149 protein-coding genes, 3 tRNA genes and 1 riboswitch are annotated in these 166,471 nt (G+C 71.1%); of the genes, 86 read left to right on the forward strand and 66 right to left on the reverse strand.

Annotation, left to right across the window (positions count from 1 at the left end; all coding sequences use genetic code 11):
• Positions 1 to 491 (forward strand): RNA-guided endonuclease InsQ/TnpB family protein (locus ACFV5H_RS17295; protein ID WP_385195570.1); only part of this gene is annotated, 491 nt, incomplete at its 5' end.
• 34 nt (positions 492 to 525) lie between these two features.
• On the opposite strand, the gene ACFV5H_RS17300 is transcribed toward ACFV5H_RS17295, so the two are convergent.
• Positions 526 to 1,044 carry a GNAT family N-acetyltransferase gene (locus ACFV5H_RS17300; RefSeq protein WP_385046781.1) on the reverse strand — a complete coding sequence of 173 codons (519 nt, stop codon included), beginning with the start codon at positions 1,042 to 1,044 and terminating at the stop codon, positions 526 to 528.
• Positions 1,045 to 1,237: 193 nt separating this feature from the next.
• On the opposite strand from ACFV5H_RS17300, the gene ACFV5H_RS17305 reads away from it, so the two are divergent.
• Positions 1,238 to 2,236, forward strand: coding sequence for an RNA polymerase sigma factor RpoD/SigA (locus ACFV5H_RS17305; protein WP_383356085.1), 999 nt, complete (start codon positions 1,238 to 1,240; stop codon positions 2,234 to 2,236).
• Positions 2,237 to 2,770: 534 nt separating this feature from the next.
• Positions 2,771 to 3,484 carry a TetR/AcrR family transcriptional regulator gene (locus ACFV5H_RS17310; protein ID WP_385046778.1) on the forward strand — a complete coding sequence of 238 codons (714 nt, stop codon included), beginning with the start codon at positions 2,771 to 2,773 and terminating at the stop codon, positions 3,482 to 3,484.
• Between the two features lie 236 nt (positions 3,485 to 3,720).
• Here the strand turns inward: ACFV5H_RS17310 and ACFV5H_RS17315 are convergent, their stop codons facing one another.
• A complete protein-coding gene (locus ACFV5H_RS17315; RefSeq protein ID WP_385195572.1) occupies positions 3,721 to 4,692 on the reverse strand; it encodes a helix-turn-helix transcriptional regulator in 972 nt (323 codons plus the stop codon).
• 63 nt (positions 4,693 to 4,755) lie between these two features.
• Between ACFV5H_RS17315 and ACFV5H_RS17320 the strand changes: the two genes are divergently transcribed.
• The 5 genes from ACFV5H_RS17320 (at position 4,756) to ACFV5H_RS17340 (ending at position 10,717) form a co-directional block, all read left to right on the forward strand.
• A complete protein-coding gene (locus ACFV5H_RS17320; protein WP_385046772.1) occupies positions 4,756 to 6,270 on the forward strand; it encodes an MFS transporter in 1,515 nt (504 codons plus the stop codon).
• A 194-nt stretch (positions 6,271 to 6,464) separates the two neighbouring features.
• On the forward strand, positions 6,465 to 7,226 hold the full coding sequence (locus tag ACFV5H_RS17325; protein WP_385046769.1) for a DeoR/GlpR family DNA-binding transcription regulator: 762 nt from the start codon (positions 6,465 to 6,467) through the stop codon (positions 7,224 to 7,226).
• On the forward strand, positions 7,223 to 8,170 hold the full coding sequence (gene pfkB, locus ACFV5H_RS17330) for a 1-phosphofructokinase (protein ID WP_385195575.1): 948 nt from the start codon (positions 7,223 to 7,225) through the stop codon (positions 8,168 to 8,170). The genes ACFV5H_RS17325 and pfkB overlap by 4 nt, the downstream gene beginning before the upstream one ends.
• 76 nt (positions 8,171 to 8,246) lie before the next feature.
• The gene (locus ACFV5H_RS17335; RefSeq protein WP_385195578.1) at positions 8,247 to 10,307 is read left to right on the forward strand and encodes a fructose-specific PTS transporter subunit EIIC; all 2,061 of its coding nucleotides are present in this window, start codon (positions 8,247 to 8,249) and stop codon (positions 10,305 to 10,307) included.
• A gap of 116 nt (positions 10,308 to 10,423) precedes the next feature.
• On the forward strand, positions 10,424 to 10,717 hold the full coding sequence (locus tag ACFV5H_RS17340; RefSeq protein ID WP_385046760.1) for a hypothetical protein: 294 nt from the start codon (positions 10,424 to 10,426) through the stop codon (positions 10,715 to 10,717).
• 31 nt (positions 10,718 to 10,748) lie between these two features.
• On the opposite strand, the gene ACFV5H_RS17345 is transcribed toward ACFV5H_RS17340, so the two are convergent.
• Positions 10,749 to 11,495, reverse strand: coding sequence for a DUF6227 family protein (locus ACFV5H_RS17345; RefSeq protein ID WP_385046757.1), 747 nt, complete (start codon positions 11,493 to 11,495; stop codon positions 10,749 to 10,751).
• Between the two features lie 218 nt (positions 11,496 to 11,713).
• Complete coding sequence (locus ACFV5H_RS17350) at positions 11,714 to 12,742, reverse strand: P1 family peptidase (RefSeq protein WP_385195580.1); 1,029 nt, start codon at positions 12,740 to 12,742, stop codon at positions 11,714 to 11,716.
• A gap of 43 nt (positions 12,743 to 12,785) precedes the next feature.
• Here ACFV5H_RS17350 and ACFV5H_RS17355 point away from each other — a divergent pair, with 43 nt between their 5' ends.
• Positions 12,786 to 12,962, forward strand: coding sequence for a hypothetical protein (locus ACFV5H_RS17355; protein ID WP_107425243.1), 177 nt, complete (start codon positions 12,786 to 12,788; stop codon positions 12,960 to 12,962).
• Positions 12,963 to 12,984: 22 nt separating this feature from the next.
• Here the strand turns inward: ACFV5H_RS17355 and mscL are convergent, their stop codons facing one another.
• The 6 genes from mscL to ACFV5H_RS17385 form a co-directional block, all read right to left on the reverse strand.
• The gene (gene mscL / locus ACFV5H_RS17360) at positions 12,985 to 13,455 is read right to left on the reverse strand and encodes a large conductance mechanosensitive channel protein MscL (protein ID WP_385046751.1); all 471 of its coding nucleotides are present in this window, start codon (positions 13,453 to 13,455) and stop codon (positions 12,985 to 12,987) included.
• 135 nt (positions 13,456 to 13,590) lie between these two features.
• The gene (locus ACFV5H_RS17365; protein ID WP_385195582.1) at positions 13,591 to 14,103 is read right to left on the reverse strand and encodes a hypothetical protein; all 513 of its coding nucleotides are present in this window, start codon (positions 14,101 to 14,103) and stop codon (positions 13,591 to 13,593) included.
• Between the two features lie 219 nt (positions 14,104 to 14,322).
• A complete protein-coding gene (locus ACFV5H_RS17370; RefSeq protein WP_385046745.1) occupies positions 14,323 to 15,165 on the reverse strand; it encodes an S-methyl-5'-thioadenosine phosphorylase in 843 nt (280 codons plus the stop codon).
• Between the two features lie 78 nt (positions 15,166 to 15,243).
• Positions 15,244 to 15,570 carry an FmdB family zinc ribbon protein gene (locus tag ACFV5H_RS17375; RefSeq protein WP_385046742.1) on the reverse strand — a complete coding sequence of 109 codons (327 nt, stop codon included), beginning with the start codon at positions 15,568 to 15,570 and terminating at the stop codon, positions 15,244 to 15,246.
• Positions 15,571 to 15,637: 67 nt separating this feature from the next.
• Entirely contained in the window at positions 15,638 to 16,924 is a 1,287-nt protein-coding gene (locus tag ACFV5H_RS17380; RefSeq protein ID WP_385046740.1) for an MFS transporter, read from the reverse strand.
• A 268-nt stretch (positions 16,925 to 17,192) separates the two neighbouring features.
• Positions 17,193 to 18,725 carry a potassium/proton antiporter gene (locus ACFV5H_RS17385; RefSeq protein WP_385046737.1) on the reverse strand — a complete coding sequence of 511 codons (1,533 nt, stop codon included), beginning with the start codon at positions 18,723 to 18,725 and terminating at the stop codon, positions 17,193 to 17,195.
• 237 nt (positions 18,726 to 18,962) lie between these two features.
• Here ACFV5H_RS17385 and ACFV5H_RS17390 point away from each other — a divergent pair, with 237 nt between their 5' ends.
• Positions 18,963 to 21,791, forward strand: a complete 2,829-nt coding sequence (locus ACFV5H_RS17390) for a penicillin acylase family protein (protein WP_385195585.1) — start codon at positions 18,963 to 18,965, stop codon at positions 21,789 to 21,791.
• Positions 21,792 to 21,875: 84 nt separating this feature from the next.
• Here ACFV5H_RS17390 and ACFV5H_RS17395 read toward each other — a convergent pair whose 3' ends face one another.
• Positions 21,876 to 22,415, reverse strand: coding sequence for a 5-formyltetrahydrofolate cyclo-ligase (locus tag ACFV5H_RS17395; protein WP_385046731.1), 540 nt, complete (start codon positions 22,413 to 22,415; stop codon positions 21,876 to 21,878).
• 167 nt (positions 22,416 to 22,582) lie between these two features.
• Between ACFV5H_RS17395 and galU the strand changes: the two genes are divergently transcribed.
• From galU to ACFV5H_RS17430, 7 genes are all read left to right on the forward strand, one after another.
• Positions 22,583 to 23,494 carry a UTP--glucose-1-phosphate uridylyltransferase GalU gene (gene galU, locus ACFV5H_RS17400; RefSeq protein ID WP_385046728.1) on the forward strand — a complete coding sequence of 304 codons (912 nt, stop codon included), beginning with the start codon at positions 22,583 to 22,585 and terminating at the stop codon, positions 23,492 to 23,494.
• Positions 23,491 to 24,813 (forward strand): gephyrin-like molybdotransferase Glp, encoded by a 1,323-nt coding sequence (gene glp, locus ACFV5H_RS17405; RefSeq protein ID WP_385046725.1) that lies wholly within the window; start codon positions 23,491 to 23,493, stop codon positions 24,811 to 24,813. The genes galU and glp overlap by 4 nt, the downstream gene beginning before the upstream one ends.
• 86 nt (positions 24,814 to 24,899) lie before the next feature.
• On the forward strand, positions 24,900 to 25,412 hold the full coding sequence (moaC, locus tag ACFV5H_RS17410) for a cyclic pyranopterin monophosphate synthase MoaC (RefSeq protein WP_385046722.1): 513 nt from the start codon (positions 24,900 to 24,902) through the stop codon (positions 25,410 to 25,412).
• A complete protein-coding gene (locus ACFV5H_RS17415; protein ID WP_385195588.1) occupies positions 25,409 to 25,951 on the forward strand; it encodes a molybdenum cofactor biosynthesis protein B in 543 nt (180 codons plus the stop codon). Before moaC ends, ACFV5H_RS17415 begins: the two co-directional genes overlap by 4 nt.
• Positions 25,952 to 25,977: 26 nt before the next feature.
• A complete protein-coding gene (locus ACFV5H_RS17420) occupies positions 25,978 to 26,616 on the forward strand; it encodes a GNAT family N-acetyltransferase (protein WP_235618237.1) in 639 nt (212 codons plus the stop codon).
• A gap of 172 nt (positions 26,617 to 26,788) precedes the next feature.
• Positions 26,789 to 27,991 carry a gephyrin-like molybdotransferase receptor GlpR gene (glpR, locus tag ACFV5H_RS17425; protein ID WP_385195591.1) on the forward strand — a complete coding sequence of 401 codons (1,203 nt, stop codon included), beginning with the start codon at positions 26,789 to 26,791 and terminating at the stop codon, positions 27,989 to 27,991.
• Positions 27,992 to 28,051: 60 nt separating this feature from the next.
• Positions 28,052 to 28,125 (forward strand) — tRNA-Ala (locus ACFV5H_RS17430).
• Between the two features lie 97 nt (positions 28,126 to 28,222).
• Here ACFV5H_RS17430 and ACFV5H_RS17435 read toward each other — a convergent pair.
• From ACFV5H_RS17435 to ACFV5H_RS17450, 4 genes are all read right to left on the reverse strand, one after another.
• Positions 28,223 to 28,582, reverse strand: coding sequence for a hypothetical protein (locus tag ACFV5H_RS17435; RefSeq protein WP_385195594.1), 360 nt, complete (start codon positions 28,580 to 28,582; stop codon positions 28,223 to 28,225).
• Positions 28,579 to 29,058, reverse strand: coding sequence for a hypothetical protein (locus ACFV5H_RS17440; protein WP_385195597.1), 480 nt, complete (start codon positions 29,056 to 29,058; stop codon positions 28,579 to 28,581). Before ACFV5H_RS17440 ends, ACFV5H_RS17435 begins: the two co-directional genes overlap by 4 nt.
• Before the next feature lie 130 nt (positions 29,059 to 29,188).
• On the reverse strand, positions 29,189 to 30,469 hold the full coding sequence (locus ACFV5H_RS17445) for a ricin-type beta-trefoil lectin domain protein (RefSeq protein WP_385195600.1): 1,281 nt from the start codon (positions 30,467 to 30,469) through the stop codon (positions 29,189 to 29,191).
• A 353-nt stretch (positions 30,470 to 30,822) separates the two neighbouring features.
• Positions 30,823 to 31,116 carry a GntR family transcriptional regulator gene (locus ACFV5H_RS17450; protein ID WP_385195602.1) on the reverse strand — a complete coding sequence of 98 codons (294 nt, stop codon included), beginning with the start codon at positions 31,114 to 31,116 and terminating at the stop codon, positions 30,823 to 30,825.
• A 232-nt stretch (positions 31,117 to 31,348) separates the two neighbouring features.
• Here ACFV5H_RS17450 and ACFV5H_RS17455 point away from each other — a divergent pair, with 232 nt between their 5' ends.
• From ACFV5H_RS17455 to ACFV5H_RS17470, 4 genes are all read left to right on the forward strand, one after another.
• Positions 31,349 to 31,516: a hypothetical protein gene (locus tag ACFV5H_RS17455; protein ID WP_385195604.1), complete on the forward strand. Its 168-nt coding sequence runs from the start codon at positions 31,349 to 31,351 to the stop codon at positions 31,514 to 31,516.
• The gene (locus ACFV5H_RS17460; protein WP_385195726.1) at positions 31,516 to 31,869 is read left to right on the forward strand and encodes a hypothetical protein; all 354 of its coding nucleotides are present in this window, start codon (positions 31,516 to 31,518) and stop codon (positions 31,867 to 31,869) included. Before ACFV5H_RS17455 ends, ACFV5H_RS17460 begins: the two co-directional genes overlap by 1 nt.
• Positions 31,870 to 31,979: 110 nt before the next feature.
• On the forward strand, positions 31,980 to 32,327 hold the full coding sequence (locus tag ACFV5H_RS17465) for a hypothetical protein (protein WP_030870237.1): 348 nt from the start codon (positions 31,980 to 31,982) through the stop codon (positions 32,325 to 32,327).
• The gene (locus ACFV5H_RS17470; protein ID WP_385046690.1) at positions 32,324 to 32,668 is read left to right on the forward strand and encodes a hypothetical protein; all 345 of its coding nucleotides are present in this window, start codon (positions 32,324 to 32,326) and stop codon (positions 32,666 to 32,668) included. Before ACFV5H_RS17465 ends, ACFV5H_RS17470 begins: the two co-directional genes overlap by 4 nt.
• On the opposite strand, the gene ACFV5H_RS17475 is transcribed toward ACFV5H_RS17470, so the two are convergent.
• Positions 32,665 to 33,141: a GNAT family N-acetyltransferase gene (locus tag ACFV5H_RS17475; RefSeq protein WP_385195606.1), complete on the reverse strand. Its 477-nt coding sequence runs from the start codon at positions 33,139 to 33,141 to the stop codon at positions 32,665 to 32,667. The two genes, ACFV5H_RS17470 and ACFV5H_RS17475, sit on opposite strands and share 4 nt — an antisense overlap.
• Positions 33,142 to 33,191: 50 nt before the next feature.
• Here ACFV5H_RS17475 and ACFV5H_RS17480 point away from each other — a divergent pair, with 50 nt between their 5' ends.
• Positions 33,192 to 34,004, forward strand: coding sequence for an exodeoxyribonuclease III (locus ACFV5H_RS17480; protein WP_385046684.1), 813 nt, complete (start codon positions 33,192 to 33,194; stop codon positions 34,002 to 34,004).
• Entirely contained in the window at positions 34,004 to 34,489 is a 486-nt protein-coding gene (locus tag ACFV5H_RS17485) for an NUDIX hydrolase (RefSeq protein ID WP_385195608.1), read from the forward strand. Before ACFV5H_RS17480 ends, ACFV5H_RS17485 begins: the two co-directional genes overlap by 1 nt.
• Here the strand turns inward: ACFV5H_RS17485 and ACFV5H_RS17490 are convergent.
• Entirely contained in the window at positions 34,486 to 35,106 is a 621-nt protein-coding gene (locus ACFV5H_RS17490; protein WP_385195728.1) for a MerR family transcriptional regulator, read from the reverse strand. The two genes, ACFV5H_RS17485 and ACFV5H_RS17490, sit on opposite strands and share 4 nt — an antisense overlap.
• Before the next feature lie 177 nt (positions 35,107 to 35,283).
• On the opposite strand from ACFV5H_RS17490, the gene ACFV5H_RS17495 reads away from it, so the two are divergent.
• The 4 genes from ACFV5H_RS17495 (at position 35,284) to ACFV5H_RS17510 (ending at position 38,889) form a co-directional block, all read left to right on the forward strand.
• A complete protein-coding gene (locus tag ACFV5H_RS17495; RefSeq protein WP_385195611.1) occupies positions 35,284 to 36,816 on the forward strand; it encodes a flavin-containing monooxygenase in 1,533 nt (510 codons plus the stop codon).
• Positions 36,813 to 37,742, forward strand: coding sequence for an alpha/beta fold hydrolase (locus ACFV5H_RS17500; RefSeq protein ID WP_385195614.1), 930 nt, complete (start codon positions 36,813 to 36,815; stop codon positions 37,740 to 37,742). Before ACFV5H_RS17495 ends, ACFV5H_RS17500 begins: the two co-directional genes overlap by 4 nt.
• Entirely contained in the window at positions 37,739 to 38,623 is an 885-nt protein-coding gene (locus ACFV5H_RS17505) for an SDR family oxidoreductase (protein WP_385046672.1), read from the forward strand. Before ACFV5H_RS17500 ends, ACFV5H_RS17505 begins: the two co-directional genes overlap by 4 nt.
• A gap of 77 nt (positions 38,624 to 38,700) precedes the next feature.
• A complete protein-coding gene (locus ACFV5H_RS17510; RefSeq protein WP_385046669.1) occupies positions 38,701 to 38,889 on the forward strand; it encodes a hypothetical protein in 189 nt (62 codons plus the stop codon).
• A gap of 115 nt (positions 38,890 to 39,004) precedes the next feature.
• Here ACFV5H_RS17510 and ACFV5H_RS17515 read toward each other — a convergent pair whose 3' ends face one another.
• Positions 39,005 to 42,259: a S41 family peptidase gene (locus ACFV5H_RS17515; RefSeq protein ID WP_385195617.1), complete on the reverse strand. Its 3,255-nt coding sequence runs from the start codon at positions 42,257 to 42,259 to the stop codon at positions 39,005 to 39,007.
• 174 nt (positions 42,260 to 42,433) lie between these two features.
• Here ACFV5H_RS17515 and ACFV5H_RS17520 point away from each other — a divergent pair, with 174 nt between their 5' ends.
• The gene (locus tag ACFV5H_RS17520; RefSeq protein WP_385046663.1) at positions 42,434 to 43,033 is read left to right on the forward strand and encodes a TetR/AcrR family transcriptional regulator; all 600 of its coding nucleotides are present in this window, start codon (positions 42,434 to 42,436) and stop codon (positions 43,031 to 43,033) included.
• Positions 43,034 to 43,136: 103 nt separating this feature from the next.
• On the forward strand, positions 43,137 to 45,344 hold the full coding sequence (locus tag ACFV5H_RS17525) for an MMPL family transporter (RefSeq protein WP_385195619.1): 2,208 nt from the start codon (positions 43,137 to 43,139) through the stop codon (positions 45,342 to 45,344).
• A 93-nt stretch (positions 45,345 to 45,437) separates the two neighbouring features.
• On the opposite strand, the gene ACFV5H_RS17530 is transcribed toward ACFV5H_RS17525, so the two are convergent.
• Together ACFV5H_RS17530 and ACFV5H_RS17535 are read right to left on the reverse strand one after the other, a co-directional pair.
• The gene (locus ACFV5H_RS17530) at positions 45,438 to 45,704 is read right to left on the reverse strand and encodes a type II toxin-antitoxin system RelE/ParE family toxin (protein ID WP_385046657.1); all 267 of its coding nucleotides are present in this window, start codon (positions 45,702 to 45,704) and stop codon (positions 45,438 to 45,440) included.
• Positions 45,697 to 45,963, reverse strand: a complete 267-nt coding sequence (locus ACFV5H_RS17535) for a type II toxin-antitoxin system Phd/YefM family antitoxin (RefSeq protein ID WP_385046654.1) — start codon at positions 45,961 to 45,963, stop codon at positions 45,697 to 45,699. Before ACFV5H_RS17535 ends, ACFV5H_RS17530 begins: the two co-directional genes overlap by 8 nt.
• A 158-nt stretch (positions 45,964 to 46,121) precedes the next feature.
• On the opposite strand from ACFV5H_RS17535, the gene ACFV5H_RS17540 reads away from it, so the two are divergent.
• The 3 genes from ACFV5H_RS17540 to ACFV5H_RS17550 all read left to right on the forward strand — a co-directional run bounded on the left by ACFV5H_RS17540 (position 46,122) and on the right by ACFV5H_RS17550 (position 47,209).
• Complete coding sequence (locus tag ACFV5H_RS17540; RefSeq protein WP_385046865.1) at positions 46,122 to 46,508, forward strand: type II toxin-antitoxin system RelE/ParE family toxin; 387 nt, start codon at positions 46,122 to 46,124, stop codon at positions 46,506 to 46,508.
• Complete coding sequence (locus tag ACFV5H_RS17545) at positions 46,505 to 46,843, forward strand: XRE family transcriptional regulator (protein ID WP_385046651.1); 339 nt, start codon at positions 46,505 to 46,507, stop codon at positions 46,841 to 46,843. Before ACFV5H_RS17540 ends, ACFV5H_RS17545 begins: the two co-directional genes overlap by 4 nt.
• Before the next feature lie 90 nt (positions 46,844 to 46,933).
• Complete coding sequence (locus ACFV5H_RS17550; RefSeq protein ID WP_385046648.1) at positions 46,934 to 47,209, forward strand: DUF1876 domain-containing protein; 276 nt, start codon at positions 46,934 to 46,936, stop codon at positions 47,207 to 47,209.
• On the opposite strand, the gene ACFV5H_RS17555 is transcribed toward ACFV5H_RS17550, so the two are convergent.
• From ACFV5H_RS17555 to ACFV5H_RS17570, 4 genes are all read right to left on the reverse strand, one after another.
• On the reverse strand, positions 47,206 to 48,366 hold the full coding sequence (locus tag ACFV5H_RS17555; RefSeq protein ID WP_385195621.1) for a serine hydrolase domain-containing protein: 1,161 nt from the start codon (positions 48,364 to 48,366) through the stop codon (positions 47,206 to 47,208). The genes ACFV5H_RS17550 and ACFV5H_RS17555 overlap by 4 nt on opposite strands.
• A 90-nt stretch (positions 48,367 to 48,456) precedes the next feature.
• A complete protein-coding gene (locus ACFV5H_RS17560; RefSeq protein ID WP_385195624.1) occupies positions 48,457 to 49,227 on the reverse strand; it encodes an energy-coupling factor ABC transporter ATP-binding protein in 771 nt (256 codons plus the stop codon).
• Complete coding sequence (gene cbiQ, locus ACFV5H_RS17565; protein ID WP_385046639.1) at positions 49,215 to 49,976, reverse strand: cobalt ECF transporter T component CbiQ; 762 nt, start codon at positions 49,974 to 49,976, stop codon at positions 49,215 to 49,217. The genes ACFV5H_RS17560 and cbiQ overlap by 13 nt, the downstream gene beginning before the upstream one ends.
• Position 49,977: 1 nt before the next feature.
• Positions 49,978 to 51,036, reverse strand: a complete 1,059-nt coding sequence (locus tag ACFV5H_RS17570) for an energy-coupling factor ABC transporter permease (RefSeq protein WP_385195626.1) — start codon at positions 51,034 to 51,036, stop codon at positions 49,978 to 49,980.
• A gap of 191 nt (positions 51,037 to 51,227) precedes the next feature.
• On the opposite strand from ACFV5H_RS17570, the gene ACFV5H_RS17575 reads away from it, so the two are divergent.
• The gene (locus ACFV5H_RS17575) at positions 51,228 to 51,587 is read left to right on the forward strand and encodes an SsgA family sporulation/cell division regulator (RefSeq protein ID WP_385195629.1); all 360 of its coding nucleotides are present in this window, start codon (positions 51,228 to 51,230) and stop codon (positions 51,585 to 51,587) included.
• 24 nt (positions 51,588 to 51,611) lie between these two features.
• Here the strand turns inward: ACFV5H_RS17575 and ACFV5H_RS17580 are convergent, their stop codons facing one another.
• From ACFV5H_RS17580 to ACFV5H_RS17635, 12 genes are all read right to left on the reverse strand, one after another.
• Positions 51,612 to 53,282: a penicillin-binding transpeptidase domain-containing protein gene (locus tag ACFV5H_RS17580; RefSeq protein ID WP_385046631.1), complete on the reverse strand. Its 1,671-nt coding sequence runs from the start codon at positions 53,280 to 53,282 to the stop codon at positions 51,612 to 51,614.
• A 106-nt stretch (positions 53,283 to 53,388) separates the two neighbouring features.
• Positions 53,389 to 55,035 carry a penicillin-binding transpeptidase domain-containing protein gene (locus ACFV5H_RS17585; protein ID WP_385046628.1) on the reverse strand — a complete coding sequence of 549 codons (1,647 nt, stop codon included), beginning with the start codon at positions 55,033 to 55,035 and terminating at the stop codon, positions 53,389 to 53,391.
• Between the two features lie 297 nt (positions 55,036 to 55,332).
• A complete protein-coding gene (locus ACFV5H_RS17590) occupies positions 55,333 to 56,598 on the reverse strand; it encodes a tyrosine-type recombinase/integrase (protein WP_385195631.1) in 1,266 nt (421 codons plus the stop codon).
• 77 nt (positions 56,599 to 56,675) lie between these two features.
• Positions 56,676 to 56,912: a helix-turn-helix domain-containing protein gene (locus tag ACFV5H_RS17595; RefSeq protein ID WP_385195634.1), complete on the reverse strand. Its 237-nt coding sequence runs from the start codon at positions 56,910 to 56,912 to the stop codon at positions 56,676 to 56,678.
• 437 nt (positions 56,913 to 57,349) lie between these two features.
• On the reverse strand, positions 57,350 to 58,828 hold the full coding sequence (locus tag ACFV5H_RS17600; RefSeq protein WP_385195731.1) for an ATP-binding protein: 1,479 nt from the start codon (positions 58,826 to 58,828) through the stop codon (positions 57,350 to 57,352).
• Positions 58,829 to 58,830: 2 nt separating this feature from the next.
• Complete coding sequence (locus ACFV5H_RS17605) at positions 58,831 to 59,718, reverse strand: bifunctional DNA primase/polymerase (protein WP_385195637.1); 888 nt, start codon at positions 59,716 to 59,718, stop codon at positions 58,831 to 58,833.
• Positions 59,719 to 59,808: 90 nt separating this feature from the next.
• Positions 59,809 to 60,273, reverse strand: coding sequence for a hypothetical protein (locus ACFV5H_RS17610; RefSeq protein WP_385195639.1), 465 nt, complete (start codon positions 60,271 to 60,273; stop codon positions 59,809 to 59,811).
• A gap of 207 nt (positions 60,274 to 60,480) precedes the next feature.
• A complete protein-coding gene (locus ACFV5H_RS17615; protein ID WP_385195641.1) occupies positions 60,481 to 62,598 on the reverse strand; it encodes an FtsK/SpoIIIE domain-containing protein in 2,118 nt (705 codons plus the stop codon).
• Between the two features lie 106 nt (positions 62,599 to 62,704).
• The gene (locus ACFV5H_RS17620) at positions 62,705 to 63,022 is read right to left on the reverse strand and encodes a hypothetical protein (RefSeq protein ID WP_385195644.1); all 318 of its coding nucleotides are present in this window, start codon (positions 63,020 to 63,022) and stop codon (positions 62,705 to 62,707) included.
• Positions 63,023 to 63,240: 218 nt separating this feature from the next.
• Complete coding sequence (locus ACFV5H_RS17625) at positions 63,241 to 64,101, reverse strand: protein spdB (RefSeq protein ID WP_385195646.1); 861 nt, start codon at positions 64,099 to 64,101, stop codon at positions 63,241 to 63,243.
• On the reverse strand, positions 64,098 to 64,379 hold the full coding sequence (locus tag ACFV5H_RS17630) for a DUF6303 family protein (RefSeq protein ID WP_385195648.1): 282 nt from the start codon (positions 64,377 to 64,379) through the stop codon (positions 64,098 to 64,100). The genes ACFV5H_RS17625 and ACFV5H_RS17630 overlap by 4 nt, the downstream gene beginning before the upstream one ends.
• Positions 64,376 to 64,645 (reverse strand): DUF6284 family protein, encoded by a 270-nt coding sequence (locus ACFV5H_RS17635; RefSeq protein ID WP_385195650.1) that lies wholly within the window; start codon positions 64,643 to 64,645, stop codon positions 64,376 to 64,378. Before ACFV5H_RS17635 ends, ACFV5H_RS17630 begins: the two co-directional genes overlap by 4 nt.
• Positions 64,646 to 65,089: 444 nt before the next feature.
• Between ACFV5H_RS17635 and ACFV5H_RS17640 the strand changes: the two genes are divergently transcribed.
• From ACFV5H_RS17640 to ACFV5H_RS17650, 3 genes are all read left to right on the forward strand, one after another.
• Positions 65,090 to 65,884: a GntR family transcriptional regulator gene (locus ACFV5H_RS17640; protein ID WP_385195653.1), complete on the forward strand. Its 795-nt coding sequence runs from the start codon at positions 65,090 to 65,092 to the stop codon at positions 65,882 to 65,884.
• The gene (locus tag ACFV5H_RS17645; RefSeq protein ID WP_385195656.1) at positions 65,881 to 66,546 is read left to right on the forward strand and encodes a YdcF family protein; all 666 of its coding nucleotides are present in this window, start codon (positions 65,881 to 65,883) and stop codon (positions 66,544 to 66,546) included. The genes ACFV5H_RS17640 and ACFV5H_RS17645 overlap by 4 nt, the downstream gene beginning before the upstream one ends.
• A 1,200-nt stretch (positions 66,547 to 67,746) precedes the next feature.
• The gene (locus tag ACFV5H_RS17650; RefSeq protein WP_385195658.1) at positions 67,747 to 70,416 is read left to right on the forward strand and encodes an NACHT domain-containing protein; all 2,670 of its coding nucleotides are present in this window, start codon (positions 67,747 to 67,749) and stop codon (positions 70,414 to 70,416) included.
• Positions 70,417 to 70,680: 264 nt separating this feature from the next.
• Here ACFV5H_RS17650 and ACFV5H_RS17655 read toward each other — a convergent pair whose 3' ends face one another.
• The gene (locus tag ACFV5H_RS17655; protein ID WP_385046625.1) at positions 70,681 to 72,441 is read right to left on the reverse strand and encodes a dolichyl-phosphate-mannose--protein mannosyltransferase; all 1,761 of its coding nucleotides are present in this window, start codon (positions 72,439 to 72,441) and stop codon (positions 70,681 to 70,683) included.
• An 85-nt stretch (positions 72,442 to 72,526) separates the two neighbouring features.
• Here ACFV5H_RS17655 and rsmI point away from each other — a divergent pair, with 85 nt between their 5' ends.
• The 9 genes from rsmI to ACFV5H_RS17700 all read left to right on the forward strand — a co-directional run bounded on the left by rsmI (position 72,527) and on the right by ACFV5H_RS17700 (position 83,496).
• Positions 72,527 to 73,375, forward strand: coding sequence for a 16S rRNA (cytidine(1402)-2'-O)-methyltransferase (rsmI, locus tag ACFV5H_RS17660; RefSeq protein WP_385195661.1), 849 nt, complete (start codon positions 72,527 to 72,529; stop codon positions 73,373 to 73,375).
• A gap of 241 nt (positions 73,376 to 73,616) precedes the next feature.
• A complete protein-coding gene (locus ACFV5H_RS17665) occupies positions 73,617 to 74,027 on the forward strand; it encodes a hypothetical protein (protein WP_385046619.1) in 411 nt (136 codons plus the stop codon).
• A 30-nt stretch (positions 74,028 to 74,057) separates the two neighbouring features.
• The gene (locus ACFV5H_RS17670; protein WP_385195664.1) at positions 74,058 to 74,948 is read left to right on the forward strand and encodes a TatD family hydrolase; all 891 of its coding nucleotides are present in this window, start codon (positions 74,058 to 74,060) and stop codon (positions 74,946 to 74,948) included.
• Between the two features lie 34 nt (positions 74,949 to 74,982).
• Positions 74,983 to 75,864 carry a 16S rRNA (adenine(1518)-N(6)/adenine(1519)-N(6))-dimethyltransferase RsmA gene (gene rsmA, locus ACFV5H_RS17675; RefSeq protein ID WP_385046613.1) on the forward strand — a complete coding sequence of 294 codons (882 nt, stop codon included), beginning with the start codon at positions 74,983 to 74,985 and terminating at the stop codon, positions 75,862 to 75,864.
• Entirely contained in the window at positions 75,861 to 76,760 is a 900-nt protein-coding gene (locus ACFV5H_RS17680) for a 4-(cytidine 5'-diphospho)-2-C-methyl-D-erythritol kinase (RefSeq protein WP_385195667.1), read from the forward strand. The genes rsmA and ACFV5H_RS17680 overlap by 4 nt, the downstream gene beginning before the upstream one ends.
• 130 nt (positions 76,761 to 76,890) lie before the next feature.
• A complete protein-coding gene (locus ACFV5H_RS17685; RefSeq protein WP_385046608.1) occupies positions 76,891 to 78,705 on the forward strand; it encodes an ABC-F family ATP-binding cassette domain-containing protein in 1,815 nt (604 codons plus the stop codon).
• A gap of 236 nt (positions 78,706 to 78,941) precedes the next feature.
• Positions 78,942 to 80,690 carry a PQQ-binding-like beta-propeller repeat protein gene (locus tag ACFV5H_RS17690; protein ID WP_385046605.1) on the forward strand — a complete coding sequence of 583 codons (1,749 nt, stop codon included), beginning with the start codon at positions 78,942 to 78,944 and terminating at the stop codon, positions 80,688 to 80,690.
• A gap of 68 nt (positions 80,691 to 80,758) precedes the next feature.
• On the forward strand, positions 80,759 to 82,609 hold the full coding sequence (locus ACFV5H_RS17695; RefSeq protein ID WP_385195669.1) for a PQQ-binding-like beta-propeller repeat protein: 1,851 nt from the start codon (positions 80,759 to 80,761) through the stop codon (positions 82,607 to 82,609).
• Between the two features lie 206 nt (positions 82,610 to 82,815).
• On the forward strand, positions 82,816 to 83,496 hold the full coding sequence (locus ACFV5H_RS17700) for a LuxR C-terminal-related transcriptional regulator (protein ID WP_385046599.1): 681 nt from the start codon (positions 82,816 to 82,818) through the stop codon (positions 83,494 to 83,496).
• A 400-nt stretch (positions 83,497 to 83,896) separates the two neighbouring features.
• Here ACFV5H_RS17700 and ACFV5H_RS17705 read toward each other — a convergent pair whose 3' ends face one another.
• Both ACFV5H_RS17705 and ACFV5H_RS17710 read right to left on the reverse strand, forming a co-directional pair.
• A complete protein-coding gene (locus ACFV5H_RS17705; protein ID WP_385195672.1) occupies positions 83,897 to 84,208 on the reverse strand; it encodes a hypothetical protein in 312 nt (103 codons plus the stop codon).
• 21 nt (positions 84,209 to 84,229) lie between these two features.
• A complete protein-coding gene (locus tag ACFV5H_RS17710; protein ID WP_385046595.1) occupies positions 84,230 to 85,909 on the reverse strand; it encodes a sodium:solute symporter family protein in 1,680 nt (559 codons plus the stop codon).
• Between the two features lie 176 nt (positions 85,910 to 86,085).
• Here ACFV5H_RS17710 and galT point away from each other — a divergent pair, with 176 nt between their 5' ends.
• Genes galT through galK form a run of 3 tightly spaced genes read left to right on the forward strand, consistent with a single transcriptional unit; the run spans position 86,086 to position 89,325 of the window.
• On the forward strand, positions 86,086 to 87,147 hold the full coding sequence (galT, locus tag ACFV5H_RS17715) for a galactose-1-phosphate uridylyltransferase (protein WP_385046592.1): 1,062 nt from the start codon (positions 86,086 to 86,088) through the stop codon (positions 87,145 to 87,147).
• Complete coding sequence (gene galE / locus ACFV5H_RS17720) at positions 87,144 to 88,124, forward strand: UDP-glucose 4-epimerase GalE (protein WP_385046589.1); 981 nt, start codon at positions 87,144 to 87,146, stop codon at positions 88,122 to 88,124. Before galT ends, galE begins: the two co-directional genes overlap by 4 nt.
• A 28-nt stretch (positions 88,125 to 88,152) precedes the next feature.
• Entirely contained in the window at positions 88,153 to 89,325 is a 1,173-nt protein-coding gene (gene galK, locus ACFV5H_RS17725) for a galactokinase (RefSeq protein WP_385195674.1), read from the forward strand.
• A 3-nt stretch (positions 89,326 to 89,328) separates the two neighbouring features.
• Here galK and ACFV5H_RS17730 read toward each other — a convergent pair whose 3' ends face one another.
• Positions 89,329 to 89,769 (reverse strand): GNAT family N-acetyltransferase, encoded by a 441-nt coding sequence (locus tag ACFV5H_RS17730; RefSeq protein WP_385195676.1) that lies wholly within the window; start codon positions 89,767 to 89,769, stop codon positions 89,329 to 89,331.
• Between the two features lie 301 nt (positions 89,770 to 90,070).
• Here ACFV5H_RS17730 and ACFV5H_RS17735 point away from each other — a divergent pair, with 301 nt between their 5' ends.
• Entirely contained in the window at positions 90,071 to 90,838 is a 768-nt protein-coding gene (locus ACFV5H_RS17735) for a LuxR C-terminal-related transcriptional regulator (RefSeq protein WP_385046581.1), read from the forward strand.
• Here ACFV5H_RS17735 and tamR read toward each other — a convergent pair.
• Complete coding sequence (gene tamR / locus ACFV5H_RS17740) at positions 90,797 to 91,294, reverse strand: MarR family transcriptional regulator TamR (RefSeq protein WP_385046578.1); 498 nt, start codon at positions 91,292 to 91,294, stop codon at positions 90,797 to 90,799. The two genes, ACFV5H_RS17735 and tamR, sit on opposite strands and share 42 nt — an antisense overlap.
• Positions 91,295 to 91,408: 114 nt before the next feature.
• Between tamR and ACFV5H_RS17745 the strand changes: the two genes are divergently transcribed.
• Together ACFV5H_RS17745 and ACFV5H_RS17750 are read left to right on the forward strand one after the other, a co-directional pair.
• The gene (locus ACFV5H_RS17745) at positions 91,409 to 92,212 is read left to right on the forward strand and encodes a trans-aconitate 2-methyltransferase (protein ID WP_385195679.1); all 804 of its coding nucleotides are present in this window, start codon (positions 91,409 to 91,411) and stop codon (positions 92,210 to 92,212) included.
• A complete protein-coding gene (locus ACFV5H_RS17750) occupies positions 92,212 to 92,571 on the forward strand; it encodes a VOC family protein (protein ID WP_385195681.1) in 360 nt (119 codons plus the stop codon). The genes ACFV5H_RS17745 and ACFV5H_RS17750 overlap by 1 nt, the downstream gene beginning before the upstream one ends.
• Here the strand turns inward: ACFV5H_RS17750 and ACFV5H_RS17755 are convergent.
• Positions 92,568 to 93,245 carry a TetR family transcriptional regulator gene (locus ACFV5H_RS17755; protein ID WP_385046569.1) on the reverse strand — a complete coding sequence of 226 codons (678 nt, stop codon included), beginning with the start codon at positions 93,243 to 93,245 and terminating at the stop codon, positions 92,568 to 92,570. The two genes, ACFV5H_RS17750 and ACFV5H_RS17755, sit on opposite strands and share 4 nt — an antisense overlap.
• Positions 93,242 to 94,255 (reverse strand): acyl-CoA desaturase, encoded by a 1,014-nt coding sequence (locus ACFV5H_RS17760; RefSeq protein WP_385046566.1) that lies wholly within the window; start codon positions 94,253 to 94,255, stop codon positions 93,242 to 93,244. The genes ACFV5H_RS17755 and ACFV5H_RS17760 overlap by 4 nt, the downstream gene beginning before the upstream one ends.
• A gap of 291 nt (positions 94,256 to 94,546) precedes the next feature.
• Between ACFV5H_RS17760 and ppc the strand changes: the two genes are divergently transcribed.
• On the forward strand, positions 94,547 to 97,279 hold the full coding sequence (gene ppc, locus ACFV5H_RS17765) for a phosphoenolpyruvate carboxylase (protein WP_385046563.1): 2,733 nt from the start codon (positions 94,547 to 94,549) through the stop codon (positions 97,277 to 97,279).
• Between the two features lie 61 nt (positions 97,280 to 97,340).
• Here the strand turns inward: ppc and ACFV5H_RS17770 are convergent, their stop codons facing one another.
• The 7 genes from ACFV5H_RS17770 to ACFV5H_RS17800 form a co-directional block, all read right to left on the reverse strand.
• The gene (locus ACFV5H_RS17770) at positions 97,341 to 97,826 is read right to left on the reverse strand and encodes a hypothetical protein (RefSeq protein WP_385195683.1); all 486 of its coding nucleotides are present in this window, start codon (positions 97,824 to 97,826) and stop codon (positions 97,341 to 97,343) included.
• Between the two features lie 110 nt (positions 97,827 to 97,936).
• Entirely contained in the window at positions 97,937 to 98,548 is a 612-nt protein-coding gene (gene pth / locus ACFV5H_RS17775) for an aminoacyl-tRNA hydrolase (protein ID WP_385046557.1), read from the reverse strand.
• Positions 98,549 to 98,618: 70 nt separating this feature from the next.
• A complete protein-coding gene (locus ACFV5H_RS17780; protein WP_385050224.1) occupies positions 98,619 to 99,218 on the reverse strand; it encodes a 50S ribosomal protein L25/general stress protein Ctc in 600 nt (199 codons plus the stop codon).
• A gap of 228 nt (positions 99,219 to 99,446) precedes the next feature.
• The gene (locus ACFV5H_RS17785; protein ID WP_385050226.1) at positions 99,447 to 100,427 is read right to left on the reverse strand and encodes a ribose-phosphate diphosphokinase; all 981 of its coding nucleotides are present in this window, start codon (positions 100,425 to 100,427) and stop codon (positions 99,447 to 99,449) included.
• Between the two features lie 88 nt (positions 100,428 to 100,515).
• The gene (gene glmU, locus ACFV5H_RS17790; RefSeq protein ID WP_385195685.1) at positions 100,516 to 101,961 is read right to left on the reverse strand and encodes a bifunctional UDP-N-acetylglucosamine diphosphorylase/glucosamine-1-phosphate N-acetyltransferase GlmU; all 1,446 of its coding nucleotides are present in this window, start codon (positions 101,959 to 101,961) and stop codon (positions 100,516 to 100,518) included.
• A 122-nt stretch (positions 101,962 to 102,083) separates the two neighbouring features.
• Positions 102,084 to 102,154, reverse strand: a tRNA-Gln gene (locus ACFV5H_RS17795).
• Positions 102,155 to 102,160: 6 nt separating this feature from the next.
• Positions 102,161 to 103,033 carry a hypothetical protein gene (locus ACFV5H_RS17800; protein WP_385195688.1) on the reverse strand — a complete coding sequence of 291 codons (873 nt, stop codon included), beginning with the start codon at positions 103,031 to 103,033 and terminating at the stop codon, positions 102,161 to 102,163.
• Between the two features lie 167 nt (positions 103,034 to 103,200).
• Between ACFV5H_RS17800 and ACFV5H_RS17805 the strand changes: the two genes are divergently transcribed.
• Positions 103,201 to 104,511, forward strand: coding sequence for a sensor histidine kinase (locus ACFV5H_RS17805; protein WP_385050232.1), 1,311 nt, complete (start codon positions 103,201 to 103,203; stop codon positions 104,509 to 104,511).
• 40 nt (positions 104,512 to 104,551) lie between these two features.
• On the opposite strand, the gene ACFV5H_RS17810 is transcribed toward ACFV5H_RS17805, so the two are convergent.
• Together ACFV5H_RS17810 and ACFV5H_RS17815 are read right to left on the reverse strand one after the other, a co-directional pair.
• Positions 104,552 to 105,046 carry an SUKH-3 domain-containing protein gene (locus ACFV5H_RS17810; protein ID WP_385050234.1) on the reverse strand — a complete coding sequence of 165 codons (495 nt, stop codon included), beginning with the start codon at positions 105,044 to 105,046 and terminating at the stop codon, positions 104,552 to 104,554.
• 41 nt (positions 105,047 to 105,087) lie between these two features.
• Positions 105,088 to 105,615 carry a YwqJ-related putative deaminase gene (locus tag ACFV5H_RS17815; protein ID WP_385195690.1) on the reverse strand — a complete coding sequence of 176 codons (528 nt, stop codon included), beginning with the start codon at positions 105,613 to 105,615 and terminating at the stop codon, positions 105,088 to 105,090.
• Positions 105,616 to 105,967: 352 nt separating this feature from the next.
• Here ACFV5H_RS17815 and ACFV5H_RS17820 point away from each other — a divergent pair, with 352 nt between their 5' ends.
• The 3 genes from ACFV5H_RS17820 (at position 105,968) to ACFV5H_RS17830 (ending at position 110,835) form a co-directional block, all read left to right on the forward strand.
• Positions 105,968 to 106,987 carry an SMI1/KNR4 family protein gene (locus ACFV5H_RS17820; protein ID WP_385050237.1) on the forward strand — a complete coding sequence of 340 codons (1,020 nt, stop codon included), beginning with the start codon at positions 105,968 to 105,970 and terminating at the stop codon, positions 106,985 to 106,987.
• A gap of 9 nt (positions 106,988 to 106,996) precedes the next feature.
• Positions 106,997 to 109,747 (forward strand): SUKH-4 family immunity protein, encoded by a 2,751-nt coding sequence (locus ACFV5H_RS17825; RefSeq protein WP_385195693.1) that lies wholly within the window; start codon positions 106,997 to 106,999, stop codon positions 109,745 to 109,747.
• 203 nt (positions 109,748 to 109,950) lie between these two features.
• Positions 109,951 to 110,835, forward strand: coding sequence for a cellulose-binding protein (locus tag ACFV5H_RS17830; protein ID WP_385195695.1), 885 nt, complete (start codon positions 109,951 to 109,953; stop codon positions 110,833 to 110,835).
• Between the two features lie 45 nt (positions 110,836 to 110,880).
• Here the strand turns inward: ACFV5H_RS17830 and ACFV5H_RS17835 are convergent, their stop codons facing one another.
• On the reverse strand, positions 110,881 to 112,374 hold the full coding sequence (locus ACFV5H_RS17835) for an MFS transporter (RefSeq protein WP_385050243.1): 1,494 nt from the start codon (positions 112,372 to 112,374) through the stop codon (positions 110,881 to 110,883).
• Positions 112,375 to 112,813: 439 nt separating this feature from the next.
• Between ACFV5H_RS17835 and ACFV5H_RS17840 the strand changes: the two genes are divergently transcribed.
• The 3 genes from ACFV5H_RS17840 (at position 112,814) to mfd (ending at position 120,070) form a co-directional block, all read left to right on the forward strand.
• Entirely contained in the window at positions 112,814 to 113,653 is an 840-nt protein-coding gene (locus tag ACFV5H_RS17840) for an ABC transporter ATP-binding protein (protein ID WP_385050245.1), read from the forward strand.
• Positions 113,650 to 116,229, forward strand: a complete 2,580-nt coding sequence (locus ACFV5H_RS17845; RefSeq protein WP_385050247.1) for an ABC transporter permease — start codon at positions 113,650 to 113,652, stop codon at positions 116,227 to 116,229. The genes ACFV5H_RS17840 and ACFV5H_RS17845 overlap by 4 nt, the downstream gene beginning before the upstream one ends.
• A 307-nt stretch (positions 116,230 to 116,536) precedes the next feature.
• Positions 116,537 to 120,070, forward strand: a complete 3,534-nt coding sequence (gene mfd, locus ACFV5H_RS17850) for a transcription-repair coupling factor (RefSeq protein WP_385050249.1) — start codon at positions 116,537 to 116,539, stop codon at positions 120,068 to 120,070.
• Between the two features lie 66 nt (positions 120,071 to 120,136).
• On the opposite strand, the gene ACFV5H_RS17855 is transcribed toward mfd, so the two are convergent.
• Complete coding sequence (locus tag ACFV5H_RS17855) at positions 120,137 to 120,322, reverse strand: antitoxin (protein ID WP_385050251.1); 186 nt, start codon at positions 120,320 to 120,322, stop codon at positions 120,137 to 120,139.
• Positions 120,323 to 120,485: 163 nt separating this feature from the next.
• Here ACFV5H_RS17855 and ACFV5H_RS17860 point away from each other — a divergent pair, with 163 nt between their 5' ends.
• Complete coding sequence (locus ACFV5H_RS17860) at positions 120,486 to 121,265, forward strand: HNH endonuclease family protein (protein WP_385195697.1); 780 nt, start codon at positions 120,486 to 120,488, stop codon at positions 121,263 to 121,265.
• A 13-nt stretch (positions 121,266 to 121,278) separates the two neighbouring features.
• Here ACFV5H_RS17860 and ACFV5H_RS17865 read toward each other — a convergent pair whose 3' ends face one another.
• Positions 121,279 to 122,079, reverse strand: a complete 801-nt coding sequence (locus tag ACFV5H_RS17865; protein ID WP_385195699.1) for a hypothetical protein — start codon at positions 122,077 to 122,079, stop codon at positions 121,279 to 121,281.
• 21 nt (positions 122,080 to 122,100) lie between these two features.
• Entirely contained in the window at positions 122,101 to 122,580 is a 480-nt protein-coding gene (locus ACFV5H_RS17870) for a hypothetical protein (protein ID WP_385050256.1), read from the reverse strand.
• 200 nt (positions 122,581 to 122,780) lie between these two features.
• On the opposite strand from ACFV5H_RS17870, the gene ACFV5H_RS17875 reads away from it, so the two are divergent.
• The 14 genes from ACFV5H_RS17875 (at position 122,781) to ACFV5H_RS17940 (ending at position 140,025) form a co-directional block, all read left to right on the forward strand.
• A complete protein-coding gene (locus tag ACFV5H_RS17875) occupies positions 122,781 to 124,880 on the forward strand; it encodes an N-6 DNA methylase (RefSeq protein ID WP_385195702.1) in 2,100 nt (699 codons plus the stop codon).
• A gap of 150 nt (positions 124,881 to 125,030) precedes the next feature.
• A complete protein-coding gene (locus ACFV5H_RS17880) occupies positions 125,031 to 125,681 on the forward strand; it encodes a hypothetical protein (RefSeq protein WP_385050260.1) in 651 nt (216 codons plus the stop codon).
• A gap of 38 nt (positions 125,682 to 125,719) precedes the next feature.
• Positions 125,720 to 127,216 (forward strand): protein kinase, encoded by a 1,497-nt coding sequence (locus ACFV5H_RS17885; RefSeq protein ID WP_385195734.1) that lies wholly within the window; start codon positions 125,720 to 125,722, stop codon positions 127,214 to 127,216.
• A 158-nt stretch (positions 127,217 to 127,374) separates the two neighbouring features.
• Positions 127,375 to 128,022: a SurA N-terminal domain-containing protein gene (locus ACFV5H_RS17890; RefSeq protein ID WP_385050262.1), complete on the forward strand. Its 648-nt coding sequence runs from the start codon at positions 127,375 to 127,377 to the stop codon at positions 128,020 to 128,022.
• 70 nt (positions 128,023 to 128,092) lie between these two features.
• Positions 128,093 to 129,088, forward strand: a complete 996-nt coding sequence (locus tag ACFV5H_RS17895; protein WP_385050264.1) for a nucleoside triphosphate pyrophosphohydrolase — start codon at positions 128,093 to 128,095, stop codon at positions 129,086 to 129,088.
• Between the two features lie 279 nt (positions 129,089 to 129,367).
• Positions 129,368 to 130,630 (forward strand): cytochrome P450, encoded by a 1,263-nt coding sequence (locus tag ACFV5H_RS17900; RefSeq protein WP_385050266.1) that lies wholly within the window; start codon positions 129,368 to 129,370, stop codon positions 130,628 to 130,630.
• A 203-nt stretch (positions 130,631 to 130,833) separates the two neighbouring features.
• The gene (locus ACFV5H_RS17905) at positions 130,834 to 131,865 is read left to right on the forward strand and encodes a transglycosylase family protein (protein WP_385050267.1); all 1,032 of its coding nucleotides are present in this window, start codon (positions 130,834 to 130,836) and stop codon (positions 131,863 to 131,865) included.
• Between the two features lie 205 nt (positions 131,866 to 132,070).
• Positions 132,071 to 132,239, forward strand: a riboswitch (cyclic di-AMP (ydaO/yuaA leader).
• A gap of 3 nt (positions 132,240 to 132,242) precedes the next feature.
• Positions 132,243 to 132,965: a transglycosylase family protein gene (locus tag ACFV5H_RS17910; RefSeq protein ID WP_385195705.1), complete on the forward strand. Its 723-nt coding sequence runs from the start codon at positions 132,243 to 132,245 to the stop codon at positions 132,963 to 132,965.
• Between the two features lie 233 nt (positions 132,966 to 133,198).
• Positions 133,199 to 134,488, forward strand: a complete 1,290-nt coding sequence (gene eno, locus ACFV5H_RS17915) for a phosphopyruvate hydratase (RefSeq protein ID WP_385050271.1) — start codon at positions 133,199 to 133,201, stop codon at positions 134,486 to 134,488.
• A 135-nt stretch (positions 134,489 to 134,623) separates the two neighbouring features.
• Positions 134,624 to 135,100: a septum formation initiator family protein gene (locus ACFV5H_RS17920; RefSeq protein WP_385050273.1), complete on the forward strand. Its 477-nt coding sequence runs from the start codon at positions 134,624 to 134,626 to the stop codon at positions 135,098 to 135,100.
• Between the two features lie 32 nt (positions 135,101 to 135,132).
• Entirely contained in the window at positions 135,133 to 135,666 is a 534-nt protein-coding gene (locus tag ACFV5H_RS17925; protein ID WP_385050275.1) for a DUF501 domain-containing protein, read from the forward strand.
• Entirely contained in the window at positions 135,663 to 136,628 is a 966-nt protein-coding gene (locus ACFV5H_RS17930) for an exopolyphosphatase (protein ID WP_385195707.1), read from the forward strand. The genes ACFV5H_RS17925 and ACFV5H_RS17930 overlap by 4 nt, the downstream gene beginning before the upstream one ends.
• 418 nt (positions 136,629 to 137,046) lie before the next feature.
• Entirely contained in the window at positions 137,047 to 138,438 is a 1,392-nt protein-coding gene (locus ACFV5H_RS17935; protein WP_383454461.1) for an NAD(P)/FAD-dependent oxidoreductase, read from the forward strand.
• Between the two features lie 288 nt (positions 138,439 to 138,726).
• Positions 138,727 to 140,025 carry a class I SAM-dependent methyltransferase gene (locus ACFV5H_RS17940; RefSeq protein ID WP_385195709.1) on the forward strand — a complete coding sequence of 433 codons (1,299 nt, stop codon included), beginning with the start codon at positions 138,727 to 138,729 and terminating at the stop codon, positions 140,023 to 140,025.
• A 324-nt stretch (positions 140,026 to 140,349) separates the two neighbouring features.
• Here ACFV5H_RS17940 and ACFV5H_RS17945 read toward each other — a convergent pair whose 3' ends face one another.
• Positions 140,350 to 142,878: an ABC transporter permease gene (locus ACFV5H_RS17945; RefSeq protein WP_385050280.1), complete on the reverse strand. Its 2,529-nt coding sequence runs from the start codon at positions 142,876 to 142,878 to the stop codon at positions 140,350 to 140,352.
• Positions 142,879 to 142,937: 59 nt separating this feature from the next.
• Entirely contained in the window at positions 142,938 to 143,708 is a 771-nt protein-coding gene (locus ACFV5H_RS17950; RefSeq protein WP_385050282.1) for an ABC transporter ATP-binding protein, read from the reverse strand.
• A 390-nt stretch (positions 143,709 to 144,098) separates the two neighbouring features.
• On the opposite strand from ACFV5H_RS17950, the gene ACFV5H_RS17955 reads away from it, so the two are divergent.
• Positions 144,099 to 144,185, forward strand: a tRNA-Leu gene (locus tag ACFV5H_RS17955).
• A gap of 504 nt (positions 144,186 to 144,689) precedes the next feature.
• On the forward strand, positions 144,690 to 145,583 hold the full coding sequence (locus tag ACFV5H_RS17960) for a Bax inhibitor-1/YccA family protein (protein ID WP_385050284.1): 894 nt from the start codon (positions 144,690 to 144,692) through the stop codon (positions 145,581 to 145,583).
• A gap of 262 nt (positions 145,584 to 145,845) precedes the next feature.
• On the opposite strand, the gene ACFV5H_RS17965 is transcribed toward ACFV5H_RS17960, so the two are convergent.
• Entirely contained in the window at positions 145,846 to 146,076 is a 231-nt protein-coding gene (locus ACFV5H_RS17965) for a DUF4287 domain-containing protein (RefSeq protein ID WP_030870003.1), read from the reverse strand.
• 102 nt (positions 146,077 to 146,178) lie between these two features.
• Between ACFV5H_RS17965 and ACFV5H_RS17970 the strand changes: the two genes are divergently transcribed.
• A complete protein-coding gene (locus ACFV5H_RS17970) occupies positions 146,179 to 146,490 on the forward strand; it encodes a hypothetical protein (RefSeq protein WP_107425250.1) in 312 nt (103 codons plus the stop codon).
• Positions 146,491 to 146,501: 11 nt separating this feature from the next.
• Here ACFV5H_RS17970 and ACFV5H_RS17975 read toward each other — a convergent pair whose 3' ends face one another.
• The 3 genes from ACFV5H_RS17975 to ACFV5H_RS17985 all read right to left on the reverse strand — a co-directional run bounded on the left by ACFV5H_RS17975 (position 146,502) and on the right by ACFV5H_RS17985 (position 150,469).
• Positions 146,502 to 147,281 (reverse strand): hypothetical protein, encoded by a 780-nt coding sequence (locus ACFV5H_RS17975; RefSeq protein WP_385050286.1) that lies wholly within the window; start codon positions 147,279 to 147,281, stop codon positions 146,502 to 146,504.
• A gap of 298 nt (positions 147,282 to 147,579) precedes the next feature.
• Entirely contained in the window at positions 147,580 to 148,800 is a 1,221-nt protein-coding gene (locus ACFV5H_RS17980; RefSeq protein ID WP_385195711.1) for an acetyl-CoA C-acetyltransferase, read from the reverse strand.
• A gap of 643 nt (positions 148,801 to 149,443) precedes the next feature.
• Positions 149,444 to 150,469 carry an SGNH/GDSL hydrolase family protein gene (locus ACFV5H_RS17985; protein ID WP_385050290.1) on the reverse strand — a complete coding sequence of 342 codons (1,026 nt, stop codon included), beginning with the start codon at positions 150,467 to 150,469 and terminating at the stop codon, positions 149,444 to 149,446.
• A gap of 163 nt (positions 150,470 to 150,632) precedes the next feature.
• On the opposite strand from ACFV5H_RS17985, the gene ACFV5H_RS17990 reads away from it, so the two are divergent.
• Positions 150,633 to 152,021, forward strand: coding sequence for a cystathionine beta-synthase (locus ACFV5H_RS17990; protein WP_385050291.1), 1,389 nt, complete (start codon positions 150,633 to 150,635; stop codon positions 152,019 to 152,021).
• 445 nt (positions 152,022 to 152,466) lie between these two features.
• Here ACFV5H_RS17990 and ACFV5H_RS17995 read toward each other — a convergent pair whose 3' ends face one another.
• Together ACFV5H_RS17995 and ACFV5H_RS18000 are read right to left on the reverse strand one after the other, a co-directional pair.
• Entirely contained in the window at positions 152,467 to 152,892 is a 426-nt protein-coding gene (locus ACFV5H_RS17995) for a hypothetical protein (protein WP_385050313.1), read from the reverse strand.
• A gap of 85 nt (positions 152,893 to 152,977) precedes the next feature.
• Positions 152,978 to 154,699 (reverse strand): LCP family protein, encoded by a 1,722-nt coding sequence (locus ACFV5H_RS18000; RefSeq protein WP_385195714.1) that lies wholly within the window; start codon positions 154,697 to 154,699, stop codon positions 152,978 to 152,980.
• A 276-nt stretch (positions 154,700 to 154,975) separates the two neighbouring features.
• Here ACFV5H_RS18000 and ACFV5H_RS18005 point away from each other — a divergent pair, with 276 nt between their 5' ends.
• Together ACFV5H_RS18005 and ACFV5H_RS18010 are read left to right on the forward strand one after the other, a co-directional pair.
• A complete protein-coding gene (locus ACFV5H_RS18005) occupies positions 154,976 to 155,821 on the forward strand; it encodes a MurR/RpiR family transcriptional regulator (RefSeq protein WP_385050295.1) in 846 nt (281 codons plus the stop codon).
• Positions 155,822 to 155,941: 120 nt separating this feature from the next.
• Positions 155,942 to 156,526 (forward strand): hypothetical protein, encoded by a 585-nt coding sequence (locus tag ACFV5H_RS18010; RefSeq protein ID WP_385195717.1) that lies wholly within the window; start codon positions 155,942 to 155,944, stop codon positions 156,524 to 156,526.
• Positions 156,527 to 156,605: 79 nt separating this feature from the next.
• On the opposite strand, the gene ACFV5H_RS18015 is transcribed toward ACFV5H_RS18010, so the two are convergent.
• Positions 156,606 to 158,018, reverse strand: coding sequence for a diaminopimelate decarboxylase (locus ACFV5H_RS18015; RefSeq protein WP_385195720.1), 1,413 nt, complete (start codon positions 158,016 to 158,018; stop codon positions 156,606 to 156,608).
• Between the two features lie 119 nt (positions 158,019 to 158,137).
• Between ACFV5H_RS18015 and hutU the strand changes: the two genes are divergently transcribed.
• The 4 genes from hutU (at position 158,138) to hutI (ending at position 163,876) form a co-directional block, all read left to right on the forward strand.
• Complete coding sequence (gene hutU / locus ACFV5H_RS18020) at positions 158,138 to 159,802, forward strand: urocanate hydratase (protein ID WP_385050300.1); 1,665 nt, start codon at positions 158,138 to 158,140, stop codon at positions 159,800 to 159,802.
• Between the two features lie 338 nt (positions 159,803 to 160,140).
• Positions 160,141 to 161,343, forward strand: a complete 1,203-nt coding sequence (locus tag ACFV5H_RS18025) for an allantoate amidohydrolase (protein ID WP_385195736.1) — start codon at positions 160,141 to 160,143, stop codon at positions 161,341 to 161,343.
• On the forward strand, positions 161,340 to 162,683 hold the full coding sequence (locus ACFV5H_RS18030) for a formimidoylglutamate deiminase (RefSeq protein WP_385050302.1): 1,344 nt from the start codon (positions 161,340 to 161,342) through the stop codon (positions 162,681 to 162,683). Before ACFV5H_RS18025 ends, ACFV5H_RS18030 begins: the two co-directional genes overlap by 4 nt.
• Positions 162,684 to 162,703: 20 nt before the next feature.
• A complete protein-coding gene (gene hutI, locus ACFV5H_RS18035; RefSeq protein ID WP_385050304.1) occupies positions 162,704 to 163,876 on the forward strand; it encodes an imidazolonepropionase in 1,173 nt (390 codons plus the stop codon).
• Between the two features lie 83 nt (positions 163,877 to 163,959).
• Here hutI and ACFV5H_RS18040 read toward each other — a convergent pair whose 3' ends face one another.
• A complete protein-coding gene (locus ACFV5H_RS18040) occupies positions 163,960 to 164,886 on the reverse strand; it encodes an RNA polymerase sigma factor SigF (RefSeq protein WP_385050305.1) in 927 nt (308 codons plus the stop codon).
• Between the two features lie 256 nt (positions 164,887 to 165,142).
• On the opposite strand from ACFV5H_RS18040, the gene ACFV5H_RS18045 reads away from it, so the two are divergent.
• On the forward strand, positions 165,143 to 165,520 hold the full coding sequence (locus tag ACFV5H_RS18045) for an STAS domain-containing protein (protein ID WP_385050307.1): 378 nt from the start codon (positions 165,143 to 165,145) through the stop codon (positions 165,518 to 165,520).
• A gap of 233 nt (positions 165,521 to 165,753) precedes the next feature.
• Positions 165,754 to 166,320, forward strand: a complete 567-nt coding sequence (locus ACFV5H_RS18050) for an ATP-binding protein (protein WP_385195723.1) — start codon at positions 165,754 to 165,756, stop codon at positions 166,318 to 166,320.
• Positions 166,321 to 166,471: the final 151 nt, after the last annotated feature.

Raw genomic sequence — 166,471 nt, forward strand, 5'->3', positions numbered from 1 at the left:
GGCTGAAGGTCGCTCGCGCGCACGCGCGGGTGGCCGACGCGCGCCGCGAGTTCCACCACAAGCTCTCCACCCGGCTGATCCGCGAGAACCAAGCGATCGCCGTGGAAGACCTGGCGGTGAAGGGACTCGCGCGGACGCGCCTGGCCAAGTCCGTCCACGACGCCGGATGGTCGGCGTTCGTGACCATGCTGGAGTACAAGGCCGCCCGGTACGGGTGCACCTTCCTCCGGATCGGCCGCTTCGAGCCCACGTCTCAGGTGTGCTCGCAGTGCGGCGTGAAGGACGGCCCCAAGCCCCTGCACGTCCGTGTGTGGACCTGCGGGGCATGCGGGGCCGTCCTGGACCGGGACATCAACGCGGCGGTCAACGTCGCCAAGGCGGCCGGACTGGCCGTGACAGCCTGTGGAGCGCAGGTAAGACCAGGACTCGTCCCGGCACCGCGCAGCGAAGCAGGAACCCACCCGACACCGCAGCCTTCAACAGCGCGGTAGGCGGGAATCGCCGTCCTTCAGGACGGCGAGGATGTCAAAGGGGCTTCTCGTACCAGGCCACGTCCCACCAGCGGCCGAACTTGCGGCCCACCTCCCGGTACGTGCCGACGTGCCGGAAGCCGAAACGCTCGTGCAGCCGCGTCGAGGCGTCGTTCGGCTGGGCGACGCCGGCGTAGGCGCGGTGCAGGTCCTCGTCCGCCAGGGCCTCGAAGAGGGCCTTGTAGAGGAGGGTGCCGATGCCGCGCCGGCCGGAGTCCGGGGCGACGTAGACCGTCGTCTCCACCGAGGTCGCGTAGGCGGGCTTGGGGCGGAAGGGGCTGGAGGTGGCGTACCCCAGGATCCGCCGCGAACCGGCGGCCGTGGCAACCATCAGGCGGTACGGGCCGTCTACAGGGTGGGAGAGCAGCCAGGGGCGGCGCTCCTCCGGAGTGAAAGGCGCCGTGTCGAATGTGATCGCCGTCTCACGTACGTAGTGGTTGTACAGGTCGGTGAGGGCCGTCAGATCACCCTCCGTGCCCGGCCTGACCTGGACCTCTTCGTGCTCCGACGGCATCGCGCCTCCTCGCGTGGCCCGACAGGGTACTGCATGATCAGAAAAATCGGGGGGCGGGTTGGGAATTCTGTCCGGATTCCAGTCGTTGTTTCCATCGGATGCAGGGCACTCGACCAGAGTCCGGAGGGACCCGAGAGACGTGTCAGGCGTCCGCAGGACCACCCGCTGACCTCATCATCGCAAGGGAGCACGCATGGCAACCCGCGCCGTCGCCCGTCGTCAGTCCGCCACCGGCGAGACGGCCGACTCGGCACGCAGTGTCCGCGCCCATGGCGGCGAGATCGCCGACCGCGACCTGGTCGGTATGTACCTGGACGAGATCGCGCGCACGCCGCTGCTCGACGCCGCCAAGGAGGTCGAGCTGTCCCAGATCATCGAAGCGGGTGTGTTCGCGCGACAGATCCTCGACGGCCTCGAGGAGAACAAGGCCGGGGCCACCACCGAGGAGCTCCACGCCCTGTACGACGCCAGTGAGCGGGCCAAGGACGTCTTTATCCGTTCCAACCTGCGCCTGGTCGTCGCCGTGGCCCGCCGCTACCCCCGCAGCGGTCTGCCGCTGCTCGACCTGATCCAGGAGGGCAACGCCGGTCTGGTCCGCGCGGTCGAGAAGTTCGACTACCGCAAGGGCTTCAAGTTCTCGACGTACGCGACCTGGTGGATCCGTCAGGCCATCACCCGGTCGATAGCCGACCAGTCGCGCACCATCCGTCTGCCCGTCCACCTGGTGGAGGAGCTGGGCCGGATACGGCGCGTCCAGCGCGAGTTCAACCGTGAGCACGGCCGGGAGCCGGAGCCCGCGGAGGTCGCCGCCGAGCTCGGCTCCACGCCGGAGCGCGTCGTCGACGTACTCGACTGGGCCCGTGACCCGGTCTCGCTGAACATGTCGGTGGACGACGAGGGCGAGACCCAGTTCGGTGACCTGCTGGAGGACACCTCGGCGGTGTCGCCGGAGCAGTCGGTGCTGACGCTGCTGCGCAGCGAGGAGCTGGACGACCTGATCGGCCGCCTCGACCAGCGCACGGCCTCCATCATCAAGATGCGGTACGGCATCGAGGACGGCCGCGAGCGCACGCTGACCGAGGTAGGCAAGGAGCACGGCCTGACCCGCGAGCGCATCCGCCAGATCGAGAAGCACGCGCTGCTGGAGCTGAAGAAGCTGGCCCGCGACACCGGCTTCGACGCGGCGGCGTGAGAACGAACCGGGTCCGGCGCGGTGGAGTGACCGCCGGGCCGGACGCGGGGGCGTGACGGCCGGATGCGGTGGCGTGAGGATTCGGGTGGCGCGGTAGCGTGAGGGGTGGGCTGTCGGAAGGTGAACGTGGCGGTGCTGTCGCCGGGTCCGGTGCGGGGGTTTTGATGCCGCCGTGCGGACTCCGGGGGAGCGGCGGGGTCCGTGCAGGGCCCCGGCCGCGTACGCCGGGTGGCGAAAGACCGCGCAAAACATGGCCGTTCCCCGCCGCTTCAACCCGCTGGACCCCGGGAACAAGAATGCAAGGACCAGGAGTTCGTACTTCGGGCCCCTGAGATCCTGGACCCACCGAGCCACGTCCCGACGCACAACCCCCCCCGGCGCCGGGACTTCCCAAAGCCGGGTTCGGCGCCCTCCCCCCGGGCGCCGGGCCCGGCTTCCTCGTGCGCGTTGCCGGCCGGCGGGTCACCCCGGACCTGAACCCCGGGGTGGCCCGCCAGATGGCAGATTGTGCCACATGGGCATAGCCTGCCGGGCGTGAGCAGCACCACCCCGACGCCGCCCCCACCTCCGCCTCCCGCGGTCTCGCTGACCGAACGGCGCAAGGCCGAGACCCGTATGGAGATCGCCCGCGCGGCGGCCGGTCTCTTCGTCCGGCAGGGCCTGCGGGCCACCCGTGCCGAGGACATCGCCCAGGCGGCCGGTATCGCCCCGCGCACCTTCTACCGGTACTTCGCCAGCAAGGAAGAGGCCATCGGCCCGCTCTACGCCACCGGCGCCCAGCGCTGGGTGGCGGCGGTGCGCGCCGCGCCCGCCGGGGTGCCCCTGCCGCAGGTCCTGGAGGACGCCGTGCGCCACACGCTGACCCCCGGCCTCGGGGTGTCGGCGGCCTCCTGGGACTGGGTGCGCACCCTGATCCGGCTGGCCGAGGCGAACCCCGCCCTGCGCCGGGTGTGGGCCGAGGTGTGCCGGGCGTCGGAGCGGAGCCTGGCGGAGGCGCTGGCGGAGCGGCTGACGGCCGCTCAGGCCCCGTACGACGCCGACAACGTTGCCGCCCGCACCCGGCTGTGCTTCACCGCCGCCGTCGCGAGCGCGGCCGTCCGCACGGCCATGGAGAGCTGGGCGGCCGGCGACGGCCCCGCCGAGGGCCCCCGGGGCCCGGCCGAACTGGCGGTCGCCAACCTCGCGGCGCTACGGGGTTTCGCGTGGGAGGACTCGACGCCGGCTCGCGACCGTTCCCGAGAAGCCTGACGCCGGTTCACGGCCGTTTTCGTGAGGCCTGGCGCAGGGCCACGGGTTTTTCCGTCAGGCCCGGCGTCGGGTCGTGGGTTTTTTCCGTGCGGCCCGGCGTCGGGTCGTGGGTCCTTTCCGTCAGGCCTGACGCGGGGCCGGCGGGCCTTTTCCGTCAGGCCTGACGCCAAGGCGTGGGCTCTTTCCGTAAGGCCCGCCGCCAGGTCACGGTTCCTCCTGAAGGGCCCGGCGCCACGTCACCCCGCCCCGCCCGCCGCCCGGCTCATCCGCGCGCCCAGCTCCCGTACCGCCTCCACCAGCTCCGCGGGCTCCTGCACCGTGAACTCGTGTCCCAGCATCGCCAGTCGTACCGCCATCCAGTCCTTGGCGTCGCTCACCGTCGCGCGCAGCCGGCAGCTGCCCTCGTCCAGCGGCTCGGGCGGGCCCAGCCAGCCCGGCAGACGGGCCGCGACCGCCCCGGCCGGTGCGGCGAAGGTGACGACCATCTCGTACGACTCCCGCGCGCGGTGCATGGACCGGCGCAGGAACTCCGCCGCGCTCCCCGTCGGCAGCTCCCTCGGCGTGAACCGCGCCCCGGTCGCGAAGGGGTCGCTCACCCGGTCGACGCGGAACGTCCGCCAGTCCGCGCGGTCGAGGTCGTACGCCACGAGGTACCAGCGCCGCCCGGTCGACACCAGCCGGTACGGCTCGGCCACCCGCCGGGATTCCGTGCCGTCGGCGGCCCGGTAGGCGAACCGCAGCCGCTCGTGCCCGGCCACCGTGGAGGCCATGACGATGAGCGTCTCCGGCGCGATCGTCGCACCGTCGCCGCTGGTCAGCGGGGTGGTCGCGGCCTGGAGCGTGCTGACGCGGTGACGCAGCCTGCCGGGCAGCACCTGCTCCAGTTTCGCCAGCGCCCGCACCGACGCCTCGTCCACGCCCTCCAGCGCGTGCCCGGCGCCGGCCCGCAGCCCGACCGCGATGGCCACTGCCTCCTCGTCGTCGAGCACCAGCGGCGGCATCGCCTTGCCGGCGACGAGCCGGTAGCCGCCGTCCGCGCCCATCGTCGCCTGTACGGGATAGCCGAGCTCGCGCAGCCGGTCGATGTCCCGCCGGACCGTGCGCCGGGAGACCCCGAGCCGGTCGGCCAGCTCGCCGCCGGGCCATTCGCGGGGCGTCTGGAGGAGGGAGAGGAGCTGAAGGAGCCGGGCCGGAGTGTCCGTCGTCATGAGAACGAGGATCCCGTAGAAGTAGGACCTGATCCGACCTACTGGGGAAATAGCTTCTGGGACATGAACTCCACCGACACCCCGCAGGCACCACAGCCCGTCGTGGGCGACCGTCGCCGCTGGTTCGCGCTGGCGATCGTGATGACCGCGGCCTTCATGGACCTCGTCGACGTCACGATCGTCAACATCGCGATCCCGTCGATCCAGCGCGACGAGGGCGCGACCTTCAGCCAGATCCAGTGGATCACCGCCGGTTACGCGCTGGCCTTCGCCGCCGGGCTCGTCACCGGCGGCCGGCTCGGCGACATCCACGGCCGCAAGCGGATCTTCCTCATCGGCATAGGAGGCTTCACCCTCGCCTCCGCGCTGTGCGGGCTCGCCGTGAACCCCGAGATGCTGGTCGCCTCCCGCATCCTGCAGGGCGCCATGGCGGCGCTGATGGTGCCGCAGGTCCTGTCGATCGTGCACGCGACCTTCCCGCCGCACGAGCGCGGCAAGGTGTTCGGGCTGTTCGGCGCGATCGTCGGCCTGGGCGCGGTGTCCGGGCCGCTGCTCGGCGCGCTGCTGACCGAGTGGAACCTGTTCGGCCTGGAATGGCGGCCGATCTTCCTGATCAACCTGCCGGTCGGCATCGCGGGCCTGGTCCTCGGCAGCCGCTTCATCACCGAGTCGAAGGCGCCGCGCGCCCTGAAGCTGGACCTGGTGGGCGTCGCGCTGGTCACGCTGGGGCTGCTGATGCTGCTCTACCCGCTGACCCGCGGACGCGAGCTGGGCTGGCCGCTGTGGGGGTACGTGTCGATGGCCGGCGCGCTGGTGGTCTTCGGGGCGCTGGTGGCGTACGAGCGGGTCAAGGGCGCGCGGGACGGCTCCCCGCTGATCGAGCTGTCGCTGTTCAGGGTGAAGAGCTTCGCGGCGGGCATCGCGGTGCAGACGGTGTTCGGGGTCGGCCTCGGCGTCTTCTTCCTGGTCTGGACGCTGTACATGCAGATGGGCCTGGGCTGGAGCGCGCTGCGGGCCGGGCTGACCGGGGTGCCGTTCTCCGTCGCGGTCTCCGCGGCGGCGGGGATGTCGGTGCAGCTGCTGGTCCCGCGGTTCGGACGCAAGGTGCTCCAGGCGGGGGCGCTGGTGATGGCGGCGGGCGTCCTGCTCTACATCTGGGAGTCCGAGCGCTACGGCATGGACATCACCTCCTGGCAGATGGCGCTCCCGCTGGTGGTCATGGGCGTCGGCATGGGCCTGATCGTGGCCCCGCTGACCGACGCGGTGCTGTCCGAGGTGCCGCGTGAGCACGCCGGGTCGGCGTCGGGGCTGATCAACACCGTGCAGCAGATGGGGAACGCGCTGGGCCTCGGCCTGGTGTCGGTGGTGTTCTTCGGGGTGATCGACGAGCGGCTCGCCCCGGCCGAGGTGGGCCCGGCCTTCGCGGACGGCTTCCAGCACGCGCTGGGCTATGTGGCCGCGGTGATGGGCGTGATCTTCCTGCTGATGTTCGCCCTGCCCAAGCGACCCGCCCAGCACGTGGAGGGAGCGGGGGAGGCTCCGGTGGCGGTGGAGAAGGAGCGGGAGCTCGTGGCCTGAGCGGGACGACGGGAAGGGCCCGGTACCTCATGGGACTCATGGGGTGCCGGGCCCTTGGCGTGTGGGTGTGCGGGCGCGGACGGAAGCCCGTTCATGCCCGAACATGCCCATGTGTGTTTACTTCCCGGACATCCGGACGTACTCTGCGAGCGAAACCACACGTTCGGGCATGAACGGACTCGGAGGCACACCCCATGTACGCACCGGAACGCCAGCAGGAGATCCTGCGGCTCGCCCGCGACGGCGGCCGGGTGGACGTGGTCTCGCTGGCCGAGGAGTTCCAGGTGACCGCCGAGACCATCCGCCGGGACCTCAAGGCCCTCGACCGCGCCGGCCTGGTCCGCAGGGTGCACGGCGGGGCCATCCCCGCCGGACGCCTCGACTTCGAGCCGGACCTCGCCGAGCGGGAGACGACCGCGGCCGACGAGAAGGACCGCATCGCCAGGGCCGCCCTCGCCGAACTCCCGGCCGACGGCACGCTGATCGTGGACGCCGGTTCGACGGCCGCGCGGCTCGCCGGGATCCTGCCGGCGGAGGCATCCCTCACCGTCGTCACCCACAGCCTGCCCATCGCGGCCCGCCTCGCCGACCACCCCGGCATCCAGCTCCATCTCGTCGGGGGGCGCGTACGGCACCGTACGCGCGCCGCCGTGGACGCCTGGGCGCTGCGCGCGTACTCCGAGATCCGCGCGGACGTGCTCTTCGTGGCCGCCAACGGTTTCTCCGCCGAGCACGGGCTGACCACGCCCGACCTCGCCGAGGCCGCCGTGAAGCGCGCGGCCATGGCCGCCGCCCGCCGGGTGGTGCTGCTCGCCGACTCCTCCAAGCACGGCCAGGAGCACTTCGCCCGCTTCGGCGACCTGAGCGACGTGGACCTGCTGATCACCGACAGCGGGCTCGGCCCGGACGACGCCGCCGCGATCGAGCTCGGCGGCACGGAAGTGGTACGCGCATGATCCTCACCGTCACCCCCAACCCGTCCCTGGACCGCACCTACGAGGTCCCCTCGCTGGACCGCGGCGAGGTCGTCCGGGCCACCGGCGAACGCGTCGACCCCGGCGGCAAGGGCGTCAACGTCTCCCGCGCCGTCACCGCGGCCGGCCGGCGCACGGTCGCCGTACTGCCCCTGGGCGGAGCACCGGGCGCCCTGGTCGCCGACCTGCTCGACGCGCAGGGCATCGAGGTCGCTCCGGTCCCGGTCACCGGCGCCACCCGCTCCAACATCGCGCTCGCCGAGGCCGACGGCGTACTGACGAAGATCAACGCACCGGGGCCGGAACTGACGGCGGCCGAACAGGAACTGCTCCTGGACACCGTCCGCCGGCAGTCCCCGGGCGCCGACTGGATCGCCTGCTGCGGCAGCCTGCCGCGCGGACTCGCCCCCTCCTGGTACGCCGAACTGGTCGCCCGGGTGCACGCCGCCGGCGTACGTGTCGCGCTGGACACCTCCGGACCGGCGCTGCTCGCGGCCCTGCGCGAGCGGCCCGACGTGGTGAAGCCGAACGCGGGGGAGCTGGCCGAGGCCGCGGGACGGCCCCTGGTCACCGTGGGCGACGCGCTGAAGGCGGCGGAGGAGCTGCGGGGGATGGGCGCCCGGGCCGTCCTGGCGAGCCTCGGCGCCGACGGGCAGCTGCTCGTGGACGACGACGGCGCCTGGTTCGGCACCGCCGCGGTGGACGCCGTCCGCAGCAACGTGGGCGCGGGCGACTCCTCGCTGGCCGGGTTCCTCGTCGCCGGCGGGCGCGGCCCCGAGGCGCTCGCCTCCGCCGTCGCCCACGGCGCGGCGGCCGTCCGGCTCCCCGGCAGCGTGATGCCGACCCCGGCCGACCTGGACCCGGCCGCGGTGACCGTCACGGCCGACGTACCCGCCGACCGCGTACTGCGGGAGCCGGTGTCATGAACCACCCCCTCCTCACCCCCGTCCCCCCTTCCGCCCACCCCGCTGCACGGGCGATACGCGTGCGAAGGAGCCCGCGATGAGTGACATGATCACCGCGGAACTGGTCGATCTCGACCTGTCCGCCGACACCAAGGAGGCGGCGGCGCGCGCCCTCGCCGAGCGCATGGTGGCCCTGGGCCGGGTGACCGACCTGGACGGCTTCCTCGCCGACGTCGCCGCCCGCGAGGCACAGATGCCGACCGGCCTCGACGGCGGCATCGGTATCCCGCACTGCCGCAGTGAGCACGTCACCGAGCCCACGCTCGCCTTCGGACGCAGCGCCGCCGGGATCGACTTCGGCGCGGCGGACGGGCCCGCCGACCTCATCTTTCTGATCGCCGCCCCGGCCGGCGCCGACGAAGCCCATCTGACGATCCTGTCGTCGCTGGCCCGGCAGCTGATGAACGCCGAGTTCACCGACGCCCTGCGGTCGGTGGGCGACGCGGGGGCGGCTGCGGCGCTCATCCGGGGCGAAGAGGCCGGCTCCTCGGACTCCTCGGGTTCCTCGAGCTCCGAGGACTCCGTGGCGGCACCGGGGGCGGCCTCCGCCGGTGCCGCCACGGGCACCACCACCGCTGCTGCCGCCGCCGAGGAGGCGGAGCGCCCGTTCCGGGTCGTCGCCGTCACCTCCTGCCCCACCGGCATCGCCCACACCTACATGGCCGCCGAGTCGCTGGAGAACGCCGGCCGGGAAGCCGGGATCGAGATCGTCGTCGAGACCCAGGGCTCCGCCGGCTTCACCCGGCTCGACCCGGCCGTGATCGCGGCGGCGGACGGTGTGATCTTCGCCCACGACGTCCCCGTACGGGAGAAGGACCGCTTCGCGGGCAAGCCGACCGTCGACACCGGCGTCAAGGCGGCCATCAACCGCCCCGCCGACCTGATCACCGAGGTGAGAGGCAAGGCGGAACGCGGGGAGGTCACCGCTGCCGTGTCCGGTGACACGCCCGTCGAGCGAGGCGGCGAATCCGGCGAGGGCTACGGCACCAAGCTGCGCACATGGCTGATGTCCGGCGTCAGCTACATGGTGCCGTTCGTCGCGGCGGGCGGTCTGCTCATCGCCCTCGGCTTCGCGATCGGCGGCTACGAGATCAACGAGGCGCCCTCGGTGATGGACCACTTCGTGTGGACCCAGGCCGACAGCTGGGGCGCCCTGCTCTTCCAGATCGGCGGCGTCGCCTTCGGCTTCCTCGTCCCCGTCCTGGCCGGCTACATCGCCTACGGCATGGCCGACCGGCCCGGTCTCGTGCCCGGCTTCGTCGGCGGCGCGATCTCGCTCACCATCAACGCCGGATTCCTCGGCGGTCTCGCGGCCGGTCTGATCGCCGGTGGCGTGGTGATCGCGATCCAGAAGGTGCGCATCCCGGCGGCGCTGCGCGGCATCATGCCGGTGGTGGTGATCCCGCTGATCTCCGCGGCGGTCGTCGGCTTCCTGATGTTCGTCGTCATCGGCAAGCCCATCGCCGAGGCCCAGAAGGGCATGACGGACTGGCTGAACGGCCTCACCGGCACCAACGCCGTCCTGCTCGGCGCCCTCCTCGGCCTGATGATGTGCTTCGACCTCGGCGGGCCCGTCAACAAGGTCGCCTACACCTTCGCCACCGCCGGGATCGCCGTCGCGAGCCCCAGCGACTCCGCGATGAAGATCATGGCCGCGGTGATGGCCGCCGGCATGGTGCCGCCGCTGGCGATGGCCCTGGCCACCACGGTCCGCGGCAAGCTCTTCAACCGCACCGAACGCGAGAACGGCAAGGCCGCCTGGGTCCTGGGCGCCTCCTTCATCTCCGAGGGCACGATCCCGTTCGCCGCCGCCGACCCGCTGCGGGTGATCCCCGCCTCCATGGTGGGCGGCGCGGTCACCGGCGCCCTGTCGATGACCTTCGGCGCCACCCTGCGCGCCCCGCACGGCGGCATCTTCGTCGTCCCGCTGATCGGCAACCCGTTCCTCTACCTGGTCGCCATCGCCGCGGGCGTGTGCGTCACGGCGGCCCTGGTGATCGTCCTCAAGGGCCTGCGCAAGCCGGCCCCGGTCGCCACGGGCGCGGACGAGGGCACCCCGGTGCCGCCGGCGGAGAGCAAGCAGCCGGTGGCCGCGTAGAGTTACGGCGGTGCGTCCGTTTGGGTAGGTGTGGGCGGTTCATGCCTACTGCGATATAGATCACGATCATCACGATCCGGGGTCAAAGCCCCGGATCTTGGTGTGTACTGGGCCGCATGCCTGAGTACACGACACTCTCGCGGACGACGGGCGCCACCGTCCTCACCCTGGTGGCCGTGGCCTGTGCGGCGGGCCTGGCCGACGTCCTGCGGCGCCGGCGCGGACGGACGCGCGCACACGAACCCCTCGACGAGGCGGCCCGCCGGCAGCACACCCCCCACGCCCCTCACGGCGTCCCGGTGATCCCACGCCAGCGGCGGACCGGCCCCCACGTGGAAGCCGTACGGCTCACCCCGGCGGAGCGCGACGCGTTCGCCGGGCTGGTACGGCGCTTCGGCGAAGGGGACTGAGCGGGACCGGGCCGAGGCCCCGCCCGCCGCGTCAGGAGACCTGCGCCGCCCGGCGCTCCATCGCGTCCCGCGCCGCGTCCTCGCTGGCGTACACCTCGCACATGTGCCGCCCGTCCGGTGTGACCGTGTGCTCGACCTCCCACACGGACAACTCCGCACCGTCACCCAGCAGGAACGCGTGCTCGTAGAGCGAGAAGGACAGCCCCGGACGCCCCGTGCGGGACGGGCGGCCGAAGGCCTGCGTGATCCGGTGCGCGCACGCCGTGGCCAGCAGCGCGGCCGTCTCCGCGCCCGGCCGGTCCGTGTTCTCCGCCCGGCGCAGTAAACGCCGCGCGTGATCCGCCGAACCGTCCGGAACGTACACCTGCCGCAGCGCGGGAGGCGGCAGCAGCTGCACCGTCACCGGCAGCTCGAAGTCCGGCGTGTCCGGCGGCAACGGCAGCCGGGCCGTGGCCGTCCGCAACTCCTCCTCGTCCACATACACCTCGTGCTGCGGCTCGTCCCCCGGCGCCGTGTTGTGCACGAGCTCCCAGAGCGTCAGCGCCGAACCGTCGGCGAGCAGCCAGGTGTGCCGGTACGTCTCCCGGTGCAGACCGGCGCTGTGGTGCGCGGAGTGCAGCGAACCGTCGTGCGCCAGCGCGCAGTCCAGCCGCCGGATCGTCTCGTCCGGCAGCTCGAAGGAGTTCAGGGCACGGCCGAGGAGGCGCGCGAGGTGCTCCTCCGGAGACTCGGGCGAGTCGGGTGGTTCGTACGCTGCCGTCTCGTACGGAACGCTCAAGGTTTCTCCCGGCGTTGCTGCATGTCACCTTGTGGGTGCATACCGTAGCCCCTCGGTCGGACATCGTGTCCGGGAACTGAGAAAACGTATGGCCGAAAAACGGGCGGAGCGCAAGAGAAGTTCCCGACGGGTCCGGTACGGACATCAATCGCTCCTGGTCGGACGGTACTTCCGCAGCCGATCGCCGACGCCTCCCTCAACGCTCACCGGCGCCTCCCTCAACGCCCGCCGTACAACTCCCCGTACGACGGCCACGAACCGCCCGGACCGTCCACCGGACCGGCGGCCCGGACCGCTCGTACGATCGCGCGGGTCACCAGGTCCGCGCCCGCCGCGAGAACCTCGTTCAGGGCCAGTGGGTCCGCCGCGTCCAGCGGGCGGGCGCCCGTGGCCAGGGTGAAGACGGTGTCGCCGTCGCTGAGCAGATGCACCGGCCGCACGGCCCGCGCGATGCCGTCGTGCGCGGTGCCGGCCAGCTTCTGCGCCTGCGCCTTGGACAGGCCGGCGTCGGTGGCGACCACCGCGAGCGTGGTGTTCAGCGGCGGAGCCGCGTTCCGCCCGGCCACCTCCGCGAGCCGCCGCAGCGCGGCCCCGTGCACCTCCGGCTCCGGATACCGCACCCGGCCCTGGAACAACTCCCCGTACAGCACCCCCGTCCCCGGATCGACCGCCGACCCCGCCGCGTTGGCCACCACCAGCGCGGCCACCGTGATGCCCGACCCCAGCACCGCGCTCGCGGTGCCGATCCCGCCCTTCAGCTGCCCGACCACCGCGCCCGTACCGGCGCCCACACACCCCTGCGGCACCGGCGCCCCCGGAGCGGTCGCCGCCGCGGCCTCGACCGCGGCCCGGCCGGTGGCCGCGTCCGGCCGGGCCCGGAAGTCGCCGCCCCGGCCCAGGTCGAAGACACAGGCGGCCGGCACCACCGGCACCACCTGCGCGGGATACGGCCCGACGCGCACCCCGCGCCCCCGCTCCTCCAGCCAGGCCATCACCCCGGACGCCGAGTCCAGCCCGTACGCGCTGCCCCCGGTCAGCACCACCGCCTCGACCGTCCGCACCAGGTTGCGCGGATCGAGCGCGTCGGTCTCCTTCGTGCCGGGCCCGCCGCCGCGCACGTCCACCGCGGCCACGGCCCCGCCCTCGGGCGCGAGCACGACCGTGGTGCCCGTGAGCCACCCGTCGCCGGTACGCGTCGCGTGCCCCACGCGCACGCCGGCCACATCCGTCAGAGCGTCAGCTGTCATGGGGCCAGTACTGCCCGGTCAGGGGCGGCCGTACCCTGGACGTATGAGCACCGCCCCCGATCCCCGCCCGAGTGGGCCCAAGCCGGCACTGGTCTTCGACGACCCGCTGGACCAGCAGTCCTCGGACGACACGGACCGCGGCTGGGGCGAGCGCCCGTCCGGCGACAGCGCGGCCGATCTGAAGCGCTTCCTCGACGAGAAGCCGCCCCACCACATCTGACCCGCCCGCCGGCGGGCCGCCCCTACCGCTCGCCGTGCCCCGTGCCGCGCTGCGCGACGAGGGTGTCGCGGATCTCCTTGAGCACCTCCAGCTCGGTGATCTCGACGACCTCGTGCGCGCCCTCCTTCGCCTTCCGGCGGGCCTCCACCCGGGCCAGGTACTTCGCCATGGGCAGCACCATCAGGAAGTAGACGACCGCCGCGGTGATCAGGAACTGCAGCGTCGCCCCGAGGACCGAGCCCCACAGGATCCTGACACCGGTCGCGGCGTCCCCGGCGCCCTCGCAGGGGCCCTTCAGGCACGAGCTGTAGCTGTCCAGGTTCTTCGTGCCGAACGCACCCACCAGCGGATTGATGACGCCCTTCACGACCGAGTTGACGATGTTCGTGAAGGCGGCACCGATGACCACCGCCACGGCCAGATCGACGACGTTGCCCCGCATCAGGAAGGCCTTGAAGCCCTGCAGAATGCCCGTCTTCTCCTGGTCGCTCACTTCGAGGCCTCATTTCTCGTGCGTAGGGTGCGGAAGAAAGCGCTCCGCAACCTACGTCACGCCGGTGCCGGCCTGTCCAGTCGGGCCGCCCGGCGCAAGGGCCCGACGCGCGGACGAGGACCGGAGAGGCGCCGGTCAGCACACCGTCACCGCCAGCCGTGCCGTGGCGCTCGCGCCGGCCAGTTCGGCCGCCGTGGCACGCGGCACCGACAGGACGACCAGCGCCCCGCCGTCGCCCGTTCCGCCCGCTCCGTCCGCCGGCTCCGGCACCTCGGTCACCCGTGCCCCGCGCGCGACCACGCGGGCCTCGCCTCCGGACACCGCCTCCTCGGCGGCGATCACGTCCACCCGGTCGCCCGGCCGCAGCAGCCGTACCGTGGCCGCGTCGGCGATCCGCACCGCCGCCGTGACCGCCACTCCCGCGCCCCGCGCCCGTACGGCACGGTCCCCGGGGGACACCGAGGCGGCACGGGCCGCCGGGGATCCGTCGGGACGGCCACGGGACCGGTCCGCGTCCCGCGGCCCCGCCGCCACCAGTGCCGCCGCCGTGACCGCGAGACCGAGTGCCATGGCCCGCCTCCGGTGCCGTACGAGCCCGTCCGGGAGCGGCAGGCCGCCGCGCACCCGCACCGGGGCGAAGTGCGGCACCTCGCAGGGGGGAGGGACCTCAGGGCCGGGCGGACGGGGGAAAGAGGGGGAGCGGAGCGAGGAGGGAAGACGGGACACGGGTACCACCACCTGCGACGAGGGACCGGTTTGCGACTCCCACGATGAGGCCTCGCGCCGCGTCCCGCCGAGCCCTGTGGACCTACCACGAACCTGTGGAGAACTCCCCCACCCGAACGGGACGTTCCGCCCCGTCACCGGCTACGGCAGCGCGAACCCCGGGTCCATCCCACCCAGCGCCGACGTGCACGGACAGTCCCGCTCCTCCGCCTCCGGCAGCCCGGCCACCGCGTCGAAGAGCACGCCCCGCAGCCGGTGCACGTTGGCGGCGAACACCCGCAGCACCTCGTCGTGGGAGACACCCTCACCGGTCTCGGCGCCGGCGTCCAGGTCGGTGACCAGGGTCAGGGAGGTGTAGCAGAGCTCCATCTCACGGGCGAGCGCCGCCTCGGGGTGGCCGGTCATGCCCACCACCGACCAGCCCTGCGCCTGGTGCCACAGCGACTCGGCGCGGGTGGAGAAGCGCGGCCCCTCGACCACGACCAGCGTGCCGCCGTCCACCGGTTCCCAGTCCCGGTCCCGCGCCGCCTTCAGCGCGGCGGCCCGCCCGGTGGGGCAGTAGGGGTCGGCCAGCGACACATGGACCACGTTCGGCACCGTGCCGTCGGGCAGCGGCAGCCCGTCGAAGTAGGTGCCCGCCCGGGACTTCGTACGGTCCACGAGCTGGTCCGGCACCAGCAGCGTGCCCGGACCGTGCTCGGGCCGCAGACCGCCGACCGCGCACGGCCCGAGGACCTGGCGCACGCCGACCGACCGCAGCGCCCACAGGTTGGCCCGGTAGTTGATGCGGTGCGGCGGCAGATGGTGGCCGCGTCCGTGCCGGGGCAGGAAGGCGACCCGCCGGCCGGCCACCTCGCCGAGGAAGAGGGAGTCGCTGGGCGCCCCGTACGGGGTGTCCACCTGGATCTCGGTCACGTCGTCGAGGAAGGAGTAGAAACCGGAGCCGCCGATCACGCCGATCCCGGCCTTCGCCATGTTCGCCATGCCCCGCACCCTAACCGCACCCGGAAACGCCGAAGACCCCGTCGTCGGATGACGACAGGGTCCCGTAAGGAAGCGGCCCTACGCGGCGGTGGTGCTGGTGGAACTGCCCGAACCGGAGGAGCCGGACGAACCGGACGACGAGCTCGAACCCGAGTCCGAGGAGGAGGAAGACGTCGACGACGAGGTGCTCGACGACTTCGACGACGCCGGCGAGCTGCTCGACGAGGAGCCGCGGCTGTCGTTGCGGTAGAAGCCGGAGCCCTTGAAGACGATGCCCACCGCCGAGAACACCTTCTTCAGGCGGCCCTGGCAGTTGGGGCACTCGGTCAGCGCGTCATCGGTGAACTTCTGCACCGCCTCGAGGCCCTCGCCGCACTCGGTGCACTGGTACTGGTAGGTCGGCACTGTCTTCCTCCTGGCACTCTCACTCGATGAGTGCTAACGACGGTCCATCTTGACGTATTCCGCGGGTTCAGTCCACTGCGACGGACTCGCGGTGACCGACGCCACGTGCGACGGTGCGCCCGCGCGGGGGCGCGGCCAGCCGTGACCGCAGCGCCAGCAGCGTCACGAGGGCCAGCACCGTACCGGCCATCGGGACCAGGAAGCCGGCGCCGCCCCACAGGCGGTCCTCCAGCTGTCCCGCGACCGTGACGGCCGCCGCCTGGCCGAGCGCGACAGCGCCGGTCAGCCAGGTGAAGGCCTCGGTGCGGGCGCCCGCCGGGACCAGGTTCTCCACCAGTGTGTAGCCGGTGATCAGGGCCGGTGCGATGCACATGCCGACCAGCAGGCCGAGCCCGGCCAGCAGCAGGGCCGAGTGGGCGGTCCACAGGGCGGACGCGGTCAGCGCGAGCGCCGTGTAGCCGATCACCAGGCGACGCTGCGGGGCGGTCCTCCAGGCGATCGCGCCGCAGACGATGCCGGAGAGCATGTTGCCCGCGGCGAAGACGCCGTAGAGGACGCCGTTCAGTCCGGGCTCGCCGATCGACTCGGTGAACGCGGCCAGTGAGACCTGCATGCCGCCGAAGACGGAACCGATGCCCAGGAACGTCACGATCAGCACGCGCACACCGGGGACGCGCAGCGCGGAAACGTGCTCCACGCGCGCGTGCCCGTCGCGGCCCGTCCCGGGCTGCGTGCCCTTCTGCGCGGCGAACAGCAGGCCGCCGACCAGCGTCAGCGCGGCCTCGGTGAGCAGGCCCGCGGCCGGGTCGACGGCCGTGCACAGGGCCGTGGCCAGCAGTGGTCCGACGACGAAGGTGAACTCGTCGGTGACGGACTCGAAGGCCGCCGCGGTGGTCAGCAGCGGGGAGCCCTTGAGCCGCACGCCCCAGCGGGCCCGCACCATGGGCCCGATCTGCGGCACCGAGGCACCCGTGGGCACGGCGGCGGCGAACAGCGCCCACAGGGGCGCGTCGGTCAGCGCCAGCGCGGTGAGGGCCAGTCCGGCCGCCGTGTGGACGAGGACGCCGGGCACGAGGACGGCGCGCTGGCCGTGGCGGTCGGCGAGACGGCCGCTGTAGGGGGCGAACAGCGCCATGGAGACGCCGGTGACGGCCGCGACGGCGCCGGCCGCTCCGTACGAGCCGGTGGTGTGCTGCACCAGCAGCACGATGGAGAGGGTGAGCATCGCGAACGGCTGGCGGGCCGCGAAGCCGGGGAGCAGGAACGTCCACGCGCCGCGCGTGCGCAGCAGCCGGCCGTATCCCGGTCGGGAGGTGGCCGCCGAGTCCTTCGACGTGGTGACCGTGGATGCCACGGCCCGTGCCTTTCTGCCACCTGGTAGCGGCCCGCGCGGGTCGTGCGGGGGCGCCGAGAGCTGTCCTCTTGCGCTGACTGCGGTAGATACCGGCGCCACAGCTCAGGGCGTTCCGGCCGCCATACGGTCGCGCCAGCTCTGCGTCAGGCAGAGTTGGTTCGATCTGGGGGTCGCATGCATCGTACAGGGATCACCTGCCGCCCGCTGTGAAGCCGGGCACGCCGTCAGCGTCCCGCCCGCGGTCCGTCAGCGTCCCGCCTGCGGTCCGTCAGCGTCCCGCCCGCGGTCCGTCGGTGCCCAGCCAGCCGGCCAGCTTGCCGCCCCGGCCGACCGCGCGCAGGCGCCGTTCGGCGGCGTCCCGTACCGGGTCCGTGGCGACGACGAGCAGCTCGTCCCCGCGGCGCAGCACCGTCGACGGCAGCGGCACGAACGACGTCCCCCCGCGCACGACGAGGGTGACGGCGGACCCGTTCGGCAGCCGCAGCTCGGCGACCTCCACGCCGTGCATCCTCGACCCGGCCGGGATGGCGACCGACAGCAGGTGTCCGCGCAGCCGCTCCAGGGGCGCCGACTCGATGCCGAGGTCGGCGGCGGAGTCCGCGCCCAGGCGCAGTTTGCGGGCCAGCCAGGGCAGGGTCGGCCCCTGGACGAGGGTGTAGACGACGACCAGGACGAAGACGATGTTGAAGATCCGCTCGCTCCCGGCGACGCCCTGCACCATCGGGATCGTCGCCAGGATGATGGGCACGGCGCCGCGCAGTCCCGCCCAGGACATCAGTGTCTGTTCCTGCCAGGGCACCCGGAACGGCAGCAGGCAGACGACGACGCTCAGTGGGCGGGCCACCATGGTGAGCGCCAGCCCGATGACCAGCGCGGGCACGATGTCGTCGCCCAGTTCGTGCGGGGTGACGAGCAGGCCGAGCAGGACGAACATGCCGATCTGGGCGATCCAGCCGAGCCCCTCGGCGAAGCCGCGGGTGGCGGGCCAGTGCGGCAGTTTGGCGTTGCCCAGCAGCATCGAGGCGAGGTAGACGGCGAGGAAGCCGCTGCCGTGGGCGATGGCGCCGGCCGCGTAGGCGGCGACCGCGATGGCCATGACGGCGATCGGGTAGAGGCCGGAGGCGGGCAGCGCCACGTGCCGCAGTCCCCAGGCGCCCAGCCAGCCCACCGCGAGTCCGATGGCGGCGCCGATGGCCAGCTCCAGCACTATCTCGCCGACCAGGACGTACCAGTGCTCGACCGGTCCGGCCGAGGAGAAGGCGACGACCAGGATGACGACGGGAGCGTCGTTGAAGCCGGACTCCGCCTCCAGTGCGCCGGTCACCCGCGAGGGAAGCGGTATTTTCCGCAGCACCGAGAAGACGGCCGCCGCGTCGGTCGACGACACCACCGCGCCGATGATCAGCGCCTGCCGCCACTCCAGCCCGACCAGGAAGTGCGCGGCCGACGCCGTGACGCCGACGCTCACCGCGACGCCGGTCAGGGCGAGCGCGGCGGCGGCGGGCAGGATCGGTCTCACCTCCGTCCACTTCGTGCCCAGGCCGCCCTCGGCCAGGATCACGACCAGGGCCGCGTATCCGATGACCTGGGTCAGCTCGGCGTTGTCGAAGTGGATGTCGCCGAAGCCGTCCTGGCCCAGGGCGATGCCGATGCCCAGGTAGACGAGCAGGCTGGGGAGCCCGCTGCGCGAGGAGATCCGGACCGCTGCGACGGCGACGAGCAGGACGAGCGAGCAGACGAGCAGGAGCTGGTTGAGGTGGTGGACAGTCAGCGGCCGTTCCCTTCCCTGACTCAGGCGCATCCGCGCGTGAGCTCACGTACATCGCATACGAGCCACCGCTTCCGCGGCAAACTACTTCGTTACCTTACCTAACTCTTGACGCTTTCTTGACGCTCGGGACGGCATGATCGAACGTCCGTCCGGGCTGGTTCGCCACTCCGCGTCAAGTGCCGCGGGGCCCTGCGCCTATCGTTGCTCCAGCGCTCAGTTAAAAGCACAGCCCGACCTGCCGCTCGCGTTAGGACAGCAAGGACAGCGATGCCCACCGACACCACCGCCTCCACGGGTCAGCAGGCCGGCGCCTCCGCGGGGCAGCAGCCCGGCAAGTCCGGCAGGAAGAAGGGACGCAGAGGCCGACTGATCGTGCTCGTCCTGGTGCTGGCCCTGATCGGCGCTGTCGCCTACGGCGGCTACTGGTCGGTCAGCACCGTGCGTGCCTCCTTCCCGCAGACCAAGGGCTCGATCACGCTCAAGGGCCTGACGGGGACCGTCGACGTCAAGCGGGACGGCTACGGCATCCCGCAGATCTACGCCTCCTCCGACGAGGACCTGTTCATGGCGCAGGGCTACGTCCAGGCGCAGGACCGGTTCTACGAGATGGACGTGCGCCGGCACATGACCGCCGGGCGCCTGTCGGAGATGTTCGGCGAGAGCCAGATCGACAACGACGAGTTCCTGCGCACCCTGGGCTGGGACCGGATCGCCGAGGAGGAGTACGAGAAGAAGCTCTCCCCCGCCACCAAGAAGTACCTCCAGGCGTACGCCAAGGGCGTCAACGCCTATCTGGAGGGCAAGGACGGCAAGGAGATCTCGCTGGAGTACGCGGCGCTGGGCTTCGAGAACGACTACAAGCCCGGCGAGTGGACCCCGGTCGACTCCGTGGCCTGGCTGAAGGCGATGGCCTGGGACCTGCGCGGCAACATGCAGGACGAGATCGACCGCGCGCTGATGACCAGCCGCCTCGGCCCGAAGCAGATCGCCGACCTGTACCCGGCGTACCCGTACAGCCGGAACAAGCCGGTGGTCCAGGAGGGCCAGTACAACCAGCTCACCGGGGCGTACGAGCAGGGCGAGAGCACGGGGACCGGCACCGGGACGGGTGCGGAGACCGGCACAGGTACGGGCACGGGCACCGGGACGGGTACGGGTACGGGCACCGGAACCGGCACGGGTACCGGCACCAGCGGTTCCTCCCTGGAGAGCCAGCTCACCGGCCTCCAGCAGGTCCTGGAGGACCTCCCCACCGCCGTCGGCGTCAACGGCGACGGCATCGGCTCCAACTCCTGGGTGGTCTCCGGCGATCACACCATCACCGGCAAGCCGCTGCTCGCCAACGACCCGCACCTGTCGGCCTCGCTGCCGTCCGTCTGGTACCAGATGGGCCTGCACTGCCGCGAGGTGTCCGCCAAGTGCCAGTACGACGTCACCGGCTACACCTTCGCGGGCATGCCCGGCGTGATAATCGGCCACAACCAGGACATCGCCTGGGGCCTGACCAACTCCGGCGTCGACGTCACCGACCTCTACCTGGAGAAGATCACCGGCGACGGCTACCAGTACGACGGCAAGGTGGTGCCGTTCGAGACGCGCGAGGAGACCATCAAGGTCGCCGGCGGCAAGGCGCAGAAGATCGTCGTCCGTGAGACCAACAACGGCCCCCTGCTCTCCGACCGTTCCGACGACCTGGTGAAGACCGGCAAGAAGGCCACCGTCGACAGCGCCGCCCCCGACCGGGGCGACGGCTACGGCGTCGCGCTGCGCTGGACCGCCCTGGACGCCGGCCGCACCATGGACTCGATCTTCGCGATGAACCGCGCGAAGGACTGGGACGACTTCCGCGAGGCCGCCACCCTGTTCGAGGTGCCCTCGCAGAACCTGATCTACGCGGACACCGAGGGCCACATCGGCTACACGCTCCCCGGGAAGATCCCCACCCGCGCGGAGAAGCACGACGGTTCCATCCCGGCCCCCGGGTGGGACGCCGACTACGAGTGGACCGGCTGGATCGAGCAGGACGCGCTGCCCTACGAGTACGACCCGGACCGCGGCTACATCGTCACCGCCAACCAGGCCGTCGTCGACGAGGACTACCCGTACACGCTGACCACCGACTGGGGTTACGGCGCCCGCAGCCAGCGGATCACCGAACTGATCAAGTCGAAGATCAAGGACGGCGGCAAGATCTCCACCGACGACATGCGGCAGATGCAGCTCGACAACTCCAGCACCATCGCCAAACTGCTGGTGCCGCACCTGCTCAAGATCGACACCGAGGACGCGGACGTCCGCGAGGCGCAGAAGCTGCTGGAGGGCTGGGACTACACCCAGGACGCCGACTCGGCCGCCGCCGCCTACTTCAACTCCGTGTGGCGCAACATCCTCAAGCTCGCCTTCGGTCACAAGCTGCCCAAGGAGCTGCGGGTCAAGGGCCAGTGCGTGTGGGTCGACCCGGTCAACAACACCGGGCCCGCCGACGAGGCGGACAAGGTCCGCGAGTGCGGTCGGCGCGACGCCGACCAGGCGCAGCCCGACGGCGGCGACCGCTGGTTCGAGGTGGTCCGCAAGCTGATGGACAAGGAGGACAGCTCCTGGTGGAAGACCCCCAAGTCGGGCACCCGCCCCGCCGCGGACAACCGTGACGAGCTGTTCAAGCGCGCCATGATCGACGCCCGCTGGGAGCTGACCGCCAAGCTCGGCAAGGACATCGACAGCTGGAGCTGGGGCCGGCTGCACCGCCTGTTCCTGAACAACCAGACCCTCGGCACCGAGGGCCCGGACTTCCTGCAGTACATGCTCAACCGCGGCCCGTGGAAGCTCGGCGGCGGCGAGGCCACCGTCAACGCGACCGGCTGGAACGCCGCCGGGGGCTACGGCGTCGTCTGGGTGCCGTCCATGCGGATGGTGGTCAACCTCGGCGACCTCGACAAGTCCCGGTGGATCAACCTCACCGGCGCCTCCGGGCACGCCTACAGCGCCCACTACGTCGACCAGACGGACAAGTGGGCCGAGGGCGAGCTGCTGGAGTGGTCGTACTCGCAGAAGGCGGTCGCGGACAGCACCAGCGACACCCTGCTGCTGAAGCCCTGACCCCGGTCCCCGCCGTCGGAAGCGGCCTCACGCGCACGCGTGAGGCCGCTTCCGCGTGTACGGGGGCCCGGCGGAACCGGTGGCTCAGCCGAACCGGCGTACCCCCGACGGTGTCACCACCGCGTGCACCGGCCGGTCGTGCGGCTCGGCGGGGACGCGCGCGACGACCTCCGTGTCGTACAGCAGCACCACCAGCGCCGGACGCGCGCCCGCGCGGTCCAGCCGGGCGAGGACACGGTCGTAGGAGCCGCCGCCGCGTCCCAGGCGCGTCCCGCGCGTGTCGACGGCGAGGCCCGGCAGCAGCACGACGTCCGCCCCCGTGACGGCGTCCGGCCCCAGGTGCGGACCCGAGGGCTCGAAAAGCGCCATCTTCGCGCCGTGTCGCACCCGCCTGAGTGACTCCTCGCCCTCGTACGTTCCCCAGTCCAGGTCGTTGTCGGGCAGCAGCGCGGGCAGCAGCACGCGTGCGCCCCGCGCGCGCAGCGCGTCGAGCAGCGCGAGCGTGCCGGGCTCGCTCCCCACGGAGACGTACGCCGCCACCGTGCGCGCGTGCGCCAGTTCGGGCAGTCCGAGCGCCTGCCGGGCCAGCGCGGCCGCGGATTCCCGCACGTCATCCGCCGTCAACCCGTTCCTCACCGTGAGGAGTTCTCGACGCCATGCCCGCTTGTCAAGATCGCTCGGGCCTTCTGCGTGTCTCAAATCCGTACCCGTACCGTTCCAATACGCTCATATGAGCAGTAATTAACCGGAGCCCCAGATTCGCTGCAAAGGGGCCCGATATGGTGGCGGACATGTCTCAGTCACACCCTCGGATCAGCAAGGCTGTCATCCCCGCAGCCGGTCTCGGCACCCGGTTCCTGCCGGCCACCAAGGCCACTCCCAAGGAGATGCTGCCGGTCGTCGACAAGCCGGCGATCCAGTACGTGGTCGAAGAGGCCGTCTCCGCCGGCCTCGACGACGTCCTCATGGTGACGGGCCGCAACAAGCGCCCCCTGGAGGACCACTTCGACCGCAACTACGAGCTGGAGTCCGCCCTCCAGAAGAAGGGCGACGCCGACCGCCTCGCCAAGGTCCAGGAGTCCAGCGACCTGGCCACCATGCACTACGTCCGCCAGGGCGACCCCAAGGGCCTCGGCCACGCCGTGCTGTGCGCCGCCCCGCACGTCGGCGACGAGCCCTTCGCCGTCCTCCTCGGCGACGACCTGATCGACCCGCGCGACCCCCTGCTCCAGCGCATGATCGAGGTCCAGCAGCAGCACGGCGGCAGCGTCGTCGCGCTCATGGAGGTGGCCCCCGAGCAGATCCACCTCTACGGCTCCGCCGCGGTCGAGACCACCGCGGACTCCGACGTCGTCAAGGTCACCGGCCTGGTCGAGAAGCCCGCCCCCGAGGACGCGCCCTCGAACTACGCCGTCATCGGCCGCTACGTCCTCGACCCCGCCGTCTTCGGCATACTGCGCAAGACCGAGCCCGGCCGCGGCGGCGAGATCCAGCTCACCGACGCCCTCCAGCAGCTCGCCACGGACGAGAAGGCCGGCGGCCCGGTGCACGGCGTCGTCTTCGAGGGCCGCCGCTATGACACCGGCGACCGCGGCGACTACCTGCGTGCCATTGTCCGACTCGCGTGCGAACGTGAGGACCTGGGACCGGACTTCCGGACCTGGCTCCAGCGATACGTCACCGAGGAGATGCAGCAACGTTGAGCACCGCCGCGCCCCGCACCGCAGGCCCGGACCACCTCTGGTCGGTGGACGAGCACCTGGACGACATCCTCGCGACCGTCCGGCCCCTCGAACCCATCGAGCTGAACCTCCTCGACGCCCAGGGCTGCGTCCTGGTCGAGGACGTCACGGTGCCGGTCTCCCTGCCCCCGTTCGACAACAGTTCCATGGACGGATACGCGGTGCGGGTCGCGGACGTCGCGGGCGCGAGCGAGCAGTACCCGGCGGCCCTCGAGGTCGTCGGGGACGTCGCCGCCGGCGCGGCCGGCCTCCTCCACGTCGGCCCCGGCCAGGCCGCCCGCATCATGACCGGCGCCCCGCTCCCGCCCGGCGCCGAGACCGTCGTCCCCGTCGAGTGGACCGACGGCGGGCTCGGCGAGGGCCCGGCCACCGGGATGCGCGCCCGCAGCCTCGCCCCCGAGGGCGCCACCGGGCAGGTGAACGTGTACCGCCCGGCCGAGGCACGCGCGCACGTGCGCGCCCAGGGCAGCGACGTCAAGGCAGGTGACCGCGCCCTGGCGGCCGGCACCGTCCTCGGCCCGCCGCAGATCTCCCTGCTGGCCGCGATCGGCCGCGGCACGGTACGCGTGCGCCCGCGCCCGCGCGTGGTGGTGCTCTCCACCGGCAGCGAACTCGTCCAGCCCGACGAGGAACTGCGCCCCGGTCAGATCTACGACTCCAACAGCTTCGCCCTCACCGCCGCCGCGCGGGACGCCGGCGCGATCGCCTACCGCGTGGGCGCCGTCGCCGACGACGCCACGACCCTGCGGGACACCATCGAGGACCAGCTGGTGCGCGCCGACCTGATGGTCACCACCGGCGGCGTGAGCGTCGGGGCGTACGACGTCGTCAAGGAGGCGCTGTCGTACGCCGGGGACGAGGACGAGCCCGGCAGCGGCGTCGACTTCCGCAAGCTCGCCATGCAGCCGGGCAAGCCCCAGGGCTTCGGCTCCATCGGCCCCGACCACACCCCGCTCCTTGCCCTGCCCGGCAACCCGGTCTCCAGTTACGTCTCCTTCGAGCTGTTCGTCCGTCCCGCCATCCGCACCCTGATGGGCCTGACGGACGTCCACCGGCCGAGGGTCCGCGCGAAGCTCACCGCGGACCGGGCGCTGACCTCTCCCAAGGGCCGCCGTCAGTTCCTGCGCGGCCGGTACGCCGACGGCACGGTGACCCCGGTCGGCGGCGCCGGCTCCCACCTCGTGGCGGCCCTCGCGCAGGCGGACGCGCTGATCGTCGTCCCCGAGGACGCCGAGTCCGTCGCGCCCGGTACCGAGGTCGAGGTGGTCCTGCTCGGCTGAGCGCGACCGGTTGGCGGTACCGTGTCGCGCACAGCAGGCCCGTGCGCCGCACCGCGACGGGCCAGGACCGGGAGCACCACACGATCATGACCGTGCCTTCCCGGGGGGAGACCCCCGGACCCTCCGAGCAGTCCCGTCTGACCCACATCGACGAGGCGGGCGCCGCCCGCATGGTCGACGTGTCCGGCAAGGACGTCACCGCGCGCACCGCGCGGGCCACCGGCCGCGTCCTCGTCTCACCGCGTGTGATCGAGCTGCTGCGCGGCGAGGGCGTCCCCAAGGGCGACGCGCTGGCCACCGCGCGCATCGCGGGCATCATGGGTGCCAAACGCACCCCCGATCTGATCCCGCTGTGCCACCCGTTGTCGGTGTCCGGTGTGAAACTGGACCTGTCGGTCGCGGACGACGCCGTGGAGATCGCGGCGACCGTGAAGACGACGGACCGTACGGGCGTCGAGATGGAGGCGCTCACCGCGGTCTCCGTCGCCGCGCTCACCGTGATCGACATGGTCAAGGCGGTCGACAAGGAGGCGGTCATCACGGACGTACGGGTCGAGGAGAAGACGGGCGGCAAGTCGGGCGACTGGAGCCGGGCATGACTCCCGACGCTCCGATCGGCGGCGCGCTGCTCGCTCCGTACAGCGCGCTCGTGGTCACCGCCTCCAACCGGGCCGCCGCCGGCGTCTACGAGGACAAGGGCGGTCCGCTGATCGCGGAAGGGCTGCGGCGCTTCGGCTTCACGGTCGACGGCCCGCAGGTCGTCCCCGACGGCGACCCCGTGGAGGCGGCTCTCCGCGCGGGCGCCGACGCCGGGTACGACGTGATCGTGACCACCGGAGGCACCGGCATCTCACCCACCGACCGCACTCCCGAGGCGACCCGCCGGGTCATCGACCGCGAGGTTCCCGGCATCGCGGAGGCCGTCCGGGCGTACGGCCGTGACAAGGTGCCCACGGCCGCCCTCTCCCGGGGCCTCGCGGGAGTCGCGGGCTCCACGCTGATCGTCAACCTGCCGGGGTCCGGCGGCGGGGTGAAGGACGGTCTCGCCGTCCTGGAGCCGCTGCTGAGGCACGCCGTCGACCAGTTGCGCGGCGGGGACCACCCGAGACCGGACGCCACGGGCGGGGGTGCGCGCTGAACAGCCCACACTGGCCGGTCGAGCTGGTGGACGGCGACATCGTCCTCCGGCCGATAAGGCTGCGCGACCAGAAGGCCTGGCGCGAGGTCAACCGCCGCAACCGCGACTGGCTGCGGCCCTGGGAGGCGACGATCCCGCCGCCCACGCCCAGCGGCCCGGTCACCCACCGGCCGACCTACCGTCAGATGGTCCGCCATCTGCGCTCCGAGGCCAACGCGGGCCGGATGCTGCCGTTCGTCATCGAGTACCAGGGCCGTCTCGTCGGCCAGTTGACGGTCGCCGGGATCACCTGGGGCTCGATGTGCTCGGGCCACGTCGGTTACTGGGTGGACGAGTCGGTGGCCGGCCGCGGAGTGATGCCGACGGCCGTGGCGATGGTCGTGGACCACTGTTTCCGCGCCGTCGGACTGCACCGCGTCGAGGTCTGCATTCGCCCCGAGAACGGGCCGAGCCGCAGGGTCGTGGAGAAACTCGGATTCCGCGAGGAGGGTCTGCGCCCGCGATATCTGCACATCGACGGCGCCTGGCGCGACCACCTCGTCTTCGCGCTCACGGCGGAGGAGGTCCCCGACGGTTTGCTCGCCCGGTGGCGCCGGGCACGCTCCGAGGGGCGGTCCGGCCACGAGCGGCGTAATCCGGGAATCCCGCACGGCCCCGGAAATTGAATAAACGTTCGAATTTAAGCGGAAGGTGACCGCCTTCAGGCGTGGAATTCCCGCTTTGAGGGGGTCCCTGATCGCGCCGGTCACAAGAAAAGTTCGAAATATCAGCCAGATCGTGCGACACACCGGCCCAATTGGCGGATGGCCCCGTGCAAACCCCTCTACCGTGTGAGATGTGAGCAGCAGCGGCCTCATCTACGCAGTCATCGTCGGGGCCTGGGCCGCCTACTTGGTGCCGATGTGGCTCCGTAGGCAGGACGAGCTGAACGAGGCCCGTCCGACGGAACGCTTCAGCACCGCCATCCGATTGCTGTCCGGACGGGCGGGCATGGAGCGCCGGTACGCCAAGGACCTGCAGGCGCGCTCCGCCGACGAGGGGGAGCACGACGTCCACGACCCGGACGCGGTCACCGACACGGTGGACGTCCGGGCCTTCGCCGTGTCCCAGACCCGTCCGCAGGCCCAGGCGCCCGTACCGTCGCCCCCCGAGGAGCGGCCGGAACCGGCACCTGCCCGGCCGCCGCGCGAGCGCGCGGACGGGCGGACGCCCGGACCGGCCGCCGCGCGGGGACACGTCCCGGCCGCCCGCCGCGGACCGGACGTCCAGCGGGCACGGGCGGCGCAGGCCGCCGCCGCGCGCGCCCAGCGCTCCAAGGCGCTCGCCCGCCGCCGGCGCACCACCACGATGCTCTTCGCCGCCTTCACGCTCGGCGCGATCGTCGCGGCGGTCGGCGGACTGGCCTTCCTCTGGGCGCCCGGCGTGCCGGCCGTACTGCTGAGCGCGTACATCGCCTACCTCCGCTCCCAGGAGCGCCGCCGCTTCGCCTACCAGATGGACCGCCGCCAGGCCGAGGTCGCCGCGCAGCGGCTGCGCGAGCGGGAGCGCCAGCCGCGCCGCCGCCCGTCCGTCGAGGACGTCGACCCCGACGAACCGGAGGGACCGGAAGCGGGAGTCGACGTCGACCCGGGCATGACCGCGCTCGCCGCGGACCGGCGCGCGCTCGTCGAGCAGACCGACCACGCCGAGTGGGTCGACCAGCAGCGCGAGCGGCAGCGGCGGCCCGGCCAGGGCGGCGACAGCTGGGACCCGGTCCCGGTACCGCTCCCGACGTACGTGACCGCCCCGGTCGCCCCCCGTGCCACGGGCGACGTGGACCTGGGCGCCCCGGACACCTGGAGCTCGGCCCGCTCCAGCGCCGTACCGGCGGACGAGGCGCAGGAGCCGGCCGAGGAAGCGGACCCGGACCCGGAGGCCCCCGCCGACGACCGCAGCGACGCCCGCCGGGCCGCCTCGGCCCGCCGCTCCCGCGAACGCGGCCGCACCCCCCTCTTCGACCAGTACGAGGACGGCGACCGCCCGAAGGCCGCCAACGAGTAGTGCCAGGACAACGGATTTCCGAGCACCCCGATCGGGATGCTAAAGTTTCACTCGTTGCAAGGGCCTGTGGCGCAGTCCGGTAGCGCACCTCGTTCGCATCGAGGGGGCCAGGGGTTCAAATCCCCTCAGGTCCACTGCACAGTTGGAAGCCCCCGCCGAGAAATCGGCGGGGGCTTCTTCGTGTTGCCTGAGGGCCGCCCTCAAGGCTCCGTGGCAGTCGTCACATGAACGTCAACGGTGGTCCGTGGCCCGAGGGTGACCGGTACTGGCGAAGGTGATCCAGCATGTTGCCCGAGTGATGTCCAGGAGATACCAGACACGACCGCCGCCGGTGACCTCGATCTGCCATTGCTCGCAGATCTGCCCGCGATGAGTACCGTGTGCCAGGCTGCCCTTGAGCCGATGGTGCCGGGGTGACTCCACGGCCGGCCTGGGCGTGGTCCGCATGGCGAGCCAGGCGCGGTAGGTGTTCTCCCGGGCCTGCTGGGCCAGGCTCTCCCAGCCCTTGGCCGAGGCGGCGTCCGCGAAGCGGACCTCCCAGTGCCCCTCCGGTGCCGGAGGCGCGGCTCGGTCGCCGCGGCCCGCCGTCATGCGGCGTCCCGCGGGTCGGGCACCGGCCCGTAATCCTCGCCGTGATCCCTGGTCAACGCGGCCAGAAGATCGGGATCCGAGTGGATCTCCGCCGTGTGCTGCCAGGCGATGAGCAATTGGGCGACGGAGGCGCTGTTGCCGAGCGAGTCGGCGGCCCGCATGGTGTCGACCAGTTCGACGGCGAAGGCGTGGAGATCGGACTCCGGCAGGAACCGGACCCAGGGAAAGGCGTCCGGCAGTATGCCGAGGAGTAGTTCCGTACTCCCCGGCTCCCGGCGTGCCATCGCGGCGAGTATCCGAGTGGCTGCGGACACGACAGTCTGATCCTGCTCGGCCCGTGCCGCGGTGGTGAGGACCAGGTCCTCGCCGTCCCTGCGGTGCAGCAGCAGACGCGGCGACTCCTTCAGCCGGGCCAGCGTCTGTTTGTTCTTGTTCACCAACTCGGAGAAGTTCACGGCGGCGTTGTCAGCGCTCATGACTTCGAAAGTACTTTGAAAGTGAGGCCTGCGCTATCGGCCAAAAGAGGGGTGGAGCGCCGGCCGACCGGATGCCGAAAGCCCCCGGCTCGGGGTCGAGCCGGGGGCGTGGTGCCGGTGGACCGTGAGGTCAGGCGACCGTCCACTTCTGGTTGGCGGCGCCGGTGCACGTCCAGATCTGCAGGGGGGTGCCGTCGGCGGAGGAGCCGCCCTCGGCGTCCAGGCACTTGTCCGCACCGATGTTGGTCAGGTCGCGGGCGGAGGTGTAGGCCCACTGCTGGGCCTTGGTGCCGTTGCAGGTGTAGAGCTGCACGGGCGTCCCGTCCGCGGTGGAGGCGTCCCGGACGTCGAGGCACTTGCCGAGGGCGCGTACGGTGCCGTCGCCGCCCAGGGTCCACTGCTGCGCGTCGACGCCGGTGCAGTCGTGCAGCTGGATCGGGGTCCGGTCCGCGGTCGAGGCGCCGGCGACGTCGACGCACATGCCGCCGATGCCCTTGACGGCGCCGGTCCGGGTGGTGCCCCCGTTCCCGGAGGAGCCGCCGGAGGCGGAGACGCGTACGTAGTCGATGGTCATCGTCTGCGGGAACGCGGTGCCGGCGTTCGGGCTGCCGGGCCAGTCGCCGCCGACGGCGAGGTTGAGGATGAGGAAGAACGGGTGGTCGTAGACCCACTTCCTGCCGCCGAGATCGGCAGGGGTGCGGGTCTGGTAGGTGGTGCCGTCGACGGACCAGGTGATCTTCTCGGGGCTCCAGTCGACCGCGAAGACGTGGAAGCCGTCGGCGAAGGCCGCGCCGCCCGGGAGCGTGTACGCGGCGCCGATGCCACCGCCACCGGAGTAGCCGGGGCCGTGGACGGTGCCGTGGACGATCCCGGGTTCGTAACCGACGTTCTCCATGATGTCGATCTCGCCGCTGTTGGGCCATCCAGCCGTGCCCAGGTCGTCGCCGAGCATCCAGAACGCGGGCCACATGCCCTGACCGCGGGGCACCTTGATACGTGCCTCGAAGCGACCGTAGGCCTGGGTGAAGGTCTTGGCGGTGTTGAGGCGGGCGGAGGTGTACTGGCAGGCCCCGTACCAGCACTGGAGCCCGGTGTCGGTGTTCTTGCGGGCGGTGATGACGAGGTTGCCGTCGCCGTCGAGGGCGGCGTTGTCCCTGCTGTCGCGGTAGTACTGCAGCTCGTGGTTTCCGTTGCCGCTGCCGCCGGTCTCCAGCGTCCACTTGCCGGGGTCCGGGGCGCTGCCGGCCGGGCCGTCGAACTCGTCGGACCAGGTCGGCGCGGTGGGGGTGGCGGCGTCGGCCCGGTGGGCGGACGGCCCTGTGGTGAGGAAGGCGAAAGCGGCGACGACCGCGGTGGAGACCAGCAGGACGAGCCCGCCGAGCGACCACCGGCGTGCGCGGTGAGCGGCCATGACTGAACACACCTTGTCTGTGGGGAAGTTGCGTGTGGGGGGAGTGGGGGTGGGTCGTTGGGAGCCCCGATGCTACGGACGGTTGACGGTGCAACCAACTGTCCGGTTTGTGTTCCAACTGGCTCTGACCTGCGGTTATTTGACGCTCTAAACTCTGTGGCTGATCGCTTAATGAGCGTTTAAGGGCGACTTAAGCAGGCGGGGGCGGAACGGACCGACGCGGCCAGTGGCTCAGGATCACCGTGGGCCTCCGCGATGTGCCGCCGGGTGCAGGGGGGTTGGGTGAGACGGAGATGTGAAGGTCGAGCCTCGGCGGGAGACGGGCCTGGGGGCGTCCGGCGGCGCGTCGGCTCTCAGTTGACGGTCCCGTCCTCGCTTCCGGGTGCCTCGGAGGACGCTTCGGGACGTACGAACGTGCCCTTGATGGGGACGGTGATGACCAACCCTCGGTCGCGCAGGTCACGGACGGCTCGGCGGACGGTGTTGACGGCCACGCCGTACTGCTCCGCAAGGTCGCGCTCGGCGGGAAGACGCGCACCCGCTCGTAGCCGCCCCGCCCGGATCTGTTCCGCGATGTGGTGTACGACCTGCAGATACACGTAGACGTGACTCGTCGGGTCGGGTCTCCACTCACGCTCATCGGCCATGCCTGCACGCTAAAGCGAGGAAAAGCACCCCACCACATATGGGTGCAACCGTATGCTTCCTATTGCTACCTAACGCAACCTGATGCAGGGGTACTGAAGTGAAACCCCGGCGGCCTGGCAGGGCCCCGGGGTGTGGTCAACGCTGAATCGGAGCGTCAACATGCATGACCTTATCCGCCGTATCGTCCGGTGGCTGGGCTTTCTCCTCGGGCCCGGTACCGGAACTCGCCGCGTGGGACACCGGAGTCCCGCTCCCGATGCCGGCGACTCCGCCCGCCTCCCGCTCCACCGCTCCCCGTACTGCCTGCACCCCCCGCTCGACGGAGCGGAGTCCCGGCTCGTTCGCCCGTACCTGGACCCCGACCAGTACGTCGTCGGGGCGGGGAAGGCGGCCGCGTGATGGAGCCGACCCCCTCACTGCGACTGCTGCCCTGGTCCTCGCCGGAAGGCAAACCCTGCTTCCTCCTCAACGGCGGCGAGGGCGGGTATGTCTCGCGACTGGCGGACGAGACGGAGGCTCGGCAACTGGCCGACGGCCTGGAAACGCTTGGCCGCGCCCGAAGGGTGCTGGACGATCCCCTGTCCCCGAACGTCGAGGTGCGCTACACCGCCGTCCGGCTCACCGAGCGCCTGGCCGACGCACTGCGCGTCGCGGAGTCCCGGGGTCGACGCCTGTCCTCGCCGGACGCGCACGACACCGAAGACGCCGTCGGCAGCGGGACCGGTGACTGCGCCCCGGGGTCGTACTCATGAGTCCCCGGGCCGTGCAAGGAGCCAAAATCGAACGGCTCACCCAAGGCGTCGAGGCGGGCTATCGTCGTAGGCACGGTGCGCCGAAGGAGCACGAAGGGGTACACCCGGTCATGACCGCACACGCAGCAGAATCCACGCCGGCCGTTCCGCCCATGCCCGAGCGGAACCCCAAGGCGCTGCGTGCTGCCATCGCTCAGCACGCTCCCCAGCTTCTTCCGGACTTCGACGAGCACTGGAAGTGGGCCGTCGCGGACGCGTATGACATCAGCACGGTGCCTGCGTTCATGGCCCGCTGGTGGGGTGAGTACGCGGTCGCACGAGATCGGGAGCTCGATGCCCATATGGCTGATCTCCACCACCGTGCGGCAGAGTCCACCGACATCGCCGAGGCCAAGGCGCTCCTGGAAGAAGCCTCCCACATCCGACACGAGGTACAGCGGCTGGAGCCTGGTCAGTGACCGACGACGGGTTCATGGGACCGCCGTGGCAGATGGACTGGACGCTCAAGGCTCAGGCCGTTCGCGACACCCTGCCTGAGCATGTGCGGAAGACGGTCGACGCCGTGCGCGCTGAACTCGTCACGGCGAAGGACCCGTACTTCCGGGGCATCGACACGGATGCGGACCTTCCCGACGGCATGAGGGTCAGGCCGATCCAGTCCAGCGTTCCGAAGGGCCCTCGCATCTTCTTCTTCGGTCATGGGCACGGCTGGCTGCGCTACACCTTCATTCGGCGTGTGGAGGACCCCCCAGATCATCGTGGAAGAGGTCTTCTGGCAATGACCCGGCGCCGGTCTTAGAGCGCCTTCGCGTAGCAGCGGCTGTCCTCGTGGAAGCGGTAGTAGCCGAACTTCTCGCAGGGTTCGTAGCCGCTGGAGGTGTACAGGGCTATGGCCTCCGGCTGCTTGGTGCCGGTCTCCAGGACCATGCGGGTGCGGCCGGCCGCGCGGGCGCTCTCCTCCAGGGCGGCCAGGATGCGGCGGGCCAGGCCCCGGCCGCGCATCTGCTCGGTCACGTACATGCGCTTGAGCTCGGCGTCGCCGTCACGGTTGCCCTCGCCGTTGGCGTCCTGGGTGCGCCAGCCGCCGGAGGCCACGGGGACGTCGGACTCGTCGTAGGCGATCAGGTAGGTGCCGTTCGGGGGCCTGAAGTCCGCCGGGTCCATGTGGGTGGCGTCGCCGCCGTCGCCGTAGCGGACGTGGTACTCGGCCTGGACTTCGGCGTCCAGCTTGACGGCGTCGGGGTGGTCGTAGGGGACCGGGCGGATTTCCATGCCGAATACCGTAAAACATGCCCGGACCTGGAGTGTCGTATCGTGCCCTGATGCTCACTGTGACCTCCGTCAACGTCAATGGACTGCGGGCCGCCGCCAAGAAGGGCTTCGTGGAGTGGCTGGCCGGGACCTCCGCCGATGTGCTGTGTCTGCAGGAGGTGCGGGCGGAGGCGAAGCAGTTGCCGGAGCAGGTGCGGGAGCCCGAGGGGTGGTACGTGACGCACGCGCCCGCCGCCGCCAAGGGGCGTGCGGGGGTGTCCCTGTACTCCCGGCGTGAGCCCGAGCGCGTGCGGATCGGGTTCGGGTCGGACGAGTTCGACGGCAGTGGGCGGTATGTGGAGGCCGATCTGCCCGGTGTGACCGTCGCCTCGCTCTATCTGCCGTCCGGGGATGTCGGGACCGAGCGGCAGGAGGAGAAGGTCCGGTTCATGGACCAGTTCCTGGTCCACCTCAAGGGGCTGCGGGTGCGGGCCGCCGCCGAGGGGCGGGAGGTCGTCGTCTGCGGGGACTGGAACATCGCCCATGAGAAGACCGACCTGAAGAACTGGCGCGGGAACACCAAGAGTTCCGGGTTCCTGCCGGAGGAGCGGGAGTGGCTGTCCCGGGTGCTCGATCCGGCGGACGGCGGGTACGTCGACGTCGTGCGGGCGCTGCATCCGGACGTGGACGGGCCGTACTCCTGGTGGTCCTACCGGGGGCGGGCCTTCGACAATGACACCGGATGGAGGATCGACTACCAGATGGCGACCCCGGGGCTCGCGGGACGGGCGGTCGACGCCCGCGTCGAGCGCGCCGCCACGCACGCCGAGCGGTGGTCGGACCACGCGCCCGTGACGGTGGCCTACGAGCAGGGTGTGAGCTGATGCGGGTGCCCAGGCAGGCCGCTCGGGTCGCCGTGCTGGATCCGGACGGGGCCGTCTTCATGTTCCGGTACGACAACGACGAGGTCGGCGTCCACTGGGCGATGCCCGGCGGCGGCATGGAGCCGGGGGAGACGCCCGAGCAGGCCGCGCGGCGGGAGCTGCGCGAGGAGACCGGGTGGGACGACATCGCGCTCGACGGCACCGTGCTGTGTCTGTGGGAGCACGACTTCACCCGGGCCGGTGTTCCGGTGCGGCAGAGCGAGCACATCTTCCTCGCCCGCGGTCCCCGGCGTGACCTCACGGGAGACCTCGCCGCCGCGCACGCCGCCGACCGGATCCTGCGGTGGCGCTGGTGGTCGCCGGAGGAGCTGGCGGGGGACACGGAGCCGTTGTGGCCGCCGCAGTTGCCGGAGCTGCTGGCGGGCGTGCGGCGGGACGGGCCGCCGGTGACGCCCGTCGACCTCGGGTATGTGAGGAACCGCTAGTCCCGCTTGCGCAGGCGTCGGTCCAGGGCCAGGGACAGTTCCGCGTCGACCACGCTGCGGGCCAGCGGGCGCAGGCGGTGGAGGGACTCCTCCGGGGCGTGGCGGAGGATCAGGCCGGCGAAGAGGTCGGCCAGGGTGTCGGCGTGGGTGCGGACCTCCGCGCCGGTGCGGAGCACCTCCGCGAGCGGGATGCCCTCGCGGACCAGGGCCGACGACACGTCCAGCAGACGCCGGCTGATGTGGACGATCTCCTCGCCGTCGACGCCGAGGTAGCCGAGGTCCAGCGCGGCGGCCAGGTTCTCCGGGGTGACCTCGCCGGCGAAGTGGTCGGCGAGTTCCTCGGGGGTGAGGCGGACGGGGACCTCGTCGGTGGGGGTGTCCATGCCGAGGAGGTCGCCGACGTCGCGGCCGTGGTCGAAGGCCTCGGCGAGTTCCGCTATGCCGTTCAGGGTGTGGCCGCGTTCCAGCAGCGCCGTGATCGTGCGCAGGCGGGCCAGGTGATGGTCGTCGTACCAGGCGATACGGCCCTCGCGGCGCGGTGGCGGGATCAGCTTGCGCTCGCGGTAGAAGCGCAGCGTGCGCACCGTGATGCCGGCCAGCCGGGCCAGCTCGTCCATGCGGTACTCGCGCCGCTCACCGGGTCCTTCGCTCTCTTCTGCCACGCCTGAAGCCTAGGGCGTACCGGCGGTAACTTTCCTCGTGCGCCCCCTACCCATCAGTACGGAGCTGCTCTACGCTCCCCATTGCGCCAGTGTTCACTGGCGGAGTTCTGAGCGATGCGTGGAGGCTTCGGGATGGCCGAGCACGAGCACGAACAAGGGCACGAGCATGTACGAGTGGCGGTGGTCGGATCCGGGTTCGGCGGGCTCGGGGCCGCCGTGCGGCTGCGGCGCGAGGGGATGACCGACTTCGTCGTCCTGGAGCGGGCGGGCAGTGTCGGCGGTACCTGGCGCGACAACAGCTACCCCGGCTGCGCCTGCGACGTGCCGTCGCACCTGTACTCGTTCTCCTTCGCGCCCAATCCCGACTGGCCCCGCTCCTTCTCCGGGCAGCGGCACATCCGCGCCTACCTGGAGCACGTCACCGACGTCTTCGGGCTGCGGCCCCACATCCGCCTCGACTCGGAGGTGAAGCGGATGGTGTGGGACGGCGAGCGGATGCGGTGGGAGATCGAGACCAGTAGCGGGAACCTCAGCGCGGACGTGGTGGTGTCCGCCACCGGGCCGCTGTCCGAGCCCAGGCTGCCGGACATCCCCGGCCTCGACACCTTCCCCGGCAAGGTGTTCCACTCCGCCCAGTGGGACCACGAATACGATCTGCGCGGCAAACGGGTCGCCATGGTCGGCACCGGGGCGTCCGCGATCCAGATCGTGCCGTCGATCCAGCCCCTGGTGTCGCGGCTGACCCTCTTCCAGCGCACCCCCGCCTGGGTCCTGCCCCGAGTCGACCGGCCCATCAGCGGTGCCGAGCGCGCCCTGCACCGGGCGCTGCCCGTCACCACCAAGCTGCGCCGCGGACTGCTCTGGGGCATCAGGGAGTTGCAGGTCCAGGCGTTCACCAAGCACCCCGGCGAGCTCGGCTTCGTCGAGCAGCTGGCCAAGCGGAACATGGGCCGCGCCGTCAAGGACCCGGCCCTGCGCGCCAAGCTCACCCCCGACTACCGCATCGGCTGCAAGCGGATCCTGCTGTCGAGCACGTACTATCCGGCGCTCGCGCAGCCCAATGTCGATGTCGTCGCGAGCGGTCTGAGCGAGATCCGCGGGTCCACCGTCGTCGGTGCCGACGGGAGCGAGGCCGAGGTCGACGCGATCGTCTTCGGGACCGGGTTCCACGTCACCGACATGCCCATCGCGGAGCGGGTCGTCGGCGCCGAGGGGAAGACCCTCGCCGAGAGCTGGGCGGGCGGGATGCAGTCCCTGCGCGGTGCGGCCGCCGCCGGGTTCCCCAACTGGATGACGATCATCGGGCCCAACACCGGTCTCGGGAACTCCTCCATGATCCTGATGATCGAGTCCCAGCTGAGCTATCTCGCCGACTACATACGGCAGTTGGACGTCCTCGGGGGCCGGGTCGCCCTCGACGCCCGCCCCAGTGCCGTACGCGCCTGGAACCACCGGGTGCAGGAGCGGATGAAGCGCACGGTGTGGAACACCGGCGGCTGCACCAGCTGGTACCTCGACGAGAGCGGGCGCAACACCACCATCTGGCCCGGCACGACGAGCGAGTTCCGGCGCGAGACCCGGCGCGTCGACCTCGCCGAGTACGCCGTGCTGCGGGCGCACCCCAACACCACGGTCACCCAGGAGAGCGCCGAGGTGACCGCGTGAGCCGCCTCACCCACGTCACCTCCGGGCCGTACGCCCCGCCCGCCGCCGCCCGTGAACTGACTGCCCTCTCCGCCGACGGCGCCCGGCTGCACGTCGAGGTGCACGGCCCCGAGGAGGCGCCGGCGGTCGTCCTCGCCCACGGCTGGACCTGCTCGACCGCGTTCTGGGCGGCGCAGATCCGCGAACTGGCCGCCGACCACCGGGTCATCGCCTACGACCAGCGCGGCCACGGACGCACCCCCGCGAGCCCGGCGTGCAGCACCGACGCGCTCGCCGACGACCTCGAAGCCGTCCTCACCGCCACCCTCGCGCCCGGCGAACAGGCCGTGGTCGCCGGGCACTCCATGGGCGGGATGACGGTGATGGCCGCCGCCACGAGACCCGCGTTCCGCGCGCACGTGGCCGCCGTCCTGCTGTGCAGCACCGGCAGTTCGCGGCTGGTCGCCGAGTCGACGGTGCTGCCGATCCGGGCGGGCAGGACGCGGACCCGGCTGACCGGGCACATCCTCGGCTCCCGGGCCCCGCTCGGGCCGGTCACCCCGCTCGCCCGCCGGATCCTCAAGTACGCGACGATGGGCCCCGCCTCCGCCCCGGACATGGTCGAGGCGTGCGCCCGTATCGTGCACGCCTGCCCGCGCGCGGTGCGCCACGCCTGGTCGCACGTGCTCGACGGGCTCGATCTCGACCACGGACTCGCCGAGTTGCGGGTACCGGTCGAGATCGTCGCCGGCGGCGCGGACCGGCTCACCCCGCCGGTGCACGCCCGGTCGCTCGCCGCCGCGCTGCCGGACTGCCTCGGCGTCACCGAGCTGCCCGGTATCGGCCACATGACACCCGTCGAGGCGCCCGACCTGGTCACCGGGAAGATCCGCGCCCTGGCCGCCGCCCACGTCAACGCCGTACCCGCCGTCGAGGAGAGCGCATGAGCAGGGTCAGTCTCGAAGGAAGGGTCGCCGTCGTCACCGGAGCGGCGCGCGGGGTCGGGGAGTTGCTGGCCCGCAAGCTCTCCGCGCGCGGGGTGAAGGTGGCGCTCGTCGGGCTGGAGCCGGACGCGCTCAAGGACGTCTCCGCGCGGCTGCACAGCGACAGCGACCACTGGTACGCGGACGTCACCGACCACGAGGCGATGGCCGAGGTCGCCGAGGAGGTCCGGGAGCGGTTCGGCCGGGTCGACATCGTGGTCGCCAACGCCGGTGTGGCGACGGGCGGTCCGTTCACCGAATCCGATCCGGAGTCCTGGCGGCGGGTGATCGAGGTGAACCTGATCGGATCGGCGGTCACCGCGCGGGCGTTCCTGCCGCTGCTCGCCGAGAGCCGCGGCTATCTGCTCCAGATCGCCTCCCTCGCCGCGATCACCCCGGCGCCGATGATGACGGCGTACTGCGCGTCCAAGTCCGGTGTGGAGGCGTACGCGCACGCGCTGCGCGCCGAAGTCGGGTACCGGGGCGTGAAGGTGGGCGTCGGGTATCTGTCGTGGACCGACACCGACATGGTGCGCGGGGCCGATCAGGACGACGTGATGCGGGAGTTGCGGCAGCGGCTGCCGTGGCCGTCGAACAAGACCTATCCGCTGGGGCCCGCGGTGGACCGGCTGGTGGACGGCATCGAGCGGCGGGCGAGCCATGTGTACGGGCAGTGGTGGCTGCGCGGGATGCAGGGCGTGCGCGGCTACCTGCCCGCGGTCATCGGGACGGTGGGGCAGCGGGAGATGCGGCGCTTCGGGGACCGGCTCGCGGGCGTCCGCACGGGGTTGGTCGGGGCGGGCGGCAACGCCGATGAGCAGCACCGGAACACGGTCCGTGACTGATCGACATGCGTGGGGTGACGGGGCGTGTGAATCTGATCGGGCAAGTTCCCCCCACCCCACAACGGGAGTGAACCCACATGGGTATGAAGGATCAGTTCCAGGAGAAGTCCGAGCAGTTCCAGCAGCAGGCCAAGCAGCGTGCCCAGCAGGGCAAGGAGCAGCTGCAGGGCCGTGGCCGCCGGCGGGACGAGGGCATGGACGAGCAGCAGCGTCAGCGGGAGTCCCGGGAGTCCGAGGAGCGCTTCGACCAGGACTACGACGTCTGACGTCGAGCTGCGAAGACGTCCGAAGACGTCCGAGGACGATCGAAGACGCTTGAAGACGTCTGAACGCGTCGTGCGCTGAAGCGGAAGGGGTGCCCCGGGCGAAGGGCACCCCTTCTCACGTCCGGGGCGGCAGCTTCGGCCGGGAACGGTCGGGCAGGTCGCGGTAGGCCGGGGGCGTCGCCGGGGGTTTGGCCTCCAGCAGCTCCAGGGCGAGCCGTACCGCGTCGTCGAGCACCGCGTACCGGCCCTCGGCCCAGTCCAGCGGGGTGCGCAGCGCCTCCAGGTCGGGGGTGACGCCCTTGTTCTCCACGGACCAGCCGTACGCGTCGAACCAGGCCGCGTTCATCGGCACCGTGATCACCGTGCCGTCGCCGAGCCGGTGCCGGCCGGTCATGCCGACCACCCCGCCCCAGGTGCGCTGGCCCACCACCGGGCCCAGCTCCAGCAGCTTGAACGCGGCGGTGATCATGTCGCCGTCGGAGCTGGTCGCCTCGTCCGCGAGCGCCACGAGCGGTCCGCGCGGGGCGTTGGAGGCGTACGACACGGGCTGGGCGTCGCGGGTGAGGTCCCAGCCGATGATGGTGCGGGTCAGCTTCTCCACGACGAGTTCGCTGATGTGGCCGCCGGCGTTGCCGCGCACGTCCACGATCAGCGCGGGGCGGGACATCTCCATGCGCACGTCGCGGTTGAACTGGGCCCAGCCGGAGCCACCCATGTCGGGGATGTGGAGGTAGCCGCAGCGGCCTCCGCTCAACTCCCGCACCACCGCGCGGCGTTTGGCGACCCAGTCCTGGTAGCGCAGCGGCGTCTCGTCGACGAGCGGGACGACGGCGACCCGGCGGGGCGGGCCCGTTCCCTCAGCGGGGAGGAAGGTGAGCTCCACGGTCGTACCGCCCGCGCCCGCGAGCAGCGGGTAGGGGCCCGCGACCGGGTCCACCGGGCGGCCGTCGACATGGGTGAGGACCGCGCCCTCGCGGATGCCGGTGCCGGCCAGCGGGGAGCGGGCGCGGGAGTCGGAGGAGTCGCCGGGCAGGATCCGCTTGACGGTCCACCCCTCTTCGCGGGGGACGAGGTTGGCGCCGAGCAGGCCCTGGCGGCGCTGGTAGTGCGGGGGTCCCTCGTTGCGGCGGGCGGCGGTGACGTAGGCGTGGGAGGTGCCGAGTTCGCCGAGGACCTCGCGCAGCAGGTCCGCGAAGTCGTCGGGGGAGGCGACCCGTTCGACCAGTGGGCGGTACTGCTCCAGGATCGCGTCCCAGTCGATGCCGCCCATGCCGGGTTCCCAGAAGTAGGCGCGGATCAGCCGTCCGGCCTCCGCGTAGGCCTGGCGCCACTCGGCGGCCGGGTCGGCCTCGTGCAGGATGCGGCGGGCGTCGATCCACACCGTGGAGTCGCTGTCGCCGGGCTCGGTGGCGGGCACCGCGCGCAGCTCGCCCTCGTCGACCACGACCAGCCGGGTGCCGTCGCCGCTGACCGCGAAGAAGTCGAGGTTGCCGACGAGTTCGGACCTCTTCGCCTTGCCGATGTTGAAGTGTTCCAGCGTGGGCCGGCCGCTGGTGTCGCTGGGGTTGGCGAAGGTCTCGCCGAGCGCGCCGGAGATCGGCCAGCGCAGCCAGACGAGACCGCAGCCCGCGACCGGGTACAGCCCCGAGTACTTGGAGGCGGAGACCGGGAAGGGGGTGACCCTGCTCTCCAGGCCCTCCGCCTCGACGGTCACCGTGCCGGCCTCGCCGCCCTCCTCGGCGTCCTCGCGCTCGACCGGGTCCAGCCCGCCGGCGGCCGGACGGCCCTCGGGGTTCAGGGCGAACGGGGAGGGGGTCGCCGACGACAGCGGCACCAGATACGGGCGGCAGCCCAGCGGGAACGACAGGTCGCCGGTGTGCACGTCGTACACCGGGTCGAAGCCGCGCCAGGACAGGAAGGCGAGATAGCGGCCGTCGAGGGTGAAGACCGGGTTCTCGTCCTCGAAACGGCCGTTGGTGACGTCGAGCACCAGCCGGTCCTTGATCCGGGCGAGTTTGATCTGCCGCAGCGACCGCCCGATCACCGGGTGGGACCAGGCCAGCCAGGCCCCGTCGGGGGAGAAGGCGAGGTCGCGCACCGGCCCGTTGCCGGAGTGGATCAGCTCGGTGACCTCCCCTTGGCTCTCCTCGTCGGTGTCGACCAGCAGCAGCCGTCCGTCGTGCGCGGCGACGGCCAGCCGCTGCCCGTCGGGGTCGGCCACCATCTCCAGCACCCGGCCCAGCTTCCCGGCGGCCAGCCGCCGGGGGGCGCGCTGGCCGGTGGCCCGGGGCAGGGAGGCGATCTCGACGGCGTCCTCGCCCTCGGCGTCCGTCACGTACGCCACCTGGTCGCCCGCGCCGAGCGTCTCCGGGAGCCGGACCCGTACGCCCGGGGTGTCGGTGAGGGTGCGCGCGGGACCGTCGCGGTGAGTGAGCCAGTACAGGCTGCCGCGTACGACGACGGCGCTCGCGCGGCCGGTCTCGTCGACCGAGATGCCGTCGAGGTGGCGGGAGGCGGGCACCTGGTAGGGGCGCCGCCCGGAGCGCGGCCCGCTCAGCGTCACGTCGAGCCGGCGCGGGGCGGCGCCGGGGGACAGGTCGTCCACGAGCCACAGGTCGCCGGCGCACTGGTAGACGACCCGGGTGCCGTCGCCGGCGGCGTGCCGGGCGTAGAAGGCGTCGTGATCGGTGTGGCGGCGCAGGTCGGAGCCGTCGTACGCGCACGAGTAGAGGTTGCCGACGCCCTCGTGGTCGGAGAGGAAGGCGATCCGGCCGGCGACGAACATGGGGGAGTGCAGATGGCCGTCGAGGCCGTCGAGGAGCCGGTGCCCGTGCAGCCAGAGCCTGCCCGTGGCGCCGCCCCGGTAGCGCTTCCAGGAGGCGGGTTCGTGCGGCGGGGTGCCGGTGAGCAGCAGCGACTTCCGCTCGCCCTCGATGTCGGCGACCTGGATGTCGGAGACCGGGCCCCAGGGCAGTTTGCGGCCGGGGCTGCCGTCACAGGCGAGTTTGTAGGCCCAGGTGAAGTACGAGAAGGGCTCGCCGTGCGAGGCGACGGCGAGGATCTCGGCGTGGCCGTCCTCGTCGGGGGGTGCCCAGCCGCAGACCCGGGTGTCGGAGCTGCCCCAGTAGGTGAGGCGCCGGCCCGGTCCGCCGTCCACCGGGACCAGGTGCACCTCGGGGTCGAGGCTGCGCCAGCTCGTGTACGCGATGTGGCGGCCGTCGGGGGAGAAGCGGGGGTGGCCGAGCTTGGTGCGGTCGACGGTGAGCCGCCAGGCGCGGCCCGGTCCGTCGAGCGGGGCGAGCCAGAGGTCGTCCTCGGCCACGAAGCACAGCAGGTCGTCCTTGAGGTGGGGCAGACGCAGATAGCTCACCTTTCCCATGCTTTGCCGGGGTCCCGGGCCCGGCAACTTATAAGTAACCGACAACCGTGACGCAGACCACGAACGAAACCGTTTCGTTTCGCTAGGGGGTGGAGTACCTTCGTCTTGTACGAAACCGTGTCGTTTCTTTGACGCGGTGGGCACCGGAGCGGAAAGGTGAGCGGTATGAGTGAAGTAGCGACGACGCGTCGCAGCCGGATCACCCCCGAGCGCGAGGCCGAGCTGTACGGCGCCGTGCTCGCCCTGCTCCGCGAGGTCGGCTACGACGCCGTCACCATGGACGCCGTGGCCGCCCGCACCCGGTCCAGCAAGGCCACCCTCTACCGTCAGTGGGGCGGCAAGGCCGAGCTGGTGGTGAGGGCGATGCGCAGCCAGAAGCCGGGCGGCATCGCCGACATCGACACCGGGTCCCTGCGCGGCGACCTGCACGCCGTCGTCGGCCGTGAGGACGACTGCGTCATGGAGCAGAACGCCGCCCTGATGCGCGCGCTCGCCATGGCCGTGCACATGAACGACGATCTCCGCCAGGCGTTCAAGGAGCTCCTGGTCGAACCGGAGATGGAGGAGTTCCGGCGGATGATCCGGCGCGCGGTCGACCGGGGCGAGATCAGCCCGGACAACCCGGCGCTGGACTACATGGTGCACATGCTCGTCGGCGCGTTCGCCACCCGGACGCTGATCGACGACCTGCCGCCCACGCGGGAGTTCCTCACCTCGTACATCGACGCCGTGGTGCTCCCCGCCCTCGGCGTGACCCCTCACTGACCGTCCCCACGGTCAGCCGTCACCACCTGACGTCACCGCTCACGTCGTCGGGCTGATCACACCTGCCCCGAAGCAACCACGACCTGACCGGGAGTACGCCCTCGTGGCCACTTTCCTCTATCGACTCGGCCGGTTCGCCTTCAGGCGACGGCATCTCGTAGCCCTCATCTGGGTGGCGCTGCTGGCGCTCGCGGGCGTCGGCGCGGCCGGCGCCCCGGCGGCCGGCAACTCGTCCTTCTCCATCCCCGGCACCGAGGCCCAGAAGGCCTTCGACCTGCTGGAAGAACGCTTCCCCGGCTCCAGCGCCGACGGAGCGACCGCACGTGTCGTCTTCAAGGCGCCGGACGGCGAGAAGATGACCGACGCCGACAACAAGGCGACCGTCCGGAAGACCGTCGACGAGCTCTCCGACGGCTCCGAGGTCGCCCGCGTCACCGACCCGTACCAGGGCGGCGGCGTCAGCCAGGACGGCACCATCGCCTACGCCTCGGTGAGCTACAAGGTCTCCGGCATGGAGCTGGAGGACTCCTCCCGCGACGCCCTGGAAGGCGCCGCCGAGGACGCCCGCGACTCCGGGCTGACCGTGGAGATCGGCGGTGACGCCCTCCAGGCCGTCCCGCACACCGGTGCCGCCGAGATCATCGGCATCGGCGTCGCCGCGGTCGTCCTGGTCATCACCTTCGGCTCGCTGCTCGCGGCCGGGCTGCCGCTGCTCACCGCGATCGTCGGCGTCGGCATCGGCGTGGCCAGTATCACCGCGCTGGCCAGCACCCTGGACCTCGGCTCCACCACCTCCATCCTGGCCTCGATGATCGGCCTCGCGGTCGGCATCGACTACGCGCTGTTCGTCGTCTCCCGCTACCGGGCCGAACTGGCCGAGGGCCGCGGGCGCGAGGAAGCGGCCGGCCGGGCCGTCGGCACCGCGGGCTCCGCCGTGGTCTTCGCCGGCCTCACCGTCGTGATCGCCCTGGTCGGTCTGTCCGTCGTCAACATCCCGATGCTGACCAAGATGGGCATCGCCGCCGCAGGCACGGTCGCCATCGCGGTCCTGATCGCCCTCACCCTGGTCCCCGCCCTGCTCGGCTACGCCGGCCGCCGGGTCCGCCCCGCCGGTGAGAAGAGCAAGCTGCTCGGCGGGGGCCGCGCCGCGAAGAAGCCGCAGCGCCCGAACATGGGCACCCGCTGGGCCAGCTTCGTCGTGCGCCGTCCGCTGGCCGTGCTGCTGCTCGGCGTGGTCGGCCTGGGTGCCGCGGCCGTCCCGGCGGCCTCACTGGAACTGGGTCTGCCCGACGACGGCTCGCAGCCGACGTCCACCACCCAGCGTCGCGCCTACGACCTGCTCTCCGAGGGCTTCGGCCCCGGCTTCAACGGCCCGCTGGTGGTCGTGGTCGACGCCAAGAACAGCGACGACCCGGATGCCGTCTTCAAGCAGGCCGGCGACGACATCAAGGGCCTCGACAACGTCGTGAACGTCGCCCCGGCCGCCCCCAACAAGGCCGGCGACACGGCGACGATCACCGTCGTCCCCGACTCCAAGCCCTCCTCGGTGACCACCGAGGACCTGGTGCACGACATCCGTGACACCGGCGCGGACATCAAGGCCGACACCGGCGCCGACGTCCTGGTCACCGGCTCCACGGCCATGAACATCGACGTCTCGCAGAAGCTCAACGACGCGCTGGTGCCGTATCTGGTCCTGGTGGTCGGTCTGGCGTTCCTGCTGCTGATCGTCGTCTTCCGGTCGATCCTGGTCCCGCTGAAGGCCGCCCTCGGCTTCCTGCTGTCGGTCCTCGCGGCCCTCGGCGCGGTCGTCGCGGTCTACCAGTGGGGCTGGCTGTCCGGCCTGATGGGCGTCGAGGAGACCGGCCCGATCATGTCGATGATGCCGATCTTCATGGTCGGCGTGGTCTTCGGACTGGCCATGGACTACGAGGTGTTCCTCGTGACCCGGATCCGGGAGGCCTACGTCCACGGCGAGAAGCCGGGGCAGGCCGTGGTGACCGGCTTCAAGTACAGCGCCCGGGTGGTGACCGCCGCCGCGGTGATCATGATGGCCGTGTTCTCCGGCTTCATCGGCTCCAGCGAGGCGATGGTCAAGATGATCGGCTTCGGCCTCGCGGTCGCCGTCCTCTTCGACGCGTTCGTCGTCCGCATGGCGATCGTCCCGGCGGTGCTGGCGCTGCTCGGCAAGCGGGCCTGGTGGCTGCCGAAGTGGCTGGACCGGATCCTGCCCAACGTGGACGTCGAGGGCGAGGGCCTGCGCACGGACGACGACAGGAAGGACGAGGACCGGGAACTCGTACGGGCCTGACGGCCTGAACGAACGCAGAACCAGCCGGTGAGGGCTCCGTGGGGACGGGGCGCCCTCACCGGCTTCCTTCCGCGGGAGTTCCGGGACTCCGTGTCAGGTGCCGTATACCGTGGAGCGATGTCCGACGTGAACGGCCCAGACCACCAACTCTCCTTTGTCGACCGTGTAGATGACGCGGTAATCGCCGACACGGAGCCGGCGCCGGTCCGGCCGGGAGACGAGCGCCGTGGTGTGGAAGCCGAGCGGGTCGGTCTCCAGTTCCGTCAGTTTGACCAGGATCCGGAGCGCCATGTCCCGGGGGATCTTGCGCAGCTCCGCCTGAGCCTCCGGCCGGAAGACGGTGCGATACGTGTTACTCACCGCGCTCCAGCGTCTCCCTCATGACGTCCTCGATCGGGATGCCGGCCGCCGGATTCGCCATGCGCTCGTCGATGATCCGGTTGATCTCGCGCTCTTCCCATTCCTGGTACCTGCGAAGGACCTCTATCGACACGACCGCGGCCACCTGCCTGCCACGCCGGGTGATGACCGTGGGCGTGTCGTCACGGTCGGCCCGCTCGACCACCTCGGCCAGGTGGGCGCGCACATCACGGATGGACTCTATGGGCATCTGCGTCATGCACCAAAAGTACATGGTGTTCCATGTGTACACATCGGCTCGTTGTCGTTGGCGCTCTCGGTCGCCCCGGGAACGTGTGCGGGCGCGCTGGATGATTCGGTCTCCCCGCCCGGCCTGCCTCGTTCAGGATCGGGCCTGATGTTAACGCTTGCATTAACATCAGGCCCGTGGCTCAATGGAAAGTGGTCCTCGTCGCGGAGGTCGCAGCGTGGTTCGAAGCGCTGGCCGAAGAGGACTGGGACAGTGCAGAGCAGGTGGAGGACGCCATCGACATGCTGGCGGCCACGGGCCCGACGCTCGGTCGTCCGCTGGTCGACCGGATCAAGGGTGCCGACAACCATCACTTGAAAGAGCTGAGACCGGGATCGTCCGGAAGCAGCGAGGTCCGGATTCTCTTCGCTTTCGACCCGGTGCGTCGGGCGGTGCTTCTGGTGGCCGGTGACAAGTCCGGAAACTGGCAGCGTTGGTACGACATCAACATTCCGGTCGCCGAGGAGCGCTACCGCATGCATGTCACCGATCTTGAAACCAGGGAGTACGAATGAGAACGGTCGGCTGGGAGGAGGCCAAGCGCAAGGCCCGCGAACGGCGTGAGGCCGCTGGGCTGTCGGTGCGTTCGGCTGAGGAAAAGCAGGCTGCCATGGACAGGCTGACCGCTGAGGTGCGCGCTTTCAAGCTGGCAGAGGTCCGGCGTGACCAGGCGTTGACCCAGCGCCAGGTCGCTGCGTCCATGGGGGTTTCGGCACCTCGTGTCTCCGCGATCGAGCACGGCGAGCTGGACCGGGCCGAGGTCGCGACGCTCCGGGCCTATGTGGAAGCACTCGGGGGCCGACTCCGTGTGGTCGCGGACTTCGGGGACGCGGAGTACACCGTGGCCTGAACCGGCCGCCGCGTTTCTGTCAGACACGGGCGGGTGCACAGGCGCGGTGTGGGGGGCACCCTGGAATTAGATATTCCGGAGGTGATCCTCATGACGCACACCGCAGTGGGATGGCACGTGGACCTGGAGTTCGAGGAGGACGACCGGCAGACGCGCGCCGCCGCGCTGGTCCGGCTGCCCGACGGGTCCGAGGTGCGGGCCAACGGCCACGCCAACCGGCACCACACCGACTCCAATCAGCCACGGGTCGGGGAGGAGATCGCCGGCGCACGCGCGCTGAACGAACTCGCCATGCAGATGCTGACCAAGGCGCACGGTGAGATCGACGACGCGTCGGGCCGCATCTCGCACCCGATCCACGTCTAGGCTGAAAGAGCCTGCCGTACCGCCCGTATCAGCGCCTGGGCCCTGGGGTCCGCCGTCACCGTCCTGCGGAAGCCGTTGGTGACATAGCCGAAGGCGATGCCCGACTCCGGGTCGGCGAAGCCGAGGGAGCCGCCGCGGCCGGGGTGGCCGAAGGAGCCCGGGGCCAGGAGGGGGGAGGCGCCGCCGTGCAGCATGTAGCCGAGCCCGAAGCGGGTGTTCACGACCAGCACCCGGTCGGGGCCGGCCGACTCCTCGGCGCGGGCGAGTTCCACGGTGGCCGGGTCGAGGAGGCGTACGCCGTCGACCGGGCCGGTCAGTGACGCGTAGAAGCGCGCCAGTCCGTCCGCCGTCGCGATCCCGTTGGCGGCGGGCAGGGCCGCCGCGCGGAACACCGGGGCGTTCTGGTCCGGGAAGGGGGTGATCGCCGCGAAGGCGCGGCGGGTGAGGGAGGACGGGTCGGCGTAGGCGTCGGTGACCGAGCGCTTGGGGCGGGCGCGGAGCGTCCCGGACGGATCGGGCCCCTCGATCCTGCCGACCGTGCCGACGCGGTGGGCCTGCGCGTCCGGCAGTCCCACCCACAGGTCCAGGCCCAGTGGAGCGGCGATCTCCGACGCGATCCACTCGCCGGAACCCCGGCCGGTCACGCGGCGCACCAGCTCGTCGACCAGCCAGCCGTAGGTCAGCGCGTGATAGCCGTGGCCGGTGCCCGGCTCCCATGCGGGGGCCTGCGCGGCGACCGCCTCGGCGGCCCGCACGGGGTCGGCCGCCTCGTCCAGGGTGAGCGGACGGTCCAGGACGGGGAGCCCCGCGCGGTGGTTCAGCACGTGCCGGACCAGCAGCCGCTCCTTGCCGTGCGCCTTGAACTCCGGCCAGTAGTGGCCGACCGGCGCGTCCAGGTCCAGCTCGCCGCGCTGGTGCAGCAGCAGGAGTACGGCGGCGGCGACGCCCTTGGTCGCCGAGCGCACGACCTGCGCGGTGTCCCGCTCCCAGGGCCCGGTGCCGTCGACGTCCTTCACCCCGGCCCACAGGTCGACGACCCTGCGTCCGTCCCGGTACACGGCGACGGCCGCGCCCCGGTCCCCGAGCGCCTCGAAGTTCCGCGCGAACGCCTCCCGGACCGGCTCGAACCCCCCGGCCACCGTGCCGTGCACGTCCACGTCCCTCGGTCCTTCCACTCGCCTGTGACAGTGCGTGCAACAGTGCCGGTCCGCCTGCGATTCCTGGGCGGAGGCGGCCGTGCGCGATCGTTACGAACGGCCGGGCGCGGCCGGCACCGAGCGCGGATCGAAGCCGTACGGCAGTTCGAGCCGGTGTGCGCGCATCAGCCCGTCGTCGGCGAGCAGGTCGGCCGTGGTGCCGTCGGCCGCGATCACGCCGTCGCTGAGGATCAGCGAGCGCGGGCACAGTTCGAGGGCGTAGGGCAGGTCGTGGGTGACCATCAGGACGGTGACGTCCAGGGAGCGCAGGATGTCGGCGAGTTCGCGGCGGGAGGCGGGGTCCAGGTTGGAGGACGGCTCGTCCAGGACCAGGATCTCCGGCTCCATCGCCAGTACGGTCGCCACGGCCACCCGGCGCCGCTGGCCGAAGGAGAGATGGTGCGGCGGGCGGTCCTTGAACTCCGCCATGCCGACCAGGCCCAGCGCCCGGTCCACCCGCTCCTCCAGCTCGGCCCCCCGGAGCCCGGCCGCCGCCGGACCGAACGCCACGTCCTCGCGCACCGTCGGCATGAAGAGCTGGTCGTCCGGGTCCTGGAAGACGATGCCGACCCGGCGCCGGATCTCCGCCATGTGCCGCTTGCCGACCTCGAGGCCGGCCACCGTCACCGTGCCGGTACCGCCGGTCAGGATGCCGTTGAGGTGGAGGACGAGGGTCGTCTTGCCGGCGCCGTTCGGGCCGAGCAGCGCGACCCGCTCGCCGCGCGCGATGGAGAAGTCGACGCCGAACAGGGCCTGGTGGCCGTCGGGGTAGGCGAAGGCGAGGCCGGAGACCTCGAGGGAAGCAGTACTCACAAGGTCCATCCCAGCAGACAGACGACGAGGGCGGCCGAGGGGAGGGCGAGAGCGTACGACCACTGCGCCCGGTCCGCGGTCACCTCGTCGATCACCGGCATGGAACCGGCGTAACCGCGGCTCACCATGGCCAGGTGCACGCGCTCGCCGCGTTCGTAGGAGCGGATGAACAGCGCGCCCGCCGACTTGGCGAGCACACCCCAGTGCTTCACCCCGCGTGCCTCGAAGCCGCGGGACTCGCGGGCGATCCGCATGCGCCGCATCTCGTCGGTGATGACATCGCCGTAGCGGACCATGAAGGAGGCGATCTGCACCAGCAGCGGCGGAAGCCTCAGCCGCTGGAGGCCGAGCAGGAGTTCGCGCAGCTCGGTGGTGGAGGCGAGGAGGACCGAGGCGGCCACGCCCAGGGTGCCCTTGGCCAGCACGTTCCAGGCGCCCCACAGTCCGTTCACGCTCAGCGACAGCCCGAGGACGTCGACCCGCTCGCCCTCCGCCACGAACGGCAGCAGGACGGCGAAGGCGACGAACGGGACCTCGATCAGCAGCCGCTTGAGCAGGAAGCCGGCCGGGACGCGGGCGGCGTACGCGACGAGGGCGAGCAGTCCGGCGTACACCGCGAACGCCCACATCGCCTCGCGCGGGGTGGACACCACGACCAGGACGAAGGCGAAGACCGCGGCGAGCTTGGTGTGCGGCGGCAGGGCGTGCACGGGGGAGTGCCCGTGCCGGTAGAGCCTGTGGGCGTGGCCGGCTCCCACGTCAGACGCTCGTGCCGGTGGGGGAGACGGCCTCGGCCTCCTCGCTGCTACGGCGCCTGCGGACCACCCAGAACACGCCGGTGCCCGCGACGACCGTCACGCCCACGCCGATCACACCGGCCAGACCGCCGGAGAGGCGGGCGTCGTCGACGTCCTCGACGCCGTAGTCGGCCAGCGGGGAGTCGGCGATCGCGTGCTCCTCGGCCTTCTCGTCGATGCCGTGGTCGGTGGCGACCTTCTCCAGGCCGTCCGGGTCGGCGGAGGCGTAGAAGCTGACGAACCCGGCGAGGACCAGCGAGGTGACCAGGCCGGTGATCCACACCTTGCGCGGGGAGCGGGCGGGGACGGGCTCCGGCTCCGAGGCGTCCGGGGCGTCGACCAGCTCGCCGTTCACCCGCAGCTTGAGCTTCCGCGTCAGGCCGCGCGCCCCGTGCACCAGGTCCGGGCGGACGGCGATGACCGCGCCGACGGTCAGGGCGGTGATCACGGCCTCGCCGATGCCGATGAGGACGTGCACGCCCACCATGGCGGTGGCGACCTTGCCGAGGGAGACGTCGGCGGTGCCGCCGATCGCGTAGAGCAGCGTGAAGACGACGGCGGAGGCCGGGACGGAGACCAGGGCGGCGACGAAGGACGCGGCGGTCATCGAGCGGCGGGTGCGCGGCAGCACCTTCACCAGGCCGCGGAAGAGCGCGTAGGCGACGACCGTGGTGACGATCGCCATGTCGGTGATGTTCACGCCGAGCGCGGTCAGCCCGCCGTCGGCGAAGAGGACGGCCTGCATCAGCAGGACGACGGAGACACACAGGATCCCGGTGAAGGGGCCGACGAGGATCGCGGCGAGGGCGCCGCCGAGCAGATGGCCGCTGGTTCCCGCCGCGACGGGGAAGTTCAGCATCTGCACGGCGAAGATGAACGCCGCCACCAGTCCGGCCAGGGGCGCGGTGCGCTCGTCGAGTTCGCGGCGGGCGCCGCGCAGGCTCACGGCGATGGCGCCGGCGGCGACCACTCCGACCGCGGCGGACACGGGGGCGTTGATGAATCCGTCAGGTGCGTGCACGGACTCGATGATGTGGCCTGTTGCAAACGCTGCGCAAGAGCGAGCCGATTGTTTTACCTCACGCATAGCTCGGCTGTGATATGCGCCTCTCGGACGCGCGAATTCCGGATCGGGTGCACGATGGGACGGGGGGTGGGTATACGGATTGCACGCCTTTCATGCAGATTCACGCAGCGTAAGGGGCCCACCCGATGTCCGTAGTCGAGCAGTACGCGCGAGCCCACATCGTCACCGACGTCCTGGAAGAGGACCGCGGAGCGGTACCCGTGGTACTGCGCTACGACCCCGAACAGGACCCCCGCTGTGTCCGCATGGCGCTTCCGGGCGCCCCGCCCCGCGAGTGGACCGTCGACCGGGAGCTGCTGGAGCGGGGCCTGCGCGCCCCCGCGGGCCGGGGCGAGATACGGGTGTGGCCGTGCGGCCGGGTCCAGACCGTGGTCGAGTTCCACACCGCGCAGGGCGGCGTGTCGGTGGTGCAGTTCGAGACCAAGACCCTGACCCGGTTCCTGCGGCGGACCTACGCGGCCGCCGCCGAACCCGTCCCGCACTGACCTCTCGGCGGCCTCTCGGCCGGCTCAGCCGGCGCTCTCCAGCAGTGCCGCCACGATCGGTCCGGCCGTCGAACCGCCGTGACCGCCCTGCTGGACCACACCCGCGGCCGCCAGGTCCCCGCGGTACGCGGTGAACCAGCCGTTGGGCTTCTTCTGCCCGTCGACCTCGGCCGACCCGGTCTTCGCGCCCTTCTGCCCGCTCACCCCGGCCATCGCCTCCGCGGCGGTGCCGTAGGAGGCGGTGTACGACATCAGCTCCCGAAGCTGCGCCAGCGTGCCGGCCGACATGGTGCGCGAGGCCGTCGCGAGCTTCCGCCCGTCGACCTCCGGGGAGACCAGGTACGGCTGGTGGAAGACGCCCGACTGGACCGTCGCCGACACCGACGCCATGTTCAGCGGGTTCATCCGCACCCCGCCCTGACCGATCAGGGAGGCCCCCATCGGGGCCTTCGACTGCACCGGCACCGAGCCGTCGAAGGTCGGCACGCCGACCTGCCAGTTGTTCATCGACAGCCCGAAGACCTGCTGGGCCTGCTTGGTCAGGTCGTCGTCCGCCAGCTCGGGCGCCTGGCTGATGAAGGCCGTGTTGCAGGAGCGGGCGAAGCTCGCCTTGAACGTGCCGTCCTTGATCTCGAACTTGTCGTCGTTCTGGAACTTCCAGCCGCCGTAGGTGAAGTACTTCGGGCACGGGTGCTGCTCGTCCATCGAGGCGAGGCCCTTCTCGATCAGCAGCGAGGAGGTGATCACCTTCATCGTGGAACCCGGGGCCAGCGAACCCGAGAACGCGGTGTTGAACCCGTGCGAGGAGTTCGCCACCGCCAGGATCTCGCCGGTCGACGGGCGCAGCACCACCACCGACGCCCGCTCCTTCCGCGCCACCTGTGCCTCGGCGGCGGCCTGCAGGGACGGGCTCAGCGTGGTCTTCACCGTGCCGGGCGTGCCCTCGCTCAGCTCGAGGAGGGTCTTGTCGGACAGCTCGGCCTTCTTCGACTCCTTGCCGCGCACGATCCGCAGCTCGACGCCGGCCTCGCCGCCCGCCTTCTCGCCGTACTTCTCGCGCAGCCCGTCCAGCACCGACCCCAGGGAGGGGTACGCGGCGGTGGTCAGCTCGTTGCCGTCCCGGTCCAGCGCCTTGACGGGCGGGGTGCCCGCCTCGCCGGTGACCAGCTTGTCGCCGTCCTTGAGCTCGGGATGCACCACGGCCGGCTGCCAGGCCACCCGCGGTTCACCGTCCCCGGCCCGGCGTACGACGGTCAGCGCGCTGTCGTACGCCAGTGGCTTGCCGGCGTTCTCGTACGACACCGTGCCCTTGACGGCGAAGGGGACCTTGCCGCCGGCGCGGGTGCCGGCGGTGAGGGCGACGTCCGTGATCCGGGCGTCCTCGGCGTAGGCGGTGAGCAGGGCGGTCGCGGCCTCGGGGTCGTCGGTGGCGGCGGCGGCCTCCTTCACCTTCCCGGACTGCCAGGCGGTGAGGAAGCGTTCGGCCGTGCCGGTGACCTCGGCGGCGGACAGCGGCCCGGTCCTGACGTTCTCCGCCTGCGCGGCGGACGACGTCCGCGTGCCGTCCTCGGCGGCACCGCCGCCGAGGAGCGCGTAGGCGCCGAACCCGGCGCCGCCGACGACCACGGCGATCACTCCGCCGAGCACGACGGGCCGTGTCTTCCGCCCCTCGGCGGCGTTCCTTCTGTTCCCCACTGCTTCCCGTTCCTCCGCTGTCCGCCGGGCTCCCCGTGGCCCTCGTGGTGCTCACGTGTGCCAACGACGGCCACCACACTAGAGTCCTACCGCGCGCCCGGCGCGGTCAGCCGGCCGCTCGTAGCACGGCTGCGACAATCGGCCCGGCCGCGTCGCCGCCGTGACCGCCCTGCTGGACCATGGCCGCCGCCGCGACGTCGTTCCGGAAACCGGTGAACCAGCTGTCGGAGGTGGCGTTGCCGTCGACCTCGGCGGAACCGGTCTTCGCGCCGATGTCACCGCCGAGCCCGGCCATGGCCTCCTGGGCGGTGCCCTGGGTGGCGGTGAGCCGCATCATCTGCCTGAGCTGGGAGGCGGTGCCCGCCGGGAGCCCCTTGGCCTGCGCGAACTGCCGGCCGTCCAGGTCGGAGGGGACCAGGTACGGCTGGCGGAAGGTGCCGGTGATGGCGGTGGCCGTCACGGAGGCCATGTTCAGCGGGTTCATCTGCACCTGGCCCTGGCCGATGGCGTTCGCCGCGCGGTCCGGTCCGGCGACGGCGGGAACGCTGCCGTCGAAGGAGTCGATGCCGGTCTTCCAGTCGTTGCGGCCGAGCCCGAACCGCTCCTGCGCCTCCTGGGTGAGCGAGGCGTCGGTGAGCGGCTCCTCGTCGATGAGCTTGATGAAGGCCGTGTTGCAGGAGCGCAGGAAGCTGTTGGCGAGGCTGGCGCCCTCGTTCGGCTTCATGCCGGTGATGTTCTTGAAGGTCTGGCTCCGCATGATCGCGGTGGACGGGCAGGGCGCCGGGTCGTTCATCGAGGCCACGCCGTTGTCGATGAGCGTGGCGGCGGTGACGATCTTCATGGTGGAGCCGGGGGCGACCTGGCCCAGGAAGGCCGCGTTGTACCCGTCGTCGCGGTGGTTGGCCACCGCCAGCACCTCACCCGTGCTGGGCTTGACCGCCACCACCGACGACTCGGGGTACTGCTTCACCGCCTTCTCGGCCGCGGCCTGAGCCGTGGCACTGAGGGAGGTGTGCAGCTTGCCCGGCTCGCCCTCGGCGAGGGTCAGCAGCGGAGTGTCGGCGGCCGGCTCGCCCGTGGTGTCCGCGGAGTGCCTGATCACCAGCTCGACACCGGGGGTGCCGCCCGCCTTCTCGCCGTACTTCTGGCGCAGGGTGTCCAGGATCGGCCCGAGCGAGGGGTACTCCTCCTTCGTCAGCACCGTGCCGTTCCGGCCCACCGCCTCGATGGGCGGCTGCGCGGACTCCTCGGTGACGAGTGTGTCGCCCTCCTTCAGATCCGGGTGGACGACGGACGGCTGCCAGTCGACCAGTGCCCGCCCGGTGGTCTTCCCGCGCACGACGGTCAGCGCGCTCTCGTAGCTCAGCGCCTCGGACTTCCCGTCGAAGGTGACGGTCGCCTTCACCGTGAAGGGCACGGTGGTGCCGGTGGCCCTGCCGGGCGTGATGCCGACCTCACCTATGTGCGCGTCGTCGCCGTACGCCGTCAGCAGCGCGCCGGCCTCCTGCGCGTTGTTCGTGTACGACGCCGCCTGTGACGCCTCCCCCTTCTCCCAGGCCGCGAAGAAACTCCTGGTGGTCTCCTCGACCTCCCCCTCGTCCGGCGGCCCGGTCTCCTTCGTCCCCGCGGCGCTCGAACCACCACCACCGCCACCGCTCACGGCCGACACGATGTTGTAGGCGCCGTACCCGGCCCCGCCCAGCATCACCGCGAACACACCGCCGACGACGGCGGCCTTGACCCCCTTGCCCATCGGACGCTCCCCCTCCGCCGGACCCCCCACGTCTTATGAACGTGTTCAAAAAGCCCGGTGAGTGAGCACTCTATGCGCAGGGGGTGACGACCGGGGCGGCTGTTTCCGTTTGGTGTCCGAACAGAGATCCGTCCGGACACCGGAACGGCTCAAACCCAAGTGTCCAGCCACATCCGCGCCCGCCAGTCGTCTATCGGGATGGGCGTTCCCGTGTAGATGGGCCAGAAGTAGATGAAGTTCGCGCGATCCGGCCCCGTAGGGCCCCGACCAGGACGTTCGTCTCTGGCCGGGGCCGGATCAGGCGGCTTGGGCCGTCCCTGGGCCGTGATCTTGAGGATTCGACGCCAGATAGAGGCTGTCGACCGCCTTCCGGGTGCGCCCCTCACTGCTCGGCATCAGGTGCGTGTACGTCCGGAGCGTGAACCCCGGATCGCTGTGACCGAGGTACTGGCTCAGGGCCCGGATGTTCTCGCCGGCGTCCAGCAGCACGGAGGCGTAGAAGTGCCTGAGCGCGTGCATCCCGTGCTCGCGTGCGGACGCGTAGCGTTCGCCCGGCTTCGCCTCGGGGATGATGCCGGCGGCGGCCAGGGAGGGCTTCCAGTGGTGATCGTTGAAGACGCTCACGCGTACGTGGTTGCCCTCGACTCCGCTGAAGATGAGCCGCTTGGTCACGAGAGGGCCGTCAGGCGTGCGCCAGGGAAGTGTCACGTCGATCGGCTCGCACTCCTTGGAGTGGGCCCGGAGAACGGCCGCCACAGCCTTGGGAAGCGGCACGTCCCGGACCTTGCCGCCCTTGGGGAGGGCGAACACGTACTTGCCCCGAATGCGCTTGAGTTGGTGGCCAACGGCCAGCCATCCGCCCTCGAGGTCGAGTTCGTCAATGGCCAGACCGAAGATCTCGCCCTGTCGCAGTCCGCATCCTGCCCCGGCATCGACGGCGGCCTGGAAGCGCCGGGGGAGGGCGGCGCGTACGCCGAAGACCTGCTCTGCCGTCCACGGGATGACGCGCGGCTTGCCGGCCTTCGGGAGCTGCACCGTGCGGGCGCGGCAGGGGTTCTTGGTTAGCAGCCCATCGTCGACCGCCGCACTCAGCGCCGCGGAAACGGTGCCCACGATGATGCGCCGGTGCGACTCCGCCGGCACCGTGGCTTCAAGGGCGGCGATCCAGGCGCGGATGTGCTCGGGCTTGAACGAGCCGAGGGGGCGCGAACCGATGTGGGGGTAGGCGTGCAGCCGGAGCCGACGCTCCGCGGCTTCACGGCTGTTGATCTCGCCGGTGTGCGTCTGCACCCAGCGTTCCGCGTACTGCCGGAACGTCGTCCGGGAGGCTCGGGGGTCGACGTACTGACCGCGGGACATGTCCGCCTCGATGTGCGCGAGCCACTGCTTGGCGAGCCGCAGTTCCTTGTCACGGAACGACTTGCTCTTCTCGGTGCCGTCCGGGCCGACATACCGGGCGCGGTAGCGGAGGCCCGTTCCGTGACGGTCGGTCTTGGCCTTGACGGGCTTCCCGGTGGCGTCGGTTTCGGTCTTGTACCAGCGGTCTTGGATGTGGCCTGCCATGTGGCGGCGGTCCTCTCAACACGCAGCAGGGAGAGCCGCGCACGGCGGCTCTCCCTGCTGTCTGCGGTGGTGTCTGGCTAGGCGGCGGTGGCGCTGTTCTTGAGGCCGGTGACGTAGGCGCGTACGTCGGCGGGGTCGTAGCGGAGGTGCTTGCCGATGCGGAAGCCGGGTGGGCCGGTGCGCTTCTTGCGCCACTGGTAGACGGTCTCCAGGGGCACCTCGAACATCTCGGCGATGTCGGCGGGGGTGAGGTACCGGTCGGGGAGACCGCCTCGGAGAGCGGCGCGGGGGTCGGGGGCTGTCGGCTGTGCCATAGGGACTCCAAGCGGGGAGGGCATGGCCGCCTCCGTCCGAGGTGCGGAATTCTGCGTCATCGCGTCACCTGTGACACGCGTTGCTCTGACCTGCGGTCTCGCGGTGACGCAGGGCCCTTGGGCACGTCATCTGGTGACGCAGGCCTTTGTCACCAGATGACGCGGGTGACGCGTGATGACGCAGCATTCGCCTACCTGCGTCACGGCTGTAACGGCAGGTCGCCGGGCGCTTGCCGTCTTCGGGTGACGCAGGTGACGCAGCGTCCCTTTCCTTCGGACAAGAGAAGGGGAGTGTCTGTTGTGGTGCGCGGTTCAAGCGAGAAGAAGGAGCCGCTTCGCGGCGCGACCATCGCAGGGCGGCTGCGCCGCCGAACAGCAAGAGGAGCACGCCGGGCGGGGGTGCTCCTCTTGCTTGTGCAGGGGCGTGGTTCCGCCGGTCAGAACGCCGGTGCCTGCTCGTGCGGGGGCGGCGGGGCCGGGGGCCGGGTCATCTCGATGTAGCGGGCCGTGCTGGTGCGGCCCCAGTCGATGAGGACGCCGCGGGCGGCGAGGGTGGGTTGAAGGCGCTTGAGGCGGTCCGAGAGCACCTTGCCCGTGGTCGGCCACCCCTTGGGCAGGGGACGGCACTCCTCACCGCTGTAGAGGCCGGTGAGGCAGTGCAGCCACTCGGTGGACGTCATCCGCTGCTCTGCCCCGGCGTCCAGGCCCGCGGCGTGCTTCAGCACGGTCTGCGCCAGTAGGTCGCCCTCGATGACGTCGTCGTTCAGGTCGTCCAGAGCGGCCCGGTAGGCGCCCAGCGCTCCGAGACCGGTCGCCGCGTCCAGCTGCGCGCACAGGTGGGCGAAGTCGGCCATGCGTAGGTCGGTGGGGATGTCTGCATCTGCCGCGCGCACCTGCACGGTGAGGTCCAGGAGGGAGCCCAGGATCACGGGCAGGGCTTCTTCGAACTCCGCCCACAACTCCGCTTCGGTGCGCCGGGTGTGGGGGCGTTCCAGGCGGAGCGGGAGAAGGCGTTCGGCGAGGTCGGGCCGGATGACGCCCACGTCGATGCCGGTCAGGAGCAGGGGGCGACGGTAGCGGGCGCGGACGACGTCGCCGTCGGTGTAGAGGGCGCGCTTAATGGTCTCGGCTCCGGTGACGATGCAGCACATCAGGTCGGACAGATCCGGGGCGAGGTGAGAGAGGTTGTCCAGGGCGGTGACCCATCCGGCGGCCACGGCCGCGATCAGGTTCTCCTCGTCCTTCGGTGCCCGGCGCAGGTCGCCGGTCATGCCCTCGATGATCCGCACGAGCATCCGGCCGCCGGTGGACTTCCCCGCGCCCTGGGGGCCAGTGAGGAAGGGGGCGGGGACGGGCACGGACGGCTCGAGGCAGCCGATGAGCCAGGCGATGGCCAGGCACTCGGTTTCCGCGGTGGCGAAGTTGCACAGCCGCAGCAGGGCGTCGATGCCCTTGCCGTTGGTGTCCTTGGCGGGCAGGGGCAGTTCCCCGGTGAGCTGGGTACGGCGCCAGCACACCTCACGCGGGTCGGGAATGGCGATGTCCCAACCGGTGGGATGGATACGGACCGACCGCCCGTCGTCGCGGCCCAGGTCCAGCCACGTCGCGCCGTCGAAGCCGGGAGCGACGCGGATGTGGACGGCCTGTACTTGCTGGCTCATCGCCAGTGCCTCGATCAAGTCCAATGCCTCCTTCAAGGCAGTGCCGTTGAACACGCCGTGCCCGTCGTTGAACAGGCCGACCATGAGTTCCTGCCGGTGACTGCCCGAGGTGCCCTGAGAACGGATCGGACGGGCCACGGGGTGGCCGTTCCTCTGCGCGTACACGGTCCCGTCGGCGGTGCGGAAGTACCGGAAGTGCGCCTGCGCGTAGTCGGCGATGACTTCGCGGGCTGGAGTCTTGTCGTCGTCGGACATGGTCACAGTCCCAACGTGGTGCGGGCGTTGGTCCACGCTTCGGTGCAGTGCCGCAGGGTCTCGCCCTTGGCCTGCGCGGCGGTGAACAGCCGTGTCATGTGGGCGTCGGTGAAGCAGCCGCACCGGCCGTGCCGGGACAGCACGGCGAGGAACGTCCGGTACACGGTCGCGTGGACCGCACTGCGGGCCTCGGTGATGCGCTGCTCCGCCATGGCGATGCCTCGCTCCAGATAGGCGGGTGTGCGGTGCGGGCACTCCCCACCCTCAGACCGTGCGGGCGTGGCGACGGTCTGCAGTGCCGGCCGAACCGGGGAGTGATCCTTGGTGGCCAGCGCGCGGACGACGTCCGGCAGGACGGTCATGGTGCCGGCGCCGGGTCCGAGGTAACGGGCGTAGGAAATGGTCGACTTGATGTCGACGCCGGGACGCACCGCGTTGTGTGACGTCATGGTGCCCCGGTAGATCCAGTGCTCACCGCGCGTTGTCGCCACGGTCCGCGTGGCAGGCAGGGTCTTGCGGGCCCAGGCGATGGCGCCCGCGTCGTCCAGGTCCACCACGGTCAGGCCGGCGCCGCCGGGGTGGTAGGCGACGGAGACGGCCCGCTGCCATGCGGCCGTCCAGGCCGGGGAGGTGAGGACGGCCGGGTCGGTGGTGGCGGCGGCCCACGCGTGGCAGACGCCGGGGCACCGGCACGGGCCCGCGCTCTTCATGTTCGGCCGACCGCCGCACGCATTGCCCGCGCACTGGTGGCAGTTGCCGAACGGCACCTTCCCCTGGCGCAGGGGCAGCACCGGCACCCCGGTAGCAGCCAGCTCCAGTGCGGTCCGCAGGGGTTCGGGCAGCCGCGGCTGTGGGCCGGGCACTCGCCGGATGGTGGTGGGTTGGGTCATGCTGGGAGACCTCCACAGGTCAGTTGGATGGCTGGTGGACAGGGGCGGCCCCGGTGTTCTTGGCGGAATCGGGGGCCGCCCTTGGCGTAGCTAGCCGTGGAAGTGGTTGCGCTTGATCACGGCTCGGCGGATGTTGACCGTGGTGCCGCCGCGGTGGCCGCTCGCGCTGAGGACCTGGACGGCGATCCAGCCGCCGAAGATGACGGCGGCGAGGGTGATGAGCTGGCCGATGAACGCGGTCAGGGCGGCGATGAACGAGGTGAGCAGCAGTAGTCCGCCGCACACCGCGAGGAAGCCGATGCCCCCGAGGGCGACGTTCACCGCTGTCCGCGAGACGGCCGGCTTCGCGGTGACCGGCTCCGGGCGAACGGCGTCGATGGCGTAGCCGGTGACGATCCGGCCGTCCGGCAGGACGATGCTCGCGACCGCCGGAACGGTGCCCGGCTGGACGGGGACGACCGGCGCCGGGTGGACGATGGTGGGCGGCAGCGGGGTGGGCTGGTAGGCGGTCACGGCCCGTTCGGTGGGCGCGTGATGGGCGGGTTCGGGGTACATGCGGAATCCCTTCCGGCGCGAGGCCAGGGAGGCAGCGACACCCCCTTCGGGGTGCCGTGTGGAGGGGGTTTTCGGGGGTCTGACCTGCGTGCCTCCCTGACTCCCCGGACGATCATTCGTGCAGGTCAGGGCCAGGGAGGCGGGTCAGGGAGGGGGTCAGGGAGTTCTCCCTGTCTCCCTGACCCGTCGCGGGTCGACTCCCTGTCGTCAGTCGGCGGAAGCGGAACCCTCGGTGTCGCGGTCGGCGAGGGCGCGGGCCACCCGGTCGCGGGAGACGACCATGACCCCGTCGGACTTGTACGGTCCCGCGCCGGCGTCGTCCAGGACGCGCTTGAGGTCGAGGAACGACCAGCCGCCGTAGGCGCCGGCGTTGCGGGCGGCGAGCCGGGCGAGGACGTCCTTGGTGCGGACGCGGGGTGCGTCGCCGATGACGGCGGCGATGTCGGCGAGCGGCTCGTGGTCCGCGCTGTGGTCGATGGTGTGCAGGGTGGTGACGCCGTCGCGCAGGGCCTTGGCCCGGTCGGTGATCGCGGTGGCGGCGTCGTCGTCGATGTAGTGCGTGCGCACCGTGATGGACGACTGCCCGGCCGGGATGGTGATCCCATCGGAGGCAACGACCAGGGTTCCCCGATCCAGACCGGGCCGCAGCAGGTTCGGTGCGGCGCCCCCGTCGACGGCCTTGTCCCCGAGCGCCATGCGGGCCTGCGACTCGGTGCCCAGGGCGAGGGAGGCGCGGGTGTGGGCGCCCTCGCGCACGAGCTTGGGCAGGTTCTCGTTGGTGGGGTCCTGGGTGCCCTGCCACATCAGCACGTTCACCGCCCGCCCCTGGTTGTGGATTTTGCGGACGGCCATGAAGTAACGGGAGTTGGCCTTGGAGCCGCCGTAGGGGCGCTTGTCGGCGTCCTTGGCGGGGCACATGAACGCCACCTGCGCCTCGTCGACCAGCACGATCAGCGGCGGGAAGGTGGTGCCGGGCGGGGCCTGGATGCGGCGGTTCATCTCGTCGACGGCGCCTTCGACCATCTCGGTCACTTGGATCACGTGCTCATCCGTCGGCCCCTGGATCAAGGTGGTGGCCAGGCCGTCGAACATGGCCCAGTCGCCCACGCCCTTGAGGTCACCCATGAGGAACTGCACCGACCGGTCCAGCGACAGCCACAGGGCCAGTGAGCGCAGGGCCACGGTCTTGCCCTGGTTCGACAGGCCGGTGATGAGCAGGTGCCGTTGATACAGGGACAGGGCGGCGGCGTCGCCGCGCAGGTCCTGACCCCACGGGGCCTTTCCCTTGGTGTAGTCGGCGGTCATCGTCTCGTCGGTGACCAGCGGCGACGGCCCGATCGGCTCATCCAGGGCGCCGGAGTCGGCGATCCACAGCCGGACCGTGCGGGCGGCGGTGGGGATGGTGATGAACACCTCGTGCTCGTGCCGGGTGAGGTTCTCGGCGAGCTTGCGGCGCTTGTTCTGCACCTCGTTGGTCGACACCCCTGAGGGCAGGGTCACGTCGACTTCGACCCCGCATCCGGCGATGGTGATGGGTCCGAGCATGGACGCGCCGGCGTCGCCCATCTCCTTGATGGCCCGTGCCAGGGCGGGCACTCCGAGGTCGCGCAGAGCCTTGACCACGATCGACGGCGTGATCGGCTCACCCTCGTCCGAGCGGACATTCGCCGGCAGAGCCCACTGAGGTGCGGCGTGCTGCTTACGGCCGACCGACCATAGGGCCAGTAGGGCAAGGAACGGGCCGATCGTGAGGGCCGGGCCCCACACGATCTGCACGATCCGGATGAGCAGGGCGATGAAGTCGATGGTTGCCGTGAGCGGGGTGACGACGTGCCCGACGTCCTCCGTGCTGATCGCCATGACGACGCCGAGGGCGACCAGCAGGCTGACGCTCATGCCGGCGCCGACGGCGACGCCCTTGGCGGCGTCGACGGGGGAGTGGAGCAGGTCCATGCGGCGGTGGTGGCGGGCGGCGCGGAAGCGCTGCAGCCGTTCCTCCCACTCCTCCGCCGCTTCCAGGTTCCCCGCGGCCTCCGCCGCCCGGATCATCCGCTCGTAACGGGATCCGGTACGGCCGTCCCAGGTGCGGCGGGCCACGATCCGCCCACCGTTGAACGTGTACATCCCGTGCCGGGCGACCGCCCGGACGGTGGCCTTGGTGCCCTCGTGCGTGACCGCGCGCTTCACCACGCGGCCCGAGCGCACCCACAACGGCACCGGCCGGGCCGGGGGTGCGTCGGGGACGACGGTGAGGGTGGTTACGGTCGCCGGGTCGGCGGCCGGGGGATCGGTGGACTTGTGGAGGTGAACGACGTTCTCAGACATGCTGGAACTGCTCCTGACTGCCCCCTCGGGGGCGGGAGTGAGGGAGAGCCGGGGTGGCCGTGCCTGTGGAAAGAAGCGGCCACCCCGGCGGGGAAAGGCGGGCTGGTCACCACCAGCCGGACGACCTCTTGGCGGCCTTTTCGCGGGCGGCCTCGGTGATGAGCCGCTGCCGCTCGCCGTGCAGCGCGGACAGTTCCGCGGTCAGCCGTATCTCGGCGGCGCTGCCGGTGGACTCGATCTGCTGCTCCGCGCGGCCGGCGCTGCGGCCACGGGCCACGCGGTAGGCGCCACCGGCGGCGGCACGGAGCATGGCGCGGCGCTCGCGGCCGTTCAGCGGCCACAACTCGCCCCGCCGCACGGCCTCCAGCTTCTTCGTCGTCGCCCGGATCTCGCGGTCCAGGCGGCGCAGGTCGGCGTTGCTCATTAGGCGATTCCTTCAGTCCGTGTGGGCGCGGGGAGGCCGCTACGGTGTGCGGCATGGGTGGGGACTCTGCGGTCCATACGCGGCCGTGCAGGTGGTGTGATGCGCCGGTGCCGCAGCCGCGCGGTTGGTGGCGCAGGCGGTGGTACTGCAGCAAGCGGCACCGGCGCTGGTTTCGCTTCTGGTCGGCTGTCGCCCGGATCTTCGACAACCTGTAGTGATCAGGCGACGCGCTTCCACGCGGCCCGCAACCGCACTTCGGAGGCGGAGTGACCGGCGGCCCGGAACCGGGCGGCCATCTCCCGGTAGGACAGGGCCGGGGTTTCGCTGCGGCGGATCTCGTCGACGATGACGTCCAACGCGTCATCGGTGAGCGCCGGACCGGCCTCCCACGGCAGTGCCGCAACCGGTTCGGTCGGCCCCCACACCGGCAGTTCCCAGCGGGGTGTGACACCGGGTGTGACGCGGGTCGTCACGCTGGTCAGCGCCCTGCTGGTGTCCTCACCCTGGCGGGCCGTCTCCAGCGTCGACCACGCCCCGGCGAGGGTCTGTGCGGTCCGTGCCTGGACGCGGGCGACGCGGGCCCCGGCCTCCGTCACGGCCGTCAGCCGGGTCTCCTCGGTGGCCGCTTCCGCCCGCAGGCGGGCGCGGGCCACGGCCGCCTCGTCGCGGGCCTCCTGCTGGATACCGCGGATCGCGTCCAGGGCGACCGGGGTGAGCGCGGTGCGCTCCCACAACCCGTGCACGAGCCAGAGGGCCTTGGCGGCGATCGGCAGCCACGCCACGGCCAGCCATGCCCCGGTGGAGTGGTCGGCGGTCAGGGCGTGCGTGACCAGGACGCCGGTGGCGATCAGGCCGAAGGACCAGCCGATGGCGGTCACGGCCGTGTTGTGGTCGCCTTGCGCGGCGAGGCGGCGTTCGTAGGCGAGGGTGGCCAGCCATCCGCCATCGATGCCGAGACCGACGACCACGGCGACCGGCCACGGCACCGCCGTGCCCAGCCACATCACGACCACGGCCAGGGTGAGCACCATGGACACAGCCGTCATCGCGACGGCCGGAAGAACGGTCTTGGTGTTCATGCGGTGCCCCCGTCCCGACCGCGCACCACGACGGACGCGATCAGCACAACCGGGGTGGAGTCGTCGTCGGGGACCCGGCTGTCCTCCGTCCAGGACCACACCGCGCCCGGCACCACCTCGTAGCCGAGGGCGGCCAGCGCGCGCCGCCGCTCCGCCACGGTCGGCACCGGCCCGGACCGCTCCCACCGGAACGTGGGCCAGTCCGGCACCCCGTACAGCACGACATACAGGCGCCACGCCTGGCCGGTGCTCGACATCTGTGCGGTCAGCGTCCTCACGCCGCACCTCCCGGCACGCTCGCGCCGGCCGCCAGATTGAGCAGCGCGACGCGGGCGGCGAGCGCGCGGCGGCGGGCCCGGCGGATGCGCCGGTTGTCCAGCTCGGTCGGCGTGCGGTCCAGGGTGGTGATGTGCGCGTCCAGCAGGTCGACGTCCGCCAGGATGACGGGCATCTCCCGCTCGATCGCGTCCAGCTCCGCGTTCGTCGGCTCCATGAAGTCGGCGAACGCGGTAACAGCGTCCTGAACAGTGACGATGTGCTCCATTGGGTCGTGTTCCTCTCAGCGGTGGAACGGCCCGAACAGCACCCCCGGAGTTGGCCCTCCGGGGGTGCGCGCCGTTGTTGGAGAAAGCCGCGTGTCACACGCGGCGCGGCCACTGAGCAGCGGCCGAAGTGCCCCGGACCGGACTCGAACCGATCGGGTTGCCGTACGGGGCACGCCGGTCTTCTCCGCCTTGTTTCCGACCCCTTCGGGCAGGCGGACCACGGGTTACCGGCAGTTCCCTGTGTGGAGTTCTCAAGGCGCTTGCGCTTCCTTCGAGCCCGTTTCACGGGGCCCTCCAGGCGGCATAGGAGCAGCCCAATAGGGACACTCCGGGCTCGCTGTCCTAGGACTGCGGGCCGTTCAGTAAGACCATGACGCACAGTCCCAGGACTGTCAACAGTCCTGGGACTGTGTTTCACTGGTCGATGTCGAGAGGAGTGCTGCATGGCGCCCAAGTGGCGGGAGCTGGCGGACCGACTGGCCGAACAGATCAGGAACGGCGAGTACGCGCCCGGCGCCCAGTTGCCGCAGATCAGGGACCTAGTGGAAGCGGGCGAAGGCTCGAAGTCCACGGTCCATACGGCCTATAAGGCGTTGGAAGCCGAAGGGCTGGTCACGTCGTCGCGCGGACACGGCACGGTCGTCCGCGAGCGGGCCCCGCTCAAACGACTCGGCATCGCACGGTACGACAAGGCCAAGTGGCGGGACGGCGATGAAGTGGCGTTCATCGCGGACCGCGTGGCGTCCGGACGTACGTACAAGCGGAACGAACAGACCCAGACCGTCAGCCGTGTGACGGCGCCGGCCGTCGTCGCCCAGGCGCACGGTCTACCGGAGGGCGCGGAGGTCTATGCACGTGCGCGCGTGGTCAAGGAGGGCTCGCAGCCGACGCACACGCTGACGAGCTACTACCGCCCTGAGCACGTGGAAGGGACGCGCATTGTCGACCCGACGCCGGGGCCCGCCGGCCGGGGCGGTGGCTTCCGCGTCCTGTACGACGCCGGATACGAGATCGACCACATGCAGGAGACGCTGTTCGCACGTATCCCCACGGCGGACGAAGTCCAGCTCCTCCAGCTCGCGCCGGGCGAATGGGTGGTGGAGCTGCACCGGACGACGTATACGGCCGACGGCACCGTGGTGGAGTTCGCCATCGGCGTGAACGCGGCGACGCGCTTCGCCTGGACGTACGACTTCAAGGTCCCCGACTCAGCGAAAGCGGAGGGCGAGAACAAGTGATCTCAGCACAGGCATGGGCCGACGCTCAACGGCTCTGGGACTTCCAGCAGATGGGGCACGAGCTGCGCCCATGCTCTGTCGCGATCGGACTCGGCAGTCATGACCTCGGAGTCGCGGACACAACTGCTGACCTCTACCACCGGGGCATGATGCCGCTGATCGTCTTCACTGGGGCGACCAGCCGCACCACACGCGACCGCATGCCGCGCGGTGAGGCCGAGCACTACCGCGAGCGGGCGATCGAACTGGGGGTGCCGGCCGATGCGATCCTCGTTGAACCGCGGGCCCGCAACACAGGAGAGAACATTCGTTTCTCCCGTGCACTCCTCGAAGAGCGCGGGGCCGCCGTGTCCTCCGTCCTGCTGATCAGCAAGCCGTACGAGGAACGACGGGCCTACGCGACCGCCCGCAAACTGTGGCCTGAAGTCGAGTGGGTCAGCGCGTCCACACCCATGACCCTGGCTGACTACGTCGACTCGATCGGAGACGTACGCCTGGTCATCGACATGTTGGCCGGCGCGCAGCAGCGGCTCATGATCTACCCGCAGCAGGGATTCATGATCGAGCAGCGCGTACCCGAGGTCGTGGCCGCAGCGTATGAGCGCCTGCGCGACGCCGGGTTCACAAGCCGACTAGTGACAGAAACAGCCGTGCGGAAATGACGGCGCCCGGGCGCCCTGTGAGCTCTGTGAGCTCTGTGACCAACCTCCAGCCAACCTGAGCGCGACACATGCCATACCTGGTGATAAGCGCAGGTTACGTGGGGTGGACGCGCGGGAAACCGGCTGGTCTTGAAAACCGTCGTGCTCCCAGCGGGGTAAGACTTTCTCTACTTCATCAAGGTCCGCGCACGGCGCGGGCGCGCAGCCGGGCGCGGCCAGTCTCCGGTCTCCGCCCCGGCTGCGCGCTCGACCGTTAAGCCCTTCACCGCCTGCTCCGACGGCTCGGGCCCCTGCCTTCATCCCACCCCAGCAGGCGGTCCAAAACCGCCAGTGCAGCCCTCCGCCGGGCTGCATCACGGCTCCACACAGCGGGACAAACCACGCAGATGAAGGCGCACAAAGGTAGCGCGGCAGCGATAAGAGCAGGGAGGTAGTTGCCGCTCCACACTGCAGCGGCGGACAGGGTGACGGTGGGTGCAGCGGAACCGCCGATGACGGCTGCGTTCCTCGCTCGCGAGCGAGCGGACCCGGCTGGGGTGGTATCGGCCATTTGCAGCTCCAACAGGTGAGAAGGCGACCAGCACCCAGGTCACACCAGTGATCAATTCCGTGGCCAGCCAGCGGAAACTCCGAGCCCCTGAGCTGCTTTTACTGGCCTGCGACACGAAATACGCGGCATTCTGTGAAGATAGGAAGGGGCAGGGAGCAGGATTGAGCGAACACGCTGACAGCTCGAGGCGGTCGCCTGGCCGTCCAGCAGGACCCGTGCGATCGGACGAACCGGGCCGTACCTACGCGATGGCGTTACGTGCTTGGACTGCAAGCGCAGGCGTGACGCGAGCGCGCCTCGCGGAGAACTCTGGTTACGCTGAGGCAACTATTAGTCACACACTGTCCGCAACCCGGTTCCCTGGACTCACCGAGGCCCTGCTCCTCCGGGCACTCAAGATCCTAAAGGTGTGTGGTGCTAAGCCGTCCGACCTGAACGACTGGGAGCGATTCCACGTCGCACTTGGCGCTTGGGTCCGACGAGATTTTCAAGGAGTCCCGCCCAGGCCACCGCTCCCGCGGGGAGCCGAGTGGGCAGGATCGCTTCCGCATCTGCCTGAGACGACTAGGGCGTTGCTTGCCCAGCAGCAGGAGGATAGCGACAGCGCACCTTACGTGCTTCCAGAAGGACGATTGCCCCGCCTTTCGGAGGTGTACGTACGGCAGCTCCTTGACCGAGAAGATGGCGAAGGTACGGCCGCCCAGCCGGCACAGGAGGTTGTTACCAATGGGCCGGGACATCTTCTGGTGGTCGCTGGCCCCGGAGGTGGTAAGTCCACTCTGGTGCGTCAGCTAACTAGCACCTTTACCAACGGATGGTTGGAAGATGATGCATCGCTTCCCCTAGTTCCGCTCTCGGTCACTGCCGCCGAGCTCGCGCGGCAGCCTAAGATAATTGAGACCGCTCTGACCCCTACCGTGCTCCCTACAGGGTTGCGCTGGCTAGTTCTCGTGGATGGTGTCGACGAGATCGTTGATGGCGCCACCCGCCGGGCCTTTGTGCTTCGATTGGCGCGCTTCGCTGAGCGGCACCTATCTACACATCAACTAGTGGTAACCACAAGGGAACTTCCGCGCGATGAGCACCGCGCTTTGCGGGCTGCTGGCCTGACTCCCTATTCCCTTGAACCCTTTGATCGCCCACGCCTGATCTCCTTCGCGGAAGGGTGGTTCGACGACAAGAAGACAGCGGAAAATTACATACGCCAGGTAGATCGTGCCTGCCTGGGTCCATTGGTCCGCGTTCCTCTGCTCGCCACCATCACAGCAGTTGTTTATGAGGCTTACCCAGGTAATCCGCTACCAGGTAACCAGTACTTGCTTTACGAGCAGTACCGGAGGCATCTAGCCCGGATCAAGCAAAAGAATCTTCACGAACATTGGCAACGGCTGACGGATGCTGTACGGAATGAGTTTCCCGGCGCCTCTGCAGCCATCCAGGAGCTGGCTGCAGAGCGAGGCGAGGCATTGCTGCACTTCCTTGCCATCGAGCAAACTTCACACGGCGTTGAGAACCTGACCCAAGTTGCTTTGCTCTGGCTGGACGAACGCCTGGATGTACCGGCTAGTCGCCTGATACTCGGATGGCCCGACCACGTCAAAGGGCTCCTCGCGGGTACAGGCATGATGGTGCGTACGCCAGCGGATATACGGTTCCTGCATACTAGCTTCGCCGAGCACATGGCCGCTGAGTTCCGTTCGAAACAACTTCCTAGTATTCTTTCTTTTGCCAATTCCGCTTGGCGCGCAGTCATCGAACGCGCTCGTGCCCACGAACAGGCATCCCTTGCCACACTCATCCACGCCGCCCACCGCTCTACAGCCCTTGCTAAAGACTTGCTGAAAATGCTGGAGTCTGGCACAGACGCGGACCACCTCGTCGCCGCTCATCTCCTCGCAGAGGGCCCCATCCTCGATGACGCACATGCTCAGTGGTTCCTCGCCCAACTTGGCGAAGCCGATCCCGACCTTGACCCTGACTGGTGGCGGCTCGCAGCCAGAATCGGCCACCCGAACGTCACAGAATTGCTGATAGAACTAGCTTGTCAACCCGGCGAACGCCGCTACGCTGCGGCGGCTGCACTCACCGCGCATCAGCCAGACGCCGCGAGTGCCGAACTCTTGAACATCGTCTTGGCAGTAGAAGAAGCCTGGGTCACTCGATGTGACGCTGTGCGAGATTTGGCACGGCTCGGGGACCGACGAGCACGACAGGCGGCACAGGTGCTGCGGGAGCAACTACTCGAGGAACCGCGTGACCGCTTTAATCGCGAGTCGGCCGTCGCTGGCCTCATGGAGGTCTATTCCATCGGTGAACTCGAGGAATTTTTCCGTAATCGGGCGTTGCGTCAGGACGGAACAGTTGACCTGATCGCGCTGTCGACGCTGGCTGCCTTGAGTGAAGAGCACGCTGAAGAGACTAGAGATCGATTGGTCGCTCTGATTACTTCTGCGAGCATGGCACCCATCGTCGATCAAGCGGTTGAGGCCCTAGTGGATTTGCCCGGTTCGATGGGGGTAATAGCGTTCTCCGATCTACTTGCCTCGGCGTCTTTGGGGCTCCAGCAACGACTTCAATTGGCGTCCAAGGGGATTGCGGCAGGACTGGATCAGGAGGAGATTTTGAGCACGTTGCTGCGGGCGTCCTCCCAGTCACCACCGTGCGAACTCATCGATGATTATGAAGTCTTCAGCCTGGCTCGATCATTGAGCGTTTTTATGGACCAGTTGCACGAAGATGCAAGTGGCTTGTTAAAACAAGCTCAAGAAGATTTCTGGTCCCCCGGCCGTTATGTTCCAACTTCCCGGGCGGTGCCGTTGATTCTCATGGTCGCTGGATGGGATTTTTTGAAGCAATATGAATGGAGTGACCCCGGGGACCGGCTTGGCGGCTTCGATATCGTGGAGCTAATCTTGGTCGACGCAAAAGTCCTATCGGGAGGACACAAGGCCTCGTACGATGAGTTGTGGGATAGGTGGCTATATGTGGCGGAATGGGCTGCCAGGCGTCAAGCTGGTTGGCTTGGCGGCCCTCACTTCTGGAGTAGCTGGCTTGGCATTCTGGCGTCTAATGCGACGGAAACTAGCTTGTGGGCGCCTGTAATGGTAGACACGGTGATGTCCTTCACCGTAGAGGAAAGTGTCCCCGAGGCCGGACGTGCAGCGGTCGCGCTAATGCTTGTACTGCTGTTGTGTGTAAGTGGTGGCCTAATGGATCGCGAACAAAGGGCCGCGCAACTTCGCAAGCTGAGTGCGTATTACTCTGAATATCCCCTATTGTGTAGGCGTCTAAATGAGATCGCCGAAACTGTCCAATGGTAAAGAAAGTCAAGTCCAGAAGGAATACAGGGCGTACGTTCGCCCGAGACAGCGACCGAGTCATCCGCGAATGACCGCAGCTTCCTGAGCTGAGGGCTCAGGCGTTGTCAGCACGTGCCGACCGTCTCGTGGCTTGCTCTGGTTGTTGCGGGGCCAGCGGCGGGCCGTCTCCGGGCCGTCCGAGGGCGGCCCACGACAACCGCTGACGACCGACAACGACCACGAGGGCGCGGCAGGCCGCCGCGCCCTCGTGGTGTGTCTGCCCAGCTAGACCCAGGTGTCCAGCCACATCCGCGCCCGCCAGTCGTCTATCGGGATCGGGGTGCCGGTGTAGATGGGCCAGAAGTAGATGAAGTTCCAGGCGATCAGCAGGGTCAGTACGCCCGCCGCCGTCGCGCCCGCGACGCGGCGGGTGTCGGTGGAGCGGGGTGGGCCGACGAGGGCGCCCAGGAGCATCGCCACGGCCAGGCAGAGGAAGGGGAGGAAGACGACGGCGTAGAAGAAGAAGATCGTGCGCTCCTGGTAGAGGAACCAGGGGGCGTAGCCGGCCGCGATGCCGCAGGCGATCGCGCCGGCCCGCCAGTCGCGGCGGAACAGCCAGCGCCACAGGACGTAGAGGATCGCGAAGCAGGCCGCCCACCACAGCATCGGGGTGCCGAGGGCCAGCACCTCCTGGGCGCACTTCTCGCCCGCGTCGGCCGGGCAGCCGTTCGTGCCGGGGGCCGGGGACTCGTAGAAGTAGGAGACCGGGCGGCCGGTGACGATCCAGCTCCACGGGTTGGACTCGTAGGTGTGCGGCGAGGACAGGCCCACGTGGAAGTCGTAGACCTGGTTCTCGTAGTGCCACAGGCTGCGCCACCAGTCGGGCAGCAGCCACGACCAGTCGCTGTCCTTGCCGTCCTTCACCGCCCAGTCGCGGTAGTAGCCGCCGGTGCCGTCGGCCGGGGAGAGGATCCAGCCGATCCAGGAGGCGAAGTAGGTGACCACCGCCACCGGCACGGTCGACAGGAACGCCCAGCCCAGGTCGCGCCTCAGGACCGCGAGGCGGGGCCGGTGCGCGCCGGCGACCCTGCGCGCGCCGACGTCCCACAGCACCGCCATCACGCAGAACGCGGCCATGATGTAGAGGCCGTTCCACTTCGTGCCGATCGCCAGACCCAGCATCAGGCCCGCCGCCAGCCGCCAGGGGCGGAAGCCGATCCGGGTGTTCTCGGCGGCGTACGCGTCCGGGCGGACCCGGCCGTCGGCGTCCACGGGCAGCGCGGCGGCGAGCTTCTCGCGCGCCCGGTCCCGGTCGACCACCAGACAGCCGAACGCCGCCAGCACGAAGAACATCAGCACCCCGTCGAGCAGCGAGGTCCGGCTCATCACGAAGTGCAGCCCGTCCACCGCCATCAGCGCGCCCGCGAGACAGCCGAGGAACGTGGAGCGGAACAGGCGCCGGCCGATCCGGCACAGCATCAGCACGGAGAGCGTGCCGAGCAGGGCCGTCATGAACCGCCAGCCGAACGGGTCGAAGCCGAACATCAGCTCGCCCAGCCCGATCACGTACTTGCCGACCGGCGGATGCACGACGTACGCCGCGTCCGTCGGGATGGGGACGGCACCGCCCGAGAGGATCAGATCGTTGACGTTCTTGTCCCAGTTGACCTCGAACCCGCGGTGGACCAGCGCCCACGCGTCCTTGGCGTAGTACGTCTCGTCGAATATCACCGCCTTCGGGCTGCCCAGGTTCCAGAACCGGAGCACCCCCGCCAGCAGCGTGACCAGCAGCGGGCCGCCCCACCCCGACCAGCGGGCGATGCGCCCGGCGAGCACCGGCGGCACCCCGAGCGTGTCCCACAGCCGCTTCGACGGCTCCGTGTACGGCGGTACCAGGCGGTCGTACACGTCGTCCCTGCGGACATCGCCTCTGGCCCGGCCCGGTGCCCGGTAGCCGAAACGGTGCAGCCGCTGCTGCCACGACGGCCGCTCTTCGTACGGCGGCCGATCCTGCCGGGTGTCCGTGGAGGACGCGGTACTGGTCACCGCGCCATCGTAGGGAACAGGGCTGTGTGAGTCCCGCGCATGACCGGTATGCCCCGGCTCCGTTCCGTACTGGGAGGATGGGGGCGTGACCGGAACCCTCGTACTCGCAGGCACCCCCATCGGCGACGTCTCCGACGCCCCGCCCCGGCTCGCGGAGGAACTCGCGGGCGCCGACGTCGTCGCCGCCGAGGACACGCGGCGGCTGCGGCGCCTCACCCAGGCGCTCGGCGTCACCCCCAAGGGACGGGTCGTGTCGTACTTCGAGGGCAACGAGTCCGCCCGCACGCCCGAGCTGGTCGAGGAGCTGGTGGGCGGCGCGCGCGTGCTGCTGGTGACGGACGCCGGGATGCCGTCCGTGTCCGACCCCGGCTACCGGCTGGTCGCCGCGGCCGTCGAGCGGGACGTCAAGGTCACCGCCGTGCCCGGCCCGTCCGCCGTGCTCACCGCGCTCGCCCTGTCCGGGCTGCCCGTGGACCGCTTCTGCTTCGAGGGGTTCCTGCCCCGGAAGGCGGGGGAACGGCTGGGGCGGCTGCGGGAGGTCGCCGAGGAGCGGCGCACCCTCGTCTACTTCGAGGCCCCGCACCGCCTCGACGACACCCTCGCCGCGATGGCCGAGGTGTTCGGCGGGGGGCGGCGGGCCGCCGTCTGCCGGGAGCTGACCAAGACGTACGAGGAGGTCAAGCGCGGTCCGCTGGCGGAGCTGGCCGCGTGGGCGGCGGAGGGCGTGCGCGGGGAGATCACGGTGGTGGTCGAGGGGGCGCCGGAGAAGGGGACCGAGGAAGTCGACGCGGCCGAGCTGGTGCGGCGGGTGCGGGTGCGGGAGGAGGCGGGGGAGCGGCGCAAGGAGGCGATCGCCGCGGTGGCCGTGGAGGCGGGGCTGCCGAAGCGGCAGGTCTTCGACGCGGTGGTGGCGGCCAAGAACGCGGGGGCGTGAACGGCGCCCGGGACACGAAACGGCCACCGAGCAGGCCGCTTCCCGGATGAGCGGGCGCCCCACGGACGAGTAAAGCGGCCCGGCGGAAGGCAAAGCTCCGGTGCCGTCCGCCGGCCGGTCGGGCAAGGGGACCCCAAATCGCCTCCAATACTCGGCTGCCCCTCCTGCCGTTCCGTCGGCGGAGGAGTCCACTGGTGACCGGGGCGCGACCGCCCCCTCCAGTGGACCGACAGGAGTCGGCATGACCGAGATCACCGGGCAGGCCGCGCTGCGCGCGGGCGCCACCGCCGTCGTCAACGAGTCGTATTCCTTCGCCTGCATGCGCTGCGGCCACGGCTGGGAACAGTCGTACGAGATAGAGCACCACACCGACGCCGACGGCCACCACTTCGTGCTGTACGTCGCGGACGGACGGATCGTCCCCTCCCCGCTCAGCCGGCCGGCCTGCCGGAACTGTGACGGCCACGTCGTACGGATCATGCGGCCGGGCCGGGTGGCCTCCGCCCGGAACGCCGCCCACCGCGAGCACCGGGTACCGCCCGCCGGGCCTGTCGAGGCCGTGTGGGAGCCCGACGACGGGACGGCGCCGGAGGCCGGGCGTCACCACTGGCACCTGTCCGACCTGCTGCACCCCTTCCGCCGGGCGACCTGACGCCCGCGCCGCTTCCGTAGGATCGGGGGCATGCCTTCGAACGCCCCCGACAAGAACGCCGCCCCGCCGCTCCCGGAGCCCCTGCGGGTGCCGGTCGCGGACTCGCACACCCACCTCGACATGCAGTCCGGCACCGTGGAGGAGGGTCTTGCCAAGGCCGCGTCGGTGGGTGTGACGACCGTGGTGCAGGTCGGCTGCGACCTCGAGGGGTCCCGGTGGGCGGCGGAGACGGCGGCGGCGTACGACGCCGTCCACGCGACGGTCGCGCTGCACCCCAACGAGGCCCCGCGCATCGTCCACGGGGACCCTGACGGCTGGTCCCGGCAGGGCGCCCGCGAACCCGGCGGGGACGCGGGCCTGGACGAGGCGCTCGCCGAGATCGACCGGCTGGCCGCGCTGCCCCAGGTCAAGGGTGTCGGCGAGACCGGCCTCGACCACTTCCGCACCGGGCCTGAGGGCAAGGAGGCGCAGGAGCGGTCCTTCCGCGCCCACATCGAGATCGCCAAGCGCCACGGCAAGGCCCTCGTCATCCACGACCGCGACGCCCACGCCGACGTCCTGCGCGTGCTCAAGGAGGAGGGCGCCCCCGAGCGCACCGTCTTCCACTGCTACTCCGGGGACGCCGAGATGGCGGAGATCTGCGCGGGCGCCGGGTACTACATGTCGTTCGCCGGCAACGTCACCTTCAAGAACGCGCAGAACCTGCGGGACGCGCTCGCGGTGGCCCCGCTGGAGCTGGTCCTGGTGGAGACCGACGCGCCGTTCCTGACACCGGCGCCGTACCGGGGGCGGCCCAACGCCCCGTACCTGGTGCCGGTGACCGTGCGGGCCATGGCGGCCGTACGGGGCGTCGACGAGGACACCCTCGCCACCGCCCTCGGGGCGAACACGGCCCGCGCCTTCGGTTATCCACAGGCGTGACCTGCCCGGTCCCCGTGCCCCGTACCCTTGTCCCGTGACCAGCCCCACCCCCGACGCCCTCCTGGGCCCCGCCGACATCCGTGAACTGGCGGCCGCCCTCGGCGTACGGCCCACCAAGCAGCGCGGCCAGAACTTCGTCATCGACGCCAACACGGTGCGCCGTATCGTGCGCACCGCCGGGGTCCGCCCCGACGACGTGGTCGTCGAGGTCGGCCCGGGGCTCGGCTCGCTCACGCTGGCGCTGCTCGAAGCCGCCGACCGGGTCACCGCCGTCGAGATCGACGACGTCCTCGCCGCCGCGCTGCCCGCCACCGTCGCCGCCCGCACGCCCGGGCGGGCCGAGCGGTTCGCGCTGGTCCACTCCGACGCGATGCACGTCACCGGGCTGCCCGGACCCGCCCCCACCGCGCTCGTCGCGAACCTGCCCTACAACGTGGCCGTCCCGGTGCTGCTCCACATGCTCGAAACCTTCCCCAGCATCGAGCGCACCCTCGTCATGGTCCAGTCGGAGGTCGCCGACCGGCTCGCCGCCGCACCCGGCTCGAAGGTGTACGGCGTGCCCTCGGTCAAGGCCAACTGGTACGCGGAGGTCAAGCGGGCCGGGGCCATCGGGCGGAACGTCTTCTGGCCCGCGCCCAACGTCGACAGCGGACTGGTCTCGCTGGTCCGCCGCACGGAGCCGCTGAAGACCACCGCCTCCCGGCGCGAGGTGTTCGCCGTCGTCGACGCCGCCTTCGCCCAGCGCCGCAAGACGCTGCGGGCCGCACTCGCCGGGTGGGCGGGTTCGGCTGCCGCGGCGGAGGCCGCCCTGGTCGCGGCGGGGGTCTCCCCGCAGGCACGCGGGGAGTCCCTGACCGTCGAGGAGTTCGCGCGCATCGCCGAGCACGCCACGAGCAAGGAGCAGGGCCAGCAGTGAGCGTCACCGTCCGCGTCCCCGCCAAGGTCAACGTCCAGCTCGCGGTCGGCGCGGCCCGCCCCGACGGCTTCCACGACCTGGCCAACGTCTTCCTCGCGGTGGGCCTGTACGACGAGGTCACCGTCACGGCGGCCGACGAACTGCGGGTGACCTGCGCCGGCCCCGACGCCGACCAGGTCCCCCTCGACCGCACGAACCTCGCCGCCCGCGCCGCCCTGGCGCTCGCCGAACGGTACGGCCGTGACGCGGACGTGCACATCCACATCGCCAAGGACATCCCCGTCGCCGGGGGCATGGCCGGCGGCAGCGCGGACGGTGCGGGCGCGCTGCTGGCGTGCGACGCGCTGTGGGGGACGGGCGCCTCACGCGAAGAGCTCCTCGACATCTGCGCCGAGCTGGGCAGCGATGTGCCGTTCAGCCTGGTGGGAGGGGCGGCGCTCGGCACCGGACGGGGCGAGAGGCTGACGGGGCTGGAGGTCGGGGGGACCTTCCACTGGGTGTTCGCGATGGCCTCGCGGGGGCTGTCGACACCGGCGGTGTTCCGGGAGTTCGACCGGCTGGGGGAAGGACGGGAGATCCCCGGGCCCGTGGCCTCGCAGGAACTGCTCGACGCGCTCGCCAAGGGTGATGTCGACGCGCTCGCCGCCGCCGTCGCCGACTCCAACGACCTTCAGCCGGCGGCGCTGTCGCTGTTCCCGGAACTGGCGGACACACTCGCGGCGGGGCGGGCGGCGGGGGCGCTGGCCACCCTGGTCTCGGGTTCGGGACCGACCACGGCGTTCCTCGCCCGGGACGCGGAGACGGCCGACGTGATCGCGGGAGCCCTGAGGGCTTCCGGCACCTGCCGCACGGTGCGCAGGGCGGCGGGGCCGGCGCCGGGGGCGACGGTCGTCTGAGGATCGGGGCCGCGTTCCGACCGTGCCGCGGAAGGTTCGCCGGTCCAGGAGCGACCGTCTCCTCACGTCCCGGACGCGTTCCGTCAGGGCCTACGCTTGAAAGCTGATCGATCCACCGGGCAGGAGAGAAATGGCCGTCAATCTGGTCAATGTCGAGAACGTCAGCAAGGTGTACGGGACGCGTGCGCTGCTCGACGGGATCTCCCTCGGCGTCTCCGAAGGGGACCGGATCGGGGTCGTGGGGAGGAACGGGGACGGCAAGACCACGCTCATCCGGATGCTGGCCCGGCTGGAGGAGGCCGACACCGGGCGGGTGACGCACTCCGGCGGGCTGCGGCTCGGGGTGCTCACGCAGCACGACTCGCTCGACCCGGCCGCCACCGTGCGGCACGAGGTCATCGGGGACATGGCCGACCACGAGTGGGCCGGGAACGCCAAGGTCAGGGACGTACTCACCGGGCTGTTCGGCGGGCTGGACCTGCCGGGTTTCCCGAAGGGCCTCGACACGGTCATCGGGCCGCTGTCCGGTGGTGAGCGGCGCCGGATCGCGCTCGCCAAGCTGCTCATCGAGGAGCAGGAGCTGATCGTCCTCGACGAGCCGACCAACCACCTCGACGTCGAGGGCATCGCCTGGCTCGCCGAGCACCTGCGGAACCGCCGGTCCGCGCTCGTCTGCGTCACCCACGACCGCTGGTTCCTCGACCAGGTCTGCACCCGCATGTGGGACGTGCAGCGCGGTGACGTGTACGAGTACGAGGGCGGCTACTCCGACTACGTCTTCGCCCGCGCGGAGCGTGAGCGGATCGCCGCCACCGAGGAGGTCAAGCGACAGAACCTGGTCCGCAAGGAGCTGGCCTGGCTGCGGCGCGGCGCCCCCGCGCGGACGTCCAAGCCGCGGTTCCGCGTCGAGGCCGCCAACGAGCTCATCGCGGACGTCCCCCCGCCCCGCGACAGCAGCGAGCTGATGAAGTTCGCCTCCTCACGGCTCGGCAGGACGGTGTTCGACCTGGAGGACGTCACCGTCCAGGCCGGGCCCAAGGTGCTGCTCGAGCACGTCACCTGGCAGCTCGGGCCCGGGGACCGCATCGGTCTGGTCGGGGTCAACGGCGCGGGGAAGACGTCCCTGCTGCGGGCGCTGGCGGAGGCCGCCCGGAGCGAGGGGGAGGTGCAGCCCGCGGGCGGTCACGTCCGCGTCGGCAAGACGGTCAAGCTCGCCTATCTCTCCCAGGAGGTCGCCGAGCTCGACCCCACCTGGCGGGTGCTCCAGGCCGTGCAGCAGGTGCGCGAGCGCGTCGACCTCGGCAAGGGACGCGAGATGACCGCCGGGCAGCTCTGCGAGACGTTCGGGTTCAACAAGGAGAAGCAGTGGACGCCGGTCGGCGATCTGTCGGGCGGTGAGCGGCGGCGGCTGCAACTGCTGCGGCTGCTCATGGACGAGCCCAACGTCCTCTTCCTCGACGAGCCCACCAACGACCTCGACATCGAGACCCTCACCCAGCTCGAGGACGTCCTCGACGGCTGGCCCGGCTCGATGATCGTCATCTCCCACGACCGGTTCTTCGTCGAGCGCACCACCGACCGCGTGTTCGCCCTCCTCGGTGACGGCACCCTGCGGATGCTGCCGCGCGGGATCGACGAGTACCTGGAGCGCCGCAAGCGCATGGAGGAGGCCGCCGCCGCTGCGGCCTCCGTACCGGCCGCGGTGCCTCAGGGTTCCGCTCCGGAGAAGAGCGCCGCCGACCAGCGCGCCGCCAAGAAGGAGCTGCAGAAGATCGAGCGGCAGCTCGACAAGGTCTCCGAGAAGGAGACCAAGCTGCACGCCGCCATCGCCGAGCACGCCACCGACTTCGCGAAGGTCGCCGAACTCGACGCCGAGCTGCGGGAACTGGCCGGGCAGCGGGACGAGCTGGAGCTGCGCTGGCTGGAACTGGCGGAGGACGCCTGAGCCGCCCCTGCCCGCACGCGCGCGGGGGCGCGCGTGGTGTGAAGAGGGCGTGAGGGCGCGTAACGGGGGCATCACGGGCCGGTCCTCCCTTGGGAACAGGGGTGGATACGGCCCGGTGGCGTGTCCGTACCGGGTGATAGAAAGGGCCCAGTCTGAGAAACGTCTGAATACGGCTCTGGGTTCATCGCGCACCTCAGGGCGTGGCTAAAAATCAGTGAGCAAGGGGGAACGCGCTGATGACGCAGCCGCCGAACCAGCCGCCGCAGGGAGGCTTCGGAGCACCGCAGGATCCGCCGCCGGGGGGTGGCTTCGGGGCTCCGCAGACGCCCCCTCCGCCTCCGCAGGGTCCGCCGGCCGGTGCGCCGCAGCCCGGATACGGGTATCCGCAGCAGCCGGGGCCGTACAACTCCGGACCGTACAACTCCGGGCCGTACGGGCAGCCGCAGCAGCCGGGGCCGTACGGGCAGCAGCCCGGGTACGGGTACCCGACGCAGCCGCAGTTCCCCGGGGCGCCCGGCACGCCGCCGCCCGGCGGGCCCGGCTCCCGGAGCCCCTTCAAGGGCAAGCCCGCCATGATCATCGGTGCCGCGGTGGCCGCGCTGCTGGTGATCGGCGGCACCGTGTGGGCCGTCTCCGGTGACGACGGCAAGAAGGACAAGAAGCCCGTCGCCAAGCAGACCGACGACCCGAAGCCGGGTGGCTCCTCCGGCGCCCCGGTCAACCCGGGCGACGGCAGCGGCGACGGCGGCGAGGACCCGGAGGACCTCAACGAGGGCCGCCAGGCCGGTGAGTCCAAGGTGCTCTGGTACAAGGAGGCGCCCGACGCGCCCGGTTCCGGCGCCGAGGCCCCCGGCATGTGGGTCACCGACAAGACGGCCGTGAAGGCCGCCTACAAGGAGCTCTTCGCCTACGACGTCGGTGACGGCAAGCCCACCTGGGACGCCATCGCCTTCCCGGAGGAGATCTGCGCGGCCACGCAGGCGAAGACGTCCGACGACAAGGTCGTCATCGCCTACATGAGCGGCAGCAGCGACCGCGCCAAGTGCAACCAGCTCCAGCTCGTCGACCTCAACACCGGTGAGAAGGGCTGGAAGCAGGAGGTCGCCGACGGCGCGCTGTTCGACTCCGCGCTCTCCATCGAGATGTCCCTCACCGGCAACACGCTGATGGTGGGCCGCTCGCAGTCCGGCACGGCGTACGACGTGACCAGCGGCAAGAAGCTGTTCGACGCGAAGAAGTACGGCGACGCCCCCTGCTTCCCCGCCGCCTTCGCGGGCGGTGAGCGGCTGCTCCAGGTCGCGTCCTGCGGCGCCGGCGGCACCAACGAGCACGACGAGCTCCAGGAGCTCGACCCGAAGACCGGCAAGGTGAAGTGGACCCAGAAGTTCGACAAGGGGTGGCGCATCGAGCGCGCCTACTCCGTCGACCCGGTGGTCGTCTACAGCACCAACGAGGAGAAGAAGGCCTGGAACATATCCGCCTTCACCGGCGGCAGCGGCAAGTTCCGCTCCGAGGTCACCGTCGACGAGGACTTCGCCCCCGGCTGCGACTGGGCCATCCTCGCGCGCGACCTCCAGGGCTGTGAGGGCGTCGTCGTCGACGGGAACACCCTCTACCTGCCCACCGAGGCGACCACCGGGGCCAACGAGATCGTCGCCATCAGCCTCGACAACGGCAAGGAGCGGTGGCGGGTCAAGTCCCCCGCCGAGGAGTCCATGCAGCCCATGAAGATCGAGGGCGGCAAGCTCATCGCCTACGTCGGGCCGTCGTACGACGCGGGCGGGCAGGTCGTGGCCATCCCCGTCGGCGGCAGCGACCACAAGCCGGCCGGACTGATGCGGAACCCGCAGGGTGTCGCGGACATCGAGAACAGCTTCTTCAGCAAGTCGATCGACTGGGTCGACGGACGCTTCTACATCTCGACCACGCGGCTGACCGGCAATGACGAGTCGAAGGAGAAGCTGATGCTCGCCTACGGCAAGTGAGAGTCGCGGTTCGTCCTCTTCTCGCCGTCCGTCGTCCGCCGTCCCCTTTTCTCCGAGGTACTCACGTCATGACCCAGCCGCCTCCGCCGCCCAACCAGCCCCCGCAGCAGCCGGGGTTCGGGCCGCCGCAGCCGCCGTCCACTCCTGGTGGGCCCGATCTCAACAAGGCTCCGGAGCCTGGATACGGGTATCCGCAGGCCCCGCAGGCCCCGCAGCCTCCGGCGGCTCCTCCGACCGCTCCGCAGCCTCCGGTTGCGCCGCCGTCGGCTCCGCAGGGGCCCGGGTACGGGTATCCGCAGCAGCCGCCGGCCGCTGGATACGGGTATCCGGGGCAGCAGCCGCCGGCCGCCGGGTACGGGTATCCGGGGCAGCAGCAGCCCGGACCGTACGGGCAGCCCGGGTACGGGTATCCGCAGCCGCCGACCATGCCGATGCAGCCGCAGCCGGGCGGTGGCGGGAAGAAGTTCAACACGCAGGCCGCCATCATCGTCTCGGCGGTCGTGGCCATCGCCCTGATCGTCGGCGGCGGTGTCTGGTACGCGTCCTCGTCCGGCAAGGACGACGACAAGAAGACCACCGCGGATTCCGGCGACGGCAAGAACAAGACGAACGGTGGTGGCGGAGGCGGAGGGGACAGCTCCTCCGAAGCGAAGGAGAAGGCACCGGCCGACACCGGCTCCAAGGTGCTGTTCCAGGTGCCCGCGCCCGAGACCCCCAAGGACGTCACGACCATCTCCACCTCCGGTTCCTGGCTGACCGACACGGTGTACGCCAAGAGCGGCATCGCCGAGATCGTCGGCTACGACCGCGCCAAGGGCACCGAGAAGTGGACGATCGACCTGCCCGGACCGGTGTGCGAGGCCACCCACCGCGTCACCGAGGACAACAAGACGGCGATCACCTTCAAGCCCGCCATGCCGACCAAGGGGAACCCGCAGGCCTGCACGCAGGTCGCGGTGATCGACCTGGAGGCGGGCAAGGAGCTGTGGACCAAGACCGCCAAGTCCGGCACCATGCCGATCAGCTTCAACAACGTCACCATCAGCGGCGGTACCGTCGCGGCGGGCAGCACCAGCGGCGGCGCCGCCTGGGAGATCGCCTCCGGTGAGCAGCTGTGGATGCCCAAGACGTCCGACTCCTGCTACGACTCCGGGTACGGCGGCGGCGAGAAGCTCGTCGCGGTGCGCAAGTGCGGCTCGTACGACCAGCGGCAGCTGCACATCCAGAACATCGACCCGAAGAGCGGGAAGGTGATCGCCGAGTACAAGATGGACGAGGGCATCGAGTACGCCGCCGTCGTCTCCACCGACCCACTGGTCGTGGCGGCCGACGTCAACGAGTCCGCGGGTGACGGCAGCGGGATCTCCGACTTCTTCTCCATCGACAACAAGACCGGCAAGCTGCGTGCGCGCATCTCCGCGCCGGGCGACGAGTTCGGGGCCCGCTGCGACGGCATCTACAAGCTCGAGAAGTGCAGCGGGCTGGCGGTCGGCGACGACAAGCTGTACATCGCCACCGAGGAGCACGAGGCCGGCGGGGAGTCGTACAGCCAGACCAACGAGATCGTCGCCTTCGACCTGGCGACCGGCAAGCAGACCGGTCAGCGGGCCGACGCGGGTGACAGCTACACGATCACTCCGCTGCGGATGGACGGCGGCAACCTCCTGGCGTACAAGCGTCCGCCGTACGACAAGGGCGGGCAGATCGTCAGCATCGACGGGGGGACCTTCAAGCAGACGACGCTGATGGAGAACCCGGCGACGGAGACCGTGCGGGACGTGGAGGCGCGGATGTCCCCGGAATACTCGGAGATCCTGTTCTCGCAGGGTGGTCTGTACATGTCCGATATATACGCCAGTGATTTCTCGTCGGCTTCGGACGAGAAGGAGTATCTCGTGATCGCTTTCGGTACGAGCTGATCGTTCGGATTCCTGCTTTTCGTGGCCCCGTCCCTGGTCAGGGACGGGGCCACGGGCGTATCGCGCCTCATGTGCTCATCGCCGTCGAATGCGAGAATTTCGGCGATCCGGGGCGATTCTCGCCGGTAGGGGGAGCGCGATGTCGAACAAGCGTGTAGCTTCCGGGGGCATCCGGGGGTGCGTTGTCATGGGGGGTTGGTTGTTCGATGGGAGTGCGGCTGATGGTGGTCGACGACCACCGGTTGCTCGCCGAGGCGCTGGCCTCGGCGTTGAAGCTGCGGGGGCACCGGGTGCTGGCGGCTGCGGCGCCGGCTTCAGGGGCGGCGGATCTGGTGATCAGCAGGGCGCCCGAGGTGTGTCTGCTGGGGACGGCGGCGCCGGCGGAGGCGGGGGCCTTTGATCCGGTGGTGAAGATCAAGCGGGAGCGGCCGCAGGTGGCGGTGGTCGTGCTGGGGCCGGTGCCGTCGCCGCGGGGTATCGCGGCGGCGTTCGCGGCGGGGGCGTCGGGGTACGTGCGGCACGACGAGCGCATCGAGGGGGTCGAGCGGGCGATCATGAAGGCGCGGGCGGGGGAGGCGGCGGTGGCGCCGCAGTTGTTGCAGGGGGCGTTCGGGGAGCTGCTGAATCCCGCGGCGCAGCCGGACGACGAGGGTGCGCGGTTGTTGCGGATGCTGACGCCCCGGGAGGTGGAGGTGCTGGTGCGGGTCGCCGACGGGGAGGACACCCGGCTGATCGCGGCGGGCATGGGCATCGCACCGTCCACGGCCCGGACGCATGTCCAGCGGGTCCTGATGAAACTGGGCGTGGGCTCCCGCCTGGAGGCGGCGGCCCTGGCCGCCCGAACGGGCCTACTGGACCGCGCGGGGCCGGTGGGGGGCGGCGCTTAGGCCCTGCGGCGCGGCTTTCGGTCCGGTGGGGTGCGGGTCCTGTGCCTGCGGTGCAGTGTTCGGTCCGGTGGAGGTTGGGGTAGCGCCTGCGGTCGGTGGGTGGGTCGGGGCCGGGTCGGGGGTGTCCGTCCTCGGACTGGCGCGATCGGGTTCTTTGGAGGGGGTGCGGGCGCGGACGCGCCGGCCGCTGCGGGCGGCCACCCCCGCCCCGTCCCCTTCCCGCCGTACGCGGCTGCCGCTACCGCCGCCGCCTCCGTCCTCCGCGGGCAGTCGTGCCGCTGGGGCGGCACGGGTGGGCGCGACGGCACCCCGCAAACGCAGGGCAGCGCAACCCACCCCCGGCCCACACCAGCACGTGGCACCCCACACGGCACCGGACCACACGGCCCCGTACGGCCCCCTACTCCTCCCGTTCCCCCGGAACGGCATCCGGCGGCGGCGGAGCCGTCGGCCTCAGCTTCAGCCAGAGGAGGAACAGCAGGCCCAGGATCAGCATCCCCAACCCCGTCCAGAGGTTGATGTTGACCCCCTCGGCCTTGTCGATGTCCGCATCGGACGCGGTGAACCCCGCGATCGTGACGATCACGCCGTACACGACGAACAGGCCACCGATGATCCGCCGGATGTCGAACAACCGCGCGGCCGTCGCGGACTTGGTCTCCAGCTCGGAGACCTCCTGCTGAAGATCACGCTCGGAATAGTGCTCGGACATGCTCTCTCAATCCTCCCGCGATCAGAACGAGAACGGGATGTAGCAGGCGGCAGCCAGGATCACCGCACCCCAGCCCAGCAACGCCGGCTTCCGGTACCACGCGTCGTCGCCCTCCGCGGGCGGCTCCGCCATGCCGGGGGAGCGCGTCCCGTAGACCAGGCCCTGGAGTTCGTCCGTCGGCTTGGGCGCGGTGAAGAGGGACACGGCGACCATGACCACCGCGCCCGCGACGAAGCCGGCGATCGCGGAGACGAAGTTGGCGCCCTGGTCGGTGGGGATGTCGATGATGCCCTGCTTGTAGATGACGAAGTAGTTGATCATCGCGGCGGTGGTGCCGGCGATCAGGCCCCAGAAGCCGGACTTCATGGACGCCCGCTTCCAGAACATGCCGATGATGAAGACCACGAACATCGGCACGTTGAAGAAGGAGAACAGCGTCTGGAGGTAGCTCATGATGTTGGAGAAGGAGCTGGCCAGGAAAGCCGTGCCGATGGAGGCGAGGACGCCGATCGCGGTGATCAGGCGGCCGAAGCGGACGTAGTACGCGTCCTCGCGGTGCTTCACCACGTACTTCGCCCAGATGTCGGTGGTGAAGACGGTGTTGAAGGAGGAGACGTTGGCGGCCATGCCGGCCATGAACGCGGCCAGCAGGCCGGTGACGGCGATGCCCAGGACGCCGTTGGGCAGGAGCTGCTGCATCAGGTACGGGATCGCGTCGTTGTACTGCAGGTCCGAGTCGCTCGTGCCGATCCGGGGGACCATCACGGCGGCGACCAGGCCCGGGATCATCACCAGGAACACGATGAAGATCTTCGGGAACGCGGCGATCAGCGGGGTGCGCTGGGCCGCCGAGAGGTTCTTGGCGGACAGGGCGCGCTGCACCTCGGCGAAGTTCGTCGTCCAGTAGCCGAAGGAGAGGACGAAGCCGAGACCGAGGACGATGGTCAGCCAGTTGGCGCCGAGCGGGTTGTCGCTGCCGATGCCGGTGCCGCCCCAGGCGGTCATGAAGTCGTCGCCGTGCGACTCGGTCAGGGAGTCGGACAGGCCGTCCCAGCCGCCGACGCTCCTCAGGCCGAGCACGGTGATGGGGATGAGCGCGGCGAGGATGACGAAGAACTGCAGGACCTCGTTGTAGATCGCCGAGGAGAGGCCGCCGAGGGTGATGTAGGCCAGGACGAAGAAGCCGGCGACGACGATCGCCACCCACTGCGGCCAGCCGAGGAGGGCCTCGACGACGATCGCGAGGGCGTAGAGGTTGACGCCGGCGATCAGGACGGCCGCGGCCGCGAAGAGGATCGAGCTGAGCAGGTGGGCCGCCTTGTCGAAGCGCAGCAGCAGGAACTCGGGGACCGAGCGGACCTTGCTGCCGTAGTAGAACGGCATCATCACCAGGCCCAGGAAGACCATCGCGGGGATGGCGCCGATCCAGTACCAGTGGGTCGTGTAGACGCCGTACTGGGCGCTGTTGGCCGCCATGCCGAGGATCTCGGTGGCGCCGAGGTTGGCCGCGATGAAGGCCAGGCCGGTGACCCAGGCGGGCAGGGAGCGGCCGGAGAGGAAGAAGTCGAGGCTGGTCTTGACCGAGCGGCGGGCGGCGAGGCCGATGCCCAGCACGACGACGAAGTAGATCCCGAGGATCGTGTAGTCCAGCCAGTTGGTGGGGAGTCGAAGCTCTGCGGCTAGGTATGTGGGGGTTTGCATACACACTCGCTTCGTTCGCGAACTGATCCGGCGCGGAACCTATGCCTCCGTGTTCAGCAACTGAACACTTCCCATGGCGTTCTTTGTTTGATCGTGATGAACAGGGCTCGCTGGTGGGTTGTGATGTGTTATGTTTGATTGTGTTGAGTGATTGGCGGGTGCAGAGGAGTACGGCAGTGAAGAAGACCTCGACCCGGCTGGCCGACGGCCGCGAGCTCATCTACTACGACCTGGCCGACGACACCGTCCGCGACGCCGCCGACCGCCGTCCGCTGGACGCCACCGTCACCACGTCCGAGGTCCGCCGCGACGCGCTGCTGGGCGACTCCGTCGCCATCGCCTCGCACCGCCAGGGGCGTACGTACCACCCGCCGGCCGACGAGTGCCCGCTGTGCCCCTCCGAGGGCGACCGGCTGAGCGAGATCCCGGACTCGTCGTACGACGTGGTCGTCTTCGAGAACCGTTTCCCCTCGCTGGCCGGGGACTCGGGCCGGTGCGAGGTCGTCTGCTTCACCTCCGACCACAACTCCTCCTTCGCCGGTCTGAGCGAGCAGCAGGCGCGACTGGTGCTCGACGCCTGGACCGACCGGACCTCCGAGCTGTCGCATCTGCCCTCCGTCGAACAGGTCTTCTGCTTCGAGAACCGGGGGGCCGAGATCGGCGTCACCCTCCAGCACCCGCACGGGCAGATCTACGCCTACCCCTTCACCACCCCCCGCACCGCCCTGATGCTGCGCCAAGTGGCCGCACACAAGGAGGCGACGGGCGGCGAGAACCTGTTCGACGCCGTGCTGGAGCGGGAACGGGCCGACGAGCGGATCGTCCTTGAGGGTGAACACTGGGTGGCCTTCGTGCCGTACGCGGCGCACTGGCCCTACGAGGTCCACCTCTACCCCAAGCGCCGGGTGCCCGACCTGCTCGCACTGGACGAGGCGGCGCGCACAGAGTTCCCCCAGGTGTATCTGGAACTCTTGAAGCGCTTCGACCGGATCTTCGGGGAGGGTGAGCCTCCGACGCCGTACATCGCGGCCTGGCACCAGGCCCCGTTCGGCGCGCTGGAGGAGTTCGACGGCGTCACGCGTGACGACTTCGCGCTCCACCTCGAGCTTTTCACCATCCGCCGTACGTCCGGCAAGCTGAAGTTCCTCGCGGGTTCCGAGTCCGGCATGAACGTGTTCATCAACGACGTGCCGCCGGAGCGCGCGGCCGAGCGACTGCGAGAGGTAGCGAGTTCATGAGCGGGAAGTACCTGGTCACCGGGGGTGCGGGGTATGTCGGCAGTGTCGTCGCCCAGCATCTGATCGAGGCCGGTCACGAGGTCGTCGTCCTCGACAACCTCTCCACCGGCTTCCGGGAGGGCGTTCCCGCGGGCGCGTCGTTCATCGAGGGCGACATCCGCGACGCCGCCAAATGGCTGGACCCGTCGTTCGACGGCGTGCTGCACTTCGCCGCCTTCTCGCAGGTCGGCGAGTCGGTGGTGAAGCCGGAGAAGTACTGGGACAACAACGTCGGCGGCACCATGGCGCTGCTCGCCGCGATGCGCGAGGCGGGAGTGCGCCGGCTGGTGTTCTCCTCCACGGCGGCGACGTACGGCGAGCCCGAGCGGGTCCCGATCGTCGAGACCGCGCCGACCAGCCCCACCAATCCCTACGGCGCCTCGAAGCTCGCCGTCGACCACATGATCACCGGGGAGGCGGCCGCCCACGGACTGGGCGCGGTCTCCCTGCGCTACTTCAACGTGGCCGGCGCCTACGGGCAGTACGGCGAGCGGCACGACCCCGAGTCGCACCTCATCCCGCTCGTGCTGCAGGTCGCCCAGGGGCGGCGCGACGCGATCTCCGTCTACGGCGACGACTACCCGACGCCCGACGGCACCTGCGTACGCGACTACATCCACGTCGCCGACCTGGCCGAGGCCCACCTGCTCGCACTGCGGGCCGCCGCGCCCGGCGAGCACCTGATCTGCAACCTCGGCAACGGCAACGGCTTCTCCGTCCGCGAGGTCGTCGAGACGGTCCGTCAGGTCACCGGCCACCCGATCCCCGAGGTCGTGGCACCCCGCCGGGGCGGCGACCCGGCGGCCCTGGTGGCGTCGGCCGCCACCGCCCGCGAGAAGCTGGGCTGGAACCCGTCGCGCGCCGACCTCGCGGAGATCGTCGCGGACGCGTGGGAGTTCGCGCAGCAGCGCGCCGAGCAGGCCGAACAGGCCAAGTAGAACGTCACGAAGGGGCAGGGGTCAGGGCATGAGCGAGTCCAGCGGGGCCGTCGCGGGGTCCGTCGCCGAGCGGTTCGAGGAGTTGTACGGGGCCGCACCGGACGGAGTGTGGGCGGCACCGGGCCGGGTCAACCTCATCGGCGAGCACACCGACTACAACGACGGCTTCGTCATGCCGTTCGCCCTGCCGCACACCGCGGTCGCGGCGGTGTCCCGGCGCGACGACGGCGTCCTGCGGCTGCACTCCGCCGACGTGGACGGGCCGGTCGTGGAACTGGCGGTCGACGCCCTGACCCCCGAGTCCGACAAGCGGTGGACCGCCTACCCGGCGGGCGTGGTGTGGGCGCTGCGCGAGGCCGGACACACCGTCACCGGCGCGGACATCCATCTCGCCTCGACGGTCCCGGCGGGCGCGGGCCTGTCGTCCTCGGCGGCCCTGGAGGTCGTGGTCGCGCTCGCGCTGAACGACCTGTTCGGCCTCGGTCTGCGCGGCTGGCAGCTGGCCCGCCTGTGCCAGCGCGCCGAGAACGTCTACGTCGGCGCCCCCGTCGGCATCATGGACCAGACGGCCTCCGCCTGCTGCGAGACCGGCCACGCCCTGTTCCTCGACACCCGTGACCTCTCCCAGCGACAGATCCCCTTCGACCTGGCCGCCGAGGGCATGCGCCTGCTCGTCGTCGACACCCGGGTCAAGCACAGCCACAGCGAGGGCGAGTACGGCAAGCGCCGCGCCGGCTGCGAGAAGGGCGCGGCCCTGCTGGGCGTGGACGCGCTGCGGGATCTGCCGTACGAGGAACTGGACGCGGCGCTTCAGCGGCTCGGCGACGAGGAGGAGGTCCGCCGGCTGGTCCGCCACGTGGTGACGGAGGACGCGCGGGTCGAACGGGTCGTCTCCCTGCTGGAGTCGGGCGACACCCGGGCCATCGGCCCCGTCCTGGTCGAGGGCCACGCCTCCCTGCGCGACGACTTCCGGGTCTCCTGCCCCGAACTCGACCTGGTGGTGGAGACCGCCGTCACCTCCGGTGCCCTCGGCGCCCGCATGACCGGCGGCGGCTTCGGCGGCTCGGCCATCGTCCTGGCGGAGGAGGCCGACGTCCCGACGATCACCAAGGCGGTGGAGGAGGCCTTCGCGGCGGCCGGCTTCACGGCCCCCCGCGTCTTCGAGGCGGTCCCGGCGGCGGGCGCGCGGCGGGTGCGCTGAGTCTCAGCCCAGCCGCTTCGTCAGGGTGTACTCCGTGATCCCCGGCGGGTAGTCGGGGATCACGCACACCACGTCGTAGCCGTGCTTCCGGTAGAAGGCCGGGGCCTGGAAGTCCCAGGTCTCCACGCGGGAGGCCGTGCAGGCGCGGCCGGTGGCGAGGCGTTCCGCCTCCGTCAGCAGGCGGGAGCCCAGGCCCGCTCCCCGGTGGCGGGCGTCGACCCACAGGTAGGTCACGTGCAGCCAGGCGGTCCAGGTGTGGCCGACCAGACCGCCCGCGAGATCACCGTTCGCGTCCGATGCCCACACGTGCAAAGGCGTCTCACGTTCGTCCGGGGTTCCGCGCAGGGCGCGCAGGACCGGTGAGGCCGCCGTATTGGTGTCCCTCAGCCGCCTGCGGAGCAGATCACGTCGGGCTCTGTCGACTTCTGTCTCAAGACGAAACATGCGGCTCACCATAAACGCGTAAGGCCGCCAGTTCTGCAAATAACCTTCCGCTCCCGGCCCCCGCCCGTACTCTGATGAACAGCGCCGGTGGGGGCCGGCGCCGTTCAGGGGGCGAGACGGTCGGGTACGGCGTCCGAGGTGGGGTGGTGGTTGTCGCGCGGCGGCGGCCGTGCGGCTGCGGCGGCCCGTCCCACGTCCGGTGAGTGAGGTGACAGGGCCTCGGCGTCGTACCCGCGCCGGTGTCGTCCTCCGACGACGGGGTAATCCCCTGCTCTGAGGAGAGCTTGGGGAAGGGGGTTTCGTGGTTCGCATTCGAGTCCTGGTCGTCGACGACCATCGCATCTTCGCCGAGTCACTGGCCGCGGCCCTGGCCGCGGAGCCGGACGTCGACGTGTCCGCGGCGGGCAGCGGCCCGGCCGCGCTGCGCTGTCTGGAGCGGGCGGCCGCCGAGGGGCGGCGGTTCGACGTGCTGCTCGTCGACGCCGACCTGGGCGGCAAGGTGCCGGGCGGCCGGCCGGCCGTACCCGTGCAGGCCGGTGACGAGGACGGGCTCGTCGACGGGATGTCGCTGGTCACCGGGGTGCGTTCGGCGCAGCCGCAGGTACGGATCGTCGTCCTCGCCGAGAAGGACGACCCGGCCCGGGCCGCGCTCGCCCTCCAGGCGGGAGCCTCCGGGTGGGTGGCCAAGGACTGCTCGCTGAACCGGCTGCTCACCGTCATACGGGGGGTGCTGCGCGACGAGACGCATCTGCCGCCCGCGCTGCTCACCGGCGTGCTGCGGGAGTTGACCGCCGCCCGGCGGCACCGCACGGAGAGCGAACGGCTCGTGGAGTCCCTGACCCCGCGCGAGCGGGAGGTGCTGCGGTGCATGGTCGCGGGGCTGGGGCGCAAGGCGGTCGCCGAGCGCCTGTATCTGTCCCCGCACACCGTACGGACCCATATGCAGAACGTCCTCGGGAAGTTGGGCGTGCACTCCACCCTCGCCGCGGTGGCCCTCGCCCGGCGCGCGGGTGTCGGACCCGTCGACCTAACCGGGAATGTTGTCGAACGGGGCGGTCAACTGGCGTAGCAGCCCGGCCAGTTCGCTGCGCTGGGCGCGGGTGAGTTCCCCGAGGATCGCCCGCTCCTGCGCCAGTAGTCCGGCCAGTGCCTGGTCGGCGCGGTCGCGGCCCTCGTCCGTGAGCCGGACCAGGACACCGCGCCGGTCACTGGGGTCGGGCAGCCGCTCCACCAGGCCCTTCTTGGTGAGACGGTCGATGCGGTTGGTCATCGTGCCCGACGTGACCAGCGTCTGTGTGAGGAGCTGGCCCGGCGAGAGCTGGTACGGGGTGCCCGCGCGGCGCAGCGCGGTCAGGACGTCGAACTCCCAGGACTCCAGGGCGTGCTCGGCGAAGGCGAGCCGGCGTGCCCGGTCCAGGTGCCGGGCCAGTCTGCTCACCCGGCTGAGCACCTCGAGCGGTTCCACGTCGAGGTCCGGGCGCTCCCGGCGCCACGCTGCGACCAGCCGATCGACCTCGTCCTCCATGGTGATCAGTGTAGTGGTTGTGTCGATGTGAAGTCTCTTGATGTCGAGTCTCTTGACGTCGAGATGAGTGACGGGTGACGCTGGGTACCCGTCCGTCGGTCATCAGGAGGCCCCATGTCCGCAGCGACCCCTGTCTGGGACCCGGCCCAGTACCTGCGTCACGCCGGTCACCGCACCCGGCCCTTCACCGACCTGCTCGCCCGCGTCCCGGAGCTTCCGGGGGACCCGCCCCGCATCGCCGACCTCGGCTGCGGCGCCGGGAACGTCACGGCCCTGCTCGCCGACCGCTGGCCCGCCGCCCGCATCACCGGCTACGACAACTCGCCCGAGATGCTCGACAAGGCCCGCGCCGACCACGGGGGCGGCAGCCTCGGCTTCGCCCACGCCGACGTCCGTACCTGGGTGCCGGACGGGTCGTACGGCCTGATCGTCAGCAACGCCACGCTGCAGTGGGTTCCGGGACACGCGGAGCGGTTCCGTGACTGGGTCGAAGGGATCGCCCCCGGCGGCACCTTCGCCTTCCAGGTGCCCGGCAACTTCGACGCCCCCAGCCATGCACTGATGCGCGAACTGGCCGCCTCCCCGCGCTGGCGGGCCCGCCTGGCCGACGTCCTGCGCCACGACGACGCCGTCCTCCGCCCCGAGGACTACCTGGAGCGGCTGACCGCCCTCGGCTGCACGACCGACGCCTGGGAGACGACGTACATCCACCTGCTGACCGGGGAGGACCCGGTCCTCGACTGGGTCAAGGGCACGGGCCTGCGTCCCGTCCTCACCGCCCTCGCCGACGATCCGGAGGCTCTGGAGGCCTTCGTCGCCGAGTACCGCGCGGCTCTGCGGGCCGCGTATCCGGCGGGCCCCCACGGCACCCCGTTCCCGTTCCGCCGCGTCTTCGCGGTCGCCGTCAGGGAGGCGTGATGCTCACCGCCGTCGACCATGTGCAGCTCGCCGCCCCGCCCGGCTCCGAGGAGAGGCTGCGCGCGTACTACGCCGATGTCCTCGGCATGACCGAGACGCCGAAGCCGCCCGCCCTGGCGGCGCGCGGCGGCTGTTGGTTCGAGGCCGGAGACGTACGCCTCCACCTGGGCATCGAGGACGACTTCCGGCCCGCGGGAAAGGCCCACCCCGGCCTGCTGGTGACCGGCATCGAGGCGTACGCCGCCCGCCTGGCCGCCCACGGCGCCCCGGTCACCTGGGACGACGACCTCCCGGGCCACAGACGCTTCTACTCCGAGGACCCGGTGGGCAACCGCCTGGAGTTCCTGGAGTCCCGCTAGGACTTCCGGTGACCTATCAGCCGGGGCTTCGGCTCCAGGCCGTCCAGGCCGTGCCAGGCCAGGTTGACCAGGTGGGCCGCCACCTCCGCCTTCTTCGGCCTGCGGACGTCCAGCCACCACTGGCCCGTCAGCGCGACCATCCCGACCAGGGCCTGCGCGTACAGCGGGGCCAGCTTGGGGTCGAAGCCGCGGCTCTTGAACTCACGGCCCAGGATGTCCTCCACCTGGGTGGCGATGTCCGAGATCAGCGAGGCGAAGGAGCCCGTCGACTGGGGGATGGGGGAGTCGCGGACCAGGATGCGGAAGCCGTCCGTGTACTCCTCGATGTAGTCGAGGAGCGCGAACGCCGCCTGCTCGCACAGTTCGCGGGGATGGCCGGCCGTCAGCGAGCCGGTCACCATGTCCAGCAGGCGCCGCATCTCGCGGTCCACCACCACCGCGTACAGGCCCTCCTTGCCGCCGAAGTGCTCGTACACCACCGGCTTGGAGACCCCGGCCTTCGCCGCGATCTCCTCCACCGACGTGCCTTCGAAGCCCTTCGCCGCGAACAGGGTGCGGCCGATCTCCAGCAGCTGCTGGCGGCGCTCCGCACCGGTCATCCGGGTGCGACGCGCACGCCGCGGCTTGTCGTTGCTCGGGGTGCTGCTGGAGTCGGTCGCCACGGCGACCATCATGCCGCCTCGACGGGTTCCTTCCCGCGCCGGGCGCCGCCTTCCGAGGTGTTGCGGCGCGAATCGATACGCGAGCGTGACGGCCACCGCACGTCGGAGGCCCAGCCCAGCTGCTCGAACCAGCGGATCAGCCGGGCGGAGGAATCGAGCTGCCCGCGCTCCACACCGTGCCGCGCGGATGTCGGGTCGGCGTGGTGCAGGTTGTGCCAGGACTCACCGCAGGACAGGACCGCCAGCCACCACACGTTGCCCGAACGGTCCCGCGACTTGAACGGACGCTTGCCGACCGCGTGGCAGATCGAGTTGATCGACCACGTCACATGGTGCAGCAGCGCCACCCGGACGAGCGACCCCCAGAAGAAGCCGGTGAACGCGCCCCACCAGGACATGGTGACCAGCCCGCCGATCAGCGCGGGCAGCGCCAGCGACAGCGCCGTCCAGAAGATGAACTGCCGGGAGATCGCCCGCAGGGTCCTGTCCTTGATCAGGTCCGGCGCGTACTTTTCCTGCGAAGTCTGCTCCTCGTCGAACATCCAGCCGATGTGCGCCCACCACAGGCCCTTCATCAGCGCCGGGACCGTCTCCCCGTACCGCCACGGCGAATGCGGGTCGCCCTCCGCGTCGGAGAACTTGTGGTGCTTGCGGTGGTCGGCCACCCACCGCACCAGCGGGCCCTCCACCGCCATCGACCCGGCGATCGCCAGCGCGATCTTCAACGGCCGCTTCGCCTTGAACGAACCGTGCGTGAAGTGGCGGTGGAAGCCGATGGTGATGCCGTGGCAGCCGAGGTAGTAGAAGAAGACCAGCAGACCGAGGTCCAGCCAGCTCACCCCCCACCCCCACGCCAGCGGCACCGCCGCCACCAGCGCCAGGAAGGGAACGGTGATGAAGAGCAGCAGCGTGATCTGCTCGACGGAGCGCTTGCGCTCACCGCCCAGCGTGGCGGAGGGCGCGGCGTCGTCGGACTCGGGTTGTTTCGGAGCTTCGTGCAGCACGTCGGAGCCTGAGGTCATGCGTGTCCCCTGTGGGGTATGTGGACTGAGGGTGGGTGCCGGGCCGTCGGAAGCGCACCGCATTCCTACGCTTCCGTAACCTACGGCAACGTAAGTATGGCAGTGCGTAGCCCGTCGGCAAGAGCCCGTCGGCCTGCGCGTCCGGACCGACACCTATCCTTGAAGTCGGTCGGACAGCGCGGTCCGCTCTGATTTCTTCCCGGACGTCCGGCCCGCAAGCGGCGCACGCCGCGCGAGACGCCGTCCGGGTTCCCTCCCAGACGAGCTTCAACACTGCAAGGAGCCGCACCTGTGAGCAGTGCCGACGACCAGACCACCACGACGAGCAGCGAGCTGCGTGCCGACATCCGCCGACTGGGTGATCTCCTGGGCGAGACCCTGGTACGGCAGGAGGGCCCGGAGCTGCTCGACCTCGTCGAGAAGGTGCGCCGACTCACCCGTGAGGACGGCGAGGCCGCCGCCGAGCTGCTGCGGGGCACCGAACTGCAGACCGCGGCCAAGCTGGTGCGCGCGTTCTCCACCTACTTCCACCTCGCCAACGTCACCGAGCAGGTGCACCGCGGCCGCGAACTGCGCGCCCGCCGCGCCGCCGAGGGCGGACTGCTCTCCCGCACCGCCGACCGCCTCAAGGACGCCGACCCCGAGCACCTGCGCGAGACGGTCCGCAACCTCAACATCCGGCCCGTCTTCACCGCCCACCCCACCGAGGCCGCCCGCCGCTCCGTCCTCAACAAGCTCCGCCGGATCGCCGCCCTCCTCGACACCCCGGTCATCGCCTCCGACCGGCGCCGTCTGGACACCCGGCTCGCCGAGAACATCGACCTCGTCTGGCAGACCGACGAACTGCGCGTGGTCCGCCCCGAGCCCGCCGACGAGGCCCGCAACGCCATCTACTACCTCGACGAACTGCACGCCGGCGCGGTCGGCGACGTCCTGGAGGACCTCACGGCGGAGCTGGAGCGCGTCGGCGTCCACCTCCCCGACGACACCCGCCCCCTCACCTTCGGCACCTGGATCGGCGGCGACCGCGACGGCAACCCCAACGTCACCCCCCAGGTCACCTGGGACGTCCTCATCCTCCAGCACGAACACGGCATCAACGACGCCCTGGAGATGATCGACGAACTGCGCGGCTTCCTCTCCAACTCCATCCGCTACGCGGGTGCGACGGAGGAGCTGCTCGCCTCCCTCCAGGCCGACCTCGAGGCCCTGCCCGAGATCAGCCCCCGCTACAAGCGGCTCAACGCCGAGGAGCCCTACCGGCTCAAGGCCACCTGCATCCGGCAGAAGCTGGAGAACACCAAGCTCCGCCTCGCCAAGGGCACCGCCCACGAGCCCGGCCGCGACTACCTCGGCACCGGTGAACTCCTCGCCGACCTGCGGATCATCCAGGCCTCCCTGCGCGAACACCGCGGCGGCCTCTTCGCCGACGGCCGCCTCGCCCGTACGATCCGCACCCTGGCCGCCTTCGGCCTCCAGCTCGCCACCATGGACGTACGCGAACACGCCGACGCCCACCACCACGCCCTCGGCCAGCTCTTCGACCGGCTCGGCGAGGAGTCGTGGCGCTACGCCGACATGCCCCGCGAGTACCGGTCCAAGCTCCTCGCCAAGGAGCTCAGGTCACGCCGTCCGCTCGCCCCCACCCCGGCGCCCGTCGACGCCGCCGGCGAGAAGACCCTCGGCGTGTTCCAGACCGTCAAGCGCGCCCTGGAGGTCTTCGGACCCGAGGTCGTCGAGTCGTACATCATCTCCATGTGCCAGGGCGCCGACGACGTCTTCGCCGCCGCCGTCCTCGCCCGCGAGGCCGGACTCATCGACCTGCACGCCGGCTGGGCGAAGATCGGCATCGTGCCCCTCCTGGAGACCACCGACGAGCTCAAGGCCGCCGACACCATCCTCGAGGACATGCTCGCCGACCCCTCCTACCGGCGCCTCGTCGCGCTGCGCGGGGACGTCCAGGAGGTCATGCTCGGCTACTCCGACTCCTCCAAGTTCGGCGGCATCACCACCAGCCAGTGGGAGATCCACCGCGCCCAGCGCCGCCTGCGCGACGTCGCCCACCGCTACGGCGTACGGCTGCGCCTCTTCCACGGCCGCGGCGGCACCGTCGGCCGCGGCGGCGGCCCCACCCACGACGCCATCCTCGCCCAGCCCTGGGGCACCCTCGAAGGCGAGATCAAGGTCACCGAACAGGGCGAGGTCATCTCCGACAAGTACCTCATCCCCTCCCTCGCCCGGGAGAACCTGGAACTGTCCGTCGCGGCCACCCTCCAGGCATCCGCCCTGCACACCGCGCCCCGCCAGTCCGACGAGGCCCTCGCCCGCTGGGACGCCGCCATGGACGTCGTCTCCGACGCCGCCCACACGGCCTACCGGAGGCTCGTCGAGGACCCCGACCTGCCGACGTACTTCCTGGCCTCCACGCCGGTCGACCAGCTCGCCGACCTGCACCTGGGCTCGCGGCCCTCCCGCCGCCCCGGCTCGGGCGTCTCGCTCGACGGACTGCGCGCCATCCCGTGGGTGTTCGGCTGGACCCAGTCCCGGCAGATCGTCCCCGGCTGGTACGGCGTCGGCTCCGGCCTCAAGGCCCTGCGCGAGGCCGGCCTGGACACCGTCCTGGACGAGATGCACCAGCAGTGGCACTTCTTCCGCAACTTCATCTCCAACGTCGAGATGACCCTCGCCAAGACCGACCTGCGCATCGCCCAGCACTACGTCGACACCCTCGTCCCCGACGAGCTCAAGCACGTCTTCGACGCCATCAAGGCCGAGCACGAGCTCACCGTCACCGAGGTCCTGCGCGTCACCGGCGAACGGGAACTCCTCGACGCCGACCCGGTCCTCAAGCAGACCTTCGCCATCCGCGACGCCTACCTGGACCCGATCTCCTACCTCCAGGTGGCCCTCCTCAAGCGCCAGCGCGACGCCGCCGGCGCGGACGAACAGCCCGACCCGCTGCTCGCCCGCGCCCTGCTGCTCACCGTCAACGGTGTCGCGGCCGGCCTGCGCAACACCGGCTGACCCGCCGGAAAGAAGGGGTGCCCCCGGCCTCGTACGGCCGGGGACACCCCTCGTTCCCGTTTCAGACGGCCAGGAAAGCCGCCGTCAGCAGCGCCGTCCCCGACAGCGCCAGCACCCACGCCGCCCGTGTCCGCAGCAGACCGCCCGCCACGACGACCGACGTCAGCAGCAGCGCGCCGCCCAGCGGAACCCACGCGTGGAGAATCCCGGCGGGACCCGCACGCACGGCGTCCGTACCGCCCGGCTTCAGCACCACCGTGTACGTCCGCCCCTCCTCCACGGCCACCGAGTTCTCCAGCACGACCTCCGCGCGCGGCTGCGACCCCTGCGACTGCGGTGTGTACGGCCCCGTACACGTCTTCGCGTCGCACCGCGTCACCTCCACCGTGCCGCGCTCACGCCCCTTCGTCAGCATCGCGTGCTGCGCCGTGCCCCACGACGCCCACACACCCGCGATCAGGATCAGCGCGGCGACCGTGCCCATCGCCGCGAACCGGCCGAACCGCAGGGCGGAGGAGCCACGGGAGGAGCGGGCAGCGGGAGACATGGCCGAGATCCTTGGCCATGACCTTGCGGTCGGTCAACTCCGGGCGGGATCCGGCGGACTCCAGCAGGCTCCGAAGGGGGGACAAGTCCACCGATGCGCCCATCGGCGCATCACGAGTTGTACGTGCTCTGCGCCCGCTCCAGCCCCTCGATCACCAGACACTCCACCGCGTCCGCCGCCCGGTCCACGAAGTAGTCCAGCTCCTTGCGCTCCGCCGACGAGAAGTCCTTCAGCACGAAGTCCGCCACCTGCATCCGCCCCGGCGGCCGCCCGATCCCGAACCGCGCCCGGTGGTACTCCCGCCCGAACGCCTTCGTCAGCGACTTCAGCCCGTTGTGACCGTTGTCCCCGCCACCCAGCTTCAGCCGCAGCGTCCCGTAGTCGATGTCCAGCTCGTCGTGGACCGCGACCACCCGCTCCGCCGGCACCTTGTAGAACTCCCGCAGCGCGTTCACCGGCCCGCCCGACAGATTCATGTACGACATCGGCTTCGCCAGGATCACCCGCCGGTTCTCCGACCCCGGCGGACCGATCCGGCCCTCCACGACCTGCGCCTGAGCCTTGCCGGCCCGCTTGAACCGGCCCCCCATCCGCTCCGCCAGCAGATCCGCCACCATGAACCCCACGTTGTGGCGGTTCATCGCGTACTCCGGCCCCGGATTGCCCAGCCCCACGACCAGCCAGGGACCCGCCGCACCCGCCGCATCCGTCGTCACGCCCATGTCTCCCTCATACGCGTCGGCCGCTGCCCCGCGCGGGAACAGCGGCCGACGAAACGACTCCGAAAGAGGATCAGGCCTCGGCGGCCTCTTCACCCTCGCCCGCGGCACCCTCGGCGGGCGCCTCCTCGGCCTGCGCGGCCAGCACCTGGAGGACCACCGCGTCCTCCTCGACGGCCAGCTTGGTGCCCTTCGGGAGGGTGATGTCCTTGGCGAGGACGGAGGCACCGGCCTCCAGACCCTCGACGGACACCGTCACGCTCTCCGGGATGTGCGTGGCCTCGGCCTCGACCGGCAGCGCGGACAGCACGTGCTCCAGCAGGTAGCCACCCGGGGCCAGCTCGCCCTCGGCCTGGACCGGGATCTCGACCTGGACCTTCTCGCCGCGCTTCACCAGCAGCAGGTCCACGTGCTCCAGGAAGCCCTTCAGCGGGTCACGCGACACGGCCTTCGGGATCGCCAGCTCGTTCGTCTTGCCGTCGATGTCCAGCGCGATCAGCACGTTCGGCGTACGCAGCGCGAGCAGCAGCTCGTGGCCCGGAAGGGTCAGGTGCAGCGGGTCCGAACCGTGCCCGTACAGCACACCCGGAACCTTGTTGTCACGGCGGATACGGCGCGCGGCACCCTTGCCGAACTCGGTGCGCGTCGCGGCGGAGATCTTCACCTCGGACATGGTCACTCCTCGAAGTCAGAAACGGACGTGGTCACCCGGCCACGAACGGCCTGCTACGAAGAGCGCGTCGATAACGGACAGCCGACCCCGCCTCGTGAAAAGCGGAACGGCCTCCCTCGCCGAGCAACTTCAGCAGTCTACTCGGACCAGGAGGCCGCACCCAAAACGATCACCGGGAGAGCCTGTGCAGAACCCTTACTGCACGGCTCTCACAGCGCTCACTCGCTCTTACTGCTCGTCGAACAGGCTCGTCACCGAGCCGTCCTGGAACACCTCACGCGCCGCACGCGCGATCGTCGGCGCGATCGACAGCACCTTGATCTTGTCGAGGGACTCGCTCAGCTCACCCGGCGTCGGCAGCGTGTTCGTGAACACGAACTCACTCACCCGAGAGTTCTTCAGCCGGTCCGCCGCCGGACCCGACAGCACACCGTGTGTCGCCGTCACGATCACGTCCTCCGCACCGTGCGCGAACAACGCGTCCGCCGCGGCGCAGATCGTGCCACCCGTGTCGATCATGTCGTCCACCAGGACGCAGATGCGCCCCTTCACGTCACCCACGACCTCGTGCACCGTGACCTGGTTCGCCACGTCCTTGTCCCGGCGCTTGTGCACGATCGCCAGCGGCGCACCCAGCCGGTCGCACCAACGGTCCGCCACCCGCACACGGCCCGCGTCCGGAGACACCACCGTCAGCTTCGAACGGTCCACCTTCGCACCCACGTAGTCCGCGAGGAGCGGCAGTGCGAAGAGATGGTCGACGGGCCCGTCGAAGAAACCCTGGATCTGGTCCGTGTGCAGATCCACGGCCAGCAGCCGGTCCGCACCCGCCGTCTTCATCAGGTCCGCGATCAGACGCGCCGAAATCGGTTCACGACCCCGGTGCTTCTTGTCCTGCCGCGCGTAACCGTAGAACGGCACGATCACCGTGATGGACCTGGCCGACGCACGCTTCAGCGCGTCGATCATGATCAACTGCTCCATGATCCACTTGTTGATCGGAGCGGTGTGGCTCTGGATCAGGAAACAGTCGGCACCACGGGCCGACTCCTGATACCGCACATAGATCTCACCGTTGGCGAAGTCGAAAGCCTTCGTCGGGACGACCCCGACCTCCAGCTGTTGGGCGACCTCCTCGGCAAGCTCGGGGTGGGCGCGGCCGGAGAAGAACATCATCTTCTTCTCGCCGGTCGTCTTGATCCCGGTCACAGCACAATCTCCTCAGAGGTGTCGCAGCTGATGGCGGTGCGGAAGTGCACTTATCACGGTACGCCCTGTTCGAGAGGGCCGAATCCGGTCAGTCCTCGGCGGCCGGCTCCCGCGAAGCCGCCTCCGCCGCCTTCGCGGCAGCACTCCCCGGACGCTTACGAGCCACCCAACCCTCGATATTCCGCTGCTGGCCGCGGGCCACGGCCAGCGAACCCGGCGGCACATCCTTCGTGATCACCGACCCGGCAGCCGTGTAAGCGCCGTCCCCGATCGTGACAGGCGCCACAAACATGTTGTCCGAACCCGTCTTGCAGTGCGACCCGACCGTCGTGTGATGTTTGTCCTGCCCGTCGTAATTGACGAACACACTCGCCGCACCGATGTTCGAGAACTCGCCGATCGTCGCATCCCCCACATACGACAGATGCGGAACCTTCGTCCCCTCACCGATCGACGCGTTCTTCGTCTCCACGTACGTACCGATCTTCGCCCTGCGCGCCAGCCGCGACCCCGGACGCAGATACGCGTACGGCCCCACACTCGCCTCGGAACCCACCTCGGAACCCACCGCCACCGTGTTGTCCACCCGCGCCCCCGCACCCACACGGGTGTCCGTCAGCCGCGAGTTCGGCCCGACCTCACACCCCTCGGCGAGATGCGTGGACCCGTGCAACTGCGTCCCCGGGTGAACCACCACGTCCTGCTCGAACGTCACCGTCACATCGACCCACGTCGTCGCCGGATCGATCACCGTGACACCCGACAGCATGGCGGCGGTCAGCAGACGGTCATTGAGGATCCGCCGCGCCTCGGAGAGCTGCACCCGGTTGTTGATCCCCGCGATCTCCCGGTGGTCCCCCGCCACCGACGCACCCACCCGGTGCCCCGCCTCGCGCAGGATCCCGAGCACGTCCGTCAGGTACTCCTCGCCCTGGCTGTTGTCCGTCCGCACCTTCTTCAGCGCGTCCGCCAGCAACGCCCCGTCGAACGCGAACACACCCGAGTTGATCTCCCGGATCGCCCGCTGCGTGTCCGACGCGTCCTTGTGCTCCACGATCGCCGTGACGGCACCGCCGTCGTCCCGCACGATCCGCCCGTAGCCGGTCGCGTCCGGCACCTCGGCCGTCAGCACCGTCACCGCGTTGCCGTCGGCGGTGTGCGTGGCCGACAGCTGCCGCAGCGTCCCACCCGTCAGCAACGGGGTGTCACCACATACGACGACCACGGTCCCGTCCACGGAACCGCCCAGCTCCTCCAGCCCCATCCGTACGGCGTGACCCGTACCGTTCTGCTCCGCCTGCACGGCGGTACGCACCTCGGGGGCGACCTCGGCGAGGTGCGCGGTCACCTGCTCGCGGGCGTGACCCACGACGACGACCAGGTTCTCCGGCTCCAGCTCACCGGCTGCGGCGAGCACATGACCCACCAGGGAACGGCCACAGATGTCGTGCAGGACCTTCGGTGTGGCCGACTTCATACGGGTGCCCTCACCCGCTGCGAGAACGACGACGGCTGCCGGGCGACTGGTGCTCACGGGATGCCCTTCGGCTGTGATGGGGGTGGGGGTGACATCCGCAGGATACCGGGGTGGTTTCGGGGCCGACATGAGAGCGGGTCCTGACCAGTGACCGGTCAGGACCCGAACTTGAGCATGTGCTCCCGGGGGAGGACTCGAACCCCCATGATCAGAGCCAAAATCTGACGTCTTGCCCTTAGACGACCCGGGATTACCGCTATGTCCGATTTGCTAGATCGGCTGCGGTGGCAGCCCCTACTATGCCGTACCACCAGCCTTCGATGCGACGGTACAGCTCGGCACCTTGCAGGACGGTGATCGCGAGGCAGCCTCGATAGCCGTCGCCGACGTTCTTACGGACGGTCTTGGGGTTGTGCTTCTTGATGGTCGTTTTCTGGAGCAGTGAGACGTCAACGCCCAATAGGTTGGCCCAGTAGCTCTCGGCGCCCTCGATGTCAGCCGTCTCGTGGATCATGACCCTGCAGCGCAAGCGACTGCGCTCCACTCCCAGCAAGTCCAGCCAGGCGAGGTAGACATGGATCACGCCGGGGTCGCTGTTGATGAACTGCACGTTCTCGCGCCTGGCGTACGGCTTGTCCTTGGAGCCCTCAGCCCAATAGAGAGCCACGCCGGCAATGAAGAGTTCGCGGTCAGTCAGTGTGCCGATCTCGCTCGCGGCGGCCGTCTTGGTCCGCTGCCGCTCCTCCTCGCGCAACCGGAGCGTGGCTTCCCAGCCCCGCCTTGCGATCGCCGAAGCCTCCTCACGGCTTCGTTTCCGCTCCGGCTTCGGCAGATCCCGTACCCACAGCGAGATCGAGCCCTTGGAGCAGCCCAGCTCGACCTGGATCCGGTCGTACGTCCAGCCCTGGAGCCGGAGCTCCCTCGCCTTCTCCCGTAGGTCGTCCTTGGCGTTCGGTCGTTTCGTCCATTCCGGGGCCGGCTCGCCCTGGAGGAGGCGGTTGAGGATGTCGTTGTTGTCGACGTGGAGCCGGTCGCGGATCTGGCGTCGGCTCAGTCCCGCCCGTCGCAGGGCGACCGCCTGTTCCCGCAACCTCTCGAAGTCGGCGTATTTGCCGGGTGCATGTGTCACACGCATACCGTCCGGGCGGAATGGCCGATTCCTGTCTCGAACGGTGGCCGATTCAGCAGTTCGAGGGATTTCAGGTCGTATCGCAGCTGATCAGTCACCCTGTGTGGTGTGGCCCGGTCGTGGAAACTCGCCGGAAAAGCGGCCTCGCCCGCCCGTAGGCTGGACGCATGACCACGACGGGGGAAGAGCTGGTGGCGGCCCGGGGAGGGCCGTGGTGGTGGGACAGGCGGCGTAGTGCCGTGTTCGATGTGGGCCTAGCGGTGGTGTCCGCGCTGGAGTGCGGGCTGGAGGGGGTCCCGTTCGCGCGGGAGGCGGGGGTGCCGGCGGCCGTGGGGGTCGTGTTCGGTGTGCTGGCCGGTTCCGTGCTGCTGGTGCGGAGGCGGTGGCCGATCGCGGTGGTGCTGGTGGCGATCGCGGTGACGCCGGCCGCGATGGGTTTCCTGATGGGCGTCGTCGGCCTGTACTCGCTGGCCGCGTCCGAGGTGCCGCGTCGGATCATCGCGTCGCTGGCCGGGATGCAGTCGGTGGGTGTGCTCATCGTGATGTTCGTGCGGATGCGGCAGAACCTGGCGCGGGGGGAGCTGGACGTCGGGGACTGGATCGTGCCGTTCGCGTCGATCACGATGGCGATCGGGGTGACGGCGCCGCCGTTGTTGCTGGGGCTGTACGTGGGGGCGCGGCGGCGGTTGATGGAGAGTCTGCGGGAGCGGGCGGACAGCCTGGAGCGGGAGCTCCAGTTGCTCGCGGAGCGGGCCGAGGAGCGGGCGGAGTGGGCGCGGGGCGAGGAGCGGACGCGGATCGCGCGTGAGATGCACGACGTGGTGGCGCACCGGGTGAGTCTGATGGTGGTGCATGCCGCCGCGCTTCAGGCGGTGGCGCGGAAGGATCCGGAGAAGGCCGTGAGGAACGCCGCTCTGGTGGGGGACATGGGGCGGCAGGCGCTGACGGAGTTGCGGGAGATGCTCGGGGTGCTGCGCTCGGGCGGGGACGGGGGGCAGCGGCGGGAGCGGGCGTCGGTGCCGTTGGCGGCGGTGGGGGTGGCCGCGGCGGCTGCCGCGTCCCGTGCGGTGGAGGAGGGTGAGGGGCCGTGTCTGTCGGAGATCGAGGAGTTGGTGGGGCAGTCGGCGGCTGCGGGGATGGTGGTCGATCTGTCGGTGGAGGGGGAGTCGCGGTCGTGTGCGCGGGAGGTGGAGTCGACGGCGTACCGGGTGGTGCAGGAGGCGTTGACGAACGTGCACAAGCATGCGGCGGGTGCGAAGGCGTATGTGCGTCTGGCGTACCGGGTGTCGGAGATCGCGATGCAGGTGGAGAACGAGCCGCCGCCGGAGGCGGGGGCGGGGGCGTCGGCGGGGTTGCCGTCGGGGGGGAACGGTCTGGTGGGGATGAAGGAGCGGGTGTCGGCGTTGGGCGGGGTGTTCGTGTCGGGGCCGACGGATGCGGGGGGTTTCCGGGTGTCGGCGGTGATTCCGGCGTCGTAGTCCGGCCGTCGTCCGGTCCTCGTCCGGTTGTCTTCCGGGTTCAGCCGGTGGTGAGGCGTGTGGGCTGGATGCCGGAGACGAGGGTGGCGAGGGCGTGGTCGATGTCGGGGCCGAGGTACCAGTCGCCGGTGTGGTCGAGGGCGTAGGCGCGGCCCTGGGCGTCGATGGCGAGGAGTGCCTGGGTGTCGGTCTCGGTGCCGAGGGGGCAGACCTCGGTGTCGAGGGCGCGGCCGAGGTCGCCGAGGGTGCGGGCGAGGTGGAGGCCGTGGAGGGGGTCGAGGTGGAGGGTCGCGGGGGCGACTTGGCGGCCGGGCCCTGTGGGGTCGATGTGGAGTCCGCCGAATTCGGCCCAGGCTTCGACGGCGGCGGGGAAGACGGTGTGGCGGTGTCCGGCGGGTGAGGTGTGGTCGCGGAGGGTGTCGGCCCAGATTTCGGCTTGTTTGATGTTCCAGCGTCCGGGTTGCCAGCCGGCGGTGCGCAGCGCGGCGTCGACGGGTACGGCGAAGCGGGTGGTGGAGGTGCGGTCGGTGTGCATCTGCCCTTAGCTCGTCTGGGTCGTGGGGGTGGGGGCTGGGTTCAGCCGGTGGTGGCGGGGTCGACCAGGCGGACGCCGAAGTGGGCGGTGAGGGCGGTGCAGGCGCGGCAGGGGGTGGCGTAGGCGCCGTGGAGGGGGTCGCCGTCCTCGCGGATGCGGCGGGTGGTGAGTTTGGCGTGTTTGAGGGTTCTGCGGGCTTCGCCGTTGGTCATGGGTTTGCGTGCGGCGCGTTTGCTGCGGGCGGCGTCGGCGGTGGTGAGGTGCCGGGAGATGAGGATGGTCTCGGCGCAGCGGCCGGTGAAGCGGTCGCGTTGGTCGCTGGTGAGGGTGTCGAGGAAGTCCTGGACGAGGGGGTGCAGGGCGGGGGGTGTGTCGCCGCGGGCGGCGGTGCAGGTGAGGGTGGCGCCGCGGACGGAGAGGGCGGCGGCGATGGTGGGGAGGATGCCGTCGCGGCGGTGGTGGAGGGTGGGGGTGTGGGGGGTTTCGGTGGTGCTCCAGCCGATGCGGGGGTCGCCGGAGCGGGGGTCGCCGGATGGGCCGTTGTGCGGCCCTGTCTGCGTCACGTTCATGATCGTCATCCCCTCCCGAGCATCCCCCCGGAGGTCACAGGGTGCCAAATGGCGTGGCTGATGTGGAAGCTGGGTCGGGGTGACACGCCCGGGTTTGGGCGGACCGTCACGGGAGGGTGACGGCTGGTCACGGAAGCGGAAGGGCGGATGGGCGGTGCCGGTGACCGGTGGAGTCGTACCGCATAGGCTGTCGGCACCGCGATCCATGCGGTGATCCGCGCGGTGGTGTGTGCGGGCGCCGTGGGGGTCGTGGCGGTAAGCAGTCGAGACAGACGTGACAGTCGAATACGTTCCGTAGCGGTCCGAAGGTGGGCGGTGCGGGACGTACGGAGTGCCGCAGGGGGCAATCGCCATGACGACAGGTCGGCTCGGGCTGGGGGCGCTTCCCGGCCGCCAGGCTGGGGGCGAAGCCGCGCCGCCGAACGCGGCCTATGCGGGGCAGGTCGTGCACTTCCCGGATCCGGTGCGGGCGGCCCGTCACCCGAGAGGGGTACGGGTGGACGAGCGGGGGTATCCCGATTTCTCGCCCTACGCGCGTGCGGCGGCGGAGGTGGCGGAGCCGCCGGAGGGCTTCGGCGTGGACGAGTTGCGGCTGACGGATTACGTGTCGGCGAACGCGGCGCTGGCGGCGAGCGGTCATGAGCTGTGGGACACGGTGCCGGCGGTGGCGACGCCGCACGGCTGGACGTGGCATCACGTGGTGGGGTCGCGGCGGCTGGAGCTGGTGCCGGTCGAGGTGAAGGCGTTGCTGCGGCATCACGGTGGGGTGGTGACGTCGGCGGTGGACCACGGCAAGCGGGGCACGCGGCCGTTGCAGGAGACGCGTCCGGCGCATTTCGGGCTGCCGAAGTCGGGTGTGGCGGTGACGGAGTCGCAGGTGCTGGGGGTCGAGGAGGAGCTCGGGTACCGGCTGCCGGGTGCGTACCGGTCGTTCCTGAAGGCGGCGGGTGGTTGTGCGCCGGTGGGGACGGCGCTGGACGCGGGGCTGGGGCTGCTGGTGGACCAGCCGTTCTTCACGGTGCGGGACGAGGCGGCGGTCAATGACCTCGTGTACGTCAACAAGTGTCTGCGGGACCATCTGACCAAGGACTATCTGTGCGTCGGTTTCGTGCAGGGTGGTCTGCTGGCCGTGAAGGTGCGGGGCGAGCGGCAGGGCTCGGTGTGGTTCTGCGCGTACGACGACGCGCGGGACGTGGATCCGTCGTGGTCGCCGGCCGAGCGGGTGGAGCGGCTGCTGTTGTCGTGCGGGGACGACTTCGATGTGTTCCTGTCCCGGCTGGCCGGGTCTCCGCCGGAGCTGGATACGGTGGCGAATCTGATGGTGGACGGTGGGTTCGCGCGTGCCGTTCCGGTTTCTTCCGCGGGGGAGTGAGCTTCGGCGATGGTGACGTTCGCGCAGGCGCAGGAGCGCGCGGAGGAGTGGGTCAACGGGGATGTGCCGTCGTACCAGCATCGTGAGGTGCGGGTGCGGGAGTTCGACCTCGGGTTCGTGGTGTGGGCGGAGGACCGTGCGGACGGGCCCCGTTCGGACGGGGGTGCGCAGCGGCTGGTGATCGCCCGCGACAGCGGTGAGGCGACGCTGTGGCCGGCGCTGCCGGTGGGTGAGGTGATCCGCCGGTACGAGGAGGAGTACGGCCGTGACGACTCGGCGCCCGAGCCGGTGCCGGCGCCTGCGGCGCGGGTGGATCTGAACCAGACGTCGTTCTTGCTGAGTCCGCCGGAGTGGTTGCAGGAGGCGGCGGACCGGCTGGGGATTCCGGATCGGCGGGGGGAGGGTGCGGGGTCGTCCGCGGCGTCGGCTGCCGGGTCGGCTTCGGACTCGTCCGCGGGTCCGGCATCGGGTTCGACTCCGGCATCGGGTTCGACTCCGGGTTCCGGTTCGACTCCGGGTTCCGGTTCGTCCGCGGGTTCGACTCCGGGTTCCGGTTCGTCCGCGGTTTCGGATGCGGTTCCCGCTTCGGACTCGGTTTCCGGTTCGGGGTCGTCCGCGGCTCCGGATGCGAGTTGGGCTTCGGGCGCCGGCGGTGCGGCTCCGGCCTCGTCCGCGGGTTCCGCTCCGGGTCCGGCGGGCGCGGCTGCCGGTCCTTCGGGAGCGGGTTCCGGCGCGGGGGCTTCCGCGCCGGGTGAGGGGAGCGGTGCCGCGTGGCCCGCCGCCGGGGGGAGCGCGGGGGCCGGTGCGCCGGTCGGGGCGACTCCGTGGGCCGGTACGGACACCAACGCCGACGCCGGTGAGGACCGTTCCGTTCCGCTGCCGGAGACCGTGTTCGCGCCGCAGCTGGGCGAGTCCGGTGACGGCACTCCGCCGCCCGCGACTCCGCCGGAGGCGATGACGGCGCTGATGTCGGGCGGCAGCGGGCTTCCGCCGACGGCCGTCGCGCCGGCGCTCCAGGACCCCGGTGCGCCGCAGGGAGCACCGGGTACGCCGCCGCCCGCGCAGGGCGGTGCGCCGTACGGTCGTCCGCAGGGGCCCGGCGGTGCGCCCACGCCTCCGCCGGCCGGTCCGGGTGCGCCGGAGCGTCCGCTCGCGCCGGACGCCGGGGACATCGCGGACGCCGCGACCAGCAAGGCGGCTCCGCCTCCGCGGCGCGGCCCGGGTGCGACGACCCCGCCTCCGCCGGGTGCTCCGGGGACTCCGGGTGCGCGTCCGGGCGGTACGCCCGCGCCGCCGTCCGCTCCGGCGGGCGGGTACGTGCCGACGCAGATGGTGTCGTCGCTCGGCCCCGACGGGCCGGGGGCGCCGGGTGGTCCGACCCCGCCGCCGGGGACGCCGGCCCCGCCTCCGCCGCCCGGTGGTGCCCACCACGCGGCGACGATGCTCGCCGGTCCGGGTGTGCCCCGGCCTCCGGGCCCGCCCGGCACCCCTGGTGCGCCCCAGCCTCCCGGTCCTCCCGCCGCCCCGGGTGCTCCCGGCGCTCCGCAGCCTCCGGGGCCGCCCGGTACTGCCGGGGGCGGGCGTGGGCCCGTGCATCACGCGGAGACCGTGCTGGCCGCGCCGCCGGTGGCGGGGCCCGGTGTGCCGCCGCCCCCGGCGCCCCCGGGGGTGCCCGGCGGTGCTCCGCCGATGCCGCCCGGCGGGATGCCCCCCGGTACGCCGCCGCCCGGTGTTCCCGTGCCGGGGCAGCCGCCGGCGTACGGCTATCCGCAGCCGCCCGCCGGTCAGCCGACCGTCGGCCCCGGCTACCAGGCCGTGCTGCGCTACCGCGCGCAGGACGGCAGCGAGCAGCAGCTGATCCGGCGTTCGGCGCCGGGTACGCCGCACCCGGAGTGGCAGATCTTCCACGAGCTGCGTGCGATGAACGTGCCGCCGGGCCAGGTGCTGGAGCTGCACACCGAGCTGGAGTCGTGCGAGCTGCCGGGTGCGTACTGCGCGCGGATGATCCGGGAGCAGTGGCCGCAGGCGCGGATCACGTCCATCGCCCCGTACGGCACCGATCACGCGAGCCGGCAGCAGGGGATGGGGCAACTGCTGGCCCATCAGGGCGAGTTGCATCAAGTGGCGGACGGTCCGGCGCGTCCCGCGCCGGTGCGTGCGCCGATTCCGCCGGTGCAGCCCGTGCCGCCGGTTCCGCCGGAGGCGATCGCGCAGGAGCTGGCGGGGGCGTTCGGGCCGGGTGTGTTCCGGTTCGAGCAGGCGGCGGTGTCCCGGCAGGGTGTGCCGCCGGTCGTGGCGCACACCCTGGTGGTGGCGGGGCTGCCGCTGGACATGGGGCCGTTCTTCTGGGCGCAGGCGCAGCCGGGCCGTCCGGTGCCGACGCTGGCGGAGCTGGCGGCGGAGCGGGGTGTGCAGCCGGCTTCGGACGCGGGCTCGTACCTGGTGATGGGCAGCGACTTCGGCAAGGCGATCTGTGTGCAGTACGGCACGGCGAACATCGTCGCGGTGCCGGTGGAGTCCGGGCCGGGCGGTGCGCCGGTTCCGCCGCAGTTCGTGAACACCGGTCTGCCGGAGTTCGCGCGCTGTCTGGCGCTGCTGGGCCGGATGTGGCGGCTGCGGTTCGGGCTGAACCAGGAGCAGGCGGGCCGCTGGACGGTGGACTTCCAGGCGCAGTTGGCCGCGCTGGACCCGGCGGCGCTGGGTTCGCCGGAGAGCTGGTGGTCGGTGCTGCTGGAGCAGATGTGGGACGGGTTGTTGTGACCCCTCACGGGTGAACCCCGTGTGACGTGAGGAGCCGGGCCCGGTCGTCAGGACGACCGGGCCCGGCTTTTGCGTGCCCTCCTCGCGGAGTGTCGCGTTATGAACACTTCCGTGTCATCCACCAAGATGTGCGCGATTCATCCCATTTCGTGCTCGGTCTTTCGTGCTGGGCTTCGTGTCCGTCGGTGGAGAGGGGTTCCAGGGTGAGCAGCGCATCGGTGTCGTCGCAGGGCTTCGAGGTCGTACGGGGGCGTGGCTACCGTCCTTTGCAGGTGATCGCGTACGTCGAGGGCGTCTCGGCTCGTCGTGACGCCGCCTGGGAGCGGGCCGCGCGGCTCACCGTCCTCGCCCGGGAGATGGAGGAGGAGCTGGAGCTGCTGCGGGTGCGGGTGGCGGGGCTGGCGCCGCAGACGTACGAGTCGCTGGGGGAGAGCGCGCGGCGGCTGTTCGGGCTGGCCGGGGATGAGGCGGCGGCCGTGCGGGAGTCGGCGCGGCAGTACGCGCGGGACGTGACGGACCTGGCGGAGGACGACGCGGCCGGCGTGCGGGAGGCCGCGCGGGCGCACGCCGGGGCCGTACGCGCCGAGGCCGACGAGCATGCCGGGGAGGTGCTGCTGGCGGCCCGCGCGGAGGCCGACCGGATCCGGACCGAGGCCCGGCTGGAGGTGAAGGAGCGGCGCGCACAGACGCTGGCGGTGCTGCGGGAGATGCGGGAGCGCACTTCCGGGATGCTCGCCGAGGCGGCCGGGGAGCAGGCGGAACGGCTGGACGCGGTGGCGCGTGAGGAGGGGGAGCGGGTGGCCGCGCTGGAGGCCCGGCACGCCGAGGCGGAGGAGCGTGCCGAGCGTGCGCTGGCCGAGGCGCGGCAGGTCTTCGCCGACGCGGAGGAGTCGGCGCGGCGCCGCGCGGAGGAGGCGCGGGAGCGGGCGGCGGAGCTGCTCGCCGGGGCACGCGTCCGCGCGGAGGGCGTCGCGCGGGAGACCGAGCGGGTGCTGCGCGAGCACGCCGGGACGCGGGAGGACGTACAGGCGCAGCTGGACCAGGTGTGTGCCGGTCTCAGCGCGCTGACGGGCCGGGCCGTGGAGTGAGCCGGCCCCGGGGCCTTCCGCGCGGCGGGTGCGGAAGGGGGGTTCTCAGTCCTTGAGCACCGGGAACGTGCGCGGTGCGAGGAGCAGCAGGACCAGGAACGCCAGTGCCGCCGCGCACGCCGCGCCGAGGTAGACCGCGTGCACGGCGTCCGCGACGGCCCTGCGGGTCGCCTCGGGGACGGTGCCCGCGTCCAGGGCGCGGGTGACGGAGTCCAGGTCGCTCGCGCCGCCCAGGCGTGCGGCCAGGACGCTGTTGGCGACCGCGCCGAAGAGGGCCGCGCCGACGGTCTGGCCGGTCTGCCGGCAGAAGAGGACCGACCCGGTCGCCGTGCCGCGTTCCTCCCACTCCACCGAGGACTGCACTCCGATGATCAGGGGCAGCTGGAACAGGCCGAGAGCCGCGCCCAGCAGCAGCATCAGCAGGGTCGGCTGCCACGCCCGGCCGGGGTAGGGCAGGAAGGGGAACGCGAAGAGGACGAGCGCGGCCGTGCCGATGCCGAGCATCGCGGTGCTGCGGAAGCCGATGCGGCGGTACACGTGCTGGCTGAGGGCTGCCGACACCGGCCAGGTCAGCGTCCATACGGAGAGGACGAATCCGGCGGCCACCGGGGTGAGACCGAGGACGGACTGGGCGTAGGTGGGCAGGAAGACCGTGGGGGCCACCATCAGCAGGCCCAGGGCGCCGAGGGCCAGGTTGACGGCGGCGATCGTACGGCGGCGCCACACCCAGCCGGGGATGATCGGCTCCGCCGCGCGGTGTTCCACCACGACCACGACCGCCAGGAGGGCGGCTCCCGCCGCGAACAGGGCGAGCGACGGGGCGGACAGCCACGGCCAGGCGACTCCGCCCTGCACGAGCGCGGTGAGGAGGACGCCCCCGCAGGCGAAGATCGCGACCGCGCCCGCCCGGTCCACGCGCGCGTGGCGGCCGTTCTCCCGCCGTGGCTCGTGGAGGTGACGGACGATCAGCCACAACGCCACCGCTCCGACGGGCAGGTTGACGAGGAAGATCCAGCGCCAGTCGGCGTAGGAGGCGAGCAGTCCGCCGAGGCCGGGGCCGGCCACCGCGGAGACCGCCCACACGGTGGAGAGGCGGGCCTGGATCTTCGGGCGTTCCTGAAGCGGGTACAGGTCGGCGGCGAGGGTCTGCACCGTGCCCTGGAGCGCGCCGCCGCCCAGGCCCTGTACGACGCGGAACGCGATGAGCGCGGCCATGTTCCAGGCCGCGGCGCACAGCAGCGAACCCAGCAGGAACAGCGCGGCGCCCGCGACGAGGACCGGTTTGCGGCCGAAGGTGTCGGAGAGCTTGCCGTAGAGGGGGAGGGTGACCGTGACGGCCAGCAGGTAGCCGGAGAAGAGCCAGGAGAAGTAGGAGAAGCCGCCCAGGTCGCCGACGATCTGGGGGACGGCCGTGGCCACGACGGTGGAGTCGAGTGCCGCCAGGGCCATCGCGAGCATCAGCGCGGCGACGACGGCTCCGCGCCGCCCGGTCGCGGCGGGCCGCCCGCTGTCGCGTGTCACCGGTCTGGTGCCGTCCACCCGGAGTTCCTCCCCACGATTGATTGCCCCTTGCACCTGTCTGCCGCGGCACAGCTTCGCATTTGATCCTCACGCGGCGGGAGGGTGGAGCCTGTATGAGCCTGCGGGTGGAGCCGACCCCGAGACGGAGTCCACCCGCCGGAGGAGAGCCCTTAGGGGTACCTCCGTACTACGGGTCGGGGAGGGTTCGTACCGACGGAGGACGAGACGGGGCGGGGGTCGTCCTTAACCTGGCTTTACGCCGCTGGGGGGTGGCGCACCGCACCGGCGGGGGTGGGGTTTTCCTCAGTACAAGACTGCGCTGAACACCAGGGCGCGGGGCCCCTGTCGGCCGCCAGACTGAATCACGTCGCACGAACACGCACGAAGCGACCGCCGGACACGACGGGCGGGCGCCGGAACACCGCTTTCATCTGCTGACCGACATAGGAGACTTACCGTGACATCGGCTGTGACCATTCCCGGGCACGGGGGCGATTCGGAAGGTGCGGCGCGAAGCGCCTCGATGAGGGGTGGCGGCCGGGTGGCGGGAGGGAGTACGGCCGTTGCCGCGCGGGCGCGGCAGGTCGTGAAGGCGTACGGGTCCGGCGAGACCCGTGTCGTCGCCCTCGACCACGTCGACGTGGACATCGCCCGCGGCCAGTTCACCGCGATCATGGGCCCCTCGGGGTCCGGCAAGTCCACGCTGATGCACTGCCTCGCCGGGCTCGACACCGTGACGTCCGGGCAGATCCACCTGGACGAGACCGAGATCACCGGCCTGAAGGACAAGAAGCTCACGCGGCTGCGCCGGGACCGGATCGGCTTCATCTTCCAGGCGTTCAACCTGCTGCCGACGCTGAACGCGATCGAGAACATCACGCTGCCCATGGACATCGCCGGCCGCAAGCCCGACCAGGGGTGGCTGGACCGGGTGGTGGAGACCGTCGGGCTCGCGGAGCGTCTCAAGCACCGGCCGACGCAGCTCTCCGGCGGCCAGCAGCAGCGGGTCGCGGTGGCGCGGGCGCTGGCGGCCCGGCCGGAGATCATCTTCGGTGACGAGCCGACCGGAAACCTCGACTCCCGGGCCGGTGCCGAGGTGCTCGGCTTCCTGCGCCGCTCGGTGGACGAGCTGGGCCAGACCATCGTGATGGTCACCCACGACCCCGTGGCCGCCTCCTACGCGGACCGGGTGCTGTACCTCGCCGACGGCCGCATCGTCGACGAGATGCACCAGCCGACGGCCGATCAGGTCCTGGACCGCATGAAGGACTTCGACGCCCGGGGGCGTACGTCATGACCGTCCTGAAGACCTCCCTGCGCAACTTCTTCGCGCACAAGGGGCGGATGGCGCTGTCCGCGGTGGCGGTGCTGCTGTCCGTGGCGTTCGTGTGCGGCACGCTGGTGTTCACGGACACCATGAACACGACGTTCGACAAGCTGTTCGCGGCCACCTCCTCGGACGTCACGGTGAGCGCCAAGGGCGCCTCCGACAGCGGTGAGACCACCTCCGACAACGGCAAGCCGCCGGTGATACCGGCCTCCGTGCTCGACGAGGTCAAGGGCGCGGACGGCGTGAAGTCGGCCGAGGGCACGGTGTTCTCCACCTCGGTGACCGTCGTCGACGGCGACAAGGACAGCCTCTCGCCGACCAGCGGCGGCCCGACCATCGTCGGCAGCTGGAACGGCAACGACGCCCGCACCATGGAGATCACCGAGGGTGCGGCGCCCAAGGGCGCGGACCAGATCATGGTCGACGCCGACACCGCCGACAAGCACGACCTGAAGCCCGGCGACGAGATCGGCGTGATCAGCGTGGTCGGCACGCTCACCGCGAAGGTCTCCGGCATCGCCGACTTCACGGTCACCAACCCCGGTGCGGCGATCTTCTACCTGGACACCAGGACCGCGCAGCAGGCCCTGGTCGGCGAGAGCGGCGTCTACACCAACGTCAACGTGACCGCCGCGTCCGGCGTCAGCGACGCGCAGCTGAAGAAGAACGTCGCGGCCGAACTCGGCGGCGTCTACAAGGTGCAGACCGCCGAGGAGACCGCGGAGGCCAACCAGAAGGACGTCGAGGGCTTCATGAACGTCATGAAGTACGCGATGCTCGGCTTCGCCGGGATCGCCTTCCTCGTCGGCATCTTCCTGATCATCAACACCTTCTCCATGCTGGTCGCCCAGCGCACCCGGGAGATCGGCCTGATGCGGGCGATCGGCTCGTCCCGCAGGCAGGTCAACCGTTCGGTGCTGGTCGAGGCGCTGCTGCTCGGCGTCTTCGGCTCGGTCCTCGGGGTCGGCGCGGGCGTCGGACTCGCGGTCGGGCTGATGAAGCTCATGGGCATGATGGGCATGGAGCTGTCCACGGACGACCTCACGGTGGCCTGGACGACCCCCGCGATCGGACTGCTCCTCGGCGTGGTCGTCACGGTCCTCGCCGCCTACCTGCCCGCCCGGCGGGCCGGGAAGATCTCCCCGATGGCCGCGCTGCGCGACGCCGGCACCCCGGCGGACGCCAGGGCCGGCTGGATACGCGGCGGGATCGGCCTGGTCCTCACCGGCACCGGCGGCTTCGCCCTGTACCTGGCGGGCAGCGCGGACAAGGCGACGGACGGCTCGATGTGGCTGGGCCTGGGCGTGGTGCTGTCCCTGATCGGCTTCGTCGTCATCGGTCCGGTGCTGGCGAGCGGTGTGGTGCGCGTCCTCGGCGCGGTCCTGCTGCGGGCCTTCGGCCCGGTGGGCCGCATGGCCGAGCGCAACGCCCTGCGCAACCCGCGCCGTACCGGTGCGACGGGCGCCGCGCTGATGATCGGTCTCGCGCTGGTGGCGTGCCTGTCCGTGGTGGGCTCCTCCATGGTGGCGTCCGCCACCGACGAGCTCGACAAGGCCGTCGGCACGGACTTCATCATCCAGTCCGACACCGGCCAGTTGATCACCCCGCAGGCCGTCGAGGCCGTGAAGAAGTCACCCGGGGTGGACCGGGTCACCGAGTACAAGTGGACCGAGGCCGACTTCACCACGCCCGACGGCAAGACGCTGAAGGACACCGCGATCACGGCGGCCGACCCGACGTACGCGACCGACCTGCGGGTCGAGACGGTCGCCGGAAAGCTCGGCGACGCCTACCGGCCCGACTCGATGTCCGTCCACGAGGACTTCGCGAAGGACCACGGCATCGAGCTCGGCTCGGAGATCGAGATCGCGTTCAAGGACGGCGAGACGGGCACACTGACGGTCCGGGCGATCACCAGTAGTGAGGGCGTCGTCGACGCGGGCGCGATGTACACGTCCATCGACACCCTCGCGACGTACGTGCCGGCCGACAGGATGCCGCTGGACACGCTGCTCTTCGCCTCGGCGAAGGACGGGCGGACCGACGCCGCGTACACGTCGCTGAAGGACGCGCTGCACGACTACCCGCAGTACACGGTGCGCGACCAGACCGACTACAAGGAGGCGCTGAAGGACCAGATCGGCCAGCTGCTGAACATGATCTACGGTCTGCTGGCCCTGGCGATCGTCGTCGCGGTCCTCGGTGTGGTGAACACCCTGGCCCTGTCGGTGGTGGAGCGCACCCGGGAGATCGGACTGATGCGGGCCATCGGCCTCTCGCGCCGGCAGCTGCGCCGCATGATCCGCATGGAGTCGGTCGTGATCGCCCTCTTCGGTGCCCTGCTGGGCCTGGGTCTGGGCATGGGCTGGGGCGCCACCGCGCAGCAGCTGCTCGCCCTGGAGGGCCTGAAGGTCCTCGACATCCCGTGGCCGACGATCATCGGAGTGTTCATCGGTTCGGCCTTCGTGGGCCTGTTCGCCGCCCTGGTCCCGGCCTTCCGCGCCGGCCGCATGAACGTCCTGAACGCCATCGCCACCGACTAGCCACCGCATACGGGGGTTGCGGGGGAAACACCCGGCGCCGGAAAGTCCCGGGGACTTTCCGGCGCCGGGTGTGCGCATACCGGCACCTCGGCTTTCAGCCGGCCGAGTCGGTTGGTGGGTGGGCACGGGCCGGGGGTCCGGGGGGCGGGAGCCCCCGGGAGCCGAGCACCGGCACCGCCCACCGGTCGACGGACGTTGTCCACAGCCCAGGCACCGGGGTTGTCCAGCGACGTACGCTGGACAACCCCGGCCCGCCGCGCGCGTCGGGCCCGACGTGTTGCACACCCCCGGACGGAAAGCGCCCCGAATGAGCCTGCACGGTCTGCTCGACGCCGTAGTCAAGGACACCGCTCTCGCGGAAGCGATCGCGGCCGCCGCGGACGGCAACCGCATGCACGTCGACCTGGTCGGCCCGCCCGCGGCCCGCCCCTTCACCGTCGCCGCCCTGGCCCGCGACACCGGCCGCCCCGTACTGGCGGTGACGGCCACGGGACGCGAGGCGGAGGACCTGGCCGCGGCCCTGCGCTCGCTGCTCCCGCCCGAGGGCGTCGTGGAGTACCCGTCCTGGGAGACGCTGCCGCACGAGCGGCTCAGCCCCCGCAGCGACACCGTCGGCCGTCGCCTCGCCGTGCTGCGCCGCCTGGCCCATCCCCGCTCCGACGACCCCGAGACCGGCCCGGTCTCCGTCGTCGTCGCGCCCGTACGCTCCGTGCTCCAGCCGCAGGTCAAGGGTCTGGGCGACCTGGAGCCGGTGTCCCTGCGGAACGGTCAGAGCGCCGACCTGAACGAGACCGTCGAAGCCCTCGCCGCCGCCGCGTACGCGCGCGTGGAACTGGTCGAGAAGCGCGGCGAGTTCGCCGTACGGGGCGGCATCCTCGACGTGTTCCCGCCCACCGAGGAACACCCCCTGCGGGTGGAGTTCTGGGGCGACGACGTCGAGGAGATCCGCTACTTCAAGGTCGCCGACCAGCGCTCCCTGGAGGTCGCCGAGCACGGCCTGTGGGCCCCGCCCTGCCGCGAGCTGCTGCTCACCGAGGACGTACGGGAGCGTGCGAGGGTCCTCGCCGAGCGGCATCCGGAGCTGGGGGAGCTGCTCGGGAAGATCGCCGAGGGGATCGCGGTGGAGGGCATGGAGTCCCTCGCGCCCGTCCTCGTCGACGACATGGAGCTGCTGCTGGACGTGCTGCCCGAGGGCGCCATGGCCGTCGTCTGCGACCCGGAGCGGGTGCGGACCCGGGCCGCCGACCTGGTGGCGACGAGCCAGGAGTTCCTGCAGGCGTCCTGGGCGGCCACCGCCGGTGGCGGCGAGGCCCCCATCGACGTCGGCGCCGCCTCCCTGTGGTCCATCGCGGACGTCCGCGACCGGGCCCGCGAGCTGGACATGATGTGGTGGTCGGTGTCGCCGTTCGCCGCCGACGAAGAACTGGACGCCGACACCCTCAAGCTCGGCATGCACGCCCCCGAGACCTACCGCGGCGACACCGCCAGAGCCCTCGCCGACACCAAGGGCTGGCTCGCCGACGGCTGGCGCACGGTGTTCGTCACCGAGGGCCACGGTCCGGCCGCCCGCACCGTCGAGGTGCTCGGCGGCGAGGGCATCGCCGCCCGTCTCGACACGGACCTCGGTGAGATCACCCCGTCCGTCGTGCACGTCGCCTGCGGCTGCATCGACCACGGCTTCGTCGACCCGGCGCTCAGGCTCGCCGTGCTCACCGAGACCGACCTGACCGGCCAGAAGGCATCCGGCCGCGAGGGCGCCCGGATGCCGGCCCGGCGCCGCAAGACCATCGACCCGCTCACCCTGGAGCCGGGCGACCACATCGTCCACGAGCAGCACGGCGTGGGCCGCTACATCGAGATGGTGCAGCGCACCGTGCAGGGCGCCACCCGCGAGTACCTGGTCGTGGAGTACGCCCCCGCCAAACGCGGCCAGCCCGGCGACCGGCTGTACATCCCCACCGACCAGCTGGAGCAGATCACCAAGTACGTCGGCGGCGAGGCCCCCACCCTGCACCGCCTGGGCGGCGCCGACTGGACCAAGACCAAGGCGCGCGCCAAGAAGGCGGTCAAGGAGATCGCCGCCGACCTGATCAAGCTCTACAGCGCCCGCATGGCCGCCCCCGGCCACGCCTTCGGCGCCGACTCGCCCTGGCAGCGCGAGCTGGAGGACGCCTTCCCCTACGCGGAGACCCCCGACCAGCTCACCACCATCGCCGAGGTCAAGGAGGACATGGAGAAGTCGGTCCCCATGGACCGCCTGATCTGCGGCGACGTCGGCTACGGCAAGACCGAGATCGCGGTCCGGGCCGCCTTCAAGGCCGTACAGGACGGCAAGCAGGTCGCCGTGCTCGTCCCCACCACGCTGCTGGTGCAGCAGCACTTCGGGACGTTCAGCGAGCGGTACGCGCAGTTCCCGGTGAACGTGCGGGCGCTGTCCCGCTTCCAGACCGACACCGAGTCGAAGGCGACCATGGAGGGTCTGCGGGAGGGCTCGGTGGACGTCGTCATCGGCACCCACCGGCTGTTCTCCTCCGAGACCAAGTTCAAGGACCTCGGCCTGGTCATCGTCGACGAGGAGCAGCGCTTCGGCGTCGAGCACAAGGAGCAGCTGAAGAAGCTGCGCGCCAACGTCGACGTGCTGACCATGTCCGCCACGCCGATCCCGCGCACCCTGGAGATGGCGGTCACCGGCATCCGCGAGATGTCGACGATCACCACCCCGCCGGAGGAGCGGCACCCGGTGCTCACCTTCGTCGGGCCGTACGAGCAGAAGCAGATCGGTGCCGCGATCCGCCGCGAGCTGCTGCGCGAGGGCCAGGTCTTCTACATCCACAACCGGGTCGAGTCCATCGACCGCGCGGCGGCCCGGCTGCGCGAGATCGTGCCCGAGGCGCGCATCGCCACCGCCCACGGCCAGATGTCGGAGTCGGCGCTGGAGCAGGTCGTCGTCGACTTCTGGGAGAAGAAGTTCGACGTGCTGGTGTCGACGACGATCGTCGAGTCCGGCATCGACATCTCCAACGCCAACACCCTGATCGTCGAGCGCGGCGACAACTTCGGCCTCAGCCAGCTCCACCAGCTGCGCGGCCGGGTGGGACGAGGACGGGAGCGCGGTTACGCCTACTTCCTGTACCCGCCGGAGAAGCCGCTGACGGAGACCGCGCACGAGCGGCTCGCGACCATCGCCCAGCACACGGAGATGGGCGCGGGCATGTACGTGGCGATGAAGGACCTGGAGATCCGCGGCGCCGGCAACCTGCTCGGCGGCGAGCAGTCCGGGCACATCGCGGGCGTCGGCTTCGACCTGTACGTGCGGATGGTCGGCGAGGCGGTCGCGGACTACCGGCGTCAGCTGGAGACCGGCGGGATCGAGGAGGAGCCGCCGCTCGAGGTCAAGATCGAGCTGCCCGTCGACGCACACGTCCCGCACGACTACGCGCCCGGCGAGCGGCTGCGCCTCCAGGCGTACCGGGCGATCGCCTCCGCGAACTCGGAGGACGACATCAAGGCCGTGCGCGAGGAACTCGTCGACCGCTACGGCAAGCTGCCGGAACCGGTGGAGAACCTGCTGCTGGTGGCGGGCCTGCGGATGCTGGCCCGCGCGTGCGGCGTCGGCGAGATCGTGCTCCAGGGCAACAACATCCGCTTCGCGCCGGTGGAGTTGCGCGAGTCCCAGGAACTGCGCCTGAAGCGCCTGTACCCGGGCACGGTCATCAAGGCGACCGCGCACCAGGTGCTGGTCCCGCGCCCGAAGACCGCGAAGGTGGGCGGCAAGCCGCTGGTCGGGCGGGACCTGCTGGGCTGGGTCGGGGAGTTCCTGACGTCGGTCCTGGGGTCCTGACCCGTACATGAGAGGCCGTCCACGGCGTGAGGTCGCCGTGGACGGCCCTGACGGGTGCGCGCGGCCTTACGGCTGGTCGGGACGGTCGCGGTCCATGCCGAGCCGGCGTTCGGCCTGCTGCTGCCCGGTGTCGATGTGCTGCTCGTACTTGCCGCCGGTCCTCTCGTTCATCTTCCGTTCCGCGGTGTCCGAGGCCTGCTTGGCCTTGTCGCGTGCCGCCTTGTTGCTCTTGAACTTGTCGAGGATGCCCATGCGGGAGCTCCTTCCGGAGGGGACTCAGAACCGACGATACGCGCGCTTTGCGACGAATGCCCATGTAGCGCCTTATTGGTCTGGACCTCTCACTCGTTACGGTGAGATCCGGCTCGACCCGCCCCCACCGGGGCAGGAGACGGATGAGCGAAGGAGGGGCGCGGTGACGCGGAACGAGGGATGGGGCATACGGGCCCGGAGCGCGGGCCCGGCGGTGATCGCCGCGGTGGTTCTCCTCACCGGCTGCGAGGGGATCCAGGACGGGGAACCCCCGGTCGGCGACGGAAGCGGGAGCGCCGCCTCCGACGGACGCGCCGTCAGCCCGCTGGACAACCCCGAGGGCACCGGACCGGGCCTCGCGCCCGTGACCGGCGAGTCGGACCGGGCCGAGGCCGTCGACCTCATCACGAAGGTGACGACCAAGGGCCGCGGACCGAAGACGGGCTACGACCGGGACGAGTTCGGCTACGCCTGGATGGACACGGCGGACGGAGTGCCGCTCGCGAGGAACGGTTGTGACACGCGGAACGACCTGCTGCAACGCGACGGCCAGGACCTGCGTTTCCGCTCCGGGTCCGACTGTGTGGTGGTCGCCATGACCCTGGCCGACCCGTACACCGGCACGACCATCGAGTGGCGCAAGCAGGAGGCCGCCGAGGTCCAGATCGACCACGTGGTGCCGCTGTCCTACAGCTGGCAGATGGGTTCGTCGCGCTGGCCGGAGAGCAAGCGCGAGCAGCTCGCCAACGACCCCCTCAACCTGATCCCGGTCGACGGCTCCGCCAACTCGTCCAAGAGCGACTCCGGCCCCGCATCCTGGCTGCCGCCCGACAAGCGGGTCCGGTGCGCGTACGCGGTCCGCTTCGCCCAGGTAGCCGTCGAGTACGAGCTCCCGGTGACGCCGGCCGACAAGCGCATGATGCTCCAGCAGTGCGGCGGCTGAGCCGCCGGGCGGGTCAGCTCAGGGAGCCGATGTCCAGGACGTCGCCGGCGGGCTTCTCCACCGGGACCGGCTCGTCGTAGTCGCCGAAGGAGAGGGAGCCCGGGTCGGTGGGGGACGTGCTGTCGAGCCGCAGCAGGTAGGGTTCGCCCTCGGTGGCGACGTACAGCGTGAAGCGGTCGTCGCCGTCCTGCGCCTCCAGCGTGATCGCGGGCGTGCCGTCGACCGTCGTCGCCTTGCCGCGCGTCGCCTCCGCGTCGCCGTCCTCCGCGCCGCCGAGGACCTCGTCGAGGTCGCAGAAGCCCGTGAGGTCCCCGGCGTCGGGGCCCTCGGCGGACGTCTTCATCCACTTGCCGGCCAGCAGCGCCACGGCCGCGTCCACGTCCTCCTCGGGTTCGTCCTCGCTCTGGGCCCGCAGGAACTTCTCGTCGTACTTCATGTAGACGGTGTCGCCGGTCCTGATCGGTTCGGCCTCGCCCTGGCCGTCCAGCCCCATCGTGCCGGCGCACTCGCCCCGCTTGTTCAGGGCCAGGTCGACGTGGATGGTGCCGCCAGTGCTGTCGTCGGGTACCTCGCCCGTCATCCGCAGGGACGACGCCCCGGTCGTGGCCTTGAAGGCCTTCTCGGCGATCTCGCCGCCGGTCAGTCCGGCGAAGGGCTCCTCCTTCGGTTCCTGGGAGCTCTTCCCCTTCTCCGCGGTCCTCTGTCCGGCCGAGTCGTGTGATGTGCCGGTGTCCGCCTTGTCCTCGCCGCAGCCGGTGAGGCCGACGGCGGCCACGGCGGCCAGGCAGACGGCGGCGAGTGTGGTGCGGCGCATGGTGGATTCCCCCCGGAAGTCCTAGAAGCTGCCGTTGCCGATGATCTCGCCGTCGGCGTCGTAGACGGTGACGAGACCGTTGTCGCTCTGCTTCCAGTCGGCGAACGCGGAGGCGATGAGCTTGGCGGGGCCCGTGCCCTCGCCCATGATCCCGCCGGTGAAGTCGGTGTAGACGTCGGCGGCGTCGAGGATGTCGTTCTGCTCGTCCGCGCCCTGGACCTTGGTGATGTGCGAGGCGGCGTCCTTCTCCTGCGGCGTCCCGTTCTTCTGCACGAACGCCTTGAACTGCTCGGCCTGGGACGCCTTCTCGGTGCCCTTGTCCTCGGCCGGCTTCGCGTCCGCCGCACCGTCCGACTTCGTGCCGCCGGACTGCCGCTCCGCCGACGCCGAGGTGCCCTTGTCGCCGGAACCGCCGTCCGAGTCGCCGGAGTTCGCCGAGGCGGCACCGATGATGACGATCCCCACGACGGCGCCCAGCGCGATCTTGCTCTTCATGCCCATGACTGTGTCCCTCCCGACGCGGCCACCGCCGCCTGCCGACGGTCGCTCGTTCGCGGGGTCAATAAGAACAGATGCTGTAAACCGAGTCAACAAAGTTCACAATGAAAGTTGCGTATACGCATGTGAAGCGTAAATCTTGCGTACGTCGGTATGCTCGTCGCCACACACGGAACAGAGGGAAACAGGGCGGGGTGCCGGGCATGCAGGACAACGCGACAGAAGTGACCGCCGCCGGGATCGCACGACTGGCCGGTGTCGGCCGCGCCGCCGTCAGCAACTGGCGCCGGCGGCACACCGACTTCCCCCGGCCCGTCGGCGGCACCGAGACCAGCCCCTCGTTCGCGCTGGCCGAGGTCGAGGGCTGGCTGCGCGGGCACAGCAAGCTCGCCGAGGTCCCGCTGCGGGAACGCGTCCGGCAGCAGCTCGTCGGCCACCCCGCCGGACCGGTCACCGCCCTCACCCACGCCGGCTGCGTCCTGCTGCTGATCCACGACCGCTCCCCGGTCTGGCTCGAGGTGAGCTCCGGCTCCGACGAGCGACTCGCCGCGCTGCTGCCCGGAGCGCTGGAGCAGGTGCTCACACCACGGTTCGGCGCCGCGAACGGCTCATGTGTGAACACCGCGGGCACTGTTCACAGCCCCGCCGTCCCCGCCGCCTCGGTCACCCGAAAAGCCCTCGAACCCCCCACCACCCCCCACCTGATCCCCTCCGTCCCCCTCCTCCGGGCCGTCGCCGAACTCGCCGCCGAACTCGGCGCCCGGCACGCCTTCGAGTTCCTGCTCGGCCGGCACCTCGACGCCAACCCGCGCCAGTACACGCCCACCCCCGCCGACCTCGCCGCTCTCATGGCCGGCCTGGCCGGCACCGCCCGCACCGTCCTCGACCCGGCCTGCGGCACCGGCGCCCTGCTGCGCTCCGCCGGCAACGGCCCCGGCCGGCGGCTGTACGGCCAGGACAGCGCCCCCGAACTCGCCGCCCTCACCGCGCTCCGCCTCGCCCTGCACACCCGCGCCCCCGTGCACGCCGCCGCCGGCGACACCCTGCGCGCCGACGCCCACCCCGAGCTGCGGGCCGACGCCGTCCTGTGCCACCCGCCGTTCAACGAGCGCAACTGGGGGCACGACGAACTCGCCTACGACCCGCGCTGGGAGTATGGCTTCCCGGCCCGCACCGAGTCCGAGCTGGCCTGGGTGCAGCACGCGCTCGCCCGGCTGCGGGACGGCGGCATCGCGGTGCTGCTGATGCCGCCCGCCGCCGCGTCCCGCCGCTCCGGACGCCGGATCAGGGCCGACCTGCTGCGCCGGGGCGCGCTGCGCGCCGTCGTCGCACTGCCGGCCGGCGCCGCGCCCCCGTACAACATCCCGCTGCACCTGTGGGTGCTGCGCCGGCCCGAGCAGGCGCCGACGCGGCCGGAGGTGCTGCTCGCCGACGCCGGGCGGTTCGCCGGCGAGGGGCGCGGCGGGCCCGACTGGCCGGGGGTACGGGAGACGGTCCTCGACGCCTGGCACGCCTTCGACCGGACCGGCCGGCTCGACGAACGGCCCGGACTGGCCCGCTCCGTGCCCGTCGTCGAACTCCTCGACGACGACGTCGACCTCGTCCCGGCCCGCCACCTCCCGCCCCCGGCCGCCACGGACGGCGCCGACCGGCTCACCGACGTACGCGAACGGCTCGGCGAGACGCTGCGCCTGGCCGCCGGCCTCGCCCCGCCGCCCGTCGACCCCGCGCCGCCCGCCGTCGGACGCCTCCCGCTCACCACCGTCGGTGAACTCGCCCGCGCGGGCGCCCTGGTGATGCGTACCGGCGGAAACGGCGGCCCCGCGCGCGTGCCCGTCCTCACCGACCACGACGTACTCTCCGGAACCGGCCCCTCCGGCACACTTCCGGAGAGCGACGAGGAAGCGGTGCTCACCGAACCCGGCGACGTCGTCGTGCCCGTGCTCGGCGGGGGCGCCGTCGCGCGGGTGGTCGACGAGGCGACCGCCGGGGCTGCCCTGGGCCGCAACCTCGTGCTGCTGCGCCCCGATCCGGAGGTGCTCGACGCGTGGTTCCTCGCCGGGTTCCTGCGCGGCACCGCCAACCACCGCCGGGCCAGCAGCCACGCGTCCACCGCCACCCGGCTCGACGTGCGCCGGCTGCGACTGCCCCGGCTCGCACCGGCCGAACAGCGGCGCTACGGCGCCCGCTTCCGGGCCCTGGACGAGTTCGAGCGGGCGCTCGGACAGGCGGGCCGGCTCGGCGAGCAGCTCGTCCGCGGGATGTACGACGGCCTGGCCGACGGGACGATCACCCCCGACTGAACCCCCGGCCGGGTCCCGGCCGGGCCCTCGGCGCGCTTCCGGAACGCCCCGGTACGACAACGGTTCGGTACATCCCGGGACCGGTTGTCGCTGTCGGCCTATACGCTCGGACTCCGAGTTCCCATCGGCTACACCTGTCCAGGAGCAGTCATGTACGGCCACGGCGCGGCGCCGCCCCCTCCCAGCGCGGCAATGGTCATCACGCAGCGCGTGCTGTACGCCGCCGCCGGCGTCCTGTGCTGCGGACTGCTGGCCTGCGTGCCGCTGTTCCGGGTCGCGTTCCTGCGGGGACGGCCGCTCGACTGGGCGGCGGCCTGGGTGAGCATCCCGCTGTCGATAGCCTGCCTGGCGGTGGTCGGCTCGCTGCCGGAGACGGACTACCGGACCGACGTGGCCCTGGCCGCCGTCCTGATCCTCGGCGCGAGCTCGGCCGCGTACTACCTGACCGTGGACATCCGCCTGCACCGGCGGCCGCACCCGTACGCGGGCCAGATGCCGCCGTCGCCCCACGCCACGACGACGCACGGCCCGGCAGGCGTCCACACCCCCTACGGCTACCCGCAGCAGGGCTCGCCGTACGCGCCCACGCCGATGCCGCAGCCCCAGGCCCCCCACACCCCGATACCGCACACCCCGGTACCCCCCACCCCCGTACCGCCGCAGTCGTCGCAGCCGCCGCGGCACCCCGCACCGCCGGCCCGGATCGACCAGGTCCGCGCCGAGCTGGACGAACTCAGCGACTACCTGCGCCGCCAGGACGGCAATCCCGGGCAGCACGGCAACCACGAGGGCGGAAGGTGAGCGTGACGACGGGACGTGTCGTCGCCGGCCGCTACGAACTGTCCACGCTCATCGGACAGGGCGGCATGGGACAGGTCTGGACGGCCTACGACAAACGGCTGGACCGGCGCGTGGCGGTGAAGCTGCTGCGCCCGGACAAGGTGGCCGGCCAGGAGGCCGACGAACTGCGCCGCCGCTTCGTGCGCGAGTGCCGGGTGACCGCACAGGTCGACCACCCCGGCCTGGTCACCGTGCACGACGCGGGCAGCGAGGGCGAGGAGCTGTTCCTCGTCATGCAGTACGTCGACGGCGCCGACCTCGGCGACCACCTCGCCGAACACGACCCGTACCCGTGGCAGTGGACGGTCGCGGTGGCCGCGCAGCTGTGCGCCGTGCTGAGCGCCGTGCACGCCGTGCCGATCGTCCACCGCGACCTCAAGCCGCGCAACGTGATGGTGAAGCAGGACGGCACCGTCACCGTGCTCGACCTCGGCGTCGCCTCCGTCATGGACAGCGACACCACGCGCCTGACGCACACCGGTTCGCCCATCGGCTCGCCCGCCTACATGGCGCCCGAGCAGGCGATGGGCGGCGCGGTCGGCCCGTACACGGACCTGTACGCGCTCGGGGTGCTGATGCACGAGCTGCTCAGCGGCGACGTGCCGTTCGCGGGCTCCACGGCGCTCGGGGTGCTGCACCGGCACCTGTACGAGCCGCCGGTGCCCGTGCGCCGGATCCGCCCGGAGGTCCCCGAGGCCCTGGAGACCCTGGTGCTGCGGCTGCTCGCCAAGGACCCGCAGCACCGCCCGGACTCCGCGCAGGAGGTCTACGAACACCTGGCGCAGCTCCTCCCCGCGCGGGGAACGCCCACCGGCGCGCCCCTGGACCCCACCCGCCCCTTCCTGCGCCCGCACGCCCCCTGGCCGGACCGCGCCCGCACCCCCGCGCCCCAGCCGGCCCCCGCCGCTCCGCCCACGCCCGCGGCGGAGAAGGCCGACGTCGCCGCCGCCGTGGACGAGGTGAAACGGCTGCTCGGCGAGGGCCGCATCACCCAGGCCGTCGACATCCTCGGCTCGATCCTGCCCATCGCCGCCGAGCAGCACGGCGAGCACTCGCCGGTCGTGCGCACCCTGCGCAAGCAGTACGCGGCCACGCTCCTGGACGACGGCCAGTACCGGCGCGCCCTGCCCGAACTGCGCCGCCTCGCCGACGAACGCGCCGCCGAGGCCGGCCAGGCCGACCCGCAGTCCCTGCGCTACCGCTACGAGGCCGCCCAGTGCCTGGAGCAGCTCGGCGAACCCGCGGCGGCCCTCGCCGAGTACCGGGCGCTGCTGGCGTACTACGAGAACCAGTACGTGGCCGCCGGCGACCCGCAGCTCGCCCACGACGTGCGCCGCCGCATCGGCCATCTGCTGCTAGCCCTGGGCGACCGGGCCGCCGCGCACGACACGCTGGTGCGGCTGCTGCACGACGTGGAACGCGTGCAGGGACCGGGGCACCCGCTGGCCGCCGACATCCGGCGGACCCTGCAGTGGCTGGGACAGGTGCGCGGATAGCGGGACAGCGGGCCGCTGCGCCGTACGGGGCGGACGCCGGTGCCGGAAGTCCTTGTGAATCGTTGGTCGAATGGGTTGGCCAGAGCTTGGCCGATGCCTACCATCGATCACCGCAAGACTTTGTGCACCGCCGCACAAGCTCTCCTCAGGAGGTCTCCTTGCACCGCCGCCGTCGCACCGCGCTCCTCCTCACCGCCGCGATCGCCGCAGCGGCGCCCCTGCTCACCGCCTGCGGGAACGACGCGCACCCCGGTGCGGCAGCCGTCGTCGGCGGCGAGCGGATCACCGTGTCGCAGCTGGAGAACCGGGTCGACGAGGTCCGCGCGGCCCAGCGGGCGGCCGTACCGGACGACGCCCAGTACCAGCAGGCCATCGCCCGCACCGGCAGCCTCACCCGCGACACCCTGCACGGCATGGTCCTGGACCGGGTGCTGGAGCGCGCCGCACAGGACGCCGGCGTGACGGTCACGGACCGCGAGGTCCAGCGGATGCGGTCCGGTCTGGAGCAGCAGGCCGGCGGCGCCGAGGCGCTGGAGGCGGCCTGGCTGCAGCAGTACGGCATCCCGCCGCAGCGCCTCGACGCCAACCTCCGCCTCCAGATCCAGGCCCAGAAGCTCGCCCAGCAGCTCGGCACCGACACCGGCCGGCCCGAGTTCTGGCAGGCGCTGTCCGAGGCGGGCAAGAAGCTCGACATCGACCTCAACCCGCGCTACGGCGACTGGGACGTCGAGAAGAGCAGCCGGGTCGACGCCAGGGCGCCGTGGGTGCGGGACGTCACGGCGACCGGGATGCCGCAGACGCTCTGACCCGCCGCCTGTGGACAACCGGCCTGTGGACAACTCGGGGGCTGTCGGCGGGGTGGGCTAGTTTCGCAGTGTGAACGCAATCAGCCCCGCACCGGACTCCGGGTCCGCCCCCGGCCGAGTCGTCCTGCTCACCACCAGCCACCGTGTCGCGCCCGGCCTGCTGTCCTGGCCGGCCTGGCAGGCCCTGCACGCGGCCGACAGGGTGCTGTGCGCGGACGGCGCCCACCCGCAGCTGCCGTATCTGCGGGAGGCGGGGACACCGGTCGAGGAGGCGGCACCGACCGCCGAGGAGATCGTCGACGCCTGTGCGGGCGGGCGGACGGTGGTGGTCGTGGCGACGGGGGAGGGTGAGCCGACGCTGACCGACGGGCTGGCGCGGCTGGCCGGGACCGGCAGGGTGCGGATGCCCGAGCTGGAGCTGCTGCCCGCCTCCTACGACCTGCCGGGCGCCCGGCTGCTCGACCTCGTGCAGGTCATGGACCGCATCCGCGCGGAGTGCCCGTGGTCGTCGCGGCAGACCCACAAGGGCCTGGCGAAGTACGGCATCGAGGAGGCGTACGAGCTCGTCGAGGCCATCGAGGAGGGCGACCGGGACGAGTTGCGCGAGGAGCTGGGGGATGTGCTGCTCCAGGTCGTCTTCCACGCGCGGATAGCGGAGGAGGACCCGGACGCCCCCTTCTCGGTCGACGACGTGGCCGGCGGGATCGTCGCCAAGCTCATCCACCGTCACCCGCACGTCTTCGGTGACGAGACGGCCGAGACCCCCGAGGACGTCAAGGAACACTGGCTGCGCACGAAGGCGATCGAGAAGCGGCGCGAGTCCGTGACCGACGGCGTCCCCCTCGGCCAGCCCGCCCTCGCCCTCACCGCGAAGCTGGCGTCCCGCGTCCGCACCGCCGGTCTCCCCGTCCCCCTTCCCGCGGGCGAGGGCATCGGCTATGAACTGCTCACTCTGGCGGTTCGGGCGGAGGCGGAGGGGGTGGATCCGGAGGCGGCGCTGCGGGCGGCCGCGAGGGTGTATCGCGACGCGATACGGGTTGCGGAGGGTGGTCGGGGCGAGGGTTGAGCGTGGGGTGCGGGCAGGAGTTCTTCGCCCCCGCCGCCCCTTCCCTCCCTCACTCCCGGCTTCGCTCGAGCGGGAGGGCTCCCAGCGTCCCCGGGGGCGCTGTCCCCGGACCCCTTCGCGCCCACGCGGCGGAGCCGTATGTCGACACAGCCCCGCGCCCCCCCAAAGGGGCGCGGGGAACCGCGTGAACAACCCCGACGCACCCGCGCCCACCGGACGACCCCAGCCACCCGAGCTCCGCCGCGCCGCCCTTCCCGCGCCGCCCGTTAGGGTCGCCGCATGCATGACCAGCCCATCACTCCCGAACTCTTCAGCTGGGAGTTCGCCGCCGATCCCTACCCCGCCTACGCCTGGCTGCGTGAGCACGAGCCCGTGCGCAGGACCCGGTTGCCCAGCGGGGTGGAGGCCTGGCTGGTCACGCGGTACGCCGATGCCAAGCAGACCCTCGCCGACAACCGGCTGTCCAAGAACCCCGCGCACCACGACGAGCCCTCGCACGCCAAGGGCAAGACCGGTATCCCCGGGGAGCGCCAGGCGGAGCTGATGACGCACCTGCTGAACATCGACCCGCCGGACCACACCCGGCTGCGCCGGCTGGTCAGCAAGGCGTTCACCCCGCGCCGGGTCGCCGAGTTCGCGCCCCGGGTGCAGGAGCTCACCGACGGGCTCATCGACCGGTTCGCGGACAGCGGCTCCGCCGACCTCATCCACGAGTTCGCCTTCCCCCTCCCCATCTACGCCATCTGCGACCTGCTCGGTGTCCCGCGCGAGGACCAGGACGACTTCCGGGACTGGGCGGGCATGATGATCCGTCACGGCGGAGGACCGCGCGGCGGGGTCGCCCGGTCCGTGAAGAAGATGCGCGGCTACCTCGCCGAGCTGATCCACCGCAAGCGCGAGGCGCTCCCCGCCGAACCCGCTCCCGGCGAGGACCTCATCTCCGGCCTCATCCGCGCCTCCGACCACGGTGAGCACCTCACCGAGAACGAGGCCGCCGCCATGGCGTTCATCCTGCTGTTCGCCGGTTTCGAGACCACCGTCAACCTCATCGGCAACGGCACCTACGCCCTGCTCACCCACCCCGGCCAGCGTGAGCGCCTGCAGGGGGCCCTCGCCGCCGGGGAGCGCGGGCTGCTGGAGACCGGTGTCGAGGAGCTCCTGCGGTACGACGGTCCCGTGGAGCTCGCCACCTGGCGGTTCGCCACCGAGCCGGTCACCATCGGCGGGCAGCGCATCGCGGCCGGCGACCCCGTCCTCGTCGTGCTCGCCGCCGCGGACCGGGACCCGGAGCGGTTCGCCGACCCGGACGTGCTCGACCTCGGCCGGCGCGACAACCAGCATCTGGGGTACGGCCACGGCATCCACTACTGCCTGGGCGCCCCGCTGGCCCGCCTGGAGGGCCAGACCGCGCTCGCCACCCTGCTGACGCGTCTGCCGGACCTGCGGCTCGCGGCGGAACCGGCCGAACTCCGCTGGCGGGGCGGGCTCATCATGCGCGGCCTGCGTACGCTTCCGGTGGAGTTCACCCCTCCGCGGAAGTGACGGCCCGGGCCGCCGTCCGCTGTGCCCCCGAGTGGACCAGCGCAAACATGACACGCGCTCAACTCTGTGATCTTCACGTGATCTGCGCGGCATGAACTTGTGACAAGTGATCGTCTGCGGATACGTTCACCCATCAAGTGCGGTGCATCGGTTCGTTTTCCGTTCGCCGCGCCGGTCATTGCTGTCTTGCGAAAGGTCTCCGCATGCTCTCCGGGAACGGTCGGCACCGCCGCCCCCGCCAGGCTCCGGCTCTCCTCGTCGCGGCCGGGGTGACCGGCTCCGCCATCGCGATCCCGCTCCTCGGGGCCGGCAGCGCCAGCGCGGCCGACGGCGCGACCTGGGACCGGGTCGCCGAGTGCGAGTCCGGTGGCTCGTGGAGCCAGAACACCGGCAACGGCTACTACGGCGGCCTGCAGTTGACCCAGGACGACTGGGAGAACTACGGCGGACTGGACTACGCGACCAGCCCCGACCAGGCCAGCCGCGGCCAGCAGATAGCCGTGGCCGAGAGGATCCTCGCCGACCAGGGGGTCGGCGCGTGGCGCACCTGCGGACTGACGGCGGGCCTGAACCAGGACTCGACGTCGGCCGACATCGACACGGGCGTGGCGGAGGGCTCGACCTCGGACGCGTCCGGCTCCTCCAAGTCGTCCGACTCTTCGGACTCGTCCGGATCGTCGGACTCCGGCGATTCATCCGCTTCGTCCTCCTCGTCGGCCACGTCCGACCCGTCGTCCGGCGCGGAAGGGTCGGAGGGCGGCGAGGGTGCGGCCGGTGAATCGGCCAAGTCCGGCAAGTCGAGCGACTCGGACACGGATTCGGACACCGGCTCCGGCGACGGATCCGGCACCTCCTCCTCCGCCTCGGCCACCCCCAAGAGTGACGAGTCGGACAAGTCCGGGCAGACCACCGGTTCTTCCGAAGTCACCGACACCGAAGGCACCGGTACCGGCCGCCACCGCGGTGTCACCGCCGAGGAGGGCGGGACGGAGGACCGTACGTCGGAATCGTCCGGCCGGCATGCCTCGCGCGGCACCGACGCCTCGCGCGACGCCGCCGACGGCTCGTACACCGTGCGCACCGGCGACAGCCTCTCGTCCATCGCCGACTCCCTTGAACTGGGCGGCGGATGGCGTTCGCTCTACGCCGAGAACGAGCAGGTCGTCGGCGCCGACCCGGACCTCATCCTGCCGGGTCAGGAGCTCGAGGTCGGGGTCGAACCGGACGAGAAGTGACGCCCGAAAGGGCCCGGACGCGGCGGCAGTTGGCGTCATGATTCGCGGCGAATGTCCGTTTTAAAGACTGTGAGAGATAGGTCTCAGAGGCCCTGATCGTCTTTGAAATTCCGCGGATCGCGTGTCTACGGTCGTGACCGCTCGCCACCGCGGGCCCCGGCTGCCGCCACGCCGAATCCTGCCAGTGGCAGCACGGGAACAGTCGTCGCGTCATGCGCCGTAGGCAGGAGCGGGGGACCCAAGGTAAGCGCCCCTTCCGGTGGTTGACACCGGACAGGGCTTGGGGTGAAGCCGCGTCCCGTGAGGGACGTGGCCGGGCAACTCAACCGGCCCGAACCCGACAGCTCACCTCGCAGGCGTCGGTGAGGGGATCCACCATGCTGTTTTCCGGCAAGGGCAAGCACCGTCGTCCGTCCAAGGCCACCCGCGCGATCGCCGTCGCCGGTGTCACCTCCGCCGCCGTCGCCGTCCCGCTGATGGCGGCCGGCAGCGCCTCCGCCGCCACCGCCTCCGAGTGGGACACCGTCGCCCAGTGCGAGTCCGGCGGCAACTGGTCCATCAACACCGGCAACGGTTACTACGGCGGCCTGCAGTTCTCCGCCTCCACCTGGGCCGCGTACGGCGGCACGCAGTACGCCTCCACCGCCGACCGGGCCAGCAAGGCGCAGCAGATCGAGATCGCCGAGAAGGTCCTCGCGGGCCAGGGCAAGGGCGCCTGGCCGGTCTGCGGCACGGGCCTGTCCAACGCCGCCTACGCCGGTTCCTCCTCGAACGACTCCGGCTCCTCGCAGAGCACCGGTTCCACCGGGACCCGTGAGACCGAGCAGAAGGCCTCCCGCTCCACCGAGCGCCCGGCCGCCGAGCAGAAGACCGAGAAGCGGGTCGAGCGGAAGGCCGAGGAGAAGACCGTCACCACCCCGACCGGCAAGAAGGTCGAGAAGGGCGACGGCGAGTACAAGGTCGTCAAGGGCGACACCCTCAGCTCCATCGCCGCCGAGCGCGACGTCGAGGGCGGCTGGGCCGAGCTGTTCGAGCTGAACGACGACATCGTCGACGACGCCGACCTCATCTACCCGGGCCAGCAGCTGCACCTCAAGTAAGCGGCTGCCCCCTGCTCCCCGCCCCGGTGCGTCTTCCCCCGTACGCGCCGGGGCGGGGTTTTTTACGGCCGGGTTTCCGGAAACGGCTTTGTTCCGTTCGGAAACAATTTACTCTCGGTTCTGTCCACGGGACGGGCGGCCGGATGGCCGATCGCCCGGAGCCGGTTAGGCTCGGTCTCGCAAGACCCTCCGGGGTCCTGCCCACCCGCGTCACATCCAAGAAGGAGATGCTCGTGCCGTCCATCGACGTCGTCGTAGCCCGGGAAATCCTGGACTCCCGAGGCAACCCCACGGTCGAGGTCGAGGTCGGCCTCGACGACGGCAGCACGGGTCGTGCCGCCGTCCCGTCCGGCGCCTCCACCGGCGCCTTCGAGGCCATCGAACTCCGTGACGGCGATGCCAACCGTTACCTGGGCAAGGGTGTCGAGAAGGCCGTCCTGGCCGTCATCGAGCAGATCGGCCCGGAGCTCGTCGGCTACGACGCCACCGAGCAGCGCCTGATCGACCAGGCGATGTTCGACCTGGACGCCACCGACAACAAGGGCTCCCTCGGCGCCAACGCCATCCTCGGCGTCTCGCTCGCCGTCGCCCACGCCGCCTCCGAGGCCTCCGACCTCCCGCTCTTCCGCTACCTGGGCGGCCCCAACGCGCACCTGCTGCCGGTGCCGATGATGAACATCCTGAACGGCGGCTCGCACGCCGACTCCAACGTGGACATCCAGGAGTTCATGATCGCCCCGATCGGCGCGGAGTCCTTCTCCGAGGCCCTGCGCTGGGGCACCGAGGTCTACCACACCCTGAAGAAGGTCCTGAAGAGCAAGGGCCTGGCCACCGGCCTCGGCGACGAGGGCGGCTTCGCCCCGAACCTCGGCTCCAACCGCGAGGCCCTCGACCTCATCCTCGAGGCGATCAAGGAGGCCGGCTACACCCCCGGCGAGCAGATCGCCCTCGCGCTCGACGTCGCCGCGTCCGAGTTCTACAAGGACGGCTCCTACACCTTCGAGGGCAAGGAGCGCTCCGCCGCCGAGATGACCGAGTACTACGCCGAGCTCGTCGAGGCGTACCCGCTGGTCTCCATCGAGGACCCGCTGTTCGAGGACGACTGGGAGGGCTGGAAGACCATCACCGCCAAGCTCGGTGACAAGGTCCAGCTCGTCGGCGACGACCTGTTCGTCACCAACCCCGAGCGCCTCGCCCGCGGCATCGAGGAGGGCGCCGCCAACGCCCTGCTGGTCAAGGTCAACCAGATCGGCTCGCTGACCGAGACCCTGGACGCCGTCGAGCTGGCCCAGCGCAACGGCTTCAAGTGCATGATGTCCCACCGCTCCGGCGAGACCGAGGACGTCACCATCGCCGACCTGGCCGTCGCCACCAACTGCGGCCAGATCAAGACCGGCGCCCCGGCCCGCTCCGAGCGCGTCGCCAAGTACAACCAGCTCCTGCGCATCGAGGAGATCCTCGACGACGCCGCGGTGTACGCCGGCCGCAGCGCGTTCCCGCGGTTCCGCTCTGCGGACCAGTAGGCACAGCGCTCTGCGGACCAGTAAGCACGGCAAGGGCTGACACCCGTAGGCAGCGTCGTACGTACGTCCCCGTACCCGGTCCCGTACCGTGTGCGGGGACGTACGCGCGTATGACGGTGAACGAGAGGCGGGAACATGGCGGTCAAGGACCGGGACCGTTTCTCCACCGCGACCAGGATCCGGCTGATCGGTGAGCAGACCGCGGCCCGGGTCTACCGCTCGCAGACCAAGCGCCAGGCCCGCCGCTCCCGGCTGACCGGCCGGGCCGCGCTGCTCGCCCTGGTGGTCTGCTCCCTGATCGTCGCCCTCGCCTACCCCATGCGGCAGTACGTCTCCCAGCGCGCGGACATCGCCGACCTCCAGCAGGAGCAGGACGAGGCCCGCCGGCGGGTCGAACGGCTGCGTGACATGAAGGCCCGCTGGCAGGACGACGCGTACGCCGAGCAGGAGATCCGCAGGCGGCTGCATTACGTCCTGCCCGGCGAGACCGGCTACATCGTCATCGACCCGGGTACGGCGAAGCAGTCCCGCACGGATCCCGAAGCCGCCGACCGCCCCTGGTACGCGAACGTCTGGGACGGCGTCGACAAGGCCGACGCCGCCGACCAGTGACCTCTTACATGGAAAGCCCCGGAAAGACAGGTATGGAAACGCCTCCGCCCACGACCCCCCGCACCGAGCCCACCGACGCGGACGTCGAGGCCTTCAAGCAGCAGCTCGGGCGGCCCCCGCGCGGGCTGCGCGCCATCGCGCACCGCTGCCCCTGCGGACAGCCGGACGTCGTGGAGACCGCCCCGAGGCTGCCCGACGGCACCCCCTTCCCGACGCTCTACTACCTCACCTGCCCGAAGGCGAACTCCGCGATCGGGACGCTGGAGGCGAACGGCGTGATGAAGGAGATGACGGAGCGGCTGGCAACCGACCCGGTGCTGGCGGCCGCGTACCGCGCGGCGCACGAGGACTACGTCCGGCGCCGCGACGAGATCGAGGAGCTCAAGAACTTCCCCAGCGCGGGCGGCATGCCGGACCGGGTGAAGTGTCTGCACGTGCTGGTCGCCCACTCGCTGGCCGCGGGCCCCGGCGTCAACCCGCTGGGCGACGAGGCGCTGGCGATGCTGCCGGAGTGGTGGCGCAAGGGCACCTGCGTGACGCTTCCCGTGAAGGAGGACGGCCGGTGACCCGGGTCGCCGCCATCGACTGCGGCACGAACTCCATCCGGCTGCTGGTGGCCGACGCGGATCCGCAGACCGGTGAACTCACCGAACTGGACCGGCGGATGACGATCGTGCGGCTCGGCCAGGGCGTCGACCGTACGGGCCGGCTGGCGCCCGAGGCGCTGGAGCGGACGTTCGCCGCCTGCCGCGAGTACGCGGAGGTCATCAAGGAGCACGGCGCGGAGCACCTGCGCTTCGTCGCCACCTCCGCCTCCCGCGACGCCGAGAACCGCGACGAGTTCGTGCGCGGGGTGGTGGACATCCTGGGGGTGGAGCCCGAGGTCATCACCGGTGACCAGGAGGCCGAGTTCTCCTTCACCGGGGCCACCAAGGAGCTGACGGGCCGGACCGATCTGCACCGCCCCTTCCTGGTCGTGGACATCGGCGGCGGCTCGACCGAGTTCGTCGTGGGCGACGACCACGTGCGCGCCGCCCGCTCCGTGGACGTCGGCTGCGTACGGATGACCGAGCGGCACCTGGTGCGGGACGGGGCCGTGACGGACCCGCCGGCCGAGGAGCAGATCACGGCCATACGGGCCGACATCGAGGCCGCCCTCGACCGCGCCGAGGAGACGGTCCCGCTGCGCGGGGCGCACACCCTGGTCGGCCTGGCCGGCTCGGTCACGACCGTGTCGGCGATCGCCCAGGACCTCCCCGAGTACGACTCCGAGGCCATCCACCACTCACGAGTCTCCCGCGACCGCGTCCGCGAGATCACCGAGTGGCTGCTGCGCTCCACCCACGCCGAGCGCGCGGCGGTGCCCTCCATGCACCCGGGCCGGGTCGACGTGATCGGCGCCGGGGCCCTGGTCCTTCTGGCGATCATGGAGCGGATCGGCGCGGAGGAGGTCGTGGTGTCGGAGCACGACATCCTCGACGGCATCGCCTGGTCCGTGGCCCAGGCCTCCTCTACTACTGATCAGTAGCACTCCGCTGAGCAGTCGGGATGGCGTTTGAGCGGCGCCCGGGGGGCCTTTCGGGTCCCCCGGCGAGGCTCCGCCGGGAAAGTTCGTGAAGTTCTTCACAAGGAATTGGCCCCGGGAGAACGAAGAAGTGATCCCGGTTGACCCATTCGGGCCCTCAACACCCCTTTGAACACGTTCAGAAGGTGATCGCGGGTGTCCCGTCGGGGACCATCGTACGGGCTCGGCGGCCGGCCTCACGGTGCCGCCCGAGTGGCAGAGAGGCAGCTCACGCGGCATTGACAACGTCCCGCGCGGGACACCGGTTCCCGTTTCGCGCTGTGATCTGGATCAAGGAGTGCGGGATGGTAACACAGGCCCTGTCGAAGCTTGTGAAGGGGCGCACGAGGTACCCCCCTGAGGCGGGTGGATACTCGATGGCATGAGCACCACGGAGCGTCCCAGGATCCTCGTAGTAGGCGGTGGGTACGTAGGCCTGTACGCAGCTCGGCGCATCCAGAAGAAGATGCGTTACGGCGAGGCGACCGTCACCGTCGTCGACCCGCGGTCGTACATGACCTACCAGCCCTTCCTCCCCGAAGCCGCCGCCGGCAGCATCTCCCCGCGGCACGTCGTCGTCCCGTTGCGACGCGTGCTTCCCAAGGCGGAGGTCCTCACCGGCCGGGTCACGACCATCGACCAGGACCGCAAGGTCGCCACGATCGCCCCCCTGGTGGGCGAGGCGTACGAGCTGCCCTTCGACTACCTGGTGATCGCGCTCGGCGCGGTCTCCCGCACCTTCCCGATCCCCGGCCTCGCCGAGCAGGGCATCGGCATGAAGGGCATCGAGGAGGCCATCGGCCTGCGCAACCACGTCCTCGAGCAGCTCGACAAGGCCGACTCCACCACGGACGAGGAGATCCGGCGCAAGGCGCTCACCTTCGTCTTCGTGGGCGGCGGCTTCGCCGGCGCGGAGACCATCGGCGAGGTCGAGGACATGGCCCGCGACGCCGCCAAGTACTACAAGAACGTGTCCCGTGAGGACATGCGCTTCGTCCTCGTCGACGCCGCCGACAAGATCCTCCCCGAGGTGGGTCCCAAGCTCGGCAAGTACGGCAAGGAGCACCTCGAGGGCCGCGGCGTCGAGGTCTACCTGTCCACGTCGATGGACTCCTGCGTCGACGGCCACGTCGTGCTGAAGAACGGCCTCGAGGTCGACTCCAACACGATCGTGTGGACCGCGGGCGTCAAGCCGAACCCGGCGCTGTCCCGCTTCGGGCTGCCGCTGGGTCCGCGCGGTCACGTCGACACCGAGCCGACGCTCCAGGTCAAGGGCACCGACTACATCTGGGCCGCGGGCGACAACGCCCAGGTCCCGGACCTCGTGGGCCGCAAGGCCGGCAACGAGAACGCCTGGTGCCCGCCGAACGCCCAGCACGCGCTGCGCCAGGCCAAGGTCCTCGGCGACAACGTGGTCTCCGGCATGCGGGGCTTCCCGCAGAAGGAGTACAGCCACGCCAACAAGGGCGCGGTGGCGGGCCTCGGCCTGCACAAGGGCGTGGCGATGATCGTCATGGGCAAGATGAAGATCAAGCTCAAGGGCCGGCTCGCCTGGTACATGCACCGTGGCTACCACGGCATGGCGATGCCGACCTGGAACCGCAAGATCCGCGTCTTCGCCGACTGGACCCTCGGCATGTTCCTCAAGCGTGAGGTCGTGTCCCTGGGTGCGATCGAGTCGCCGCGCGACGAGTTCTACGAGGCGGCGAAGCCGGCGCCCGCGCCGGCGGCGGCCAAGCAGGAACCGAAGAAGACCGAGGCCAAGGCTTCCTGACCTCCGGTCACCCTCTGAAGGGGCCACCCGCCATCCGTGGTGCGGGCGGCCCCTTCGGCGTTCCCGAGGGGCCGACGGGGGCCCGCCCGTCCGTCCGCCCGCCCCGCCGAGCCGGGCCGACGGACGGGCCGGACCCGGAGTCGGAGGGGCGGAGCCCACAGGGCTCGCTTCCGCGCGTGCGATCCAGCGTTTTGCCCGGAGAAGACGCGCGCCGGGGACTGCCGGCCCACCCCCAGGTGTTTACGTGGTGACGACATTCCGGGATTCCCCGTCACGGAGGTGTACACCATGCCAGACGCCGCCTCGCGGCTGAAAGGCCACGTCGAACAGCTGATCAACGCTCCCCTCCCCGTCCGCGTCCGCGCCTGGGACGGATCGCAGGCCGGCCCCCCGGACGCCCCCACCCTGGTCGTACGCAACCGCCGGGCCCTGCGCCATCTGCTCCGCAAGCCGGGCGAACTCGGCCTCGCCCGTGCCTGGGTGGCCGGCGACCTCGCCGTCGAGGGCGACCTCTACACCGCCCTCGACCGGCTCGCCGGCTTCGTCTGGGAGCGCGGCGAGGACGCCCGTACCCTCGTCCAGGCCCTGCGCGACCCCGCCTTCCGCTCCGCCGCCCGCGGACTGATCGCCCTCGCGGGCCCCCCGCTGCCGCCCGCCCCGCCCCGCGAGGAGGCCCGCCGCCCCCGCCGCGGCCTGCACACCAAGCACAGCGACCGGCGCGCCGTCAGCCACCACTACGACGTCGGCAACGACTTCTACGAGATCGTCCTCGGCCCGTCCATGGTGTACTCCTGCGCCTACTGGCCCGCCCCGCCCCCGCGGGGCACCCTCGAACAGGCCCAGCACGACAAACTCGAACTCGTCGCCCGCAAGCTCGCCCTGAAACCCGGTCAGCGGCTGCTGGACGTCGGCTGCGGCTGGGGCTCCATGGCCGTCCACGCCGCCCGCGACCACGGCGTGAGCGTCGTCGGCGTCACCCTCTCCCACGAACAGGCCGCGTACGCCCGTAAGCGCGTCGCCGACGAGGGCGTGACCGACCGCGTCGAGATCCGCGTACAGGACTACCGGGACGTCACGGACGGCCCGTACGACGCCGTCTCCTCCATCGGCATGGCCGAACACGTCGGATCCGAGCGCTACCTGGAGTACGCCACCGCCCTGCACCGGCTCCTCAAGCCGGGCGGACGGCTGCTGAACCACCAGATCGCGCGCCGCCCGCAGCGGGACGAGACGTCGTACCGGGTGGACTCCTTCATCGACGCCTACGTCTTCCCCGACGGTGAACTCGCCCCGCTGGGCACCACGGTGTCCCTGCTGGAACGTTCCGGCTTCGAGGTGCGCGACGTCGAGTCGATCCGCGAGCACTACGCGCTCACCCTGCGCCGCTGGGTGGCGAACCTGGAGGACGACTGGGCCCGCGCGGTGTCGCTCGCCGGTCCGGGACGGGCCCGCGTCTGGCTGCTGTACATGGCCGCGTCCGCCCTCGCCTTCGAACGCAACCGCCTCGGCGTCAACCAGGTCCTCGCCGTCAGGACCCCCGGATCCGGCGCCTCCGCCCTCCCCCTGCGCGCCCGCACCTGGACCTGATCCGCACACGGCGAAGGGCCCCGCTCCACCCGGAACGGGGCCCGCGTCACACCCTCAGGGGGCGTCGTTCGGATCTTGCCGGGGTCGCGGGTCCCGGCGCCGCTCCCCCACTCTCGGCTTCGCTCGAGCGGGAGGGACCCCCACCGCCGCGTTGTCGTCGGTTGCCAGGGCTCCGCCCTGTCGCCCTCCTCCGCCTTGCGACGCTCCCCCACTGCCTGAAAGGCGTGGGGGGTACCCCCACCACCGGACCCCGCTCGGCCCAGCTACGAGGCACCGCTCACCGGAGCCGGCCTTGATCCGAACGACACCCCCTGGCCGTGGCTCCTACTCGGCCTTGATCGCCTGCAGCATGTTCAGCCGGGCCGCCCGCCGTGCCGGCCACAGCGCCGCCAGCACACCCACCACCGCGGCCAGCAGCAGGAAGACCCCCATCCGGGCCCACGGCAGGACCAGTTCGTACGTCGCCATCCTCGACCCCACCAGCTCACCGGCCGCCCAGCCGAAGAACACGCCGAGGCCGAGGCCGAGCACCGCGCCGAACAGCGAGATCACCAGGGACTCCAGCCGGACCATCCGCTTGATGCCCGTGCGGTCCAGGCCGATCGCCCGCAGCATGCCGATCTCCTGGGAGCGCTCGAACACCGACATCGCCAGCGTGTTGACGACGCCGAGGACCGCCACGATCACCGCCATCGCCAGCAGGCCGTAGACCATGTTCAGGATCATGGTGAACATCTTCGCGATCTCGTTGGAGAGGTCCTGCTTGTCCTGGACCTTGATCGCGGGGTTGGTGCCGAGGGCCTTCTCCAGCGAGTCCTTCGCCGCGTCGGACGTACCGTCGGCGGTCTTCACCATGACCATCATGTCGTCCGGTTCCGACTCGTGCGGGTCGAGGACCGCGGTGTCGATCATGATGCCGCTCATCATCTCGTTGGCCTGGTAGACACCGGAGACCGTGAGCTTCTGCTTCTCGTCGTCCTCATAGGTGACGGTGAAGTCCGAACCGGCCTTCCAGCCGTACGACTTCGCGGTGTCCTCGTCCACGACGACCCGCGTGCCGCCGACCTCGAAGGCGCCCTGCACCACCGGGAACTCGGTCAGCTCGCCGATCGTGGCGCCGTTCACGCCGGTCAGGTACTCGTCCTCGCCGTCGACGAGGGCGTAGGCGTTGCGCATCGGACTGGTGACGGTGACGTCGTCGGCCCGCTTCAGTTCCTTCTCGACGTCCGGCGACAGCGGGTGTCCGTTCGCCATGGACACCATGTAGTCCGCCTCGATCGCGGAGGCCGCCATCTTGTCGATGGACTTCTGCAGGCTGCCGGCCATCACCGTCATCCCGGTGATCAGGGTGAGCCCGATCATCAACGCCGACGCGGTGGCGGCGGTACGGCGCGGGTTGCGCACCGAGTTCTGCCGGGCCAGCTTCCCGGAGACCCCGAAGACGCGCAGCACCGGCCCCGCGGCGGCGATCAGCGGGCGGGACAGCAGCGGGGTCAGGACGAAGACACCGATGATCAGCAGGACGGCGCCCAGCCCCATCGGGGCCTGGCCGTCGGAGCCTTCCATCGTCGTGGCCGCGAGGACCACCGCGACACCGGCCGCCGAGAACAGCGCGCCCAGCGTGTTGCGCAGCACCAGCGACTTGGTGGTCGCCGCGGCGTGCACCGAGCTCATCGCCGCCACCGGCGGGATCTTCGCGGCCCGGCGGCCGGGCAGCCACGCGGCGAGCACGGTCACCAGGATGCCGACCGCGAACGCGGAGCCGACCGTGCCCGGGCTGATCACCAGGGGCCCGTCGGGCATGGGCGCGTCCAGCGTCCCCATCAGGGAGCGCAGCCCCGCGCCGATGCCGACACCGGCGACGAGTCCGGCGACGGCGGCGACCGCGCCGACCACGAACGCCTCGATCAGCACCGACCGCGTGACCTGACGCCGGGAGGCGCCGACCGCGCGCATCAGGGCCAGCTCCTTGGTGCGCTGGGCGATCAGCATGGTGAAGGTGTTGGCGATGATGAACGTGCCGACGAACAGCGAGATCCCGGCGAACACCAGCAGGCCCTGCTTCAGGCCGCCCATCGAGGCGGCGATCGCCTCCGCCTGGTCGTCGGCGAGCTGGGTGCCCGTCGTGGTCTCCACGACGTCGGACGGCAGCGCCTTCTCCAGCTGGGCCCGCAGCGCGGTGTCGCTGACGCCGTCCTTCGCCTTGACGGCGATCTCGTCGAAGGTGCCCGGCTTGCCGAACAGCTTCTGCGCGGTCGCCGTGTCGAACAGGGTGAGGCTGCCGCCGGCCGCGACATTGCCGTCGTCGGTGGTGAAGACGCCGGTGATCTCCGGCTCCAGGACGGGTCCGTCGACCGACATCCTCACCTTGTCGCCGACCTTGTAACCGGCCCGCTTCGCGGTCTCGGAGTCGATGAGGATCTCGCCCTCACCCTTCGGCGCGCGCCCGTCGACCAGCGGGTACCGGGGGTCCTTGGTGCCCCAGTAGTTGCCGCCCTGCGACTGGAAGCCGTTGCCGAGCAGCTTGCCGTCCTTGTCGGCGATCGCGGTGAAGCCCTGGACGGTGCCGATGGCCTGTGCGGCGCCGGGCACGGCGGCGCTGTCGTCGACCAGTTCGCGGGTCAGCTCCCGGTACTCGCCGACCTTGTCGCCCTCCGCCTCCTTCCACTGGGGGGTGACGGCGACGTCGACGTGGTCGAATCCCTTGGCGGACTGCTTCTGCAGGGCGTCGGAGAGGCTGTTGGTGAAGACCAGGGTTCCCGACACGAAGGCCACGCCGAGCATCACGGCGAGCACGGTCATCAGGAGCCGGGCCTTGTGCGCGAGGACATTGCGCAAGGCGGTACGGAACATGGAAGTCTTCTCGAGTCCAGACGTACGGAGGAGGGGCGGGCCGGTGAACGGGCGGGGCGTCAGCTGGTGCGGCCCTTGGCGTCGAACTGCTTCATGCGGTCGAGCACCGAGTCGGCGGTAGGCCCGTACACCTCGTCCACGATCCGGCCGTCGGCGAGGAAGACGACGCGGTCCGCGTAGGCGGCGGCGACCGGGTCGTGCGTCACCATGACCACCGTCTGCCCCAGCTCGCGCACGGAGTTGCGCAGGAAGCCCAGCACCTCGGCGCCGGAACGGGAGTCGAGGTTTCCGGTGGGCTCGTCGCCGAAGATGATGTCCGGCTTGGACGCCAGCGCCCGCGCCACCGCGACCCGCTGCTGCTGACCGCCGGAGAGCTGCGAGGGCCGGTGGCTCAGCCGGTCCGACAGGCCGACCATCCGGATCACGGTGTCCAGCCACTCCTTGTCCGGCTTGCGGCCCGCGATGTCCATCGGGAGGGTGATGTTCTCCAGCGCGGACAGCGTCGGCAGCAGGTTGAACGCCTGGAAGATGAAGCCGATCTTGTCCCGGCGCAACTTGGTGAGCTGCTTGTCCTTCAGCGAGCCCAGTTCGGTCTCACCGATGCGGACGGAACCGGAGGAGAAGGTGTCGAGGCCGGCCACGCAGTGCATCAGCGTGGACTTGCCGGACCCGGACGGGCCCATGATCGCGGTGAACTCGGCCTGCCGGAAGGCGACGGAGACCCGGTCCAGGGCGACCACCTGGGTCTCGCCCTGGCCGTAGATCTTCGAAAGCTCCGTGGCGCGCGCGGCCACGGCGGTGGTCCGGTCGGCGAGGGGTGCGGTGGTCACGGGATGGACGCTCCTGTCGGGACGGTGTGTTCTCGGGGACGTCGTCCATCGTTCCGCCGCTTCGCCGCCGTGTAGTCAGCCGCTGCTCCGGTTCCGGGGGGCGACTCGGGAGGGACCACCGGGCGCGGCGTCATACCTGGGGATGACGGCGGCCCCTGAGCCGGGGGTGCGTGGAACGGGTGGAGCGCCCTTGTTCGGACGGTGAAATTCCGTCATTCCGTGTGCGTGACGGAACGTCACACGCAAGGCTGTTGGCGCGTACTGACGGCGAGTTCGCGGTGCTGATGCACCCTCAGGCGCCAATAAAATAAGACAAGATCGGCCCCTCCCGCCGCTGTCGACGGGAGGGCCACCGATAGGCTCGGGACCGCGAAGCGGGGCCCACGGCCTGCCCGGATGGTGGAATGCAGACACGGCGAGCTTAAACCTCGCTGCCCCTGAGCGGGCGTGCCGGTTCGAGTCCGGCTCCGGGCACCACCACGTATGCCGTTCCCACGCGCCGGCCGCGACCCCGGCGCTCTCGGCATCCGCGCAGCACCCGCGCGAGCGGCGCCCCCGGCGGCGGGGACCGCTCGGACCACACCTCCGCGCGACCGGTCCGGGGGAACGGACCGCCCGGGATCCGCCGGGTCGCGGCCCGCGGGTCCACCTGGTACGCCGTCGAGACCTCCGGCGGACTGTGGGCCCGGGGCTCCGGACCGCCCCCGGTGACCACGTCCCGCGTCCCGCCGCCCGGGCCCGCCCCGGACGTCTCCGGCCACCACGTGATCGTCGGGGAGACGAACGGATGATCTCCGGCCGGTTCCGGGGAGGTACCGGGTCGGTCATGGTTCGGTGCCTCACGGTGAAGGGAATCACCCGGCCGCGTAGCGTGTTGCGCAGCACAACGAGGGAAAGATCCTCCCCAAGCATTAGGGTCATTCCTTTGCCTACCTATTACTCTTGAGCCAAGGCCGCGCAGTGTGGCCATGGAGGAGTGAAATGAGGAGCAGTAACCCGGTCTTCTCGCGACGGGGGTTCGGCCGCGACAACGGCTACGCGGGCTTCAACACCGCGCCGCAGGCCGGGGGCCCCGCTGTCGCCACGCAGGCCAACCCGTACGCGCAGCCGACAGGCAACCCGTACGCCCAGAACCCCTACGCGCAGCAGGACCTGCAGTACGGCGCGCCGCCGCAGGCGCCGGCCACCACCGGCCGGATGACCATCGACGACGTCGTCATGCGCACGGGCACCACGCTCGGCGTGCTCATCGTCACCGCGGCGCTCTCCTGGGCGCTGCTGCCGGTCGACGACGCCAACATCAGCCGGTCCTACGGCATCGGCATCGGCGCCGCGCTGATCGGCATGGTCCTGGCGTTCGTGCAGGCCTTCAAGCGCAAGGCCTCGCCGGCGCTGATCCTGACGTACGCCGCGTTCGAGGGCGTCTTCCTCGGCGTGATCTCCAGCATCGTCGACAACCGCATCGCCGACGGTGCGGCCATGCAGGCCGTGATCGGCACCATGGCGGTCTTCGCCGGTGTGCTGGTGGCCTACAAGGCCGGCTGGATCCGCGTCAACCGCCGCTTCTACGGCTTCGTGATGGCGGCCGCGCTCGGCTTCATCCTGCTGATGGCCGTGAACCTGCTGTTCGCGGTGTTCGGCGGCGGTGACGGCCTCGGCTTCCGCAGCGGCGCGCTCGGTGTCGTCTTCGGCGTCATCGGCATCATCCTCGGTGCCTGCTTCCTCGCCCTGGACTTCAAGCAGGTCGAGGACGGCATCGCCTACGGTGCCCCGCGCGAGGAGGCCTGGCTCGCCGCCTTCGGCCTCACGATGACGCTGGTGTGGATCTACATGGAGTTCCTGCGGCTCATCTCGATCCTCAACAGCAGCGACTGACAGTAGTCACCGGTCGTACGGACAAGGGCCCCGGGTTCTCACCCGGGGCCCTTCGTCGTGGCGGCACGCGCCAGGGAGTGTCGTTTGGATCTTGCCGGGGCCGGGGCCGGGGGCCCCGGCACGCGCATCTGCCGCGTTGTCGTCGGTTGCCAGGGCTCCGCCCTGGCGCCCTCCTCCGCCTTGCGGCTGCACGCACCGGACCCCGCCCGGGTCGGCTACAAGGTGCCGTCACCTGAAGCCGGCCTGATCCGAACGGCACCCCCTAGAGCAGTTTGCGCGCGGCCCTCCTCAGGTCGTACTCGTGGACGATCGCCTTGGCGTGGCCGTACGCCAGGTCGTACTCGTGCCGGAGCCAGCTGACCTTCTCCTCGAAGCGGAAGAGCGCCGGGCCTTCTTCGACGGTGCGCAGCCAGTCGGAGATCTCACGGCCGGTGCAGTGGGGGATGCGGGCGAGCATGTTGCGGTGGGTCTCCTCGGAGAGGACGTGGGACATCGGCGCCTCCGGACGTATGGGATGTAAGCCGGTCCTTCAGGTCACCGTGCCCGAGCCGCCGCCCGTTGGCAACAGTCCCGTCACGCCGCGTACGCTCGCCGCGTGGTTGATACGACGCCCTTCACCCGTGCCGTGGATCATTTCGCCGACCGTCTGCGGGCCGCGCCGCAGAGCAGGCTGCAGCGGGGAGGGGCGGCCGAGGCGCTCGCCCTGGCCAGGGAGTTGGCACGGCGCACCCAGCTCGTCGAGGAGCCGGGCACCGAGCCCCGCGAGATGCCCGACGCGGGCATGTTCGCCGCCGCCGACCAGATCACCGTCGCCGGCCACGACCTGGCGCTCGTACTGAAGAACGAGGACGAGGTCGGGGAGGCCGTACGGCTGGTGGAGGAGGCGCGCGAGCGCGCCGGGGTGTAGGCGGTCCGGGGCTAGAGGGACGCGATGACGCGGTCCGCCAGGATGTAGACGCTCTCCTCGCCGCAGGAGAACGTCAGCGTGTACGCCCCCGAGACGCCGGAACCGCCCAGCAGGAACGGGGTCTCGCCCGAGCGGAGGGCCGCCGCCAGCCGCTCGGCGGTCTCGCGGTGGCCCGGCGTCATGCACAGCGTCGTCCCGTCGGCGAAGACGTAGACGTCGAGGGTGCCCAGCGGGCCCGGACGGACGTCGGTCAGCTCGGTCCGGGCGGCGGCCAGCTCCTCCAGGACGGTCACCGTGCGCTCGTGGTCGTTCACGACCGGCGAGGGGTTCGGTACGAAGTCCGGGTGCGAGGGGTGACGGCGGCGGGCCGCGGCCAGCTCCGGGGAGTCCCCGGAGAGCTCCTCGGTGTCCGCGCCCGGCTCGCCCACCGGCTCCAGACCCACGAAATCGGCCTGCCGGGGCAGGAACAGCTCGCTGTCGGCCAGACCCAGCAGGGACGGCGCGTCGGAGGCGTCACGCGCCTCCTGGGCGGCCCAGAAGGCCCGTGCCTCGGCGAGCTCGCGCTCCCGCTCCTCGGCGAGCGCCTCCGCCACGGCGGCGCGTATCTCGTCGGTGCCGGCCGTGCGGGCGGGGGGAACGTGCGCGCGCGTGGCCGCGGCGCCGTTCTCGGCCAGCGCGGTGTGCAGGGCCGCGACCTGTCGGCGCAGCACCATGATGCTGCGCAGGACGGCGACGCCCACGGCGCCGGTGGCGGCCGTGGTGATCAGCAGGGCGATCGGCATGGCGCTCACTGACGTACTCCCGGTTCAAAGTCGACCCCCGACTTCCTACATCAGCTTGAAGGGTGGACTAACCATCTGTCAGTGCGTAACGTCACGAAACGGGCAGGCCTTTGGGGATGCACCCGCGAGGGGCTAGGCCCTGACCTGCGTGAATCCCCACGGCGGGGGAGATAGGTCACATCCTGGGGGAGATTGGATCACGAACAGGCCCGGGCCTCGGAGGTTCCCGAGACCCGGGCCATGGCTTCACCGAACGTACCGCGACGGCTACGGTGCGCCCGCGGTGCGGGGTCCGGCGGTGCGGGGTTCAGCTGAGGCGCTCGATGACCATCGCCATGCCCTGGCCGCCGCCGACGCACATCGTCTCCAGACCGAACTGCTTGTCGTGGAACTGGAGGGAGTTGATGAGCGTGCCGGTGATGCGGGCGCCGGTCATGCCGAAGGGGTGGCCGACGGCGATGGCGCCGCCGTTGACGTTCAGCTTCTCCAGCGGGATGCCGAGGTCGCGGTAGGAGGGGATCACCTGGGCGGCGAACGCCTCGTTGATCTCGACCAGGTCGATGTCGTCGATGGCGAGGCCGGCGCGGCCCAGCGCCTGCTTGCTCGCCTCGACCGGGCCGAGGCCCATGATCTCGGGGGAGAGGCCGGAGACGCCGGTGGAGACGATGCGGGCGAGCGGGGTGAGGCCGAGCTCGCGGGCCTTGGTGTCGCTCATGATGACGAGCGCGGCGGCGCCGTCGTTGAGGGGACAGCAGTTGCCGGCGGTGACCAGCCCGTCCGGGCGGAAGACCGGCTTGAGGCCCTGGACGCCCTCCATGGTGACGCCCGCGCGGGGACCGTCGTCCTTGCCGACCACCGTGCCGTCGGGGAGCGTCACCGGGGTGATCTCGCGCTCCCAGAAGCCGTTCTTGATGGCCTCCTCGGCGAGGTTCTGCGAGCGGACGCCGAACTCGTCCATGTCCTGGCGGGTGACGCCCTTGAGGCGGGCCAGGTTCTCGGCGGTCTGGCCCATCGCGATGTACGGGTCGGGGACGAGGCCGTCCTCGCGCGGGTCGTGCCAGGTGGAGCCCTCCGACTCGGCGACGGCGGCGGTACGGGCCTCGGCCTCGGCGAACAGCGGGTTGCGGGTGTCCGGGAGGCTGTCGGAGTTGCCCTTGACGAAGCGGGAGACCGTCTCGACGCCGGCCGAGATGAACACGTCGCCCTCGCCGGCCTTGATGGCGTGCAGGGCCATGCGGGAGGTCTGCAGCGAGGAGGAGCAGTAGCGGGTGATGGTGCAGCCGGGGAGGTGGTCCATCCCCATCTGTATGGCGACCACACGGCCGAGGTTGTTGCCCTGCTCGCCGCCGGGGAGGCCGCAGCCGAGCATCAGGTCGTCGATGTCCCTCGGGTCCAGCTCGGGGACCTTGGCGAGGGCGGCCTGGATGATCGTGGCGGTCAGGTCGTCCGGGCGCAGGTCCTTCAGGGAACCCTTGAAGGCGCGGCCGATGGGGGAGCGGGCGGCGGAAACGATCACGGCTTCGGGCATCACGGCTCCAGGAGGAAGGGGCGGCGCGTAGCGCCTCGTTGAGGAGTGGCGGTCGGACGACGGATGGGAATACCGGTTGGTCGGTGCGGGGCTTCTTGGGAAGTTACCCGGACGTATGGGCGGGGTCACGGGTGACGCGATGTGACATGGACCGCAACTGTCTAAGCGCTTGCTTTCCATCCTCCTCCGCGGGCGCACCTCCTCCGCGGGCGCACCTCCTCCGCGGGCGCACCCCCGCCGCGGGCGCACCTCCTCCGCGGGCGCACCCCCTCCGCGGGCGCACCCCCTCCGCGGGCGCACCCCCTCCGCGGGCGCACCCCCTCCGCGGGCGCACCCCCTCCGCGGGCACACCCCCGCCCTCCGCGGGTGCTCACCCCGCCCCTCCGCGGGCAGTCGTGCCGCAGGGCGGCACGGGTGGGCGCGACGGCACCCCGTTGGCGCCGGGCCGCGCCACTCCCCCCGGCCCGCACCAACACCGCTCACCGGCACTCGCCGGGTGCCTCCCCCGCTCCCGGCTCCGCTCGAGCGGGGGACCCCCATCGCCCACGGGGGTACCTCCCAGACCCTCAAGGCACTGGGGGAGGCACGACCGCCCGCAACCACAGGGGTGGGCGGCGCGGCTGTCCGACGTGGCCGCCCGGTGTCACGACGGCTGGGCCGAAGGCTCCGGCTCCGTCTCCGCGACCCGCCGGCGCCGGCGGCGTTTCAGCAGGGCCCACGGCCCCCGCGAACCCGCCGGCATCGCCGCGGTGACCTCCGTACCCGCCTCCTCCGCAGCCTCCGCCGCCGCCCGCGCCACCGGCAGGAACCCCTCCCGGCGGGCGGCGTCCGGCCGCTCCTCCTCCGCCGGCCACAGCCCCAGCGCCGCGCACACCGTCGGCAGCACCGCCATCGCGGCCGTGGCGTACCCCTCCACCGAGGGGTGATAGCTGTCCGGCCCGAACAGCTCCCGCGGGTTCGCCGCGAACTCCGGCCCCAGCAGATCCCCCAGCGACACCGTCCGCCCGCCCTGCTCGACCGCCCCGATCGTCTGCGCCGCCGCCAGCTGCCGCGAGGCCCGCCGGGCCAGCCAGCGCAGCGGCTGCCGCACCGGCTCCACCGAGCCGAGATCGGGGCAGGTGCCGACGACCACCTCCGCACCGGCCGTCCGCAGCCGCCGTACCGCCGACGACAGATGGCGTACGGAACGGGTGGGCGGCATCCGATGGGTGACGTCGTTGGCGCCGATCATGATCACGCAGATGTCCGGCACCCGGGAGGGATCCGCCAGCGCCCGCGTCACCTGCCGGTCCAGATCGTCGGAACAGGCCCCGGGCACCGCGACCGTGCTCAGTCCCACCGGACGTTCCGCGATCGCCGCGACCCCCGACGCCAGCAGCGCGCCCGGTGTCTGCCCGGCCCGGTGCACGCCCTGCCCGGCCGCCGTGGAGTCGCCCAGCATCGTCAGCCGCAGCGCCGGTTCGCCCGGCACCGTGTACGCGGCGCCGTACAGCCCGTCCGCGTTCGGTACGTGAGGAGTCGTACCGTTGCCCACCCGGCGCCGCGCCAGCTGGGCCTCGGCCACCAGGAGTCCCACGGCGGCCGCCCCGGCCAGTCCGATGCCCCCGCCGCCGTACGCCGCGCCGGCCGCGATCCGCCGGGCCACCCTCGCCCTCGACAAGCCCGTCATCCCTCGCCGCCACCTCCTCGTACCCGTACACCCAGTGCTTGCCCCGTACGGACCGTGCTCCAATCCCCACACCGAGTGAACGACCCGGCCGGGTTCGGACCGGTGAGGGCCTAGGCTGGCAGCACCACTACGACCACCCCTTTTGCAGCATCCGGAGACAACGGTGCAATTCCACGACTCGATGATCAGCCTCGTCGGCAACACCCCGCTGGTGCGGCTCAACAGCGTGACCAAGGGCATCAGGGCGACCGTCCTGGCCAAGGTGGAGTACTTCAACCCGGGCGGTTCCGTGAAGGACCGCATCGCCCTGCGCATGATCGAGGCGGCGGAGCAGAGCGGGGAGCTCGGGCCCGGCGGCACCATCGTCGAGCCGACCAGCGGCAACACCGGGGTCGGACTCGCCATCGTGGCCCAGCAGAAGGGCTACAAGTGCATCTTCGTCTGCCCGGACAAGGTCTCCACGGACAAGATCAACGTACTGCGGGCCTACGGCGCCGAGGTCGTCGTCTGCCCGACCGCCGTGGACCCCGAGCACCCCGACTCCTACTACAACGTCTCCGACCGGCTGGTGCGTGAGACGCCGGGGGCCTGGAAGCCGGACCAGTACTCCAACCCCCACAACCCGCTCTCCCACTACCACTCCACCGGCCCGGAGCTGTGGGAGCAGACGGAAGGCAGGATCACCCACTTCGTGGCCGGCGTCGGCACCGGCGGCACCATCTCCGGGACCGGGCGCTACCTGAAGGAGGTCAGCGACGGCGGCGTGAAGGTGATCGGCGCCGACCCCGAGGGCTCCGTGTACTCCGGCGGCTCCGGGCGGCCGTACCTGGTCGAGGGCGTCGGCGAGGACTTCTGGCCGACCGCGTACGACCGTGACGTCGCGGACGAGATCGTCGCCGTCTCCGACAAGGACTCCTTCCAGATGACCCGCCGGCTCGCCAAGGAGGAGGGCCTGCTGGTCGGCGGCTCCTGCGGCATGGCGGTCGTGGCGGCGCTGGAGGTGGCCTCGCGGCTCGGTGAGGACGACGTGGTCGTCGTCCTGCTGCCGGACAGCGGCCGCGGCTACCTCAGCAAGATCTTCAACGACGAGTGGATGGCCGACTACGGCTTCCTGGAGGACGCCGGCACCAGCGCCCGTGTCGGCGACGTCCTCGACGACAAGGAGGGCGGCCACATCCCCTCCCTCGTCCACATGCACCCCGACGAGACGATCGGCCAGGCCATCGAGGTGCTGCGCGAGTACGGCGTCTCGCAGATGCCGGTGGTCAAGCCCGGAGCCGGTCACCCGGACGTGATGGCCGCCGAGGTCGTCGGCTCGGTGGTGGAGCGGGAGCTGCTGGACGCGCTGTTCAGCAAGAGCGCCTCCCTCGACGACCCGCTGGAGAAGCACATGTCCGCGCCGCTGCCGCAGGTCGGCTCCGGTGAGCCCGTCGCGGACCTGATGGCCGTCCTCGGGAAGGCGGACGCGGCGATCGTCCTCGTCGAGGGCAAGCCGACCGGTGTGGTCAGCCGCCAGGACCTGCTGTCCTTCCTCGCCAAGACCGGCAAGTGACGGGGCGCCGGACGAGAACGCCGGTGAACCCACGGTGAACGGCCGGGCGTCGGCGCGTTCGTGATCTTCGTGGACTTCGCGGAAGTGGTACGAGCGTGTCACGTCCGCGCAGCACTCGCTTAACACGGGTCCGGCACATTGGTGGGTGTCGGCGGGATGGGAGCGGCTCCCCGTTCCGGCCGACAACCAAACGGCGTCGAAGGACCTCCGGAGCGGCTCCCGGACCTCCATGGACGCCCCGGACGCGCAGCCCGCCTCAACGGGCGCGCGTCCCTCGCGGGGACCGCCGTCGTCCCGCCCCCCGGTGACGGGGGTGCGGCGGTCCCCGCGCACACGCCTTCGCACCTGAGCCGGCGCCGCTCCCGCGGAGGTGGTCGCCGGCCGTCGGGGTTGCTCGATCGACGGCTGCGGCCGTCGTCGCCATGAACTGCCCCGCGCCGCGGTCTCAGTCCTCCCAGTCGCTGTCCTGCGCGGACTTGCGGCGGTGTCCGAACAGCCCCGGGTTGGTCCGTGCGGCCTGGACGACGTTGACGCCGACGATGCCCAGCCAGGCGACCAGCAGTCCGGGCAGGTCGCCCACGCCCCCGCCGATCGCGGACAGCGGCACCGCCAGGACCAGCGAGACGATGCCGAAGCCGAAGCGCTCGCCCCAGGAGTCCGTGGCCTGCGGCGACCGGGAGTCCCGGGCCACCGTCATCTGCTGCTCGGCGAACTGCCGGCGCATCCGGCGCTCCACCACGCCGTCGATGCGCTGATCGACCTTCTCCAGGAACGAGTCGACCAGCGCGGACTCGTACTCCTCGCCCAGCTCCCTGCGGGCCTGCAGGGAGGCGTCGAGTTCCTTCTTCAGCTCGGTGTCCCGCGCGTCCATTCCGGTCATGCGGTCCACGGTAGGCAGGCGGGAGACCGATGACACTGGGGGTAACCCCCCTCTCGGTCTCGGGTTCGCCGCGCCGCTACTTCTTGCACATCTCCTCGTCGGCCCGGGACTGCTTCGCGTCGACCTTCTTCGGCAGGGTGATGGGGACGCCGGCCTTCTTGAAGTCGGGGCCGAGGGTGAGCGTCATCGGGGTCGTCGCGTCGGCGTCCTCGGTGCCGGGCTTCATGGCCGAGGCGGGCAGACCCATCAGGTCGGCGAGCTTGCGGGCCTGGTCGGCCTGGTTCGGGGCGTACTCCAGCCGGGTCTTGTCGACCTCGGCCGGGGCGTTGCCCTTGTTGGTGGATCTGGCCACTCCCTGACTGGTCTGCAGCCAGTTCAGGGTGTCCTGCGCGGCGCCGGCCGGGCCGCCGCCGTTGAGGACGTCGACGCGGATCCCGGACGCCTCGGCCCGTGTGCCCTCCAGCAGCTCGGCCTGCTTGTTCTTGGCGTCCTTCTCCTTCTTCTTCACCTCCGTGAGGGAGATGTCGTTCTGCATCATGCTGAAGAGCTTCGGGGCCTCGGTCGGGTTCAGTACGACGGTGACGGGCGTGGGCTCGTCAGGATTGTCGACCACCGGCAGGGTCATCAGGGTGATGTTCTTCAGGTCGATCTTGCCGAGTTCCTTGGCGAGGGTGAGCAGCTTGCCGGGGCTGCCTATGCCCTTGTCCACGGTGAGGGACTTGGTGGCCGCGTCGGCGACGTCGAGCATCTTCGTCGGGCTGTCCAGCGTGTCCTCCTTGAGCTGGCGGATCATCGACGCGACGAACTTCTGCTGCATCTCGATGCGGTCCAGGTCGCTCTCGTTCTTCAGACCGTGCCGGTTGCGGAGGAAGGAGAGCGCGTCCTCGCCCTGGACGGTGCTCTCCCCGGCCGGCAGATCGAGTCCGGAGCCGCCGTCCAGGTCCTTGATGGGCTCCTCCAGGCACACCTTGACGCCGCCGACCGCGGTGGACAGCGTCTTGACCGCGTTGAAGTCGAACATCATGAAGTGGTCGAGCTCGAGGCCGGTGATCTCCTCGACGGTGAGCATGGTGCAGCCCGGGTCGCGGCCGTTCACACCGTAGGACTCGTTGAACCTGGTGGGGACCGTCGAGCCGGGGATCTTCCTGGTGGAACCGTCGGACTGTCTGGACTCGCAGTCCGGGATCTTGATCTTCAGGTCGCGGGGGATGCTCACCACGGTCGCGTTGGTGCGGTCCTCGGACATGTGGAAGAGGAGCGTGGTGTCGGCGTGGCCGGTGACGTTGGTCCGGTTGCCGTAGGCCTCGTTGCCCTCGCCGGTGCGGACGTCGTTGCCGATGACCAGGAGGTTGACCGGTCCGTCCGCCACGGCCTCGTCACTGCCCACGTCACCGATGTCGACGGTGTCGATGTTGCCGGAGAGGCGGTCGTACCAGTAGTACGCGAACGCCGAACCGCCCACGAGGACCAGGCCGAGGACGCCTCCCGTCCACATCAGCGCCTTCTTCTTGCCGCTCCGCTTCGACTTGCGCTTGCGGCGGCCGTGGCCGGGTGTGTCCTCCGGTGCCGGTGCCGGTGCCGGTGCCGGTGCCGGTGCCGGTGCCGGTGCGGCACGGCGGCCGCGCTGGCCGGGGACGCGGACGGGTGCGGTGGAACCGGGGTCCGGGGCGCTGCGGGGCGTCTTCTGCTGCTCTGCGGAATCGTTCAACCGCAGCTCGTAATCACCGGTCTCCGGGTTGAGTACCCACTGGTCGGCAGGGTCGGTTCCGTCCGCCTGCCCACGACTTCGCGCGTCCACGCCTGTACCAGTCCTCCGTCGGGTGCCACATGGGTCGCCTGCGCCCCAAGGCGCTCTGTTGTTCGATGAGTTACGCTATCCGGCCCGTTCGGGATGTGATGACGTCGTAGCAAAATCGTCGAGTTCCGGATCTGTCGCCGAAACGGGCACAGCGTGCGATCTCCACCCATCGCGATGTGCGGTCGGCGTGGCCCCGTATGCGCCTGTATAACGGTATGCAGGAATTTCGACGGTTGAATAGGCCGAGGCGTCGAAGCGTCTAGGGGGAGTCAGGTCATGAGTGGCGGCACCGAGAGCCCTGCCGCGCGTCTCCAGGCGCTCTTCGAGGGGCACCGGCTGACGCCGACCCAGCGGCGCATCGCGCACAGCATGGTGCGGCGCGCCGCCGACGTGCCGTTCCTGTCCAGCGTGGAGCTGGCCGAACTGGCCGGGGTCAGCCAGCCGTCCGTGACCCGGTTCGCCGTCGCCCTGGGCTTCGACGGCTACCCCGCACTGCGCCGGCACCTGCGCGAGGTCGCGCCCGCCGAACCGGCGCCGGAGACCGGCTCGTACAACGAGTACCAGCAGGCCGTCGAGGCCGAGATCGAGAACCTGCGGCATCTGGCGGAGGTACTGGCCGACCCCCGGCCGGTGCGGCAGGCGGGCCGGGTGCTGGCCGGAAGCCGGCCACTGCCCGTACTGGGGCTGCGGGCCGCGGCGGCCCAGGCGCACGGGTTCGCCTACTTCGCCGCCAAGGTCCACCCGGACGTACGGCTGCTCAACGAGGGCGGCACGATGCTCCGCGACCGGATCGACGCCGCCGCGCGGGCCGGGGCGAGCGCCCTGCTGTGCTTCGCCCTGCCCCGGCATCCCCGCGAGGTCGTCGACGCCCTCGCCCACGCCAAGGAGACGGGGCTGACCGTGGTCACCGTCGCCGACTCCCCGTTCGCACCGGTCGCCAAGGTGTCCGACCTGCTGCTGCCCGCCGCCGTCGGCACCGGGCTGGCCTTCGACACGGCGTGCGCGCCGATGCTGCTGGGCCGGGTGCTGCTGGAGGCGATGTGCGACGACCTGCCCGACGCGCAGGCACGGCTGGAGGAGTTCGACGCGAAGGCGACGGCGCGCGGGCTGTTCGTGGACTGACGGTACGGGAATGACGGCGGGGGTGCTCCGTCCGCCCGTGTTCTCAGACTCGTCTCACCTTGTGTCGCTAGCGTCCCTCCCCCAGGACATGCACAGGCATCGGAGGACGGGAGGCCGGACGTGACGCGCGGAGGACAGGGACTGGCCCGGGTGGCCGTCGTCGTACGGGCCGGGGCCGCGCCACTGTGGTGGCCGGGAGTGGTCGCGGCGGGCACCGGGGCGCTGGTGCCGGGACTGACCGGGCGCCGGATCGGTGTACTGGCGGGCGCCGCGCTGTTCCTCGTGGCGGCGGCCGTCGTGGCGTACGGGCGGCGGGGACGGTACCGCGCACTGGCCCGGTCGGCGGCCCGTGCGGGCAAGCACGACGTGCTCCAGGACCGGGCGGTGACCGCCCGCAACTGGCGTCGTGGGCACCGCTGGTGGCTGCTGCTCGCCTTCGTCGCCGCGCTGGGCACGGCGTTCGTGGTGCCCGCCGCCGGTGGTCTGCTGCTCGCCGGGTGCGGGGTGGGGCTGCGGCTGAAGGCTGCCTGGATCGGGCGCCTGGAGCAGGCGGACGAGGTGCTGCTGTGGGTGCGCGTGGACTGGCTCGGCGCGGGGGCGGGGCGGCCTGCGGGCAAGGTGGTCAAGGGGTACCGGACGACCGGTGTCGCGGCGGGTGACGCGGCGCCGGGCGGCTCCCGCCGCAGGGCTGCCGTGCCGGCCTGAGCATGGTGGTTCCCCGCGGGCGCGCCGGGGTCGGTCGCGCCCGCGCGGCGGAGCCGCACGTCGACACAGCCCCGCGTTCCTACGGGATCAGGGCGTCGGTGTGGGCGGCGCCCGATTCGGTCACGATCTCCTCGATCGTCTGAGGGGTGCGTACCGTCGCGAAGGTGATGCCTCCCGTGGCGTCCGGGGTGAAGCCGTGAATACCGGGTCGGGGGAGCGAGTTGTAGGCGTAGTGGTGGGCGAAGTAGTACGCGCCCGTGTCCAGCGCCGCCGCGTGGTCGCCCTGTTCCAGTAGCGGCAGCGACTGCGCCCGGGCGAGCAGGTCGCCCGCGAAGCAGGCCGGTCCCGCCACGTCCTGCACGACCGCCGGGCCCTCCTTGGGCCGCCCCTTCGCGTCGTACGCGGCGATCCTCAGCGGCCACGACGCCGGCGCGTACACCGTCCGCGTCGCCACCTGCACGCCCGCGTGCGTCACCGCGACCGGACGCCCGCCCGCGCTCTTGGCGTACTCCACGCGCGCGACCACCGTGCCGTGCTTGGCCAGCAGCGACCGGCCGAACTCGGTGACCAGCCCGTACCGCCCGTCGAACAGCCCCGGCACCGTCTCGCTCAGCAGCCGCGCGTACCGCCCGTACGTCGGTGTGCTCGCCTCGGAGGCGAAGTTCACCGGCAGCCCGCCGCCGATGTCGATCGTGTCGACCTGGTGGCGTCCCGCGCGCCGGTTGATCTCCTCCGCCAGTTCGTACGTCTGAGCGACCCCCCGCGCCATCATCGTCAGCGCGATGCCCTGGGAGCCGGTGTGCGCGTGCAGCCGGGTCAGCCACGGCCGGTCCAGATACGCCCGTACGACCCACTCCCGCGCGCCCTCGTCGCGCAGCGCCACCCCGAACTTCGACGTCGCCGTCGCCGTGGACAGCGCCTCGATGGAACCGCCTCCGACCTGCGGGTTCACCCGGATGCCGACGGGGGAGCGGGAGCCGGATCCCGCCATCAGGGCGTCCAGGCGGGCCAGTTCCTGCGGGTTGTCCGCGTTGACGGCGATGCCCAGCGCGAGCGCCTCCCGCAGTTCGGCGGGTGTCTTGGCGGGCGAGTCGAGGACCGTACGCTCCGGCTCCACCCCCGCCGCCCGCGCCAGCGCCAGCTCACCCGGGCTGGCCACCTCCGCGCCGATGCCCTCCGCGCGCAGCAGCCGCAGCACCGGCACCAGCGGACTCGCCTTCACCGCGAAGGCGTGCAGCACGGGCGTGCCGGGCGCCGTCACCACCTCGAACGCCGTCCGCAGCTCGGCCGCCGACTCCCGGATGCCGGTCACGTCGAGCAGGGCCACCAAGGGGGTGTCGGTGTCGAGCAGCCCCTGCTCCACGGCGGCCCGCACCGCGGCGTCCCGCCGGGCCGCCCGTCCGTCGGCGTACACGTCCACCTCGTCCGTCCGGCCGTCGTCGTAGGCCACCGTGTCCCCCGTCCCGTCGGTGTTCTCCATGTTCGCCCGCATGCGACCAGCCAAACATCCCTCGCACGGCCGTGCCGACGCATCCCCGTCTTGACTAGCTCTATTCAGAGGATGAGGATGTGAATATCTGCAGTAACCGTCCGCAGTACAGGAGGCAGACCATGTCCGCACCCCGCCCTGTCCGAGCGCCGCGCGGCACCGAACCGAGCGCCCTGGGATGGCAGCAGGAGGCCGCCCTGCGGATGCTGCAGAACAACCTCGACCCGGAGGTCGCCGAGCACCCCGACAAGCTCGTCGTCTACGGCGGCACGGGGAAGGCGGCCCGCGACTGGCGCTCCTTCGACGCGATGGTGCGGACGCTGCGCACCCTCAAGCAGGACGAGACGATGCTCGTCCAGTCCGGCCGCCCCGTCGGTGTCATGCAGACCCACGAGTGGGCCCCGCGCGTCCTCATCGCCAACTCCAACCTGGTCGGCGACTGGGCCAATTGGGAGGAGTTCCGCCGCCTGGAGGCCCTCGGCCTGACCATGTACGGGCAGATGACCGCCGGTTCCTGGATCTACATCGGCACCCAGGGCATCCTCCAGGGCACCTACGAGACCTTCGCCGCCGTCGCCGCGAAGAAGTTCGGCGGCACCCTCGCCGGGACCATCACCCTCACCGCCGGACTCGGCGGGATGGGCGGCGCCCAGCCGCTCGCCGTCACGATGAACGACGGCGTCGCCATCTGCGTCGACTGCGACCCCCGCGCGATCGACCGCCGCATCGAGCACCGGTACCTCGATGTGAGGGCCGACTCGCTCGACCACGCCCTGCGGCTGGCCGTCGAGGCCCGGGACCGGCGCGAGGCCCTGTCCATCGGCGTCCTCGGCAACGCCGCCGAGCTGGTGCCGCAGCTCCTCGCCATGGGCGCGCCCATCGACATCGTCACCGACCAGACCTCCGCCCACGATCCGCTGGCGTACCTGCCGGTGGGCGTCGCCTTCGAGGACATGGCGGACGCCGCCGCGAAGGACCCGGCCGGTTTCACCACCCGGGCCCGCGAGTCCATGGCCCGGCACGTCGAGGCGATGGTCGGCTTCCAGGACGCCGGCGCGGAGGTGTTCGACTACGGCAACTCCATCCGCGGTGAGGCGCAGCTCGCCGGGTACGAGCGCGCGTTCGCCTTCCCGGGGTTCGTGCCGGCGTACATCCGGCCGCTGTTCTGCGAGGGCAAGGGGCCCTTCCGGTGGGCCGCGCTGTCGGGTGACCCCGCCGACATCGCCAAGACCGACAAGGCGATCCTGGAACTGTTCCCGGAGAACGAGTCCCTGGCCCGGTGGATGAGGATGGCGGGGGAGCGGGTGCACTTCCAGGGGCTGCCCGCGCGTATCTGCTGGCTGGGGTACGGGGAGCGGGACAGGGCCGGGGAGCGGTTCAACGACATGGTCGCGAGCGGGGAGCTGGCCGCGCCGATCGTCATCGGGCGGGACCATCTCGACTGCGGTTCGGTGGCTTCTCCCTATCGGGAGACCGAGGCGATGCTGGACGGGTCCGACGCGATCGCCGACTGGCCGTTGCTGAACGCGATGGTGAACGTGGCTTCCGGGGCGTCGTGGGTGTCCATCCACCACGGTGGGGGTGTGGGTATGGGGCGGTCGATCCATGCGGGGCAGGTGACCGTCGCCGACGGGACCGCGCTGGCGGGGGAGAAGATCCGGCGGGTGCTCACGAACGATCCCGGGATGGGTGTGATCCGGCATGTCGATGCCGGGTACGACATCGCGGAGTCGGTGGCGGGCTCGCGGGGTGTGCGGGTGCCGATGCGGGAGGGTGACTCGGCGTGAGGGACGGCACCTCTTCGGTGGGGGCTGGGGCATCGTCGCCGCCTGCGGGTTCGGCTGTGCCCACCCTCCCCCATAGCCCGAAAGGCATGGGAGGTACCCCCATCGCCCCGCGGAACGACTGCCCACAGCCTGGGCGGGGTGACGGCTCGCAGCCTGGGCGGGGCGATGGTCCGCAGCCTGGGCGGGGCGATGGTCCGCAGCCTGGGCGGGGTGATGGTCCACGGCCTGGGTGGGGTGACGGCTCGCAGCCCGGGCGGGCTGACGGTCTGCAGCCCGGGCGGGGTGACGGCCTGGAGAGCGGGCCTGGTCCGGCTCTCGATGTGGCCTCCTTCCACGAGATGTGGGCTCAGTTGCGACCCATCGGGCGCCATGCCGCTTCCGGTGGCTACCGGCGGTTCGCCTGGAGTGAGGCCGACGCCGACTGCCGGGGCTGGTTCGAGGCGCAGGCGCGCAGCCGCGGGCTGGCGTACGAGGTCGATCGGAACGGGAACCAGTGGGCCTGGCTCGGGGATCCGGCCGACGGGGACGCTGTTGTCACCGGGTCGCATCTGGACTCGGTGCCGGACGGCGGGGCCTTCGACGGGCCCCTCGGGGTCGTGTCCGCCTTCGCCGCGCTGGATGAGCTGCGGCGGCGGGGTGTGCGGTTCGGCAAGCCGCTCGGCATCGTCAACTTCGGGGACGAGGAGGGCGCCCGCTTCGGGCTCGCCTGTGTCGGCTCCCGGCTCACCGCGGGCGCGCTCACCGTCGAGCAGGCCCACCGGCTCACCGACGGGGACGGCACCACCCTCCCGCAGGCCATGGAGGCCGCCGGATACGACCCCGACGCCATCGGCCCCGACCCCGAACGGCTCGACCGCATCGGCGCCTTCGTCGAACTCCACGTCGAACAGGGCCGTGCCCTCGACCTGTCCGGCGACCGCGTCGGCATCGCGTCCGCCATCTGGCCGCACGGCCGCTGGCGGTTCGACTTCCGGGGCGAGGCCAACCACGCCGGCACCACCCGCCTCACCGACCGACGCGACCCCATGCTGTCGTACGCCGAGACCGTCCTCGCCGCCCGCCGCGAGGCCGAACTCACCGGTGCCGTCGCCACCTTCGGCAAGATCGCCGTCGAGCCGAACGGCGTCAACGCCATCCCCTCCCTGGTGCGCGGCTGGCTCGACTCCCGCGCCGCCGACCAGAAGAGCCTGGACACCGTGGTGGACGGCGTGCGGGAGGCCGCCCGCGCCCACGCGCGGAAGCACGGCGTCACCCTCGACGTCGAGCGCGAGTCCTTCACCCCCGTCGTCGAGTTCGACCACGCCCTGCGCGACGAACTCGCCCGCATCCTCGGCACCGGCACCGACCTCACGGTGCCCGTCCTCGGCACCGGCGCCGGACACGACGCCGGAATCCTCTCCGGACGCGTCCCGACCGCCATGCTGTTCGTGCGCAACCCCACCGGCGTCTCGCACTCACCGGCCGAGTCCGCCACCGAGGACGACTGCGTGGCCGGGGTCCTCGCGCTCGCCGACGTACTGGAAGGACTGGCCCGCACGTGACTGCCACCCCACGGACGTACTGGCTGGAGCACGCCTGGCTCGGCAGCCACGTCGAGCCGGGCGTGACCGTCGAGGTCCGGGACGGGCGCATCACCGCCGTCCGCCCGGACACCCCCGCCCCGCCGCCCGGCGCCGAGATCCTGCGCGGACTGACCCTCCCGGGACTGGCGAACGCGCACAGCCACGCCTTCCACCGCGCCCTGCGCTCCACCGTCCAGGTGGGGTCCGGGACCTTCTGGACCTGGCGCGAGGTCATGTACGCCACGGCCGGCCGGCTCACCCCGGACACGTACCACGCCCTCGCCCGTGCGACCTACGCCGAGATGGCGCTGGCCGGCATCACCACCGTCGGCGAGTTCCACTACGTCCACCACGCCCCCGGCGGCACGCCCTACGCCGACCCCAACGCCATGGGCGAGGCGCTCGTCGAGGCCGCCGCCGAAGCCGGTGTCCGCATCACCCTCCTCGACACCGCCTATCTCTCCTCCGGCTTCGGACAGCCGCCCACCACCCACCAGCTCCGCTTCTCCGACGGCGACGCGGACGCCTGGGCCACACGCTGTTCAGCTCTCAAGGAACGGGATCACGCACGGATCGGGGCGGCCGTCCACTCCGTCCGGGCCGTACCGGCGGAGCAGCTGGCGACCGTGGCGCGGTGGGCCGAGGAGCGGCGGGCCCCGCTCCATGTGCACCTGTCCGAGCAGACCGCCGAGAACGACGCCTGCCGGGAGGCCCACGGCTGCACCCCGACGCAGCTCCTGGCCCTGCACGGCGTCCTCGGGCCGCGCACCACCGGTGTCCACAACACCCACCTCACCGCCGAGGACATCGCCCTCATCGGCGGCAGCGGCACCGGCACCTGCATGTGCCCGACCACCGAACGCGACCTCGCCGACGGCATCGGACCCGCCGCCGCCCTGCAGAACGAGGGCTCCCCGCTCTCCCTCGGATCCGACAGCCACGCCGTGATCGACCTGCTCGAAGAGGCCCGCGCGATGGAGCTCGACGAGCGCCTGCGCACCCGCACCCGCGGCCACTGGACGGCCGCCGCGCTGCTGCGGGCCGCCACCGCCGACGGACACGCGGCCCTCGGCTGGGACGACACCGGCCGCATCGAGGCCGGGGCGCGCGCCGACCTCACCACCCTCGGGCTCGACTCGGTCAGAACAGCGGGGCCGCCGCCCCGGCTCGGCGCCGAGACGGCCGTATTCGCGGCGACGGCAGCGGACGTACGGCACACGGTCGTGGCGGGCCGGCACGTCGTACGCGACGGGGCGCACACGCTCGTGCCCGATGTGCCCGGAGCCCTCGCGCAGGCGGTTCGAGCACTGCGCGCCTGACGACCACCCACGAGGACACCATGAGCAGCACCGTCATCAGCAACATCGCCACGCTGGTCACCAACGACCCCTCCCTCGGTGACAGTTCCCCCCTCGGTCTGGTCCGGGACGCGGCCGTCGTCATCGAGGGCGACCGCGTCGTGTGGACCGGTGAATCAAGCAAAGCACCCGCCACTGACAACCGGGTCGACGCCGAGGGCCGGGCGGTCCTGCCGGGCTTCGTCGACTCCCACTCCCACCTGGTCTTCGCCGGTGACCGCACCGAGGAGTTCAACGCCCGGATGTCGGGCCGCGCCTACAGCGCCGGCGGCATCCGTACGACCGTCGCCGCCACCCGGGCCGCAGGCGACGGGGAACTGGAGGCGAACCTCACCCGTTTCCTCGGCGAGGCGCTCCGTCAGGGCACCACGACCTTCGAGACCAAGTCCGGCTACGGCCTGACCGTCGAGGACGAGGCCCGCGCCCTGCGCCTGGCCGCCCGCCACACCGACGAGGTCACCTACCTCGGCGCCCACATCGTGGCGCCCGAGTACGCCGAGGACCCGGCCGGATACGTCGCCCTGGTCACCGGCGAGATGCTGGACGCCTGCGCGCCGCACGCCCGCTGGATCGACGTCTTCTGCGAGAAGGGCGCCTTCGACGGCGACCAGGCCCGCGCGATCCTCACCGCCGGAAAGGCGAAGGGCCTGCACCCGCGCGTCCACGCCAACCAGCTCTCCCACGGCCCCGGTGTCCGGCTCGCCGTCGAGCTCGACGCGGCCAGCGCCGACCACTGCACCCACCTCACCGACGCAGACGTGGACGCCCTCGCGAACAGCCGTACCGTCGCCACCCTGCTCCCCGGCGCCGAGTTCTCCACCCGCGCCGAGTGGCCGGACGCCCGGCGGCTCATCGACGCCGGGGCCACGGTCGCGCTGTCCACCGACTGCAACCCCGGCTCGTCCTTCACGTCCTCCGTCCCCTTCTGCGTCGCGCTGGCGGTACGGGACATGGGGATGACGCCGGACGAGGCCGTCTGGTCGGCCACGGCAGGCGGCGCGGCGGCCCTGCGCCGCACCGACGTCGGCCGGCTGACCCCGGGCGCGTACGCCGACCTCACCCTTCTCGACGCCCCGAGCCACGTCCACCTCGCCTACCGGCCCGGTGTGCCGCTGGTCGCGGGCGTGTGGCGACGGGGCGTGCGCGAGGTGTGAGCGGCGCGAGGCGCCCGGACGTCCCGAAGGGGGCGGCCCGGTCTCGGACCGCCCTCCTGAGGACGAACGTCACCCGGTGAGGATCACTCCTCGACCGTGAGCCCCTTGCGCAGTTTCACCAGCGTCCGCGACAGCAGGCGGGAGACGTGCATCTGGGAGATGCCCAGTTCCTCGCCGATCTCCGACTGGGTCATGCCCGCGACGAAGCGCAGGGAGAGGATCTTCCGGTCCCGCGGCGGCAGCTCGGCGATCAGCGGCTTCAACGACTCGACGTACTCGATGCCTTCGAGCCCGTGGTCCTCGTACCCGATCCGGTCCGCCAGGGCGCCCTCGGCGTCGTCCTCCTCCGGCTGGGCGTCCAGCGAGGAGGCGGTGTAGGCGTTCGACGCGGCCATGCCCTCGATGACCTCGTCGTTGGTGATGCCCAGACGCTCCGCCAGCTCGGCCACCGTCGGCGCGCGGTCGAGCTGCTGGGCCAGCTCGTCACCGGCCTTGGCCAGGTCGAGCCGGAGCTCCTGCAGCCGGCGCGGCACGCGCACGGACCACGAGGTGTCGCGGAAGAAGCGCTTGATCTCGCCGATGATGGTGGGCATCGCGAAGGTGGGGAACTCCACGCCGCGCGACAGTTCGAAGCGGTCGATCGCCTTGATCAGGCCGATGGTGCCGACCTGGACGATGTCCTCCATCGGCTCGCTGCGCGAGCGGAAACGGGAGGCGGCGAACTTGACCAGGGCGAGGTTCAGCTCCACGAGCGTGTTGCGTACGTACGAATACTCGTGGGTGCCTTCCTCCAGCGACTCGAGGCGCTCGAAGAGGGTCTTGGACAGGGCCCGCGCGTCGACCGGGCCCACCTCGTCGTACGGGGGGATCTCCGGGAGTCCGGCGAGTAGGTCGTCAGGGACGACAGCCGGGTCGTCCTGCTCGATGGGATCCAGATGTTCCGGAGGGAGTGTCGACGTCGCTTTCGGGGTACGCGATGCGTCGAGCCGGGGTGACATGATGTCCTCCATCGTTCTCGGCATATGGCTGCCGAAGCCGATACGTGCACTGCGGTGTGCGGCGCCTCCAAAGCCGGCCGTGTCGGTTACGTGTTCCTGCCTGGTACGTGTTCCTACTAGCCCTACCCGCTTTCCCGAGCCAACCGCAAGTGCGTTACGTTCGCATATGTCTGTTTGTGTGCGATTGTTCGGCTGTCGAAGCGTGGCCATAAGGCGTAATGTTCGAGGACGTCAGCAGGCAGCCACGACGTCGGGAGAGAGAGACGGCATGGACCGCGGGACGGTCGGCAGCGCACAGTCTGGCCGGCTTCTGGTCGAGGTGCGAGAAGAGGGCCCCAGTGCCGTCGTGACTCCGGCGGGTGAGTTGGATCACCACACCGCCGATCTGTTGCGTGAGCCACTGGAGGACTGCCTCGCCAAGGGATTCAAGCGGCTCGTCATCGACTGCTCCCGGCTGGAGTTCTGTGACTCCACGGGGCTGAACGTGCTGCTCGGTGCCCGGCTGAAGGCCGAGGCGGCCGGGGGCGGGGTCCATCTCGTGGGGATGCAGCCCGTCGTCGCACGAGTGTTCGAGATCACGGGGGCGGACGCGGTGTTCACCATCCACGACACTCTCGAGGCGGCGCTGGCCGACGATTCGGCGTGACCCGCACGGGCACGCCCGGCGGGGCGCTCCCGTCGTCGGGGACTCCCTTCCGTCGCGCCTTTTCGTGCGAATACGGGGGTGTCCCCTCGGCCCGCCCGGGCAGGAGACACCCTGAACATGCCGGACACGGTGGTCGCGAGGGCGCCGGGAACCGGATGCGCCGTACGCGCGTGACCGACCGAGTACGGAGACTTGTGAATTGTGAACTGGTGACACGGTGAGGTGAAGCGCTGATGAGCACCACCCGGCCCTGCTCGCCGGGCGACCGCGGTCCGGAGCCCAGCGGCGCTTCCGGGACGCCCGGGGGCGGCACGTCGGCGGGGAGCGCGCCCGACGGGGGTGTCGCCGTGCCCACCGTGCCGCCGGAGTCCTCCGAGCCGTCGGGCGGCGGTGGCACGGTCCGCCGGCTGAGCTTCGACGGCCAGAGCGGCGTCGTGCCGCTCGCCCGTGACTTCACCCGCCAGGCGTTGTACGCGTGGGGCTGGCTGCCCGCCGCCACCGCCGATCAGCGGGCTGCCGCGGAGGACGTCCTGCTCGTCGTCTCCGAGTTGGTCACCAATGCCTGCCTGCACGCCGAGGGGCCGGATCATCTGGCCATCACCTGTGACAAGAAGGTGATCCGGATCGAGGTCACCGACCGGGGTACGGGGCAGCCGGCCCCGCGCACCCCGCACCGGGCGGGGCGGCCGGGTGGCCACGGCATGTTCATCGTGCAGCGGCTCTGTCTGGACTGGGGGGTCGTGCGGGCGCCGGACGTCGCGGGCAAGACGGTCTGGGCGGAACTCGGGGCACCCGCGTAGTTCCGGCCCGCCCCGCCGTGCCCGGATTCCTGCACCGGTCCGCGCCGGTCCTGACCTGAGGGTTTTCGCCCCCGCCGCCCCTTCCCGTCCCGAACCTGGGGCTCCGCCCCAGACCCCGCTCCTCAAACGCCGGAGAGGCTAAGTTTCAGCC

It is taken from the genome of Streptomyces sp. NPDC059787 (assembly GCF_042732315.1).
Lineage (GTDB): Bacteria > Actinomycetota > Actinomycetes > Streptomycetales > Streptomycetaceae > Streptomyces > Streptomyces atrovirens.

Coding starts and splice junctions, on each gene's coding strand:
- ACFV5H_RS17965 (WP_030870003.1), bottom strand. CDS start 146,076: ATGTCCCACGTCCTCTCCGAGGAGACCCACCGCAACATGCTCGCCCGC.
- ACFV5H_RS17640 (WP_385195653.1), top strand. CDS start 65,090: ATGGCGCCCAAGTGGCGGGAGCTGGCGGACCGACTGGCCGAACAGATC.
- ACFV5H_RS17980 (WP_385195711.1), bottom strand. CDS start 148,800: ATGCCCGAAGCCGTGATCGTTTCCGCCGCCCGCTCCCCCATCGGCCGC.
- ACFV5H_RS17510 (WP_385046669.1), top strand. CDS start 38,701: ATGGGTATGAAGGATCAGTTCCAGGAGAAGTCCGAGCAGTTCCAGCAG.
- ACFV5H_RS17495 (WP_385195611.1), top strand. CDS start 35,284: ATGGCCGAGCACGAGCACGAACAAGGGCACGAGCATGTACGAGTGGCG.
- ACFV5H_RS17905 (WP_385050267.1), top strand. CDS start 130,834: ATGCTCTCCGGGAACGGTCGGCACCGCCGCCCCCGCCAGGCTCCGGCT.
- ACFV5H_RS17605 (WP_385195637.1), bottom strand. CDS start 59,718: ATGACCCAACCCACCACCATCCGGCGAGTGCCCGGCCCACAGCCGCGG.
- ACFV5H_RS17670 (WP_385195664.1), top strand. CDS start 74,058: ATGCCTTCGAACGCCCCCGACAAGAACGCCGCCCCGCCGCTCCCGGAG.
- ACFV5H_RS17385 (WP_385046737.1), bottom strand. CDS start 18,725: ATGCGCCTGAGTCAGGGAAGGGAACGGCCGCTGACTGTCCACCACCTC.
- ACFV5H_RS18025 (WP_385195736.1), top strand. CDS start 160,141: ATGTGGGCTCAGTTGCGACCCATCGGGCGCCATGCCGCTTCCGGTGGC.
- ACFV5H_RS17325 (WP_385046769.1), top strand. CDS start 6,465: ATGTACGCACCGGAACGCCAGCAGGAGATCCTGCGGCTCGCCCGCGAC.
- mfd (WP_385050249.1), top strand. CDS start 116,537: ATGAGCCTGCACGGTCTGCTCGACGCCGTAGTCAAGGACACCGCTCTC.
- ACFV5H_RS17945 (WP_385050280.1), bottom strand. CDS start 142,878: ATGTTCCGTACCGCCTTGCGCAATGTCCTCGCGCACAAGGCCCGGCTC.
- ACFV5H_RS17355 (WP_107425243.1), top strand. CDS start 12,786: ATGAGCACCGCCCCCGATCCCCGCCCGAGTGGGCCCAAGCCGGCACTG.
- galU (WP_385046728.1), top strand. CDS start 22,583: ATGTCTCAGTCACACCCTCGGATCAGCAAGGCTGTCATCCCCGCAGCC.
- hutI (WP_385050304.1), top strand. CDS start 162,704: ATGAGCAGCACCGTCATCAGCAACATCGCCACGCTGGTCACCAACGAC.
- ACFV5H_RS17665 (WP_385046619.1), top strand. CDS start 73,617: ATGACCGAGATCACCGGGCAGGCCGCGCTGCGCGCGGGCGCCACCGCC.
- ACFV5H_RS17545 (WP_385046651.1), top strand. CDS start 46,505: ATGAGAACGGTCGGCTGGGAGGAGGCCAAGCGCAAGGCCCGCGAACGG.
- ACFV5H_RS18045 (WP_385050307.1), top strand. CDS start 165,143: ATGGACCGCGGGACGGTCGGCAGCGCACAGTCTGGCCGGCTTCTGGTC.
- ACFV5H_RS17880 (WP_385050260.1), top strand. CDS start 125,031: ATGTACGGCCACGGCGCGGCGCCGCCCCCTCCCAGCGCGGCAATGGTC.
- ACFV5H_RS17450 (WP_385195602.1), bottom strand. CDS start 31,116: ATGGCCGATGAGCGTGAGTGGAGACCCGACCCGACGAGTCACGTCTAC.
- ACFV5H_RS17855 (WP_385050251.1), bottom strand. CDS start 120,322: ATGGGCATCCTCGACAAGTTCAAGAGCAACAAGGCGGCACGCGACAAG.
- ACFV5H_RS17635 (WP_385195650.1), bottom strand. CDS start 64,645: ATGGAGCACATCGTCACTGTTCAGGACGCTGTTACCGCGTTCGCCGAC.
- ACFV5H_RS17940 (WP_385195709.1), top strand. CDS start 138,727: ATGCCAGACGCCGCCTCGCGGCTGAAAGGCCACGTCGAACAGCTGATC.
- ACFV5H_RS17985 (WP_385050290.1), bottom strand. CDS start 150,469: ATGACGGGCTTGTCGAGGGCGAGGGTGGCCCGGCGGATCGCGGCCGGC.
- ACFV5H_RS17520 (WP_385046663.1), top strand. CDS start 42,434: ATGAGTGAAGTAGCGACGACGCGTCGCAGCCGGATCACCCCCGAGCGC.
- ACFV5H_RS17350 (WP_385195580.1), bottom strand. CDS start 12,742: ATGACAGCTGACGCTCTGACGGATGTGGCCGGCGTGCGCGTGGGGCAC.
- ACFV5H_RS18005 (WP_385050295.1), top strand. CDS start 154,976: ATGAGTGGCGGCACCGAGAGCCCTGCCGCGCGTCTCCAGGCGCTCTTC.
- ACFV5H_RS17320 (WP_385046772.1), top strand. CDS start 4,756: ATGAACTCCACCGACACCCCGCAGGCACCACAGCCCGTCGTGGGCGAC.
- ACFV5H_RS17535 (WP_385046654.1), bottom strand. CDS start 45,963: ATGACGCAGATGCCCATAGAGTCCATCCGTGATGTGCGCGCCCACCTG.
- ACFV5H_RS17390 (WP_385195585.1), top strand. CDS start 18,963: ATGCCCACCGACACCACCGCCTCCACGGGTCAGCAGGCCGGCGCCTCC.
- ACFV5H_RS17910 (WP_385195705.1), top strand. CDS start 132,243: ATGCTGTTTTCCGGCAAGGGCAAGCACCGTCGTCCGTCCAAGGCCACC.
- ACFV5H_RS17370 (WP_385046745.1), bottom strand. CDS start 15,165: ATGGCGAACATGGCGAAGGCCGGGATCGGCGTGATCGGCGGCTCCGGT.
- ACFV5H_RS17610 (WP_385195639.1), bottom strand. CDS start 60,273: ATGTACCCCGAACCCGCCCATCACGCGCCCACCGAACGGGCCGTGACC.
- ACFV5H_RS17490 (WP_385195728.1), bottom strand. CDS start 35,106: ATGGACGAGCTGGCCCGGCTGGCCGGCATCACGGTGCGCACGCTGCGC.
- ACFV5H_RS17730 (WP_385195676.1), bottom strand. CDS start 89,769: ATGTTTCGTCTTGAGACAGAAGTCGACAGAGCCCGACGTGATCTGCTC.
- ACFV5H_RS17600 (WP_385195731.1), bottom strand. CDS start 58,828: ATGTCCGACGACGACAAGACTCCAGCCCGCGAAGTCATCGCCGACTAC.
- ACFV5H_RS17700 (WP_385046599.1), top strand. CDS start 82,816: ATGGGAGTGCGGCTGATGGTGGTCGACGACCACCGGTTGCTCGCCGAG.
- ACFV5H_RS17810 (WP_385050234.1), bottom strand. CDS start 105,046: ATGCACACCGACCGCACCTCCACCACCCGCTTCGCCGTACCCGTCGAC.
- ACFV5H_RS17415 (WP_385195588.1), top strand. CDS start 25,409: ATGACTCCCGACGCTCCGATCGGCGGCGCGCTGCTCGCTCCGTACAGC.
- ACFV5H_RS17750 (WP_385195681.1), top strand. CDS start 92,212: ATGCTCACCGCCGTCGACCATGTGCAGCTCGCCGCCCCGCCCGGCTCC.
- ACFV5H_RS17780 (WP_385050224.1), bottom strand. CDS start 99,218: ATGTCCGAGGTGAAGATCTCCGCCGCGACGCGCACCGAGTTCGGCAAG.
- ACFV5H_RS18040 (WP_385050305.1), bottom strand. CDS start 164,886: ATGGAGGACATCATGTCACCCCGGCTCGACGCATCGCGTACCCCGAAA.
- hutU (WP_385050300.1), top strand. CDS start 158,138: ATGTCCGCACCCCGCCCTGTCCGAGCGCCGCGCGGCACCGAACCGAGC.
- ACFV5H_RS17865 (WP_385195699.1), bottom strand. CDS start 122,079: ATGCGCCGCACCACACTCGCCGCCGTCTGCCTGGCCGCCGTGGCCGCC.
- ACFV5H_RS17960 (WP_385050284.1), top strand. CDS start 144,690: ATGAGGAGCAGTAACCCGGTCTTCTCGCGACGGGGGTTCGGCCGCGAC.
- ACFV5H_RS17305 (WP_383356085.1), top strand. CDS start 1,238: ATGGCAACCCGCGCCGTCGCCCGTCGTCAGTCCGCCACCGGCGAGACG.
- ACFV5H_RS17460 (WP_385195726.1), top strand. CDS start 31,516: ATGGAGCCGACCCCCTCACTGCGACTGCTGCCCTGGTCCTCGCCGGAA.
- ACFV5H_RS17485 (WP_385195608.1), top strand. CDS start 34,004: ATGCGGGTGCCCAGGCAGGCCGCTCGGGTCGCCGTGCTGGATCCGGAC.
- ACFV5H_RS17440 (WP_385195597.1), bottom strand. CDS start 29,058: ATGAGCGCTGACAACGCCGCCGTGAACTTCTCCGAGTTGGTGAACAAG.
- ACFV5H_RS18050 (WP_385195723.1), top strand. CDS start 165,754: ATGAGCACCACCCGGCCCTGCTCGCCGGGCGACCGCGGTCCGGAGCCC.
- ACFV5H_RS17770 (WP_385195683.1), bottom strand. CDS start 97,826: ATGTCTCCCGCTGCCCGCTCCTCCCGTGGCTCCTCCGCCCTGCGGTTC.
- ACFV5H_RS17920 (WP_385050273.1), top strand. CDS start 134,624: ATGGCGGTCAAGGACCGGGACCGTTTCTCCACCGCGACCAGGATCCGG.
- ACFV5H_RS17760 (WP_385046566.1), bottom strand. CDS start 94,255: ATGACCTCAGGCTCCGACGTGCTGCACGAAGCTCCGAAACAACCCGAG.
- ACFV5H_RS17925 (WP_385050275.1), top strand. CDS start 135,133: ATGGAAACGCCTCCGCCCACGACCCCCCGCACCGAGCCCACCGACGCG.
- ACFV5H_RS17705 (WP_385195672.1), bottom strand. CDS start 84,208: ATGTCCGAGCACTATTCCGAGCGTGATCTTCAGCAGGAGGTCTCCGAG.
- ACFV5H_RS17625 (WP_385195646.1), bottom strand. CDS start 64,101: ATGAACACCAAGACCGTTCTTCCGGCCGTCGCGATGACGGCTGTGTCC.
- ACFV5H_RS17595 (WP_385195634.1), bottom strand. CDS start 56,912: ATGGCACAGCCGACAGCCCCCGACCCCCGCGCCGCTCTCCGAGGCGGT.
- ACFV5H_RS17315 (WP_385195572.1), bottom strand. CDS start 4,692: ATGACGACGGACACTCCGGCCCGGCTCCTTCAGCTCCTCTCCCTCCTC.
- ACFV5H_RS17820 (WP_385050237.1), top strand. CDS start 105,968: ATGACGACAGGTCGGCTCGGGCTGGGGGCGCTTCCCGGCCGCCAGGCT.
- ACFV5H_RS17300 (WP_385046781.1), bottom strand. CDS start 1,044: ATGCCGTCGGAGCACGAAGAGGTCCAGGTCAGGCCGGGCACGGAGGGT.
- ACFV5H_RS17690 (WP_385046605.1), top strand. CDS start 78,942: ATGACGCAGCCGCCGAACCAGCCGCCGCAGGGAGGCTTCGGAGCACCG.
- ACFV5H_RS18015 (WP_385195720.1), bottom strand. CDS start 158,018: ATGCGGGCGAACATGGAGAACACCGACGGGACGGGGGACACGGTGGCC.
- ACFV5H_RS17695 (WP_385195669.1), top strand. CDS start 80,759: ATGACCCAGCCGCCTCCGCCGCCCAACCAGCCCCCGCAGCAGCCGGGG.
- ACFV5H_RS17435 (WP_385195594.1), bottom strand. CDS start 28,582: ATGACGGCGGGCCGCGGCGACCGAGCCGCGCCTCCGGCACCGGAGGGG.
- ACFV5H_RS17550 (WP_385046648.1), top strand. CDS start 46,934: ATGACGCACACCGCAGTGGGATGGCACGTGGACCTGGAGTTCGAGGAG.
- ACFV5H_RS17615 (WP_385195641.1), bottom strand. CDS start 62,598: ATGTCTGAGAACGTCGTTCACCTCCACAAGTCCACCGATCCCCCGGCC.
- pfkB (WP_385195575.1), top strand. CDS start 7,223: ATGATCCTCACCGTCACCCCCAACCCGTCCCTGGACCGCACCTACGAG.
- tamR (WP_385046578.1), bottom strand. CDS start 91,294: ATGGAGGACGAGGTCGATCGGCTGGTCGCAGCGTGGCGCCGGGAGCGC.
- ACFV5H_RS17805 (WP_385050232.1), top strand. CDS start 103,201: ATGACCACGACGGGGGAAGAGCTGGTGGCGGCCCGGGGAGGGCCGTGG.
- ACFV5H_RS17755 (WP_385046569.1), bottom strand. CDS start 93,245: ATGATGGTCGCCGTGGCGACCGACTCCAGCAGCACCCCGAGCAACGAC.
- ACFV5H_RS17335 (WP_385195578.1), top strand. CDS start 8,247: ATGAGTGACATGATCACCGCGGAACTGGTCGATCTCGACCTGTCCGCC.
- ACFV5H_RS17815 (WP_385195690.1), bottom strand. CDS start 105,615: ATGAACGTGACGCAGACAGGGCCGCACAACGGCCCATCCGGCGACCCC.
- ACFV5H_RS17560 (WP_385195624.1), bottom strand. CDS start 49,227: ATGGACCTTGTGAGTACTGCTTCCCTCGAGGTCTCCGGCCTCGCCTTC.
- pth (WP_385046557.1), bottom strand. CDS start 98,548: ATGGGCGTGACGACGGATGCGGCGGGTGCGGCGGGTCCCTGGCTGGTC.
- ACFV5H_RS17995 (WP_385050313.1), bottom strand. CDS start 152,892: ATGGACGCGCGGGACACCGAGCTGAAGAAGGAACTCGACGCCTCCCTG.
- ACFV5H_RS17620 (WP_385195644.1), bottom strand. CDS start 63,022: ATGAGCAACGCCGACCTGCGCCGCCTGGACCGCGAGATCCGGGCGACG.
- ACFV5H_RS17875 (WP_385195702.1), top strand. CDS start 122,781: ATGCAGGACAACGCGACAGAAGTGACCGCCGCCGGGATCGCACGACTG.
- galK (WP_385195674.1), top strand. CDS start 88,153: ATGAGCGAGTCCAGCGGGGCCGTCGCGGGGTCCGTCGCCGAGCGGTTC.
- ACFV5H_RS17465 (WP_030870237.1), top strand. CDS start 31,980: ATGACCGCACACGCAGCAGAATCCACGCCGGCCGTTCCGCCCATGCCC.
- ACFV5H_RS17900 (WP_385050266.1), top strand. CDS start 129,368: ATGCATGACCAGCCCATCACTCCCGAACTCTTCAGCTGGGAGTTCGCC.
- ACFV5H_RS17935 (WP_383454461.1), top strand. CDS start 137,047: ATGAGCACCACGGAGCGTCCCAGGATCCTCGTAGTAGGCGGTGGGTAC.
- ACFV5H_RS17870 (WP_385050256.1), bottom strand. CDS start 122,580: ATGGGCATGAAGAGCAAGATCGCGCTGGGCGCCGTCGTGGGGATCGTC.
- ACFV5H_RS17475 (WP_385195606.1), bottom strand. CDS start 33,141: ATGGAAATCCGCCCGGTCCCCTACGACCACCCCGACGCCGTCAAGCTG.
- ACFV5H_RS17745 (WP_385195679.1), top strand. CDS start 91,409: ATGTCCGCAGCGACCCCTGTCTGGGACCCGGCCCAGTACCTGCGTCAC.
- ACFV5H_RS17585 (WP_385046628.1), bottom strand. CDS start 55,035: ATGGGCAAGGGGGTCAAGGCCGCCGTCGTCGGCGGTGTGTTCGCGGTG.
- ACFV5H_RS17845 (WP_385050247.1), top strand. CDS start 113,650: ATGACCGTCCTGAAGACCTCCCTGCGCAACTTCTTCGCGCACAAGGGG.
- ACFV5H_RS17590 (WP_385195631.1), bottom strand. CDS start 56,598: ATGGCAGGCCACATCCAAGACCGCTGGTACAAGACCGAAACCGACGCC.
- ACFV5H_RS17685 (WP_385046608.1), top strand. CDS start 76,891: ATGGCCGTCAATCTGGTCAATGTCGAGAACGTCAGCAAGGTGTACGGG.
- ACFV5H_RS17575 (WP_385195629.1), top strand. CDS start 51,228: ATGTCCGTAGTCGAGCAGTACGCGCGAGCCCACATCGTCACCGACGTC.
- galE (WP_385046589.1), top strand. CDS start 87,144: ATGAGCGGGAAGTACCTGGTCACCGGGGGTGCGGGGTATGTCGGCAGT.
- ACFV5H_RS17445 (WP_385195600.1), bottom strand. CDS start 30,469: ATGGCCGCTCACCGCGCACGCCGGTGGTCGCTCGGCGGGCTCGTCCTG.
- ACFV5H_RS17480 (WP_385046684.1), top strand. CDS start 33,192: ATGCTCACTGTGACCTCCGTCAACGTCAATGGACTGCGGGCCGCCGCC.
- ACFV5H_RS17710 (WP_385046595.1), bottom strand. CDS start 85,909: ATGCAAACCCCCACATACCTAGCCGCAGAGCTTCGACTCCCCACCAAC.
- ACFV5H_RS17505 (WP_385046672.1), top strand. CDS start 37,739: ATGAGCAGGGTCAGTCTCGAAGGAAGGGTCGCCGTCGTCACCGGAGCG.
- ACFV5H_RS17825 (WP_385195693.1), top strand. CDS start 106,997: ATGGTGACGTTCGCGCAGGCGCAGGAGCGCGCGGAGGAGTGGGTCAAC.
- ACFV5H_RS17340 (WP_385046760.1), top strand. CDS start 10,424: ATGCCTGAGTACACGACACTCTCGCGGACGACGGGCGCCACCGTCCTC.
- moaC (WP_385046722.1), top strand. CDS start 24,900: ATGACCGTGCCTTCCCGGGGGGAGACCCCCGGACCCTCCGAGCAGTCC.